This is a genomic window from Planctomyces sp. SH-PL62 (assembly GCF_001610895.1).
Lineage (GTDB): Bacteria > Planctomycetota > Planctomycetia > Isosphaerales > Isosphaeraceae > Paludisphaera.
This window is the reverse complement of sequence record NZ_CP011273.1, coordinates 4321027-4551712: the sequence shown is the minus strand read 5'-3', so window position 1 is coordinate 4551712 and position 230686 is coordinate 4321027. Positions and strand designations below refer to the sequence as shown.

Sequence of the window (230686 nt, the reverse complement as noted above, 5' to 3'; positions counted from 1 at the left end):
CGGTCGGCGAGAAGTCCGGCTGCACGGGCTGGACGCCGTGCCAGAGGATCTCGGGCGGCCGAGCCGAGGCCGCCCCGTCGAAGAATGTCCGTCGTCGGAAGACCGGGTGCGCCTTGCGCAGGGCGATCATCTTGCGCACGAACCGTAGGAAGTCGCTCTGGGTTTCGGCCAGCGTCCAGTCCATCCAGCTTACGGGATTGTCCTGGCACCAGGCGTTGTTGTTCCCCCCCTGAGTCCTGAGGAACTCGTCCCCGCCCAGGATCATGGGGATCCCCTGGGAGATCAGAAGCGTGGCCATGAGGTTGCGGGCCTGCCGCATCCGAAGGGCCAGGATCGCGGGGTCGCTCGTCGGGCCTTCGGCCCCGCAGTTCCAGCTGAAATTGGCGTCGCTCCCGTCCCGATTCCCTTCACCGTTCGCCTCGTTGTGCTTGTGGTCGTACGAGACCAGATCGTGGAGCGTGAAACCGTCGTGGCAGGAGATGAAATTGACCGAGTGCAGTGGGCCCCGGCCCGAGTACAGGTCGTCGCTGCCGCAAAGTCGCGTGGCCAGATCCGAGGTCAGGCCCGGCTCTCCGCGCCAGAAGCGCCGGACGTCGTCCCGATACCGCCCGTTCCAGTCGGACCAGCGTCCTCCGCCTGGGAAGGTCCCCACCTGGTACAGACCCCCCGCGTCCCAGGGTTCGGCGATGAGCTTGGTGCCGTAGAGGAGCGAATCCTCCGAGATCCGGTTGATCGTGGGGGGGTTGACCATGACCTCCCCGCGAGAGTCCCTCCCCAGGACCGAGGCCAGATCGAAGCGGAAACCGTCCACGCCCGCCTCGGCCACCCAGTTCCGCAGGCAAGCGAGCAAGAAGTTCCGGACGACCGGATGGTCGGTGTTGAAGCTGTTCCCGCACCCCGTAAAGTTGAGGTATCGGCCCTGCTCGTCGAGGATGTAGTAGAGGGGGTTGTCGAATCCCCGAAAGCTGTACGTCGGGCCGTCGTCCCCCGACTCGGCGGTGTGGTTGAACACGATATCCAGGTACACCTCGATCCCGCGCTCGTGGAAGGAATCGACCATCGCGCCGAATTCCTCCCAGGGCTCCAGCCGGCCCGACTTCACGGCGTAGGTCGCCTTGGGGGCTGAGAAAGCGATCGTGTTGTAGCCCCAGAAGTTGAGCAGCCTCTCTCCGGACAGCGGATTGACGTAAGCGCAATCCGTCTCGTCGAATTCGTCGACGGGGAGGAGCTCGACGGCGGTGATCCCCAGATCGTGCAGGTACTCGAGCTTCTCGGTCAGTCCGGCGAAGGTGCCGGGGTTGGCGACTCCGGAACTCGGGTCGATCGTGTAGCCTCGGACGTGAAGTTCGTAAATGATCGTGTCTTCAAGCGGCGTGTTGGGTCCGACCAACGGTTCGCGCTCGGTCATCGCCTCGTTCACGAGGCTCCGACGCGGATTCGGCGACCGCTCGCCCCATTGGCCGGAGCAGGACACCGCACGGGCGTAGGGATCCAAGAGGAGGGCCGTCGGGTCGAATCGGAAACCGGCGTGGTCAGGCCCGTCGACCCGATAGCCGTAACAGAACTCGTCGGGCAGCCCGTCGATGCGGACGTGCCAGTGGTCGCCTGTGCGATTCAGCCTCGGATCGAGCTGGATCTCGGTCTCGAAGCCGACCGTCTGAGGATCGCCCAATACAAGCCAGACCGACGTCGCGTGTCGGCAGACGACCGCGAAGTTGACCCCGCTCGGCTGGGTGATCGCTCCCAAAGGGAGGGGACGGCCTCGCATCACGGTCAGCACGCAGTCCCGGAACAGATACTCGGCCTCGACGGACTCGCCCGCGATGATCCCTGAAATGGCTGTGGATCCTGTGAATGGAGTCGGCGAGAGACGGCCAGGCGGCAGGGGCCGTCGCCTCGGACCAAAAAGAAAGCCGAACCATCTCGCCCGGACGTGTGTCGGGGAGAGTGTTCGGCGGGAAAGGATGCAAGCCGTCGTCGCGTCTTAATCGAGGAAGTCCGGCGGAGGCGGAGAGAGGCTCGACGCCGGGCCTTTGGTCCCGATTTCAGCGGCCGTTCGCGATGCGATCCGACGAGGTTCGGCCGCCCCGCGAGGAATTCGCATAGGCCGCGGTCAGGGCTCCCAGCAGGGCGGCCCGACGTCCCGCCCGCACCGACTTCCCACCCCGGCGGACCCGGGCGACGGCTCCGGCCCATTCGAAACCCGTCGGTACGGAACTCGGCTTTTTACAATCGTCGTCGCTCATCGAACCACTCTCCCAAAGTCGACGCGCCGTCCGAAAACCTCGGACCGACGCTCCATCATTCCCTTGAATCGCAAGGGACCCGGATCCCTCGCGGCGTTGCCATGCCTGGCAAGAATGCCGACGCACGCGATCCGCTCGTTTCATCGCCGGATCAAGTCGATCGTCGGACGGGGGCGAGGCCCCGAGGGTCTCACCGATCGCGCACCCTATCACAATCGGACGGACCTGACTATTTCTTAAGCCCGCGCTTTCTCGGCCCATCGCGCGGAGAGACGGCGTCGACTGGTCAGAGCGTGTCGATCCGACCGACGACGTCATCTAACAGAAAATTTAGCAGCCTCCCCCGCGCTCGTCCAGGAAAATAGCCCGTCGCGTTACGCTTTCGCGTGCCTGTGCGTCAAGACCATTCAAAGGGACGTTTTCCGGCCGCTCAACTCAACAATCGCACCAGACTTTCCCAGACCCACGCCACCGCCGGGGCCGGCGCCGGAGCGAGGACGGTCGGATCCGGCAGTTCGAGCGAGCGGCCGAGTTGCTGCACGATCAGGAGGAGCGTGCTGCAGCCGTTGAAGAGGCCGTGTATCACGATCGCGCTCAGGAGGCTGCCCGTCCGTTGGTAGACCGCCCCCATCACCATCGAGAACACGAACAGAGCGATCGGTGCGGGCCACTGGGGGCCATGCACGGCCGCGAACACCGCCGACGTGACGATCACCGCGGGCCAGCAGACGGCGTTCGGAGCTTGCGGGCCCGGGCTTTCGACCGTTGTCTGCAGGATTTCCGGTGCAGTCGGTCCGACGACCGCTCCTTCGGCCATTGGGGTGGCCTGCGCCTGCCGACCGCCTCGCATGAGCCGAGGAATCTGGTCGTTCCACACTCGGGTCAACCAGCCCTGCAGGACGCCTCGGAACATCACCTCCTCGGCGAGGGGGGCGAGCACGATCGTGGACGTCATCGCCAGAATCGCTAGGGCGGGGTCGAAGCTGGCTTGCAGCATCTTCTCGATGGGATGTGCGCGGACCTCGAAGACCTTGACGGCGAGAAACTGGATCGAGTAGACCACCGGCGCGGCGAGCAGGCCGGCGACGATCCCCACCTGCAGCTGTTCGGTCCACCTTCTGGTCGTGAACCCAAGCGCCGCGAATCCCGCACCCGAGACGAGACGAAATAACCAGGGGAAGGCCAGGAGGAAGAGGCCGTTGTAGCTGGCGTTCCAGATCATCAGGCGGCGGGCGATGCTGGCCGAGCGCTGAATGGCGATCTCCTCGGCGTCTTCGTCGTCCGCCATCTCACCATCCGGCGTGGGCGGGGCCGGCTTCGGATTCTCCGTCGTCAGAAGCTCCTCGACCTTGAACCCGAGTAGGGCATGGCATCCCTCCGCCGCCACCCGGCCAGCCCCCAGTTGAAGGATGACGACGAGCAAGATCGTCCCGAGTCCCCAGCGGGCGGGGGGGATCTGTAGGAAGGGCTCGGTCGGGATCAACGGTAATCCACGGGCGAGCCGGATGAGAACCCATCCCCAGGAGACCACCATGCCGACCAGGATCAACTCCAGGAACGTGGAGGTGACCGACAGCAGGAACTCCAGGATCGAGACGGGCGTCATGAAACCTCAAGGGTGGGAGGAAGGGCGTCGTCGGTTCGAGGGCCGCTTCCTGCGATCGTAACAACCCCATCGCGCGCAGGCCACCTTGAGAACTGGGGACCCGAACCCTAGAATCGGCGTTTGGCCATCGTCGCGGCGCGCCGTCGTTCGCCGTCGCCGAGCCATCAGGAGCCGAACCAACCGATGCTGGACGTCGCAAGCCAACTGGATATCCTCCGCCGAGGGGTCGAGCAGATCGTCCCCGAGGCCGACTTCCTCAAGAAACTGGAACGATCGGTCCGCGAGAACCGTCCCTTGCGCGTCAAGTACGGGATCGATCCGACCGGCATCGACGTCCACCTGGGTCACACGGTTCCGCTTCGCAAGCTCCGGCAGTTCCAGGACCTCGGCCACACCGCCGTCGTCATCATCGGCGACTACACGGCGATGGTGGGCGACCCGTCGGGACGCGACAAGACCCGCGACGCCCTCACCAAGGAGCAGGTCGACGCCAACGCCCGCGACTACCTCAAGCAGGTCGGACGGATCATCGACCTCGACCGCGCCGAGGTCCATCACAACGGCGACTGGTTCGGCAAGTGGTCGTTCCTGGACGTCCTCGACCTGATGCGACGGATGACCCTGGGACAGATCTCGGCGCGGGAAGACTTCGCCAAGCGGATCGCCGAGGAGAAGCCGGTCTATCTCCACGAATGTATGTACCCCTTGATGCAAGGCTGGGACTCGGTCGAGATCAACGCCGACGTCGAGCTGGGCGGGACCGAACAGCTTTTCAGCCTGATGGTGGCCCGTCAGCTCCAACCGATCCGGTCGCAAGATCCCCAGGTGGCCATGACCATGCCGATCCTGGTCGGCACGGACGGCGTCCGACGGATGGGCAAGAGCCTGGGCAACTACATCGGCGTGGCCGACTCGGCCGACGAGATGTTCGGCAAGATCATGAGCGTCCCCGACGAACCGATGGCGCAGTACTTCACCCTCCTGACGGACCTCCCGACTGAGCAGGTGAAGGAACTCCTCGCACCCGGAGCCAACCCGAGGGACGCCAAGGAGGTTCTCGCGAAGACGGTCATCGCCCAGTATCACGACGCGGAGGCGGCCGACCAGGCCGCCGCCGCATTCCGCCGACGGGCCTCGGGCGAGGACCCTCTGGAGATCCCTGTCGCCCACCTCTCGGCCGACAAGCTCGACGCCGAGGGCCGGATCGCCGCCCCCACCCTGATCAAGGAGATCGGCTTCGAATCGAGCACCTCGAACGCCCGTCGCGTGATCGAGGGGGGCGGGTTCAACGTCGGCCCGCGTCGCGAGACCATCACCGATCCGAAGGCGATGGTTTATGTGAGCGACGGCCTCGTGGTCCGGGTCGGCAAGCGGAAGATCGCCGAGATCCGCCTCGTCTGAACGGGACGACGACGGCCTCGTCGTTCGTCGTATCGCTTCCCTTCGCTTCGATCGTCTCCAGCCCTGGGTGGATTGAATGGCCGAGCACGGAATCGGGATCATCGGATGCGGCATGATCGCGGAGTTCCACACCCGCGCGATCAACGAGATCGACGGGGCCCGCGTCGTCGCCGCGTACAGCCGGTCGCGGGCGAACGCCGAGAAGATCGCCGGCCTCGCCGGGCACGCCTGCCACCTTTATGACGACCTCGACGCCATGCTCCGCCGGCCGGACCTGGACGTCGTCTGCGTCTGCACGCCCAGCGGGGCCCACATGGAGCCGGCCGTCCAGGCGGCCCGCGCGGGCAAGCACGTCATCGTCGAGAAGCCGCTGGAGGTGGACCTCGCCCGCTGCGACGCCATCATCAAGGCCTGCGACGACGCCGGGGTCCGGCTCTGCGCGATCTTCCCCTCCCGCTTCTCGCCCGCCAACCGTCGCCTCAAGGAGGCGATCGACGGCGGGCGTTTCGGCCGGTTGACCCTGGGCGACACCCACGTCAAATGGTGGCGGACCCAGGAATACTACGACTCCGGCGGCTGGCGGGGGACCTGGCGGCTCGACGGCGGCGGCGCCCTGATGAATCAGGCGATCCACAACGTCGACCTCCTCTACTGGTTGATGGGAGACGTCGAGTCGGTCGTCGCCCAGACCGCGACCCTGGCCCACGTCCGGATCGAGGTCGAGGACACCGCGGTCGCGAGCGTCCGCTTCAAGAACGGGGCTCTGGGGGTGATCCAGGCGGCCACGAGCGCCTACCCCGGTCTGTCGAAGCGGATCGAGATCCACGGCGACCGAGGCTCGGCGCGGATCGAGCAGGACGACGTGACGCTCTGGGATTTCCAGGAGAAGCTCCCCAGCGACAACATCCTCCTCGCCGCCATCGCCGGCCGGTCCTCCGGCAACTCGGGGGCCAGTGACCCGCGAGGGATCGCCCACATCGGCCACCGCGATCAGATCGCCGACTTCCTGGAGGCGATCGACGAGGGGCGAGACGCGTTCGTCGACGGTCGCGAGGGCCGCAAGTCCGTCGAGATCATCCGGGCCGTCTATCACTCGGCCCGCGAAGGCCGGGCCGTCCAGCTCCCTCTCTCGGACGACCCGCCGTCGTTCTGAGCCGACGCGGCGAGCCTTGACGGGGGGCGGGTTCCGCGACATACTCCGCGAAGACGCCCCCCCTCGCGCCGACAGGTCAAGGAGTGACCGCACATGGCCCGCCGCAAGGTCAAACGCCCCTGGCTGGATTACCTCGTCTACCTGGCCGTGCGGACGCTCGTCTTCGCCGTACAGTCCCTCTCCATCTCCCAGTCATATGCGCTGGCGCGGTTCCTGGGGTGGGTGCTGTACAAGGTCGACAGGCGGCATCGTCTCGTCGGGCTGGAAAATCTCCGCACGGCCTACGGCGATCAAATGACGGAGGAGGAGAGGGACGCGGTCGTCCGGGGGGTCTATCGGCACTTCTGCATGATGCTGATGGAGATCTTCCACACCCCCAAGACGATCAACCTGGAGAACTACCGCCGGTACATCTCGCTCGTCGGTCATCCGGCGGTGCTGGACCGGATGATCAGCCGCGAGCCGATGATCCTCCTGACCGGCCATTACGGCAACTGGGAGATCGCCGGCTACCTGTTCGGCCTGTTCGGCTTCCCGACTTGGTCGGTCGCCCGGACGCTCGACAACCCGTACCTCGAACGCTACCTGCGCTCGTTCCGCGAGAGCACCGGCCAGCGGATGATCCCCAAGGCCGGCGGTTACGATCAGATCGTCGAGGTCCTGGAATCGCGCAGGGTCCTCTCGATGCTGGCCGATCAGGACGCGGGCCAGCGCGGCATGTTCGTCGACTTCTTCGGCCGACAGGCCTCGACCCACAAGGCCATCGCGCTGCTGGCGATCGAGCACAACGCCCCCGTCGTCGTCGGCGTGGCCCGCCGGGTCGGCCCCGGGTTCCGTTATGAGATGCGTTGCGCCCAGATCATCGAGCCCGGCGAGTTCACCGGAGGGGCCGACGACGCCCGGCTCCTCACCCAGCGCTACACCAGCGCCCTGGAAGAACTGATCCGCCAGGACCCCAGCCAGTATCTCTGGCTCCATCGTCGCTGGAAGCACCAGCCCATCGCTCGCAAGAAGGCGGCGAGGCCCGAAACGGTCCGCTCCGAGGTCGCCGCCGGCTGATCTCATCTCGAACGACGGCTTCCGTCAGTGGGTTTCAAAGGTCCGTTCGGCGCCGTCCGCACCGAGCCGTACCTTGAAGCTGGAACCGTCGGCGGGAACCGAAACGTGGATGTAGCGGCCTCCGGCCGGATCGGGGTTGGCGATCAACTCGGGCGAGGTGTTCTCGCCCTCGGCCGTTTCCGCGTTGCGATGCAACTGGTAGGCGGCCTGGATCGACGGAACCTCGCGAAGCCTCTGAACGGTGGCGGCCGATCCCCCCTTGCGAGGGCCGTTGTTCATGATCGCGACGGTCGGGGCGATCGTTTGCAAGAGCGTGGGATGATTCGAGATGTCCTGGCCGTGGTGGGTGACCTGATACAGGTCGATCTTGCCCACCAGATCCACGGGGCAGACGAGCTTTCGCTCGAGGTTCCACGTCAGGTCGCCGCAGTCCAGGAAGTCGAACTTCCCGAGTCGGAACCTCAGGACGATGCTGAGTGCGTTGTCCGACCCGTCTCGGGGCATGTCCTCGGGGGCGGAATCGCACGCGGGGTCCGCGGGAGCGCCCGCCGGGGCCTCGACGACGTGGCCCGAGGCTGCCAGGACGACCGCCGAGACGTCGCCGCGAAGGGGCAAGGCGTCGCCCGGCTTCAGGACCCCCCGCTTCCCTCGCGACGCCTCGCGATAGGCGATGCCCAGCGGATCATCCGGCTTGGGTCCGTCCGGGAAAACCTGTCCGGCCACGCCGTCCTCGGGGAGCCCGCGATCCCAGAAACGGCCGATCGGGACCCGCTTCGCCAGGCCGGCGACGCCGCCGTAATGGTCCATGTGCCAGTGCGTGGTGACCAGATGGTCGATCCGATCGCAGCCGGCGTCCTTGAGGGCCTTGACGATCCGTTCAGGGTCGCGATCCCCCTCGCCGGGCCATCCGGTGTCGATCAGGATCGACTCTCGCTCCGGCGTCACGACGAGCGTCGCCGCCCCCCCCTGGACGTCGATGAAATAGATCTGCAGGCCTCCCGCCGCATCGACCTCCGAAGCACGCCCTTGGGGCGAGCCGAGGAGCATGGTGAGGCCCAATAGGGCCGCGCCCATGAAAACACTTCCGGCCCACGCCTTCTTCCGACCTCGTCGCGTCATCATCTCGGCTCACCTCGCATGTGCATCGCCTCACGCCGTGCGCTCCAAGTCGCCCGGCCGTCGGCGGCCAGGATCGATCCTGGTGCGAGGGGTGGGCGAACGCAACACTCCAGGGCCGAAAATCGACGGATCACGAAGCGTGGCGTTGTTTGCAAGTGTGCTTGTGTTCGTGGCCGGATCATTGGCGACGTTGACGCGATTTCGCGTCATCGCGCTGTTCCAGGGCACGCTTGAGCGAAAAAGCATTCAAAACAGCGCGGGAAAGAGCCCCGATCGATCGAAATTTTCAAGCTGGTGTAAACACCTGGAGAGGCATCACTTACATTGTCGCATCGACGAGCGGACGCCGGCCGAGGTCTCCTCAAGGACCTGGTGAATTACGTTAGTTCACGGACGATTCGGCCGCCGCGGAGATTCGAAGAGGTTCGCGTGTCGTTTCGACGCGGGAATTTCGGTTCTTGGGATAAGCGGAACGGCAAGGCGGAGAATCGACGACGGATTCTCGACCGCTTCAATCGTCGAACGACCTCTCGAATTCGGCCGCACTAGTACCGCGGGGGATACCCTGATCATGCAAGGCACAACCATTTTAACGGTCACGAAGGACGCCGAGTGGCTGATGGCCATACGGCCCTTCTTCCAGTCGTCGGGGCGTAGTCGACTCGTCGTGGCGGAGACCATCGAGGAAGCCGATCGGCTTTTGGAGTTCGCCAGCCCTCGGCTCGTCGTCGTCGACTGGAAGCGAGAAGGCCGCGAGTACGACGCGCTCCCGTCGCTGCTCTGGAAGAATTCGATCCAGGCCCGCCCCGCTTCGGTGATGATCGTCGCCGAGAATTATCGCGTGGACGAGGGGACCTTCATGTTCCAACTCGGGGTCGACGAGTACGTCGGCGAGACGGAGCATCGGGAGGCGATGTCGACCGTCGTGGGGGCGCTCAGCCCGGTGCACGGCCGACGCGGGTCGTCGAATCGGAATTTCGCGTCCCTGCCGGAAGCGAGCCTCGCCTCGACGGAGACGGCCGCGGAGTTCGATCCGATCGCGACCGCCTAGTCGTTCCATACGACCCACGATTCGAGGCGCCGGCGCCCTCCCGATCTGGGATGGCGCCGGCGCCTCGGAGTTGCTGAGGGTCAGGGCGCTCCCGCCGCCCGATCCGGGACGACACGGGCGGCCGGCGGCCGTTCGAGCCCCATCGGAGATCGGCCCGATCGGACTTCCTCAAGGTGCCGACTGTATTTCTCATACAGTTCGGTGTGGCGGCTGTCCGGCGTCACCGGGTCGCCGTTGATGAAGAGGAGCCGCACCGACGTCGTCGGTTGGAGCAGATGGCCCGCCGTCACGACCACGTTGGCGCTCTTGCCGGTCTCCAGCGACCCGAGTTGATCGGCGACGCCGAGGATCTGTGCAGGGGCCAGCGTGACCGCCTTGAGGGCCTCATCCTCGGGCAGCCCGAACGCCGCCGCCGTCGCCGCCTCGTAGGGCAGGAGCCGACTGTTTCGCGGTGAGCTCGCCCCTGGCGCCGAACGGATGGCGAACGCGATCCCCGCCGCATGGAGCCTGGCCGGATTGGCGTAGGCCGCGTCATAGGGATCGTAGTCCCGGCTCGGGACGTTCAGCGTTCCGGCCACCAGGACGGGGACGCCGGACTCCTTGATCTCCCTGGTCGCCTTCCAGGCGTCGGCCGCGCCGGAGATCGCCGCTTTCAACTTCAATTCCTTGATGAGAGCCAGGGCGTCGAGGATCTCCACCCGCTCGTCGGCGTGAAAGACGACGAGCTTCTCCCCCTTGGCGTAGGGGGCGAGGGCTTCGAGCCGAGGATCGACCTTGGGAGCGGAAAGCCCCTTCGCCCGCGCCTCGGCGACGACCTCGTCGTACCGCCTGGCCTTGAGGAACTCCTGCTTGAGCGACTCGAGTTGCTCCTTGCGGGCCGCGTTGGGATCGGCGTCGTCGGAGCCCTGCCGAGACTGGGAGCCGACCGGCCGACGATTGAAGCGCGGGATCTTGACCGAGAGCGCGGCCGCCTCGACCATCGCCATCTCGCGGGGGACCCAGCCGTGGAAGTCGGCGAGCGCCGCCTGGCCGGAGATGACGCCGCCCGAAGGTTCGATCAGGCCCGCAAGGACCCCGTTGGCCCGGGTGACCGGGATATGCTCGCTGTCGGCCTTGAGGGCCGTCCCGGCGCGAAGCTCGGGTTGATAGCGGCTGGCGTCGGCGAAGTCGTGGGTCTCGCCGAGGCTCCCGACCTCCGCCAGCCCGACGGTGGTCCCGGCGTCGATCATCCCGGGCCACACGTCCAGCCCCTTGATCTCGATCGTCTGGGCCTCGGGGGGGACGGGCGTCCCCGCCGGTCCGATGGCGGCGATCTTGCCGTCGACGATCGCCAGCACGCCGTTCTCGATCGCGGGGCCGCTCACCGGGTGCAGCGTGGCACCGAGGAGCGCGTAGGACCGCTTGGGCTGCGGGGTGATCGTCAGGTCCGGTTCACGCGGGGGTTCCGGCGCTGCGGGCATCTTCATCGGGTCGCCGGGACGGGTCGCGGCCTCGCCGTTCTTCGCGGGAGAGCGCTGGAAGTAGACCTCGCCGTCGATCAGAGTCATCTCGCATCTTGCGAAAGCGTCGAACGGATGGCCGTTGAAGAGGGCGACGTCTCCGTCCTTGCCGATCTCCAGCGAGCCGATGCGATTCTCGCGCCCCAGCTCGAGCGCGGGGTTGATCGTGACGAACGCGAGCGCCTGCTCCTCGGTCGCGCCGCCGTACTTCACCATCTTGGCGGCCTCGTGGTAGAGGTGGCGGATCAGCTCCTCGCTGTCGCTCTTGATGCTGACGGCGACCCCGGCCCTGGACATCAACATCGCGTTGAACGGGATCGCGTCGAAGGCCTCGATCTTGTAAGCCCACCAATCGGAAAAGGTTGATGCATGGGCGCCGTGGGCGGCGATCTCGGCGGCGACCTTGTACCCTTCCAGGACGTGCTGGAGCGACTGCACGCGGACGCCGTAGCGCTCGGCCGTTTGCAGGAGCATCAGGATCTCGTCGGCGCGGTAGCAGTGGCTGTTGATCTTGATCGTGCCGTCGAGCATCCGTTCCAGGGCTTCGAGCCGGAAGTCTCGACGCGGCGGCGGGCCGACCTTGGGTCCCCCTGCGGCGAGCTTGTCGTTGTAGTCCTTCCACTTCCGCTTGTAGGCGAGGGCCTGCTCGAACGCGCCGCTGATCACCGACTCGACGCCCATTCGCGTGTTTGGGAACCGGCCCGTCGAGCGGGTGACGTTCTCGCCGAGGGCGAACTTCACGCCCTGGGGTCCGTCCCACTGGATCAGCTCGCGACCCGGCAGGCCGTACTTCAATTTGATGACGGCGTCCTGTCCGCCGATCGTGTTCGCCGATCCGTGGAGGACGCGGGCGGTCGTCGTGCCGCCGGCGAGCGCCCGATAGATCGAGACGTCGTCGCCGGTGATCACGTCCTTGATCCGGACGTCGGGGACGACCGAGAGGCTGAATTCATTGACGCTCCCCTGGACCGCGATGTGCGAATGCGTGTCGATCGCGCCGGGGACCGCCACGAGCCCTTCGGCCTCGATGACGGCGATGCCGGGCGCGGCGGTCGCGTCGGGGCCGATCGCCTTGATCTTGCCCTTCTCGATCAGGATCGATCCCTTCGCGATCGTCGCTTTCGTCCCCGTGAGGATCACGGCGTCCTTGATGAGGACGTCGCCCCCCGTCTTGATTTGCGGCCGACGATCCGAGTCCAGCTCGGTCGCGACGTCGACGAAGGGCGGGGCGGGGGGCTCGTCTTTCTTCTCGTCGTTGGGTTTCTCATCCTTGGCTTTCTCGTCCTTGGATGGCTCGTCTTTCTCCTCGTCGGCCTTGGGAGGTTGCGGCTTCGGCTCCTTCGCCTCCTCGTCCTTGTCGGCGTCGGGCGCGGGTCGATCGCCGGAGGGGGCCGGCTGACCGCGACGGCCGCCCGGCTGATCGTCCGCCTTGACCTCGAATTTGCGACCGTCGATGAAGGTGTACCTGACCTTGGCTTTCTCGTCCTGGAAGGGCGCCGAAAAGATGGCGATGTGGGCGAGCTTGCCGGGCTCCAGGGTTCCAAGCCGCTTATCCAGCCCGACCAGCGTCGCCGCACTTCGGGTCAGGGCGTCGAGGGCCTGGTCCGGGGTCAGCCCCTCGGCGATCAGCGCGCGAAGCCTGGCCGGGACGTTGTCCAGCTTGTCGACCCCTTCCGTTCCCAGCGCGAACGGGACGCCCTCCCTGGCCAGCAGCGCGGCCGTACCAACTCGCGACTTCCAGTCCCCCTTGAACTCGGCGACGACGCGGAGCGGCTCGTCGCGTTGGGCGGGGGGACGCTTGCGGAATTCGTCCTCGGTCGGAACCTTGGGTTCCTCGGGGAAGTCCAGGCGGAGCACGACGGGGACCTTCTCGGACTTCAAACGGTCGACGACCTTGTAAGCCTCGCGACCGCCGACGATGACGGCCGAGGTGCCGAACTCCCGGGCCAGGTCGAGGGCCCGGTGGATCTCGTCGCGGGTCTCGGCCTGCCACCAGACCGGGAGAGTCTTCGCGCGGGCTTCGGCGAGGACCTCAAGCGTCGGATCGTCCGGCACGGGCGCTCCTCCGTGATCCTTCTCATACGCCAGCATTTTTTGATGATGCTCGGCGTCGCTCATGGCCTGCCTCAGATGCGCGACCGCCCCCATCAGCACGCGGGGGAAGGGGTTCTCGGCCCCACCATCTCGGGCCCCGCCGCGACTCCGCTGGCCGGGAGAGGGCTGGCCGGCGCCCGACGCCGGATCGGACGGCGGTGCAAGTTGGATGTGCAGGGCGACGGGCGAGCGAAGCAAGGCGTCGCGGCGAGGGAGGCCGGTGAGGCTCACGAACGCGCTTCGGCCGGTCGCGATCGCACCGGCCGGGGCGGTGAGCAGGTCCGTGAAACCGAGGCGGCGGCGGGGGGCGGCGACCCCCTCGCCGAGTTCGAGCCCGTCTGCGACCAGGAACTCCGGCGTGAGCCCCTTTCGGTTGTCGGCCGGCGTCTCGGCGAGCGTCGTCTCGGACAGGTCGACGGGCTTTCCGCGCCCCGTCGTCGAGCGTTCCACGCCCGCTTTCTGCCCGGTCGTCGAGTAGAGGTCGATGAAGCCCGGGTAGACGAACAGATTCTTCCCCTCGATCACCTCGGCGTCGAACGGGATGGGGACTTCCGAACCGGGCCCGGCCGCCTCGATCAGGCCGTCGCGGACCACGAGAACGCCGTCGTCGACGACCTTGCCCGGGGCGATGAAGAGCTTGGCGCCTTTCACGGCGTAGGCGGCGGGGAAGTCGGCGGCTCCGTCGTCCGCCGCCCGGATCGCGTGCGGGCTGAGGACGATCGCGGCGAGCGCGAAAAGGTGGGCGAGCCGGACGGCCCCCCGGGATCGAACGTGCGGGATTGTTGGGGACGGGCGGCTCATCGATGACCTCGTCGAGAGTATGTCTGGGGAGCGGCGGGCCCTGGCACACGGAGCATCTTATTCGATCCGATGCGCCCGAATCCAATGTTTCAGGCCCTCGGCCGAGCGACGGGCGGGGGGCGGAGCGTTGCTCAGGCCCTCGAAGCGCGGGAGACTGGGGCCGAATCGCAGCGTCCCGAGGAGTTGCGTCCGCGGCGTCGCTTCGCTGCGGTCGAGCCTCAACCCAGGAGCCTTCGCGCCATGAGACGTTTGATCGGATTGTTCGCCGTCTGCCTCGTCGCGCTTCCGTCACCGCCGTCGTCCCGGGGGCAGACCCCGGCCGACTTCGCGCAGACGGCCGCTTACGTCGCCTCGCTCCAGAATCCGGACGGGGGGTTCGGTCCGTCGCCCGGCCAGCCTTCCAGCCTCGGCTCGACGAACAGCGCCGCGAGGATCCTCCGTTATGTCGGCGGCTCGATCCCCGACGTCCTAGGCTGCATCCGATACGTGAAGTCCTGCCGAGCGGACGGCGGGTTCGCCCCGACGCCGGGCGGGAAGCCCGACTCGCTCTCGACCTCGCTCGGGCTGCTCGCGGTGGGCGAGTTGAAAATCGCCGATCGGGAGTTGATCGATGGGGCCGTCGCCTACTTCCACGAGCACGCCAAGGAGAGCGAGCAGGTTCGCATGGCCATCGCGGGCCTGGAAGCCGTCGAGGCCAAATCGCCCGACATGGCGGCCTGGGTCGAGCAGATCGAGAAGATCGGCAACCCTGACGGGACAATCGACGGCGGCCCCGAGCAGGCTTTCAAGGCCGGCACCGTGGCCGCAACCGTGCTCCGAACCGGCGGAAGCCTCAAGAACCGCGAGGCCCTCATCGCCGCCATGAAGTCCGGTCAGCGCGACGACGGCGGCTGGTCGAAGGATGCAGGCCCCTCGGATCTGGGGAGCTCCTACCGCATCATGCGAGCCCTCTACATGCTCAAGGAGAAGCCCGACCTGGATCGCCTGCGAGGCTTCATCGCCCATTGCCGCAAGGCGGACGGGACCTACTCGGCCACGCCCGACGGCCAGGGGAGCCTGAGCGCCACGTACATGGCGTCGATTCTGACTTACTGGTCGCGGTTGCTCGACGGCGAGCCGCCGGTCGTCGAGACCGCCGGGTACGTTTCGCTTTTCAATGGTCGCGACCTCGACGGCTGGGAGGGGGACGAGACGGTCTGGTCGGCGCGCGACGGGATGATCGTCGGCAAGTCGGCGGGCCTGGATCATAATGTGTTCCTGGCTTACAAGCAGCCGTTCCGCGACTTCGTCCTCTCCCTGTCGTTTCGCGTGATCGACGGCAAGGGGAACAGCGGCGTGCAGCTTCGGAGCGTCCGCGTGCCGGGGACCGAGATGTCCGGCTACCAGGCCGATATCGGCGACGGTTACTGGGGAAGCCTCTATGATGAGTCCCGCCGCAACAGGACGCTGGTGAAGGGCTCACCGGAGGCGCTGGCGAAGCTGAACAAGGCCGGCTGGAACCACTACGTCGTCCGCGCGTTCGGCGACCGCATCACGATCTACCTCAACGGTGCCGTTGCGGTCGATTACAAGGAGACCGATCCGGCGATCGCCCGTGACGGCCTCCTCGCGCTCCAGGTCCACTCCGGCGACCCGATGGAGGTGCAGTTCAAGGACGTGATGATCCAGCGCGCGCCCTCACCCGATGCGGCCGACCCCAAGACGCCGGGCTTCCACGTGCGGAGCGTCGCGACCGAGCAGGGGGACTACAAGTACACGATCTACGTCCCCGAAGGTTATGACGGCTCCAGGACCTATCCCGCCATCCTCTTCCTTCACGGCGCCGGCGAACGCGGCGACGACGGGACGCTCGTGGCGCAGGTGGGCCTGGGACCGGCCATCGTCCAGCGCGGGGATATTCCGGCGATCGTGGTCTTCCCCCAGGCCCGCAAGACCTGGCAGGCCGGTTCCGACGACGCCAAAGCGGCCCTGAAGGCGCTTGACGAGGTGGTGAAGGAGTATCGCGTGGATCCTGATCGGATCGTCTTGACGGGCCTCTCGATGGGAGGAATGGGGACCTGGAGCCTCGCCGCTCAGGACCCCGAGAAGTTCGCGGCGCTCGTGCCCATCTGCGGCCCCGGCCGGGTCGAGGACGTCGAACGCTACCTCAAGGTCCCGATCCGCGGGTTCGTCGGCGACGCCGATTCGCCGAGGCTCCACCTGGGCATGCGGACGCTCATCGAGGCCCTCCGCGCCGCGGGGGCCCGCCCGGACTACACCGAGTATCGCGGCGTGGGCCATAATAGCTGGGATCGCGCCTACAACGATCCCGCGACCATCGACTGGATGCTCGCCCAGAAGCGGCCTTGATCGAGCTGCGGCGGTCGGTCGGTCGGTCGGGCGGCGGGTCAGGGATTGACCTCGCGGCCCGACCACCGCCCTCGGTCGTCGACCTCGAACTGCCAGCGATGGTGGGGCGTCGGGAGCAACTCCAGGTGGTCGACCTCCGTCGCCGTCAGGATCAAGAGGCCGAACGATTCGACGGGGAGGGCCGGATCCGGCGGGGAGGACGGGAAAGCCCGCCCCCGGTCCCTCGGCTCGCCCGGCGAGGGCCACGTGAAGCTCAGTCGGGTCGCCTCGCTCTGCGCGGCCCACAGGTCGTCGCGAGCCTCACGCAGGTTGGCGTCGGAGGTCGTCGCGTCGACCAGGCTCGCGACGCCCGCGATCCGGAACTGCTCGCGGGTCTCGGGGAAGTACCAGCAGACGGCGGCGTGGGGGTTGCCGGCGATCTCGGCCCGTTTGGCGCTCCGGACGTCGGTGGTGAAGACCAGTCGATGGGCGTCGTCAAGGAAGCCGCGAAAAACGACCGTGCGGATCGCGGGACGCCCATCGGGGCGGACGGTCGCGAGTTGGACCAGCCGAACCTCGGGATGGTTCCGGTTCCGGTGCAGCGAAAGGTCGAGCGAAGGCCGCCACAATTCTTCGGGCATGGCTTCTCCGCTCCACGGTCCAAGTACAGGGGGATCGAACAGGTCCGTCCAGGTCGTTAAATCGGCGACCAACCCTCGGCCAGGTTGGGATTCGGGGCGGAGCCGCTGGAGGCCTTGAGGGCGTCCTGAACGACGGTCTCCAGGACGTTGATGTATTCCAGGAAACGCTGGCGGCCCTCGTCCGTGACCCGGCAGAGGGTCTGGGGACGTTTCTTGTGAAAGCCCTTCCAGATTTCGACGAACCCCGCTTCGTGGAGGATCTGGAGGTGCCGGCTGAGGTTGCCGTCGGTGAGCTGGCAGAGCCCCTTCAGGTCGGCGAACACCAGGCCCTGCGGATGGGTCACCAGCGAGGTCATGATTCCCAGGCGGGCCTTCTCGTGGAAGATCCGCTCCAGCCCCTCATAGGCGAAGCGGCCGGAAGGCTCGTCGGGCTTGGGATCAGGCCCAGTCATGGTCGCGCTCCAGGGTCCTGTAGAGAACCGCGGCGGCCAGGAACTGCCCCAGGCCGAACGGCAGGCCCATCGCCAGCGGGCTCAGCGCCCACTCGCCCTGAGAGGTCGCCAGGGTGGTCAGCCCGCAGGCCGCGTAGAAGACGGCGACGGTGGACATCGGCCGCGGCAGCAGACGCGACGTCGCGAAGATCCCCAGGCTGTAGAACACCTGCCAGAGGCCCGGCAGGATCCAGATCAGGGCCGGCGCCGATCGCACGATCACCAGGGTGACCAGGCCCCCAGCGGCCAGGCAGGGGAAGAATTGCTCCATCGCCAGCGCGGTCTGCTCGCGAGTAAGCGAGGAGCCCGCGTTTCGCGCCCGGATCATCATCTCCATCACGGCCGACGCCCCGCTGACCACCGCCGACCCGATCCAGAGGGCCAGGTAGGCGGGATACTGCTGCATCGGGTCGGGGATCGTCAACGACTGGACCGTGGCGGCGGCCAGCGCCACCGCCCCGGAGAACGCCGCCGGGACCGCCCGGTAGCCCCGGAACACCTCGGTTCGCGCCATCTGCGTGCGGATCTCGGTGATCTGCACCAAGGCTTCCTTCAGTTCCATGCCAACCCTTCCGCGGGCCGTGGCCTTCGAGGATCTCCGCGGGGCGTCGCCCGACGCCTTGCGGCTTTGCAGTGTAAAGCGTGGGCGGTCGCGCGCCAAGCCACTCCCCAACGAAATCAGGGCGCGCCATGCCGATTCAAGGATGGCTCGCCCTGAGTGGTTTTCAAGCAAGACTTACTTCGCGGCTCCGAGGTTCTCGAAGAGATAAAGGCCGCTCTTGCCAGGGCAGACGAGGTCGATGTCGCCGTCGCCGTCGATGTCGATCGCGGTGACCTGGAGACCGGTGCCGGCGGTGCCTGGGGGGAAATCGCGGAGGGCCAGGCGGTCGGCGCCCTTCTCCGGAGCGTTAGCGGCGGGTTCGCCCTGGAAGATCACGTGCTTGTCCCATTTGCCGGCCTTGGGATCGAATTTGTACCAGGCGACGAGGGAGCCGTCGGTCGCCCCCGGCTCGATCTCGTGGGCGTAGACCCGCTTGCCCGAGATCAACTCGTCGGCCTTGCCGTCGCCGTCCAGGTCGGCCCAGAGCTGGGTGTGGACGGAGGCGACGCTCTCGTCGATGGCGGCCTTGGTCCAGGTGATCTTGCCGTCGGCGCTCTTGGATTGCTTCTGCCAGTAGAGGCCGAAGTCGTGTCCCATGCCGTAGACGAGGTCGGCCAGGCCGTCACCGTCGACGTCCTTGGCGAGGATCTGGATTCCGGTTGCGCCCAGATTCCAGTCGGGATGCCACGTCCAGGTGTCGTGCGAGGGGTCGGCGGGGGCCTCGAACCATCCCTTGGGGGTGAGCAGGTCGACGCGGCCGTCGCCGTTGACGTCGCCCGTGCCGACTCCGTGGCCGGCGGCCTCGGTCCCGAAGTCGTGCTTCTTGAACTCGACCCCCTTGCCGTCGGCCTTCTTCGCCACCTCGTACCAGACCACGACGTTGGTCGCGTTGGGGAGGATGTCGGGCACGCCGTCGCCGGAGAGATCGACGGCCACGGCGGCCTCGCTGGTCCCCGGGGTGTCGATCAGGTGGAAGGCCCAGGTCTCGCCGGCCTTGCCCGGGTTCTCGACCCAGGCCACGTCCTTGCCGAAATACGAGGCCGTCACGAAGTCGGTGTCGCCGTCGCCGTCCACGTCGATCGGGACGACGGCGAAGTCGTTGTAGTAGGTCCCCTGGCGCTGGACTTCGCGCACCGGGTGGCGTTTCCAGTCGGGGGCCTGATACCAGGAATCGCCCGAGAGGATGTCGAGCTTGCCGTCGCCGTCGACGTCGAACGCGCCGGCCGCCTCGAACTCGCTCCGGCCGTTGATCGTATGCTGCTTCCAGCGGGGCTCCCCGGCCCAGGACGGTGAGGCCAGCCACGCCCCCGCAAGAACGGCGGCGGCGATTGAGATCCGTTTCATGGCGATAACTCCCTGTCGAGAACGAGTGTCGGGCGGTCGGACGCGAGGCGGGGCGACGCGGTCAGACGGTGGGGAGGACCCAGGGCTTGCGATATTCCTTCGTCAAGAACTGGTTGGCCTCGACGTGGTTGGTGATCCGCTCGGCGTCGCGATCCCAGACGAGCTTCTCGCCGGTCCAGAGCGAGATGTTGCCCAACTCGCCGACCGTGGTCAGGCGATGGCCGTACTCGAAATTGCAGGAGCAGCTCGCGCGGGTCTTGATGGCGTCGAGCCATTCGCGGTGATGGCCGACCGAGCGCGCCAGGGTTTTCGGCGGGTCCGCGATGGTCTTGCCCTTCACCGGGAAGATCTCGTGGTGGTTGTAGTTGGTGACCAGGGTGGCTTCGGTCCCCTGGAACATGACGCCGGCGGGCTTGCCGTCGAAGCCGTGGTCGCTGGCGTCGGTCTGGCTCCAGGCGAGGAGGAACTTGTCGTCCCCCTTCTCGTACTCGTAGGCGACTTCCAACGTGTCCGGGGTCTCGGCGTTGTCGTCGGTCGCGTAGCGTCCGCCGGTCGCGGAGATGGTGCGCGGGGCGTCGACTTCCATCGCCCAGTGGACCAGGTCGATGAGGTGGCAGCAGAAGTCGGTCAAGATGCCGCCGCCGTAGTCCCAGTACCATCGCCAGTTGAACGTGAACCGGTTGATGTTGAACGGCCGCTCGGGCGCGGGGCCGAGCCAGAAATCGTAATCGCAGCCGGCCGGCGGCGAGGTGTCGGCGGGGTGGCCGAAGCTGTCTCGCGAGGCGGCCATCCAGGCGCGGGTCTTGGTGATCTTGCCCAGCACGCCCGACTGCACGATCTCGACCACGCGGTGATAATTCTCGGTCGCGTGGATCAGGTTCCCCATCTGGGTGACCCGCTTATGTTTGGCGGCGGCGTTCGACATCGCCCGGCCCTCGGCCACGCGGTGCGACAGCGGCTTCTCGCAGTAGACGTCCTTCTCGGCCTGGCAGGCCATGATGGTGGGGATGGCATGCCAGTGGTCGGGCGTCGCGATCACGACGGCGTCGATGTCTTTCCGATCGAGGACCTTGCGGAAGTCGCCGTAGACGTCAGGCTTGCCGCCGGCCGCCTCCTGGGCGCGGCGGGCGTGGGGCTCGTACACGTCGCACACCGCGGCGACCCGGACGTCCGGGAACCCCTTGAAGATGTTCAGCAGGCCCGACCCCATCCCCCCGACCCCGATGAAGCCCAGGACGATCGCCTCGTTCGCCGAGCCACTCGGCTTCGGCGCGGCGGGCTCCTCCTGACTCGCGGCGACGCGAGGCCCGAGGCCCGTCGCGGCCGCGCCGAAAGCCGAATAAGCCAGCAACTCCCGCCTGGTCCATCGTTCGGTCATCATGCAATCTCCTGACTCGCCGGACCTCCCGACTTCGCGAGGTCCTGAAAACAGACTTCCAGGTTCGTACCAGACCCCCGCGCGATTCTCAAGAACCAACCGCTCGCCGGGGCGTTCTCGAAACCGCCCGCCGACCGGGGGACGACGTGACGGGGCTCGTTGACCGCCGGCCGCGTCGAGCGTTAGGTTGAAGGCTCCCATGGCCCCACGAACGGACCGTGGACGGCCACCGGTCCGGGGGGGCGGGATGCTCACGCAAGACGGGAGAAGCTCGATCGTGGCTCAATTCCTAAGACTTCTTCTGGCGACGTTCCTCGGCGCCATCCTCGCGACCACGCCCGCCAGGGCCGAGGACCGGCCGGCTGACGCGATCCTGAAAGACCTCGACGCCGTCGAACGGCCCAAACTCGACCGCGAGCGGATGAAAGACCGCGCCGCGGTGGAGGCTTACGGCGAGGCGCTCCGGCAATTCGAAATCGAGCGATCCCGGCTCATCCTCGAGTTCCTGCGCGGGTATCCCGAACATGTTCGGACGCCCGAGTTGCTCCTGGAGCGGTGGGGGAGCCGTCGTCTGTTTCAGGAAAACAAGCCCGAGGATCTCGTCAGGGAGGCCGACGACCTCCTCGCGAGGGGGGGGGGCGCGAAGCTCCAGGCCGCAGCACTTTACGTCAAAGCGACGGCCTCCATGTCGCTGCACCACGATGATCCGGCGGCCGTGCTACCGATCATCGAGGACTTCCTCAGGGCCGCCCCCGGCGACTCCAGGGGCCCGATCCTGCTCTACTCCATCTCCCTGGCCGTGAAGGACCAGACCAAGAAGGGAGAGATCGAGGACCGGATCCTCAAGGAGTTCCCCCATTCCCCGATCGCCGAGACCCTCCGGGACGGACGCAAGCGACGCGAGGCGCTCGGGAAGCCGTTCGACCTGGAGTTCGTCGATGCGATCAACGGATCGGCGGTCTCCATCAAGGGGCTCAAGGGGAAAGTCGTGGTCATTGATTTCTGGGCGACCTGGTGCGGCCCCTGTGTCGCCGAGACGCCCCGGTTGAAAGAGCTTTACGCGAAATACCACGAGCAGGGAGTCGAGTTCCTCGGCGTGAGTCTGGACCAGCCCGAAACTGAGGGAGGGCTCAAGGCGCTCAAGGAGTACGTCGCCAAGAATGAGATCCCCTGGCCCCAGTACTACCAGGGCGACGGCTGGCAGAGTGCGTTCAGCTCGTACTGGGGGGTCCGCGCGATCCCTTCCGTCTTCCTCGTCGACAAGGAAGGGAGGCTGGCCTCCGTGGAAGCGAGGACACGCCTGGAGGAGCGGATCGTCAGCCTGCTCGCCGCCCCGGCTGAGGAGCCTCCGAAGCCCTGATCGCGGGACGACCGGAGCCAGGAGGCGGAAACGAAGAAAGGCCCGGGTCGCGTCCAGAGACGCGACCCGGGCCTTGTCATTCAGAAAATCGACGCGGGGCGATGATCCACGCCGTCGGACCGGATCAACCGAACTCGCGGTCGCGGACGATGCCCGGCTGCGGGATCGGGTACTTGCCGTTGGGCTTGGTCTGGAGCGGCGCGGGGCCGTCCATCGTGAGCTTCTCGAGGTCGGGCGCGAACTCGTGGGTGCAGTTGAGCATGTCGTCGAAGGTGATGACCTCGCCGGTGTGGGCGGCCATGCGTCCCATCGACGTGACCAGGCTGGCCTCGACGCCGCGCTTCACCTCGTTGTACGGGTGGTCGGTGCGGATCGCCTCGATGAGGTGGTCCCATTCGAGCTGGTAGGGGTTGGGCTCGGGCTGGGGGAAGGCCCAGACGAGTTCCTTCTTGGAGCCGAGCTTCTGGCCGTTGTAGATGCGGCACTTGGCCGGCGAGTGCGCGGCGGTGGAGATCACGGCCGAGTTCTTCGAGCCGTGGGCGTAGCTGGCGAACTCGGACTTGCAGCCGTCGATGTTGCGGCCTTCGAGGAAGAACTTGGTGCCGTCGTCGAAGGTGTATTCGACCGAGTAGGTGTCGAAGTTCTGATCGATGTAGTTTTCGCGGTAGGTCCGGGCGCCGGTGGCCTCGGCCTTGACCGGCCAGGCGTTCTTCATCCAGCAGCATTCGTCGATGTTGTGGATGAGGAAGTCGCTGTAGCAGCCGCCGCTGGCCCACAGGAAGCCGTGGAACTTGCGGATCTGGTACATCAGCTCGCTGATGTCGTCGGGCTTGGGCGGGACGTTGGCCGACCCGACGGGGCCGGTCTGGCGATACGCCCGCATGGCGATGATGTCGCCGATCTCGCCGCCCTGGATGCGGTCGAAGAGCTCCTGGCGGGCCTTGCAGTGCCGGCACATGAGCCCGACGCCGACCTTGAGGTTCTTGGCGGCGGCCTTCTCGCCCAGCTCGAGCATCCGCTTGGAGGTGGGACCGTCGACGGTGACGGGCTTCTCCATGAATACGTTGACGCCCTTCTCGATCGCGTAGCCGAAGTGGACCCAGCGGAAGGCCGGGGGCGTGGCGAAGATGGCGACGTCGCCCGGCTTCAGGCAGTCGATGGCCTTGCGGTAGCCGTCGAAGCCGATGAACTTCCGCTCGGCGGGGATGTCCAGCTGCTTGGACTCGGTGAAGGTCTTCTCAAGCTGCGAGTAGCTGTCGTTCAGCTTGTCCTCGAAGACGTCGGCCATCGCGACGAGCTTGATGGGGCCGCTGGTGGTCGAAAGCGCGTTCTCGGCCGCACCGGTGCCACGCCCGCCGCATCCGATCAGGGCGACCTGGATCGTGTTCTCCTCGCCCGCGTGGACGAGGGGGGCGGCCGACTGGGTGAGGGCCGCGACGGTCGCCACGGCGCCGCCGGTCTTCAGGAAATCACGGCGCGACGCACCGGTCTGAGGATCAGTCATAAGCTCGCTCCAGCGAATGCAAGTGGCGGTTGAGGGAACGTCCGAGGTCGACAACCGATGCATCACGCCCAGGCCCGGGCGGGCGGCGGGACCGCCCCCGGGGCATGCGCACGACCCAGGGAGGGATGATCATGAGCTTCGATCGAGGACTCCGATGCAAGGCGAGGCGGGTCGAAGGTGGGGGGCTCGCTCACGCGGCGGCACGAAAGAGAGATCGAGGAATCAGGTGAGTCGCGGCGCCCGAAGCCTTCAACAATTATGTATCTTAACCCCCCGCACTTGCCGTCTCCAAATGAAATCGATGATTTCCAGGCGACGTCCCGGCGGCCTGGAAACTCCCCGGGGCGGGCGCGAGGGGAGGGCCCTTCTGATATCCTGGCGGGACGGGGCCCGAGTCGAGGCCCGCCGGGAGGCGGGCGGCCGGGCCGCAGGGACGCCGGGAAGGACCTCATGCCGCCCGCCCTTGACGACGCGTTGATCACCCGAAACCCCGCCACGGCCGAAGAAGTCGGCCGCGCCGCGGTCACCCCGCCAGAGGCCGTGGCACAGGTTGTCGAGCGGGCGAGAGCCGCCCAGGCGCGATGGGGAGAGACCCCCTGGTCCGAGAGACGCGCCCTCCTCGATCGGTGGCGGCGGATCCTCAGTCGGGACGCCGACGCGTGGGCGGATCAGATCCGGGCCGAGATCGGCAAACCGGCCGGCGAGGCCGCCGCCAGCGACGTGATCCCGACGCTCGACGCCCTTCGCTGGGCCGTCGTCCGCGGCGGCGCGGCACTGGCCGACGAGCGGATCGGGCCGTCCTGGCAGCGCTGGCTGCTGACGCCCACGGGGAGGCTTCGCTGGAAGCCGCTCGGCGTGGTCGGCATGATCGGGACCTGGAACTACCCCTTGTTCCTGAACGCCGTCCCGATCGGCCAGGCGCTCGCGGCGGGCTGCGGAGTCGTCTGGAAACCCTCCGAGCTGGCCGTCGCCACGGCCGATCTGCTCCAGGCGAGCCTCCTCGAAGCGGGCGCGCCGGATGGGCTGGTCGGGCTCGTCCACGGCCGGGGCGACGTCGGCCGGGCGCTGCTCGAATCCCCCATCGACAAGATGGTGTTCACCGGGAGCGTGGAGACCGGTCGCCGGGCGTTGGAGACGGCCGCGGCGCGGGGCGTCCCGGCCGTGGTCGAGCTTTCCGGATTCGACCCGGCGGTAGTGCTGGCGGACGCCCCCTTGGAAAGCACGGTCAGGTCGATCCTCTGGTCCTCGTTCGTCGGTTGCGGCCAGACGTGCGTCTCGGTGAAACGGGCGCTCGTGGTGGGAGACCCGGAGCCCTGGGTGCGGGCCTTCGCCGGGGCGATCCGCGGCCTCCGGGTTGGCGACCCGGCGGGACCGGGCGTCGACGTCGGCCCAATGATCACCGAGCGGGCACGATCGGGGTTCGACCGCACGATCCGGGAGGCGGTGGCCGCCGGGGCGGAACTCGTGGTCGGCGGCCGTTCGATCGAAGGCGAAGGCTGGTTCTACGCTCCGACGTTGCTTCGGTCGAATTCGCCGGAACCAGAGCAGGCCCTGGAAGGGGCGTTCGGCCCGGTTCTGCTGGTCCGAGGGTTCTCCGACGTGGATTCGGCCGTGTCAGCCGCCAACGCCAGCCGCATGGCCCTGGGGGCCAGCGTCTGGGGACGCGACCGCCGGGCCGCACGCGCCGTCGCAAGGCGGATCGTCGCGGGGACCGTCGGCGTCAATGAGGCGGTCGTCCCCACGGCCTCCGCCTCCGCCCCATTCGGGGGATTCAAGGCCAGCGGCTTCGGACGCACCCACGGCGTCCTGGGCCTTCGCGAGTTCGTCGCCCCGCAGGTCCTGTTCGAACGTCGGGCCGGCGGCTTCCGACCCCAACTCTTCCCCTACTCGGACGGCGGGATGGTCGATCGCTTCCTGAGGGTTTATCGTCGCCTGTTCCACCCACGCGCCTAGAATGGATTCCGGGAGGACCTAACCGTCATGAGCAAGCGAATCGGATACGCGGCCGCGATCGTCCTGATGGGAGCCCTGGCGCTCTCGGCGGCCTGCGAGCCCCGCAACGACGTCCCGTCAAGCCAACCTACCACGGGGAGCACCAACCTCATGCCGTCCCAGAACGAGACGACCGCGAGCGACACGCCGGCCCAGGACGCGACGCCTGCGGCCGACTTCCCCCAGACCGAAGCCGAATGGCGAGCCAAGCTGACTCCCGAGCAGTACCACGTCATCCGCGAGAAGGGGACCGAGCGAGCCTTCACCGGCAAGTACTGGGACCATAAGGAGGACGGCGTCTACCGCTGCGCCGGTTGCGGCACCCCGCTATTCGACTCCGAGACCAAGTTCGAGGCCCACTGCGGCTGGCCCAGCTTCTACAAGCCCGTCGGCGACACGGAGATCAAGGAAGAGGTGGACGACAGCCTCTTCATGTCCCGGACGGAAGTCCTTTGCCGCAAGTGCAACGCCCACCTCGGCCACGTCTTCGACGACGGCCCCAACCCCACTGGCCTGCGATACTGCATCAATTCGGCCTCGATCGACTTCGAGAAGCGCGACGCCATACCGGCCCACGCCACCGCCGAAGAGCCGAAAAAACCCTGAAATCCGCAAGTCGGATTCGTTCGATGAAACCCACGGTCGTTTCATCTTGTTCGGAGGTTTCACAGATAGTACATTTTCTGTAGAAACAGTCCAACCCGACAGAGCGATGATACCGTGGAAATGACACCTGCCGCTCAGAAATTCGTGCTCCACTGGGGCGAGATGGGCCAGGCCTGGGGCATCAATCGCACGATGGCCCAGGTCCACGCCCTGCTGTTCATCGCGCCGACGGCGTTGGACGCCGAGGAGATCAGCACGCTCCTCGACGTCAGCCGCTCGAACGTCTCGACCAGTCTGCGCGAGCTGATCACCTGGGGCGTGGTGCGTCGCGTCCACATCATCGGCGACCGCCGAGACCGCTTCGAGGCGCTCAAGGACGTGATGGACACCTTCCGTGTCATCATGGCCGAACGCCGCCGTCGCGAGATGGATCCCACCATCACACTCCTTGAGCACTGCATCGATGAGGCCAAGTCCGGCGGCACCGCCGAGGACTACACGCGAGAGCAGCTCGAGAAGATGCTGGCCTTCACCCGGATGGTGACCGACTGGTACGGCCAGATCGAGAATCTGCCCACGCCGGCCATGCTCCGACTGTTCCGAGGCGGGGCGCTGATCGCCAAGCTCTTCTCGCGAGGCGCGCGGAACGGCCCGGTCGGGTTCGGACCGGAGGATTCGGTCGAGGAGTCGATCGAGGGTGAGTCCGAGGCCGAAGCGGCCGGCAAGTGAATGAAGGCCGCGCCGCCTACGACCCCCCCGCCCCGGACCCCTTCACCGAAGGCGTGGCGGCCGGCGGGGCCGCGGGAGCCTCTTTCCGCTCCTTGGGCGCTTCGGCCTCGTTTTTCTTCTTGTCTCGGAGCGCCTCCGCAAACGACTTGTAAGCGTCGTCCCCGAGATAGCCGTCGATCAGCCCTTCCAACTCGCTGAACTCGGCCTGGAGATTCCGGGTCAAGACGGTTGTTTTGGCGGATTCGTACGACAGCTTCGTCGCCTCGTCCTTGAGCCGCTTGAGCGTCTCGGCGAATGAGGAAGGGGGCGGGAGCAGATCATACTGCTTCAGCAGGGCCTGGAGTCCGGCCCAATCCTCGCCCTCAAGGCGGACCTGCATGAGCCGCTCCAGGCGACCTCGCAGGGCTACCTGATCGACGATGGCATCGCGAAGGGCGTCGAGTTGCACCTGGTAGCGGGCGGCCAGCGGCAATGGGTCGACCGTGATCACCCGCTCCTCGGCGCTTTCGCCGGGCATGATGGGAAATTCGGCGAGCGGCTCCGAATCGCCGGCCAGCAGGCGGAGCTTGACCACGCCTCGCGTCGGGCCGGGCTCGACCGTGATCCGTCCCGAGCGATCCGTCATCCCCACGACGCGAACGGCCCCATCCGGCGCGGGACGCTCGGTGAGGGTGTACCCCGCCGCCGAGTCCTTCGTGGTCTTGTCGACGAACCGGAGCCGCAAGGCGACGTCCCCCGATTTGATCCCGATCGCCGCCAGGGTGTTGGGCCGTGCGAAACGCTGGGAGAGCGGGTCGCGGTACGCGCTCACGATCGCGCAACGGGCGGTCGCGCCCTCGACGGACTCGACCGCCAGATAGGTGAAGGCGATCCGGTTGATCTGGATGGACTGGTCCCGCATCGTGATCAACCGCAGCGGGATGAACGTCGTCCCCTTGACCGCCACCGCGCCGAGGTCGCTGGCGGGGGGGATCGAGGCCCCCTGGACCTTTAGCAGCGCTCGGCCCCCTTCCTGGCCGACGATCAGGGCCGAGGGGCTGAACAGATCGCGAGTGAACTGGAACAGGGCGCGGGGTCCGTCCAGGCTCGACGTCGCCCGACGACGCTGGAGCGGTCCCAACCAGCGAGTCGACGCGTCGTACTCCCGCCCCGAGAAGACCAGGCTCGCGGATTCGGCGTCGACCGAGGCCCAGACGAGCCAGATCTTGTCGAAGGCCGTATCGAACCCGCCTAGATCCTCGGCCTTGAGTCGTTCCAGATCTCGGCCCACGAGCGGGCTCGGACGTTCGGCGAGCTTGATCGACCAGGCCGGCCCCACGAACCTCCGGACCATCTCCAGCCAACGCGCGACCAACTCCTCGCGACGGGCCGAATCCAGGCGGGCGTCGGGGTCGGAGGCCAGGTGGACCTCGATCCGATACGGGCGATTCTCCAGGGGCTCCGCTTCCGGAGTCGGGGCCGGCGCGGGGGGATCTTGAGCCGCGCCGGCGCCGAACACCGTCAGGAGCATCGCCAGGACGGCCGTCGTCACTCGCTCGACCAGGGGTCTTTGGCGATCCAAGGGGCGATCTCCCACGTCTCGATTCCTTGATAGATCCGGTCGGCGGTCGGGCTGGGTCCCTTGAGTCGAGACCGCCATGCGTAATGATCGCTCAATTGCCAGAGCGGGATCACCGGCAGTTCATCGCGCAGCTCGCGATCGATCTGCAGCGCCAGCGCGTTCGCGGTCGGCCATTCGGCGGCCCGTTCGAGCTGGAGCAGGAGCTGGAGGATGCGAGGGCTCGCGGCCGAGCCCAGGGCGTCAACCGACGGGGGAGCGTCATAGCCGGGGCAGATCATCAGCCCGGCGTCGAGCACGGGTTCGTCGCACCGGAGTATGCGGTACGCCATGTCGAATCGCCGACCCGCTCTCAACTCGGACTCCAGCTGCGACTCCGGGAGCGGCACCGCTTCGACCTCGATCCGGGCCAGTTGGAAGGCCTCGACGAGCCGACCGACGACCGCCTCGACCTCGGCCACCGCGGGATACTCGAGTTTGAGCTTGATCGCGTCGGCCTTCATCTCGCCCCGAGCCAGAGAGGCCAGCGCCAGGGCCAGAACGGGATCGAAGCCGAGAGGCTTGACGCCCGCCGCGTCGGCATGACTGCCACGCGGAAAGACGCCGTCGACGGGGGCGTCGGCTTCGCCCGGCGGCCCCTTCAGGATCGTCTCTTCGAGCAGCATCTTCCGGTCGACGGCGTAGGAGATGGCTCTCCGCAGCGTGCGGTTGCGAAGCGCCTCGGAGCGGCCGTCGAGGGCCAGGACGTGGATCACGGGCTGCGCGGATCGACCCACGCGCACGTCCGGCGTCGCGGCCAGCCTGGCCCTCTGGTCGGGCGGCACGTGGGCCAGCATGGCGACGTCGCCGCGAAGGAACGCGGCCAGGGCGGCCGCGGGGCGGGCGTGGCGGATCTCGCGAATCCGGCGGAGCTTGACGGACGGGCTCCCTCCCGAGCCTTCGGGCCGGGCGCGGAGATCGAGGCTTTGGGGCGTCGAATCGAAGCCGACGAACGATCCCGTGCCGACGAGTCGCCGCCCTTCGGGCGAGGCGACGACTCTCCCGTCGACTCCGGCGTGGGCGGCCCCGACCGGAGCGTCGAGCCAGAACGACGGCTTGAGCAACGGGCGATTGAGCCGGATCTCCACCTGCCGTTCGTCGAGCGGCTGGACCTTCTCCAGCAGATCAGACCATCGCGCCTGGTACATCCCGACGTTCCGGGGATCGCAGCGGTCGATCAGGGTCCGCGCGACGTCCGTCGCCGACACGTCGCGCGAGCCGTCGGACCAGGGCACTCCGGGCCGGACGCGCACGATCAGCCGGCGGCCGAGGTCGGTGGACTCCAACTCCGCGGCGAGTTGGCCCCCGACCTGGCCGCGCTTCGCCTCTTCCGAGTCGTTCGCGAGGATCGGCAGGAACAGCAGCGGGGCGACCCGCGCGTCGGCCGGCGAACGCACCCAGGGGCCGACGGGGTGGGGCACGTCGACCACCGCGACGTCGAGCGTCGGCTCGGCCTCGAACGCCTTAATGTACTCGGCCTCCAGATCCTCCATGCTGGGCCAGATTCGCAAGGCCTCGACGAGCGCGTCGAGGCGCTCGGACTCCGAACCGGCGCCGGTCTTCGACGCGCGGGCCCTGGCTTGATCCTGGAACGTCGACCGGAGGGCCTTCGTCTGCGGCAGATCCTTTGCGACCTGCTCCAGCTCATGGAGCAGACGTCGGCCTTCGGGGTACAGGCCCAGCTCGATCGCGCGTTGAATCCGACCGGAGTAGGCCGAAGCGAATTGATCGAGAAGTCCCGGATATTCGGGTTTCCGGGTGTGCAGTTCGCGGAGAAGCCGCAAGCCTCGCGACACGTCGCCGTCGGCGAGCGCCTGCTTCCCTTCGGCGAAAAGCAACGCATCGACCTGATCGGCCAGGCCGGGCCAGTCCGGGTCGCGCTGCTGGACCCTCAGATAGTGCTCGAAGGCCCGCGTATAGTTGCGGGCCCGCAGAAGCCGCTCGCCCTCGGCCAGGAGGATCTCCTCGAAGTATTCGATCTTCTTGATGTGGTTGCGCTTGATCTTGAAGTCGCGCGTATCGCCCCGACCGGTGGCGGCCTCGCGGGTGAGGTGGACGGTGATCTCCGTCTCCGGGCCGGGAGGGGCGTCCTTCCTGGACTCGGCCGGCTGGAACTTGTTCGGCTCTCCCGGCAGGCCGATATTCCCTTCCAGTGGGAGCATCGGCCGGCCGCCCCGGCCTCGGGGCTCGGGCTTCGGCATCTCAACCGGCGGAAGGGGGCGCGGGCTGACCGGCTCGACGAAGATCACCGAACCGTCGAGGAGCGTGATCCGGTCGAACGGTTGAGACTGGAGCAGGTCGGCCGTCGCGGCGGCCGGCGCGGGCGCGGCCTCCTGTCCCGAGGAAATCGGCGGCGAAGCGGCGAGCAGGACCGCGCAGCAAGACGCGACGACGGCCAGGATCCGAGGGAGTCGGTCGGTTCGTTTCATGGCGGCGGCCCCCCGGCGTTTTCCAGTGTGATCGGCTGGAGGACGCCGCGGCCGGTCGGGGCCAGCACGTCCGAACCGACGGCGATCAGGCCCCCGACCGGGAGGGCTTCCAGGTCGATCGACGCGACCTCGCGGCCGTCGGCGACGGCCAGCCCCCGCGCCCGGCCCTCGCGGTCCAGGACCCAGAGGACGTCCTTTCGGATCAGCGGCGTGCCGACCGCCGGGACGCCCAGCGAAGAGGTCCACGCGCGGCGGCCGTCGGGATTGAACAGCGAGACGCCCCCGGACGCATCGAACACCGCGACGCGACCTTCGATCGCGCGAGGCTCGCCGACCAGCGGCGCGTCGAGCTTCCAGGAGCCGACCGGGCTGAGGTCCCGGGCGGCGATCGAGCGGACGGAGCCGTCGGACATCGCCAGCACCACGGCCGCGCGCGTGCAGGCCGGATCGGCGAGGATCGGCTGGTCCAACGTCGCTTCCGCCTCGACGAGAATGCGGCGGTCTGGGGCCGGTTTGACGGTGAGTCGACGCACCCGGCCCGCGTCGTCCGCCAGGATGACCGATTCGCCGTCCAGCGCGGCCGGCGCCAGCCATCGCCCGATCCGGTCGCGCTCGAATTGCGGCACGAGCGGCTCGGCGATCGACCGGCCGGACGTCGGGTCGATGAGATAGGCCCGGCCGTCCTCGCCGGGGATGAGCAACCCTTCGCTCCAGGGCAGGGGAGCCGCCGCCAGGGTGGAAGGGAGTTCCGAACGCGTCCAGCCGCCGGAGGCCTCGGCGTCTTCCGCCCAGACCTCTCGTCCGCCCCGACCGGGGACGATCAGCGAAAGTTCCTTCCCCTCGCGCGAGAGGTTGCGAAGGAAGCCGTCCGGGGCGTGCGGATCGCCGGGTCTGGGAAGCAGCGTCGTGACGAACCCGCCTCGCCCCAGTTCCGAACGCGGGAGGAGAAGTCGACGCCCCGCCTGATCGACGCCGGCGAGGGATTCGCCGTCCGCTCCGGGGACGAGGGGGGTGGGCCAGGGCGCCCCCACGACGGTCTCCCAGTCGATGCGGCCGGTCGACGGGTCGACGCCTCGCAGCCGGACGCCGCCTCCTGGCGACTGGAAGGAGAGGACGCGTCGACGGCCGACGGCCTGGATCGGAGCGACCGCCGCTCCCAGGTCGCCGAGCATGAACCGGCTCGCCAGGCGGCCCCCTTCGACGTCGAGGTCGTAGCGGCCGGGCCGAGCGGACGCGATCCAGATCTCGCGATCGGTGGGGGCCAGGCCGAAGCTCGGTCCGGAGGTCGTGGCGTCGGGAGTCAGTTTGGCGAGCGATCGGAACGGGTTCGCGCTCGCGTAGTCGCCCGCCGCGAACACCTCGATCCCGCCGCGGTCGCTGATCGCCCAGATCGACGAGCCCGAGGTCGGCGGCGCGTCCCAGGTCCACCCCGGCACATCGATCGTCTGCACGGCTCGGGGTTTGGCCCCGTCCTCGTCCAGCACAAGTACCCGCCACCGGCCGTCGCCGATCCGGTCGTTCTCCGCCACGACCAGGAAACGGCCCAGGCGTGCGGGGGGGCAGGGGATCGATCCCTCGGCGTGGCCGAGATACTGCACGTCGACGCAGGCGAGGGGATCGCGAGCGATCACGAACAGGCAATCCTTCCGCCCCATGAGGTAGAGGAACCGACCGGATTCGTCCCCCACGGGAGTCCGAGTGACGGGGAAGCCGAGGTCGACCGCGGCCTGCACCTCCCCCGTCTCCAGGCTGAGCACCAGCAGCCTCCCGGCGGGGAGCGTCTGGTAGACCTGACCGCCGACGACCAGCGGGGTGGCGTCGACCGCCTCCCCGAGTTCCTGGCGCCAGATCAGGCGGCCGGTCCGGACGTCGCGACGGCAGAGGTCGTTGTGGCGAGCGTCGAACGTGAGCACGCTCGGATCGCCCGGTACGGGCGTCGGGACGATGGTGCAGGCGAGGCCGACCGAGGTCCGCCAGAGCGGCGCACCCGACTGGGCGTCGATCGCATAGGCCGCCCCGTCGGCGAGGACGTAGGCCACGCCGTCCGGGGCGGGGGACGTCGGAGCCGCTTCGATTCGCGACCGCGCCACCAGGGACGTGGGGGGGCCGAGGGGGTCGGGACGTTCGGAGGACTCCGCCGGACGACGCGAAGGATCGACCTTCGCCGCCTGCTTCATGAGGTCATTGGCGCGGACCATCCGCTCGACGATCGCCGGGTCTTTCGAAAGGTCGGCGTACGAGAGCAACAACACGTCTCGCGCCTTGTAAACCTGCGACGCCGAATTTCGCTCGATGGCCCGATCCATCGCCGCGAGCGCCGCCGCGCGGGCCTCGACCTTGCGGATGGCGGCCTTCGCCTCGTTGATCAGCCCGGGGAGTCGGGACTTCGTGAGGAAGGCGGGGGCCGACTCGCCGGCGATCCGCGCATGGAGCGAGACGGCAGATTCCGCCTCGGCCAGCGATTTGGGATCGGCCGTCCGCTTCGCCCGGTCGGCCAGGCCCTCGCCGATCCGGATGGCGAGGTCGCCCAGCTCCGACTTCTCGTCGCGGAATTCGGGGAGGTCTCCCGTCGTCTCGACCATCTCCCCCGCCGCCTCGAGCGCCCGCGACCACGTCGCCCCCGAGATCGTGATGTACTGACGCACGTTCGCCAGCGCCCGCAGGGTGCGGGCCTTGCCGGACCTCGCGTCGTCGGGGTTCGCGGCCAGGAAGGCGTCGAATTCGCGGATGGCGGTGGGATTGTCGCCGTCCTCCAGCAGCTCGATCGCATGGTTGTAGGTCCGCGACGCGATCGAACGGGCGATGATCGCGTTCAGCCAGAACCCCATCGCGATCAGGAGGCCGAGCAGGCCGGCCAGCGCCAGGACCGTCGGCGATTTCGCGATCACCTCGCGGCCTGGAGCGTCTTCCGACTCCCTCACCCCGCGCCAGCGCTGGCGGAGCCGGGCGAGAAGTCCCGGTTTTTTCTTGGCAGTGCTACGCGGGGCTCCGTACGAGCCGACGACCGGCGAAGGTTCGTTCGACGGCGCGTTCAGGTCGAGCGCGGCGAGGAGATCGTCCCGCTCGAACGCCGAAACCCGGCGCGAAGGGGCCGCCACTACCGCGGACTCGACCGAGGAGCCGGTCGGAGGTCCCTGGAGCACCTTCGTCGCTTCGTCCGCGACGGGCTTCGCCGGGCGTTTCCGGACGCGGTCGGCGCGGGGCTCGGGGGTGGCGGCGTCGAGCCGAATCACGAAGATCCGGCAGGGGCCTACGGTCAGCTCGTCCCCCTGACGCAGGCTGGAGGAGACGATCTTGCGGCCGTTGACTTCCAGGAATTCGGCGTCGGGAGAAGCGTCGACCTTGAATCGACGGCCACGCCAGCGGATTCGCCCGTGGACGGGGAGGATGCCCTCGCCGTCCAGGACGATGTCGCACGCGGCCCCCGAGCCGAAGAGGACGGGATGGTCCCGATCCAGTTCGACGAAGCGGACCCGGCCCTCGGCGTCGTGGATCTCAAGCGTGGCCATGGGGCGTCGCGAGGCTCCGGTGAGGGACGTGGGGGTTCATCGGAGGGTCTCCTGGGCGACCACCTTGAAATCGTAGCCGTTACCCCTGGGCACGACGGCGAACCGGGTCACCCGGATCTCGGCGGGCGACCTCCCGCGGTAGCGAATCTCCAGGTCGGCGAGCCGATTCTCGACCTCGGGGGGGTAGAACTGGAAGACCGTCCCCTCGCCCACCTCGATCCCCGCCTTGCGGAGCAAGACGATGTCCGAGGCCTTGCGGGCGCGACCCTCCCAGATGAAATACAGCCGACCTTCGCCGCCGCTTCCGCCGTTGCGACGGGTCGGATTCGGGCTGGAGAAGTTGGAGGCGTAGATGAGCTGGTCCTTCCCCCCCACCACGGCGAGTTCCACCCCCAGGGCGTCCAATTCGCGGGCGTACTCCTCGGGCCTCTGGCCATCGGGGTAGAGGATGCTCCAGCGGTTCTCGCGGCTGACGCCGCCGTCGCCGGGGCCGAAGCCCAGTCCCGGCCCTCCGGAGCCCAGCTTGGAGGCCCGGCGCCCGGTCGCCACGGCGCCGCCGTTGGGCATCGCCGGGCCGACGTCCATCTCGGCGATGTCTCGACCGGCCTCCAGCGCCGCGTCGAGCATCGCGCCGGGGGTCGACTGGACGGAAGGCTGTTCGAACTCTCCGGGGACTTCCTCGTTGTTGGACGCCTGGGGCGCGGCGTCGGCGCCCGCCACGTCGATCTTCTCGGTCGAGCCGGGGACGCCGTCGGGCGTACCGCCCCCCCCGCCGAAGACCTCGACGATCTCGAGAGGGGACGTGACCCGCGATGCGAAGTCCTGCGTGCAGACGAAGATCAGCGCCAGCCAGCCGACCACGAGCATCGCCCCCAGGACGACGGCCATGAGGAACGACGTCACCCGGTCATACCGCGACTCGCCCAGGACGCGGGGGTCGCGGTCGGGCGTCTTCGCGATCGGTCTCGCTTCGGCGGGGGGGGCGGAGACGCTCAAGGCTCGGCCCTCCCCGGCCCGGCCGCCGTCGCTGCGTCGCTCGCGGAAGGGTCGAGCGGCCGGACGGCCTCGTACCACGCCTTCCAGGCCGCCGCCGCGACGCGCTTCTGTTCGGCCGTCGCGCCGGGATCGGGGCCGGGGCCGTCGATCCAGCGGCCGATGAGTTGCAGGCTCTGGCGGGCCGTGGCCACGACCCGCTCGTCGGCGTCTTCCAGGGCGGCGATCAGGTCGGGCGCAGCGTCGAGGTCGCCGGCCCGGCCGAGCGCCCAGGCGGCGACCGCGCGGAGCCCGGGGTCGCGGCTGCGGAGCATCCGCCGGAAGCGATCCTTGTGGGGCTTGATCGCCGCCGGGCCTTGTTTCTGGTAGCGGTCGAGGATGCCCGCGACGGCCGTGTCGGCGTTCTCGATCCGGGGGTCTTCCAGCACGTCGAGCATCCCCTCGACGGCCCCGTTCATCGGTCGGCTGATGATCCGGCCGCCGGCGACCGTCATCGTGGTCAGGTCGCTCGGCAGGTAGCGACCGCCGAGCAGCGTGCCCGCCCCGAGCTTCCTCACGTCCGCCCGCTGGATCGACTTCTTGGTCGAGCGCGTCAGGAAGAGGATCGCCCAGACGGAGGTCACGTCGTCGGAGTAGGGGGAGAAGGCCCACGAACCGTCGGGACGCTGGCTCGACCGGATGAACGCGCCCCCCTTCTCGAACCAGTCGACCCGGCCGATCGCCTGACGGTCGGCCAGGGCCCCGATCCGTTCGATGCCGTACAGGCCGTAGAAGATGGATTTGCCGAAGATCCTGACGTCGGCCGTGTTGAAGCGGGGGCCGATCCAGGCCATGCCCCGGGCGACCGCCGCGTCGATCGACGCGGGGGTCGCGGTCGGCCTGTAATCCCCCTTCGGCCCGCTATCCTGCACGGGGGCCAGATAGGGGTTGAGCTCCTTCTGGAAGCTGCGGTACTCCTGGAGCTGCCGACGGCAGATCAGGAGGCTCCCCACGCCCGCGGCGGTCATCGAGATCGTCTCGGGATCTCCCTCGTCGCGGTGGTAGTTCCAGCTCCCGGCCGAGCTTTGCGTCGACATGTACCACTGCGCGGCGCGATCCCAGACCGAGGGGGGGATCTCCACGCCGGTGTTCGCGCATTCCCAGAGGCCGAGGATCGCGTACTGCGAGATCGACGTATCGCCGTGGGGGCGGGGGTCGTAATCCCAGCTCCCGTTGGCCTTCTGCTTCCTCATCAGGTGGGCGGCGACGGCGTCCAACAGGCTGCCCCGGTCGGACGAATCGAGGTTCGCCAGGGCGAGCGCGACGACGGCCGCTTCGTACACGTCGTAACCGGACATGCGCTCGGGATTGTAGCCGCCGCTCACGAACCGGGTGCGGATCTTCGCCAGGCAGGCGACGACGGCCGGATCGCTGGCGGGGACGTCGGCCTTGAGGAGCCCCAGCGCGATCATCGCCGTCTCGCCGACCTGCTTGCCCGCGTAAGCGTTGCGCAGATACTGCGCGCCCGCCAGCACGGCCTGCTCCTGCTGTTGGGCGCGCGCGGTCGCCGTCGCGATCAGGGCCAGAGCCGGGATCGCGGACCACGCAAGAACGACGATAACGAGGCGGAGCTTCGTGAACATAGGCGTCACCGAAGGACCGTTGATCGGGCGCCGAGTCGGCGGGAGAGGTCGTTTCATGATTCTAAACATCCCTCCCACGAAATGAATCGGGGCGATCGCCTTTTTTCCCGGTTTCGCGACGACCGATCCCGCACGAGCGCCTCGGTCCGTACCGCTTCCGGCTGTTCAGAGTCGGCCCTTCCTGCTAAAAGGGTGATGCGTGGGTCGCCGAGGGCGCCCGGTCCGCCGAGGACGCCCCCCACGCACCACCTCTCCCCTCGGCCAAATCCCGTTCCCACGCGCCTTCGGTTCGTGGGGTGGTCGAATCTGCGCACACCCGCTGCACCGATAGCTGCCCATGCAAGCGACCCATTCGGATGAAAGCGCTGCGTTGTTCAGCGGCTACAACGTCGCGGCCTATGACGAGATGTTTGGCCTGGACCGCACACCTCGGCCGCATTACGCACCCCTCCACGATCGACTGATCGACCTGGGCCCCGCCGAGATCGAGCGCCGAAACAAGATGGCCGATCTCACGATGCGGAACCAGGGGATCACGTTCACGGTCTACGGACGAGAACAGGGGGTGGAGCAGATCATTCCGTTCGATCCAATCCCCCGCCTCGTCTCCGCCCCCGAGTGGGACCGAATCGAGCGTGGCCTGAAGCAGCGCGTCCGCGCCCTCAACCTCTTCATACGCGACATCTACCACAATCGTTCGATCCTCAAGGATCGAGTGATCCCCGCCGAACTGATCTTCGGCGCTTCCGGCTACCGCCGAGGCTGCCTGGGACTTCGGGTTCCCAAAGACATCTACATGCACGTCTCCGGGATCGATCTGATCCGAGACGCGACGGGCGAGTATCTCGTCCTTGAAGACAACTGCCGCACCCCCTCGGGCGCCAGCTACGTGCTCAAGAACCGGCAGGTGATGAAGCAGGTCTTCCCCTTTCTGTTCGAGCAGTACAACGTCCGGCCGGTCGACGATTACACGGATAGGCTCCTCTCGGTCCTCCGCTACATCGCCCCCGACGGCTGCGACGATCCCACAGTGGTCGTCCTGACGCCCGGCATGTTCAACTCGGCCTATTACGAGCACAGCTTTCTCGCTCGACATATGGGCGTCGACTTGGTCGAAGGCCGCGACCTCGTCCTCGACCGGGGCCAGATCTTCCGCCGCACGACGAGGGGTCTGGAGCGGGTGGATGTGATCTACCGCCGGATCGACGACGAATTCCTCGATCCACTCTCGTTCCGCCCTGATGGCATCCTCGGTGTCGCCGGCCTCATGGGCGCCTACCGCGCCGGGAACATCGGGCTCGCGAACTCACTGGGGACCGGCGTAGCCGACGACAAGGGGATCTACCCATTCGTCCCCGACATCATCAAGTATTATTTGAACGAGCAGCCGATCCTGAACAACGTCGAGACCTACCGCCCGCTCATCTCCTCGCACCGCCAGCACATCCTGGAGAACCTGGAGTCGCTGGTGGTCAAGGCGGTCGACGGGTCGGGGGGCTACGGCATGCTCATCGGTCCGGCGTCGACGAAGGCCCAGCGTGACGAGTTCCGCCGCAAGATCGAGGACGACCCTCGCGGTTACATCGCGCAGCCCACCATTCAACTCAGCCGACACCCGACTTTCGTCGACGGCCGCCTCGACGGCCGTCACGTCGACCTTCGGCCGTTCGTCCTCTATGGCGAGGACGTGTCCGTGCTGCCCGGCGGTCTGACCCGCGTGGCGCTCCCCGAAGGAAGTCTCGTCGTCAACAGCTCGCAAGGCGGAGGCACGAAGGACACCTGGGTCCTGCAAGGCTCGCCGCCGGTGGACCCCCTCCGCGCGTCGGCGCAGGCGGCCCCCGGAGGGAGGTCCTGAGATGCTCAGTCGTGTCGCCGAAAGCCTCTACTGGATGGGGCGCTACATCGAACGCGCCGAGAACGTCGCCCGCCTCGTCGACATCGGTCTGTTCATCGAGCTGGACGCCGAGATCGGCTCCGGCGAAGGCTTCGCGCCGGTCGAGATCGCCCTCAGGATCCTGTCCTGCCGAGAGGACCTCCCGATGGACGTCGGCGTCTCTTCGCGGGACGCCGCGCTCCGCTTCCTGACCTTCGACCGAGGCAACCACCAGTCGATCCTCAGCATGATCGCCCGCGCTCGCGAGAACGCCCGAGGCACCCAGGAAGTGATCGGCGTGGACGTGTGGAGCGAGGTCAACCGTCTCTACCTGTTCCTCGGCGGCACCAGCGCCCAGCGCATGTTCGTCCGGGGGCCGTCGAGCCTGTTCAACGCCATCAAGAACTCATGCCTTCTCATCGACGGTATGATCCAGAACACTTTGCCGCGCGACGAGGTCTACTACTTCCTCGAGCTGGGGCGCCATCTCGAACGGCTCGACGTCCTCTGCCGGATCCTCCGGGCCAAGTGCCCACTGCTGACCCAGGAGGTCGAAGGCCATGAGGCGCCGATGCCACTCGTGGGATGGACCAGCCTCCTTCGGAGCTGTTCCGCGCACGGACCATTCCTGCGTTCCGAACGTGAGCGCATCGAGCCCGAGGGGGTCATCCGCTTCCTCGTGCTCGAGTCGGACTTTCCCCGATCGATCCGCTACAGCGCCGCGCGTTGCCAGAAGTCGCTCGAGGCCATCTCGGGCGGCGGCCAGGACGCCTACGGCTGTGAGGCCGAGCGCATCCTGGGCCGGCTGGAGAGCGACCTCCGCTACCTCGACGTGGCCGAGATCTTCGATCGTGGACTGCTGAAGTTCCTGGAATCCCTCCAGGTCACCTGCCATCGAGTCAGCGATGAGATCCAGCGTTGCTTCTTTTTGATATGAGAAGGATGGGAGGCGCCGAATCGCCATGCTGCTCCGAGTCCAGCACGAGACCAAACTGACCTACTCGAACGACGTCTCTGAGACGGTCTTCGAGGTTCGCATGGCCCCGCCGTCGGAGGACGACCAGACCTGCCTGGGCTATCGCCTGCGGATCACCCCGTCCGCGCCGGTGACGGTCTATCAGGACGGCTTCGCCAACCGCGTGGACCTGTTCAACCTTTACCGGCCCTATCGTGAGCTGCTGATCCGCGCCACCAGCGTGGTGCGGACCCATCGGGCGGCCGGTGAACCGAAGCTGGCCGAGGTCCCCTTCGATCCCGAATCCGACGAGTTCCAGGCCGTCGACGCGCTCGAATACCGGCTCCCCAGCAAGCTGGTCGAACGCGGCCCGGAGTTGGTTGCGTTCCTTGAGTCGTTCCCCCGCCCCTCGGGCTCGCTCCTGGACGTCGTCAATCAGCTCATGAACGCCACCCGGTCGCGGCTGGTCTATGAGAACAAGGTGACCTCCGCCCGGACTCCCGTCGGCGAGGCCCTGACGCTCGGGCGGGGCGTCTGCCAGGACTTCGCCCACTTGTTCCTCGGCGCCTGCCGGGGCGTGGGGCTGGCCGCCCGCTACGTCAGCGGGTACATCCACGAGCCCGGTGAGATCGCCACCCACGCCTGGTGCCAGGTCTGGGCCGGCCGCAACGGCTGGGTCGACGTCGACCCGACCCGGGGCCACATCGTCGGCGACGACTACGTCCGCATCGCCCTGGGCCGCGACTACCTCGACGTCCCGCCGAATCGCGGGATCTATCGCGGCCTGGCCGAAGAGACCATCAACGTCGCGGTCAAGGTCGAACCGATCTCCCGCGTCCCCAACGACTGGGGCGAGTGGTCGGAAGGCTCGGACGCCCCGTGGTCCGCCGCCTCGTGGATCCAGTCCGGGAGGCAGTCGCCGCGGGGGCGGACGTCTCAGATGCAGTCGCAGTCCAGCTTCCGGCAGCAGCAGGGGCAGCAGCAGTCCTGAGCCTCAGCGTCCCGCGGTCTCGAGCTCGTCGGCCTCGTCCGCCGCGTCGTCTCGGGTGCGAGAGAGGTTTGCGTCGTAGCTGGTCCCCCGCCAGGCCACCTTGCCGGTGAAGCACATCCGGATCGCCCGGATCAAGATGTAATCGGTCAGGAGGTTGCCGAGCGGGAACGTCGCGACGTACCGGGAGCCGGGGACCGAGACGTTGTAGATCAGGTGGAACACGGCGTACATCAGCGCGTGATGGAGGAGCGAGAGCCCCAGCAGCCAGTACGCGAACGGGCCGCCTCGGCCGGTGGCGAGGAGGCCGAGCGCGATCGCCAGCGCCAGATGGCCGCTCTGGGAGAAGATGATCGGATCCAGGAGCTTCAGGACGAGTCGGGTCGGGCTCCGGTCGAGCGCGTCGTAGAGGATCCGGCTCCAACCTCGGACGAGTTGGCCGAGCGAGGCGTACATCCGGCACGAGACGAGTCCCTTGGCGATCGCCAGGCGGATCGGCAGGCCCAGGGCCTTGACCTTGGTCGCCAGGCCGATGTCCTCGACGAACCGATCCCGCACCGCCCGATGCCCCCCGGCCGCCGCGTAAGCCTTGCTCGCGACCAGGATCGACTGGCCGTTGGCGAAGGCGAGCTTCGACGAATCGTCGTTGATCCGGCTGGGCTGGAACGACTGCATCAGGACGATCCCGGCGAGCGGCTGCACGACCTGCTCCCAGAAGGTCTCGCACTTCAGCTCGGGGAGCAGGCTCACCAGCGCCGCGTCGTTGTCGAGCGCGTAACGCAGCATGACCTTCAGGAACAGCGGCTCGTGCTTCGTGTCGGCGTCGAGGAACCAGAGCCACTCGCCGTCGGTCAGGGGGGCGTGCTTGTGGAGCACGTACGTCTTACCGGTCCAGCCGGGGGGGAGCCGATCGTTCTGGACCACGCGGACCCGGTCGTCCAGGGACTCGTGCCGCCGGGCGATCGCCAGCGTGTCGTCGTCGCTCCGGTCGTCGACGACCAGGATCTCCAGGTTGGGATAGTCCTGGGAGCGGACCGCCGTGAGGCATTCGTCGAGCGTCGCCTCCTCGTCCTTCGCCGGGATCACGGCCGAGACCCTGGGGAATTCCGGCCCGTCCAGCTTCGCCGACGCCGTCGTCAGAAACCGCGTCCGGCCGAGGACGAACCTCAGGACGACCCATCGGATCGGCCAGATCAGAATAACGCCGATGTAGAACCGCACGATCCAGGTTTCGAGGACGCTCATTCGGCGGACTCCGGCGCGTGGGACATCGGCTCGTCGAATCCCTCCAACTCGACCGCGCCCGGATAGGCGAGCTTGCCAAGGACCATCGCCGCTAGCCAGAACGGGGCGAGGCCCCCCAGGCTCGGGTCGATGGTGAGGCCGTAAATGAGGCCCGTCGGCAGGGCCGCCCAGCCGATCGCGGCGGCGCCGACGTGCGACCCGAAGAACCGCGAGGCCCGCGTCGTCGGGTCGGCCAGCCGTTCCCGGCCCCCCAGCCGCCTGAGTACGAGCATCGCGACCACGAAGACGGCGAAGAGCGTCCCGAACAGGATCTTGCGGAGGAGGTCGGGCTCGACGTCCACGACGACCGGGCCGACTTGCCGCAGGACGAGTGCGGAAATCAGGATCGTCAGGCCGTCGGCCACCAGGACGTTGAGCACCCAGGAACGGGTCCGCTCCAGGCATCGCGAGGCCCCGAGCTCCAGGGCTTCGGCGGTCGATTCGGGGTCAGCGGGGTCCGTCATGTCGTCCTTGTTTGTGCGAGTCGTGGTGCTGCCAGTAGAGGCCGACGATCAGCTCGACCTGGCCGATCGGCCGACCGGTCTCCTGGGCGATCTCGAGCGGAGTACGTCCGGCGTCGACCAGGGCCCAGATTTCGCCGTGTTTTTTCGCGAGCCCGCCGAAATCCTGGGGACCTCCCTCGAATCCCAGGTCGGGGACCGAGATGAGCGGCGTCGGGGGGGGCGGCTCGGCGTTCTCCAGATCCTCTTCGGCGTCGGAAGACGTCGCGATTCCCCGCCGACGGGCCATGCCGTCCGTCAGCCGCTCCAGTCGCCGCAATTCGTAGGCGAGTTGAATCACGCGCTGTTCGGTGGCGTCGTGCGCCTGCGAGAGGCCGTCGAGTCGCCGGACGAGGAACAGGCTGGTCGCGGTGGAGAGAAGCACCAGCACCAGCAGGCAGGCGAGGCCGAGGGTCAGCCAGAGGTAGGTGTAATTCACGGGACGACCGCTCCTTCCCGGGAGTCTGGTCAACGGGCCGGGGATTGCTCCATGACCGATTCGTTCAGGCGTCGAGCGTAGGCGGCGTGGGCAGCGTCGAAGACCTCGCGCAGGGCCACGCCGCGTTCCGAAGCGATCTTCGCGCAGTCGTCGAACTCGGGGCTGAACGTCGGGGGCCGATCCTCCAGCCAGCCGAGCTTGCCCCGGACGGCGCCGAACTCGGTCTCGACCTCGACGGCCTTGCGGTTCAGCTTGTGGCGACTGACGGGGAACCGTCTCACCCCTAGGGTCGTCGTCTCCCGGAACAGGATCTCCTCCATGACCGGGATCGCCGCCTCGTCGCAAAGGACGCTGACCATCACGCCCGGACGGTTCTTCTTCATCTGGATCGCCGTCGTGAAGACGTCGAGGGCGCCGGCCTCCAGCAGCTTGATCGTCGTGTAGCCCACGACCTCGCCGGGCAGGTCGTCGAGGTTCGTCTCCAGCATGAAGACGCGATCGCCGTGCGGGGAAGGTTCGAGGACTCCCACGAAGAGTCGGAGGATGTTCGCCTGGCCGGGGACCTCTCGGGTCCCGGCACCCAGACCGATCGACTCGACGGTCAGGGAGGGGAGGGGGCCGAACCGCTCGGCGACGGTCGTCATGATCGCCGCGCCGGTGGGGGTCGTCATTTCCATCTCGACGGTCGATTCGGCCAGCGGGACCCCCTTGAGGATCTCGGCCGTGGCGGGGGCGGGGAGGGCCATGCGGCCGTGTTCGGCCTTGATCGAGCCCCGGCCGGGGGGCACCGCGCTGCATTCGAAGCGGTCGACGCCGAGCAGGTCGAGCCCGACGGCCGATCCCACGATGTCGATGATCGAATCGACCGCACCGACCTCGTGGAAGTGGATCTTCGCCAGGTCGACGCCGTGGACGCGGGCCTCGGCCTGGCCCAGCCTCATGAAGATCCGGGTCGCGAGGTCCTTCTGGCGGGGCGTGAGCGCCCCCTTCTCGATGATCGCCTCGATGTGGTGCCAGTGCCGGTGGGCGTGCTCGTGGGGCGTCTCGACGCGGGCGTAGGTGGCCCGGAAGCCCCCGCGCCGCACGGTCTCGAACGAGAGTTCGCCCGGCAGTCCGAGGCTGGCGACGGCCTGCTGGATCGCCCGAGGATCGACCCCCGCGTCGACGAGCGCGCCGAGAGTCATGTCGCCCGAGACGCCGCTGAAGCAATCGAAGTATCCGACGCGCACGACCAGGCTCCTCGTCTCATTTCCGTTCGCTCGAAGGATTTCCATTCTAGCCGGCTCGCTCCCCTCCGCAACCCAGGAACTCCCCGGCCTGTTTTCTGGGACGGGTGGCTCTGACAATCGTCTAAGTGTCGGCGAACCGGACGGCGAGTCGAGGACGCGATGGACCCTGAAGCGATCGGACGACTGCTGGACCGCCACGCCGACGCGCTGACGCTGTTCGCGCGGCAGCTCTGCGACTCGCCCGAGGACGCCGTACAGGAGGCCTTTCTGCGGCTCAGCGTCCTCGACCGCGAGCCCGAGAACCCGGCGGCCTGGCTGTTCCGGGTCGTCCGTAATCTGGCCGTCGACGCGTCGATCGCCGCCGGACGAAGGCGCAGGCATGAGACGCAAGCCGGGTCGAGCACCGTCGCGTGGTTCGCCTCGCCCGTCGGAGACGGCCCCGGCGGGATCGACGCGGACGAGGCCCGGCACGCCCTGGAGTCCTTGCCGATCGAGGAGCGGGAGGTGATCGTCGCCCACCTCTGGGGCGGGCTGACGTTCGCCCAGATCGCCGGGGCGTCCGGCACTTCTTCCAGCGCGGCCCATCGCCTCTACAAACGCGGCCTGGAGTCTCTGAGAGAACGCCTGGGGGTGACATGCAACCGAGCCCGAACCAACCCGAGTTGACGCCTTTCGAACACTCGCTCGCCGCCCTCGCCCCGTCGCGCAACCTGCTCGATCGCGATCGCCTGATGTTCGAGGCGGGCCGTCGCTCCGCCCTGAACGATCGACGACGCGCGTGGGGCTGGCCGGCCGTCGCCGCGGCCCTGGCCGTCCTCGCGGTCGGACAGTTCATCTCCACCGGGAGAAGGCCGGCCGGGCTCGCCGTCGATCGGGTCGTTTCGGTCGCCGCGCCGACCCGGCGGGCGGTCGAGGCCGACGAGCCCGTCGTGATCCTGACGAGGCGGCCTCCCAATCCCCAGGCCGAGGGCGTCGGCCAGCCTCTGAGGCCGCGTCGCCGTATCGATCGGCAGGGCCTCGAGGCCCTTTCCGAGCCGCCGATTCTCGCCGCATCGGCGCGACTCGGCCCGCTGCCCGAAGACCCGATCCGCACGTTGAAGGCGCTTGATGGTCGAGACGAGGAACTGTTCTCCAGCCTGGGAGGTCCGCTATGAATCGAGGGGTCCTGCTCCTCAGCGTCCTGCTGACGCTGACGTCGACCGGAAGGGGCGAGGAAGCTCCACCGGCCGACCAGAAGACGTTCGAGATCCGGCCTGTGAAGCCGCCGGCGCCCGCTCTGCGGCTCAGCCTCCTTCCGAAGCGCGAGGAGCAGATCGCAGGCGACGCCGCGGTTTTTTATCACCGTGCGATCGAGTCGTTGATCGGGGTCCGCTATCGCGAAGAGCTGCTCGCCCTGAAGAAGCCGGACCCCTCCGGAGGCTCGGCCGAACAGTCCGTCTCGGACTGGCTGGCGCTCCCCTCGGACCAGTTCCCTCGCGAAGACGTGAGGACCCTCGTGGAACGGCGGGCGACCGCCCTCGAGGAGGCTCGGCTGGGGACCCTCCGCGAAACCTGCGACTGGGGCTTTCGACGTCGGAGCGAGGGATTCCTGCTCCTGCTGGGCGACCTGCAGGAGGCGCGCGGGCTCGCCCGCTGGATCGCTCTCAAGGCCCGCCTCGACCTGGAGGAAGGGAGGATCGAGGAGTCGCTCCAGGGGGTGAAGACGGGCCTGGCCCTGGCCCGCGACCTGGGGCGTAGCGAGAGTTACATCCAGACGCTCATCGCCGTCGCCGCCGCGAATCAGATGCTCGACGTGATGGACGGGCTGGTGCAGCGGCCGACATGCCCGAGCCTCTACTGGGCGCTGGCCTCGCTCCCCCGGCCGCTCATGGATCTGGCCGCTCCGACGGAGTCCGAGAGCGCCATGCTGGATCGCGAGTTTCCGATGCTCGCTCGGCTCGAATCCGACGTCTGGTCGATCGAGACCGCACGAGCTTTCTCGGACCAGGTCGCGGGCAAGCTCGGCATGCTCATTGATGGTCGGCCCCGCCTGTCCAGTCCGCCGTCGCGGCCTTCGCTTCAGGACCTCCCCGAGCACGCCTCGCAGGTCGTCCGGATCGCTCGGGCGTATCCCGGAGCGAGGCGGCTGTTGAGGGAGACCGGATTCCCGGAGGAACGCCTCGACGCCATGCCCATGATCCAGGTCGTCGGGATCGCATCCTATCGCGACTTCCAGTTCCGCCGGGACGAGGATCTCAAGTGGATGTTCCTGCCCCTCTGGCTCGGAGCGAAGGAGAAGGCCGACGCGAGCGGGCAGAGCCCGCCGAGATCGTCCGGGATCCCGTTCGCGGACCTGATCTCCGCCTCGCGCAGCACCCACGCGGCCGTCGCCAGGCTTGAGCGACGCCTCGCGCTCTTGCAGCTCGTCGAGGCGATTCGCCTCTACGCTTCCTCTCACGACGGGGCCTTGCCGGCGAGCCTCGACGAACTGTCCGAGGCCCCGGCCCTCCCCGACCCGATGAGCGGCCGGCCGTTCGACTACCGAATCGCGGGGGATGAGGCCGTCGTGACCAGCCTTCCCCCCGCCGACCTGGAATACGCGAGCTTCCTGACCTTGCGATACCGGTTCCGCAAGGCTCCTCGTCAGGCCGCCCCCTGACTTCACCCCAAGGAATGGAGCCCGAGATGAGCTATCGAATGGGGGCCGTCCTGGCCCTGACTCTGGCGGCGACGACTGCCTCCGCGTCGGTCTCGGCCGCAACGCCGGACGAAGTGGTCGCAACGTTTCTGGACGACCAGGCGACGGCGGTTTGCCGGATCAAACTGGATCGGGTCAAGGTCGACGAATTCCTCGGGGGCCTCGGCGAGGCCGCCCTCTTGGAGAACCGGCTCGGCCCCTGGGTCGAGGCGCTCCGGAAGGCCGGGGCTCGCGAATTGTACCTTGTCGCGACCCTGGACGACCTTCCGCCCGGCCCGACCCCGCCGCCCACTGCGCTCGTGCCGATCGAGGACGGCGCGGACGCGCAGGCGATCGGGGCCTTGCTCTGCGGCGGGCCGTCGACGGGGGGCCGAGGGCCTGGACGACCTGCGCCTCGATCCGGGGCGCGGTCCTGGCCGGCGACGACGCCCTGCTGGAGCGGGCCCGAAGCCTGAAACCCGTCACTCGGCCCGACCTGATCGCCGGGCTGGGGGCGGCGGGCGACGCCGCCGTCGTCGCCGTGGCCGCCCCGCCTCCCGGGCTGCGACGAGCCGTCGACGAGATGACGCCCAGGCTCCCCGAAGAGTTGGGGGGCGGCTCGACGAGCGTCCTCACCCGGGGCCTCGAATGGGTCGCGGTCTCGGTCGAGCCCACGCCTTCGCCGATGGTCCGAGTCGTCGGCCAGGCGTCCGACGCCGCGTCGGCGGACGCTCTGAAGAGTCTGGGCGAGCGCGCGGTCCGGTTGATCGGCTCGTCGTCGAGGATCGCGGACTTCGTGCCGCGGATCAAGCTCCTCGCGGACGAGCTTCGGCCCCGCGTCGAGGGCCGTCGGATCGTGATCGATCTCTCCGGCCGGGCCGGCGTCCAGTGGGCCCGGGCCGTCATCGAGCCGGTCGCCGAGACGTATCTGCGGGCCCGATGCGTCGACAACCTGATGGTGTTGGGACTGGCCATGCACAATTACGAGGCCACGCATGGGACCTTCCCGCCCGCGTACTCAGTCGATGCGAACGGCAAGCCCCTCCTGAGCTGGCGGGTGGCGATCCTGCCGTTCGTGGATCAAGGCGACCTCTTCAAGGAGTTCCATCAGGACGAGCCCTGGGACTCTCCCCACAACAAGACGCTGATCGAGCGGATGCCCCAGGTTTTCACGTGTCCTTCGCGACGAGGCGGGGCGCCGGCTCCGGGGATGACGGTCTACAAGACGCCGCGAGAGACCTACACCCTCTTCCCCGGCAAGGTCGGCGTGGCCATCAAGGAGATCACCGACGGGACCGCCACCACGATCATGATCCTGGAGACCCCGGCCGATCAGGCCGTCGTCTGGACCAGACCCGACGACTGGGACGTCCCGGCGACGATCGACCCGAAAGCCTTGCTGACCCGCCACATCGGGGGGGCTTCGGCGACGTTGGGCGACGGTTCGGTCGTGTTCTTCCGCCAGAGCATGAACCCGGCCACGCTGCTCAAGCTCCTCACCCGCGCCGGCGGGGAGGTCGTCAATCCGGGCGACGACTGACGCTGGGATCCGCCGTAGGTCAGAGGTCGAGATACTCCTCGGTCTCGAGTTTACGGAGGTAGTCGAGCGCCTCTTCCAGCGATTCCACGGCCGCGCCGGGGACCCGCCCGGCGTCGTCGCACTCGCGGAGGAGTTTCAGGTCGTCGCGATAGTCCGACTCCTCGATCTCCCGGCGCTGCTTGACCCCCAGCGCGCGGTATCGGTCGGGGGCGAGGTCCCTGCTGTGGGCGATGAGCCAGAGCGTGCGGTCGGTGACGGCCCCGCGGAGTCCGTCGACCGCCGCGGCGACGGGCTCGCGCACGTCGATCGCCTTGCCGACGTCGTGGAGCAGGGCGGCCAGGAGGAACTCCTCGTCATAGGGCCGGGCCTCGCGGGCGTGGTGGAACACCTGGAGGCTGTGGTAGAGCGCGTCGCCCTCCGGATGGGTCTCGGGATTCTGCTTCACGGCCTCCAGGGGGAGCAACCGTAGCCGGTAGACGGCGAACCGGTCGATCGATTCCGAGAGCGCGGCGACCGGCTCGTCGTGGTCGGGTTCGGGAGGCTCGGCCTCGAATTCGCCATCTCCCTCCTCCTCGTCCTCGACCCGCTGTTTCTGGAGGATGACCAGTTGCTCGCGGACTTCGTCGTCGGAGGGGAGGTCTCCGGGACGGATGCGATGGCCGAGGACGGCGGCGGCCTTTCGCTTGGCCGCGTAGAAATCGGCCTCGGTCGCGGCCTCAAGCCGGTCGAGCGGGATGGGCTCGGTCCTGGCGACGTCGAACGCGTCCAGCAGGCGTCGGGCGGCTTCCAGGGCGATCTGCCTGCGGAGCCGCACGGTGGCGGCGGCGACCCGGAACGGCTTCTTGAATTTGTCGTGCATGATCGAGGATTCTACCAGATCGCCCCGCGCCGCCCCAGCAAACGAGGCGGACGGGGAGGCGTCGATCCGGGATGGACGGGGATCAAGCGGTGAATTCGCCCATCTTGGCGACCAGGGCGTCGAGCACGGGCTTCAATTTCTCGCCGACTCCGGGGATCTCCATCGCCTTGTCCACGAGGGACTTGAAGGCGGCCGAGGCCGTGGCGGTCGCCTCCACGACGGTCTTTCTGGCCTCCACGGGGAGCTTCTCCCACAGGGACTTCACGCCGTCGAGCTGGGACTGCAGGCCCGAGAGGGCCGGCAGGGCGGTCTCGGCTCCGGCGGCGTCCTTGACGTCGGTCAGGTACCGGGTCGCCTCGCCGTAGACGTCGTTCAGGCGCATCGAGACCTCGTCGGCCGTGGGGGGCGGGAGAGTGACCTCGGGGAGCGCCGGTTTTTCCGCTTCGGCGACGACCGCGGGGGCGGCTTCGGTGGGCTTCGGTAGCGGAACGACATCGGTCTGGGGCGTCTTGAAGGGACCCGACATGAAGTACCACGTCGCGAGTCCGATCAGGCCGAGGGCCAGGGCTGGCAGGATCCAGCCGGGGATGCTCGACCCTTGCGCCTCGCGCCTGTGAACCGACGTCGGCACGCCGGGGATCGAGGGGAAGTCGCCGAGCGAGAGGCCGGCGGGAAGGGCCTTGGTGATGTTCGCCTTCTCCGCCGCGAAAAAGCTGGTGAGGCTCGAAGGATTCAGCCCCCCCCTGGATTTCATCTGGGCGGCGACGGCGCCCAGGATGATCGGCCCGAGGTGGCTCAAAAGCGTCTTCACGGCCGAGAGGCCGACGCCGGAGAACTTGGACAGGATGTTGATCAGCGTGGAGAAATTCGGGCCGAGCAGCGAGCCGAGGACGTCGCTTCCCGCCGAGGGCGTCTCGCCGGGCGCGTGGGCTCCGGGCGACCTCAGGGTCGCGGTCTCGTCGCCCCCCGCGTATTTCTTGAGCGTCTCCAGGACGGCGCCCGCCCCCTTGCCGCTGAGCACCTCGTTGGCGAGCAGGGCCAGCACCGAGGGAACGGCGGCCCCGGCCGCGGATCGCGTCTTGGCCTCGGATTCGCCGATCGCGGAACTCATCTTCCCAAGCATGTCGCCGCTGAGCTGGTCCTTGATCACGTCGATGATGCTCGCCATGATTCGCTCCGGGCTTCGAGGATTGGGCGGTCGTCGTTCGTCTCCGCAAATTTGAACGGATACCAGACGGTTCTTACGCAATCACACCTTGATTTCAAGGGCGCGATTTCGGGAATTCGCCGAGGTTGGGGACGTGCGCGGCTGGATTGGATCACCCACGCGAGCCGGCGGGCTCCCGTGCGGCCAGGCAGTCCTCGGCCAGCTTGTGGACGGCGCGGAGGTCGAGCTTGCCGCTCCCCAGCATGGGGATCGCCGGGACCTTGAAGATGTGGTCGCGACGCGGGATGAACAGGTTGGGGAGGCCCATCTCGGCGAGCCTCCGGAGCGCCTCGTCGACCCGGCCGTCGTCCAGGGTGGTGAGCACGGCGAGCTTCTCCCCCTTCTTCTCGTCGCCAACGGCCGTGACGGCGAACAGCTGCGAATCCGCCTTCGCGGCGTCCTGGAGGGCCTCCTCCACCCGCCCGTGGGGGACCATCTCGCCGCCGATCTTCGAGAACCGCGAGAGCCGGCCCGTGATCTTCAGGAACCCGTCCTCGCTGAGCATCCCGAGGTCGCCGCTGTTGTACCAGCCGTCGACGAAGGCTTGCCGGGTCAGGTCGTCGCGGCCCAGGTACCCCGCCATCACGTTCGGGCCCTTGATGAAGACCAGGCCCTCGGTGTTCGCGCCGAGCGGCTCATAGGTCGTCGGCGAGACGATCCGGATCGTCACGCCGGGGATCGGCTGGCCGACGTATCCTCGTCGCGAACCGGGCTGGAACGAGCCTGGCGCGCGGTAGTCGAAGCAGTTGACCGACACCACCGGGGAGCACTCGGTCACCCCGTACCCTTCCATCGGCCGGATCCCGAAGGCCTCCTCGAACGCCAGGCTGAGCGATTCCGGCAGCCGCTCGGCGCCGGCCAGGACCAGCCGGAGCGAGCCGAACTGCCCCGGGGCGCAGCGCCTGACGTAGAGGTTCAGGAACGTCGGCGTCGCCATCAAAACCGTGACCGAGAACCGCTCGACGAGGGTCCCGACCGCCAGGGCGTCGAGCGGAGTGGGGTGGAATACGGAGCCCATCCCGGTCGAGTTCGCGAACCAGAACATCGTGTACCCGAACGAATGGAAGAACGGCAGGATCGCGGCCAGCCGGTCGTTGGGGAGCACGCGATACATCCGGCGGATCGCCTCGATCTCCGCCACGATGTTGTAGTGCGACAGCACGACTCCCTTGGGCTCGCCGGTGCTCCCACTGCTGAAGATGATCGTCGCCGGGTCATCGAGCGCGACCGGCCGCGAGGCCCCCGCGTATCGCTCCATCGCCCGGATCGGCGCCAGCATCGCCATCGCCATCGCCTTCAGCTTGTCCATCCGGCCGATCGCCGCCATCTCGTCCTCGGCGTAGATCAACTCCAGGCCGCGGGGGGCCTCCAGCTTGGCTTTCTGGAGGAACTGGCGGCTGACGACGAGGGTCTTGAGCCCCGCCTGCCTCGCGGCCGATTCCATCGCCGCGCGGCCGCCCGTGAAGTTCAGGTTGACCACCGCCTTGCCGGCGAGGGCCGCCCCGATGTTGATCACCGCCGCCCCCATGCTCGCCGGCAGCATCACGCCGACGTTCGCCTGGCCTTCCCAGCGCGGCCGCAGGCGATGCGCGATCGCCAGCGACGCGGCCAGCGTCTTTCCGTAGGAGAGCGACGGCTTCTGGAGGTCCGCCAACGCCAGTCGGGCGAAGTTGCGCCGGACCTGACGGATGAACCCGTGATGCAGCGGCCGACAATCGGCCTTGCGGTAGGTCTCGGCCGCGTAATCCAGGTCCCTGATCGCCTGCCGCATCTCGAAGAGCGACGCCGACGGCGGCAGCGGCTCGCCGACCGAGACCGTCGCCGGGAACGGGATCCGCTCCGGCAGCCGACGCCCGCTCACCGGGGCGAAGACGCTGTCGTAGAGCCGATCCAGGTGGACCGGGATGATCGGCGTGGTCCGGTTCTTGACGATCCGCTGGAGACCTCGCTGGAAGGGGCCGATCAGGCCGGTCCGCGAGAGCTGACCTTCCGGAAAGATGCAGACCAACTCCCCCGCGTCGAGCGCCCGGCCGGCCTCGCGGAACGCTTGCAGGATCATCCGCGGGCCGCCGGAAGCCGAGATCGGGATCGCCCGCATGGCCCGCAGAAGCCGCCCCAAAATCGGCTTCTTGAAATACTCCGCGTAGACGACGAACCGCACCGGACGATCGGTCGCCCTCATGATGAACAGCCCGTCCACGAACGAGACGTGGTTCGGCACGAGGAGCGCCTGGCCTTCACGAGGGATGTGCTCGCCCCCGACCACCCGGACGCGGTAGATCGTGTTCGCCAGCCCCAGCATCAGGAAACGGAGGAACGCCTCCGGGACCAACGTCAGCGCCCAGAAGAATCCGACGCCCAGGCCCAGGCCGATGAGCAGGAACATCCCCCTCCCGGAGACCTCCGCCCCTGCCAGCCCCAGGGCCAGCACCGAACCCGCGAGCATTCCGCCGTAGACCAGCACGTTGGTCGCCGCGATCACCGCCCCGCGACGGTCCGCCGGCGCCCGCCACTGGATCACCGCGTTCAGCGGCACCAGCAGGAACCCCGCGAAGAACCCCAGCAGGCCCAGCAGCAGCATCATCCCGTACAGCCCCGGGCCCCAGGTCGCGAACCCCAGGGCGCTCAGCGACATCCCCAGCGCCCCGACCGGCAGCAGCCCGTACTCGACGTTCTTCCCGGAGAGGCTCCCCGCCAGATAGCAGCCGACCCCGATCCCGATCCCGAGCGCCCCCAGCGGCAGATTCGCCAGCCAGGGGTCCAGGTGCAGCACCACGCGGGCGTACGGCAAGACCGGCGCGGGGATCAGGCTGGCGATGCTCCAGACGATGATCTGGCCGATCACGGCCAGTCGCAGCACGCGATCGCCCCGGATCGCGTCGAAGGCCATTCGCAGAGTTTCGGACAACCCGCCTTCGCGACGCGCCGGGGCGACGGTCGGGATCCGCAAGGAGGCCAGCAGGCCGATCCCCGAGAGCAAGACCAGGGGGAGGCCGGCGAGCCAGGGCCGGCCGGCGCTCATCGCGAACAACGGGCCGGCGGCCACCGTCCCGCCGATGATCGCCACGTTCGTGTACATCTCCAGCAGGCCGTTGCCCCGCGACAGCTCGGCATGCGGGAGGATCTCCGGCAAGATCCCGTATTTGGCCGGACTGTAAAGCGCCGCCTGGACGCCGAGCAGGCCGAGGATCGCCAGCACGGGCCATCCCCCCGCCGGCTGCATCACGAGCGCCGCCGTCCCCAGGACCATGAGCCCCAGCTCCGCGACCTTCATCCAGACGATGATCGACCGCTTGCCGACCCGATCCGCCAGGACCCCGGCCGGCAGCGAGATCGCCATCAGCGGGACCATGAGGACGATCTGGGCGAGCGCCGTACGTCCCTGGCCCTGGCTCTCGCTGGCCGCCGCCGCGATCGCCAGCAGGATCACGAACTGCTTCCAGGCGTTGTCGTTGAAGGCGCCCACGAACTGGGTCGTCAGCAGGCCCCCGATCGGGCGCAGGCTCCCGGCCGCGATTTCCGGCCCTGGGGTTCCCTGACTGTTCGCCGCGTCAGCCATCAACCCGACTCCTGGTCGATTGTCCATGATAGTAGGGGGATCAAGCGGCAAGCGCCCGCCCGAGACCGGAGGATGCCTCACGACCGGATTATGATCAAGTCCGGCTCTCAAGCGACAGACGACCCCGGATTTCCGCCGCGCCCGCCGGGCTGGCGTGTTCCTTCGCGGAACTTCGGGCGATACGCTGGTCTCGGGCGTCGCGGGCGGCCGGGAGCATCACCGGCGGGCGGCGCGTCGAGGCGGGGCGAAGGGGGATCGGGTTTCCATGCGCGTGCTCATCACCGGAGGCGCCGGCTTCATCGGCTCGCATCTGGCCGACGCCTATCTGGATCGGGGCGACGAGGTCTTCGTCCTCGACGACCTGTCGACGGGAAGCATCGACAACATCCGCCACCTCCGCGCCCGGCCGAGGTTCCATTACACCATCGAGAGCGTCCACCACGCCGCCACCGTCGCGGAGCTGGTCGACCAATGCGACGTCGTCTTCCACCTGGCCGCGGCGGTCGGCGTCAAGCTCATCGTCGAGAGCCCCGTCCGAACCATCGAGACCAACGTCCACGGCGCGGAGGTCGTCCTGGCCGCCGCCAACAAGAAGAAGAAGAAAGTCCTGCTGGCCTCCACCTCCGAGGTCTACGGCCTGAGCGAGGACGTCCCGTTCCGCGAGGACGGCAACCTCGTCCTGGGCGCGACCAGCAAGGGGAGGTGGAGCTACGCCTGCTCCAAGGCGATCGACGAGTTCCTGGCCCTGGCCTACTGGCGGGAGCGCAAGCTCCCCACGGTCCTGGTGCGCCTGTTCAACACCGTCGGCCCCCGCCAGACCGGCCAGTACGGGATGGTCGTCCCCACGTTCGTCAAGCAGGCGTTGACCGGCCGGCCGATCACCATCCACGGCGACGGCGCGCAGTCGCGCTGCTTCACCGACGTCAGCGACGTCGTCTCGGCCCTCGTCGGCCTGATGGACCACCCCCAGGCCGTCGGCGAGGTCTTCAACGTCGGCTCGACCGAGGAGATCAGCATCCTCGCCCTGGCCGAACGGGTGCGGGCCCTCACCGACTCGGATTCCGAGATCGTCCGCATCCCTTATGAACAGGCCTACGGCGACGGCTTCGAGGACATGCCCCGGCGCGTCCCGGACATCTCGAAGATCCACGCCCTCATCGGCTACCAGCCCCGCAAGTCGCTCGACCAGATCCTCCAGGGGGTCATCGACTACTTCCGCGACGCCCCGACCGCCACGACCCGGCCCGAGCCGATCGCGGAGTAACGACGCGGAGGGTCGAAGCGATCTCGCCGAGGTCGAGGCGACGAATCGCGGGCGGGCGCATCTCGGCGCTTGCGTCGGGAGGCGGCTTGACTTACAACCGACTCGGCCCGCCGTGCGAGAGGCGGGGCGGTTGGAGCAGTCACGGCCCCGGCGGGGTCCGCCCGGGTCCCTTCGATACGAATGAGGGTTGGATGAGCGATCAGAACGTGGCCGCGCGCACGCGCGCGGCCCTCGACGCGGGCGAGGGAATCCTCCGGCTGGCCCCGACCTGGGTGCCCCGTTCCTTCCTGATGCCGGGGGCGCGGCTGAAGCTGTCGCGCGAGGACCTCTACGCGCTGGGCACCCACCGCGGCGGCATCGACGAGCGCTGGTTCGCCTCGACCACGGCCGCCGCCAACGAGGGCGCCCCCCCCGACGAGGGCCTGAGCTACGTAGTCCACGACGGCGGCAAGTTCACCCTCCGCGACGCCGTCGGCGCCCACGGCGACGAGATGATCGGCTCGGCGATCAACGGCAAGTACAAGCGCTGGCCCGTCTACAGCAAGTTCTTCGACAACCTCGGGCCGATCCCCCACCACATGCACCAGAGCCAGGAGCAGGCCGAACTGATCGGCCTGGAAGGGAAGCCCGAGAGCTACTACTTCCCCCCCCAGCTCAACTGGACCGGCAACAACTTCCCGTACACGTTCTTCGGCCTGGAGCCGGGGACCAAGAAGGAAGACGTCCGCCGCTGCCTGGAAAACTGGAACAAGGGCGACAACGGCATCCTGGACCTCTCCAAGGCCTACCGGCTCAAGCCCGGCACCGGCTGGCTCGTCCCCCCCGACGTGCTCCACGCCCCCGGCTCGCTGGTGACCTATGAGCCCCAGTGGGGCTCCGACGTCTTCGGTATGTACCAGTCGCTCGTCGAGGGCCGCCGCGTCCCCTGGGACTTGCTCGTCAAGGACGTCCCCAAGGAGCACCACCAGGACCTCGACTACCTCGTCGAGCAGCTCGACTGGGAGCAGAACGTCGACCCCGAGTTCAAGGCCAACCACTACCTCGAACCGATCGTCCGGTCCGGCTCGGAGCAGGACGGCTACTTCGACAAGTGGATCGTCTACGGCACGGTCGCCGGCAAGCAGGTCTTCAGCGCCTGCGAGCTGACCGTCCTGCCGGGCCGCTCGGCCACCATCAAGGACCCCGGCGCCTACGGCCTGATCGTGGTGCAGGGGAGCGGGACGATCGGCAATCTCGCCGTCGACAGCCCGAACTTCATCCGGTTCGGCGAGATCACCCAGGACGAGGTCTTCGTCACCCACAAGCGGGCCGGCGAGGGCGTGACCTTCAAGAACACCGGCAGCGAGCCGCTCGTCAGCCTCCGGTATTTCGGCCCCGACGCGCATTCCACGCTGCCGAAGGTGGGCGACCACCTCAAGGTCGGCTAAACTCGCGGGCCGGGGATCCCCTCCCGGATCCGACCTCGGGCCGACCGCCATGCTGCGGCGGCGCCGGGGTTCCGGGACGCCCCGGGCCCTTCGCAATGCTCCCGGACCGGACCCCGCTCGCCGTCGTGATCGTCCTCGCGCCCGGGGGCCTCGTCTCGGCCCTCGTGGTCTTCAGCCCCTCGCGGGCGGCCGCCGGCGGCGACGTCGAACGGTCGATCGCGCGGGTCGAAACGCAAGCTCGATCCGACATGACGAGCACGTCCCGGAATCCCAGGTCGAACTCGTCCGGCTCGGCCGGAACCTTGGAGCCGCCAAGGAGTATCGCCGACTCGCCGCGGTCCGTCGGGAGGCCGGCGACCCGGCTTCCCGGTCGACCGAACTGAAGATCCCGTCCGAGGTCTAGCTCTGATCCCACATCCGCCCCGCAACCGTCCCGAGGGCCTCCCCGCGATGGAACACCCAGGTTGGAGCGACCCGGACGACTTCGACGATCCGATCGGCGAAGGCGTCGAGTTCGAGGCCGAGCTGTCGCCCGGGGAGACGCTCCTCTGGACCGAGCGGCCCTCCCTGCCGCCGATGCGTCGGGTCCGGGTCGTCCCCTTGATGTTCGTGACCGTGCTGACCGCCCTTTCGGGGGTCTCGCTGGCCGCGATGCTCGGCGTGTTCCAGGCGAACGTGGTCACGCCCGCGAGCGTCCTCATCGGTTTCGGCCTGGCCCCGGCTCTGATCGGCGGCCTGATCGCGCTGGACGTGCTCCGGCGGGCCGGGGGGTGGCTGGCCCGGCGCTGGACGCTCGCCAGGACGGTCTACGCCCTGACCGACCAGCGCGTCATCATCGGCCGATACGACCGCCGCGACGGCGGGCTCGCCAGCTTCTCGCTGATCCCCGGGATGATCGCCGATACGTCGCGGTTCGAATACGCCGACGGCACCGGCGATCTCTACTTCGAAGGCCTCGAAACTCTCACGACGGGCGCGATCGGATTCTTCGGAATCCGTCGCGTCCGCAAGGTCGACCGGCTCCTCCACGAGACCCTGATCGACCCGTACCTCCGATGGTGACGGTGACGGCGTCGCGCCCCACCGGCTCCTCCCCCGACCGGACCCGAATTTCCCAGACGAATCGACGCGCGAGGTGCTCCCCATGACCGCCAGCCATACGCACGAGTTCCCCAAGCTCCACAACGCCGCCTGGCCCGGCGTGGTCGGCAAGGGGGGCGAAGGGGACGATCCCTGCATCGACCTCGACGTCATGCTCGACCTGACCGCCGCCGCCGAGGTCGACGGGGTCAAGTTCGACGGCTTCGACCTGTTCCTGTTCGCCCCCCACGTCGACATCGACTCGACCGAGGACCAGATCAAGGTCCTGGCCGACAAGGCTTCGAGCCGCGGCCTGGCGATCGGATCCGTGGTCGCCCCGGTCTGGCCCCCCACCGGCGGCGGCTCGGCGATGGACGAGGGCGAAGGGCGGAAGAAGTTCCTGGAACAGGTCCGCAAGGGCTGCCGGATCGCCAGCAAGCTCCGCGAGCTGGGCGTCCGCCCCCACGGCGTCGTCCGGTTCGACTCGGCCTGCAGCCCCGAGGCCTGGTCGGCCGACCCGGAAGGGAGCCAGAAGAAGATCGCCGAGACCTTCAAGCAGGCCGCCGCCATCGCCAAGGACCACGGCGAGAAGCTCGCCGCCGAGGGGGAGATCTGCTGGGGGGGCATGCACTCCTGGCGGAAGATGGTCGACCTGCTCGAACGGGTCGGCGAGCCCGACCTCGTCGGGTTCCAGGCCGACATGGCTCACACCCTCCTCTACACCCTGGGCGAGAACGCCCCCGAGGACCGGATCCTCCCGGCGGGCTATGACTGGAAGGATAAGGCGGTCCTCGACGACGCTCTCCGCACGTTGACCGACGCCCTGCGCCCCTGGACGATCGATTTCCACGTCGCCCAGAACGACGCGACCGTCTTCGGCTCGGGCTCGCACGACCACACCGGCCGCCACTGCCTGGCGACCGACCCGAACGGGAAGCTCGACATCCCCCACCACGCCGGCTTCTGGCTCCGCGACGAGACCGGCCGGCCGACCCGCAAGTTCCGCCACATCTGCTGGGACGGCTGCATGTTCCCCAACGCCGTCATGATGAAGCCCCAGACCTGGAACGACGTCCTCGCCGCGATGATCCAGGTCCGCGACGCCCACGGCTGGAGCGAGTGACGGCCGACTCGCCGCGTCTCGCCGCTCCCGCACACGCCCCCGCACAAGTACACAGGTGGATTCCTCCATGTCCGAGAAGAAGAATCTGAACATCGGCCTCGTCGGCTACGGCTTCATGGGCCGGACCCATTCCAACGCCTACAAGCGGGTCAACGACTTCTTCGACCTCAAGTATCGCCCCGTCCTGAAGGCGGTCTGCGGACGCGACAAGGCCGCGGCCCAGGCCTTCGCCGACAACTGGGGGTACGAATCGGTCGAGACCGACTGGCGGAAGCTCGTCGAGCGCAAGGATATCGACGCGATCGACATCTGCACCCCCAACAACACCCACGCCGAGATCGCCATCGCCGCCGCCGAGGCCGGCAAGATGATCCTCTGCGAGAAGCCGCTGGCGATGGACCTGGTCCAGGGCCAGGCGATGGTCGACGCGGTCGAGAAGGCCGGAGTCGTCAACACCGTCTGGTACAACTACCGTCGCGTCCCGGCCGTCTCCCTGGCCAAGAAGCTGATCGAGGAGGGGCGGCTGGGCCGGATCTTCCACTACCGCGCCCAGTTCCTCCAGGACTGGACCATCTCCACCGATCTCCCCCAGGGGGGGGCGGGGCTCTGGCGGCTCGACGCCGCCGCGGCCGGCTCGGGCGTCACCGGCGACCTCCTCGCCCACTGCATCGACACGGCGCTCTGGCTCAACGGCCACATCGAATCGGTCTCGGCCATGACCGAGACGTTCATCAAGGAGCGCAAGCACAACCTCACGGGCAAGGTCGAGCCCGTCGGCATCGACGACGCTTGCGCCTTCATGTGCCGGTTCGACAACGGCTCGCTCGGCCTCTTCGAGTCCACCCGCTACGCGCGGGGGCACAAGGCCCTCTACACCTTCGAGATCAACGGCGAGAAGGCCTCGATCCGCTGGGACCTCCACGACCTGCACCGGCTCGAGTACTTCGACCACGGCGACGACTCGGTGGTCCGCGGCTGGCGCTCGATCCACGTCACCGACGGCGACCAGCCCTACATGAAGCACTGGTGGGTGCCGGGCCTCCAGATCGGCTATGAGCACACCTTCGTGCACCAGGTCGCCGACTTCCTGGAGAACCTGGCCGCCGGCAAGTCGACCCCGCCGACCTTCCGCGACGCCCTCGCCACCCAGGCCGTCTGCGACGCCGTCCTGGACTCGGCCGAGCACAAGAAGTGGGAGACGGTCGTCCCCGTCTGACGCCCCGACCGGCCCGACCCGCCGCCGGCCTTCGCGCCGGCGGCTCCCCCTTCCCTCGCCTCCAGCCCGAGGACCGTCCCCATGAAGACCGGCATGAACCTCCTGCTCTGGACCGACCACGTCACCGAGGCCCAGGACCGCGTCCTGGAGTCGATCAAGGAGATCGGCTTCGACGCCGTGGAGGTCCCGATCTTCAACACCGAGGACCTGGCCGCCTACGAGCGCCTGGGCGGGCGGCTGAAGTCGCTGGGCCTGTCGGCCACGGCCGTCACGGTGATGGGGTCGACCGACATCAACCCCATCTCCGCCGACGCGAAGTCGCGCGACGCGGCCGTCGCCTACCTCGACCGCGTGCTGGAGTGCGGCCAGCACTTCGGCTGCGAGATCCTCTGCGGCCCGATCCACTCCACGATCGGCCACTTCTCCGGGACCGGCCCCACGGAGGAGGAGTTCAAACGCGGCGTCGACACCATGCAGAAGGTCGCCGAGAAGGCCCAGGCCCGCGGCATCCGGATCGCCGTCGAGTACCTGAACCGCTTCGAGAACTACTTCCTGACCACCGGCAAACAGGCCGAGGCGCTCGTCCGGGCCGTTGACCACCCGTCGTTCCGCATGATGTACGACAGCTTCCACGCCCACATCGAGGAGAAGGACCAGGCCGCCGCGATCCGGTCGGCCGCGGAGGAGACGATCCACGTCCACGTCTCCGAGAACGACCGCGGCACGCCCGGCACCGGCCAGGTCGCCTGGGGCTCGTTCTTCGAGGGGCTGGAGCAGTCGAACTACGACGGCTACCTCACCATCGAGGCCTTCGGCCAGGCGCTGCCGGCCCTCGCCGCCGCGACCCGCGTCTGGCGCCCGCTTTTCTCAGACGCCGAGGGCCTCTGCCGCGAGGGCCTGGCCTTCATCAAGAAGAGCATCGCTTGACGTTCCCCTGACGACCCGGCCGATCGAGTCCGACCCCCATGCCCGCCGTCACACCCTCGGAAACCTACGCCACCCTCTCGGCGATGATCACCCCCGCGCTGTTCATGACGGCGACGGGGTCGTTGATCATCTCGACCTCGAACCGCATGTCGCGGATCGTCGACCGGATCCGTCAGCTCAACCTGGAGGGGGACGAGCTGGGCCGGGGCGCCAGGGCGGTCGATTTCGTGGACGATCGGCTGGAGCACGTCGCGGTCCAGCTCGACCGGATGGTCGTGCGGAGCGACCTGATCCGGAAGACCCTCACGCTGCTCTACCTGGCGATGGCGCTGTACGTCGGCACGAGCCTGTCCCTGGCGGTGAACGCCCTGCTGGGAGGGTGGCTCCTGGTCGTCCCCACGACCCTCGCGATCCTGGGCGTGGGGTTGATGCTGGCGGGCTGCGTCCAGCTCATCCGCGAGGCGAACGTCGCGCTTCGGAACAACCGGCTGGAGATCCTGTTCTACCAGAAGCTCCGATACCAGCGCGCGAGCGGGGCGGCGCCGGCGACCGAAGTCGCCACGCCGCCCCCGTTGCGTCGATGAGGATCGACCGGCTCAGACGCCGACCTTCTTGCCGCTCCGCTCGGAGCGCTTGCGGCCCTCCTCGCTGAGGAACTTCTTCCGGAGCCGGATCTTGGAGGGAGTAACCTCCACCAGCTCGTCGGCCTCGATGTACTCCAGCGCGATCTCCAGGGAGATGTCGCGGGGGGGCTTGAGCAGGATGTTCTTGTCCGAGCCCGAGGCCCGCATGTTGGTCAGCTTCTTCTCCTTGCAGGGGTTGACCACCATGTCGTCGGCGCGGGCGTTCTCGGCGATGATCATGCCTTCATAGGTGTCGTCGCCGGGGGCGACGAACATGATCCCGCGCTGCTGGAGGTTGTCCAGGGCGAAGCCGACGACCTGGCCGCGCACCATGCTGATCATCACGCCGTTCGCCCGCGAGGGGATGTCCCCCTTGAACGGGCGGTAGTCGTGATAATTGTGGTGCATGATCGCCTCGCCCTGGGTCCCCGAGATGAGGCGGTTGCGGAGGCCGATCAGGCCTCGGGCCGGGATGAGGAACTCCAGGTGGGCGTAGGCCCCCTTGACGTCCATCTTGCTCATCTCGCCGCGACGCGAGCCCACCAGTTCCATGACGGGGCCGATGTGGCCGTGGGGCACGTCGACGACCAGGAACTCGTACGGCTCGTGGTCCACGCCGTCGATCTTCTTGATGATGACCTCGGGCTTGCCGACGGACAGCTCGAAGCCCTCCCGGCGCATCGTCTCGATCAGGACCGAGAGGTGCAGCAGCCCGCGGCCGGAGACCTTGAAGGCGTCGAGGTCCTCGGCCTGCTCGACCCGCAACGCCACGTTCGATTCCAGCTCGCGATCGAGGCGGTCCTTGATGTGGCGGCTCGTCAGGAACTTCCCCTCGCCGGCCAGCGGCGAGTCGTTCACCGTGAACAGCATGCTCAGGGTCGGCTCGCCGACCTCGATCCGGGGCAGGGCCTCGGTGACGTCCAGCGAGGCGATCGTGTCGCCGATGTCGACCGAACCCAGGCCGACGATCGCCACGATGTCGCCCGCCGAGGCCTCCTCGACCTCGACCCGCCCCAGCTTGTCGAACAGGAGCACGCCGGTGATCGTCCCGGGCGTGATCACGTCGCCGCGCTTGAACAGGTTGGCCCGCTGGCCCCGCTTGACCGACCCGGTCATGATCCGGCCGATGGCGATCCGGCCGACGTACTCCGAGAAGTCGAGCGTGGTGCAGACCATCGAGAACGGCTTCTCGAGGTCGACCTGGGGGCCGGGCACCTTCTCGAGGATCAGGTCGAACAGCGGCCGCATGTCGCCGACGTGGACCTTCGGGTCGTGCGAGGCGAATCCCGATCGGCCCGAGGCGAAGATGTACGAGAAGTCCGACTGCTCGTCGGTGGCGCCCAGCTCGACGAAGGTGTCGAAGATCTCGTTGAGGACCTCCTCCGGGCGGGCGTCGGGCCGGTCGACCTTGTTGATGACGACGATGGGCCGGATGTTGCACTCGAACGCCTTGCGGAGCACGAACTTCGTCTGGGGCATCGGCCCTTCGAAGGCGTCGACCAGCACGAGGGCGCTGTCGGCCATCTGGAGCGTGCGCTCGACCTCGCCGCCGAAGTCGGCGTGTCCCGGCGTGTCGATCAGGTTGATTTTGACGTCGCCGTAGTTGATGGCGATGTTCTTCGCGAGGATGGTGATCCCGCGTTCCCGTTCAATGTCGTTCGAGTCCAGAATCCGCTCGCCCGACAGCTGCGAGGCGCGATACTGCCCGGACTGCCGGAGCATCGAGTCCACGAGGGTCGTCTTGCCATGGTCGACGTGCGCGATGATCGCGACATTCCGGATGTCTTCCCGTCTCTTCATCGTGTTCCTAGCTCGCGTCCCACGTATCGAGGCGTCAAAGCGGTCGACCCAAATCAGCCGACGGCCGGATGCCGCCCCTGGGCGGTACGGACGACGATCGCCGCCGCTCCACCGACTTGACCAATTCGAACCCATCCCCGCGTCCCGTCCATCGTACGAAATTCACCCCGATTTGATCCAGAAGGAAAATGCAACCGGTTCATACGTTTAGATGTCCGCCGGCCGGGGGCGGGCCGCCGACGGACGTCGCACCGCCGTCCGCTCCCCCGCCGAATCTGTTAAACTCTCCCCCTGCAACCTTTGAAATCAACGCGGCCGGGGCCGAGCCGGAGGGGCCTCTCGCCGGTCGGCGGTCGGAATTTCGGACTCCTGGATGGTGATTGGGAAGGCGGTTTGATGGAAAATCTGGAAGTCGACCAGCTGTTCGCGATGCTGGTGATCATGCTTGCGACGGCGAAGCTTGGCGGGGCGCTGGCCCAGAAAATCGGGCAGCCGGCGGTGCTGGGGGAGTTGATCGGCGGGATCGTGGTGGGCGGCTCGGTCATGGGGATCGTCGATCCTCACATCGAGACGATCCACATGCTCTCCGAGCTGGGGGTGGCGATTTTGCTCCTGGCGATCGGGCTGGAGACGGATTTGGGCTCGATGATGAAGGTCGGCGGCACGGCGGTGGCGGTGGCCGTCGTGGGCGTGGTCGTGCCGTTCGGGCTGGGCTACGTGGGCTGCCGGATGATGGGGCTCGACGACATCGTCGCGATCATGGCCGGTGCGACGCTGACGGCGACCAGCGTCGGCATCACCGCGCGGGTCCTGTCGGACCTGGGGAAGCTCAAGTCGCCTGAAGGCCAGGTGATCCTGGGGGCGGCGGTGATCGACGACATACTCGGCCTGGTGATCCTGACGGTCGTCGGCGGCCTGGTCGACGGCGGCGAGGTGACGGGATGGAACGTGGCGTCGGCCACCTTCAAGGCCTTCGGGTTCCTGGCCGCGACCCTCCTGGTGGGCAAGCTGCTCCTTCCCGGATTGATCCGCCTCGGCGGTCGGCTCAGACTCCCCGGGACGTCGACGATCTATGCCCTGATCCTGGCCCTGGGGCTGGCCTGGCTGGCCGAGCAATCCGGTTCCGCGCTGATCATCGGAGCTTTCGCGGCGGGCGTCCTGCTCGCGGGGACCGCCAAGGCCGAGGAGATCGAGCACGGCGTCACCACGCTCGGGCATTTCTTCGTCCCGCTCTTCTTCGTGACGGTCGGCGCCTCGGTCGATCTCTCGGCCCTCGACCCCCGCACCCCGGAGGCCCGCACGGCGCTGGGGGTGGGGGCGATGCTGATCGTGACGGGGGTCGTCGGCAAGCTGGCTGCGGGGTACGCCCCCTTCTGGTTCCGGGGGGACAAGCGGGTGATCGGCGTGGGGATGGTCCCTCGCGGCGAGGTCGGGCTGATCTTCGCCCGGATGGGCCTGGACAAGGGGGTCTTCACCGGCGGCCTGTTCGGCGGCGTCACGCTGATGGTCATCGTCACGACCTTCCTCGCGCCGCCGCTCTTGAAGATCCTCGTATCGAACAAGGGCGAGAGCCCGCTCAAGGAGGAAGACGACGGGATCAGCGACCTCGTGAGCACGGCCTGAACCCGCCCGAGCGGGAGGATTTCACCCCTCTCGACTCCGAGACCGGCGAGCCTGACGCATTGTCCTCCTGGGGTGCGCGCACCGATCCGAGACCGTCGCGGATCGGCGCGCATCACCCAGGAGGCCGATTGCCGCGGGGCTCGCACGAAAATGACCGAACGAACCCAATCGTCGAACCCGATTCCTTGGCGCAAGACGCGTCTGCAAAACCGTTTGCGGCGAATGGCTTCGCTCCCCGGCCCAGAGGATCGAAGCCAATCCTCGCCGGCGCCGCCGGGAGCGACCGCAGTGCCTCGGCGGGCTTCGAAAACCGCCGAACGAACCCAATTTCAGGCCCACTGTCCCTGGTCGCAATCGTTGGCTCCCATGAGCTTTGCGACCGATGGCTTCGTTTTCGGAACGGGGAGAACGAAGCCGATTCGCGGGTCAGAGGAGGGGGGCGAACAGGCGGAGGACGTTCTCGGCGATCTCGCGGGTCCCTCCCCGCTTCGGCTCGTAGTAGGTGCAGCCGGCGGCGAGCTGTTCGATCCAGCGGGCGACCTCGGCGACGCGGTCGAGGGCGAAGACGTAGAGGGCGACCTCGTAATTGAGGAAGAGGCTCCGGTTGTCCATGTTCGGGGAGCCGATGATCGTGAGGCGGTCGTCGAACAGGACCGCCTTGGCGTGGAGCATGGTCGGGCGGTAGAGGAGGATCTCGGTCCCCGCCTCGTACAACTCGCGAATGTAGCCCTCGCGGGCCAGGTCGGCGATGGGATGGTTGGACTTCCAGGGGACGATCAGGCGGACGTCGACGCCGCGACGGACCGCCAACACGAGCGCCCGGACGAGCATGTCGTCGGGGACGAAGTACGGGGTGACGATCCAAATCCGCTTGCGGGCGAAGAAGATCAGCGACAGGAGCGACTCGAAAAGCGGGTCTCCGTCGACGTCCGGGCCGCTGGCGACCACCTGGACCGTCGTGCCGCCCGAGCTCGGCTGCACCGGGGGGCGCAGGGCCTCAGGGTTCCCCATCGCGGCGCGACGGCGGCCTGCCGGGACGTTCTCCCCGGTGGCGAACTTCCAGTCCGACCGGAAGAGCCACTCCAGGTCCTCGACCGCCGGCCCCTCGACGACGATCGACAGGTCCCGCCAGCGCTGGTGGTCGGGGAGCGGGCCCATGTAGGCGGACGTCAGGTTCATCCCACCCGCCAGGGCCCAGCGGCCGTCGGCCACCGCGAGCTTGCGATGGTTCCGCAGGTTCGCACGCCCTCGGAACGGCAGGTGGAGCATGGGCATGAAATACGCGACGCGGCCTCCCGCCCGGGTCAGCGGGGCCAGGCGCTTGCGACGCAGCCACCACGACCCGACGTCGTCCAGCAGCAGACGCACCAGGACCCCTCGCTCCGCCTTGCGGGCCAGGGCCGAGATTAACGCCCGGCCGACCTCGTCGTCCCCCAGGATGAACGTGGTGATGTAGATCGTCGAGCGGGCCTCGTCGATCAGCTCCATCAACCGGGCGTAGGATTCCTCACCGGTCTCCATGATGGCCACGTGGTTGCCCGCCCTGGCCTCCGGCACCCCATATGATCGCAGGAGTCGCTCGGTGTCGGAGTCGATCGACGGCGAGGAGCGTTGGGCGGTCCCGACGTAGACCGGAGCCTTCCGCGCGGCCATCCGAATCATCTTCCGGCCCCCGAACAGGATGTACAGGGGCACGCCGACGTACGGCGCCAGGACGATCACCAGCAGCCAGGCCAGCGTACTGGCCGGGGAGCGCTTCTGGCGGAGCAGGTAGGCCACGAAGACGATCGCGAGCCCGAAGCCGAGCAGGGTCGTCAGCTCGGCCACGATCCAGTAATACGCCTTGGTCAGGACGTCATGCACCGTCGGGCGGACTCCTCGCGACGCGGCGGGCCCGCAGTCGGCCCGGCTCGACAACCACTCGAACAAGAAGCTAACACATTCCCGGCGGCCGGACACGTGAGCCCTCGACCCGTCGTCGTCGATCCATCCGACGCCTGCCGCTTGCCCCGGCGTCTCGGCTCCGTTATGAACCGAGACCTGACCCCGAATACTCGCGCCCGGAGGAGATTCCCTTGCCCCACCCCCTGTCGATCCGGCTCGTCCCCTGCGCCTGGCTCGCGACCCTGCTGACGGCGACGGCCGTCCTGGCGCAAGAGCCCGCGCCGATGCGCACGACCCCCGAGATGCTCGCCGCCCCCAAATCCAGGCCCGCCGAGGGATTCCAGGCCGACGGCCTCTCCGCCGTCTTCTATGAGGCCATGCCCTGGAAAGGGAAGCGTACCGAGGCCTTCGCCTGGATCGGCCTTCCCTCCCTGAAGCCGGGGGAAAAAGCCCCGGGGATCGTCCTGGTCCACGGCGGCGGCGGGACGGCGTTCGAAGCCTGGGTGCGGCTCTGGACGGGGCGGGGCTATGCGGCCATCGCCATGGACACCTGCGGGACGGTCCCGCGCGGCGCCTACGGCAAATGGGAGCGCCACGAGAACGGCGGCCCTCCGGGCAACGATTTCGCCGACGCCCTCTCGGCTCCCGAGGACCAGTGGCCTTACCACGCCGTCGCCGACGTCGTCCTCGCCCACTCGCTGCTGCGGTCCTTGCCCGAGGTCGACCCCGACCGCATCGGCCTGACCGGGATCTCCTGGGGAGGCTACCTGACCTGCATCACGTCCGGGCTCGATCCCCGCTTCAAGTTCGCCGCGCCGGTCTACGGCTGCGGCTTCCTGGGCGAGAATTCGGTCTGGAAGCCGGAGATCGACAAGCTCGGTCCGACCGGTGAGCGATGGCTGGCCCTCTGGGACCCCTCGCACTACCTCCCCCTGGGACGTTCGCCCAAGCTCTGGGTCACGGGCACCAACGACTTCGCCTATCCGCTGGACTCGGTCCGCAAGTCCTACCTCGCCGCCGGAGGCGATTCGACGCTGAGCATCCGCCTCCGCATGCCGCACGGCCACGGCGGGGCTGGCGAGAACCCGGAGGAGATCCGCGTCTTCGCCGACTCGCTGCTGAAAGGGGAGCCGGGACTTCTCCAACTCAGCCCGATCCGGCGCGACGGCGACTCGGTCAGGGCGACCTATGACGGCGCGTCCCACGCCGTCCGGGCCGAACTGCTGTTCACGAAGGAGGACGGCAAGTGGCACGAACGGCTCTGGGAATCGACCGAGGCCCAGGTCGACCCGGCATCGAAATCGGTGTCGGCCCGAATCCCCGACTCCGCCCGCGTCTTCTTCCTGAACCTCTACGATGACCGAGGCTCCGTCGTCAGCACCCCGCACGTCGACCTTGCGGAGCCTCGCGACCGGGGCGATTGATCCACCGGAAGCTTGGAGACGATGACTGCGCGGCTGGCCGTTCACCGACTCGATCGAAAGGAGAGATCTCGGCGCCTCGTTTGCATTGCCATCCCGGCACGAGACGCGACTCCTCGATACGTCGCCTCCCCCCTCGTCACAGGTGGAGCACGAGAGCGTCGCGATCCATCAACCTGCCAGGAGATTCTCATGGCTGAATCTTATTCGGACAAGGCGAAAGACGCCGCCCAGAACGCCGTCGACAAGGCCAAGGAGGCCGGACAGGCGGCTGCCGACAAGGCGCAGGAACTCGGCCGGGACGCGAAGGATAAGGCCAAGGAGGTCGGCGACGCCGTCAGCGAGAAGGCCGGCGAGGTCAAGGACTGGGCGAAGGACAAGGCCCACCAGGCCGGCGAGAAGATCGAGGAAGCCGGCGAATCCATCCAGCGCAACACGTGACGCCGCCCACGCCGCCTTGCCGATGCTCTGTAAACGAGGGCCGGGACCGCCCGGCCCTCGTTTTTTCTCTAGTCCGTTATTCCTTCGCAGGAGCCCCTAGGTCGCGCAGCTTGCTCCGAGACGGCGGCTGAGCTAGCCTCGATTGGTCCTCTTCGTGGTTCACGATGAGTAGCCGACCGAGGGAGATTTCAGACGATGTCGCAGCGGGTCTTCGCGCTTTTGCTCGTGCTTGCGTGGCTTCCATCGCCGGCCGGCGCGCAGTCGGTGCCGGGCGAAGCAGGCTGGCTCCTTCCCATGCCCGAGGTCGACGCCGATCCCGCGATCCCGACCCTCTCGCAGGTCGTGGGGCATTCCTGGGGCGCGGACGTCTCCAGCGCGTCGGAGATCGAACGCTATCTGTCCGCCCTGGCCGCAGCCGCTCCCGATCGATCCCGCCTGGTCCCTTACGGCCGGACCATCGAGAAGCGGGGGCTCGCCTACCTCGTGATCACGTCGCCGGCGAACCTCGCCCGGCTCGACGAGATCCGCGAGACGAACCTGCGGCTGGCCGACCCCCGGAAGATCTCGCGCGACGAGGCGCGTCCGCTGATCGAGTCGCTGCCGGCCATCCTCTGGATGGCCTACGGCGTCCACGGCGACGAGATCTCCTCGGGAGACGCCGCTATCCTGACGGCGTATCACCTGCTGGCCGATCGCCGCGAGGAGACGCGCCGGCTGCTCGATCGGGTGATCGTGATCATCGACCCCATGCAAAATCCGGACGGCCGCGACCGGTTCGTGAACTTCCATCGCGAGGGGAGGGGGGTGGAGCCCGACGCCGAACCGCTCGCCGCCGAGCGTGTCCAGCGCTGGGCGACCGGCCGCCACAACCATTACCTGTTCGACATGAATCGGGATTGGTTCCTCCAGACGCAGTCGGAGAGCCGCGACAAGGTCGCCGCGTACCTCCGCTGGCAGCCCCACGTCCTCATCGACGCCCATGAGATGGGGTCCGAAAACGAGTATTATTTCGACCCCCCGGCCGATCCGGTCCTCGACCTCATCACGCCCCGCCAGCGCGCGTGGTTCGAGCGGTTCGGCAAACGGCAGGCGGGACGGTTCGACGCGCTCGGATTCCTCTATACGAGCCGCGAGCAATACGACGGCTTCTATCCCGGTTACGGAACCACCTGGCCCACGCTCCACGGAGCGATCGGGATCCTCTGGGAACAGGCCGGGACGCGCGGGCTGGTCGTCGACCGCGAGGATGAGAAGAAGCTCTACTACCACGACGGCGTCCGCCGCCATTACGTCAGCGGGATCGCAACCGTCGAGACGGCCGCCGCCGGAGCCCGTGAGATCGTCGGCGATTTCTACGATTATCGGGCCTCCGCCGTCGCTCTGGGGCGTGAGGGGCCGGTGCGCGATTACCTCCTCCTTCCCGGCTCGACGCCCACCCGCGCCGCCGGGCTCGCCGACCTGCTGCTCAGGAACGGCGTGGAGGTGCGCAAGCTCACCGCCGCGGTGACCGTCCAGGCCCGGAAGAACGCCGAGGGCTCAGTCAAGGAGTGGACGGCGCCGGCGGGTAGCTATCATGTGACGATCGCCCAGCCGGCGGGGCGTCTCGCTCGGTCGCTGCTCGACCCTCGTTTCGACATGGGGGAAGCCTTCCGCAAGCGACAACTCGACCGGAAGCGCCGGCGTCTCGACGACGAGATCTACGACCTGACCGCCTGGTCGCTGCCATTGACCCACGGCGTCGTCTCGCTGGCCGTTGAGGGCCCCTCCGAGCTTTCCAGCGAGCCGATCGAGAAGGCTCAGCCGAACGGCGGCGTCGCCGGACCGGACAAAGCCCGGGTCGGCTATCTGATCCACGCCGAGGACGACGCCGCCATGCTCGCCCTCGCCGAGTTGATCCGCGCCGGGTTTCGGGTTCAGGTCCTCGATGAAGCGATCCGCCTGGGAGGCGTCGGCTTCGCCAAGGGGACGCTCTTGGTCAGGACGACCGAGAACCCCGAGAGCCTCCATGATCGAATCCGCGAGCTGGCCTCGCGACTCGGCCTCTCCGTGGTCGCGACCGACACGGGCCTCGTCGACGGCGGGACCGGACTGGGCGGGTTCCAGATCACATGGGTCAAGCCGCCGAAGGTCGCGATGCTCGTCGACCGCCCGGCCTCACCCTTCGTCGGCCACTCGTGGTACCTGTTCGATCAGGTCTGGCGCTACCCGGCCACCCGTGTTCCGGGGGGGGCGATCGCGGACCTCGACCTCACGAAATACAACGTCCTCGTCCTCCCCGACGGCCGATACCCCGGCCCGCTCCCCGACGTCTTCGCCGAGAGGCTCAAGAACTGGGTGCGATCCGGCGGCACCTTGATTCTGGTGAAGGGCGCGGCCGCCTGGGGGACGGAAAAGTCGGTCGGCCTGCTGGCCTCGAAGGTCGTGAAGAAGCCGATCAAGGCGGCCGCCGAACCCGACTCCAGCGCGAAGCCGGACGGCGACAAGCCGGGAGTCTCAGACGAGCCCCGGACCAATCCCGACGAGGAATCCCCCGATCCCGTTCCGGGCGCCTTCCTGCGAGCCGAGGTCTATGACGACCATTTCGTGACGTTCGGTTCGCCGTCCGAGGTCTTCCCGCTCGTCAACACCGATCTCGTCCTGACCCCCTTGAAACCCGTCGCCGGCCGCAACCTGGTGAACCTCGCCGACCGTGATACGCTGGTCAGCGGCTTCTGCTGGCCTCAGACTCTGGAGCTGATGGCCGGCAAGCCGCTCGTCGCCTATCAGGCCCTGGGGAAAGGCCACGTCGTCGCCTTCGCGGACGATCCCAACTACCGCGCCATGGCCCCGACGACCCAGCGCTTCTTCCTCAACGCCGTCTTCTTCGGCCCCGGACATTGACGAGGCGACCTGAGATCGGGCCGGTCGATCGTGACGGGTCGACCGTTCGCGATCCGCCTCGACCGCCGGATCCGGCCATGATCGGCCGCTCGCCCTCCGACTCATGGACATGGAGCGCACGGTCGCTTACAAGGGAATCAGGCTCGTCCGAGCCGGCTCGAAAATCGGCTCCTTTCGCCGTGGCCCTGCGCCGATTCGGGAGGCAGGCCGGCGGCGCGGACGTCCTTCGGCGTCACGACCCCATCAAGACGTGAGAACATCGCCCCAGCCCGCGCTCCACCTCGACAAGGAGATGATTCATGCGATCACTGACCACCGCCGCGATCCTCTGCGTGATTCTGCTCGGTTATCAGGCGGCCCGATCGCAGCAGGGCGGTGCCCCTGGCCACCATGATTCCGCGGCGCAGGTCGCGGCCTCCACGTACGAGCACCTCGCCACGGCGATCATCGAAGTCAAGGCCGCCGAGGACGATCTGGTCAAGAGCATCCTGATCGGCTACCACAGCGCGGCGCAGGGCCACTTGAAGGCCGCGGCCGGCGACGCCGCGAATCGCGTCCGCCACCTGGAAGCGGCTGCGACCGAAATCACGAACATCGGAAACGAGGGCGACAAGCGGATCCAGGCGGTTCGTCAGCGACTCGCCAAGGCGGGCCATACTCACAACACCGACATGGAAACCAAGGCCGATTACATGTTCGTCACGAACAAGGAGAAGAAAGGCCTTCTGGACCTGGCCTCCAGGATCGGGCGGGCCGGCGCCGATGCGAAGGCCGCCGACGTCGACGCCCTGGGCGTCGAACTCGCCCGCCAGTTCGAGGCCGCGATCGCCCCCGAATGAGCAGGCCTCAAGGCCGCCAGGACGATGACCCGATGATGCTCCCCCTCCGAACGCTCCTGGCGGCCGCACTCCCGATCCTGCTCTCCGCGTGCGGCGAACCGACGGCGAAGGCCCCCGACGACCCGACGCCGCCCGTCAATCGGAACATCCCGGCCCCGCCGCCCGTCGGGCCGGCCGTCCCCCGCTTCGTCGAGGTGGCCGCGAGCGCGGGGCTGACGACGGTCCTCTACGGCGGCGGGCCCGACAAGGACCACATTTTGGAATCCGTGGGCAGCGGCTGCGGGTTCGTCGATTACGACGGCGACGGCCGGCTCGACGTCTATCTGGTCAACGCCTGGGCGCTCGATGAAGAACCCTCGCGGGTCCGCCTCAAGGGCCGCAACGCTCTCTATCGGAATCGGGGCGACGGCAAGTTCGAGGACGTTACCGACAAGGCCCACGTCGCCGACGAGAGCTGGGGTTGCGGCGTCTCCGCGGCCGACTACGACGATGACGGCCACGTCGATCTCTACGTCACCAACTTCGGCCCCAACCGGCTCTATCGGAACCGCGGCGACGGCACGTTCGAGCAGGTCGCCGAACGCGCGGGGGTCGCCGACCCGGGCTGGGGCGCGGGGTCTTCGTTCTTCGACGCAGACGGCGACGGCGACCTTGACCTGTACGTCGCCAACTATATCGACACGACGATGGACGAGGTCCTCGCCGCCCGCCGGACGACCGTCTGGCGGGAGAAGGTCAAGGTGCTCTCCGGCCCGTTCGGCCTTCGCGGCGGGAGGGATCGCTTCTACCGCAACAACGGCGACGGCACGTTCAGCGACGCCACCGACGAGGTTGGGATGACCGATACCGCCGAGGCGTACGGGCTCGGGGTCCTGACCTCCGATCTCGACGATGACGGCGACGTGGACGTCTTCGTGACCAACGACTCCAACCCGAATTTCCTCTATCGCAACAACGGCGACGGCACGTTCACCGAGGTGGGCACCTGGAGCGGCGCGGGGGTGAACGGCCACGGCGCGGCGCAGGCCGACATGGGGGTCGACGCTGCGGATTACGACGGCGACGGCCGACCGGACATCCTCGTCACCACCTTCGCCCAGGATGCCGCCACGATCTATCACAACGACGGCGATCTCGCCTTCCAGGACGTCGCCGCCCTGACAGGACTGAAGGCGATCACCTATCAGGCCCTGAAATGGGGCTGCGCGTACTTCGATTACGACCACGACGCGGACGTGGACGTCGTCATCGTGAACGGTCACATCTACCCGCAGGTCGATCAGGCCCCCGAGTTGAACGAGTCGTATCGCCAACTCCCCTTTCTGATCCGCAACGACCTGGGCAAGCTCACCGACGTCTCGCGCGAAGCCGGTCCCGGCTTCCAGGTCGCCGCTTCGGCGCGGGGGCTCGCGGTGGGCGATTACGACGACGACGGAGATCTGGACCTCCTGATCACGGCCATGGACTCCCCTCCGTTGCTCCTTCGCAACGACACGCCCCGCTCGGGAAACTGGTTGAAGCTCCGCCTCCTGAACGCTCACGGCAGCCCCGCCATTGGCGCCCGCGCGACCATCACGGCCGGGGGGAAGGTCCAGCATCGCGAGCTTCGGAGCGGCTCCTCGCACCAGTCCCAGAACGCCCTGGAGTTGCACCTCGGCGTGGGCGAGGCCGCCACCGTGGATCGCGTCGAGATCGACTGGCCGGGGCGAGGGCGCTCGTCGCTGGAGCAGGTCGAGTCGAACCAGACCGTCACGATCCGACATCCCTGACAGGACGAAGGCGTCGAACAAAAAAAATGCCGGGGTGGAACCAGAGGCCCACCGCCGGCATTACTTGTATAGACGACGCAAAACGGACGTCCCGTCGACGCCCGGCCCCCGCGCGCTTTCGATTCAGGAATCGGGAAGAACCTTGCAGCTCGGCCGTCGACTGATCCTGCTCTACCTCCTGGGCCTGTACACGGCGACCTCGCTGTGCGGGCCCGGACACCACGCGTTCGACGACCTCGTCGAACGGGTCGTGGCGGGCGGCGACGTCGACTCGACGGCCGACGAGTGTGCTGACGAGGCGCTGGGATCCGACCAGGATTGCCCGGCCTGCCACTTCTTCTCGATCGCCGCCGCTCCGGTGGAGCCCGCCCCGGACGCCTTCCACCTCCTCGCCCGGCCCGCTGCCGTTCGCGCCGAGGTGATCCGCCCGTCCGCTTCCCACCTCGTCTCCTCGATCCCTCGCGCCCCGCCTCGCGCATCGGCCTGAAGCCGTCCGAACTTCCTCACGCCCCCGCTCACCGCGGCCGCGCCAGCCGTGCGCGGGCGCAGTTCGGGGAGAGTCGTGGAAGGACCTGGGCGGAATCGTCGAAACCCCGCCGTCAGGCGAGGGAGCGACTGCTCGTGCGCGTCTCGAGATCGAGGGTTCCAGAGGAAGGGGATCGGTTGAATGGCCGCGTCATCGGGCCTGTGCATTGCGTTCGATCGGCGTTACGCCGACGTCTCGCCGTCATCCGTCGAGCGGGGGGGACAGCCGTCGGTCCCTCGCCGTCGCGAGCCGACGCGTCGTACCGGGGGAGTCGCCGCAGTGGCCGCACGAGATCGACGCTCGACGGGGCGACGCCACGGTGAGGACGATTTCGCCATCCTCGTGCGGCCCTACCTCGGGGAACTGGTTCGCGTGGCGCGTCGGCGACTGGGATGCGACCACCTGGCGTGGGAGGCGGTCCAGGAGGCGCTTCTGGGCTTGTGGTCTCGCCCCGAAGCCCCGGCGAATCCCAGGGCCTGGCTGATCCGCGCCGTCCTGTTCCGCAGCCTCCACCTGAGACGAATGATCCGACGCCGCCACAAGCATGAGGACGCGGCCTGCGCGATCCGCCGCGAGTCGATCGACGATGCGGATCCGTCCCAGGCCGTCGTCGTCGCCGAACTGCGCTCCGAGGTCAGGCGGGCGATCGAGAAGCTCAACGCGAATCACCGAGACGTGCTGAGCCTGCATGTGATCGACGGCCTGGATTATGAGTCGATAGGCCTCCGCCTCGGCGTCCCGATCGGCACCGTCCGGTCGCGGCTCTTCCGGGCCCGAGAGGCCTTGAAGTCCCACCTCGGTGCGGAACTCCAGGAACGAATTTGAACGCACCTTCACCCTTTGAAAATGAGGACTCCTCGATGAATCGGCGTCCCATGCCGCGAGCGTTCACGCTGATCGAGTTACTGGTGGTGATCGCGGTGATCGCCGTCCTGATCGCCCTCTTGCTCCCGGCCGTTCAGGCCGCCCGTGAGTTCGCGAGGCGGGCTCAGTGCGCCAACAATCTGAAGCAGATCGGTCTGGCGATCCACAACTATCACGACGTCAACAGTGTGTTCCCGATGAGCACGACCTCGGCCGAGGCGGCCCCGGACGGCCGCTGCCGGAACGGCCTCTTCAGCTGGCACGCGTCAATCCTGCCGCACCTCGGCCAGCAGGCGATCTTCAACGCGACCAACTTCTGGATCGGCAACGCCGACGATTGCGCGAGCCCCGACGTCGTGATGTACGGGGCGACGATCGGCGCGTCCCACCCGAACGGGACGGTCGCCCGAACGTCGCTCGCCGCGTATCTTTGCCCGTCCGAGTCGCATCGAATCGCGGCCACGATGGGGGCCTCTCGCCCGGCGTCCCAGAGCTACTCGGGGAACGCCGGCTGGACTCCCGACACCTCAGGGCCTGCGACCGGCCGGCGGATGGGGCGGCACAACGGCTTCATTGGGCTGGTAGACCCGGTCGGCCTCGCGAGCTGGCACGTCGGCCCGATCGCGGCGGCGTCGGTCTCCGACGGCCTGAGCCACACCGCCGCCGTGGCCGAGCGGCGCCTCCCTCGCGCCACGGATCCAAACGACGTCGAGGCGATGTACGGCGAGCCGGAGTCGACCCGCTCGTACTGCGCAGGGGGCTCCGGCTCGTCTCGGACCCTTCACGCCTGGCGGCGGTACTGCGAGACGGTCAGCTTCCCGGACCCGGCCTGGACGGTCTTCCCCGGACGGGCCTGGATCTCAGGATGGGGCCACGCCGGGGGGACTTACATGCAGGTCATGCCCGTCAATTCCCGGAGCTGCCACATCTACGGCGGCGAGGGGGACGGCAACATCCTGATCACGCCCGGCAGCCTTCATCACGGCGGCCTGAACGTCCTGTTCGGCGACGGCGGAGTGCGATTCCTCAGGAATTCGATCGCCCTACCGGTCTGGTGGGCCCTCGGCAGTCGCGATGGTGGGGAGGTGGTCGGCGGCGATGCCTACTGAACGATGGATGACGGCCGCCGGGATGGGCCTGGTGGCCTTCGCCCTGATGCTCTCCGGCTGCTCCCCACGGACGGCGGCGAGCCTCGAACTCGTGGGGCGAGACGTCCGTTCCCGAGTCCCCGAACAACTTGCGGCGCTCCTCCCCGACGACGTGGTCCTCTGCCTGGACGAGGAACGACAGGATGGGGAGTACCGGCTCTGGATCCTGCGGGGCCCTGGCCGGGAGCGTCTACGGTTTCCGGCCTCGCTTCGAGGCCTGGAGTCTCACCGGAGGCCGACCTCGGCGCTGACGAACCTCCTCGCGGCGCGGCTCCCCTCGCTGACGGCGAGGAGCCCTTCCGAATCCCACTGCCGGTTCACGCACTGGCGCCTGCCCGACGGCGCGGAGATCCAGATCCGCGAAGTGGTCCTGGAGGCAGAATGGTTCGCCAGTGTGGAACGCGTGGCGATGTGAGCTGCGCGTGCACTTGAAGGCTTCCGAGGCCGACGTCCCGACGATCGGCGCTCAGGCCGCTTTAGATTCATCCCCCATTGAAAGAGGAACAGGAAAATGAAACTCGCCTTCTTCAAAACGACCTCCGCGACCGTATTTCTGGTCGCCGTCGCGGCTGCTTCCGCTCAGGCCGCGGACTTCACGAACCTTTACAGAGCGGGCCACGCCGACCTCGCCGTCGGCTATGGGGTGACGGAGGGATTGCACCTTTTCTATGAGCTGTCGAGCACCGCGGTTGTGAATGGCTCGCCGGTCGGCGGCGGCGCTTCGGCATCCCCGTCCGATCTCTCGGTCATCGTCCCCGAGTCCGTTCTGACGATCGGACACACGTCGCTCCCCGCACCCTTCGCGGGGAACGCGCTCTACGTGCTCGCCCAGACCAGCGCCGGGGCCGGAACACGACCGTTCCTCGGCTTCGGGGCCGAGGAGATCGACCCCGGGGTCTTCGTTGGGGACGCCCTGACGTTCACGTTGACGGATTTCTTCAGCAGCACGGGCGGCCAGTTCGTCCTCTTCTCGAACGGCTCGCAGGCGAATCCGTCGATCAATACGGCGGACGGCCTGTCTGCTTCCGACTTCGTCGACCTCTACGCCGGCGGACACGACCACTTCAATCTCGGGTTCACGGCGGCAGGGATCTACGACCTGACGTTCTCGGCCGCGGGCGTTCTCGTCGGCGGCGGATCCGCGACCGCTTCGGGGGTCTTCCGATTCGTGGTGGGCGACGCGCCTGTCACCCCGACCGTCCCTGAGCCCGGCTCGCTGATGATGGCCGGGCTCGCCATGACCGCCGGCGGCCTGGTCGCCGCTCGACGCCGACGCGCTCATCGCCTTTCGTAACGCGTTCGAAACGCTTCTCGGCCCCGATCCGCCTGTGATCGGGGCCGAGAAGAGTCAACCGACAGGGCAACGCGCTTCATCGAGACGTGCGTGAAAAGCGCCTGGCCTCGACGCATCCATCTCCTTCGATCGTTTCACTGGGACGCCCCGCTTGCTGAATCGCGGCGTGGTTCCTTACCGCGTGAGAGAGAACCGCGGCAGATCGTCGGAGTTCGCGACGAGTTGCGATGCCAGGTCGACGCCCCGGATGAACGAGAACTCGGACATCAGCCTGGCGAGTCGCCGCCGCCCTCGGCCGATCCCGTGATACGTGCGAAATCGGCTCGCTCCGCCCAATGGGAGCGAGGGCTGCCCGGGGTCGAATTCCCAGGGGTGGAAGTACATCATGGAGGCCCGGCATCGGTGGTCCCGACGCGAGAGCGAAAGCGCCAGCCTGGTGACGGGGTAGGGGAGGAGTCGGAAATACCCACCGCCGCCGACGGGGATGTTGAGCCGTCCCATCCGCAGCGTCGCGGGTGGGATCTCCAGGATCTCGCGTTCCACTCCCCGGACCACGAACGGGTGCTGGGGGGCGTCCGGCACGCCGTAACGGTCATGACGGATCGGGTAGATCGAGGAATCATAGGACATGCCGGCTTCCGCCAGCACGTCGATCGCCCAGGCCGTCCTCCGCACGATGCTGAACGTCGGCGCGCGGTAACCCACCACCCGTGAACCCGAGGCTTGCTCCAGGGCATCTTTGCTGCGGCGGATATCCTCCCAGAACATCGGCCGATCCATGGTGAGGATCCGCCGGTGGTCCCAGCCATGGCAGGCCACCTCGTGACCGGCGTCGGCGATCGAGCGCACTAATTTCGGGTTGGACTCGGCGATTTGTCCCAACACGAAGAAGGTGGCGAGAATCTCCCGCTCGTGAAGCTGTTCAAGAATCCATTCCGTGACCAGCCTCATTCGCTCCCGATAATCGCCCTGAAGTTTCAGGTCGACATCGATGCCGGAGGCGGCCTCGATGCGGTAATGCTCCTCCACATCGAAGCTTAAAGTCATCAATGGCGCTGAAACGTCGCTATGCGAGTGCATTGGCTTGACCCACCTGAACCATCCATCCAACGACTGATTGGTCGACCTCAATGCTCTCGTGGAGTTCATCGAGCCTGTCTTTCGTGCGTGCAGTTGAAAGCAACTCCACGCCCCCCTGAGCTTCTCGAAGGCTTTGACCCGGGCTAGCCCAACGACGAGGTGAAGGCCACTTTCGTCGAGTCTGAACGCTCCGGCGTGGTCAGATTGATGGAGACGTCGACTGCGAGAGGGCGTGAGTCAACGGTGCGAGCCCCCCAGGAGGACCGGCCTCCTGCATCGACGACCCCCTTCGACCTACGAACTCAGCGGCCCGGGGTTTCCACAACCATACGATGCGGAGCGCCGGATTCGGCTGGAGTAGTTAGGAGGTCGATCAAGATGAGTCGCTGAGTCTGTAGCAGATGGGTTGCGATGGCGATGTGATGCTGCCACCGTCCAGCCGCCGCCGACTGGCGATCGAGGGGGCGTGTGACGGAGCAGAGCAAGCCGCCCAGGCCGATTGACGGAATCCGAGTCGCGATCGAGACGCCTGGGGCTGGCTTCACCTGAGCCTGGACCGCTTCGATCCCGCCCAGACCTGACCGGTGATCCCCGCGTGATCGGCAAGGCCCGGTTCATCCCCGGATCCACGCCACGTCGTTCGAGAAGCAAGACCTCACCGCGGCTTGGATGGCGAAGTCGACGATCCATCGGGCTCTCATCCTCCGCCCGGCCGACTCGGATCGTGTTATGCGGCCTTCGATTTCGCGGATTCGAGGTTCTCGAAATGCTCAATCATCGCCGTCATCGGCCGGTTGATCGCTGAGCCGTGCATGCCTCGCCTCCAACACGGCCCGGCGAATTCCACTGCTTTTAAGCCCTGGTACGCCATCTCGCGGATGATTCGGCTGCTGTTTCGAGCAAGAAATTGCATTGCTTTGTTTGGCTTGTTGGTTGCAAGGAGGCTCGCGGAGGTCGTGAGCAGAGCCCGTCCCGCGCCGTGGGCTCCGATTCGCAACCGTCGTCGTCGAGAGTCGTGTCGCCTACGGGCTGGAAATCCCCCTCCCGAGCCGTAGCGCCGAGGATCGGCTGCGGGGAGAGGCCCCGATCGCGGGAAGCCGCGTGTCATGTAGTACGTCAACATATATGCAAGCGCTGTTGCGCGTTGAAGTCGTTTTCGGCAAGCTTCCGACCGATGGAAGGAGAGCAGGTCCCTGTCCGAGGCCGCCGGACGTCGTTTTTAAGCATATCTGCCATCATACACAGCTGAAGGCATATGGATTCTTTCGGTTTTCTCCGCGGCGAACCTTGTCAGGGCGGTGCGCAGTCGGATATGCTTCGGAGTCGGAAGAGCAACCGAAAGCCGCGATCTACATTTCCTCGCCTGAATCGATCCGTGATGAGTCCCATCGCCATATGTGGCATGGCGCTCAGCACGCACCCAAGAACCCTTGCATAAAACATACGATGAACGTTCGAGTCGCCGCGGCTTTGCGGGGATTCGTGCACGATTCCCCAATTCCGCCGATCTCCAAGATTTCCATGCATGGAATTTCTGAGGGAGTTCGCTTCTGTATGCAAAACTCTCCCAGGCCCTCCAGGAAGCTTGAGCGGATGGAGTACCGACCTTTGATCCCGAGCGCTTTGACACGCACCACCCGTCGTACTACCGTTCCATTCAGACGTCTGAATGTAGCGAGTATATTGGAGATGTGATGGAGGCGTCCCGTCGTCGCGGGCGGTGATCGTTGAAAGACCTGAAACCCGGCCGTTCCAGCCGGAGCCGTCACGCGAGGTGGGGGCGAGTCGGGGACTCGAAGTGGTTTCCGCGCGGAGTCGAGTTGGATCCAGGGTCCGGCCTCGGCGACGCAAGGGAAGGTCATCTTGAAGGGGACGTCGAGATTCTCGACCCGATCAGGAGCGGAGAAGTGGGATAGATCGCCTCGCAGCCTCTCCAACGCGGGAGAGGCGACTTCGGACCGCGCAATCCTCGTTGATGCGCGAGGACGTCGATCGTCCACCAGGAACATCCTCATGCCGGCGGCACGGTTTGGTTAGCGGCCAGCGTCAGCCTCGCCGCCCATCCGGGCCGCCCATCCAGACTGAGTTCAAGGCCTGCTGCGCGACCCCCGCGGAGGGGACGTGCAAGGACGACCATCGGTGGCGTCCGACTTTTGACGTCTCGCAAGGCTCCGTCGAGGGACGACGGCGGTCGGTGAAGAGATCCAGGGCTGGCGTTGGTCTGCCAGCCGAATTTTCAGTGGTGAAATGTGGCCTCGACGCCGAGGGCGGTTGAGGTTGGGGATCGCGGTCGCCGGTCGTGGGCGTCGCGCTAACCGCCATCGATGGGCCGCCGTGATGGAATCAGGAAACGACACGCAACAAGCTCGGGCTCGTCCTGCGCCCGTCTCAAGCCCTTAGCGGTCCTCGCGGTTCTCCGGCGACGGTGCCGGGAGGCGAGTGATGTCACGCCGATGCGCCATTCGGTTCGATTGCCACGATGGATCGAGCTCGGCGTCCAACCCTTTTCGCCTTGCTTCCTCTTTCTCTCCAACGAAGTCCATTTTCGGTCGCTTGCATCGGCTGGGCGACGTCAGCCCGACCTTGGTTCTTCTTCTCCACACGGAGTTCTTCCTCAATGAGTCGTCCTCAGAGTGGGTCTCGCATCCAGACGAATCCGGTCTCGAAGCTCTCTGCAGATCGTAGGTCGCGACGTCAGCGGATGACCAAGATCTCGATCGAAGCTCTTGAAGAGCGAAGCCTTATGGCCGTCGGCCTGGTGGCCGCTTACAGCTTCGACGATCGCAGCAGTTCCTCCGTCCTTGATATCTCCGGGCAGGGGAACGACGGCGAGATCGTCAATGCAAACAGGACCTTCCTGGGCAAGTACGGTTCCTCGATGTTCTTCAACGGTAAGGACGCGCAGATCACCGTCCCGGACTCGGCTTCTTTGAAGCTGAGCTCTGGTATGACGCTGGAGGCCTGGGTCCTGCCGACGACTGTGAACAGCGCCTGGCAGGATGTCATCTACAAGGGATCGAACGGCAACAATAGCTATTATCTTCAGGCCACGACCAGTTCTAACGCGAAACCGATGGGCGGGGCGACTGTAGGTGGCTCGGCGCGTAACGCCTATGGCGCCAAGCCTATATCGCTCTACTCCTGGTCGCACCTGGCGGTGACCTTTGATGGGGCGGCCACGCGGTTCTACGTCAACGGCGCGCAAGTCGCGACGACGGCGGGATCCGGGACCATCAAGGCGACCGACGGCGCGCTGCAGATCGGCGGAGATAGCTACTGGGGTCGATACTTCAACGGCTTGATCGACGAGGTCCGGATTTACGATACGGCCCTGACTCAGTCGCAGATCAAGAAGGACATGGCCACTCCGATCGGCAAAACGCCGCCGATCCTCACCGACCAGACGGCCCCGACGGTGACGTCGAGGACGCCGGGCACGGGTTCCTCGGGGGTGGCGGCCGGCTCGAAGGTGTCCGCCACGTTCAGCGAGGCGGTCCAGGCCGGGACGATCTCGTTCGCGCTGAAGTCGGCCTCGGGGGCCACGGTGGCGGCGACGGTCGCCTACGACGCGGCGAGCCGCACGGCCACGCTGACGCCGAGCTCGGCCCTGTCGGGCTCGACGACCTACACGGCCACGCTCTCCGGGGCGAAGGACGCCGCCGGCAACCTGATGGCCGCGACCTCCTGGTCCTTCACAACCGCGGCCGTCGACAAGACGGCTCCGACGGTGACGTCGAGGACGCCGGGCACGGGTTCCTCGGGGGTGGCGGCCGGCTCGAAGGTGTCCGCCACGTTCAGCGAGGCGGTCCAGGCCGGGACGATCTCGTTCGCGCTGAAGTCGGCCTCGGGGGCCACGGTGGCGGCGACGGTCGCCTACGACGCGGCGAGCCGCACGGCCACGCTGACGCCGAGCTCGGCCCTGTCGGGCTCGACGACCTACACGGCCACGCTCTCCGGGGCGAAGGACGCCGCCGGCAACCTGATGGCCGCGACCTCCTGGTCCTTCACCACCGCGGCCGTCGACAAGACGGCTCCGACGGTGACGTCGAGGACGCCGGGCACGGGTTCCTCGGGGGTGGCGGCCGGCTCGAAGGTGTCCGCCACGTTCAGCGAGGCGGTCCAGGCCGGGACGATCTCGTTCGCGCTGAAGTCGGCCTCGGGGGCCACGGTGGCGGCGACGGTCGCCTACGACGCGGCGAGCCGCACGGCCACGCTGACGCCGAGCTCGGCCCTGTCGGGCTCGACGACCTACACGGCCACGCTCTCCGGGGCGAAGGACGCCGCCGGCAACCTGATGGCCGCGACCTCCTGGTCCTTCACCACCGCGACGATCCTCACCGACCAGACGGCCCCGACGGTGACGTCGAGGACGCCGGGCACGGGTTCCTCGGGGGTGGCGGCCGGCTCGAAGGTGTCCGCCACGTTCAGCGAGGCGGTCCAGGCCGGGACGATCTCGTTCGCGCTGAAGTCGGCCTCGGGGGCCACGGTGGCGGCGACGGTCGCCTACGACGCGGCGAGCCGCACGGCCACGCTGACGCCGAGCTCGGCCCTGTCGGGCTCGACGACCTACACGGCCACGCTCTCCGGGGCGAAGGACGCCGCCGGCAACCTGATGGCCGCGACCTCCTGGTCCTTCACCACCGCGGCCGTCGTCGCGCCGACGCCGTCGACGGGAAAGAGCATCACTTTCCAGGATTACGACGGTCTGACGTCAGCGCCTCTGAACCCGCTCGGCGGGGGCAGGCTGTACCCGGAGCAGGGGGCGCCCAATAGTTCAGGCGAGGGGGGGTACGGTACCCTTAGCATCAACAGCAGCGACTCCGTGAGTGGGTCGAGCCTGCTCAACCACATGACCTCCGGTCGCCTCTACCTGGCCTGGTGGAACAACGACGGCGGGCAGTGGAACTTCGCCCGCGAGACTAAGTCCGACAAGGCGGCCTGGGAATTCAACACCTACAACCGCATGGTCATGTGGGTCAAGATGCCGGAACTGTCCCAGGAGTACCTGACCAACGGCAACATGAACGTCGAGCTTGGCACCTATACCAAGCGGATCACGAATGAAGATCCCTACTCCCAGGAGACGGGCGGGGGGCATTTCTACCACCAGCTCAACATACCTTCGCTGGGCGCGTGGACGCAGGTCGTCATCAACATGTATCCCGACCACTCTCGCGGCGTTTCGGGAGACCCCGGATCCCAGCAGTACCCGACGGTGAAGGGGGGAGATCCGGCGAACACTTATAACTACTTCGACACGCTGACCTCGTTCTACCTCGATATGCCGTACGCGGACCCGAAGCGCCTGCCTGCGGACTATCTGGTGGATAACATCGAGTTCATGACCGTCCCCTACCAGGAGAACGACCAGCAGGTCAAGTCCCTGACCGGCACGTACGTTCCGGGGAGCAACCGCGTCGTGGTGACCTGGAACAACGGATGGGGGGATGCCAGCATCCACGAGGTGCGGTACTCCTTCAGTGATATCCACAAGTCCGGCTGGGACGCTGCGACTCCCGCACCCGGGGGATCGATCCCCAGGAACTACTCGGAGTACGCTGGACGAGTCTTCGATTCCAGCGCCTTGCCGCTCGCCGGGCATTCGATGGTCTACATTGCGATCAAGCCGCAGAATTCCGACCTCTTCACGCAGATCGCGATCCCGATCTCCTCGTTCGGAAAGGCGAGCACGGCATCGATCGCCGGCCTGATGGACGGTACTAGCAATCTCTCGACCCTCAGCGGTTCGACTTCGGCTCAACAGGACGCGACCGTTCAGCAGCCGATCATGGCATTCACCAATGCCGATCTCGCTTCGAACGCCGGCGATTCGGGAGGGACGGCCTTCGCGTCATCCGCCGCAACCATCACCACCAAGACCTCGGCCATCCCTCGAGGCCCGGCCCAGAGTGGTCGATTCGTTCGGCAGGCGGTCAACCAGGAAGTCTCTCAGGAGTCGAGCATCACGCCGCGGCGGCTGATCAACGATCAGACCGGCGCCACGAGCAGTAGCACCATCCGGAGCTGAACCGACGAGGCTCGGATGCTCATCCCGATGCGGTGAACCGGAAGGCGAGCGGACACGAACGACGTGTCCGCTCGCCTCTTTTCATTTTCGAGCCGAATCAGGGGAGGCACGTAGTTGAGCTCGATCGCCGCGCCGGCCGCTCGGAGCCTGTCACCGCCTCGGTCTCGTCGTGCAAGCGCGTGAAAAATGTTCCGGCCGGGCCCGAGATCAGGCGGAGGAAGTCAGGCGTTGAGAAATCGATCGACGAGAGCGCGGAGGTGCTGAACCCCGATTCGGTTCCCCACTTCAAGGGACTCGCCGAGCCGAATCGGCGCTGGAGTTCGCCTCCCTCGCGCGCGGGCGGCCCGAGGATTGTCGCGTCAAGGGAACTTCGATCTGGGCGAAAAGCTTCGAGTTTTCCGGCTTGATGGCAATGTAGACGACCGATTTCTGCTTCAGTGGCAGGGAAGACGTGTTGTAAACCATCCCAAAGCCTTTGTCGGATGGAAAGATGATACCTCGAGGACAGAGCGTTGCAGAATTCCATCCGATCTGATGGATGTTTTGGAACGAGTATCGTAACACGTGCCTCACCGAGTCTTCGGCCTTCGCACGATTCCACGTCACGATGAGGCGGTCGGCCGCGGGGATATAGGTCGCGGTCAAGGCCCGGACCTGATCCTCGTTCTCCTCGTAAGGCTCGTGATAGAACTCGATGTCGTCGATCCTGAAATCGGCCGGATAAGAGGTCGGGGCGATATAGGGCTCGCTGATGTAGAATCGAGTGAGGCAGTCGAAATAGTTGTATTTCCCCTCGCCGGTCGGATGCGCCTGGCTTCCCCGGTCGACATGTCCATCATCGCCTCGACGGTGGTCAGGGTTCATGTTTATGATGACTTGGGTCCAGGATCCCGTCGCCGGCGCGTTCACCTGGTGATAGAAGTGGCCCCCTCCCGTTTCGTCCGAGTACTTGTCGGGGTTCGCAATCGTCTTGACGTAGGTTCCGAATTCGATGTTGTATCCCGCGTCCTTCCTCATGAACGGATGATTCGTCGGCAGCCTGATCCAGAAGCGAAGTCTATTGTACGTGTCGTATCGCCAGGCCGCTGGGTTCGAGGTGTAGTCACGTGCGAATTCACGAGTTACCGATTGATAGGGATTGAACTGCAAATAGAGCTTGCCCTTGGTCAGCCGCAAGAGCAGGCTCTTTCCCGCGATCGAGTTTCTGCCGTCGAGGCTCAGCGTTCCCTCCCCCCCCTCGTCGCGTCCTGGGTTATAGGCTCCCTGATTGGGGTATTGATCCCCCGCTTTGTTCCGTGGCACGTCCTCGCCGTCGTAGGAGGCGAGAATCATCTTCTCCACGGTCTTCGGTTCTTGGGCCGCAACGGCGAGACCGAAGGTGAGGATCAAACCCGCGAGGGCGCCGATCAATCGCGCCGAGTGTGTGACAGGCATGTCGCTGCCTCCAGGACGGCTCAGGAAACAAGGAGGAAGGTCGGCCGCGATGCGTCGATGTCATCGCCTGCTCTCGATCGAAGCTTGCGCATTCTGTATTCTTGGCGTCGTCCCGACCCAGCTCTTCGCCGACGGAGCTCGTGGCGTCCGAGTGGCTGTCGACGCGGGCCGATCGGGCTCCTCCCTGGCCCGCCCTTGCGGAGGAAGGCGTTCTGGATGCGGTCCAGCGTCCCGTTCGACGGCCACTCGTCGAAGTATCTCCTGACCGTGTTCCGCGGAGGGAAGCCTTCGGGCGGAGATCGCCGCTGGCAGCCGGCGGGGCGCATGTAGAGGATCGCGTCGAGGACCTCGCGGACGTCGGTCTTTCGGGGCCGCCCGCCGGGATACACGGGGATGAACGGCCCGAGCAGGTGCTCTTGCCCATCAGTGACGTCGCTCCGGAAGGTGGAATTCGCACCCCCCTACGCTGCTCGGCGCCCCCTCCGGGCTACTTGCGGGACGGTCGCTCGAACCTCGATCGTCGGGTTCCCAGGAGGCTCGAAGCTCTCTCAAGCGTGTTCCAGAATATCAGCGATCCTTCGGGAAGCTCGACCATCCCAAAATTCGGGGATCTTCCGAGGGGATTTAGGGCGTCGAAAAACGTCCATCGCCGTCGCGACGATGTGATCGGGATCGAGGCCGACGAGCTGGTTCGTCCCTTCCGAGATTGTGGCCGGTCGTTCCGTGCTCGTCCTCAACGTGAGGCAGGGGACGCCGAGCACCGTGGTCTCCTCCTGAATCCCGCCCGAATCGGTCATGACGAATCGGGCGTTCGAAAGCAGCTTCAGAAAGTCCAGGTATCCCAGCGGATCGACCAGACGCAGGCCGTCGCCGGATCCCGCTGTCCCGTGGGGACCGCCTCCACGTAGGATCGCCGCCGTTCTTGGGTGGACGGGGAAGACCACCGGCAACTCTTTGGATATCCTGCCGACCGCCGCCATGAGTCCGCTCAGGACCGTCGGATCGTCCACGCTCGCCGGGCGGTGGAGGGTCAGCACGGCGTAATCGGATCCTTGCAATTCAAGACCTTGAAGGATCTTGGAGCGCTCGCTGGTCGCACGATGCTGCTCAAGCGTGTCGATCATGACGTTGCCGACGAAGTGGATCCGTTCTTCAGGAATTCCATCACGTCGCAGATTCTCCAATCCGCTCCGTTCGCTGACGAACAGCCAGGTCGAGATCGCGTCGGTGAGGATCCGGTTGATCTCCTCGGGCATGGTCCGATCGAAACTGCGAAGCCCCGCTTCGACGTGGGCCACCGGGATGTTCATCTTCGCGGCGGTCAAGGTGCAGGCCAGCGTCGAATTCACGTCTCCCACGACGACGACCGCGTCGGGCGTCTCGGACTGCAAGATCGGCTCGAAACGCTTCATGACTTCCGCCGTCTGGACGGCGTGGCTGGCGGATCCTACCCCCAGATCGACGTCGGGCCGGGGGATCTCCAACTCTTCGAAGAAGAGTCGGCTCATCCGTTCGTCGTAGTGCTGTCCGGTGTGCACCAACCGGACGTCGAATGCGTCCCGCCCTCGCAATTCCTTCATCAGAGGGGCGATCTTGATGAAGTTGGGGCGTGCGCCCGCGACCAGCACGATTTTCATGGGACTGTTTCTCAATGACGAAGAGGGACTCAGAGCAGCCGTGAAACGGCTACAGGGCGACCCCGTGCCGAGAGCACCAACTCAGCAGGACGTAGAGCGCGAACGGGTGCTGCATGTTGATCCGACGCGAGCCTTCGAGGAAATCCGACCAGACTCCCCGAACCCGATCCGGACGCAAGCCGAGGCCGCCGGCGACGTCGGAGTCGCGTAAGGTCTGATCCAGTTGAGGCTTGAGCGAACCTCGCATCCAGACTTCATAAGGGATGACGAATCCCTGCTTGCGGCGACGGACGACCTCCGCAGGGAGATCCGACCCCATCGCCTGGACCAGCAATCGCTTGGGCGATCCCGGCGCCATCTTCGATCGGCCCGACAAGGGGGCCGCAAACTCGACCAGGCGATGATCGAGCAGGGGGAGTCGGACCTCCAGGCCGTGGACCATACTGTAGACGTCCGTGTCCCGGAGCAGAGAATTGCGGAGATAGAAGCCGAGTTCGAGTTGAGACACCTGATTCAACGGATCATCAGCGAGCTCTCCGGGTGGAACCGCCGACTCGATATGCCGCGCCGCCGGGATCATCTCTTCCGGTCGGTCGAGCAGACGGCTCCTGACGTCGTCCCAGAACACGCCGCGCGCCAGCGCGTAAGTCTCGTAGACATCCACCGGGCTCAGCAACAGGCTGGCCGCCTTCTGAGTCGAGACCCGCGCCGGGGCCAGGGTCTGGAGCGTGCGTCCCATCAGTCTCCGGAGGGGTCGCGGGACGGCCGCGAACCCAAGAACCCTGGGAATGAGGCGAAAGTTGTCGTAGCCGCCGAACAATTCGTCGCCTCCATGGCCGCAGAGCGCCACGGTCAGGCCCGCCTCCCGCGCCAGCCGACAAACCGTGTACGTGTTGACGCCGTCGATGCTGGGCTGGTCGCAAGCGGCGAGCGCGTCGTCGAATCCCGACAGCAGATCATCCGAGGTGATGGGCTGCGTTTGGTGATCAGTCTTGAATCGGGCGGCGACCTGCTCGGCGAAGGGACCTTCCCCGTAGCCGCGTTCCGTGAAATGTAAGGTAAGCGTTCGAACGGAACGATGATTCGCCTGCGCGAGCGCGGCGACGATCGCGCTGGAATCAATGCCCCCCGACAGGAAGACCGCGAGAGGGACGTCGCTGAGGAGGCGGCATTCGACCGCTTCGTCGAAGATGCTGCGAAATTCGCCCTGGAGGTCTCGAGATCTCGAGTCGGTCCCTGTACTCGACGAGGATGTCGAATAGGGAGGCGACCAGTATCGTCGGATCTCCCGAATGCCATCCACCGGTGAGACGCGCATCCAGCAGCCTGCGGGGAGAAGTCGAATGTCCTTGATGATCGTCAACGGCTCGGGGACGGTGCCGAAGGCCAGGTAGCCGTCCAGTCCGTCTCGATCCAGCTTGCGCGGCACGAGGCCCGACTCGAGAATCGCCCGAAGCTCGCTGGCGAAGAGGAATCGTGACCCGGTCTTCGCATAGTACAGGGGTTTGACTCCGAGCCGGTCGCGGCAGAGGAACAGCTCTTGTTCGATAGGGTCCCAGATCGCGAATGCGAACATACCCCGGAATCGTTCGACGCAATCCCGGCCCCAGCGTCCGTAAGCGGCGAGCAGGGTTTCCGTGTCGCAAGTGGAGCGAAATTCCACGCCGAGTTCTTTGCGGATCGCCAGGTGGTTGTAGATCTCCCCGTTATAGACGACACGGCGATCGGATCCGGGATCCCGCATGGGCTGGTGCCCGGCGGGGCTCAGATCCAGGATCGCGAGCCGCGTGTGGCCGAGCGCGAGCCCCACGCCGGGACTCCCCGTGGGGAGCATTTCCATCCCCATGTCGTCAGGGCCGCGATGCCGCTGGGCGGTCACCATATTCTGGAGCTGGCCCAGGGCGACGTCAGGACCGAGGATTCCCGCGATTCCACACATAATTCTTTGATCACCCGGTTCCTGGTGAGACGTCATCGAGGTTTGGAATGATTCCCTGACGGGATGCGCTCGGAGGCGATCGCGCGATCACGACCACCCGTTCTCTCCTGGAAAAAGTGGAGCGTCCGACGGGCCGCTTCGTCCCACGAGTAACCCGCGCCGAATCCAGCAATCGCTTCACGGTCCCAGGCCGTTTCCACCGCCGCCGCCAGCGCCCGCTCGAGTTCCTCGTGCCGGCCTATCGGCACGATGTACCCCCGATGCGGGGGAGAGACGAGGAACTCGTTGTCGCCCGCCGGCGTGGTGACGACGGGAAGTCCGCAGGCCATCGCCTCGAGGACGGCGTTGCAGCATCCCTCGTCATAGGTGGGGAGTGCGAAGACGTCGGCGGCTCGCAGCCAGGTCGCGATCTTCTCGGGAGGTTGGGATCCCGCGAGCAGGACTGCACCGGCGACCCCGAGTTCGTCGATGCTCGACCGAAGCCTCGCCGGGTACCCCGGTTCATGCGCGCCTCCGCCCAATAGGACCAACTTCCAGCGAGCGTCCTTCGCCCGCAAGCCGGCGAGGGCTTCGACCAGGTGATGCTGGCCTTTGCCGGCGACGAGCATTCCTACGCAGACGATCAGTCGATCCTCCGGTTCGATACCCAATACCCTTCGGGCCTCGTCGCGGTCACCCGGGCGAAACGTCCGTCGGTCGACGGCGTTCGGGATCATTTCAATTCTCTCAGGCGGAACTCCGACATCTACGGCGAGCTTCTTCAAGGATTCGGAGACGCAAATGATGCCGGTGCAATTTCGCAGGGCCCATCGAAGCTGCTCGCCGCGCCATCGCAAGGGAAGAATCTGCCGTTCCAGGCCCCTCATCGTGATAAACACGGGACGGCCCAGCGCGATCGAGGCCCGAACGCACCCGACACCTTCCGGATAGCCGAAGTGGGCGTCGATCGCGTCGATCGGGCCTTCTCGCTCGACCTCACGAATCGCCGTCACCACGGACCTCTTCACCCATCGGCTGTCCAGCCCCTTGAGCACTCCTGGAAGATAGAACATCTTGCGATGCTCCACACAAAGCCCGCCCTGATCTCGCACCAACGGAGATTGCCCCGCCTTCCATGGTCGTAGCGCGGGGAACCACGGGGTTGTGTGAATGACGTTGACGTTGGCGATGCGCGAGAGGGCCGCGAGACGTCGCTGTATGAACAAGCCCCTATGAGGATTCCAGGGAGCTGGATACTCGGTCGTGACGCTGGCGATGCGCATCCTAGGCTAACCTCTCGCAGAATTCCTGCCCCGACTCGCCTCGCCGTTGCCGTGCAAGCGGATAAATTCCATGTTACGCGGCTCCATCTGAGGACGAAGTACGCGTTTTCGCGAAACTTGCCGAAACAGGTCGAGTTTTGCGACAACGCCCGCCGGCCAGCCCGCGGTAGATTTCGAGATATCGCTCGGCTGATCGTGTGAAATCATGATGCTCTTCGACGAACCGCCGCGCCGCATCCCCCATCGTGCAGCGCCTCTCCGGCTCGTTCAGCAGCAAACCCACAACCTCGGCGATTGCGTCAGGATCCTGGGGTGGTACCAAGAACCCCGTACCGCCCTCCTTGACCAGTTCGCTGTTCCCACCAACTCTCGTCGCGACAACGGGCAGGCCGCACGCCATCGCCTCGAGAATAGCGTAGCTCAATCCTTCGGAGAGCGAGGTGAGAATGAAGGTGTCACAGCAAGGCAGAATGGTTTCCACATCCCGGCGCTGACCTAGAAATCGAATCCACGGAAGGATTTGCAGCGACTCGGCCAGACGCTGGAGGTCTTCTCGACAAGACCCTTCACCGATGATCAGGAGGACGGGTTCGGGCCGACGGTCTCGCACGGCCGCGTCGACGACGAGCCGCCACGCCCTCAGCAGGGTCGATTGATCCTTTACAGGACGAAGTCCGGCGACCTGAACGACGAGGTTCACGTCCCTGTCGATTCCTAACTCCTGGCGAAGAGGGGATTCGTGCCCTCGTATCCGTGGCAGCGGTTGGAAACGCTCGAGATCGACCCCGTTGGGGATGACTTGCACGGCGGACTCGGGGATCCCGCTCAGCAAACAAACCATGCGGCGACTTGCCTCGCCCACGGCCGTGACGGCGTTCCCAAGTCGGGCGGCCGTTCGTGATTTCCAGCAACCGGTCGCTGCGAGCTCCTCGAGAGGTCGTTCGACGCCGTGAAACGTCTGCAAGCAGGAAATGCCGACCATTCGCGACGCGAGGCTGGCGTCAAGCCAGGCGAATTGATTGTTACAATGCAAGACGTCGATCCGATGTCGGCGCGCGAGCAGCGCGAGACGGCTAGCGAAGCCGATCAGCTTCGTCGGTCCCGGCTTGAGGACGTGCATCTCCGGGCGCGATTCCAGGGAGTTGATAAGGCGGACGTCGTCGGAAAGGCTTATCACCGAATGGTCGCACACCTTGGATGTCGCCCGAATGAGGGCCCAGACCCCGGCGGCGATGCCTCCCGCGCCGAAACAGTCGACGATGTGAGCGACGCGGAGAATCGCATCGCCTGAGGTGGGAAGAGATTCGCGATCAATATTCAATGTCATGGCGAAGTTTTTCAATCTGAGGCCGGTTGATCTCGTCGGCGCGAACATCTTGGCCGAATCCTCTTCATAGCTGGACGAGACGGAGCTGCAGGTGCGTCGGGGCTTGGAAGCTGGCCCCGCCCCACTCCCGGGGCTCGATCGACTATTCGGATCACGTGGCAAACGAACCCAACGGCCGCCTTCGTCAGCTGGCGACGAAATAATGTCGTGGTGCAGAGCGATTGAAGGATTCGAGCATGTTCGTATTAGGGCCGGGACGCCTGCGCGGATCTAATTGCGTCCTGGTGACGCAACCGAACAAGTACGATTGTAAATGCGATGAACCAATAGGCGGGGTCGACGTCATGATCGGACTGGGTGAGCCCGCCGCAGATCCATCCGTAGAGACCGACTTCGAGACCTGTCGCCAGGAGAGAGATTCGATCCAGGCTTCGTTTGTCTCCGCCCTTCCTGAGCCGCCTCAGATAGTAGAGCGATCCACCGAAAGCATAGGACCAGATCAAAAAGCCCGGAATTCCGGTCTCGCAAGCGATGGTGAAATAGGAGTTATGCGCCGACCTCCGTCCCTGTGTAAGCGCCTCACGCGGGAGATATTTCGGACTGACTGATGGATAGTTGCGATAACCGACACCAAACGGGTAGTCCGCAAGAATTCGCTGGCTTGCTGAACGTAGCAGGATTCGACTATTCGCCGACTCTTCACGGGTGGGATCGGTGATCGTGCTCATCCGCTGCCAGTAGTCTCCGGACGTCAATCGAAATGCAAACAAACCGCCACCGATTGCGAAGACGAGCAATAATCGAATCGCATGTTTTTTCGGCACCGCCAGCAAGATCAGTCCCGACTCGACGAGCATGGCAAGAAAGTAGGTTCGCTGATTCGTCGTGACGATGGAGCTTAGCACGAATGGTAGACTGAGCCAGCAGAGGAGGCGCTCGAATCGAGTCCCCATCATACTTAGGAGGACCAAGCTTGGGAAAAACAGCACCATGACCGAGCCGTGCATGTCCGGAAGCATCCCGGCTTCCGACCTGGCGATGCTCGGTGGAACGTAACCGAGGCGAACTCCGAAGGTATGGAGGAACGCCGCGTGTGCTATGCCGATCAGGCAGGCGGTGATAACATAAGAATAATGCTTCTCATTGCGTATTGATCGGACCAGCAAAGTGACCAGCACGACCGTCTTCGCTAGCTCGGTGATCGCGGTGATCGTATCTTCCGGGCTGACCTGCGCCCAGAGAGCACTGAGCGCACCGAGGGCTACGAAAGCCCAGAGCGCCTTGAGCAACGAGCCCTCATTTCGAGCAGCAGGCAAGGCTCGCGGACTATGGACAAGGTAGCTCGTGATGAGGACCAGGGTCGTGATGAGCTGGAACCGGACATCGAAGTCGATGAACACGACCGGGTTCAACAGATAAGCTTCTAGACACCCGATCACGGCGGCTACGGGATTCCCCAGCCCGGCGACTACTCCAATCGCCAACAGGATCAAGTAGAATCCGATGCGGACCATAAAATACCCTGTTCGAGTGGACCGGAATCCATCGTACGCGGATCACGCGGATCAATCCGGCCGTTTTCCGGGTGCCGCCTCGACGATATCGGACAGGCTCGTCCGGCCGCGCACCAACCGGGATTCGCGTTCCCGGAGGACGTCCTCCAGCACGTCGACCAGAAACCCGACCTGTTCGGATCGGTGGAATCGATTCTTCGCCGGCCGTTCCTCGTCGCGGTTCACGCCGTCTCCAGCTAGTGCTCTAGCGTCGAGGTCGACGATCGCCGCAGCGATCTGTTCGGCGTCTTCGGGGTCGCAAATCGCGCCCAGGATCCCCCCCTCCGACATGACGTCGGCGATCGCGCTATTCTGAGGCGCCAGGGCCAGAATGGGTCGATCGACCCCAAGGTATTCATATAACTTGGCCGGCACCTGGAGGTCCGAGCCCTCGCCCCCGATGCCGACCAGCAACTGGATGTCGGAGCCGCGCAACTCTTCCAGAGCCCGGAGGTGGGGGATCGCCCCTTGAACGACGACTTGGTCCTGGATCCCGAATTCGGCGGCGATCGATCCCAAATCCCGACCTTCGTACGTCGGGGTTCCAAACAGTTGCAGGACCGGCTCCCGAGTCGTCGAGCGTCGATCACGGAGCAACCGGATCGCCTCGAAAATCGGATGAGGACGCCGGGGACCGTAAAATTGGCCTGCATGGGTGATGACGAGATGGTCTGGTCCGACAGGACGCCTCGCGGACAAATTCTCGTAGACCTCGGGGTCGAATCCGTTATAGATCGTCGTGAACCGTCCGGCCGCCTCTGGGTAGCGAGTCTCGAAGTCGGTTTGCATGCGCCGGGTGTTGCAGATGATCCGATCAGCGTTTCTCACCACGCGCGACTCAAGCCAGGCGTCGAAGCGATCAATCGATTGATAGGGCAACCTGCGGAAAGGGTTTGATCGCCACGGATCTCGGAAGTCGGCGATCCAGGGACGCCCCGTCAACTTCTTGGCGGACATCGCGATGAGGTGAGCCGTCCAAAAGGGCGCTGACGAATATATCGCACGTCCTTGATGGCGACGGAGGGCGCGAAGAGCCGCAATTAGGCCGATGGGAAGCCAGCCGATCGCTTTGTCGGGCGTCTGCATCCACCAACTCGCCTGATCGATCCAACGCCGGAAACGAGAGGACTTTCGGACTGGTGGATCCTCCTTTGACGTTTCCTGGCTTTGACCGTCGAGCGGACCGCGGTCGCGCATCCGAAAAAGAGAGTATGCGGCCGACGCCCAACCGAGGAGTTCGGGTGCCGCGGTACGATACACGGAGAGATCGAGCGGAAGACCTTCGAGGAGCGAAGGATCCCGCCCTTCCTCGGGATCAGCCTTGATCGTCACTACGACCGGATTCCACCCGAATCTCCCGAGGTGGCGGACGATCGCCCTTGTCCGATGACCGCCCGTAGCCGATGACGGGGGGAAATGATAGGCAATGCAGATCAGTGAAGGTTTCGTCACCTGCAGCCACCTTGAAGAGGAGCGGTTCTCGATCGCGACCGCCCACGCCACCGGGAAACCGATGAAGGAAGTCGAAACTGTTCGCAGCTCAATACCTGACCTCAAGCCGTCGATCTTCATACCTGCAGGGCGCGAAGCGGACCGCAATCATACCAACAACGACTCGGGATCCGGTCCCGCCTGATGTCCAGGTGATCGTGGCGTCGTGGTCGCTGCACTCGAATCATAGGTCACCGAGTTGGAGCGGAGGGCATTTCCGGCGGTAACCGTTCACGCCCCGGCGGGGATGAGCGAGGGTGGGCCGCTGCCTGAGCGGTGGGCTTCGACCGCTTCAACGAGGAAGTCGAGCAGGTCGCGGGATTGGCGGCGGCAGGATTCGACGGCGGTGAGGATCCGTTCAACGAACCGGCTGCCGCGAACCGGCTGCCGCCCTCCGAGTCGGCGCCGAAGCTCGTCTTGCGCCAGCAGACGGCCTGACGCAGCCCCCGTTCGGCGTCGTTGTTCGTCGGCTCGACGCCCTCGACCGTCGCGAACGTCCAGAGCGACGGCTCGATCTTGAGGGCCTCGCGGCAGCTCGCCGCCGTCTTCTCGGCGTCCCACTTCACGCCGGCTTCCAGCAGGTCCCGAACTTCGCGTCGCAGCCACGGCAGGGTCTCGGCCGCGAACGCGGGCCGCGAGGACTCGCCGACGCGGACCTTCGACCAGGCGTCGAACAGGACGCCGGAATGCATGAGCAACTCCTCGCCGATCGCCGAGCCGGCGTCGTCGTGGTCGACCATCGCCCGGAAATCGCGGATCGGGTGGGCCCGGCAGGCCTGGCGTCGCTCGGCCGCCAGGTGCGCGTAGGCCGAGTACCGGTCCGACGTCACCACCCCCGGCGGCGACCGGCCCATCAGCTCGGCGAAGGCGTCGCAGCTGCGGCTCGCCGCGACCAGGAAGGCGGCCAGCCTCGTGGTCGCGGCGGTCCAGAGCCAGCCTCGCTCGCGGCCTTGCGGCCAGCTCGTCTCGTCGACGTTGGCGTCGAGTCCGCGGATATGCTCGAGGACCTCGGCGTGGATCGGGGCCGGGGCCTCGGCCGTGCGACGCTCCAGTTCGAAGACCGACGTCGGGCCGATCGGCAGGCCGTAGAGCCCCTTCATCGCGCGGGCGACGCGTCGCTTGCTCAGCCGGTTCTCGCCCGCGAGCGCCGCGCAGACGGCCTGCGTCTGTGGCCCGTAGCCGACCCCGGCCCTGTCCGGCGGGGCGCCGCAGGTCGACGCCCCGCATCGCGGGCACGTCAGCCCATGCAGGCGATGCTCGACGACGTGCGGCCGAACGGCGGGGACCTCGCAGACCTGGCGGGCGAGCGGCGCGGGGTCGTCGCCGGCGAGGGCCTCGCCGCAGCGTCGGCAGCGGTCGGGCCTCGCGTCGACGACCTCGTCGGCCTCCAGCCGGATGCGGTCGTTGCGCCGACGCCCCGGCTGTCCGCCGCGCCTGCGTCCCGAAGGCTTCCGCGGCGGCGCCGGCTTCAGGTGCGGCGGGTCGCTCGACGGCGGCCGCGACGAGTCCGACGAGTCCTGCTTCAGGCTCGCCTTCAGATCGGCGATCTGGACCTCGAAGGCCGCGATCGCGACCGCCAAGACGGCCTGCGCCTCCGGTGGGGTCACGTCCCAGGTCGCCTGCGGTATGCACCCCGGTCGATTCATGGTTCGAAGATGCTCAAACCACCGGACGCCAGTCAAGTACCGGCCCGTGAACGGCTACCTTCCGACTCGTACCGGCTGAGCCCGAGCGATCCGCCTGACTCAAAGCCGACTTCGATAGCTGACCTTTCAGATTCAGATCGAGGCGGGCAAGCCGGTGCATCGGACCACGGCTCGCTCCCGCTTGGCGCCCGATGAGGTGGTCGACGCGGAGCCGGAGCCCTGCGGCGGCTGCAACGGGGCACGATCCGCAACCAAGGGTTCGTAAACTCCACGAGATAGAGAACCTGCGCCGCAGCCGGGATCCTGCCGTGGCTGCTTGGCAAGGCGTAGACGTTTGAACGAGGCGTGGAGACCGGCTCGCGGAAAAACGACGGCAGCCAGCCACGAGCCTCCTAATACTACTCCGTTAGCTGTCTTGGAGGTTCCGCCGAACGGCAGAACGGGCAGTCGTGCCGGCAGATCGGCACCAGCAGCCCCTGGAGGCCGCGACGGATCGCCGGCACGGTGATCACCGGCCGCGGCCCCCCTTTTTTACCGGCCTGGCCGGCTTCTCTCTTTTCCCTCAGCCGCTCCAACGCCAGGAAGCCGTAGGCCAGCATCACCAGGCAGGCGTGGTGGTGGAATCCCCGCCACGACCGCCCCTCGAAATGGTCCAGGCCCAGCTCCTCCTTCATCTGCTGATATCCCTGCTCCACCAGCCAGCGGCTCCGCCATAGGCTGACGGCCTCGATCCGGCTGGTGTTCGCCGGCACGTTGCTGAAGGCGTACTTCAGCTGGCCGTCGGCCTGCTCCTCGATCAGCGGCCGGATCGGCCCCCGGCCGGCGCATTCGCCTGTCGCCCAGCCCCCGGGCGGCCAGACCCGCAGCCAGGCGAAGCGGCCCCACATCGGCCCCTTGGTCCCCTCGCGCCAGGTCACCTTCCGCCGTGGCGTCCGTGCCGCCAGCTCCTTCAGGCTCACCGGCCGGGGCGACCCCTCGGCCAGCCGGCGGCGTACCCGCGGCCGGCCGTCCCGACCCTCGGCTCCTCCCACTGCGGCTCCGCGGTGAAGACGACCATCTCGTCGGTCACTCCGACGATGTAGTGCAGCTCGCGCTCGGCCAGGCCGTCGCGGAACGGTCCCGAGACGCCGTAGCCGCCGTCGGCGACCACCAGCCCGCCCGGCAGCCCCTTGGCGCGGACGCGGTCGAGCAGCTCCAACGCGATCTGGCCCTTCGTCAGCGATCGCCGCTCGGCCTCGGGCACCTTGGCCTTGCCCAGCCGCTTCGGGTCGACCAGCCAGCCCTCCGGCAGGTAGAGCCGCATGTCGAGCGGGTAGTGGCCCTTCGCGGCGACGTAGTAGACGCTCACGGCGCTCTGGCAGTTGTCCTTCTTGCCCAGCGCCCCGCAGTACTGCCGCTCCACGCCGACGGAATGGCCGCCCTGCTTGGGGAAGGTCGTGTCGTCGACGACGAAGATCGCGGTCGGGTCGGCGAACTTCGCCGCCATCGCGGCCCGGTAGCGTTTGAGCACCGCCTGTTCGTCCCAGGTGCTCTGGCCGAGGAACTGCTGTAGGGCCTAGGTTCTGTCTGACGGCTCGTAAAGGGTTACGATGGCGGCTTCACCAGGGAGGCCGGGATGTCGCGACGCTACGAGCTGAAGGACGACGAATTCGCCCTGATCGCCGACCTGCTCCCTCCGGCGGGCAGACCGGGCGGTCGGTGGAACGACCACCGCTCCACGCTCGACGGGGTCCTGTGGATCCTGCACACAGGGGCCCAGTGGCGGGAGCTGCCCGAACGTTACGGCAAGTGGAAGAGCGTCTACGACCGCTTCAACCGCTGGGCTCGCGATGGGACGATCGACCGCATCCTGGAGCGGCTCCACCTGCGGCTTGACGCCTCGGGAAGGATCGACTTCGACCTCTGGTGCATCGACGGGACGTCCATCCGGGCCAGCCGCGCGGCCGCCGGGGCCGGGGGGGAAAAGGGGGACGGCCGAGCCCGTCGACCACGCCCTCGGCCGCTCGCGGGGCGGCTTCGGGACGAAGCTGCACCTGGTCGTCGACTCCGGCGGCGTGCCGCTCTCCGCCGTCGTCACGGCGGGCCAGGCCCACGAGTCGAAGTCCCTGGAGCCGGCCCTGGAGGCGGTGCGGATCAAGCGTCCCGGTCGAGGCCGGCCGCGTCGCAGGCCTCGACGCCTGGCCGGCGACAAGGGCTACAGCTAGCGGCGTATCCGCCGCTATCTGCGACGTCGGGGCATCAGGGCCGTGATCCCCACTCGCAAGGATCAGCGGAGAAACCCGAGGTTCGACGCCGAGGCCTACCGCCGCCGCAACATCGTCGAGCGGTGCATCCTCTGGCTGAAGGAGAACCGCCGCCTGGCGACCCGGTTCGAGAAGCTGGCGGTCAATTTCCTGGCGATGGTGAAGCTCGCCATGATCCGCCGTTGCTTCCGACTCCTCGAGCCGTCAGACAGAACTTAGTCGGGGTCGGAGACCTGGCCCTCGGGCAACGGGACGCGGGCGGCCATCGGCTCGACGCTCTTACGGTCGCCGTCCTGGAGCAAGCCGTGGATGTAGACGCCGCACCACTGGGCCTGCCTCGGCCGGTTGAAGTCGTCGCGGAGGTTCGTGGCGTAGGCGGAGAGGCGGTCGAGCACGTCGGGGTCGAGTTCGGGGGTGTAGGTCCGGTTCATACCATCAGTACGAACCGGACCGCTCGGCCGTCCGTATGAGCTAACGGAGTAGCACTAGTGGGTCAAGTGGCATGCCCGTGGCCATAAGGCCTGGGACCGAGTACGATCGGCGCTCTCGCACCAGGGAGGCCGCCATGTCCCGTCTCAAGAAGGACCCGCTCCGCGAGGCGACCGATGCGGAGCGACAGGAGTTGGTCCAACTCAGTCGCTCCCAGGCCGCACCGGCGGCCGAAGTCGCGAGGGCAAAGGCGTTGCTGGCCGTCGCCGCCGGCGACGACTACCAGCAGGCCGCTCGCGCCGCCGGCCGTCGCTCCGGCGACGCCGTCTCGCATCTGGTCGCCCGGTTCAACGCCGAAGGGCTGGCGGCGTTGACGCCTCGCCACGGCGGCGGCCGGCTGCCGACCTACGACGCCGCGGCCCGAAGGCGCACCCTCCGCGAAGCCCGCAGGACGCCGACCCCGGAGGCCGATGGGACGGCGTCCTGGTCCTTGAGCACGCTCCGCGAGGCGTTGCGATCGGCCCCGGACGGGCTCCCCGCCGTCTCGACCTACACCATCCGGAAGGTGCTCCACGAGGCCGGCTACAGCCACCAACGCTCCCGGTCCTGGTGCCCCACCGGTTCGGCCCTGCGGCTCCGCAAGGCGGGGCCCGTCGTGGTCTCCGACCCGGACGCCGAGCCCAAAAAGAGTTGATCGAGGACGCCTACCGCCTGGGCGAGGCGATGGGCCTACCGGTCTGGTGCGCCGACCAGACCGGGCCCTACCAGACGATGCCCCACCCCGGCCGGTCGTGGCGGCCCGAGGGCGATCCGGTGCGGCAGCTGCACGAGTACCTCCGCGGCGGCACGGCCAAGGCCCTGACGCTCTTCCATCCGGCCGACGGCCGGGTCCGCCTGCAAGGGGTGACGTCCTGCCCCAACTCGGTCCTGCACCCCTGGCTCAAGAGGGAGTTGGCCGCAATCCTGGCCGGGTTGCCCGATCCGCCCGGCGAGCCGGTCGCCGGGCGGCGAGCGGCCTGGGATCGCTGGCAGGAGGGGCTCTCGATCAAGCCGACCCTCCTCTCGGAGCTGCCGCCGCTGCGGATACTCCTGGTGCTGGACAACCTCGCCGGGCACAAGACGCCGGAACTGGTGTGCTGGCTGTTCGCCCACGGCGTCATGCCGCTCTACACGCCGGTGGGCGGCTCGTGGTTGGACATGGTCGAGAGCCTGCAGGGCATCCTGAAGAGGCGGGCCCTCGACGGCCGGCATCCCGAGTCGACCGGGCTGATCATCAGCTGGCTTGAGGCGACCGCATCGCACTGGAACTCGTCGCCGACCCCCTTCGTCTGGGGCGGCGAGCGTGCCGCCCGCCGGCGGCGTCAACGAGAACGCCGCCATCGCCTGGGAGGCTCGGGTGCCTGTACACGGCTGCCCCTGCCGAGACGCTGCGGAGCGAGTTATGGACACGCGCAAGCCAAGTGACCCACTAGTGACTGTCCCATAAGTGGTATTACGCCGCCATCGGGCGTGGATAGCGGAACTCGGGATCGACGTTCGAGGGGCGGAGGCGATGGAGCATCAGTTGGACCATCGCCGGCTTTATGAAGCCTTCCGACAACAGGACGGTCTTCTCGCGGTCCTTGCTCAGGCGGCGGCAGCGGCCCAGCCGGGCGAACGTCCGCTCGACCGTCCAGCGGATCGGCAGGAGCACCCGACCGCGGGCTTCGTCGGGGCGGCGGATGATCGCCAACTCCCACCTCGCGTGCTCCTCGACCCATTCGTAGAGCCTGAAGTTGTGATACTTCGAGTCCGCGAACATCTGCGTGACGCGGCCCATCGGCTGGCCGTCCAGCCGGGAGAACAGGGCGGCCGCCGTGACCAGGACAGCCAGCAGCAAACCCATGGAATCCACGACGATGTGGCGTTTCCGGCCGTTCACGTTCTTGGCGTCGTCGCGGCGCCGTTCCTCGCCGCCGGACGTGGTGTCGACCGAATGGCTGTCGACGCTGGCCGTGGTCCGGGGCCGATAGGGCTCCTCCTTCGCCCGCACCTTCCGCCGGAGGGCGTCGTGGATGCGGTCGAGCGTCCCGTTCGACCGCCACTCGTCGAAGTACCGCCAGACGGTGCTCCGGGGCAGGAAGCCTTCCGGCAGGTACCGCCACTGGCAGCCGGTCCGGAGCATGTAGAGGATCGCGTCGAGGACCTCGCGGACGTCCGACTTGCGGGGCTGCCCGCCGGGGCACACGGGGATGAAGTGCTCGATCGAGGCCCACTGTTCGTCGGTGACGTCGCTGGAGTAGCGGTGCGTTCTCATACTCCTCTTACGAGGCTCGGCGGCCGCTCGGTCCACTTATGGGACAGTGAATTACACATCGATTACAAGTTTACGACAGTAGAAGGCCTCTGCAAACATCGTCGGCGAATTCGCTTCCATCCCACGGAGCCTCAGCATCGCGGAGAAAGTTTGCTCGTCAAACCACTGTTTGCCGGATTGAGACGTGAACTTGTCAATTATGCAGCGGATCTTCTTTAAGCAGGTCGCTTCATTAAGTGGCATAAACAGGTTTGGCGAGCCGATGTCGCCGTCGTATTTTGGAATCTCGTATTCAAGAATGAGATGATTGCGAAAAGTATTCCACGTGAGATCGGAGATCAAGCGATGATCCTGATGACGATCATTCCGGTAATGCGTAAAAATAAGATCTGGGTCGCATCGCTGTTTGATTTTCTCGAATTCATCTTTAATCTGGCTTCCCTCAAATGGGAAGTAGCCGTCTCGGAAGTCTCGTATTATGATGTCGCGTTGACAAGCGCCTTCCAAAAGCAGTTCTGCGCTTGACCTGGCCTCACGCTCCCTTAATGTGTTAGAACTGAAGACACACCAGGAAACAGCGACATTTTTGTGTCTTGCGAGCATCTCGAGAATTGTGCCTCCGCATCCAATTTCGATATCGTCGGAGTGGGCCCCCAAGCAGAGGATATTATAGTCGGCATCGCGAGGCTTGTTCATAATCAGATTGATCATTTGGACATCGCTCGAGGTGATAGACAGACTGTCAGGCGACCACTTTCGGCAGAACCAGAACACGCCTAACTTCTTACGGCCAAAGCGTTTTGGTTGTCTGCATTCGATGTCCAGGCGGCCAGGGTCATGGGGCCGCTGGTGATGGGGCTGGCGGACAGGCCAGCTCATCTAGATGTGAGATGATCGTATGGGCTTGTGCGAATTAATCGGTATTGTCGACGCAGGTGATTCTCCTGCAACGGACGCCGTCGTGGACCGATGCCGTTTCGGGGGGCCGCGCCGAAGCGGCGGAGCCAACTAGAGGGTGTTACGAACTCAACGCTGCAAGGATGGGGGCGGCGTTGTGGAGCATCAGGACGCTGAAGGCGACGTGATGCAGGCCCTCCAGGATCGAGGCCAGTCGCTCATCGTCGCGGGCCAGGCGGCGGAACCTCGCCATCCAGCCGAACGAGCGCTCGACGACCCAGTGGCGGGGGGGGGCGAACCCCTACTTCGCCTCGGGGAGCTTGACCACGTGGAGGATGATCCCGCGGCCGGCCGCCTCGTCGAACGCCTCCTCGCCGGTGTATCCCTGGTCGGCGAAGATCAACTCGACCGACTCGCCGGTCGCCTCGTGGATCGCCTCGCAGAGCCTGGCGACCTGGGCGCAGTCCTGCTCGTCGGCCGGGGTGACGTGCAGGGCGAGCAGGCGGCCCATCACATCCACGGCGATGTGCGCCTTCGAGCCGTTGCGTCGCTTGTAGCCGTCGTAGCCGGCGCGGGCCCCGCTCTCGGGCGTGGACTGAATGGTCCGGCTGTCGACGACCGCCGCGGTCGGCCCGCCGTCCCGACCGTCGGCGATGCGCAGCACGGCTCGGAGGTCGTGGACGATCGCCTCGAAGCAGCCGGCGGCCATCCATCGCCGGGCCTGATCGTAGACCACGTGCCAGGGCGGCAGGTCGTGGGGCGTCAGCCGCCAGGGGGAGCCGGTGCACACCAGCCGCCGAAGGGCGTTGAGCACCTCGCGGAGGGCGTGGCGACGCTGGCCGGCGCGCTCGGTCAACAGGGTCAGGCAGGGGGCCGCGAAGTCCCATTCGGCGTCGCTGACGTCGGAGTCGTAAAGTTTGCGATGGGTCGTCATGCCCAAACTACGTGGCCACAGGCCCTAAGTGGTTCATCCGGCAAGTTGTCTGATACCCGGTACGGCTGCGATCCCCGGCCTTCGGCGCGGCCGGTGCCTCCGCCGTCGTCCCCAGACGAACGGGTGGCGATGCTGGTTCCAGTAGGCCGTCGCCTCCTCGACCGCCCGGCACACCTCCTGCCACGTCTCGAACCGCCGCCCCTTCAGCGCCAGCGACTTCAGCACCTTCCACCACGGCTCGATGAGGTTGAGATAGGCGGCGTACTTCGGCTGGAAGACGAACTCCCACCGCGGGTGCGCCAGGCAGAACAGCAGCACGTCGGTCGCCCGGTGGGCGTTCAGGTTGTCGACGACGGCGTAGACCCGGGCGACGTCGGCCGGCACCCACGCCTCGGCCCTCTCCAGGAAGTCGACCCAATCGGCGATGCCGCGACTCGCATAGGGGGCGGTCAGGGCCTCGCCGGTCGCGGGCCGGAACGCCCCGAAGATGTAGCCCTTGCCGCGGCGGCCGTAGTCGATCTCCTGCCTGGCCCGCCCGGCGTGCCGGGGCGTGCCGTCGCCCCCTCGCCCCGGCTCGACGCGGACGACCCGTCGGCCGGGGTAGCTCTTGGCCGCTTGCGGCCCCATCTCGTCGAGGCAGACGACGGCCGATCCCTCGGGCGGGGCGGTGTAGAGCTTCTCGATCGCCCCCTTTTTGCGGCGAACTCGGGGTCGACCCGCTCGCCGAACCAGGTCTCCTGGTGCCGCCACCGCAGGCCCTCGCCGGTCAGCAGCTCGTCGATCCGGCTCCGCCGCATCGCGATGCCCTTCTGCTCGCTGAGGTAGGCCCGGAGCCGGTCGAGCGTCCAGGAGCCGAAGGGGAGGCCCAGCTCCTTCGGGTCGGTCAGGGCCGCGGCGACGACGGCGGCCCGCTGCTCGGCCCCGTAGATGGGCGGGCGGCCCGATCGGGGCCGATCCCCGAGCGCCGCCAGTCCCCCGTCATTGAAGCGGCGGACCCAGGCCGAGACGGTAGGCCTGGAGACGCCCGCCTCGTGGGCGATCCGGCCGACGGTCCGGCCGTCGGCGGACCCGAGGAGGATCGTGGCCCGCTCGACGAGGTGGGCCGGCGCGGTCCTGGCCCGGGCGATCCGCTCCAACTCGGCCCGCTCCTCGGGGGTCAACTCACGGAGGGCGATTCGATCCGGCATGGGGGGCTCCTCCGACAAATCGAGAGCTACCCAACCCTACTCGCAAACGACTTGCCGGATGAACCACTAAGAGGCCCTAACAGAGTTGGTGTGAGTATTGCGGGTGATAGGCCTCGGATCCCCGATCATCCGAGGGCCGACGCCAAGGCCACGGTGCTGATCCCCGGCGCGTCGTGGGACCGCATCCGCCCGCTGTTGCCGCCGCCCCCGAAGCCGAAGCGGCCCGACCGGCCCGGGCGGAGGTGGATCGACGCCCGGCTCTGCCTGACCGGGATCCTCTTCGTGCTGAAGACCGGGATCGGCTGGGAGGACCTGCCGCGGGAGATGGGCTGCGGATCGGGGATGACCTGCCGGTGCCGGCTGGCGTACTTGACGGCCGCCGGCGTCTGGCCGAGGCTCCACGCCCTGCTGCTCTCCGAGCTGGAGTGGTCCGGGGTGGTCGACTGCAGGCGGGCGACGATCGACGGGTCGCACGTGCGGGCCCGGGGCGGCGGCGAGGCGACCGGCCCGAGCCCGGTGGACAGGCGGAAGAAGGGGATCAAGCGCGTCATTGTCACCGACGCCGCCGGCCTGCCGCTGGCGGCCGTGACGGCCCCGGGAAAAAGGCCGGAGTTCACGCAGTTGGAGCGGGCCGTCGACGCCGTGCCGCCGGTCCGCGGGCCGCGAGGCCGGCCGCGGCGGCGGCCCGACGAGATGTACGCCGACCGCGGCTTCGACTCGAAGGCGAACCGCGACGCCCTGCGACGACGCGGCGTCCGCCCGATGATCGCCCGGATCCGGACGCCGCACAGCGGCGGCCCGGGGAGGAGGCGATGGGCCGCCGAGCGGACCATCTCATGGCTCCACGGCCTCGGCCGCCTGCGAGTCCGGAAGGATCGATCAGCGGCCAGGCCTTCCTGTCACTCGGTTGCTCCCGGATATGCTTCGCAAACCTAAGCCGATAGCGGAACTTTGTTAGGGCTTCGAAAGTTCGTAACACCCTTTAAGCTCGACTTGTGCAGTGCTTGAGCTCGTCTCGGTCGGTACGATGAGGGATGGAACGGTTCCTCAAACGCACCGGCCGAGGACGGGCTCATGGCCATCCTACCCGAGACTCCCCGCGGCTTCTGGGACGATTTCGCCCCGGTCTTCACGCGTCCGACCTTCCGCCGATTCCTGACGCTGTCGGGGGCGGCGATCCTCGCGGTCGGGCGACGCACCGTCGCCAACCTGCTGCGGACGGCCGGCCCGCTGGCCGACGGGGCCGCCTCCAGTTATCGGCGCGTCTTTTCCCAGGCGCGCTGGTCGTCGATCCGGCTGGCCGAGGTCCTGGCCCGTCGCGTTGTCGACCTGCTCCCGGCCGACGCCCCGGTCGTCCTGGTGGGCGACGACACGGTCCTCACCCGCCCGGGCCGCCGCGTCTTCGGCAAGGCCCGGCATCGCGACCCGGTCCTCTCGTCGCATTCCTTCACCGCCTGGCGGCACGGACACAAGTGGGTCGTGCTCGCGGTCCTGGTGCGGTTCCCGTTCGCCGCCAGGCCCTGGGCCTTGCCGGTGCTCGCGGCCTTGTATAGGAGCGAGGCCGACAACCGCCGCGAGCGGCGGCGGCATCGCACGGAGGCGCAGTACATGATCCGGCTCCTCCGCATGATGCTCTATCTGGTTCCCCGGCCGCCGGCTCGTGTTCGTGGGCGATTCGGCCTACGGGACGCACGAGCTCGCCCGCTTCGCACATCGGCGTCGCGGGCGGCTGACGCTCGTCATCAAGCTCCATCCGGAGGCGAACCTGTTCGAGCCGCCGCCGGCGTACTGCGGCCTGGGGCGGCCCCGGGTCAAGGGGGCCCGGATCCCGAAGCCCCGCGAGGCGGTCGTCGCGGCGGCCCGGCTCAGGCGGCTGACGGTCGCCTGGTACGGCGGAGGGACGCGGCGGGTCGAGACGGCGTCCGGGGCCGGATGCTGGTACAAGAGGGGCGAGGGGCTGGTCCCGATCCGCTGGGCCTTCGTCCGCGACCGCGACGGTGCCCACCGCGATGAGTATTTCTACGCGACCGACCCGACGCTCGACGTCCGTCGCGTCGTCGAGACCTACACCGGCCGCTGGAGCGTCGAGACCACATTCCAGGAGACGCGGTCCGACCTCCACGTCCAGACGACCCGGGGTTGGAGCCGCGAGACGGTGCTACGAGCCACGCCCTGCCTCTTCGGGCTGTACTCGATCGTGGCTATGCTCTACGCCGCCATGCCGTGCGGGCGTCGCGTCGGCGCGGTCGCCTGGCACGGCAACTCGGTCGTCACGTTCTCTGACGCCCTCGCGTCCGTCCGTCGCTGGATCTGGGCCGAAGGGGTTGTCGCACACCTGCCCGACGGGCCGGCCGTCCAGAAACTCCCGCCCCCGATTCGCGAGGTCCTCTACGCCTCACTCGCCCCGGCGGCGTAGAGGCCGTGAAACTGCACAAGTCGAGCTAAGAGCCTATCTCATTTGGCCTGCGGCGCGGTAGGTGATGTACGCGCAGGCGAAGTGCAGCAACGCCTCGTAGTCCTCCGCCTTCTTCTCCCAACGGATCAGCGGTCGGCGGAAGCGATCCATCCAGCTAGGCGTCCGCTCACGACCCAACGGCGGGCGCGATAGCCGGGGACCGCGGCCTCCTCGCCCCGCGCCTTGACGTGGGCGGTGAGCCCCCACAGCTCGACGACCTCGCGGACGTCGGCGTAGTCGTAGCCCTTGGCGGCGCAGAAGTGCAGCGGCCGCTCGGCCGCGGGCTCCGGCCCCAGGACGGGTTCGCCCAGCCCGCGAGCCACTTGTCAGGCTCGTTCGCCCCGGCCACGACCAAACCGACGGGGGTGCCGCCGCCGTCCGTCAGCAGGGATCGCTTGGTCCCCGACTTGCCCCGGCCGGTCGGATTGGGCCCGGTCTTCCCCCCCGAGCGGGGCCTTGGTCATCGCCCCGTCGATGCACAGCCACTCCCAGTCGATCCCGCCCAGATCGTCGCACACGGGCGGGCCGAGCCGCCAGAGCTCGCGGAAGACGCCCGCCTGCTCCCACTCCTGGAACCGGCGGTGGGCCGAGCTGCTGGCGCAGAGGCCCGTGGCGTCCAGGGCGTCCCACCGGCAGCCCGTGCGGAGGACGAAGAAGATCGCGTCCATCGCCCGGCGGTCGTCGACGCGGGGGTTGCGGCAGCCCGGCGGATGCGCCTTGCACGCCGGCAGCAGGGGCTCGAGGGCTCCAGAGCGTGTCGGGGATGCGCCATCCGTGGTCGACGCGGGCCTTGCGCGGGGCGGCCTGGGCCGTTGCTGCAGCCTCCTGAAGCGGCGTCCTTTCGCTTCGGGAGAGCATGCACGATCACTGCCTACCGAGATAGGCTTCTAGGTTCTGTCTGACGGCTCGAGGAGTCGGAAGCAACGGCGGATCATGGCGAGCTTCACCATCGCCAGGAAATTGACCGCCAGCTTCTCGAACCGGGTCGCCAGGCGGCGGTTCTCCTTCAGCCAGAGGATGCACCGCTCGACGATGTTGCGGCGGCGGTAGGCCTCGGCGTCGAACCTCGGGTTTCTCCGCTGATCCTTGCGAGTGGGGATCACGGCCCTGATGCCCCGACGTCGCAGATAGCGGCGGATACGCCGCTAGCTGTAGCCCTTGTCGCCGGCCAGGCGTCGAGGCCTGCGACGCGGCCGGCCTCGACCGGGACGCTTGATCCGCACCGCCTCCAGGGCCGGCTCCAGGGACTTCGACTCGTGGGCCTGGCCCGCCGTGACGACGGCGGAGAGCGGCACGCCGCCGGAGTCGACGACCAGGTGCAGCTTCGTCCCGAAGCCGCCCCGCGAGCGGCCGAGGGCGTGGTCGACGGGCTCGGCCGTCCCCCTTTTCCCCCCCGGCCCCGGCGGCCGCGCGGCTGGCCCGGATGGACGTCCCGTCGATGCACCAGAGGTCGAAGTCGATCCTTCCCGAGGCGTCAAGCCGCAGGTGGAGCCGCTCCAGGATGCGGTCGATCGTCCCATCGCGAGCCCAGCGGTTGAAGCGGTCGTAGACGCTCTTCCACTTGCCGTAACGTTCGGGCAGCTCCCGCCACTGGGCCCCTGTGTGCAGGATCCACAGGACCCCGTCGAGCGTGGAGCGGTGGTCGTTCCACCGACCGCCCGGTCTGCCCGCCGGAGGGAGCAGGTCGGCGATCAGGGCGAATTCGTCGTCCTTCAGCTCGTAGCGTCGCGACATCCCGGCCTCCCTGGTGAAGCCGCCATCGTAACGCTTTACGAGCCGTCAGACAGAACTTAGTCGGTCTCGCGGTTGATCACGTGCACGAGCGTCGCCGGGCCCAGGCCCACGCCACGTACGTGGTCCATGGCGTCGAGCAGCTGACCGACCTGGTAGGCCGGCGGCGGCGCGGCTGCTTCGCGGGTCGTATGCACGACGTCAGACGGCTGCAGGTCCGCCTCGGCCGGGCCGATCGGCTCGCCGTCGCGGATCCGGACGATCAGCGTCCTATCTGGGTCGTAGCCGACGCCCGAGGCGTGCGTTAGCGTCGCCCGATCGGCCTTCGATTCATGGGCGAAATGGAGCGTCGACCGATCGTGCACGGTCGGCAGAACCGCCGGGCTACGGTCAGGTCGACCGCGAGTGACGACTTCCACAGCCTCCGACTCGACGCGGATCCGGGCCGGCAGGGGATCGATCAATCGACATCTCCAGACCCGACGATGCGAGACGAACCGCCACAGCCCCCGCGCGAACGAGGCCGCCTTGACCCAGCCGGCCGGCCCCGCCCCCGCCACCACGTAACGCCGCTCGACGAGACCGAACCGCTCGACCTGACGGCGAGAAGACTTCCCCAGCGTCCGCCCCAGACTCGTCGATGAAAATCCATGAGTCCCGATTTCCTACCCCAGTCGGAAAACTGTAGAGATCAATGCCTCGGACGGGTACTTCGCCCCGCGCCTGGTCATGAAGTCGATCGCCACCAGGCAGCCGGCGGCTTTCGCATCCTTGTCCGAGCCGCCCGCCTGGAGGCCGGCGAGCCAGTCGCGGAAGCATCGCTCGAAAGCCTTCGGCTTCAAGGCTAGGTTCTGTCTGACGGCTCGTAGAGCGTTACCATGGCGGCTTCCCCAAGGAGGCCGCGATGACGCGTCGCTACGAGTTGAAGGATGAGGAATTCACCCTGATCGCCGACCTTCTGCCGCCGGTCGGGAGGCCGGGGGGTCGCTGGAACGACCACCGGACGACCCTCGACGGCGTCCTCTGGATCCTCCACACGGGGGCCCAGTGGCGGGAGCTCCCGGAGCGTTACGGGAAGTGGAAGAGCGTCTACGACCGCTTCAACCGCTGGGCCCGAGACGGGACCATCGACCGAATCCTGGAGCGGCTCCACCTGGAGCTGGACGCCTCGGGGCGGATCGACTTCGACCTCTGGTGCGTCGACGGGACCTCCATCCGGGCGAGCCGCGCGGCCGCCGGGGCCGGGGGGGAAAAGGGGGACGGCCGAGCCGGCCGACCACGCCCTCGGCCGCTCCCGCGGCGGCTTCGGGACGAAGCTCCACCTGGTCGTCGACTCCGGCGGCGTCCCGCTCTCGGCCGTCGTCACGGCGGGCCGGGCCCACGAATCGAAGTCCCTGGAGCCGGCCCTGGAGGCGGTGCGGATCAAGCGGCCGGGCCGGGGCCGGCCGCGACGGCGGCCCCGCCGCCTGGCCGGCGACAAGGGGTATAGCTATCGGCGCATCCGCCGCTACCTGCGACGGCGGGGGATCAAGGCGGTGATCCCGACCCGCAAGGACCAGCGGAGGAACCCGAAGTTCGACGCCGGGGCCTACCGCCGACGAAACATCGTCGAGCGGTGCATCCTCTGGCTGAAGGAGAACCGCCGCCTGGCGACCCGGTTCGAGAAGCTGGCGGTCAATTTCCTGGCCATGGTCAAGCTCGCCATGATCCGCCGTTGCTTCCGGCTCATCGAGCCGTCAGACAGAACCTAGGATCAGGCGTCGCGCGAGGGGACGCCGTCGGACAGGGCGAGGAGCCGTCCCGGCCACTCGCGGACGAAGCGCGGCTCAACGATGGATTGACGTGGGGCCTCCGCAGGCGCACAGCACGCCGCAGACGGCGACGACCGCGGCGTCGACCAGCCGAGGCTTGCGATTGCCCGCACGCCGAAGATTGCTCGGCGACTCGAAACACGACCGGATCGCGCCGACATCCATCTGCTTGGCCACGACCATCGCCCCGCCGCGAGCCCCGCCGGGTCGGCCCACGACACGCGAGGCCCCGAGTCCGACGGACCCCACGAGCGTAGCCGATCACCCCCCGGCCGCGGTAAACCGACCAGCCAGCATATGTTTGTGTCGACTCTTGCAAAGCGCAATTATTGAGCAGATCATTCGATATATCAATCTCGATGGAGACGCAGGCCGTGCGCCGCCTCATCCCACTTCAGGAGCTTACGGTCGCGTAGACCCATCGGACAGTCACTCTGTCGTCTTCCTCAACGCCGAGGGAACGCTCTCGCCACGATGAACGTCCGATTGGCATCGCTCCAAGAGGTCGAGGATCGATTTGACGCGTACGGACCAGTCCTCGCCAGCGACCAACTCCGACCGCCGACGATCGGATTCTAGACTACGTGCGGAAATCGCGAGCTCCAGCTGTGCAATCCAACCCTCGAGGTCTTCGGCGATCCTGACCTCAGGCTCGTAGGCACGAACCTCGGGAAGTGGGCTTGAGACCACGGGCAGACCGGCCGCCAGGTACTCACGCAACTTGATAGGATTCATACTTAATGTGAGTTCGGTGATTTTATGAGGAATCATGGCGACATCGAACCCACGGCTGTAATGGGGCAAGACCGAATGGTCGCGCTGGCCTAGGAAATGAAGATTCTTGATGGTATGGAATCTCTGGATATCGGTCTGAACCTTCCCCACCAGAACGATCGACCAGTCGGGACGCCGCCGGGCGATCTCTCCCAGTAGATCGAGGTCTTGCCAGTCCTGCACTAACCCGTAATAGCCGATGATCGGTCCTGGAAGTGCTTTTAGGTCCTCGGCGACTGGAAAGCTCGGATCCAGCGCCTGGGCGAAATGTTGGTACAAGACGCCGTGCGGGACGTACACGGTGTCGGGATTGAACAACCGTCGCGACTCAAAAAGATTCTGACTCGTCGTAATAACCAAATCAGCCGCCTGACAGAGCTCCCTATCAAGCCTCTTCGTGGTCTCGACGTCGTACCCAGTAAATGCGGCGAATTCATCGACGCAGTAGTATATGACACGCGATTCGCCGAAGGCTCCTAGCAAGGGACCGACGTCCGCCGTAAAGCTCCAAAGTTGTCGATGCGGGGAAAGCCCGCGAAGAATCCAACGAGTCTGAAGGCCGATGAGCCACCGATTGAACTTTCTAGCTAAGATCGAGCTTGGGAGGGGAACGACCAGAGGGGTCAGCACCCAGAGTCGCTCCTGTACCTTGACCACGCCTCGGCGGAATTGAGACAGTTTTTCCACGATCGAACCGAGATCGCGACGATTCAGCGACGGCCGCCGAGACGCATGCCAGTTGATCCAGAGGACGTGTTGTGATTTGGCCAACTCACGCATGACGTGGTGTTTGCTTGTGGGATCGAAAAAAAAGTTGTTGGCTAGGCAAATGATCGTTGTGCCGTTGTTCATCGCGCCGCCTTCTTCCAGGTGACTTTCTCAACTCCCCAGATCCCTCGCAACGAGCCGAGCCATGCCGCCGCGTTCACCATGCAGAAGTAAAATGGTATCCCGATGATCGCCGGCCAGCGTGCATTGGGACGCGTCGCACCGATAAGGGCACAGGAATAGAACGCGAGCTGAGCTCCAAGGAGAAGGTGAATTAAGAAGGTCGAATCACGCCGCATGAGGATCAAGGAGCAGCAGAAAATCACGAGTAGGAACCAGGGAATCAACCAGCGTAGGAGCTTGTGAGAGATATAGGACCAGAAGAGCTGCCCATGCCTCGGGCTCGGAACGGCATGGCCTCGAATGAGCTCCCGAAACGCTCCTGCGACGATGCGGACTTTCCGCCGGAACTCTTGCCTCACATCCACTGTGGCGTTCTCTGAGGCGAGTATTGTAGGGTCGTAAACGACGCGGTGACCTGACAACGCCACGTTCATCCCAATCACAAAGTCGTCGAGGATCGTATCCGCTGGAAGGGGGTGGTACAGATCCCTGCGTAGTGCGTACATCCCGCCGTCAACGGTGACTGTGGAACCGAGCGCCGACTCTTTCATTTGGATGAAGCGCTCATATCTGTAGTATAGCCCTTCGCTCTCACCAAAAGGGGCGTCCTCGCTCCGAATGCGAACGTCACCAGTGACCGCCCCGACCATCGGATCAGCGAAATGTGACGCCATGCGGCCTAGAGCCGCAGGGTCGAACATTACGTTGGCATCGCAGAGAACGATGATCTCGCCGCGAGCCTTCGCGATCGTGCGGTTCAATACCGAGATCTTGCCTGAACGTGGCGAGTACGCACACAAACCGATGCCTTGCGATTCGAAATGCCTAACAGCATCGTTAGTGCCATCATCACTGCCATCGGACGCAACGATGATTTCTAGACGATCTTTGGGGTAAACGATGGCGATGCTGTTCTCAAGTTTTTGTCGAATGACTTGAAGCTCGTTGTACGCCGGTATGACAAGCGTGACCGTGGGCTGGTAGGGAGCGTCCGCGTCGGCCATTCTCGCTTCCGCATAAATTCTTGGCATAAAACGTAATAGCAAGGGGTAGGCTACGTATACGTAAGTCAGGATGGCTGTGCATACCCATATGGCGATCCACATCGGCGATTGATCCTGAATGATAGCACATGGCGATTACGCCGGGACCGAGTTATCTGAACATTTCTGACCATGGTCTCCCAGCAGCTGGTCTGGTGCATGGCGGGAGGGACCTGCTGGTGAACTGTTCGATCATGGCTCCGCAGCTTGGTCCGGAAGCCGTTGGAGCATCCCAGCCGGGTCAAGTTGCTCGACGGCCGGGCCGAGGCGAAGTTGATCGCCCGGACGTGCGCGCCGGCATCGGGCGGTCGTTGGACCTGGGCAATGCAATGTTTGACCGACCACATCGTCGGATTGTATACTGTTCGGGCGATCTACGACAGGATGGTCCGCCGCTGTTTACAGCGATTTGCCCTCGGTCAGCGTCCGCGAGTGATGGTCATGGAGTCCTGAGCGTGGCGCGTCGGCACGGGCTCGCACCGTGGGGGGCGTCTTCGGGTATCTGCGCGAGCGGGCGATTGGTGGGGCGGGCCGGGGCGAGGCCCCGCGACGCCGACGTGCGGCCGGGCCCCGGGGGCGTCGCGCCGCGGGCCCGGCCCCTGAGCCAAGGGCGAGGACGGCGACGTCGGTCCGGGACGGCCTGAGGGGCCCGCCGGCGTCCCCCGGCGCCATGGACGAGCCGAGGTCCCGAACCTCCGTCGACCACGCCCCGGCCCCCGCTCCCACCTTGGCGTCGCGGCGGCGGACGACTTCCGCGTCCGCCGCTCGGAGGCGGCCGAGGCCGCGATCGAGCGGACCGGGGCGATGAAGGTCCGGCCGCCGCCGTACAGCCCCGACTCCAACCCGCTCGGCGGGACGTGGCCGAGGATCGGGGGGCGTCCGCGCCGCGGGGACGACCCCGGCGTTGCACCAGGCGCCGGCCGACCAGGGCGATTGCCTAGCAACCTATACGCCGAATAACACTTTACAGCGGTTTACCCCGGGATGGCATACAGCCCTGAATGCCTGAACCAGCCGGCGATATCCTTGGCCGTGGTCTGGTAGAGGGCGTCGGCCGGCGCCTGATGCAACGCCGGGGTCGTCCCCGCGGCGATCCGACGCAGGCGGGCCTTGAGCTTCGACCACATCTCCTCGATGGGGTCGTGGTCGGGGCTGTACGGCGGCGGCCGGACCCCTCTCGCCCCCGCCCGCTCGATCGCGGCCTCGGCCGCCTCCGAGTCGTGGACGCGAAGGTCGTCCATCACCACGACGTCGCCGGGGCGCAGGTTCGGCGCGAGCACGCCTTCGGCGTAGGTCCGGAACGCCGGCTCGTCCATGGCGCCGGCGAACGCCGACTCGCCGCGGAGGCCGTCGAGGCCCACCGCCGCGACCACGGTCGTCGTCCGCCACGCCTTCGGGGCCGAGCCCTCGGCCCGACGCCCCCCCGGGGCCCAGGCTTGCGTCGGGGTCATCGACGCGTCGACACCGGCCTCGTCCAGGACGATCCGCCGTCTCGGATCGAGCCGCTTCGCCTTGCGGCGGGACCTCCGGCGGGCCTCCTTGACGTCGGGGCGGTCGCGTTCGGCGGCGTGCGGCGACTTCTTCTTCCGCGTCCAGCCGGACCGCCGCAACGGCCGCCAGATCGTCACGAGCGTGCAGTCGAAGCCGCCCCGCTCCTTGATCTGCTTCGGCGTGGCGTCGGGGTGCCGGCGAACCAACTCGAACAGGCGAATCCGCTCGTCGAGCCCGAGCTTGAACCCGGCCCCGCCGCCGTGGGGCCCCGGCTCCAGGCCGCCGCTCGCACGCCGACGCTGCAGCATCCGCACCACGAACGACGGGCTCACCTCGAACCGCCGGGCGATCGCGCGTTGCGACTCCTCGCCCCTGTCCACCGCCGCGACCACGCGCTCCCGAAGATCCGCCGAACGAGGTCTTCCCACGGCACGCCTCCCGAGCCGACGCGTCACTCGCTCATGGCTCTGTAGCCATCCTTCGCGTCTGCCAAGGGGAAGGTGACGCGGATGTACGCCGACTCGAAGCATCACGACTTCAGGCTCTACGGGTGGGTCGAGGCGAACGCGAGGTGGGAGACGGCGATCATCCGACGTCCCGACGGCTCGAAGGGCTGGGTGAGGCTGCCGATCCGCTGGACGGTCGAGCGGACGTTCGCCCGGCTGGGCCGCTGCCGGCGGCTGACCAAGGACCGCGAGAAGACGGTCCGGTCGTCGGGGTCGTTCATCAAGCCGGCGATGATCCGGCCGATGCTCCATCGCCTCCGGCCCTCGGACGTCGACCCGGAGTTTCGGTATCGACGGCCCGCAACGGCAGCGTAATGCCACTTATGGGTCGTCTCTGAGATGTCAAAACAACACCTGAACCGGTCTCCGTGATGCCGAGCCTCGACCTCCAGGGTCACGAAATCGTAGGCCCCCTTGATCGTGACAAAGAGCGCCGCAGCGATCAACTTGATGAGCGGATGCAACTTTCGCTCGGCGAGGTTCGGTCAAACCTGCGAAGTGATGCTTGATGTGAGTCGAGGATCGGGACTGATTATTAATTCGCCGTCGGCTCGACTCGCTCGCCCGATAACGGCCCGTCGACCGTTCGACCACAGGTCGGCATGCCGTTGTCTTCCCAAACTACCCCACCGTGGCGGAATCGCCCTCGAGGCTCGAGCGGGATCACGGTCCAACGTCGACTTCGATATCGACTCGGGTGCGTCGTGGCTCAAAGATGATCAGACCGTCGGCCCCAGGTCAACTACCGACCCGTCAACCGTCATCGATCGACAACGGAGCGACTAGGTTCTGTCTGACGGCTCGATGAGCCGAAAGCAACGGCGGATCATGGCCAGCTTGACCATGGCCAGGAAGTTGACCGCCAGCTTCTCGAACCGCGTCGCCAGCCGCCGGTTCTCCTTCATCCAGAGGATGCACCTCTCGACGATGTTGCGGCGGCGGTAGGCCTCGGCGTCGAACGTCGGGCTTCGCCGCTGGTCCTTGCGGGTCGGGATCACCGCCTTGATCCCTCGCCGTCGCAGGTAGCGGCGGATGCGTCTGTAGCTATACCCCTTGTCGCCGGCCAGGCGGCGGGGCCGGCGTCGCGGCCGGCCCCGGCCGGGCCGCTTGATCCGCACCGCCTCGAGCGCCGGCTCCAGGGACCTCGACTCGTGGGCCTGGCCCGCGGTGACGACGGCCGACAGCGGGACGCCGCCGGAGTCGACGACCAGGTGCAGCTTCGTCCCGAAGCCGCCGCGCGAGCGGCCGAGGGCGTGGTCGGCCGGCTCGGCCGTCCCCCTTTTCCCCCCCGGCCCCGGCGGCCGCGCGGCCGGCCCGGATGGACGTCCCGTCGATGCACCAGAGGTCGAAGTCGATCCGCCCCGAGGCGTCCAGCTCGAGATGCAGCCGCTCCAGGATGCGGTCGATCGTGCCGTCGCGGGCCCAGCGGTTGAATCGGTCGTAGACGCTCTTCCACTTTCCGTATCGCTCCGGCAGCTCCCGCCACTGGGCGCCCGTATGGAGGATCCAGAGGACGCCGTCGAGCGTCGTGCGGTGGTCGTTCCACCGCCCGCCCGGCCTCCCGACCGGAGGGAGCAGGTCGGCGATCAGGGCGAACTCCTCGTCCTTCAGCTCGTAGCGTCGCGTCATCGCGGCCTCCTCGGGGAAGCCGCTATCGTAACGCCTTGCGAGCCGTCAGACAGAACCTAGGCGTTGCATGAGTGAGCTACATGTGTTGATCGCGCTGGATTCCAAAGTTCCCAGGGTGCTTGCCCTCGAGTCCATAAATCCTCGAGTTGTTGTTGATCCTTGAAGGTGTCCATGCATGCCCAGTAGCCTTCATGTCGGCATGCGATCAACTGTTCATCGTGGATTAGCCTCTGGAAGGGCTCTTCAACCAATTCCTCGCCGGTTCTCAAATAGTCGAACAATTCGGTTCGGAATACAAAGAATCCTCCATTGATCCAAACCTTAGATCGATTCACCGGCTCGATGCCTGTGACAACGTCGCCCTCGACAGAAACGATGTGGTAACTCTGCGGTGGACGGACCGCCAAAAAACAACCCAACTTGCCTCGCTGGCGGAAATGATCGATGTAGTGCGGGAGGTGAAGATCGGTAACTCCGTCGCTGTAGTTGGCCAAAAACTCTGACTCCCCATCCAGATAGGGTTTTACAATCTTCAATCTCTCGCCGACGCTTGCGTTGACTCCAGTATCGACGAAGGTGATTCGCCAGTCCTGGATATCGCTGCTTAGCAGCCGAAGATCGCGTCCGCCTTCTGAGAGGATGAAGTTGTTGGAGACACACTCATCGTAACCTAGGAAATACTTCTTGACGGCGTCGGCTCGGTAGCCGAGGCATAGAATGAAATCCTTGTGTCCGAAATGGGCGTAGTACTTCATGACATGCCATATTAGTGGACGATAGCCAATAGGGATCATTGGCTTGGGTACTGGCTCAGGATACTCTCGGATCCGCATGCCAAGGCCGCCGCAGAAGAGAACGACTTTCATATCCGGCCTCCCATTCTCGTAACTTTGACGAAGTTAAGCGTTCACGAGCCAATTGATGGGGGAGCTTCGGCGTGTCGACGGATTGAGCCGGCTGCCGAACTTGGGTGATGCCGAAAATGAGACGGGTAACGCCGCGGTAGACGTCCTTCGAGTTCTCGTATCTGTCGGCGAACGCCCTCTCGACACGATTCCCTTGCTTGTAGATCTCGCGCATGTTGTCGTCCCAAATCCAGAGCTCTTTGCAGTTGCTCCGGTTCGGGATCACCGGCATGGCGTCGAAGGCGTTTCAGACCACGTCGCGGACGGCGTCGGAGTCCAAGCCCTCGTCGCCGAGAACCTCGCGAGCCATGCCGACCGCATCACGGGACCTGACCAAGACGGCCGTCGTCGGCGGGGCATCGTTCCATCGGCCCTAGACGACGTCGAACGCCACGACGCCGTCCTCGTCGCAGGCGACGGCGATCACCTTCCCGCCGCGCGACCGACCGAGAGCCTGTGCCTCGCCGCCCCCTTTTCGCAACGCGCCCGGACGACCGTCGAGTCGATCATCAGCCGCTGGGCGTCCTCGCACTCGGCCCGTTCGGCCGTCATGTCGAAAAGCCGCTTGAGACGCCCGGAGTGGATCCAGCGGCAGAGCCGGTTGTTAGACGGCGTCCCAGGCCCCGAACTCCGCCGGCAGGCCGCACCAGGGGACGCCGGTGCGGGCCCGGTAGGGGACCGCCTCGAAGAACCTTCGGTCGGGCGGCTCCGGCTCGGGGCCCAGCTTCGAGCAGCATCTCTCGACCATCGGGCCGAGGACGGACCAGATCTCGTCGGTGATCAAGTATTGGATGCTGGCGGCTCCGTCCTGGTCGTCGATCCGCCTTAAATCGTTACCGGATCGGCCTCCGGACAGTCACCCGGCCCTAGCCGCCAGGTGATCGTCAACTTGATTGCCGGCTCGGGGTAAATCACGGCCCTGATCGTGAAGACCGCGATGGGTACCAACCATTTCGATACCGAGATCGATCTCAGCGACCTATGCGAGGCGGCGTTGCATATCTAACGGCATGAGTTTTATAGCTACAGAAACTAAATCGTCACGCCGGGACGCAAGGCAGAAATCGAAACTAAAGGCTGCGTGAAATTATATTCACGCCCGGTCCTGGTACTTCGGGCGAGGACCAAACAGACGATCGTATTGGTCGTCCAGAGAGACTTTATACTCACCCAGCCTCGACGCAACGCGGCTCAGCGCTGCTTCAGACTCGTCCAGAAGCCGCTCGAATCGGGACGCCATCCATTCAGTATCGAATTGATCGATGTCAGAAACGTAATCCCCCATTCCTACATCTGTCATCAGTTCGCTGGTTTTCTTATTGTATGCAAGCGCAATCACCGGCTTGCTGGACACGAGCGAAAGAACGACGCCATGGAATCGGCTGGCAAACACCAAATCCGTCCTCGATATGACATCAAGTAGATCCTCGAGAGATTGGACCGGCGGACAGATCAAGGAAGAAACGGGTGTCAATGGGTGTTCGTTGCGAATAAGAAGCTCGATGTCATGCACGACCTGGCTATCTGCGATCACCTGGGTTGGAATCAGATAAACAATGTATCCGTCTCGAATCAGGCTTTGCGCAAACAGGGCAAGCTTCTTGATGTATCTTTGATATACGAATGGATTGTCCTCGGCCCAGTATCGCGCGTCGTGAAAGGGCAATGGATTAATACCTATCACGCTCGCATCGCCGGTTTTGCGTGTGTTCGAGATGCTGACCGATAGGCCATGGACCAGGTCAGGGAAGACATGATTTTTCTTCGTGCCCCCCAAGCTCTCGATTAGTCGAAGCGACCCTTCGTCTCGGAATGAACGATAATTCGCCAGCGACAATGCCGAGCGCAGGAAAAAGCGGCTGAGAGGCGAATTGATGGGCCCAGCTCCGATGCTCAAATAAACGACATCAGCCCGTCGAATGCGGGCTAGCAATGACCATCCAAGAAGGTTGTAGGGGAATCCCCAAGGCCCACCGAAATAATCGCCCAACTGACCTCCGCCAACAATTACGACAACATCCGTGTCTTTCAATCGCCGACTCGACTGAACAAAGAATACGAAGTCTAGAACCGATGACCCAGCGACATTCATTCCGTTGCTGAGACCTCGCAAGGCCGTTGAGATCAGAGGAATCTGCTTGACAATATCCTTGATACGTTCGAATAGACTCCATATGCTGAATCCATAATGGGCCGCCGATTGAGTCGTTGCAGCCGGATTCGTCGAAATACGTAGACGCCTGAGCGGGTGGGACGGGACGTTGTGTCTTGCTTCGGTATCAATAGGATTCAGGGTGAACGCATGAATTTCGGTATCTGGTCGGCGGATTCGGATGTTTTCAATTGCGGTGGCCATCGTAGCCTCATCCCCCAGATTCCCCTTGCCAATATGGGCTAAGAGAGCGACTTTTGTTATCGATTGGCTGGCGTCGCTCAAAACTCTGCTCATCTTATCCTCCAACTTACACTTTCCGGGTGACTGATCAGCGTTATCGAACGGCAACCATTCACGTGTTTAACAAGTGTTCACGCCACGGCGGGGATAGGTGACGGCGGATCGCCGCCTGAGCGGTAGGCCTCGACGCCTTCGCCGAATCAAGCCAACCAAATACTAATGTGTTGATGTGCCCAAGGCATGTATGAGGTGGTCGTCGCTCCAGGCGCGGCGGCGTCGCCTGATAGCGCGCTCTTTCGGTCAGGGACTTGGTTCAGCAGCCCGAGGCCGAAGCGGTTCAGTCTGGCCATTTTCTCGCGCGAGCGGTTCTCGCGGATAATTAGCTCGATAGTCCAGCGGCAGCCATTCTGCACCCCGAGCACGGCCTGATAGCGTGGGCGAACGCCTTCACGTCCGGCATCACCTTAAGATCCCCTAACAAAGCTCCGCTATAGGCTTAGGTTCGCGAAGCATATTAGGGAGCAACCGAGTGACAGGAAGGCCTGATGGATGGCCGCGGAGCGATCCTTCCGGACTCGCAGGCGGCCGAGGCCGTGGAGCCAGGATATGGTCCGCTCGGCGACCCATCGCCTCTTCCCCGGGCCGCTGCCGTGCGGCGTCCGGATCCGGGCGATCATCGGGCGGACGCCGCGTCGTCGCAGGGCGTCGCGGTTCGCCTTCGAGTCGAAGCCGCGGTCGGCGTACATCTCATCGGGGCGGCGTCGCGGCCGGCCTCGCGGGCCGCGGACCGGCGGCACGGCGTCGACGGCCCGCTCCAGCTGCGTGACGTCCGGCCTGTTCCCCGAGGCCGTCACGGCCGCCAAGAGAAGTCCGGCGGCGTCGGTGACGACGACGTGCTTGCTCCCCTTCTTCCGCCTGTCCACCGGGCTCGGGCCGGTCGCCTCGCCGCCGCCCCGAGCCCGGACGTGCGACCCGTCGATCGTCGCCCGGCTCCAGTCGATCGCCCCGGCCCACTCCAGCTCCGACAGCAGCAGGGCGTGGAGCCTCGGCCAGACGCCGGCGGCCGTCCAATACGCCAGCCGTCGCCAGCAGGTCATCCCCGAGCCGCAGCCCATCTCCCGAGGCAGGGTTAGGGCCTCTTATCCCTGACGGCGCCGACGCCCGCCCCAGAGGACGTCGTCTCGTCCCCGGCTACACTCCGCGCCGAGATCCGCGGGCCGAGGATCATCTTCTGGCATCGAAGCCGGAACCACGGCCGCTCGCGTCTCGTGAGGGTCTACCAGCCGACGAGGCATCCGGGTATCATAGCCGAGGACTTGCCCGGCAATACCCGCCGAAGCCAACCCCGACGAGGGTGCCTGGGGCTGGATCAAATACCACAGTTTCCCGAATTATACCGCGACGTGACGAGGGAACTACGATGCCGTCTGGCGGAGGAATTCGCAGCCCTGCGTCGCCGGCCTAATCTCCTGGCCAGGTTCCTCCGCTCACGCCGAGATCCCGCTACAAATGTAAGCATCAGCACTTTGGTTATAGTGGAGTCGGTACTTCGATATTGAATTGTCATTCGGTTAGAAGGCCATACTTGCGGAGCATTCGCGCAGCCTGACAAAGACTATCGAAATCAAGCCCTGAACGCACAGCAATGTCGAGTAATGAGTGTGATCCATCGGCCATATTGAGCAGCCAGAGTACCGGTTGCTCCTTCGAGGGGCCGAAGGGCCAGTCTCCACTCAGGCTGATACCTCGTTTGGCAAGGTAAGGCTCGCATCGTGGGCACGTGTTCCGGTAGTTTCGGTTGTTCTCGAGGATCGCTATAATATCAATCAGGACATTGAAGGACTCCGAGAGCGCTTTCGGTTGAACGAAATTGAGATCGTCAGCCGACGTGTGATATTGAGGGAAATTTCCATAACTCGAACGCATCAAAACGCCGATCGGGAGATCGAATCCGGGCGAGCAAAACTGCCGCTCGTCGCCACCGTGGGGAGAGAATTTGAGAACGCGCGCCGGCTTCGCCGACTCATGCAATACGTGGGAGCAAGCTCGGTCGATATCCGCATCGCCGCGTCGCGAAGTCTTATACGTGAAGTCACCATCGTCGCCGAGGCAGCTTAGGACTAAACCGTGGCGAATTCGTGAGGCAACTTCTTCATTGCTGGCAAGCCATGATATTGAGCCGATCCCTTGGGGGATGAACAGGAATCTGTAGGAGAAGTGCAGAGGGATGGCCGCAAGCAGCTGAGCCAGAAACGCCGATACTACGATCCCGGACAGGTTATCGTTGCACAGGGATGGGTGGCAGACATGTGTCGAGATAAGGACTTCATCAGTGACATCCCCCGGCAGAAAACACTCTCCATAAGTAAGAGAGCCGTCCTCGAGCGATGAATCGATGCAAACCTCGTAGTCGCCCGGAATTAACTTTTGCATATCAGCATAACTCAGGCAGAATCCCCAGTCCTTCTTGTAATAGCTTCTCCGGTTAGGTACCCAGTTCGGATGATCTGGGTCGGAATAGAGATGCGGCCTCAATGCCTCAAGTGGCATGCGTGCCCGAACTGGAACGCTATAGCTCATGACGTGGAGATTAGACCGTTGGAAATCGATCACCTTGATCCCGCTTGGATCCCTGACGAAAGCGTCGCGGATATTCCATTCCTGCGGAACTGACCAGTCGTAGATACGCGTTCCCGACGGAATTTCATGTAGTTCGAGGGGGACATGCTCGCGGACTATGGCGAGTGACTCACGCACTCCATTGCCAGTGATGCTTCGGCATATGGGGAAAAGCCGAGCAATCATTTCGTACATCGCCTGTCCCATGTCTTCCATGTGGAGCGTGCTTTTGACTTTGGCAATGTCCATAAAATCTTAAATCTCCATTGAAGCTCCCAGTGAATCACCGCGAACAAACATCATGCGACAAGGACAACTTCTCGAGTTGACGACCCTTTGAAGCGTTTTGCCCCTGCATGGCATATTACCTTACATATCGAGACCAGCCGGCGAAGCCTTTGGACGTGACATGATCGAGGGCATCGGCCGGCCAGGGCTATTGCGCCCGATGGGTGATCTGGGATAATTTTGAGCCTGACATCTCAGAGACGACCCATAAGTGGCATTACGCTGCCGTTGCGGGCCGTCGATACCGAAACCCCGGGTCGACGTCCGAGGGCCGGAGGCGATGGAGCATCGGCCGGATCATCGCCGGCTTGATGAACGACCCCGACGACCGGACCGTCTTCTCGCGGTCCTTGGTCAGCCGCCGGCAGCGGCCCAGCCGGGCGAACGTCCGCTCGACCGTCCAGCGGATCGGCAGCCTCACCCAGCCCTTCGAGCCGTCGGGACGTCGGATGATCGCCGTCTCCCACCTCGCGTTCGCCTCGACCCACCCGTAGAGCCTGAAGTCGTGATGCTTCGAGTCGGCGTACATCCGCGTCACCTTCCCCTTGGCAGACGCGAAGGATGGCTACAGAGCCATGAGCGAGTGACGCGTCGGCTCGGGAGGCGTGCCGTGGGAAGACCTTGTTCGGCGGATCTGCGGGAGCGCGTGGTCGCGGCGGTGGACAGGGGCGAGGAGTCGCAACGCGCGATCGCCCGGCGGTTCGAGGTGAGCCCGTCGTTCGTGGTGCGGATGCTGCAGCGTCGGCGTGCGAGCGGCGGCCTGGAGCCGGGGCCCCACGGCGGCGGGGCCGGGTTCAAGCTCGGGCTCGACGAGCGGATTCGCCTGTTCGAGTTGGTTCGCCGGCACGCCGACGCCACGCCGAAGCAGATCAAGGAGCGGGGCGGCTTCGACTGCACGCTCGTGACGATCTGGCGGCCGTTGCGGCGGTCCGGCTGGACGCGGAAGAAGAAGTCGCCGCACGCCGCCGAACGCGACCGCCCCGACGTCAAGGAGGCCCGCCGGAGGTCCCGCCGCAAGGCGAAGCGGCTCGATCCGAGACGGCGGATCGTCCTGGACGAGGCCGGTGTCGACGCGTCGATGACCCCGACGCAAGCCCGGGCCCCGGGGGGGCGTCGGGCCGAGGGCTCGGCCCCGAAGGCGTGGCGGACGACGACCGTGGTCGCGGCGGCGGGCCTCGACGGCCTCCGCGGCGAGTCGGCGTTCGCCGGCGCCATGGACGAGCCGGCGTTCCGGACCTACGCCGAAGGCGTGCTCGCGCCGAACCTGCGCCCCGGCGACGTCGTGGTGATGGACGACCTTCGCGTCCACGACTCGGAGGCGGCCGAGGCCGCGATCGAGCGGGCGGGGGCGAGAGGGATCCGGCCGCCGCCGTACAGCCCCGACCACGACCCCATCGAGGAGATGTGGTCGAAGCTCAAGGCCCGCCTGCGTCGGATCGCCGCGGGGACGACCCCGGCGTTGCATCAGGCGCCGGCCGACGCCCTCTACCAGACCACGGCCAAGGATATCGCCGGCTGGTTCAGGCATTCAGGGCTGTATGCCATCCCGGGGTAAACCGCTGTAAAGTGTTATTCGGCGTATAGGTTGCTAGGCAATCGCCCTGGTCGGCCGGCGCCTGGTGCAACGCCGGGGTCGTCCCCGCGGCGCGGACGCCCCCCGATCCTCGGCCACGTCCCGCCGAGCGGGTTGGAGTCGGGGCTGTACGGCGGCGGCCGGACCTTCATCGCCCCGGTCCGCTCGATCGCGGCCTCGGCCGCCTCCGAGCGGCGGACGCGGAAGTCGTCCGCCGCCGCGACGCCAAGGTGGGAGCGGGGGCCGGGGCGTGGTCGACGGAGGTTCGGGACCTCGGCTCGTCCATGGCGCCGGGGGACGCCGGCGGGCCCCTCAGGCCGTCCCGGACCGACGTCGCCGTCCTCGCCCTTGGCTCAGGGGCCGGGCCCGCGGCGCGACGCCCCCCGGGGCCCGGCCGCACGTCGGCGTCGCGGGGCCTCGCCCCGGCCCGCCCCACCAATCGCCCGCTCGCGCAGATACCCGAAGACGCCCCCCCACGGTGCGAGCCCGTGCCGACGCGCCACGCTCAGGACTCCATGACCATCACTCGCGGACGCTGAGCGAGGGCAAACAACTGTAGTTCTTGGGAATCGCGAGTCGCCGTTCAAATCGTGGATCGATGGCGCGTTTTCCGTCCGACAGTCAATCATAGGCATGCGTGCATTCAGAAACAATATCTCATCGCGAGGAGCCATCCCAGCCACTCCGGACGAATCGCGGTCCAACGAGGAGGGCCGTGGAGTCGCTACAGCCGCGCAAGACGCCGCAGACGGCGGCGTCGACCAGCCGAGGCTTGCGATTCCCCGCACGCCGAGGATTGCTGGGCGACTCGAAACACGACCGGATCGCGCCGACGTTCACCTGCTTGGCCATGACCGCCGCCCCGCCATGCAGGCCCTGGATCCGCCGATCCCCGAGTCCGACGGACCTCACGAGCGTAGCAGATCCCCCCCGCCGCCCCAGGCCGACTAGTGGGTCATTGCAGCTGATCTGACGGCTTGTCACGATATCCCTCCGAACCACCAAGAGGGAGGTCATGGCTCTGAAGGACGAGTTCGTCGTACGCCTCACCGCCGAACAGCGACGGGAGCTGGAGAGGCTCGCGGCCACGGGCCGGCATGCGGCCGCGACCATCACCCGGGCCCGCGTCATGCTCAAGGCCGACGCCGAAGGCGACGGCTGGCCCGACGGCCGGATCGCCGAGGCGTTCGACGTCCGCGTCGCGACCGTGGCCCGTGTGCGCAAGAAGTTCACCCGCGGCGGGCTCGCGACCGCCGTCGAGCGTCGGCCGCCCACCGGCCGCCAGTACCGCAAGCTCGACGGGGCCCAGGAGGCGCACCTGTCCGCCCTGGCGTGCGGACCGCCGCCGGACGGCTTGGCCCGCTGGACGATGAAGTTGCTGGCGGACAAGCTCGTCGAGCTGGAGGTCGTCGATTCGATCGACCCGGCCACGGTCTGCCGGGCCCTAAAAAAACGAGATCAAGCCGTGGCTGAAGCAGCGGTGGGTCCTGCCGCCGCAGTCCAACGCCGAGTTCGCGGCGGCGATGGAGGACGTGCTGGAGGTCTACGCCCGGCCCGACGACCCGAGGCGGCCGCAGGTCTGCCTCGACGAGGCGAGCCGGCAGTTGATCGGCGAGAGGATCACGCCGATCCCGGCGGCCCCCGGCCGACCCCGGCGGGAGGACTACGAGTACGTCCGCAACGGCACGGCCAACCTCTTCATGGCCTTCGAGCCGCCGGCGGGTAAGCGGCGGGTCGAGGTGACCGAGAGGAGGACGAGCCGGGACTTCGCCCGGATCATCCGACGCATGGTCGACGAGTGGTATCCGGATGCGGAGAAGGTCGTCCTGGTGCTGGACTACCTGTCGACGCACTCCCCGACGGCCCTGTACAAGGCGTTCGATCCGGCCGGGGCGCGGCGGCCGGTCGAGAGGCTGGAGTGGCGAAACATGGGAGTTGGTTGAACGTGGCGGAGATGGAGCTGAGCGTCCTGGCGAGGCAGTGCCTCGATCGATGCGTCCCGGAGCACGGGGCCCTGAGAACCGAGGTGGCGGCGTGGCAGGCGAGGCGTAACGCGTCGGTGGCCAGGGTCGACTGGTGGCTCAAGGCCGCCGACGCGTGGATCAAGTTGAAACGCCTTTACCCGACAACCGAGATGCAATGAAACACCAGCGCTCTACCACTACGGCGGTGATGGGTAGAGTCGGTGGAGTTTGATGCGGGCGTCGACGGTGGTGAATCGCCAGCGCGTCTCGACCCGGCGTTCGTTCCGCCCCTCCTCCCAGGCGGCGACCTCCCGCTTCAGCTCGTCCATCGACCCGATGCGGCGGTCGAGGCGCTGGCGGGAGAGGACCGCGAGTTCGATCTCGGCGACGTTCTGCCACGAGCCGTGCTTCGGGGTGTGATGGATCTCCAGCCGCTCGGCGATCCGCCGGGCTTGCTCGGGCTGGAACGCCTCGTACAGGCTGGCGACCTTGTGGGTGTTCAGGTTGTCCATCACGAGTACGACCTTGTCGACCTCCTCGTGCACCTCCTCCACCAGCCAGCGAACCACCTAGGCGAAATCCCTCGCCGTCTGCTTCTCGGTCACCTTCACGGCCCGCCATCCCAGCAAGGGCTCCATGACCATGAACAGGTTGGCCGTGCCGTTGCGGACGTACTCGTAGTCGACCCGCTCGGGTCGGCCGGGGGCCGCCGGGATCGGCGTGATCCTCTCGCCGATCAACTGCCGGCTCGCCTCGTCGAGGCAGACCTGCGGCCGCCTCGGGTCGTCGGGCCGGGCGTAGACCTCCAGCACGTCCTCCATCGCCGCCGCGAACTCGGCGTTCTTCGCCGGCGGGATGCACCACTCCTCCTTGCGATGCGGCTTCAGGTCGCTATTCTCAAGCGACGGCGAACCGTCTCGTCGCAGATCGCAGGGAGGACGTCCAGATCGACCAGCTGGTCGGCCAATAGCTGCATCGTCCAAACCTTGCGGCCGTCCAGCGGCGACGAACAGGCCAGGGCGATCAACCGGGTCTCAACCCGGCCGCCGAGCGTCTTCGGACGGCTGGGCCGCACCTGGGCTTTCGGACCAGGGCCGACTCGAACCCCTGATCGTCAAACCGCTTGCGGACCCGCTCGACGGTCGCCGTCCCGACATCCACGGACTCGGCGAGTCTGGAGTCCCTCCGCCCCGGCCCGCGGGGGAGGTGTCGGACTTACGCAGGATGCGGGCGTGGGCCTGCTTCAACGCCGACGACTTCCCGCCGGCCAGCAGGCCCTCGAGATCCGCCCGCTCCTCGCCCGCAAGCGTCACGATGTATCTCTTCACTGCTGTCCTCCTTGCGGCGTAAGTCCGCATCCAGGAGAACCAATCCGAGGATCGCCATCAAGTCGTCAGTGAGAGAGTACTAGGCCGTTTACCTCTTCGCTACGGCTCTAGATATTCATTCAGAGTTCGATCAGTCGAAGACATGCACTTCGGGAATCGGCACGACGAAGCGGCCGCCCCATTGGCGTATGTACGAGTGCTGGCTCATGATCTCATCCTTGATGTTCCAGGGTAGGATCAGCACATAGTCCGGTCTCGTTTCCATGAGCTTCTCGGGTGCGAAAATCGGAATATGCGTGCCCGGCAGGAATTTGCCCTGCTTGTAAATGTTCCGATCTACAGTGTAATCCAGAAAATCCGTCCGGATCCCACAGTAGTTCAACAGCGTATTACCTTTGCCCGGAGCGCCGTAGCCGGCTACGGTTCTACCTTCACCCTTCGCTTTGATCAGAAAGCTCAGAAGCTTCCGTTTGGTTTCCTTGACCTTTTCACTGAACGTGCCGTAGGCGCCTAGGTTATCCCAGCCTCGTGCAGTCTCCCTTTTAAGCAACTCCCCCACACGCGGTTCGACGGGCTTGGAAAGATCCCCGGCGTGGCAAGCGTATATCCGCAGCGAACCGCCGTGGGTGGGCAATTCCTCGACGTCAAACACGAGGAGGCCATGTGCGGCGAAGATGTTGACGAACGTTGTGAAGGAGAAGTAGCAGAAGTGCTCATGATAGATCGTGTCGAATTGGTTCTCGGCCATCAGATTCAATAGATGGGGGAACTCTAGGGTGATCACGCCTCTAGCATTTAGAAGAAACTTCATTCCTCCAACGAAATCATTGAGGTCGGGGACTTGGGCGAGCACATTGTTTCCAATGAGCAGGTCGGCCTTCATTCCCTCTGCGACTAGGGCTTGAGCAGTCGCCAGACCGAAGAATTCGACAAGCGTCGGTACGCCTTTGGAAACGGCGACTTCGGCTACATTCGCTGCCGGTTCCACACCAAGAGATGGGATGCCGCGGGCGACGAAATGCTGAAGCAGATAACCGTCGTTGCTAGCCAACTCGACGACACGGCTGTGCACATCTAAAGCAAATCGATCGAGCATTTGATCAACATACCTGCGAGCGTGCTCTACCCAACTGTCCGAGTAAGAGGAGAAATATGCATATTCGCTGAATATCTGGTCTGCGCTAACGTAAGCTTCAAGCTGAACCAGGTAGCATTCCGAGCAAGTGTACGCGACGAGTGGATAAAACCTCTCCATTCGATTGATTTGATCGAGGCTCACGTAACTCTCGCAGAGCGGCGACATACCCAAGTCGACGAACTTGTGGCGAAGGCTCGCTCCGCAGAATCTGCAGCGACAGGCCATTGTTCGATTCCTTTACTTTGTATCGGCTATGAGCGCCGACGTGCCCGCAAACCCCGCCGGATCGGCCCTCGACGCGCGAGGCCCCAGGTTCGACGGCCCTCACGAGCGTAGCCGATTACTCCCGCTGTGCCAGACTGTCCAGGCTGTTCACCTCTGCGCGACGGCCCTGCTTATCATCGTCGTTCAAGACGCCTAAAATACGCTGGGATCGCCTCCGTTAATTCCAGTACCAGGCGGTCGCGGTCCCACCGAGTGCGGCGAAGAAGAGTACCTATCAGAGATGCTTTCTGTCGGAGAGTAAGGCGAGAGCATGTAATGGTGCGAAAATGGTCGATATTGATACGCCATTGAGGGGAAGACCTGGAAGTTTCGGTCCCAGTCATGTATCGATTGAACCATAGGCGGTCGGGGTTCGTACCACTCGTACCATGCTGGCTTGAGGCGTCCGCATGGAGTCTTCGCAAGAACAAAGTCTCGGGAATTTCGTGGATCTTGCCAAACAGGCTTAACTCTGCCAGGACCCGATAGTCACCGCCGCTGTAGGCCGGCATCAGGCGGGTCTTTCGTAGCGCGTTTATCCTCACTAATCCGGCGATCGCGTTCATCCAGAGTCTTGAGGCGAGAATGCGACGAAGCCGCTCGGCGGGTGAATCCGAGACCAAATGCCAGCCGGGATCCTCGATGTCGAGGTGTAATCCATCGGCGTCGATGAATTGGGTTCGCGGATAAGTGAGGACCACGCTGGGATCCTCGTCGAGTACCTGAACACAACGAGCCAGGTAGTTCGGCAAGCACACGTCATCGGCGGCCGCCCACTTGAAGTACGCCCCTCGCGCCATGTGAACGACGATGTTGTGATTGCCGGCCAGTCCTAGGTTCCTGACATTGACGTGATAGCGAATCCGTGAGTCCCTGGCTGCGAACGCCTTCGCGATTGTTGGCGTGCCATCCGTCGACGCGTTGTCGGAAATGATCAATTCAAAATCCGAGAAGGTTTGGGCGATGAAGGCCTCCACCGTCTCCGTGAGAAATGATTCGCCGTTGAAAACGGCGAGTCCGATACTCACGCGGGGACTCTTTTCGTTCGTTGAAGGAGCTACTCGCTGCTCGGTTGACTCCGCGATCATTTCGGGAAGGTCGATCGGGGTAACCAATCTCGAGTTAATCGGCGACAACTCACCGGCCGCAATCGTCCCAGTCTGTGAACTTGCGGAATAACTCATGGGATCCCCCGAACGATGGCCGGGCCGAGGGCGTTGGTGACGCGGACGGGCAGCCGTCGCCAGATACTGACCAACGCCCGAAACCCCTCGTTTTCAGGACGCATGGGCTGACTCGACTGATCCCGCAGGTAGTATTGCCACACTGCGGGAGCCGCGACGGCCCCCCACTGTGTTTTGAAACGGTAAGTGTTGCTATCTACGCTCGATCTCCCGAAGTCGAACCTGGTCTGCCCTCGTTCCACTGCCCGGGCGAGCAAATGCCAGTACATCAGCATGTTGGCGTTCGTCGAATTGTAACGCCTAAGGGAGCTGGCGCTTGGGACTTCGGTGATTCCGTCGCCGTGGAGCAGGAGGGCGGCCGCCAGAACGCGTACTCCGTCACGAACGATGCAGATCTCGGCCCCATCCTCGAAGTGGCGAAGTAGCGAGCTGAAAAGTCGAGGGCTGTAAACGGGAGTTCCCAAATCGCGCATGTTCGCGCTGAAGACGCGGTAGAAATCGAGAAGAGACTCTTCCCGTCCCCAGGAAACTGAGAATCCGTGACTTCTTCCTTTCCTTACCAGGTTGCGGACCTTGGATTTGAGCTGATTCCACAGACGATCGACATCATCGGGGAGTTCCAGTCGCATATGAACCTTGCTCGTCAATGCAGTGGCGAGCGCGGGGTGGACTATCGGCCTTTCGTGCCTCAGCTCTAGATACCGAACCGCCAATCGATCGGCCAGCTTGACCGCGCGGTCGACCAACTGATAGGCGACATCGGAATCTTCGGCGATCACTCCCGCCGTATTGACGTAAGGGAGACTCACGAGAAATCCGCCGAAGATTAGACTCTTCACATGGGCGACGCCTAGGTAGCCGACAATACGTCCTTGACGACGCGCGACTAGAATATAAGGAATGTGGCGGAGGCCTTGTTCCAGGACGCCAAGCATCTTCAACCGCTGACTAAGATGGGCCGGTCCGAGCAAGCGATCGAACGAATTGAAATCAGGATCGATTCCAGCGGTCCCAGAAACCTGAGAAACGGAAACTTCGACGACATCAGGACTGGGGGACGGATCTGTCATCACACCCTCATGGAGGCGGGCGGGTCGATTTTGCATTCGGACGGGTTTCGGGCGATTGCGACGGTTTCAATATAGCCACGATAACCTGCTCAGTTGATTCGTGACTTGAGAGCGAACCCCGGACCCGCTCGTCCAATCATTTTGAACTTGGTGCTCGAGGGGCTAAGCTCGTGGGCGATCCGGAAAGATATCCTGTCTGCGGACCCTCGTCGCTCATTTGGGCCCGGGGTAGGATCCGTAGTTGTGCTTTGATCCGGCGGGAACGCCCGAGACGACCGCACCCAGAATTCTCACTCCCATCGAGGTCAGCCAGTCAAAGGCGGCGCGAATCTGGGGGAGTTGGCTCACATCGCGGAGGACGCTGAAAAGCACGGCGTCTATGTGTTGACTGATGATCAGAGTATCGGTCACCAGAAGGACAGGGGAGGAATCGACGATGATGAATTCATATTGCTCACGAAGCGCGATGATGAGATCGGGCAATGGTTGGCGCGGTAGCAATTCGATCGCTTCGGGATTACACCGTCCGGCCAGGATCAGGGAAAGATCGCGGACCTCGGTTTCCCGCACGACGCCCTCCCATCCGATCTCGCCGCTCAGCACCTCGCACAATCCGGGCTCCGAGGGGACCTCGAAGATCTCGTGGAGTGAAGGCTTTCGTAGGTCGCAATCGATGAGAAGCGTTCTTCGACCCGCTCGTGCCAGACTGGTTGCCAAGTGGCACGAGAGCGAAGTTTTGCCTTCACCTTTCGTAGCACTGGTAACCATGACGACCTGGAATGAATGTTGCCTCTCCACGCTCAGGAGCATCGTCCGCACCGCATCGATCGATTGAACGAGTCGGTCTCGGTCACGGCCGCTCGGATCATCCAGGCGGGCGTGATCCAACCTCGGGAGGTCCCCGATAATACGCAAGCCGAGACGATCCGAGACCTCATCCGGCATGTCGACTTTCCGGCTCCGGAACTCTAAGAGTGAGAGGCATCCGAGGAAGGCGACGAGGGCTCCAGCTCCAGCCGCCCCGCTGAGCTTATAACGCTTCATCGGATCGCTGAGGGTCGGGATCGAAGCCTTCTCGATGAGCCGAATCCGGGGAGGGGCCTGCATTTCCACGGTCATCGACTGCACCTCGGCCCCGACCGTCTTCGCTGTCGAGGACGCGACCTCAATCTCCTCATCCAGCCAATGGACGTCCATCGTCTTGACGTTCAATGACGACATCTGGGATTCCAGACCGGCGATCTCCTGGACCAGGCTTTTCTCTTGTTCACGCAAGATGTCGAGATACTCCTCGACTTCTCGCGAACGCGTATCCTGAACCGGAGAGGACTCGAATCGTTCAGGTTCCGCCGAGAGGGCCCTTTGAGCAGTATTGCGATGTGACTCGAGCGTCCTGGCCAGTTGCTTGATCTCGCGTTCCAGCGCCTGGGCGGCCGGGTCGGCGTTTCCCTTCCGGGCGTTTCGGCTGAGTCTCGCCTGCCGGCCTCGAAGCTCAGAGATTCGATCCTGAATCAACATCATCTTGGGGTCCGGCGACGTCGCTTCCCTGACCTCTACCGAGGCGAAATCCTGGTTCGAAGTCGTCGCGACCGTCGGCTGAGACTTCAGTACGTTCAACCTCGCCTGCGACCTGCGTACGTCTGATTGGAGCCGCATCAACTCCTGACGGGCGAGACCGAGGTGCTCGACCATCATCTGCTGCCTGACGGCCGATGCCGTCTTATCGCTGGTCCCGACCGAGCCGGCCAACTCCTTGAACTTCGCCCGCTTGCCGCTGAGATCTTTTTGATAATCGCTGAACAGGCCCTTCAACCGCTCGAACCTCGCGACCCGTTCGAGACGGTCTTGCTCCACGATTTGGGAGAGATAGGCCTCGGTGACCGAATTGACCAGCATCGAGAGGTCGCTGGGGGGACCGTTTGCGGTGATCGATATGGAGAGGATCTCCGAACCGCGCGGGAACTCGACCTGAACCTGCTGGGAGAGCCACTCGATCGGGTCGACCGAGTTCCTCACGATCGGGAGGGCGGCGATCGCAGGAGGGGCGATGGCGGCTTCCAGGACCTTACGGCTCTTAACCAGGATGAGCTGTGTCTCCTGGTAGGTCCGGTACCCGACGTCGCTTTCACGAGTTTCGAAGATCTCGCGGGGACGCTTCTCGGCCACATGGACGAGTGAACTGGTCGTATACTTCGGCGAGGGTAGGTAATAGAAGGCGGCAGCCGCGGCGAGTGAAGCGCAGCTCAGTCCGCCGAGGAAGGCGAGCCGCCAACGTCGGCGTAAGGCTCGCAGCAGCCCGATCAGGTCCGGCGCGTCCGTCGTCCCCGGAGCAGGCTCCAGGTTCGAGGGGACGGCGACGGATCTCTGAGCGATCCGATCGACGGGGATCATCATCTCGCCGTGAGCGACCGCTTCTTCCCGTCTGGGAAGCACCGTCGGCAGCTCCTCGGCATGCAAGGCGTTTGGTCCCGGCGTTCCCATCTCGCATCGCTCCGATGATCCATCTGCAAGGCGACGCAGGCATCGCCACCTGATCAGGCTGAGTCACGTCGATCCCGGCGCCTCGAGCGTTGCGGCCTTAGGCCGACGGGGTTGGGGCGCCGAGGCGTCGCCCCATCAACTCGCGTAGGTCGCCTGCACATGAACGCCGTCGGATGCCGAATCGCTCACCGCCAAGCTTGCCGGAGCGTCCAGGTCGTCGAGCGAGACCTGCAAGAACCGTGCGATGCTCCGGCTGGGATAGTTGATCATATGCAGGGGGGTGGCCAGGAGAATCTTGACGTCCATGATCCAGCTCTCCTGCTCCATGTACTGCAGATCGAGCTCGAGCTTCCGTTGCACGCTCCCAAGATCTGTGTCTGGAGGTTGGAGCACCTGAGCCAGCCCGGTCAGACCAGGCCTGACCTCGAGCCTGCGGCGATAGTGGGGCAGAGCTCGTTCGATCTGGGCCACGATCTCGGGACGCTCGGGGCGCGGGCCGACGAGGCTCATGTCGCCTCGAAGGACGTTGACCAGCTGGGGCAGCTCGTCGAGGTGAACGCGTCTCAGAAACCGCCCGATCGGAGTGACTCTGGGATCACCGGGCGTCGACCAGACCGCTCCGGACTCGCGCTCGCAGTTCAAGGTCATGGTCCGGATCTTACAGATCATAATACGACGGCCACGAAGCCCCAACCTCTCCTGGAAGTACAGGGCGGGGCCGGGCGACGTGATGCGAACGGCGAGCATCGCGAGAAGCATAGCCGGGCATGAGAGGCAAAGCAGGGCCGCCGACAGAAGCATCTCCGCAAATCTTTTCACGGAACGGTGGCCGAGCCGTGTGATCGCTCGGTGTGCTTGAATTTTCATGGAAATCCTCAAAATCGTTGGGACTCCCCCACTCCGCCGCGCCGGCCGACGAGCCGCGCCGAACTTATGACATCCCATCAAGAGTCGGACTTCGTCGGATCGACCCCGGCGCTCCGGCCGATTTCGACGCCAGGTCGGCAATCGAGGGGGTACAACCCACCTGCGAACCCCGCAACCGGCGTCGAATTAATCTGGTCGAACTTGTTACTCGGGCTGATCCGGGTGAAACCGATCACCGGATCGTGGGAGACGGGTCAGGGCTCAGGGCTGCGTTTGCTGAGTCAACCCTGGGTGAATTCCTCACTCACGAGAGGAGTGGTTTGAACAAGTCCAGACTCCGTCCCCATGGGTTGCATCTAGCGACCCTTCAGTCAAATTCAACGGCCTCGAAGGGGATGCCCTGGATGCATGCTTAGCTACGTGAATCCTTCGCCCCTTGCTTGAGGATCCTACCGCGGCCGCAGCGGATATGTCAAGTTTCTACACGGTAAGTACCGAAATTTTCCGCACCGCCCCGCGCAACCCAGTCAAAATCGGTCTAAAAGTGTTTAGCCTCAGAGTGCACGCAAGTCCTTGAAACCAAGGAACTTTTTTGATTCACCAGCATAAACAGACCGATTCGGGATCGGCGGATGGTACGTATGGTCGCGGTGGAGATGCTGATACAAATGTCGCCGTGTCCACGCAGGCCGGTCCGGATTCGTTCGGGAAGGCCTTCTCTATCCCGTGGGCAGGCGGCCATTTGGTTTGCCTTCAAGATCAGAGGTGCTTATTGCTGAGTTCGCTACTGAGCCGGACGGTGTTCGATCCCTGGAGCTTCTCGCCTCTGGCCTTGAGGGCTTGCAAGCGGATTGTACAGGAATTTAGCCCCTTCTCGGCCACGTACGTGCAGGCATGTTGCCAATTTGGATGCTTCGGGCGGCCTAAGAGGCAGTTATGCAACATCCTGGAGCCCCAAGGAACCGACCAGGCCGGGGGCGAGAGGGTGGATCGAAGCGATTCTTGACACCGCGTCCCCGGCATGAATCGGATTGCGGCTCGGTCGACGCCCGGCCTCCACCGGGCAGGGCGAGGCTTCGCCGATGAGTAACGCGGGGGAGTCGCATTCGATGCGGTCGACCGACCTCATCGCCTACATTTCCTGCACGCCCAGCAACCCCCTTGCCGACGAACCTTGTTCGTCGACGGCGGCCTTCGGCTCCTTCATGGAGGCGCAAGGCGGCGGGCGGGGCCGTCGGAGGTGGTCGTCACGGACGTCGCCGTGCGTTCCATCACCGACTCCCCGCGGGAGTTACGCTCTGTAATTAGTAGCGGCCGTCCCCCGATTCGAGTTCAGGTCGAATCATCGCGGATCCGGCTGGGCGAGGTCGCGACCGACGCCCTCGAGGATCTTCAGGGCGTCGCGACCGAAGGAGCCACCGGAAGGATTCGCTCGACGACCTTCGGCGGCGGAGGGGAGGGCCCGCTCGATCAGGCGACCAGCTTCGGCCTGGACGCCTCGCCTGACCATTGATCGGGCGGCGTCCTTCAATGCGAGTCGGAGCCCGTTGCGATCGATGGTCGGGTGGGAAATCGTGCCTCCGATGGGGATGGCGATCTCAGTGCCGCCGACGAACTGCTGGACGGCGGCGTTGCCGCCGAGCATCCGGGGCGTGATCGGGACCGAAGCACGCATCGCCAGGGTCTTATCAAAGCCCACGGATCCGCCAAGTTTGACCTGGACGTCGGCCACCGGGATCGACAGTCCGCTTTGCCGGACTCGACCATCGGCGATCTGGAGTTGCAGCGGCTGGCGTAGGGTCAATTTGGTCGGCGATTCGCCGGTCAGCGAGACGAGCTCACTCGCGAGTGGTCCGGGCTGGAAGGCGACGTCGTCGAAGACGAGTTGCCCGTCGACGCGGAGGGCGCCTGCGCCGGTCAGCGGGATCGAAGCCCCGACGACCGTCAGTGAGACCTTGCCGGAGATATCGCCGGCCTTGTCGAGCACCGGGGCGATGTAGGAGAGGACGTCGTCCGAGACCGCCTTGTTGATCGACGCACCGTCGATCTTGCTCCCCTCGGCAACCAGGAGCCAAATCGAGGCCGGGTCGTCGAGGCCCAGTTGGGCGGACATCTCCATCTCTCCGTTGTTGATCGTGGTCGAAACGGGGTCGAAGACCGCTCGACCGCCGCCCATTCTCAAGACGACCGGAGTGGGTCCGACCTGCATCCCGAAAGTCTGGGCCGATGCGAGGTCGACCGCCAGTGCGCCTTCCATCCCCTTCAGGATCTGGGAGGTCGAGCCGGCGGCGAGCGATCCCTTGAGGTGAAATGGTTTCACGGTCGCACGAATTCGAGCGCCAGGCTCGACGGCCGCGGCCACCAGGGGATCAAGCGTCTCCCAATGCGGCTCCACGAGGGCCGTCACGTCAGCCAACCGCCTGGCACCGATCTCGGCGACGGTCCCTCGTCCGGCCAGTCGGGCGTAAGCCGTCGCCAGCTCGAAATTCGAGAGATCAAGGATGTCCTCGGCCGGGGAGTACGTCCCGGCCAGCGTCACCCCGACAGGGCCGTGCTGGGTGGTCATCGTGAAATTGGGCGAGTTCGTCCGACTCTGGAACTGGAACCGTCCATCGGCCTGTCTGGTTCCGGTCAGCCGTCCCGACCACGTCCCGCCCAGGCCCCACAAGGACGACTGCGTCCAGTAGGCCAACGTCCGATCGAGGGCCGAGAGCTCGCCGACGAGGACCGCGTCCAGATTCATGGGCCTTTCGGGCTTGCCGACACCGGTCAGCATGAAGCCCTGCGGGCCCACCGCGATCCCAGCTGAAGGCTGCGGCCCGACGGGGATGAGGACGAGACGACCGGCGTCAAGATCGAGACTTCCCTTCGCCGTCAGGGCGATTGCGGCGGAAGCGGCCTGCGGATCGGTGGGCGTCGCGACAAGGTGGACGGCATCGAGATCGAGTACACGCCCCGACCGACGCAATGTGACCTTCCCCGATGCGATCGCCGAGGCAGGAGTTGTAATTGGGGTCGACCCGTCGAGATCGAAGGTGGCGACGCCTCCAGTCGTCCTGGCGAGCAAGTTCGCCCTTGTCGCCCCTGCGGTCACGCCCAGGCGAATGGCCCGCCAGTTCGTCGGGACGCCGCTTTCTCCGCGAGGCCCGTCGGCGGCCCCTTCAATGCGGACGTGATCGCGATCGATCGGCTCGTCAGTGAGACCCGCGATCCTCAAGCCGTCGAGCTCTGCCGCGAGCCGCGCCTTGAAAAGGCCCCCCTCCGGACGATAATCTGCGGCCATCCTCCCTTTGCCGGCCAGCGACAGGGCGCCGACCTCGATCCATTCGCGGGCCTGCTTCTCAACGACGGCGAGGTCGATAGTTCCCGAGACCTTCAGCCCATGCTCCAGATCGCCCGTCGCCACGGCCTGGACGCCCGCCGCCTTCAAACCAAAGGATTCGACGGCGATATCTCCGCCGACGCGCGTCAGGGCACCTGAGAGCGAAACAGGCTTGCGAAGGGTCAGCGGACGCCCATCCCGGGTCGCCGCCAGATCAGTCAGGTCGGCCGATACGGTGAATCGCTCGGTGCCTTCGGTCAAGTTCAAAGCGACGTCCAGCCGGGCCTGTCCCTGATCGATCACGAGGCCCGGCCGCAAGGGGATCCGATGCGGCAGCAGCCTGGCAGCTTCGGCCAGGTCGATGTGCCCCTTCAAGCGAGAAACAGTGCCAGCGGCCGCCGGGATCTCACCGACGGCCGTCATCTGGCCGATCGAGGACTTCAAATCGAGTTTCCGAATCGACCAACCAGAAGTCGTCTGCTCGACGTCGCAGGCGGTCGTCACGGCATCAAGCGCCAGTCGGTCCCCCGCCAGGACGGGGCCGTCGGCGACGAATCCTCGCAGCACCGCATCGCCCCGAGCGGACCAGAGTCCTCGGGTCCGATCGGCCTTGAGACCCCCCACGAGGCGACCCTGCGCCCTCACGCCCGCTTCATGGACGGTCAAGGGCCAGTCCGCGCCTTGAAGGTTCAAGCTCAGGTCGGCGGAGTTCCCCGACGCCGTGCCCATGGCGTAGTCGGCGTGGAGTTCCAGAGCGCAGTTTTCTCCGATGAGCTTCGCTTCCGCCGCCAGCGGCTTGCCGGGGACGATCGAAATGTGGCCATCGAAAGCGCTTGCTGTGATGGGTTCGGCGAGTTCGGGGCTCGCGATCCGTATACGCCCTCCGTCCACCATGACGGTCACGGCGAGCCCTGGAGACGCTCCCGCAGCTACTCCCTCGCGCTGGAACCCACCGTTGCCCGCATGGGATTCGGCCTCGTCCGCGCCCGTCAAGCCGCCGAGAGCATCGAGGACGTCGACGGAGCCATCCGCTCGACGCTCGATGTCGGCGGTGGCGCCAGCCATCCAAATCGTCCCGTAGTCCGACCGAGAGGTAAGCAAGGCGAGAAGACCTCGCTCGGTGCGAACCGACTCGGCGGTGGCGACGATCTTACCGCTCGGGTCGAGCAACGCCACATCGTTGAAAAGGAGCCCGCGAGTCCACGACAACGACGCCCCGCCCAGGGTGATTCTCCCAGGCTGCAACTTCTTGTTGATTTGCCGTGTCAAGATCCCGCGAGCCGGAGACGTGCTGAGCAAGGTCGGCGTCGACGCGAGCACGATGAAAAACGAAATCGACAGGAGGGCGACCCCTATCAAAAGACGTCGCAGACGTCTCGGCGGCTTCGCGGCGACGGTTTGATCTTGCATGACCTCGCGCATTCCTTCCTGGAAGACCTTCGAGAGTTAGTCGGACCGAGATCAATCCGACCATCGAGCCCTGTCAAACTCGACTCGCTGGGATCGTTCGCTCCAGATCCGGTGAGTCCGTACGCCAGGACGGTGCGGGTCGTTCGGGACACGGCGAATCTCGGGATTCTGGTGGGCCAACGGATCGCGTGAAGTTGATCGACGCGAGGGCGGATCTGTTCGTAACAGGCCTCGGCAAGTCACTATCACATCCCGTGCCGAGTCAGGCGATGCGATTCACGATCCCGATCCATCGGTCGCAGCGAGGTGGAGGAGAGAAGGGATGCCTCGCACCCTGCCGAGCGGATCTGGGAAAAAGGCGTCGTCGAGTCGCGGAATCCTCAAGTCCAGGTGGAGTGGCCGCGGTACGATTTCCAGATTGGATCGGCCCGATGCCGGCCGACGCCGTGTCCTTCACGCAACGATCAATCGGAAATCCTCCGGCGAAAGTCTTATGGACCTGAAATTGGGCGGGCGAGTCGTCGTCGTGACTGGTGGAGCGAGTGGGATCGGACTGGCTGCCGCCAGGGCGTTCGCTCACGAGGGATCACGCGTGGCCATCTGGGACCTTTACGACTCGACGGCCGCCGCACGCGACATCGAGTCTGAGTCTCACGTCCGTGTGATCGACGTTCTGGCGGACCTGACAGACGAATCGGCGGTCGCGGCAGCCCTGGAACGGACGATCGGGGAACTGGGCCCGATCGACCACCTCGTTCATGCCGCCGCCGTCGGCTCAGGGAAGTTCGGCTTCCCCTTCACCAACCTCCGACCCGCGGACTGGGCAGGGGTTATTCGGGTGAACGTGATGGGGATGGTTCATGTCGCGCACGCCGTCGCACCGCTGATGGTCGCCCGAAGGTCGGGCACCATGACCTTCGTCGCGTCGGTCGCCGGGCAGATGGGGTCACAGACCGACCCGCCGTATAGCGCGTCGAAGGCGGCCAATATCAACTTCGCCCAGTGCCTGGCGAAAGACCTCGCTCCGCACGGGGTCCGCGTGAATACCGTCTGTCCGGGCATGGTCCGGACGCCGTTGAACCGCTCGGTCTGGCAAGCCTGGCACGACCAGACACCGGCTCACGATCGCCTGAGCTACGAGGAGTGGTCGGATCGGAAGATCCGCTCAGTGGTGCCGCTTGGCCGTTGGCAGTCACCCGATTCCATCGCCGACATGATCGTCTTCCTGTCCTCCGACCGGGCGTCCGAGGTGACGGGGCAGACGGTGAACGTGGACGGGGGCTGCGTGATGCATTGGTGACCCAGGCTAGTCGCCTCGGAAGAGAGCCTGCCATTCCAGAACGTCGTTGACTCGGACTGGAAGGCACCACTAGGTTGGAGACTTGTGAAACTTCTCATGCCGTCTCCGCCTCTCCCCCAGGAGTCCTCGCGATGGCGAACGACACTCCCCCGACGGATCATGCCGGTTGCTGTGAAGCCTGGACGCGTCGCGACTTCGTCCGGACTCTAGGGGCGGGGGTCCTTGGGGCCTCGGTTCCGAACCTCGCCGCGGTGACCTCGGCGGCGGACGCCAACCCGGTGAAGGACCGTCCCAGCCCTTCCGACCTCGCCGAGACCGCCGTCGCACGGTTCTACAAGTCGCTCACCAAGTCGCAGCGCGAGACGATCTGCTTTCCCTTCGACCACTCGCTTCGCACGGTGGTGAAGAACAACTGGAGTATCGTCAAGCCGACGATCCGCGATCTCGACAAGGAGCAACAGGCCCTCTGCCGGGAGATCATGAAGAACCTGACGAGCGAGGAGGGCTACGAGCGCTTCATGAGGCAGATGAAGGACGACGCGGGAGGCTTCGACGCCTACCACGTCGCGGTCTTCGGCCAACCGGAGGACGCGAGGCCCTTCGAATGGGTGCTGACCGGTCGCCACGACACCCTGCGCGTCGACGGCGACAGCGTCATCGGCTCGGCCTTCGGCGGTCCGATCTTCTACGGACATGCCGCCGGCACCGACTTCGAAGACGCGAAGCACACGGGGAACGTCTGGTGGCCCCAGGCTGAGCAGGCCAACAAGGTCTTCTCCACCCTCGACGACAAGCAGCGCAAGCAGGCGCTTCAGGAAGTCGCTGAGGACGACGACTACGAGACGGTCCGACTCAAGGGCGAAGGCCTCGACCAGTCCGGCCTCCTGATCGGCACGCTCGACGGGCAGCAGAAGGACATGACTCGTAAGCTCATCGAGACGATGCTCGTGAATTTCCGCGAGTGCGACGCCGCCGAAGTTCGTCGCTGCCTCGAAGCAAGCGGAGGCGTCGACAAGCTCCGCCTCACCTTCTTCCAGGAAGACGACATCGGCGCCGACGGCGTCTGGGACATCTGGAAGCTGGAGGGGCCCGCCTTCTCCTGGTACTTCCGCGGTGCTCCCCACGTCCACACCTGGCTCAACGTGGCCCACACGGCGTAACGCACCCGGCGAGCCGCCGGACCGGCCCGAGCGTCCTGCGGCTCGCTCGCTTTTGCTTCTCCCACGACTCGACGCCGCGAAGCGGTCATTGATTCAATCGGCGGAGAGGGTCGCCAACCGAAACTCGGTAGGTCACCCCCGTCGGGACGGTGTCGATCGCGGACTCATAACGGCCGCCGATCCGACCCGATTTCGCACGTCGAAAGACGAACCTTGAATGCCCCGTCGAGCGGAGAGGGGAAGTGGAGACGAAGGGGATCGAACCCTCAACCTCCTGGTTGCAAACCAGGCGCTCTCCCAATTGAGCTACGTCCCCGAAGGATCGCTCGACGTTGGGTTTACGGCCGTGACGAGATCCGGTCGTTCCGACCCGGCATGCCACGGTGCGCTCACCACGTCTGAAGTATAACTCCCACCGCCCGAACTGGCGAGGCCTTCGCTCCGATTACCCGGGTCGCTCAGTCGATGATCCCTCCCGTCGCGGTCAGGCCTTCGGCGGGAGGGCCGGACGAGGGTCAGACCGGAATTCAGCCTCGGCTGGATGGCTTTTTGCTGCGCCGTTGATTCCGGTAGGGACCGAGTGGACGCAGCACATCGCTTATTCTGAGCGGATCCAATCCTGGATGGCGAGAGTCGCTCGGCCACGGCTCGGGAAAGGCGTGGCCTGCCAGGATGCGAGACCGGCGATGGGATTCGACATCTCGTCGACCCATTGTTTGATCAGTTGGGGAGACTGGCTGACCATCGCCGCGCGTCGAAGCCGCCCATTGGCCAGCGGCTGTTCGAAGAGGACCGCGTAGTAGGGCATCGGGTCGTAGCCCTTCTGCTTGGTCAGTCGGCTCAGGTAGGCGTGGATCGTCTTGTCCAGCTTCCCAAGGTCGTCGCCGAACGCCTGGCGGAAGTCGCGAACGTGATCGTCGGCCGATCGGGGTTCGAGAGGAGGGACGGCGGCCATGACTCGCAGGAATCGCGTGAAGTCGTCGCTGCGCTTCATCGCCAGGTAATGGGTGATCGCCCAGGCCAGCGCATATTCGGTGGGGGTCAGCTCGTGGCGACGGATCATCGCCTCGACCAGCGGTTGGCCGGGCTTGCGGAACAGCGACTTGGTATGCACGTCCTGACCACGCATCGATAGCGAAACCGGATCCTCCACCTCGCGGAGGGTCGCCATATGGAGATTGTTGATACGGCCCAGGCCGTCCCAGGCGGGCGCTCCTTTGCGCGAGGAGGCGGGGGTGGCGCAATATTCGGCCAGTCCCTCCACCAGCCAGAGGGGCCAGTTGCTCAGCCGAGGGTGGACGCCGATATTCTGGAGGATCTGATGGGTCCCCTCGTGGGCCACCATCTGGGGCTTGAGCAGGGCGTTGACCTCCGGCTCGATCCGCTCGCGAGAAGGCTGATCGTAGAGAAGGATCCGGTTCGTCGAGACTTCGTAGTAAGCCTGGACGTCGGGGGCCACGGGCCGATAGGCGCGAAACTCATCCTCGGTGCGGAAAATCACCGCGACCATCGGGAACTCGGCCTCGTGCACGGTCACTTCGTGCTTGCGGAAGGCCTCGAGCAGCCGCCTGTACAGGTCTTCCAGGAGGACTCCGTTGGCCTTCGCGAATCCGTCGTCGGCCGACTGGTAAAGGATCAGGTAGTGCTCGGTTCGATGCAGCCCGAAGTCGGCGAATGCTCCGGCCTGGAGACCTGTGACCATCTCGTCGGCCGTCATCGGCCGGAAGGGTTCTTCCGTCGGGACGAGCATCGACGGGATTCCGAGCCAGCCGTCGGGGAGCATGAGGACCGACTTGCCATCATGATGCCCGTGGAGTCGTGCCACGACCTGCCGGCCGTCCTCGGTCCGGATCAGGAACCTGCGCTCATCATGGGCCGGACAAGACGCGACGAGGTCTTCCGTCGGCGGCGCACCGAAGTCGGGCGGCGTCAACAGCGGCGTCGATCCGGCGGCCGGTCGCGCCGGGGGGTCGCCTTCAGGTCCCGCCGCCCCATCGACACCGGCGAGCGCAGCGAGCCGTTTCAGACCGTGCGCCTGTCGGGCCGGGATCGTGGTCAGACGCTCGGCCAGACCGCACAGGACGGCCGGCCAGGAAGCCGTCGCGATTCCGGCCGCCCGTCGGATGGCTGGAACCACGGGGAATCCGTCGTGGGCTCCGACGACGCTCCTCAGCATATTGCGGACGTGGTCCGTACGCGTCGAGGCGGATCGAGGCTCGGAGCGGCCCGAACGACCCTCGCCGACGATGACGGACTCCGCGGCCGAAGGGGCCCATCCCGAAGCGCCCGACGCGGCCGTGGTCCACGCCGCGATCGTCCAAACGGCGACCGGGGCGGCGAATATGAGGACGGCCGTCAGCTCCAACAGGCCTCGTTCGCCGACCAAGGGCCGGCGGCGAGGCGCCGAGGTGTCCGGCGATGTCGGCGTCGGACCTGGTTCGGCTGCGGGGGACGTCGACGTAACGGCCTCATCCAGCTTCGCAAGAACGAAGAGAGGAGTGGCGCAGAACGGGCAGACGCGCCGGCGTTCGAGATCGGGACGTCGGATGCGGAGGGCCTTACCGCAACCGTCGCAGGTCGTCACAACGGGTTCCATGGCCGTCGTCTCGCGGATCAGCGGACTGAACGAATTCGGCGAAGTGAGAAAGACCGAGTCTAGCACTCGCGGCGAGCCGCGAGAAGCACTTGACTCGGCATTTCCCGTACTTTCTTGATCGAGCCTGATCTGGCTGAATGGAGCCGGATCGAGGGTGCCGCGCGACATCATGCGAGGAGCGACTTCAACACCTTGCCGTGAACGTCGGTCAGGCGGAAGTCGCGGCCCTGGAACTTGTAGGTCAGCCGGGTGTGATCGATGCCGAGCTGGTGGAGGATCGTGGCGTTGAGGTCGTAGACGTCGACCGGGTCCTTGACGATGTTATAGGAGAAGTCGTCGGTCTCGCCGTGGACGAGACCCGGCTTGACGCCGCCGCCGGCCATCCAGATCGTGAAGCAACGGGGATGGTGATCGCGGCCGTAATCGGTGGCCGTAAGCGTCCCCTGCGAGTAGACGGTTCGGCCGAATTCGCCTCCCCAGACGACCAGGGTGTCTTCGAGCAGGCCGCGCTGCTTGAGGTCGGAGATCAGTGCGGCCGAGGCCTGATCGGTGTCGCGGCACTGCGAGCGGATCTGGTTGGGTAGGTCGCCGTGCTGGTCCCAGCCCATGTGGTAGAGCTGGATGAACCGGACCCCGCGCTCGGCGAGTCGACGGGCCAGGAGGCAGTTGGCGGCGTAGCTGCCCGGGCGCTGGACGTCCGGGCCATAGAGATCGATCACCGATTGCGGCTCGGCGCCGAGGTCGGTCAGTTCGGGAACCGAGGACTGCATGCGGTAGGCCAGCTCATATTGGGCGATCCGGGTGAGGATTTCGGGGTCGCCGGTCTCCTGATGCCGCAGGCCGTTCAACTCTCCGAGGTCGTCGAGCTGGCGGCGGCGAAGCTCGGGCGAGCAGCCCGACGGGTTCGCCAGGAACAGAACGGGGTCCTTCCCCCCGCGCAGCTTCACACCCTGATAGCGCGAGGGGAGGAAGCCGCTTCCCCAGAGGCGGTCGTAGAGCGGCTGATCGGTGCGGCCTCGGGAGAGGAGGACGACGAACGACGGCAGGTCCTGGTTCATGCTCCCCAGGCCGTAGGCGACCCAGGATCCCATGCTCGGCCGTCCGGCGAGCTGCGAGCCGGTCTGGACGAAGGTCACGGCCGGGTCGTGGTTGATCGCCTCGGTCTGAACCGACCGGATGATGCAAAGATCGTCCACCACCTTGGCGGTGTGGGGGAGCAGCTCGCTGATCCAGGCCCCGCTCTCGCCGTGCTGGGCGAACGAGAAGATGGAAGGGGCCACCGGGAAGTTCTTCTGGCCCGAGGTCATGGTCGTGATGCGCTGGCCGTTGCGGATCGAGTCGGGGAGTTCGAGCCCCCGATGTTCGCGGATGGCCGGCTTGTAGTCGAACAGGTCCAGCTGCGAGGGCGCGCCGGACTGGAACAGGTAGATGACTCGCTTGGCCTTCGCAGGGAAGTGGGGAAGGCCGGGCAGGGCGCCGGATTCGCCCGCCGGGCTCGCTGCGTCGCCGGCCGACGCGTCGCGGCCGAGCAGCGAGCCCAGGGCGACGGAGCCGAGGCCCAGGCCGGAGCGGGCCAGGAAGAGTCGGCGGTTCATCTCTTGTGCGATCTGAAGCTCGTCCACGAGGCGTTCTCCCTTGCGGCTCGCGCCGGTCATTCGAGCGTGATCGTCTCGTCCAGGTTCAGGATGACGCCGGCGGTCGCGGAGTAGGCCGCCAGCTCGACCGGCTCCAGGTTCGCGGGGATGGGGCGCTCACCCTGACCGATCAGGGCTTTCGCCGCTTCGGGCTCGGCGCGGAACGCTTCCAGATAATGCTCCAGACCGGCCAGCAGAACGCGGCGTTCGTTCTGGTTCGGTTCCCTCGCGGTCGCGCGTCGGAAGGCGTAGGCGATGCGGTCCTCCGGCGTCGATCCCCCCTTCTCGAGCATCAGGGTGGCCAGGCTCCGCGCGGCCTCGACGTAGACCACGTCGTTGAGCAGCTCCAGCGCCTGCAGGGGCGTATTGGTCCGATCCCGCTTGACCTGGCAGATCTCACGGCTGGGAGCGTCGAAGGTGGCCATGACGGGGTGGGGGACCGTCCGCTTCCGGTAGATGTAGAGGCTGCGACGGTAGAGTCCCTCCCCCTTGTCCTGGATGTAGGGGCCTTCTCCCGCGCCTCCGGCCAGTTCCTCCCACAGCCCGGCGGGCTGGTACGGCTTGTCGGATGGGCCGCCGAATCGCGAGGCGAGCAAGCCCGAGATCGCCAGCACGTTATCGCGGACCGCTTCCGCGCCCAGTCGGAATCGCGGGCCGCGGGCGAGGAGTCGATTCTCCGGGTCGCGCTGAACCAGCTCGGCCGGCACCCGGGACGACTGCCGGTAAGCGGCGCTCGTGACGATCAGCCGGTGCAGGTGTTTGAGATCCCAGCCCCCGCGGACCAGTTCCGTCGCCAGCCAATCCAGGAGCATGGGGTGCGTCGGAGGCTCACTTTGGAGTCCGAAGTTTTCCGACGACTTGACCAGGCCCTCGCCGAAGTGACGCTGCCAGATCCGGTTGACGGTCACGCGGGCCGTGAGCGGATTCTCCGGGGCGACCAGCCATCGGGCCAGCGCCAGGCGATCGGGGGCGACGCCCGAGGGGAGGGGGGGGAGGCATGCGGGGACGCCGGCCGTCAGCGACTCCGACGTCTCGGGCTGGTCGTACTGGCCGCGCTTGAGCAGGTGGAGCGGTCGAGGCTCGGCCGCGTCCTCCATGATCATCACCGTCGGAATCGCCTTCTCGGCCTCCGCCTTCTCGCCCTGGAGCCGTGCCAGCCGCGCGGCGAGCGGCGGAAGTTCGCGGTCCACGCTTTCGCGGAAGTATCGGGCCAGGACCTCCCTGCGGATCGGGGTCCTGTCGGCGTCGGAGAGTCGTGCGATCTCGACGATCGGCCGCTCGAACAGGCGACGGACCTCGTCGGCCGAGAGGTCCCGGTTATAGAAGCGGACGTCGGCCAACTCGCCCCGGAACGGCAGGCCCGTCGTCCGTCGGCCGATTCGCAGGGGCTGATCGGTGGCGAGGGTGTTCTTGAGGGCGTCGGCCTCGACCTCGATTGCGGCGGCCTTGCCGTCGACGAGGATCTTCACTCCCTGCGCCTTGCCCGAGCCATCGTAGCCGACGACCACGTGCGACCAGGGGGCGCGAGGGAGCGGCTCCTTCGTCTTGACCTTGATTGCGTCGCCGGGCCAGGAGTGGATCAAATGGACCGTGATCTTGCCTTCCAGGACGCAGACGTCGTAACCCCGATGGGCGGCCTGCTCGTCCATCTTGCTCAGGCAGGCTCCGTCGCCCAGCGGACGCACCCACATGGCGAAGGTGAAAGGCGAGGTCGGTTCGAGGGGGAGGCCGGGCCCGGCCTCGACATACGATTCAGGACGCCCGTCGAGCGTCAGGCCGCGCGATATGGGGCCGTCGACCCAGATCGGCTCTCCTTCTCCTTGAAAGGAGCCCGAGGCCGTCGCGCCGGCCGGGGCGTCCCCCGCCAGGTCGCCAGAGAGCGGGAAACGGAGCGACCAGTCGATCGGCTCGCTCGGGACGGCTTCGCCGCGCGCGGTCTCCTCCCAGGCGGCCTGCTTGGCGTCGAGGCCCGCTTCCGCCTTCCGGGCCACCTCCGCAGCCTCGGCGATCGCCGCTTCGAGCCCCTTCATCTGCGCCTGCTGCTCGGGCGAGGGAGCCGCGATCAGGGGCGGGACGTTGCCCCGAGTCTCGGTGTAGACGCCCTTCTCGTTCAAGTTGTTGAAGAAGCCGAGGAACTCGTAGAACTCCTTCTGCGTCACCGGGTCGTACTTGTGGTCGTGGCAGCGGGCGCAACCCATCGTCAGCCCGAGGAACACGGTGGACGTGGTCTCCACGCGGTCGACGGCGTTCTCGATTCGATACTCCTCGTCGATCGAGCCGGCCTCGGTGACGGTGCGGTTGTTGCGGTTGAAGCCGGTGGCGATCTTCTGGGCGAGGCTGGGATTCGGGAGTCGGTCGCCGGCGATCTGCTCAATCGCGAACTGGTCGAAAGGCTGATTTCGGTTGAAGGCGGCGACCACCCAGTCGCGCCATGGCCACATCGTCCGGGCGAAGTCGTTCTGATAGCCGTTCGTGTCGGCGTAGCGGGCGGCGTCGAGCCAGTCGCTCGCCATCGCCTCGCCGTATCGCGGCGACGCGAGCAGCCGGTCGACGAGCTTCTCGTAGGCGTCGGCCGCAGGATCGGACGCGAAAGCCTCGATCTCGGCCAGGGTCGGCGGCAGCCCCGTGAGGTCGAGCGAAAGCCGACGGATCAGGGTCGCGGGATCGGCCTCGGGGGCGGGCGCGATCCCTTCCCGTTCCAGCCGGGCCAGCACGAAGCGGTCGATCGGGTTGCGGACCCATTCGGGACGATGCACGACCGGCGGTTCGGGCCGGCGGGGGGCGTCGAAGGCCCAGTGCTTGCCCCATCGCGCGCCTTCCTCGACCCACTTCGTGAGGGTCGCGACCTGCTCGGGAGTGAGCGTCTTGCCCGATTTCGCCGGCGGCATCTTCTCGTCGGCGTCGTCGGTCGTGAGCCGTCGGAGGAACTCGCTCTCCTCGGGATCGCCGGGCACGATGATCGGCTCCTCCTTGCGGAGGGCGCTCTCCGACACGTCGAGGCGGAGGTCGGCCTTGCGGGCGGCGGCGTCAGGACCGTGGCAGAGGAGGCAATTTTCGGAGAGGATGGGGAGGACGTCGCGGCTGAAGTCGACCGAGGGGGGCTCGGCCTTCCCGGCCGGGGCCGCGAGGACGACGACCAGACAGAACGCGGCGACGAAGGATCGATACGGAGGCATGCGGGGAGGCGCTCCTCGGGTCGGTCTCGCGGATCGAGACGGGTCGCATCGTTCGGCTCACGACTCAACTCATCATTATGGCCGACTCATCAAGTCCCGGGCAACCAAAGATCGACCCCGCCTCCTTCGTCGCCCCCGGCGCGTTCGTGATGGGCGACGTCCACATCGGTCCCGATTCCAGCGTCTGGTATCACGCCGTCATCCGGGGCGATACGGAGCAGATCCGCATCGGCGCGTCGACCAACATCCAGGACCTGACGATGATCCACGCCGACCCCGGGGCGCCGTGCGTCGTCGGCAACCGCGTGACCGTCGGCCACCGGGCGATCCTTCACGGCTGCCGCGTCGAGGACGACTGCCTCATCGGCATGGGGGCCGTCCTGCTCAACGGTTCAAAGGTCGGGGCGGGGTCGGTGGTCGGGGCCGGCGCGCTCCTACTGGAGAACATGGAAATCCCCCCCGGCTCGCTCGTCGTCGGCTCGCCGGCGCGCGTCCTTCGGCTCCTCGGCGAGTCGACGCAGTGGAAGCTCGAGCAGTCCTGGAGGCACTACCGCGACCTCGCCCGACGGCATCGCGCGGGCGAATTCCCGCCGTTCGTCGCGGCCGACCACGCGGAGCCCGAGCCCTCATGAGCCGGCGGGCCTGCGCTTTTTCTCGACCCGACGGGCGAATCGGTCGGCGTCGATGACCCGGCGCTTGTGGAGGCCCCGGGCGACCGCCTCGGTCTCGTCGAACGCCTCGATGTGGAACGTCACGATCGGGCCGTCGACGTGGATCACGCGAGCCCGGCACGTCACCCTTGCGCCGATCGGGCTCGGGGCCAGGTGCTCGATCTCGACCAGCGCGCCGACGCTCCGCTCGTGGTCCTCCAGGCAGACCGCCAGCGCGTCTCGGGCGACGAATTCGAGGTACGCCACGAGCCAGGGCGTCGACAGGACCGCCGGCATTCGGCCGTCGGCGAAGTTGATGCAGTTCTCCTCCACGACCTCGACGATCATCTCGCCCGTCAGGCCCGTCCTCGGCGTCTGTTTCAAGGTCGCGCTCCGGTTCGCCCCGGTCCGATGCCGGCCGGGGATCGAGAATGATTCTTGATAAGGGCCTCTCCGGTACGATATAAGAGATTCGGCCGCCTGGCGAGTCCGGGCTCGCGGCGAATGTCGACGCGAGGTTCGGCGGGCCGCCCCGCCTCCCTCGGGAGGGGGGATCGGCTGCGGCGTCCGTGTTTTCGGGAAGGACGGCGATGTCGGCGTCGCTCGCTCAAAAACCTCGGAAAGTCATCCCCAAAATCCTCGCGGTGATCAACGCCGACGGCTGCACAGGCTGCGACGCCTGCCTGGAAATCTGCCCCGTCGAGTGCATCTACAAGGTCGCCGGCGAGGACCATCCGGGCCTGATGGGCTTCTGCGACATCGATCTGGATCGCTGCATCGGTTGCAAGCACTGCCAGCAAATCTGCCCCTGGGACGCGATCGAGATGGTCGACACTGCGGACGTGGCGTCCCACGTCGCGGCCAAGGGGGGCCCGCCCCGATACATCGACGAGGCGTGGGACGACCTGGTGGACCAGGCCCTTCGCAACGCCGAGGAGTTCCTCGCGAAGAAACGGAAATGACGTGGCGGCCACGAGCCGGCCGCCCGGGGTTCGCCGTCGCGACGGCTGGCGAGAAGTCGCGAGCCGCGACGACGCGGACCTGCTCGGCACCCCTTCCATCCGGAGCCCCTTGATGACGATGTCGAGATTGCGTCCGCTGCTGGTCCCCGGCGTGCTGCTGCTCGCGGGATCGGCCCTCCTCCAGCAGTCCATGCAGGCCGCCGCCAAGGGGGGCCCGCGCATCCTCGCGATGCTCCAGGACGAGCCGAACAAGCCCCCCGATGAAGATCCGGCCAACCCCGCCGAGTTCCTCTATCAGCGTTCGGATCCGAGCCTGATCGACGACGAGCCGCTCGAGGTCGTCGTCCCCAAGGGCCTTCCGCCGCTGACCCCCAAGAGCGTCGTCCCGCTCTCCAACCCGATCACCAAGGGCAAGTACGAACTGGGCCGCCTCCTCTACTTCGACCCTCGCGTCTCGCTCGACGGGAGCGTGAGTTGCGCGACCTGCCACAACCCGGACAAGGGCTGGAGCGACGGCGGCCGGGTCTCGGCCGGCATCGACGGCCAGCGCGGAAATCGCAACTCCCCCACGGTCTTCAACACGGCCTACGGCAAGCACATGTTCTGGGACGGTCGCTCCCCGAGCCTGGAGGGCCAGGCGCAAGGCCCGATGGTCAACCCGATCGAGATGGGCGAGCAGAAGCACGAGCAGATCGTCAAGCGGCTTCGCGAGGTCCCCGAGTACCGGCAGTGGTTCCGCAAGGTGTTCGGCACCGACGTCACCCTCGACGGCATGGCCAAGGCCATCGCCACCTTCGAGCGGGTCGCGGCCCTCTCCGGCAACTCGAAATACGACCGCTACATCCACGGCGAGTACGACGTCCTGAATGAGAGCGAGAAGCGCGGGATGGTGCTCTTCGGCCTCCGGCTCGACCCCGAAGACGAGTACGAGCCGACGGTCGAACTCCAGAAAGCCAAGTGCACCCTCTGCCACGTCGGCGCCAATTTCACGGACGAGGAATTCCATAACCTGGGCATCGGCTGGAACGAGGCCAAGAAACAGCACGACGATCCCGGTCGCTGGGCCCCCGAGCCGATCGGTCAGAAGGGGGACCACAGCCTGGGCGCCTTCAAGACCCCGACCGTCCGCAACGTGGAACTCACCGCCCCGTACATGCACGACGGAAGCATGAAGACGCTCGAAGAGGTCATGGACCACTACAACAAGGGCGGCACCCCGAACCCGTCGCTCGACAAGGACATGGTCCCCCTGAAGCTGACCCCCCAGGAGATCGCCGACGTCATCGCCTTCATGAGGGCCCTCACCGGCGAGGTGAAGTCGACAGCCGAGCTGCTCCCGGCCAAGCTGCCAGACAACCCCGACGGCACCTGCCCCGACCCGGTCGCCGCGTTGACGCCTCCCGGCGGCTGATCGCGGGATCGTGAATCCTCGGACGCCCCACGACGCCCGCCGCGCCCGAGTGAAACCGGGCCCGGCGGGCGTCCCCGCGCGCGGAGCGTTGCAACGACGGTCGCCGGATGCGACTCCGGGTTGGTGACGTGGTAGGATAGGCTCGAATCGCCCGCGACAACGCCTCAGCCTTCCCCTCGGGCCTCGAGACGCCTTCATGACTCGCGACTCCCTGATCGCCAAGCTCCTCGTGTTCGGTTGCCTGGCGGCGCTGCTGCTCGCCTGCTTCCATCGAGTCCTCCTCGACGGCCACCAGTTCGCCTACCGCGACGCGGCCCATTTCTATTACCCCCTCTACGAGCGCGTGCAGCGCGAGTGGGACGCGGGTCGCTGGCCGCTCTGGGAGCCCGAAGAAAACTCCGGGATGCCTCTCATGGGCAATCCCACGGCCGCCGTCCTCTATCCCGGCAAGGTCGTGTACGCCGTCCTCCCCTACGCCTGGGCCGCTCGCCTCTACATCGTCGGCCATGTGGCGCTGGCCTTCGCGGCGATGCTCGCCCTGATGCGTTCCTGGAAGGTGAGCTGGACCGGCGCGGGGCTGAGCGCGCTGTCGTACTCGTTCTGCGGGCCGATCCTGTTCCAGTACTGCAACATCATCTATCTGGTGGGCGCGGCGTGGCTGCCTTTGGGCTTCCTCGCGGTGGACCGATGGATCCGCGACGGGTCGCGGTGGGCCGTCCTCGGCCTGGCGGTCGTGCTGGCGATGCAGACGCTCGGCGGCGATCCCCAGTCCGCCTACTTGATGGGGCTTTGCGCGCTAGCCTACGCGGCGGGCGCGGCCTGGACCTCGGGTCGCGGCTTCCGCGAAGCCCAGCCGCCCGAGCCTTCGACGACGCGCACGGCGCTTCCCTGGCGAGCGATCCTGCTCGGGTTGCTCGTCGCCGGGATCTGGACGATGGCGACCCTGGAGCTGGCGCGAGTCTTGCCGAGCCTCCGCCCCGCCAAGCTTCCCGACAAGCCCACGCCCCCGCTCCCCTGGATGCTCTGGGCGCCGGCCGTGGTGCCGGTCGTCTGGGCGATCGTCCTGGCGATCTACTTCGTCCGGAAGAAGCCGACGCGGGAGCGACGGACCGTGTGGCGGCTGGCGATGGGCCTGGGGGTCGCCGGGGCGCTGGCGGGGGCGCTGACCGCCGCGCAGCTCCTCCCCGTGGTCGAGTTCACGCAACAGACGACTCGTGCGGCGGCGGGCGGGCCCCACGAGATCTACCCGTTCAGCGTCGAGCCGTTTCGTCTGGTCGAGATGCTCTGGCCCAACGTCTTCGGGTCCTACTTCGACGGCAACGCCAGCTGGGTCGACCTCGTCAAGATCTCGGCGGACCGCAGCAAGGTTTGGGTCCCTTCGCTTTACATGGGCGGGGCGGTGATCCTGCTGGCTTTGGCCGCGGTCGCGTTCCGTCGGGGCGATGCGGCGCGGGTCTGGCTCTCCTGGATCGTGGTGGTCACGCTGCTCGGCAGCTTCGGCGAGTTCAGCAGCCCGATCTGGGCCTCGCGATTCGCGAATTCGACCCTCGGCGTCGGCTACCCGGGCATCGGGCCGTTCGACCCACCCAACGATCCGCCGCTGAGGAAAGACGGACACCTCCGCGACGGCGACGGCGGCGTCTACTGGGCGATGACCACGTTCCTGCCCGGGTTCCGCCAGTTCCGCTTCCCGAGCAAGCTGATGACCTTCTCGATCCTGGGGATCGCCGCGCTGGCCGGGTTCGGCTGGGACGACCTGGGGCGAGGCCGGGAACGGAGGCTCCGTAGGTCGACCGTCGTGCTCCTCAGCCTCTCTTCGGCCTGCCTTCTGGGATGGCTGTCCGCGCGCGGCCCGATCCTGAAGGTCTTCGAGGGGGCGCAGCTCTCCAGCTCGTTCGGCCCGTTCGACCCGGTCGCGGCCTATGGCGAGACCCGACGTGCGCTCGGCCAGGGGGTTCTCGTCTTCGCCGCGACCCTGGGTCTCGTCGCGCTGCGCCCTCGTCGTCCCGGCCTGGCGTGTGCGGCGGTGCTCTTGCTGGTCACGCTCGACCTCGGATTGGCCAACCGGCGTATGATCGCCACCGCGCCCCAGGAGCTGTTCGAGGTGGAGCCCGAGGTCCTCGGCGTCATCAAGGCCGCCGAGGCGGCCAGGCCGTCGGATGGACCTTATCGCATCCATCGCTCGCCGATCTGGAATCCCGCTGGGTGGATCGAGTCCGCTTCCGACGACCGCGTCCGCGACTTCATGGAATGGGAACGAGCGACGATCCAGCCCAAGTACGGGATCACGCTGGGGGTCGAGTACACGCACACGATCGGCGTCGCCGAGTTGTACGACTACGAGTGGTATTTCGGGGGTTGGCTCTTCTCCACCTCGCCCGAGTTCGCCCGCAGCATCGGGATCACGCCCGGCCAGAAGGTGGTCTATTTCCCCCGCCGCTCGTTCGATATGTGGAACACGCGGTACTTCATCCTCCCCTCCTACACGAACGACTGGCTCGACGAAAATCGGGGCTTCGCCGCGTTCCTCGCCGACACCGAGATCATCCACCCCAGGCCCGGCAAAACCGACTCGCCCGAATCGCGCAAGCAGGCCGAGGACTGGGTGAAAACCAAGGATTACCAGATCCGTCGCAACCTCAACCAGTTTCCGAGGGCCTGGGTCGTCCATCGGGCCAAGGGGCTGACGACGCTGAGAGGTATGTCGCCCGAGGCCCGCAGCGGCCCCATGATGGAGATCATGTACGACGACAACGACCCGATCTGGCGCGACCCGACGATGATCTCCTACGACCCGAGGCAGATCGCCTGGGTCGAGAACGACGACGCGGCGGCCCTCGCCCCGTTCACGCGCGGGGGGGTCTCCCGACCGTCGGAAGTGGTGAAGGTCGGCTATCCACGCTCGGACCGAGTGGAGTTGGACGTCACCCTGGATGCGCCGGGGATCGTCGTCCTGGCCGACGTTTATTATCCGGGCTGGAAGCTGACCATCGACGGCCAGCCCTCGCCGGTGTACCGCGTGAACCGCATGATGCGCGGGGCCGCCGTCGAGTCGGGGACGCATCACCTCGTCTACAGTTACGAGCCGCGATCGTTCCGGCTCGGCCTGCTCGTCTCAATGGCGGGGCTGGGCGTGGCGCTCGGCCTCGCGGCGTTCGCCTCGCGGCGGCCCCGGACGCCCCTGCCTTGGACGGCCGCCGTCGCGAAGCCGGGAGCCTGAAAACATGTCGATGAAACGATCGTTGCGATCGGCCGCCTGCGGGATGGTCGCCGCGACCTGCCTCGGGGCCGCGTCGGCCCAAACGCCGGCCCAGCCGAAGATCGCGCCGGGGCCGAACGAACCCGACTGGATCGTCGTCCTGAAGGACCGTTACGGCCTGTCGATGTACGACGACCTGCTCAACCCGGTCGTCACGACGGCCGCAGAGACCTCGGGCCTGTTCCGCAAGGCCGGCGACGGCCCGGTGATCTATCGGCCGGTCATCGCGTTGGGGCTGGAGACCCGGAACCGAGGCGGCTGGTATCGGCCGCAAGCCGTCGGCGCGCCGTCGAAAAGCGAGACTTGGACCTATACCTTCAAGAACACGACCAGGGACCTGGAGACCGACGCCAACCTCCCGCCCCCTCTCGAAGCGGGAGCGAAGGTCGAGTTCGACCCGGGCGACGAACCGTTCGGCCTCTGGGCGTCGAACGACGGCCTGGACGACGGCGGCGTCTTCTCGGAACCGGCCGTCGTCGCCCGCGTCAACAAGCGGCTCGCCCCCCAGCCGTACAAGGCAATGATCTATCCCAACCGCGACAAGGCCACCGGGAAGCCGATCCCGAACAGCTACCTGATCGGCTGGGAATACTCGACGAACGACGATTTCCAGGACGTGGTCTGCCAGGTCGACAACGTCGTCCTCCTCGGGCCGGCCAGGGCCGCCGAACCCGTCCGCTGACAGGTCGACGGCCCGCCGTCGGCAAGTCCCGTCAGGGCTTCCCGGCCCCCTCCGGCCCGGGAGCCTCGGCTTTCGGCTCCTCGGCCTTGGGAGCCTCGGCTTTCGGCTCCTCGGCCTTGGGAGCCTCGGCCTTGGGCTCCTCAGATGGAGTCGCTGCCGGCTTGGCGGCCTCGGCGGCGGGGGCCTGGGCCGGCTCCGGCTTCGGCGGGACGGGCTTGCCGATCTTCTCCAGGTAGTAGGCGATGAGCGGACGGACGGCGCTTTCCGGGGTCAGTTCCAGGGCTTTCGTGTAGTGCTCGGCGGCCCGCTCGGGCTCACCGGACTCCAGCAGGCACTGGGCCAGGTCGAATTCCCAGTCGGCCTCGCGGCCGAGCAGGCTGGGGGCCGACATGCCGTCATTGGCCGCACCGACGAGGTCGCCGTGGAGCATCCGGGTGGCGATGCCGATCGCCTTCGTGCTCCGGTCGTAAGCCAGTCTCGGGATCGAGCGGCCTTGCCAGAGCGACGCAGCCGATGCGTAGTTCCCCAGGAGCTTGTAAACCAGCCCCTGACGGAACGTCGCCAGCCCGGGATCGCCGAGGCTGGCGTCGTCGACGCCGGCCGCGGAGAGCAACTCCAGCGCGCGATCCGGCTGGCCCGTGCCGCAATACAGGTCGAGGAGCTGCGGCTTGACGATCATCGGGCTCATATTGCCCCGCTCGGCGTCCTCGAACTGGATGATGGCCAGACCGGCCGCCCCCTGGCTCATGGCGAACTGTCCGAGCTCGATCGGCCCCGCCTGGCGCTCGATCTGGAGGGTGCCGAGCGTCTGGCTGATCTGCTCCATCTGGCGGTTCAGCGTGTCGAGCTGGTTCGCGTAGACGCTGCGGACCTGGGGCTCGAGTTCGCCCGGCTTGGCGGCGTCGAGGAAAGCCCGGAGCTGGTCGCGGGCCAGGTCGATGAATCCGAGTTGCAGGTAGGTCTCGAACAACTCGAACTGGAGCGACATCAACTCGCGGCGCTCGTCGGGCGTCGCGGGCGGGGGGGTCGTCTGGATCGCGTAGTTCAGCGAGGTGACGATCTGACGGAGCCGATCGCTCATGAGCGCGCCGCCGGGCTTGATCGCGGCGATCCGCTCGCGGTTCTCGGGGGTCAGCTCAACGCCCCCGATCAGGGCGGCCTCCTGCTGGGCCAGTCCACGATAGGCGAGGACGAGCAGGCGATACGCCGTGGTGTCGTCCGGGTTCAGCGACAGGGCGGTCCGGGCCTCGCGGATCGCCAGCAGGCAGCGGGCCGGGTCGGGCGGGACGGGGGCGCCGTCGGAGTCGACTCCGGTGGTGAGCCACCGGCGGGCGGCGTTGTTGCGCGTGCGCGGGGGGGTCAGGGCGCGGCTCTGGAAGACGTCGTCGATCCAGTTCACGGGCGTGGGCGGCCGGTCGGCGGCCGGCGTCGGCGAGGTGACCTTATACGCCCTCAGATCGGGGTCGAGACGGTTCGCCCGGAACGTCGCGAGGTCGGGCTCGGCCGCATCCGCACGGCCGAACATCACGACCCGGCCGTCGTCGTAGAACGGGATCCAGTTGGGGCTCTGGGTGAGCCGTCGATAGGTGTTGGTCGCGGTCGCCGAATCCAGCATGACCGTCGACACGCCGTACTTGTCGAAGATCGGCTTCCAGATCTCCGGGTCGTCGTCGCGCAGGGCGTTGAGGAGCGTCCGATGCTCTTCCAGAATCGAATCGGGGAAGAGCCGGGAGCGATTGTCGACGAACGTCTTGCGGGTCGCTCCGGCCTTCCAAAGCAGCGCGTCCCCCTGGCTGGGGGTCCAGTTGAAGACGTTCCCCTTGATGTCGTCGTGCGCCGCGAGATACTCGGCCGCCTCGAACGCGAAGTCGTTCGGATCGAAGCCGAAGCCGAAGCGGGGGTCGCCCGGAGACTTGCCGTAGCCGGTGATCGAGATGCTGACGCAGAGGAACAGGGACGCCAGCGTGACCAGTCGGCCCCCGGTCGACCAGACCGCCCAGCCCGTGCCGAGCTTCCCCTCGACGCCGAATCGCCGCTGATACCACTCCTGCCCGTTGAGCGCCGCGACCGCCGCCGCCACGACGGCGAACTCGGCGCTGTACCGCATGTAGACGGCCCAGGCGAACGCCGCGAAGGCGAACGGCAGGAATCGGGCCCACGAAAATCTCGCCGCGTTCAGCACGAACGTCGCTGCCGCCAGGGAGACGACGACCAGGTAATACAGGGTCAGCCAGTGCCACCCCGCGGGGTACTGGGTGCGGATCGTCTTGCCGAAATACGAGAGCTGGTCGAAGGTCGTCGGCGGCTCGCCTCCCGAGAAGAAGCTCGTCACCGGCTCCAGCGCGGCCGGATAGATCTTCACGTGCGACGGGTTGGCCAGCACGACCACGGCGCAGGCCAGGAGGATCGAGGCCGCCAGGCCGGTCGAGACCGGGGCCCGCTCCTCCTCGTCGTCGACCGGCCGACGTCCGACCGGGGCGTTCTCAACCGAACGGCGGCCGTCCAGGAATTTGCCCAGGACGGCGGCGCCCAGGATCAGCAGGCCGAACAGGAACGAGTCGTCGACGTTCGCCCAGACCAGGAAGAGCGGCACGAGCGCGTAAAGCGCGCCGGCCTTCTTCTGGACGAAGGCCCGGAACAACCAGAGCGTCTCGAAGGCGAGGAAAAGGACGCCCCAGGTCGAAGGGCCGACGACGGCCGGCTGTGCGACTCCCCCGAGCATCAGGCCGGCGGGGCCGATGATCGCGCCCAACGCCAGGGCCGTGCAGACCGCCGTCCACCAGAGGCCGGGCCCTCGATGCCTCACGCGCAGCAACAAATAGGCCGTCAGCAGCCTCGCGAGCGCCGTGAGGGCCACCAGGGCACCGGTCGCGATCTGCTCGGCCGAGGCGCGGTTGGCGGTGGGATCGTCCGGGGCCTCGGGCACCAGGCCGTACGCGACGTTGTAGAGCCCGGCGCCGGCCGCCTGGAAGAGCCAGGGGATGTTGACCCAGCTGCGGCCCTGTTCGGTGTAGGAAAAGGCGTCGGCCATCACCGGCGTCCCCCTGGCGAGGATCTCCCGGCCCATCTTGAGATTAGCCCAGAGCGGCGAGTGATTGGTCCGGATGCAGGACGCCGCGAACGCCAGCAGGAGCACGGCCCCCAGGACGTACAGGTCGTAATACGCGTTCCACTCCGAGACGCGCTCGGGCGTCCACGGCTCCGGCTCCGGCTCCGCGTCGGGCGGCTCGGCCGCATCCACAGCCTCGGGGCGGGGATCGGCGTCGTCGTGGTGGCGTTTCTTGTCGGGGACGGGCGAGGAGGCGTCGGGTCGTGTCATGAGATTCAGCCGGCAAGAGAATCCGAATGATCGCGAAATCGGGCCAGGGTCGACGGACGGCGTCGCGCACCTCGATCGACGGAAGGAGGATTCATGCTAGGAGCCGTTGCGGAGGGCGGTCAAGGGGGGTGGCCGCCGGGGTCGTTGACTTCGACCGACCCTAACCTAGAATGCGTAGGTTCCGAGAACGGCGGCCGGACCGAAATCGCTCGCTCTCGCTCTCTCCCGGCCCCCCGAACCCCTTGCGAAACTTCGCCGATGAAACTCCTCACCGCGATCCCCGTCCACAACGAGGAGAAGTACCTGGAAGAGGTGCTTCGCCAGGTCCTTCAATACGCCGGCGACGTGCTGGTGGTGGACGACGGCTCGACCGACCGGACCCCGGAGTTGCTCGGCCGCTTCCCGTCCGTCCAGGTCGTCCGCCATCCGACCAACCTCGGCTACGGCGCGGGGCTCAAGACGGCCTTCGCCCGGGCGCTTGAAGGGGACTACGACGGCCTTGTGACGCTCGACTGCGACGGCCAGCACGAGCCCGCGATGATCCCCGCGATCGGCGCCCGGCTGGCCGAGGCCGACATGGTCTCCGGCAGCCGCTATCTCCAGGTTTTCGATCCCGACCAGCGCCCCCCGGAGGAGCGGCGGCGGATCAACGTCGAGGTCACCCGCTGGCTCAACGAGTGCCTGGGCCTCCACCTGACCGACGCCTTCTGCGGCTTCAAGGCCTACAACCGCCGCGCCCTGGAGAGCTTCGAGGTCACCGACCTGGGCTACGCCATGCCGCTCCAGATCTGGGTCCAGGCGGTCCAGCACGGGCTGAAGATCGTCGAGGCCGCGGTCCCCCTGATCTACCTCGACGAATCGCGGGCGTTCGGCGGCTCGCTCGACGACTCGACCTATCGGCTGAACCACTATCGCCAGGTCTTCGCCGACGCCCTGAAGCGCGCGGGCCTGGAAGTGGGCGGAGGCTGTGGAGGATGAAAGGCACGCGCCTGCGGGCTCCCTCGAATGACGGCGGCCTGCTGGCGACGCCTCCCCTCGACCAGGCCCCTTCACTCGTCGACGCCAACATCCAACGGGCCTCCACCTGGGAGTACGATTTCCAGGGCCGACCCGCCGGGCCGCTGCGCGACCTGGTGCGCCGACAGGCCGCGGACGAGGCCCGCTCGTATCTGGCCGAGATCGGCGTCGAGCCCCCCCCGGCCATCGAGGGCCGGAGCGGCCTGATCGTGACCGGCCATCAGCCCGAGCTGTTCCATCCGGGCGTCTGGGTGAAGAATTTCGCCGCCGCCGGGATCGCCGCCCGCCGTGACGCCTCGGCGCTCAACCTCATCATCGACGACGACATCCCCAAGTCGGCCTCCATCCGGGTCCCCCACGTCAAGGACGGCCGGCTCGCGGTGCGCCGCGTCGACTTCGACCGCTGGGAAGGGGAGGCCCCTTATGAGGATCTCCCCGTCCACGACGAAGCGTTCTTCGCCTCGTTCGGCGGCCGCGTCCTGGATGAGCTTGATGGGCTGACCGTCGATCCGCTCATCGAACGATTCTGGCCCGAGGTCGCTCGCTATCGCGACGGCGGCCTCCCCCTGGGCCTTCGCCTGGCCGCGGCCCGGAGGCGGATCGAGGAGTCGTGGGGCGTCCGCAATCTGGAAGTGCCGTTCAGCCGCATCTGCCAGACCGAAGGCTTCTTGTGGTTCGCCTGCCACCTGCTCGCGCAACTGCCCAGGTTCCAGGCGATCCACAACCAGTCGCTCCAGGAGTACCGCGAGTTCTACAAGATCCGGAGCAAGAACCATCCGGTGTCGGCCCTCAAGCGCGAGGGCGACTGGCTCGAAGCCCCATTCTGGACCTGGCGTGCCGGGCGCCCGCGGCGACGCCCCCTGATGGTGCGTCAGGACGCCCGCACGATGTCATTACGGATCTCCGACGAGGCCGAGCCGTTCCTGGAACTTCCCCTGGCGCCGGATCGTGAAGCCTGTTGCGCGGTCGAGCGGCTCCAGGACCTGCCGAGCACCGGCGTGAGGCTCCGCACTCGTGCCCTGACGACGACGATGTTCAGTCGCTTTCTCCTGAGCGATCTGTTCATTCACGGCATCGGCGGCGCGAAGTACGATGAGTTGGGAGACGTGGTGGCCCGTAAATTCTTCGCCGACGCCGCTCCTCCGGGATTTCTCACTCTCTCGATGACCGTCCAGCTCGGTTTGCCACAGTCCGCCGCATCGTCGCAGTCTCTGGCCGAACTGGATCGCGACCTTCGAAGCCTGGAGTACAATCCCGACCGCCACCTGGCCAAGCCCCTGACGCCGGAGCAGCAGGCGGTCGTCGAGGAGAAGCGCACGCTCCAGGTCGCCGATCCGACGCGGCCCGAGGAACGCCGGGCGCGATTCCGAAGAATTCGCAGTTTGAACGAAGCCCTGCACCCCCTGGTCGCCGATCGCATTGAGGCCCAGAAAAGACGGCGCGTCGAAACCGTCGCCGATCTCGATCAGAACCGGCTGGCGCGGAGTCGTGAGTACGCAATCATCCTGTATCCTCACGATCGCCTGCGCGGCCTGATGACGAACCTCGCAAAACCGTCCGCAGACCCCATTCCAGGGGTCGCCGAGTCGTAACAACCGTTGAGTTCGTTACGGCTTGCGGAAAAAGCAGGGTAAGGCCCCACTTTTTCGGGCGAGCCCCTTTACCAGGCCGTAGAATGGATGAAGCCCGGTGCCGCGTCGTGAATAGCGACGCAAGCGCCGATTCCACGGTTGACAGCCCTCGCCCTGGCGGCGCGTCCGAAAGATGGTCGACCCGATGAAAGCCTCCACACCGGAGACTCGGCTCCCGTTTCGTCGAGGATCGGTGGAGTATTGCCTGGGGACCGAAGCCGATCATGAGGCGGTCTACCAGACTCTGCTCCACGTCTTCCACGGACCGGATCGCGAGGCCTTCCTCGGGGCCTTGAGCGACCCCGCGTACCGGCCCGAGCAGCGCCTGCTCGTCAAGGTCGACGGCCGGATCGCCTGCCACGCCCACCTCACCGAACGCCAGATCCGCTATGGCGAGGTGACGCTGCCGATGAACGGCGTCGTCTGGGTCGGCACCCTGCCCGAATACCGGGGCCTCGGATTCGCCCAGAATCTGATGCGCCTCGCCGACGAACGGACCCGGGCGACCGGGGCGGTGGTCCAGGCCCTGACGACCCGGATGCCTCGGTTCTACAAGCCGCTGGGTTGGGGGGTCTGCGGCCGAAGCACCTTCGGCCAGACGCTGAGTCGAAATCTCCCCCAGGCGACCGACGGCGTCGTCGAGGCGAAGGGGGGAGGCTGGCACGTCCGTCCCTGGCGGCAAGTCGAACTGGGCGACCTCATGGTCCTCTACGACATGCAATACCGGACGGCCACCGGGACGACGATCCGCTCCGAGGAATACTGGCGATGGCTCATCGGCCGTCGCTACGCCCACGTCATCTGGGTGGCGTGCCAGGGCGATGCCGTGCGCGGCTACGCGTTCGTGAAGGACCATCGCATCCTCGAGATCGCGTCCGACCCGGCGTATCCCCAGGCCCTCCGCGCGCTCCTCGGACGGGTCCGGGCCGAGGCCCTCGAACGGGCCTATCCCGAAGTCATGATCAATGCGCCCGTCGATCACCCCGCGCTCGACGCCTGTCGAGCGGCCTCGGGGAAGGTCTTCGATCAGGACGCGATTGACGGCTCCGTCTCCATGTACCACGTCCCGGACGTCGGACGGTTCCTACGCGCCATCCTGCCTGAATTGAGCCGTCGCGCCCACGACGCCGGTGTCGCCTCGCCGGTCGAGCTCGGCCTGACGGTCGACGACCATCGCTGGCTGATCCACGCCAACGGCAAGGACTCGCGGGTCGAGCCCGACAAACTCAGCCGCCGCCATCTCTCGCTCACCTCGGCGACGTTCACGCGGCTCGCCATGGGCCACGTCGGAGTCGACGAGGCGGCCGAGGAAGACGGCTTCATCGCCTCCACGGCGACCGCCCTGGACGCCGCCCGGATCCTTTTCCCGGTCCAGCCGATCTGGCGCAGCCCGCTCGACTCGGCCACCGCCTGACGGCCCCGACGGCCCGGCTCGCCGGTCGCTTTGAATCGGGGCGGCGAGACTCGGCCCCAGGAGAGAAGGATGAGCGACGCCCCAGCCTTCTTGCGTCACGGCCGCAAGCGTCGGACTCGCGCTACGGGAAGAATTGCCTGCGAGTGAAGTAGCGACGCACCGGCGGCGAGTTCAAGTAGACCGCGAACAGGGCGTAGATGATGATGAAGGTCACCCCGAGGGTGATCCGGTCCTGATCCAGCCGATCGACGAGGGGCTTGTACTCGGAGTCCGCCAACTCCCGCGCGGACACGTCCTCGACGGGCGTCGTCGATCGCGTCACCAGATCGCTCTGCTCCGCAAAGTTGGCCTCGAAGATGGGCAGTCCGATCATCGCGATGACGTCGACGATGGCGCCCAGCGTCAGCGCGAGCAGGAGCACCTTCAGGGATTTCCCCCGAAGGAACTGGGCCGCGCCGTAGACCCCGTAACCCGCCACGACCGCCAACATCAGCCAGCCGTACTGGTAGACCCCGGCCTCGACGCGCACCGATTGGACCAGCGAGAGGATCGTCAGGAGGACCCCCGCGAGTCCGCAAAACATCCCCGGAATCGCGATGAGCAGCGGGATGCCCGAGGGGGGCGGGGGGGGCGGCGGGAAGAGGTCGTCGTCGAGTCCGACGTGCATCCCGGAATCCTGGTCGGTCCCGCACGTCGGGCAGATCGACATGCCCTGGGGCACCGAGCCGTGGCATCGGATGCAACGCCGGGCCTGCGACCGGGCCTCGGCCCCGACCGGCTTCTTTTTCCGCCGAGGCTCCTCCTTGAACAGGGCGGCGGCGTCGCCGATCGCCGCCGAGCCCCCGCCGATGCTCTTCTCGGCCTCGCCGGCCAGGAGCGGCAGGTCGAAGGTCTCACGAAGGTCCCCCTCCGCCCGAGGCGAGGGGAGGTCGTCGAGCGAGGGGAGGCCGTTGGGCATCTCGTAAGTGGAGGTGTTCGCCGCGTCGGCCTCGCCGGGACGGGTCGAGGCCGAATTGGCGTCCTTCTGGGTCACCGTGAATCGGTGCTGGCACTTGGGGCATTTGAGGCGCTTGCCCGTCGGCACCTGCTCAGGCAGGTTGAGAACGGCTTTGCATTGCTCGCATGTGATGGTGCGCGGCATGATCCCGTCGCCTATCATATCGATTGGCCTGCCCCGTGGGTCTCCGACGCCGCACCGTGGCGCGATGGACGGCAAACTGTCCCGATGCTGCGATCGAGCCGTCCCCCCGAATTCTACCCTATCTACGTTCGAGGCAAGTAAAACATTAGCGAAGCGGCCGGGAAAGTCCGAGATCACAGCCTTTCGGCCTCGATCCACCCCGAGGAGATTCGAGATTCAGGCCGGTTCGGCGGCGTCCCCCTCGGTCTGCTCGAAGGCCTTTTTCACCACCTCGTGGCGATACTCGAAAAGGCGTCGGAGCTTGGATTCGATGATCGGCCCTGCCACGAGCCCGCCCAGCAATCCGAGAGGGGGCTGATACGCCACCACGTCCCGGAGCAGAGTCCCTCCCTCGCCGTCGTCGAGGAACTCATGGCGATGAACCCAGGCCGCGAACGGGCCCTTCACCTGGCGGTCGACGAAGAGTCGGCCGGGAATGTATTCGATGTGCTCGGCCACCCATTCGACCGGAAACGGCCCGACCCGCATCCGGATCACGGCGCGGGCGCCGACTTCCAGCGAGCGCGGGGCCTCGACGACCTCGACAGGCTCGTCGGGAGGGACCAGCAGTTGGAAGGCGTCGGGCCGCTCGAAGAACGCGAAGACGGCGTCCGGAGGAGCCGCGATCCGGGATTCCATGATGAAACGCTGCATGGACCTCGACTCTCCCTTCCCTACGATTCACCGCCGCTCATAACAAGCTAGGGAAACCTCGACGTTCTGTAAATCTCCAAGGATTCCCCCCGATCTCCAGGCCGGCCCGACGCTTCGACCTCTCGGGCCGCCCCATCGCCGGGTCGCGGGATGATCTTTCCGGCGCGGCCGACCCAGGCCGTCCGGCGTCTTCCGGCGGAAGCCGGCGAGTCCTTGACTGACCGGCCGGGTCAGGGTTAGCCTTGAGATCGAACCGTCGGTCGAGAACCCGCGGTCCACCGATCAAGCGCGAGTCCTCGCCACGCGTCGCCTCGCCCAGCCGGGTCGACCGCTCGCGGCCGTCCCCTCCGATCTTTTTCCCATGGTCCGGAGACCTTCAGAATGCAGAACAAACCGCTGGTGAACCGTCGGACCTTCCTGGAGACGGCCGGCGCGGCGACCGGTGCGGCGGTGGCCGCCGGGACCTTCGCCCACCCCGCCATCGGTGCCGTCAAGGGCGCCAACGAGCGGATCAACGTCGCGATCCTCGGCCCCGGCGGCCGCGCCCAGGAGCACATCCGCATCCTGGGGAATCTGAAGGAAGAGACCAAGCTGGTCGACATCATCGGCCTCTGCGACGTCTGGGACGGCAACGACGACGCCAAGCGCGGCCTCTACTACTCGGCCAAGCGGTGCGGGCTCGACGCCGAGGGCAAGGACAAGGACCGGATCACCAAGGATTACCGGAAGCTCCTTGAAAACAAGGACATCGACGTCGTCCTCATCGCCACGCCGGACCACTGGCACGCGAAGATGAGCCAGGACGCGATGGAGGCGGGCAAGGACGTCTTCTGCGAAAAGCCGATGACCCACACCATCGAGGAGGCCCGCAAGCTCGTCGAGACGGTCAATCGGACGAAGCAGGTCTTCACCGTCGGCGTCCAGTCGACCGCCGACCCCCGCTGGCGCGAGGCCAACAAGCTCATCACCGAGGGCAAGATCGGCCACGTGATGCAGGGCCAGACCTCGTACTACCGCAACAGCAACGTCGGCCAGTGGCGGTACTACAAGCTCACCAAGGACATGACCCCCAAGACGGTCGACTGGAAGATGTTCCTGGGGACCGACTTCGGTCTCGCCCCGGACCAGCCCTTCGATCGCGCCCGGTACGCCCAGTGGCGTTGCTACTGGGACTTCGGCGGCGGCATGTACACCGACCTGTTCGTCCACCAGCTCACCCACCTGATCCTGGCGATGGGCGTCCGCCTGCCGCGTCGGGTCGTCGGCGCCGGCGGCCTCTACCTCGAGTACGACGGCCGCGACGTGCCGGACGTCGCCACTGTGGTCGCCGACTATGACGAGGGCTGCCAGGTCCTCATCTCGGCCACCATGTGCAACGACGTGCAGCTCCCCGAGCTGATCCGCGGCCACACCGCGACCGTCCGGTTCGACCCCTCGCCGAAGGGCGGCTACTCGGTCGTCCAGCAGAAGCTGGAAGGCCGCCCGGCCCCTCCGGGCACCAACCAGGGCGAGGGCGGCGACAAGTTCACCCCCGAGCAGCCCCGCGAAGACACCCGCGCCCTTTGGGAGCACTTCCTCGAGTGCACCCGGTCGCGCAACCCCGAGACCCTCTGCCCGGTCGAACTCGGCTACGCCGCGATCGCCACGGTCAACCTCGGCGTCCGCTCGCACCGCGAGGGCAAGGCCTACTACATCGACAAGGAGACCGGCAACGTCGTCGACGCCGACTCCGCCTGGGCCGTCCGCTGGGAAGAGCGCAGCAAGCTCCGCGGCAAGCCCAACCAGATCCAGGGCTGGAAGGCCGGCGACACCGGCTCGCTCCTCGAATCCCCCGAGTACCAGAAGCTCGGCGGCGCGTGGATCGACGGGCAGGACCCGGCCGAGAACGCCTGATCCGAGATTCGCGAACGGCCGCGCCGGGGACTCCGGCGCGGCCGTCAACTTCACCCACGCCCCGCGATCACGGCCGTCGAGCCGGGATCGCGGGGTGTGGGTTTTTCGAAGTCGATCAGCGGGCGGATTTCAGACCGACCGCTCGAACCACTCGCCGCCGACGCACGTCTTTTCCAGCATCAGTCGGCCCGGAGCCGGTCTTCGAAGCAGCGTCAGGTCGGCCGGCTCGCCGACGGCGAGACGCGGCGCGGGCTGATTCAACAAACGTGCGGGATTGACGGTGACGGTGTCGAGCAGCGGCCGGGGGAAGCTCGGCTCGACCTCGTCGAGGATGCGAAGGCCGGTCTCCAGGCCCTGGGTCGAGCCGGCGAGGTAGGGGGTCCCGGCGAGCACGATCTTGCCCGAGGGATCGACGTCCCAGGCCCCGTAATTCCCGGCGGGGAGCCCGGCGAGCCAGCCGGCGTCGCTGACGAGGATCAGCCGATGCCAACCCTTCGCCCGCGCCAGCACCCGGAGGACTTCCCGATCCAGATGATGGCCGTCGGCGATCAATGACGCGTAGAGCCGATCCTCGGCCGCCTGCAACCAGATCGGGTTGGGATGGCGGGGAAGCTCGGCGGCGATGCCGTTCCCCAGGTGAGTGCTCAGCGTGGCCCCCGCCTCGACCGCCTCGCTGAGCGAATCGCGGTCGACGGCCGTGTGGCCCACCGAAACGGTCACACCGGAGGCGACCGCCTTGCGGATGAACTCGGCCGACCCCGGACGCTCGGGAGCGAGCGTCATCAGGATGACGCGCCCGCCGGAAGCCTCCTGGAACCTCTCGAAGAGGCTCCAGTCCGGGTCGCGCATGGCGTCGGCCGGATGCGTCCCCTTGTATCCGTTCTGGTCGGAGAGGAACGGCCCCTCCAGGTGGACGCCGACGACCATGCGGTCCACGTCGGGATGGGAGTCGCAGGCCTCGGCCACCGTGCGCAGGCCGTGCAGCGTGTCGTCGACGGGAGCCGTGATGAGCGTCGGGCAGATCCGGGCCGCCCCCAGGCCGCGCTGGGCGCGGATGATGGAGACGACCTGATCGACTGTGACGTCTGGGCTGGAGAACGAATGTCCCCAGCGCCCGTTGGTCTGGATGTCCCAGAACGCCGGGGCGACGAAAACCTCGTCCTCCCCGCCGTCCCGAGGTCGGTCGCATTCGTCGATCCGTTCGAGCATGCCGTCGCGGATCTCGATCTCGATCCAGCGCGACGCGTCCCAGTCTCGGGCCCTGACGATCATGACGTCGCCGGCCTGGCCGACGCCCCGTCGACCCCCGCGCCTCGCCCCGCTTCGCGTCGCTGGAGCGCGGCGCCGATGAAGTCGCGGAACAACGGATGGGGATGCGTCGGCTTCGACTTGAACTCGGGATGGAACTGCACGGCGACGAACCAGGGATGATCGGCCAGCTCGACGATCTCGACGAGTTGACCGTCGGGGCTCGTGCCCGAGGCGACCAGCCCGGCCTTCTCCATCGCTTCGCGATACGTGTTGTTGAACTCGTAGCGGTGGCGATGGCGCTCCGAGATCTGATCCACGCCGTAGGCCGACCTCGCCAGCTTTCCGGGCTGGAGCGTGCAGGGCCAGGCGCCCAGTCGCATCGTCCCGCCGCGCTTCGTGACCCCGAGCTGATCTTCCATCAGGGCGATGACCGGGTGCTCGCAGTCCTTCTCGAACTCGGTGCTGTTGGCGTCTTCGAGCCCCAGGACGCTGCGGGCGAACTCGATCACCGCGCACTGCATCCCCAGGCAGATGCCGAAGAACGGGATGCCGCGGGTGCGAGCGTAGCGGATGGCCTCGATCTTGCCCTCGATGCCCCGCATGCCGAACCCGCCGGGGACGAGGATCCCGTCGACCCCGCCCAGCAGGGCGTCGGCGCCACGCGTCCCGACCTCCTCGGCCTCGATCCGCACGACCGAGACGCGGGAGCGGTGGGCGATGCCCGCGTGGTCGAGCGACTCGTACACCGACTTGTAGGCGTCGCGGTGCTTCATGTACTTGCCGACGACCGCGATCCGGACCTCATGCTTCGGGTGCACGATCCGGTCGACCATCTCGGTCCATTCGGTCAGGTCGAGCGGGCTGGCCTTCAGCCCGAGCCGCTTGACCAGCAGGTTGTCGAGCCCGTTCTGGACGAGGCTGAGCGGCACCTCGTAGATGCTGTACTGCCGGTCGCGCTCCTCGATGACGGCCTTCTTCTCGACGTTGCAGAAGAGCGCGATCTTGTCCTTGTCGTCGGTCGGGATCGGCTGCTCGGTGCGGCAGATGAGAATGTCGGGCTGGATGCCGATCTGCCGGAGCGCGCCGACGGAGTGCTGCGTCGGCTTGGTCTTCAGCTCGGCCGCCGCCTTCAGGTAGGGGACGAGCGTCAGGTGGATGTACGCGCAGTTCTCGCGGCCCACGTCGAGCGCGAACTGGCGGATCGCCTCCAGGAACGGCAGGCTCTCGATGTCGCCGACGGTGCCGCCGATCTCGGTGATGACCACGTCCACGTCGTCGGTCGCAAGCTGGTGGACCGCCGCCTTGATCTCGTCGGTGACGTGGGGGATGACCTGGACCGTCTTCCCTTCATAGTACCGCCCCTCGCGCTCCTTCTGGATCACGGAGAGGTAGATCTTGCCGGTCGTGTAGTTGCAGTCTTTCGTGAGCGTCGCGTGGGTGAACCGCTCGTAGTGCCCCAGGTCGAGGTCCGTCTCCGAACCGTCGTCCAGGACGTAGACCTCGCCGTGCTGGTACGGGCTCATCGTGCCCGGGTCGACGTTGATGTAGGGATCGAACTTCTGGAGCCGCACCCGAAGCCCGCGCTGTTCCAGGATCATGCCGATCGACGCGCAGGTGAGCCCCTTGCCGAGCGAGCTGACCACGCCGCCCGTCACGAAGATGTGCTTGGCCATCGCCTAACCTTGTGGTTGTTCTCGCAGCCGGTGGTAAAAGCCCAGTATACCGGAGGCGCCCCGACGATGCGACGGCCGCCGCGCGGGATTCCCCGTCGCGGCGGGACGATCCGAGGAATCATCCAAGTCGCTTCGAGCCGCGATTTCGTCACTTCGCGGGTGACGCCGGGGGCTTCACGCAGCGGAATCCCAGGTGAGACATCCCCGAGTCGGTCGCGGTGCCGCGACGGGCGCTGGGCCGGTAGTTCGAGCAGTAATTGGAGCTGCACAGGAACGACCCGCCGCGCGTGACGCGTTTGGGCTGGAACGGCTCGTCGGGATCGTAGCTTTCGTCGGGTCCCCTGGGGTCGACCGTCACGTCGACCTCGCCGTGGAGCCGGTAGGTGTCGGGGCGATACCAGTCGGAGCACCATTCCCAGACGTTGCCGATGGTGTCGTACAGGCCGTAGGGGTTGGGAGGGAACGACTTCACGGGGGCGATCCGGGGGTGGCCGTCCTGGTCCTCGACCACCTCTGGGAAGCGGCCCTGCCAGGTGTTGGCCATCCGCTTGCCGCCGGGGGTGAAGACGTCTCCCCAGCCGTACTTCGCGCCGTCGAGACCGCCGCGCGAGGCGCGTTCCCACTCGGCCTCGGTCGGGAGCCGCTTCCCGGCCCATTCCGCGTAGGCGACCGCGTCGTCATATGACACGTGGACGACGGGGAAGTCGTCCTGGCCCTCGATCGAGTCGTCTGGGCCGTCGGGATGCTTCCAGTCGGCGCCGAGCACCCACCGCCACCAGTTGGTCAGGTCGTCGAGCCCGCCGGGGGGGAGGGCCCCGGCGGGAGGCGTGAAGACCAGGGACCCCGCGCCGAGCTGCTCGTCGGGAGGCTTGGGCGTCCCCGGCGGGAGCTGGGCCTTGATGACCTCCCAGTCGACGGGGCGTTCGGCCGTCGTCTTGTATCCGGTCGCATCCACGAACTTGCGAAACTCGGCGTTGGTGACCTCGGTCGCGTCGACCCAGAAGCCGTCGACCTTCACGCGATGCGCAGGACGCTCGGAGACGTGGGCCTCGGGATCGTTCGTCCCCATCGTGAAGACGCCCCCCGGAATCCAGACCATGCCTTCGGGCGCGGGCTCGGCGGGGGGAGCGTCGGGATCGACGGGGACCGCCGGGGCCGCGACGGCGGTCTGTTCCGGCGCTGTCGCGGCCGTCGTCTCGGGGGACGGCGCCGGCGACTCCCCGCAGCCGAGGACCGCCGAGGACAGGATCAGGGCGAGCAATCGGAGCCCGGCGGGGCGCGGAATCCAGACGAGTCGGTTCATGGTTTTCCGGGGTCCTGGGGCCAGCCGGACGCCCGGCCCTTGTTCTCGACTTCCAGCCATTCCCTCAGCGGTTCAAAGTACGCGACGAGGGGCCGGGCGGTCAAACCTTCCCCCGTCGCCTCGCGGAGCACGGCGTTCCAGTCGCGGGTGGCGCCAAGCCGGAGGATCGACCGGAGGAAGTCGCCGACCTTGGCGTTGCCGAAGTAGTTGCACTCGCGGGGGTCCTGCTTGAGGATCTCCCGCGCGATGTGGTCGTGAAGCTGGAATTTCAGCACGGTGCCGATCGCGTAGTCATAGTACTGCGCGGGGTCGTCGTTGATGTGGGTCTTGGTCGCGGCGTCGCAGAGGGTTTCCGGACGCTCGCCCGGCGGGGCGATCCCCTGGTACTTGCCGACCCGCTCCCACCAGCCGGCGTTGAGGGAGTCGTCGGCGATCGTCCCGGCGTAGAAGTCGCGTTCGAAGCGGGTCATGACGCCGGCCGACCAGGGGAGGAAGACGATCGACGAGCCTTCGAGGGCGGAGCTGAGCAGGAAGGTGGTCGCCGGCGCGGCCTCGGCCTCGGGGGTCAGCAGGCCGACCTGCTTGAGATACGGGCGCTGCCCCGCCGCCAGGCCGATGAGGTCGCCGACCCCTTCGTGGAACGCCCGGTTCGCGCCCTGACGGAGCAGGGGGGGGACCTCGGGCCTCGCGTAGCTCAGGAAGTAGTAGATGTGCCCGAGCTCATGGTGGGCGGTGTCGAACCACTGGTTGTCGGGCTCGATCGACATCAGGCTGCGGACGTCCTGGTCCAGGTCGATGTGCCAGGCGCTGGCGTGGCTGTTCTTCTTGCGGCCGGAGGCGGGATCGGCCGGGTAGAGGTCGGACCGGCTCCAGAAGCTCGGCGGGAGCTTGGGGAAGCCCATCGAGGTGTAGAACCGCTCGGCCTGCTCGGTGATGAATTCGCGCGGCTTGCCCCGGAACGGGGCGTCCATGTCGACCCCCTCGACGAACCCCGGCCAGTTCTGCCCCCAACGATTTGAGAGCCAGTGCGCGGGGATCGCTCCGTCCGGGGCCTCGACGCCGTAACGACGGGCGAGCTGATGCTTGGCCCAGGTGTGGAGCTGGGCGTAGAGCGGGCGGACGTCGGCGACGATCCGGTCGCAGAGGGCGAGCATCTCGTCGACGCTCATCCCGTAATCGGCCACCTGGAGCGCGAAGAAGTCCGCGAACCCGAGTTCCCGGGCGACCTTGTTGCGGAGGTCGCGAAGCTTCAAGATCCCCTCGCGAAGCGGGGCGCCGATTTCCTTGGACGCCTCCCAGTAGGCCTTCCGCTCGTCGAGGTCCTTCGACGTGAGGAGCACCTGGTCGATCCGGTTGGCCGAGGGATTCTCCACCGAGCCGTCGGCCTTCTTGACGGTGTAGGCGAAGGCGTCCTGGGTCGCCGACTGCTTGGCCTCGGCCTCCACCCTCGCCTTGACCACTTCGGGGAGCGTCCCGGGGGCCTCGGCGGATCGGAGGCGGACCTTTTCCAACTGGCGGACCTGCAACTCGGTGAGTCGATCCTTCTCTCGCAGGAACCGGGCCGTCTTGTCGATGACCTCGGGCGAGCCGACGACCTGATTCACCGCCTGATTCGCCGCGACCTGCGCCGCGGTGTGGGCCTCGGAGACGTCCGTCGAGGCTGCCCAGGCGGCCTCTCCGGCCTTCGTCTCCAGGGGGAGCCAGCGCGTCGTGTAATCCTTCAGGAACGCGTCGACCTCATCGCGGATCTCCGCGGCCCCGGCCCGGCCCGGCATCGCCCCGGCCGCCGCGAGCGCCGCGGCGGCCTTCAGGAAGTCACGACGATCCCCGCGAACCACGTCCCCATCTCGCCCCGCCGCTCGCGCTTCGTGTCGATCCACGGTCGCCGCTCCTTTCCGGTCCAGCCCCGATCGTCCCCCCGGAACTCCAGAGCCGAGGATACCGCATCCCCGGGCCCGCACCTACCCCCCGGCCGAACGGCGACGACGGCGAAACCTCGGACAGCCCCTTGCTTCGCTCGCCGTCGACGACCATCTTTGTAGGGACGAATCCCGGCAGGGCGAGATGTCGCGGAATCGGGTCGATTCGCGCCCCCAGGAAGTTCCCACCACGAGGCGAGGCCGTCCATGTCCGCTCCCAGTCACCCGTCCGTTCGCCTGGCCCTCGTGCTCGGCGTGCTCGCGATCGCACCCGCCCGGGGCGTGGCCGAGGAGGGCCACCGCCCGACCGACGCCGCCGGGCGCGTCCTCAACCTGGACTTCGAGACGGGCGACCTGCGCGACTGGACCGCCCAGGGCGAGGCCTTCCAGGGCCAGCCGATCGAAGGCGACGCGGTGGCGGCCCGCCGTACCGACATGAAGAGCGGACACGCCGGCCGATTCTGGGTCGGCAGCTTCGAGCGCGGCGGCGATCGCCCCCGCGGCACGCTCACCTCGGCGACGTTCAAGCTCGACAAACCTTTCGCCCGATTCCTCATCGGCGCGGGGCCTCGCGAGACGACCCGGCTGGAGATCGTCAAGGCCGACGACCAGGCCGTGATCCACCGTGCGGCGGGCGACGGCGTGGAGGACCTGAAGCCGGTGGTCGTCGACCTCTCGGCGCACGTCGGCGAGGACGTCTTCCTTCGGCTCGTCGACGACGATTCCGAGGGCTGGGGCCACATCAACTTCGACGACTTCACGCTCTGGGAGTCGAAGCCGCAGGGCGAAACCCGGCAGACCTTGCCCTCGGCCGACGCCTTCCTGCACGCAGGGCTCTCGCCCGAGGACGCCGCCAGGGCCATGACCGGCCCGCCGGGCTTCAAGGTCGACCTGCTCGCCGGCGAGCCCGACGTCGTCCAGCCCATCGCCTTCACGCTCGACCATCGCGGGCGGCTCTGGGTCGTCGAGTCCTACACCTACCCGATCCGGCTCCCCGAAGGGCAGGGGAAGGACCGCATCCTCATCTTCGAGGACGTCGACGGCGACGGCCGATTCGAATCTCGCAAGGTCTTCTACGACAAGCTCAACCTCGCCAGCGGCATCGAGGTCGGCTTCGGCGGCGTCTGGGTCGGAGCGGCGCCCCAGTTCCTGTTCATCCCCGACAAGGACGGCGACGACGCGCCCGACTCCGAGCCGGTCGTCCTGCTCGACGGCTGGGGTTACCAGGACACCCACGAGACCCTGAACTCCTTCAACTGGGGCCCCGACGGCTGGCTCTACGGCTGCCACGGCGTCTTCACCCACTCGCGGGTCGGCAAGCCCGGGACCGCCGACGCCGACCGCGTCCCGATCAACGCGGGCATCTGGCGCTACCACCCCACGAAGCACGCCTTCGAGGTCTTCGCCAACGGCACCAGCAACCCCTGGGGCGTCGATTTCGACGCCGAAGGCCGGGCGTTCCTCACCTCGTGCGTCATCCCCCACCTCTACCAGGTGATCCAGGGCGGGCGCTACGAACGTCAGGCCGGGGCGGACTTCAACCCGTACTCCTACGACCTCATCACGACCATCGCCGACCATCGCCACTACCTCGGCAACAACCCCCACGGCGCCAACGGCCGGTCGGACCTCGCCGGCGGCGGCCACGCCCACGCCGGGGCGCTCATCTATCAGGGAGACGCCTGGCCTCGCGAATACGTCGGCTCGATCCTGATGAACAACATCCACGGCGCGAGGCTGAACCGCGACCTCCTCCTCCCCGCCGGTTCGGCCTTCGTCGGCCGACACGCCCCCGACTTCCTCATGGCCAACGACCGCTGGTCGCAGATCGTCAGCCTGAAGACCGGGCCGGACGGCCAGATGTACATGATCGACTGGTATGACGAGAACCAGTGCCACCTGACCGACCCGGTCGCCCACGACCGCACCAACGGCCGGATCTTCCGCGTGCGATACGGCGACCAACCGGCCTCCTCCCGCGCGATCGACCCGCGGACGGTCTCGAACGACGACCTCCTGAATCTGCTCGGCCACCCCAACGACTGGCAGGTCCGGCACGCCCGGCGGCTGCTCCAGGAGCGGGCCGTCGCGATGGACGAGGCGGCTCGCCGGGAACTCGCCGCCGCCCTCGCGGCGAAGGCGTTCGACGGCCCCGACGCCAAGCTCCGACTTAACGCCTTCTGGGCGCTCCACACCGTCGCCGGCCCCGACGAGGCGACCACGCTCAAGGCGCTGGCCGCCCCCGACGCGGCCTTCCGGGCCTGGGCCGTCCAGCTCGCGACCGAGGCCGGCGCTCCGTCGGGCAAGGTGCTCGACGACTTCGCCAGGATGGCCCGCAAGGACGGCTCGCCCGTCGTTCGCCTGTATCTGGCGTCCGCGCTCCAGCGTCTGCCGATCGCGGCGCGTCGCCCGATCCTGGAAGGGCTGGTCTCGCACGCCGAGGACGCCGAGGACCACAACCTGCCGCTCATGACCTGGTACGCCATGGAGCCCACGGCCGGAGAAGGCCCGGAGTGGGCCCTCAAGCTCGGGTTGGAGTCGAAGCTGCCCGGCATCCTGTCGAAGTCCGTCCGTCGCGTCGCGGCGATCGGCACGCCCCAGGCCTTCGACCTGATCGTCGCGACGCTCGACCAGGCCGATTCCGACCCCACGCGCCTCACCATCCTCCAGGCCGTGAACCAGTCCCTCCAGGGACGCCGCACGGTGGACATGCCGGCCGCCTGGCCCGCGACCTTCAAGAAGTTGGGCGCGAGCGGCGACCCGGACATCCGATCCCAGGCCACGGCGCTGGCCGTCACGTTCGGCGACCCGGCCGCGCTGGCCTCCTTCCGAGCGATCCTGGCCGACCCCGTCAAGCCGCTCCCCGCCCGTCGAGACGCCCTCACCGCGCTGCTGAAGGCCCGCGACCCCGGCCTCGCGCCGGTGCTCCAGGGCCTGCTTCCCGAGGCGAGCCTCCGAGCCGAGGCGCTCCGGGGCCTGGCCGCGTACGACGATCCCGGGACCGCGACGGTCATCCTGGCCCTCTATCCGTCCTTCACCCCCGAGGAGCGCCGGGACGCGCTCAACACGCTGGCGGCGCGGGTGACATCGGCGAAGGCCCTGCTGGCGGCCGTCGGCGACGGATTGGTCGCTTCGAAGGAACTCTCGGCCGACCTCGTCCGGCAGATGCGGAACCACAAGGACGCCGAGGTCGACGCCCTGATCGCCAAGTCGTGGGGAACAGCGCGAGAGACCACGGCCGACAAGAGCAGGCTGATCGAGAAGTACCGCAAGATCCTGACCGCCGGCTACGCGCGGAAGCCCGACCTAGAGCTGGGACGCGCCGTGTTCGCCCGGACCTGCCAGCAGTGCCACACCCTCTTCGGCGTCGGCGCGGCCATCGGCCCGGACCTGAGCGGCTCCAACCGCGCGGATCGCGAATACCTGCTCTCGAACGTGCTCGACCCCTCGTCCCTGATCGGCAACGACTACCTCGCGCACGTCGTGGCGACCACGGACGGCCGGGTCCTGACCGGCCTGATCAAGTCGGAGGATCAGGATGCGTTGACCTTGCAGACGGCCAATGAGCTGCTCGTCATCCCGATCGGGGACGTCGAGGAGCGACGCCCGAGCGATCTGTCGATGATGCCGGGCGACCTCTGGACGCCCCTTTCCGACTTCGAGGTCCGCTCGCTGGCCGCCTACCTCGCCAGCCCGACCCAGACGCCAATGCTGGCGACCCCCGAGAACCTCTCGGGTTTCTTCAACGGCAAGGACCTGACCGGCTGGGTCGGCGACCCCGCCCTCTGGTCGGTAGAGGATGGGCAGATCGTCGGCAAGACCCCCGGATTGGATCACAATGAGTTCCTCAGGAGCGAGATGAGCGCCCGCGACTTCCGCCTGACCTTCCAGGTCAAGCTCGTCCGCAACGAGGGGAACAGCGGCGTCCAGTTCCGCAGTGAGGCGCTCCCGGACGGCGAGATGAAGGGCCCCCAGGCCGACGTCGGCGCCGACTGGTGGGGCAAGCTCTACGAGGAGAACGGCCGGGGCCTGCTCTGGCCGAAGTCGGCCGAGGCCGTCGTCAAGCCCGGCGAGTGGAACAACTACGAGATCGTCGCGCGAGAAGGCTCGATCCGAACCTGGATCAACGGCGAGCCGGCCGTCGTGCTCGACGACCCCGAGATCTCCCGGCGCGGGATCTTCGGCCTCCAGCTCCACTCCGGCGGGGCGACCGAGGTCCGCTTCAAGCACCTGAAGCTTGAGCTCGACCCTACCCTCGAACCCGCGACGAAGGCCGAATGAGCCACACCGAATACACCCCCGGCGTCTGCAACATCGGCGGGGCCGAGGTCCGCTTGCGGAAGCTCCTAGGCTGGGCCGGGCTGGTCGGGGCCGTCGCGCTCTGGGGGTGCTTCCTCTGGGCCGGGGTCTCGCCGGCCACCCGGCTCTGGGTCGGCGGGCCGGCTTTGATGTCGGCCCTCGGCTTCCTCCAGGCGCGTCGGCGATTCTGCGTAAACTACGGGTTCGGCGGCGTCTCCAGCTTCGGCCCGCAAGCCGGAGCGACCGAGACCGTGGAGGACGCGGAATCCCGCGCCGTGGACCGTCGGACTTCGTGGCGGATCGTCGGAACCTCGGTCGCGATCGCCCTCATCGTCGCGGTCGCGGCCTATCTGACCCCGACCTGATTGATGAGCCGATTCAGGGATCTGTTCGACCCGGCCTCCCCCGTGATCCTCGACGCCGGCTGGGCCACCGAGCTGCAAAAGCGGGGCCTCGCGCCGGGCGAGTCTCCCGACGCCTGGAACCTCGCGCGACCGGACGACGTCGAGGCCGTCGCCCGTTCGTTCGTCGAGGCCGGGGCCCAGGCGATCCTGACCAACACCTTCCAGGGAAGCCCCCTCGCGCTCGCCCGCGTCGGGCTCGACGGCGAGGCCCGCCGGATCAACGAGGAGGGGGCGAGGCTCTCCCGGCGGGCGACCGGCGGCGCGAACGTGCGCGTCCTGGGCTCGATCGGGCCGACGGGCCGCCGGCGCGATCTCGCGGCCGAGGCCTTCACCCTCCAGGCCGAGGCGCTGGCCGCCGGCGGCGTCGACGCCCTCGTCCTGGAGACGTTCGGCGATCTGGCCGAGGCCGGGACGGCCCTGGTCGCCGCCAGGGCGACCGGCCTCCCGGTCGTCGCAGCGTTCTATTTTGATGAAGCGTCCGGCGAGCCGAGGACGGCGGACGGTTCGAGCCCCGAAGCGATCGCGCAAGCCATGGCCCAGGCCGGAGCCGACGCCGTGGGTGCCAACTGCGGCGCGGGCATCGCCGGGTTCGCCGAAGTCTGTCGGCGACTCGCCTCGGCCTGCGACCTACCAATCTGGATCAAGCCGAACGCGGGCCTGCCGACGATCGTGGACGGCAAGGCGGTCTACGAGACGACCGCCGACGCGTTCGCCGCGGCGTTGCCCGAACTCGTCGCGGCCGGTGCGGCCTTCGTCGGGGGCTGCTGCGGGACGTCGCCCGAATTCATCAGGGCGCTTCGCATCGCCGCAAGAGGGCGGGGTCCCGCCAGATAGGCGACGCCCGGCCCTGATCCGCGCCCGCCTTCGTCAAGGTTGCGACCTGGCCTCGCCGAGGGAATCGGCCCGGCTCCAGGGGCGGGCGTCCCAGATCCTCACCGCGCCGTCCCGGCCGGCCGACGCCAGGATCAGGCCGTCGTCCCGGAACGCCAGCACGTCGACCGCGTCGTCGTGCCCGTGGCGGGAGAAGACCTTCTCGCACGAGGCGACGTCCCAGAACGTGACCGTCCCCTCCGAGTCCGCGGAGAGGAGTCGCTTCTCATCCGGGCTGAACACCACGGAAGAAATCGGGTCGAACCCCCCTTTCAGGCGGCGGGGGGCGTCCGGCGCTCGGACGTCCCACAAGGTCAGGACCCCGTCGTCGCCGCCGACCGCCGTATAGCGTCCGCTGCGCGAGACCGCGACCGCGAGCGAGATTTGCTCCAATCGGTCCGATTTGGGGAGGGGGACGGCCCGTCCCGAACTCAGCGACCAGGAACGCGGCGGCTGTTCCTCGCCGACGCTGACCAGTCGGTCGGCCACGGGACCGAACGCCAGCGCCAGGATCGCCGGGCCCGCCTCCACGAGCGTGAGAAGGGGCCGGTCCGACCCGCCGGTCGCGTCCCAGACCAGCAGGCGACCGTCGTCGCCCCCGGTCGCCACGCGAAGTCCGTCGCGAGAGACGGCCAGGGCGTCGACGCCTCCCCGGTGCCCGCGCAACTCGCGGGGCGTCCCCCAGGCGTCCCCCTTGCGGGTCCAGATCCTCAGGCACCCGTCGTTGCAACTGGCCGCGATCCGCTCGACGCCGTCGGCCGACCGGGACCAGGCGAGATCGTACACGGTCGCCCCGGCCGGGAGGCCCGCCAGAACACCGACCTTTCGCCCCTTCGACGCGTCCCAGATCCAGGGCGCGCCGTGACGACCGCCGGCGACGAGCCTCACGCCCCCGGGGCGGAACGCCAGGCCGTAGATCGTCCCCGGGTAGCCGCCCAGGAGGGGGGTCCGATAATGTCGCAGTCGGTCGAGGAACTGCCATTCCCAGTCGCGATAGATCGGCGGACATTCCAGAAGCTGATCCCGGGCGTCGAGGGCCCGCCCGGCGTCGAGCGCCGCCGAGGCGAGGGCGAGATGGTTCAGATAGGCCTGATATTCGAGCTTCCCCAGGGCGTCTCGCGCTCTCCGAAGCTGGACCGTCGTCGAGACCAGGCCGATCAACACCGAGGCGACGATCGCGAGCATCAGGGCCGAGATCAAGGGCCGCGCGCGCACCCACTGGACGGCCGTCTCCAGGAACGTCGGCGGCTGGGTCTCGATGGGGACGCCCTGGAGGAAGCGGGCCAACTCCGCGGCCAGCTCGCCCGCCGTCCTGAAGCGTCGCGACGGATCTTTCTCCAGACATCGGACGCAGATCCGATCCAGTTCGTCGGGGACGAACGGATTCAGCCGCTGGGGGGGCGTCGCGGGCTCGTTCAGGACCCGAATGACCACGCCCATCGGGTCGGCCCCCTGGAACGGGGGGATTCCGGTGAGCATCTCGTAGAGGGTCGCGCCCAGGCTGTAGACATCGCTCCGCGCGTCGGCCCGCGAGGCGTCCCGCACCTGTTCCGGGGGGATGTACTGGGGCGTCCCCATCAAGACGTCCTTGGACGTCAGCGCCATCGACTGTTTGTGCTCGAACAGCTTCGCCAGCCCGAAGTCGGTCAGATACGGCTTCCCAGCCTCGTCGATGAGGATGTTGCTCGGCTTGATGTCGCGATGGATCACGCCTTTCGAGTGTGCATGCTCCACGGCGCGAACGATCGGCCCGATCAGTCCGACCGCCTGGACCGGGGGCATCGGCCCCGATTGCAGCTGTTGCGCCAGGCTGTCGCCGTCGACGAACATCATCACGTAATAAGGGAATCCTTCGTGCAGGCCCGCGTTCAGGACCGGGACGACGTGCTCGTCGTGGATCATGGACGCGGCCCTTAGCTCGACGTAGAACCGCGCGACCTGGCGCATCGCATCGCAAGTCCGGGCTTCCGCGTCCCAGATCGAGCGGCGGAGGAGCTTGAGGGCGACGACCTGGCCCATGGCCGTCATGCGATGTCGAGCCCGATAAACCTCGCCCATGCCGCCGCGGCCCACCATCGCGAGAACTTCGTAGCCGTCAATGACCGTCCCGGGGGCGACGCACCCCCGGTACTGGAACGTGGGCCCCCCGTCCTCGCCCAATCCCAGCCCCGGCCGGGGCTCCTGGAGGAAGGTGGCGAACCCGAGCGATTCCGCGCCGGAGAGGGAGAACCCCCCGGGCTCGAGGAGGATCGTCGGTGGGAGTTCGACGGCCGGCCTCGGATCGGGGGAGGCCACGTCACCGTCCCGGTCGACTCCGGGCTCGGGTGGGGCGAGCGACGGCGTCGCCTCGGTCGAAATCCCGTCCCCGGACGGTTCGCACGATGCTCCCTGCGCCGCCCCGCCCGGCGGTTCCAGGTTTGGCGCAGGCTCCTCCCCCCGGGCGGCGATTCCTTCGATCCCCGTCGTGCATGGCCTGTCGGGGTCGTCCGGATCGGGGAGCGAGGCTGCCATGGAACTCCTCCTGACGGCGTCCCTTCACGGCCGGCGGTGTCAAGCGCGACGAGGCCGGCCCGTTCCTGGACACATTTTTCCGACCCTCGGTGGAGACGATCCGAGGGCTCCCCGTCGTCCCGCCTCCCGCCCTCAGCCGGGCCGGAGACGACTAGAAGTGCGACTACACGAATAATACGAAACGAAACATCTTGGAATATAAAAAATCTCTCGCTTGTGAGAAGTTCTCACGTATATCAACTTAATTAAAGACCATTAAGCCTGGGTGTCGCCTACGCCCGACGACTTCACGGAGAATCCGCGGCGTCCGAAAGATCCACGGCTCTCGGTCGTCGTGGAGACTCAGGGGCCGGGATCCCGCACCCAGTGGATGAAATCGGTCTCGGCGGGAGTCCCGCCAGCGGCTCGGACGAGTTGCGCGATCTGGCCGCGATGGTAGGACGAATGCCCGAACAGCTGGACGAGGAGGTCTTCCACCTGGTTGCTGGAGGTGGTCCCGTCGACCATCTGGTAGGTGACGACGCGAGCCAGGGCCTCGTCGTCGAGTTTCTCCAGGGTCTCAGTCCAGCGTCGCTCGATCTGGCTACAATCCCGCCTCACGTCGTCGAGTCGGACGTCGCGGGGGAAGAGCGGACGATTGGAGGGCGGTGCGGCCTCGATCCGGTCCAGCCACCGTTCGCGGGCGCCGACGAGGTGGCTCATCAGGTCCACGGCCTTGCGAAATTCGGCGGACTCTCGACGTTCCGTCGGGACGCTCTCGAACGACGCGAGGACCCGGGCGTGGACGTTGCATTCATACTGGAACCATCGTCGGAAGCGGTCGGCGAGCGGGTTCGACATGGCTCGGCTCCTGGATTTCAGCGAAGGTTTCGTGACGGGGTGTTCGCCCTGCCTGGACACGATTTCGGGGAAAGGAGTTCGGGACCGGCGGCGCGGGGGAAAACCGGACGCTCGGCTGGTATCATGGGCCCTCACCGTATTCGGGCGATCGAGGAAGGAACATGCAGGACCGCCGTCTCGACATCAATCATCCGGACGAATCCCAGGGGGCGGGGGACGACCTCGAAGCCTTGCGGCGTCGGCGAGACCGTCTCTGGATCGCCGCGCTCGCAGTGTTCCTCGGGGCGATCGCGGCGCTCGTGCCCACGGCGGGGGACTTCGGGGTGACCTGGGACGAGCCGGCGTACCGCTACAGCCAGGTGATCTCGGCCCAGTGGTGGGAGCAATGGGCCGAGATCCGGTCGTGGGACGACGTCCAGGCCCAGCTCGATCCCGACGCCCTCCTCTATTACTGGCCTTACGCTCGATTCGGGATCAACTTTCATCCCCCGTACGCGGGGCAGGTGAGCCTCGCCGCGCGGGCGGCTTTCGGGGGCGGGATGAAGGATATCCCATCCCGACGGCTGGGGTCGATCCTCCAGTTCGCCCTGACGATCACGCTGGGGTTTCACTTTCTGAGCCGTCGCTATGGAGCGGCCGTGGGCCTGGTGATGGCGGGCTGTCTGCTGCTCATGCCCCGGCTCTACGGCCAGGCCCACCTGCTCGACACCGACATCCCTGGCCTCTTCCTCTGGGTCGCAACGGCCTTCGCGTTCTGGAAGGGGCTGAACGAGCCTGGGGCGCGGCGCTGGCGGGTCCTCGTGGGGGTGCTGCTCGGTCTGGCCTTTTTGGAGAAGATGGCGGCGGTGGGTGTGCTGCTCCCGCTCCTGATCTGGCTGACGATCGCCCGACTCCCCTCCGCGTTCACCCGCAAGGTCGGCCGAGGCGGCTGGATCGACTCCGTGGTCACGCTGGGCCTGATGCTGCTGCCGCTCGGGATCGCGTTCGTCGAGATCCAGATGCTCCAGCGCCGGCTGCCGCCCCCCGCGCAGGCGGATTTGTTCTTCCAGACGAGTCCCCGCCCCCAGACCGCCTTGCCGGGCGCGATCCTGGCCTTGCCTTTGATCATCTGGGTGCTCCGACGCCTCCTCGGCCGGCTCCGTCCCAAAAGCCCGATCTGGGGCGTCGAACGGCCCGGGCTGGAGACGCTGACCGCGATTTTGGCGTTCGCTCCGGTCGTGGGGTGGCTCGGCAACCCCGCGTGGTGGCGCGAGACCATCGTGCGCATGACGCATTATTATACGCTGAGCAATGACCGCCAGGGGGCCTTGCCGGACATCCTGATCCTCTATTTCGGGCAGACCTACAAGTACAGCCTCCCCTGGCACAACGCCTGGGTCCTGACGGCGATCACCGTCCCGCCGACGATACTGGCCGTGGCTTTGGTCGGCGTCGTCTGGGGGCTTCGTCGGATCCGAGCGGACCGCGTGCCGCTCTATTTCCTGCTCCACATGACGACGCTTCCGGTCCTTCGGATGCTCCCCACCCCGGCCCACGACGGCGTCCGGCTGTTCCTGCCCACCTTCTTCTTCCTGGCGGCCTTCGCGGGATGGGGGACGGCCTGGATCGGCTCGGCCGTCTCGCGTCGCGTCCGATGGGGGACGATCGCGACGGCGACGCTCGTCCTGGCACCCGCGCTGCTCGCCCTGGTACGCATCCATCCTTATGAGCTTTCGTATTACAACATCCTGGTCGGCGGCCCCTCGGGGGCCTGGCGTCGCGGCTTCGAGCTGACATACTGGTACGACGCCTTCACCCCTCGCGTGATGGAAGACCTGAATCGGAAACTGCCGCCCGACGCCGAGGTCGACCATCTCAACGACAAGACGAACACGGCGATGCAGGTCTTCAACGATCAGCAGGCGCTCGGCCACATCAGGCACGATATCAAGCTGGTCCGCCGCAGCGGCGATCGCTTCCCCTACGTCTTCCTGCTCACGCAGGATTCCAAGGCGTCGGCCTTCACGCGGCTCCTGTTCGCGATGCAGCCCTGGTACGCTTCCACGCCGTCGCAGCTCGACGGCCTTCGGGCCGTGACCGTGGCCGACCCGACGGCCGTCTCGCGGGCCTGGGGCCTCAGCCTCCTGGTCGACGCGCCCGACCGCAGCCCGCCCGACCCGCCGGCCGCCCCCGCCTGGATTCGCTCGTCCTTCCCCGTCCTCCAGCGGTTCTGGGGCGACGGACTCCAGAAGGACAACCGGCTGGGCGTGAACGAGGCGATGGTCGAATGGGCCCGTACCTCGCCCGACCGCCTCAAGGCCGCCGCCCGCCTGATCGCCGACCGTCGTCCGCTCCAGGAAGACGCCGACGCAAGCCGCCTGCATGCGCTCCTCGTCCCCGAAGTCGACGGCCGCCCCAATCCGACCCGCAAAAACCTTCTGGACCAGCTCCTGCGCGCCCGCCCCGAGGGGCTGGTGGAGGCCGTCGCGATCCTGACCGACCATCCCGACGCGGTCGTCCGGATCCTCACGCGATACGGCTACACCGATCCCCAGTCGGTCGGCGGTTTCCTCGATCGGGATCTCGCCGGCCCTCCGCCCTCCCAGCCCTGACTACGACTTCCACCTCGGACCGATTTCTCGCAGACCGAACGATCGGTGGTATTGTCCAGTCGGCGGCGCTGCGCGCCGAACCGGATCTGACGAGGCGGTGCGTCGTCCGACCGGATTGGCCTCGATCAACCCCGCCCCAGCGACCGAATCTCCCGCGCGACCAACGAAAACCGCCGAACGAAGCCAATCAAGGAACCCGAATTTTCCGCAATAAAACCAACAGTGAAATGGATTTGCGTCCGATGGCTTCGTTCGTCGCGCCCCGCGAGCGAAGCCAATTTCGAGGATAGAGCCCGTTGACGCGGATCCTCAGGGGACCAGGAGGCTCCGTGAAGTCGTTTTCGGCCGATCGAAGCCAATCGCCAATCCATGCCAAATGTTAATGGCAAAGGGTTTACACCGATTTCGGCCTTCACGGCCACGACGAACGAACCCAATTTTCCGGGAATCCCTTGGGTTCGATCGCTCGACTCCGGCGGGGCGTGGGGAAGAATTGGGAGTTCTCGTCGCGTCCGGCACTTTCTGTACGTCAGTCCAGTAGATAGAATGAAGTGAGCGGGCGGAGCCAAGCGTCCGGGGAGGGTCGGAATGGGCGTCATCCAGATTCTGCCGCCGTCGGTGGTGAACCAGATCGCCGCGGGCGAGGTCGTGGAGCGGCCCTCGTCGGTGGTGAAGGAGATGATGGAGAACGCGATCGACGCCGGGGCCAAGCGGCTCGAGGTCAGCGTCGAGCGCGGGGGGAAGGACCTGATCCGGATCGCCGACGACGGCCAGGGGATCGCCGCCGAGGATTTGCTGCTGGCCTTCCAGCCCCACGCCACGAGCAAGCTCCAGACCGCCGACGACCTGCACCGGGTCCGCACGCTGGGCTTCCGGGGCGAGGCGCTGGCGGCCATCGCCGAGATTTCCAAGGTCCGCTGCCAGACCCGTCGAGCCGACGCCGACGAAGGGTCCGAGCTTCAGATCGAAGGTGGGATCGCCGCGCCGATCAAGGGATGCGGCGGCCCGGTCGGGACCGTCATGGAGGTCCGCAACCTCTTCTTCAACACCCCCGTCCGGCGCACCTTCCTGAAGTCGGACTCGACCGAGGCGGGCCACGTCGCCGAGACCTTCGCGCGGATCGCCCTGGCGCATCCCCAGGTCCAGATGACGTTCCGATCAGGAGGGAAGGTCGTCCACGACCTCCCCGCCGTCGCCGGGATACGCGAGCGCGTCGCCACCTTCTTCGGCCGCGAGCTGGCCGAGTCGCTGCTCTGGGTCGAGGGCAAGCTGGATCAGATCAGCCTCTGGGGCTACGTCGGCCATCCCTCGCAAAGCCGGTCGAGCACCAAGAGCCAGTACCTGTTCCTCGGCGGTCGCTACGTCCGCGACCGCAGCCTCAGCCACGCGCTCAACGAGGCGTATCGCGGCCTGCTCATGGTCGGACGCAACCCGGTGGCCTTCCTCAACCTGGAGATCCCGGCCGAAGAGGTCGACGTCAACGTCCACCCGACCAAGATCGAGGTCCGGTTCCGCGACCCCCAGCGCATCTACAGCCACCTCCTCTCCACGCTGCGCCAGACCTTCCTGTCCAGCGACCTCCACAGCCGTCTCCAGGCGGTCCCCGCCGCGAGGCCGTCGTCGGAAGCTCCGCATGCGGCCTCGCCTTCCGTCGCCCCTTCGTCGGGATGGTCGACCGCAGCGCCGTCGGCCCAACCGGCCCCATCGATCCGCCCCGAGTCGCCGTACGGCCTGGAATCCGAGTTCGCCGACCGTCAGGCCGTGGCGTCCTGGTTCCAGCCGTCCCATCCCCCGGACGAACGACCGCAGATCCCGGACTCGGTCGGCCAGGTGCAGCCTCCAGAATGGTCCCGGACGCTCCCCGGTCGCTTCGACTTCGCGGACGCGGGCTCGTTCGACGAGTTCTCAAGGCCGCCCGTCGAGGCCGGGTCGGGGCTGTCATCTCCTTCGGAACCATCGCCGATCCCCGATCCGCCCCGGGCTGAACGCCGCGTCGAGCCCCAGGCCATGTCGACCGGTCATGCCAAGGCGATCCAGGTCCATGACAGCTACCTGATCGCCGAGACGAACGAAGGCATGATGGTCATCGACCAGCACGCGCTCCACGAGCGGATCCTGTACGAGGAGCTTCGCAAGCGGGTGGCCGAGGGGAGGGTGGAGTCGCAGGGCTTGCTGGTCCCCGAGCCCGTCCACATGGCGGCCGACGAGGCCGCGATCCTGCTGGAACACGCCGGGCTGCTCGCCGAGCTGGGCCTTGAAGTCGAGGGTTTCGGGGGCGACACGGTGCTGGTCCGGAGCACCCCCGTGATGCTGTCGCAGATCCAGCCCGACCAGCTGGTCCGCGACCTGGCCGAGCACCTCTCGACCCAGCCCCTGCCGCCGACCCGCGACGGACTGGTCGCTGAGCTGCTCCACATGGTCTCGTGCAAGGCGGCCGTCAAGGCGGGCCAGAAGCTGAACGCGGACGAGATCGAGGCGCTCCTCGCGCGACGGGAGCTGGCCGCCGACGCGCACCACTGCCCCCACGGCCGCCCCACGGCCCTGATCTTCACCAAGAGCGAGCTGGAGAAGCAGTTCGGACGAATCTGACGGCCGGTCCGATTCGACTCGCGGACGGGCGGCGGCTTCCTCTATCCTCGCCCCGCCCGGCTCGCGTAGAATCGAGCCGCGGGGCGAGCCGTAAGGGTCGAATAGGTAACGGAAACGGTCCTCCCGAAGCGGGGAGTCATCCGAAGATGGCGATGATCTGTGCGACGATCGGACGAGGCCGCCATTCCTCGGTGATCGAGGAGTGGCAGGCGGCGGCGAAGGCGGGCGCCGGGCTGGTGGAGCTGCGCGTCGACTGCCTTCGGCGCGAGCCCGACCTCAAGCGGCTGCTCAAGGATCGCTTCACGCCCCTGGTCTTCACCGTCCGCCGCGGCGTCGACGGCGGCATGTGGCGCGGCGACGAGGAGAAGCGGCTCCAGATCCTCCGCGAAGCCATCGCGCTGGGCGTCGATTACGTCGACCTGGAAAACGACGTCGCCGCCAAGATCCGCCGCTTCGGACCGACGAAGCGGATCGTCAGCTATCACAACCTCAAGAAGACCCCCGAAGACCTGGGCGAGATCGTCGCCGCTTGCAACGAATGCGACCCGGACGTCGTCAAGGTCGCGGCGACGGCCACCAACCTGGCCGACGTCTCCCGCATCCTCCAACTGGGAGTGGACGCCCAGCGGCCGACGATCACGATCGCGATGGGGGAGATGGGCCGGTTCACGAGGGTCCTGAACGCCAAGTTCGGGGCCCCGTTCACCTACGCCGGCTTCAACCGCGAGCGCGTCTTCGCGCCGGGCATGCCTTATGTGTCGGAGTTGAAGAAGGACTATTTCTACGACCAGATCGACGCCGACACCGAGGTCTACGGCGTGATCGGCGACCCGATCGGCCACAGCCTGAGCCCGGCCGTCCACAACGCCGCGTTCCGCCAACTCGGGCTGAACAAGGTCCTGGTGCCGTTCCAGGTCCCCAAGGGGCAGCTCGAAACCTTCTTTCGCGAGCTGGAGTGGCTGGGGATCAAGGGGTGCAGCGTCACCATCCCCCACAAGGAGGACGTCATCCCCTTGCTCAAGGTCAAGGAGGGGTCGGTCGAGCGGACGGGCTCGTGCAACACGGTCTCGATCGACGCCGACGGCGTGAAGACCGGCTTCAACACCGACTACCGCGCCGCGATGGACTCGCTGGAAGACGCCATGGGGAAGACCGACGCCCCGGACGCTCCCAGCCCCCTCCTGGACAAGCAGGTGCTCCTGCTGGGCGCCGGCGGCGTGGCGCGGTCGATCGCGTTCGGCCTGACGCGTCGGGGGGCGAGCGTCACCATCACCAACCGCCACGACGAGCGCGCGGCGAAGCTGGCGGAGGAGGTCGGCTGCCGATCCGCCAACTGGGGGCTGCGCGCGACGCTCCTGGCGGACGTGATCGTGAACTGCACCCCCGTCGGGATGCACCCGGACGTCGACGACACGCCGCTGCCGCCGTCGGCCTTCCAGCGGTCCGGCACGGTCGTCTTCGACACGATCTACCACCCCGAAAACACGATGATGCTGAAGCTGGCCCGCGAGCGCAGGTGCACGACCCTGACGGGCGTGGACATGTTCGTGCGCCAGGCCGCCCTCCAGTTCAAGGTCTACACCGACCGGGACGCGCCGCTCGACGTGATGCGGGCCGCCCTGAAACGCAAGCTGGGGCCCCTGAAAGACGAATGAGCCGCCAACCGATGAGCGAGACGAACGGACGAGGTCTGGTCCTGGTGGGCTATCGAGGCACGGGGAAGTCGACGGTCGGCCGGCTGCTGGCCGAGCGGACCGGGCGTCCCTTCGTGGACGTCGACGACGAGATCGTCGCCCGAGCGGGCCGGACGATCCGGGCCATCTTCGAGGAATCGGGCGAGCCCGCCTTCCGCGTGATCGAGGAAGCGGTCGTGCGCGACCTGATCGCCGCCTATCCCGGCGGCATCCTCGGGACGGGGGGAGGGACGATCGTCCGCGAGGCCAACCGCCGGGCGATCCGCGGCCACGGCTTCGTCGCCTGGCTCCGGGCCGACGTCGACGAACTGGCCCGACGCCTGGAAGCGGACACCGCCACCCGCGAGACCCGCCCCTCGCTGACCTCCAAGGGGGCTGTGGCCGAGATCGCCGAGGTGCTGGATTTTCGGACCCCGTTCTACGAGGAAGTCGCCCATCTCGTGGTCGACACCGTGAGCCGGGGACCGAAGGAGGTTGCGGACCTCATCCTGGAGCACTGGTCCCGCGCCGAGGGGTCGCAGGACTCGGGGGAGCCGCGCTCGTGTTCGTGAGCTGGCCGCTCCTGGCGTTTTTGGGGTTCGGCGTCTTCTGCGTGGGCACGGTCGTCGGCAGCTTCCTGAACGTCTGCATCTACCGCATCCCCTGGCAGAAGAGCGTGATCTGGCCGGCCTCGCACTGCCCCCGCTGCTTCGGCGCGATCTCGGCCTCCGACAACATTCCGATCATCGGCTGGCTGGCCCTCCGGGGCGAGTGCCGGATGTGCGGCCTGCCGATCTCGGCGCGCTACCCGCTGATCGAGGCCCTGGTCGGCTTGCTGTTTCTGGGCCTCTTCGGCGTGGACGTCCTCCTCGCCCCCCGCGACGCCTTCGGCCAGATCCCCGTCTCCTCGCTGGCGACGCTCGGCTATCACGCGCTCCTCGTCGCCCTGCTGGTCGCGGCGACCTTCATCGATTACGACCTGCTCATCATCCCGGACGAGGTAACGGTCACCGGGATGGTGCTCGGCCTGGGCCTGGGGGCGGCCATGCCCTGGGTCCGACCCGACCCCTCGACCGCCTCGACCTTCCTGGGAGGGCTGGGAGTGGGGGTGGTCGGCCTGCTCGTCGGCTCGGGCCTGACCGCCGGGGTCCGGTCGAGCTTCTCCTTCTTGCTGCGCCGGGAGGCGATGGGGTTCGGCGACGTCACGCTGATGGCGATGATCGGCGCGTTCCTGGGCTGGCAGGCGGCCGTGCTGACCTTCTTCCTCTTCCCGTTCTTCGGCCTGGCCCACGCCCTCTGGAAGTTGACGAAATATCTCGGGAAACGGCTGGCCGGCCTCGAATCCTCGAGCGCGGATCGCGAAATACCGGCGGGGCCCTACCTGAGCATGGCCGCCGTCTTCCTCCTGTTCTCCTGGCCCTGGCTCTGGCCGAACTGGGCGGAGGGGCTGTTCGACATGCTCCACGCGATCTTCTGGTGGATGCTCGGCGTCAACGTCGGCCCGCTTCGGTAGGAGGCGAAGATCCCGGGACGTCCCGCCTCGGGAATTCCGGGGGGACGGGGAAAGCGATTCCAGCTAGAATCCGGCACGGCGGGTGCGAGGCTGTGAATCGGGAGGCTTTGATGATGGCATACCAGTACAAGCGGCGGCGGCCGTCGATCATCCGCAATTTCTGGGTCTATCGTTGGCTGATCGGGACGGCCGTCCTGCTAGGCCTGATGCTCTGGTTCATCTGGGTCAACCACGCGGAGGTGACCGTCTCCTTCCCGTTCGGCCTTGGCGCCTACGAGAGCAGCCTGGGGGTGGTCATCCTCCTGAGTGCACTCTGCGGGTCACTCCTGACCTTCCTGGGCATGACCGTTTTCTTCGCCTTGCGGAAGATGCGCGGCCATCACGGCCCTGCGGATCCCGCCGAGAGGCGCGAAATTGACGACGATCGGCCCCCGCCGGACTACGCCTCGAAAACCGACGACGGGTTTCCCAATTCCGGATGGTGAAATGGCCGAAGATTAGACTATCTCCAATCTCGTCCCCCATTCGGAAGGCCGTCGTGGCTCGCGGAAACCTTGCGATTCACCCCTGGTTCGAGACGACGGGCGATCCCGCCCGGCGCAACCGCCGCGCGCCGGGGTCGGCTCGCGTCCTGGTCCTCCTCGCGGCCGTCCTTTTGACCGGCTGCTCAGGGCGGGGCACCTACATCACCGGCGGCCCTTCCACCGGCCAGCTCAAATCGAGCCTCAGCCATCTTGAGTTCGAGAACGACCAGCTCAAGACGCAGGTCGCCAGGCTCAAGGAGGAGAGCCGGGCGTTCGAGGACCGCCTGGTCCAGGAGCGGCTGCACAGCGACACCCTGGTCACCAAGCTCGACAACGCGCGGAACCTCCTGCGGGATCGCGGGTACGACGCCGGGGCCGACTCGGACCTCGACGCGCCGCTCTCGCGCCCCCGCACGCTTCCGGCGGGCCGCACCACGCCCCCCCGTCGCAAGTCGCCCGCAGCGCAGATCTCCAAGGCCAGCGAGCTGGACGAGATCCCCCCCATCCGCATCGACGACGGCTCGCGAGGACGCCCCGCCGCCGGTTCCGGCCGCTCCCGACCGGCCTCGACCCGCAACGCCGATCCCGACTCCCTCGGCATGAATGCGGAGGACCTGCGCTGGGTCCCGATCGCCCGCGGCGACGACCAGCCCGAAACCCCGAAGCGCTGACCCGGAATCGACCCGCCCCGCACCGAACCAGCCGAGCTCCGCTGTCGTCCATCACGGCGGGCTGGTACGATCGTTGTCCAGCAAGGACCGATCCGTAAACCGAGGCGCGGCATGATCGTCATCATCGACTATGGGATGGGCAATCTGAGGAGCGTGCAGAAGGCGTTCGAAGCGGTCGGCAGCGCCGCCGAGATCGCGACCGACCCGGAGCGGATCCGCCAGGCGTCGCACGTCGTCCTGCCCGGCGTCGGGGCCTTCGCCGACGCGATGAGCGAACTGCGCCGGACGGGCATGGACCAGGCGTTCACCGAGGCCGTCCGCGCCGGAAAGCCCTGCCTGGGCGTCTGCCTGGGCCTCCAGCTCCTGTTCACCACGAGTGAGGAAGACGGCGAATACGCCGGGCTGGACCTGATCCCCGGGCGCGTCGTCCGGTTCGCCCCGCGTCCGGGCCTCAAGATCCCCCACATGGGCTGGAACACCCTCGAAATCCGCAGGCCGATCCCGCTCCTGGAAGGGGTCGGTCCCGAGCCTTCGGTCTACTTCGTCCACTCCTACCACGCCGTCGCCGAGGACCCGCGCGACGTTGCCGCGGTCTCCGACTACCCGGACCCGTTCCCGGCCGTCGTCAACCGCGACAACCTCACCGCCTGCCAGTTCCACCCCGAAAAGAGCCAGCACGTCGGCCTGGCGATGTACGCCAACTTCGCAGAAGCCTGAGCGTGCAAGACCCCGCCGACCGAGCGATCGGGCGGAGAACCCGACCGATCCCCACGTTCGTCAAGTCCGTCCCGCGACGGTCTTCGGATTCCCCCGCGTCCGCGATTCCGCCGGATAAGCTCTCCTTGATGGACCGCGCCACGCGCGGACGAGGTCGATGGAACGACCCGGCAAGGACTGCGAATTCGTCGGAGGGACGGACTCATGGGGAACCACGTGCGTCGGCGGCGGCTGCGCCCGGCGATCGAGAGCCTCGATCCCCGCAGCCTGCCGTCGGGCTTCACCCCGGCGGAGATCGGGGCCGTCTATGGGCTGTCGTCCATCACCCTGACCTCGCCGACGGGTGAGACGGTTCGGGGGGACGGGACCGGGCAGACGATCGCCATCGTCGGGGCCTATCACAATCCCAACCTGCTCTCCGACTTGAAGGTCTTCAACGAAGCGTTCGGCCTGCCCGACGCCCAGGTGACGGTCGTGAATCTCGGCGGCGACGCCACCAACGCGACCTGGGCGTCGGAGTCGGCGATGGACGTCCAGTGGGCGCACGCCCTCGCCCCCGGGGCGTCGATCCTCATGGTCGAGGCCGCGTCCGATTCGGCCGACGACGTCCTGGCTGCGGTCGACGTTGCGCGGACGGCGCCCGGCGTCGTCGCCGTCTCGATGAGCTTCGGCTTCACCGAGACGGCCGGCCAGCACGCCTACGACGACCAGTTCACGACCCCCCCGGGCCATGCCGGGATCACCTTCATCTCGGCCAGCGGCGACCACGGGGCCGAGGGGGGGGCGATGTACCCCGCCAGTTCGCCCAACGTGCTGGGCGTCGGCGGGACGTCCCTGATCCTCGACGCGACGGGAACGGTGCAGTCGGAGACGGTCTGGGCCCGGAGCGGCTCCGGTCCTGGCCGGTTCTCCTCTCAGCCGGGCTATCAGCGGTCGTTCACGCCTTCACCTCGACGGAGCACTCCCGACGTCGCCTTCCTGGGCGACCCCTCGACGGGCGTGCGCGTCTTCCACACGCCTCCTGGTGAATCCCAGGGCTCCTGGCGGGTCCTCGCCGGGACGAGCCTGGGGGCTCCGGCCTGGGGGGCGATCCTGGCGATCGTCGCGCAGGGGAGGGCCCTGAACGGCCAGGGGAGCCTCGACGGGCCGTCCCAGACGCTGCCGATGCTCTACGCACTCGCCGACACGGGCTTCCGCCACGTGACGACTCCGGGGGCCTCCGGGGCCGCCGCCGGGCTCGGCGTCCCCGACGCGCGGGCCCTCATCCCGGCGATGATCGGCAAGAGGACGACTGGCGACGCGCCCCAGGAAGCGGAAGCGCCGCGGACGCCCGTCGAGACGATGCCGGCGACCGTGGCGGATCGGCCGGCTATCCGCCGGACTCCCCCGTTCCGACGCCGACCGGCCGTCGCGCCAAGGCCGGTTCGCACGCCGATTCGCCATCCCCGGATCATCCGCCAGTCCCTCCCGGCGCGTCGAGTCGGGATCGGCTCCTGACCCGTCGCGGCGGGCGACCTCACCGCCGCGCGGCATGACCGATTTTCCCGTCTCGGGAGGGATCGCTCGGTCCTTGCGACGCCACCGGGAGACGGCTAGAGTTGAGGTTGTAGATTCAGACGGTTTTTTGATTTGGTGAAGATCCATGCAAGTGATTCCGGCCATCGACCTGCGGGGCGGCCTTTGCGTCCGCCTCCAGCAGGGGGATTACGACCGCGAAACCGTTTTCGGGGACGATCCCGCGGCGATGGCCGGTCGATGGGTTGCGGAGGGTGCGACGCGGATCCACCTCGTCGACCTCGACGGCGCGAAGTCCGGCAAGCCGGTCAACGTGGAAGCCGTCAAGGCGGTGCTGGGTTCCGTGAAGGTCCCCTGTCAACTGGGGGGAGGCGTGCGGGATGAGCACACCATCGCGACCTGGCTCGACGCCGGTCTCGAACGGGTGATCGTCGGCACGCAGGCGCTCCGCGACCCGTCCTGGTTCCGGTCGATGGCCGAGAAGTATCCGGGCCGGCTGGTCCTGGGTCTCGACGCGCGTGACGGGATGGTCGCGACGGACGGCTGGCTGGAGACGTCGAACATCGCCGCGGCCGTGATGGCCGAGCAGTTCGACGACCTGCCGCTGGCGGCGATCGTCTACACCGACATCGCGCGGGACGGCACCCTGGAAGGCCCCAATCTCGACGCGACGGCGGCGATCTGCCGCCACGTCAAGACCCCGGTGATCGCTTCCGGTGGTGTCGGAGCACTGGCCGACGTCGAGCGTCTGGCGACCCTCCCGGTCGTCGGCTGCATCGTCGGGCGGGCTCTGTACGAGGGCAAGTTCTCCCTGGCTGACGCCGTGGAACGCGCGGAGCGGGCTTCGTCCCGCTCCTGAGCGAAGGCTCCCTGTTCGCGCCTCGATCCAAGGCGTCGCATAGAAGACCGATCGGTCCCGTCGATTCCCGTCGCCCCGGCGGCGGTCGGATCGTTCCACGCCCGTTGCTTGCGCGGACCTTCGTGCGTTCCCACGAACCCTCACTCCAGGACTCCCGCCATGACCACGGCCTATCACGTCGCCGACATCCGCAACATCGCCCTGGCTGGACATGGGGCGTCCGGCAAGACGAGTCTCGCCGACGCCCTTCTCTTCACCGCGGGCGCCATCACGCGCAAGGGATCGGTCGACGAGGGGACCAGCACGCTGGACTACGACGAGGAGGAGAAGCGTCGGCATTTCACGATCGACTGCAACCTCGGCCACCTGGTCTGGAACGACAAGCAGGTCCACCTGCTGGACTCTCCCGGCTATCCCGACTTCATCGGCAACGCCCTGAGCGCCCTGGCCGCCGCCGAGAACGTGGTCCTGGCCGTCTCGGGCCCGGCCGGGATCGAGGTCAACACCCGTCGGTTGTTCCATGAGGCCCGGAAGATGGGGCTCGGCCGGTTCATCGCCGTCACCAAGATGGACGCCGACAACGTCGACTACCGCTCCGACCTGGAGGCGATCCGCGAGACGTTCGGCCCCGCCTGCGTCCCGTTCAACGTGCCGATCGGCCAGGGGCCGTCGTTCGCCGGCCTCGTCGACGTCCTCCAGTCGCACGACGAGGACCCGGCCGAGTGCCCGGTCCCCCCCACGGAAGCCTACCAGATGGTGGTGGAGCAGATCGTCGAGAGCGACGAGGCTCTCATGAACCGCTACCTGGAAGGGGAGGAGATCGGCGTCGAGGAGCTGCGCAAGGCGGCGCACGACGCGATCGCGGCGGGCAAGCTCGTCCCGGTCCTCTGCGTCTGCACCAAGAAGGATCTCGGCCTCAAGGAGCTGCTCGACCTGCTGACGACCTGCGGCCTGAGCCCCGAGGACGTCCACCGCTTCGGGACCCGGGGCGACGAGGCCGACGCGACCGAGGAGGAGATCCTCCCCGTCGAGGACGGGACGCTCGTGGCCCAGGTCTTCAAGACGTCCAACGACCAGTTCATGGGCAAGCTCAGCTTCCTCCGCATCCTCGCGGGGAAGATCACGCCCGACACGACGCTGGTGAACCTGCGGAGCGGCAAGACCGCCAAGGCCGGGCACGTCTACGTCGTCCAGGGCAAGGCGCAGGAAGAGGTCCCCGAGGCCATCGCCGGCGATCTCGTGGCGATCGCCAAGTTCGAGGACCTTCACGTGTCGGACACCGTGAGCAACATCGGCGGCAACACCTCCGTCGCCAGGCTCCAGGCGTCCCCGATCCACTTCCCCGCCCCCATGGTCCCTCGCGCGGTGGTGCCCAAGGCCCGCGAGGACGAGGCCAAGATTTCGGCCGGCCTGACCAAGATCGCCGACGAGGACCCGACTTTCACGGTCCGTCGCGACGCCCAGACCCACGAACTGGTCATCTCGGGGATGAGCGACCTGCACCTCGACGTCATCCAGCAGCGGCTCAAGAATCGCTACAAGCTGGAGATGTCGACGCACATTCCGCACGTCCCCTACCTGGAGACCATCTCCGCCCCGGCCGAGGCCGACCATCGCCACAAGAAGCAGACCGGCGGGCGAGGCCAGTTCGCCGAGGTCCACCTGCGGGTGCGCCCCGTCGAACGCGGCCAGGGCTTCGTCTTCACCGACGCGGTCAAGGGGGGCGTGATCCCCAACCAGTACATCCCGGCCGTCGAGAAGGGCGTCCGGGAGCGGCTCGACAAGGGCGTGATCTCGGGCAATCAGGTCGTCGACGTGGAGGTGGAGGTCTACTTCGGCAAGGACCACCCGGTCGACAGCTCGGAGCAGGCGTTCAAGACGGCCGCCGCCTATGCTTTCCGCAAGGCGTTCGAGAAGGCCTACCCCGTACTCCTGGAGCCCATCGTCGCGGTCGAGGTCACCTCGCCCTCGACCTTCTTCGGCGACCTCTCCGCGGACATGTCGACCCGTCGCGGGCACATCCTCGGGATGGAGGCCCAGGCGGGCGGCCTGCAATCGATCCAGGCCGTGGTGCCGCTGGCGGAGATGCTCTCCTATGCTTCCACGCTCAAGAGCATGACGTCGGGCCAGGGCTCGTTCACGATGGAGATGCGCGGCTACGAGCCGGTCCCGCCCAACGTCCAGCAACAGATCGTTGATCGCTATCAGAAGTCCCGGACGGGCGTCGAGGAGGAGTGAGCCCGAGCCCCGAGCGATCCAGGGGCGGCGCCGTCGGATGGCGCCGCCCCTCCACCGGCTCTCACCAGAAGCCGCCGAAGCCGCCGACGCCGAAACCGCCGCCCCAGTAGGGCCGGGCGTAGCTGTCGATGCTGCGCTGGATCGCGTTGTACCGCTGGGTCCCCGCGTTATAGGCGGCGATCTGCTCGGCGCGATCCGGGGCCCCACCCCCCTGGTCGAACTTCGCCCGGCGGACGGGGTCCTGCGCGGTCTGGTCGTGGAAGTCGTCGCCCGCGGGGAAGTACTCGGCGTAGCGTCCGCGACCGCCGGGGTTTCGAAAGCCTCCAGAGGCGTCCCCGTGGTAGTAGGACGGATACGGGTACGAATAATGCTGGACCACGCTCCGGCGCTGCTGGGGATAGTGCGCCTGCGGCCGAATGTGGGACGGATAGGGCGCCTGCGGCCCCGGCGACGCGGCGGCGGGCGGGGCGTCGGGGACGGCGTCCTGAGAAACGGCGAGGCTGGAGAACGCCGCGCACACCGTGAAAGATGCGGCCGATAGCCCGGCGAGCCGAAGACGAGTGAGCGACATCGGTGGCAGATCCCTGGAGAATACGAGTTCGGGAGGATCCCTCGGACCCGCGAGTCCCCTGAATTCTAGGAGACGGATGCGGAATTGCACCCAGAATTCCGACGAATCGGGGCGAGGTGACGAGGGGGGACGGCCGCCCGCCCCCCCTCGCTGCGTCAGCTGGGGTCGTAGGAGAGATTCGGCGCCAGCCAGCGCTCGATGACCGAAAGGGGCTCTCCCTTGCGCTGGGCGTACTCCTCGACCTGGTCGCGCTGGAGGAAGTCGACGGCGAAGTAGCGAGCCTGGGGGTGGGCGAAGTAGAGGCCGCTGACGGACGCGCCGGGGTGCATCGCGTAGGACTCGGTGAGGCGGATCCCCGTGGCCTGCTCCGCGTCCAGCAGCTTCCAGAGCGTGGCCTTCTCGGTGTGGTCCGGGCAGGCGGGGTAGCCGGCGGCGGGCCGGATGCCCCGGTACTTCTCCGCGATCAGGTCTTCGTGGGAGAGCTGCTCATCCCCGCCGTATCCCCAATCGCGACGCGCCTGCTGGTGCAGGGCCTCGGCGAACGCCTCGGCGAGACGGTCGGCCATGGCCTCGGCCATGATCGCGTTGTAGTCGTCCAGGTCGTTCTTGAACTTCATCACCAGGGCTTCCGAGCCGATCCCCGCCGTGACCGCGAAGGCCCCGAGGTAGTCGGCCTTGCCCGATTCCAGGGGGGCGACGAAGTCGGCGAGGCAGCGGAATTCGGCCTGCCCCTGACGCTCCCATTGCTGGCGCAGGAAGTGGAACCGGGTCAGCTCCCTGGTCCGCGACTCGTCGGCGAAGACCACCACGTCGTCGCCCACCGAGTTCGCCGGGAAGAAGCCGTAAACCCCGCTCGCCTTCAGCGAACCGTCGGTGACGATCTGGTCGAGCAGGGCGAGGGCCTTCACATGCAACTCGCGGGCGACCTCGCCCACGGTCGGGTCGTCGAGGATCGCCGGGTACTTCCCCTTCAGCTCCCAGGTCGAGAAGAACGGCGACCAGTCGATGAACGGGATGATCTTCTCCAACGGGTAGTCGACCAGCCGGCGGGCTCCGGTGAAAGACGGGGTGGCGACCGGCGAGGCGTCCCAGTCGATCCGGGATCGACGGGCGCGGGCGTCGGCCAGGGGGATGAGGTTGCGCTCGCGACGGCCCGCGAAGGCCTTCCGTTCGCGCTCCTGCATCGCGCGGTTCTGCTGGTCCATCTCCGCGCGGGAGTCGTCCCGGTTGAGGCGGTCGACCACGCCGACGCTTCGAGAAGCGTCCTTGACGTGCATGACCATGCCGCTGTACTGGGGGGCGATCTTGACGGCCGTGTGCTTGACGCTGGTGGTGGCGCCGCCGATCAGCAACGGCTTCACAAACCCCTCGCGCTCCATCTCCCGCGCGACATGGACCATCTCGTCCAGCGACGGGGTGATGAGGCCGGAAAGGCCGATGACGTCGACCTCGTGCTCTCGCGCCTTCTTGAGGATGTCCTCGCAGGGGATCATGACGCCGAGGTCGATGACCTCGTAGTCGTTGCAGGCCAGGACGACGCCGACGATGTTCTTGCCGATGTCGTGGACGTCCCCCTTGACCGTCGCCATCAGGATCTTGCCCCGCGACTTGTGGGAGGCGGCGACCTCGCCCGCTGCCAGGGCGCGGGCCTTCTCCGCCTCCATCAGCGGCGTCAGGCGCGCGACCGCCTTCTTCATCACCCGGGCGCTCTTCACGACCTGCGGCAGGAACATCTTGCCGGCCCCGAAGAGATCGCCGACGACGTTCATGCCGTCCATCAGCGGCCCTTCGATGATCGAGAGCGGCCTGGGATACACCTTCAGCGCGTCGTCCACGTCCTCGTCGACGAAGTCGACCGTGCCGGTGATCAGCGCGTGCTGGAGACGCTCGGCGACCGGCTGTTCGCGCCAGGCGAGGTCCTTCCCCTTGTCTTTCTTGCCGCCGGCCTTGACGGTCTCGGCGAACTCCGTGAGCCGGTCGGCCGCGTCGGGGCGGCGATTCAGGAGGACGTCCTCGACCCGCTCCAGCAGATCCTTGGGGATCTCCTCATAGACCTCGAGCTGGCCGGCGTTGACGATGCCCATGTCGAGCCCGGCCTTGATGGCGTGGTACAGGAACGCGGCGTTCATCGCCTCGCGGACGAAGTCGTTGCCCCGGTACGAGAACGAGACGTTGCTCACCCCGCCGGAGGTCTTCGACTTCGGGAACAGCCGCTTCAGCTCGCGGACGGCCTCGATGAACTCGACGGCGTAGTTGTTGTGCTCCTCGATGCCGGTGCCGACCGTCAGGATGTTGACGTCGAAGATGATGTCCTCGGGGGCGAACCCGGCCTGCTCGGTCAGGAGCTTGTAGGCTCGCCGGCAGATCGCGACCTTGGCGTCTCGCTCCACCGCCTGTCCGGTCTCGTCGAAGGCCATGACCACCACGGCGGCACCGTAGCGGTGGACGAGCTTCGCCTGTTCGAGGAACTTCTCCTCCCCCTCCTTCAGGCTGATCGAGTTGACGATCGACTTACCCTGGACGCACTTGAGCCCCGCCTCGATGACGCTCCACTTGGAGCTGTCGATCATGATCGGGACCTTGGCGATGGCAGGGTCGGCCGAGATCAGGTTGAGGAAGCGGGTCATCGCCTTCTCGCCGTCGATCAGGCCCTCGTCCATGTTGACGTCGACGATGTTCGCGCCGGCCTCGACCTGATCGCGGGCGACGACCAGGGCCGCCTCGTAGTCGTTGCTCCGGATCAGTCGGGCGAACTTCTTGGAGCCGGTGATGTTGGTCCGCTCGCCGACCATGATGAAGTTGGTCTCGGGGCGGACGACCAGCGGCTCCATGCCGCTGTAGGTCGAATAGCCCGGAACGTCCGGCGTCCGGCGCGGGGCGACCCCCTCGACCTGGCTCGCGATCGCCGCGATCCACTCCGGGGTCGTCCCGCAGCAGCCGCCGACGAGGTTCAGCCAGCCGTTGCGGGCGAACTCGCCCAGAACCTTCGCCGTGCGATCCTTGTCCCCGTTGAAACCGCCGAAGCCGTCGGGCATCCCGGCGTTGGGGTAGCAGCTCACGCGCGTCTTGCAGATCGCCGAGAGGGCCTCGATCGACGCCCTCATCTGGTCGACGCCCACCGCGCAATTCAGCCCCACGCTAAGCGCGGGGTAGTGCGAGACCGAATAGTAGAAGGCGTCGACCGGCTGGGCCGAGAGGGTCCGATGATTGTCGAAGATCGTCCCCGAGATCATCACCGGCAGGCGTCGGCCGATCTCCTCGAAGTAGGAGTCGATGGCGAACAGGCAGGACTTCATGACGAGCGTGTCGAACGAGGTCTCGGGGAGCAAGAGGTCGACGCCGGCCTCGACCAGCGCGGCGATCTGGACCTTGTAGTTCGCGACCATCTCGTCGAACGTCACGTCGCGACGGCCCGGGTCCTCGACGTGGATGCCCATCGAGAGCTGCTTCTTGGTGGGCCCGATGCTGCCGGCGACGAACCGGGGCTTGCCCGGATTCCGCCTGGTGTAATCGTCGGCCGCCTTCCGGGCGATCTCCACCGCGCGGACGTTCAACTCCCGGACGTGCTCCTCGAGGCCGAATTCCTCGAGGGAGAGGGGGTTGTTGTTAAAGGTGTCGGTCTCAATAATATCAGCACCGGCCTCCAGATACGCCCGATGGATGTCCTCAATCATCTTGGGTTGCGACAGAACCAGGATCTCGGTGCAATTCTTCAGCGGGATGGGATGCTTGGCGAACCGGCTTCCGCGGTAGTCTTCCTCGGTCGGTTGGTAGGAGTAGATCACCGAGCCCATGGCGCCGTCGAGGACGAGGATGCGTTCCGCGAGGAGTTCCTCAAGACGTGACGGCGCGACGGGAATGTCTTTGTTCACGATGATGTTTCCAGTCGAAGAGGGGCGGCCGGGCCGCGTGGGTTCGGACGGGCGAGCCCGAGGGCGGGTACGAACGACGAGCCTTGGGAATCGGGAACGAATTATCCGGCCGATTTCAGGCGAGTGTCAAGCGGTTTTGGGCGGGCCGGGCGTCGGCTGACGGCCCGACCGGGAACCAGAAACGGCCGTGGCCCGCACGCCCGCGCCGGCGGAATGACGCCGAAGGTGCAACATGACCGCGTTTGATCCCGACATGGACACGGCGACCTATCCGACCTCGGCCCGGCCCGAGGACGCGGCGGATTATCAACGGCTCGTCGCCAATCCGCTTCTCGCCGCGGTGGCGCTGCTGGGGGTCTGGGTCCTGTTCCGCTACTCGCTCGAGGTGAGGAACCTCGGCCTGTTCCTGGCGACTCTCTTCGCGGCGAGCGTCTGCCCGTTCCTGATCCAGTATCACTGCCTGGACTGCGGCCGGACCGATCTCGCGGTGAGGTCGCGGGTGCACGTCTGCCCCGCGGTCATTCATCGACGACGCAACGGGGAAGAGCCCCCCGTGCTGCCCCCGACCGTGCGGGCGCAGGTCAAGACCTGGGCGATCGTCCTGATCATGACGGGGCTGCTCTACGCCATCTTCCACCACCATAGCTAGAGTCTCCCTGTTACACGAGTTTCAACGAGGCTCGGCCAGAGAGCCTGACTGCGACGCCGCGTAGCACCGCCCCTTCCACCGATTCGGCTGGCCCAACGCCTTGCGGACGAGGGCGTACCACTGGATCGCGACCAGCAGCGAGACCCCGACGGGGTGGAGCAGGGCACCGACCAACGACTGCCGGAATCGGCCGACGGAGACGAGCCGAGGGGCCCACGCGACGCCGACCGCAGCGACGACCATCACCTTTTCGAAGGCTGTCCAGGGTCGCGGCCAGCCTCCGGCCGCCGCCGCCGCCAGCGCGAACGGCGCGACCTGCCCGCCCAGGAGGATGATCGACATCGGGACGATCAGCCCCGGCGACGCCAACGCCTCCCCCGCGTTCTTCGAGAGGCCCATCCAGACCTCGCCGGCCGTCCGGTACATCCGACATTCGGCGGCGTCGGTCGCGTCGAACAGGTCGTTCCGAAGCCCCGCTGCGCGAAACAGGCGAGGGAGCTTGATCCCGTCGTGCAGCGACTCGCGGATCGCCGCATGCCCGCCGGCCTGGAAATAGCCTTCGCGGCGGGCGATGAAGAGCTGGCCGCAACCGGCTGAGAGGGACGGCAGTCGGGTCCTCCTCATGCTCGCGATCGGCATGAACCCGAGCATGACGAAATGGATCAGCGGGATCAGCAGTCGTTCCATCAATCCCACCGTCTCCTGGCGAGGGATGCCGCTCGCCAGATCGACGCCCGACTCCGTCATGAAGCGGACCATCCGCGCGAGGGCGTCGGGCGCGAGACGGACGTCGGCGTCGAGGAACAAGAACAGATCGTTCCGCGCCTCGTTGGCCAGTTGCCAGCACGCGCGCTGCTTGCCGCACCAGCCGGGCGGCGGCCCTTCGCCCTCGATCAGCCGCACGCGGTCGTCCCTTCGCTCCAGGGCCCTCACCACGTCCGCCGTCGCATCCTCCGATCGATCGTCCAGGACGAGCACCTCGAACGAGCAGCCGACGTTCGCCAGGACGGACTCGACCGCCCGACCGATCGACGACTCCTCGTTCCGGGCGGGGATCAGGACGGAGACGGCCTGCGCCGCGGGCTGGGGTTGGGGTAGGAGTCGATACGCCTTGAGGTTGGTCGCGAACAGGATCGTCGGAGGGATTGCGAGGGCCAGGCAGGCTAGTAGCAGCGGGGTCATGGGAGCGGCCCCTCGGTAGGCTTGTGGATCTGATGTTCGCTGGTGAATCGGTCGCCCTGGAAGGCGGAACGGAGCCGTCGCCCGAGATCGTAAACCCCTCCGACGCCCGACGAGCCCTGGATCAGGGTCTCGAACCGAAGGGGGTCGCGCAGGCGGGAGGCCTCGGCCAGTCCATCCTGCACCTCCCCGAGCGCAGCTTCCAGACTTCGGGTCCAGGAAGCCGCCGATTCCGGGCCTCGTTCCTCGATCGACGTCCAGGGACCGAACCGCGCCAGGATCTCGGGCCTGCGGTCGTTCCAGAAGGTATACTCGATCGCCAGCGGGACGACCGTCGCGCGAGAGGTTCGGTGCAACAGCCTGCCGAGACCTTCCTTGAACCGGACGGGGCGATCACGGACGTCGACGAAGCGGCCCTGCGGCGTGATCCACAGGACCGACTCCGGTCGGGACAGGATCGCCGAACAGCGGCGCAGGAATGCGATCCCGCCCCGAGCGGACTCCAGTTCGATCCCGAAGAGGCCGATCCGCTCCAGGATGGGGTACTGCCTCACGCCCCCTTCGTCCATCGGGGCGTAATGGGCTCGCGAGGCCCCGAACGACTCGCTCAGGACGAGGGCGGTCATCGGGTCCCACCAGGAGGAGTGATTCATCACCACGACCACCGGCCCGGGCGGCGGTTCGGAGAACGGACCTTCGCGATCGACGCGGAGCGCATGGAAATTCCGGGCGATGAAGCGTCGGGCGTACTTGCGGAAGCCGCGGAAGAACCAGGGCGAGCGCCGGGGAAGGGCGTCCGGCGCCCCACCCCTCGCGTTCGCGGCGCGAGCGGGCCGCGTCATCTGGTCACGCCCACCGGCGATTCCGGGGCCCGCTTCGCGATCGGCTCGCGACGAGGTGCGACCAGGCCGTCAGCGTCGAGCGCGTCGGCCGCGATCCAGCCGGACATGAGGACCATCGGCATCCCCGGGCCCGGGTGCGCCGCGCCCCCCGCAAGGTAGAGGCCGGGGACGTCCGGGCTGCGGTTGGAAGGCTTGAATCCGCCGCTCAGCCGACCGTGGCTCGCCAGGCCGTAGATCGCACCGTTCAGCACGCGGTAACGATCGTGGATGTCCTGGGGGGTCAGCCAGCGTTCCAGCTTGATGTGCTTCTCCAGGTCGGTCAGCCCGGCCGTCCGTTCGAGCTTGTCGAGGATCGTGCGACGGTAGGTCGGATAGAGGCTCGCCCAGTCGTGATGGGGACGGAGGTAGGGCGTATGGACCAGGACGTAGAGCGCCTCGCCCCCCGGCGGGGCCGTCTCGGGCTCGGTGCAGGCCGTCGCGCAGACGTAGCAGGTGGGGTCGGGCGCGGGCTCGCCCTTGTTATAGATGTAGTCGAACTCCTCGTGCGGATCGCGGGAGAAGACGAAGTCGTGGTGCCGAAGCTGGTCGTAGCGGCGATCCAGGCCCAGGTACATGACCACGCCCGAACAGGCCGGCTCGTACTTCCGACGGCCCTCGAACTTCTTCGCGGCGGGACGACCTTCGAGCAGTTCGCGATGGGTGCGGACGGCGTCGGAATTCGAGACCACAGCCGCCAGCGGAACGCGCGTGCCGTCCTCCAGCAAGACGCCCTCGACCCGGCCTTTCGCGTCGGTCAGGATCGATCGGACGGCGGCGCCGGGGACGAGTTGGACGCCCAGTTCGCCGGCCAGCTTGATCAGGGCCTGCGCGACCGCCCGCGTGCCGCCGCGCGGATACCAGACTCCTTCGCCGGTCTGCATCTGGGCGATGCCGCAGAGGATCGCCGGCGAGAGGTCGGGCGACGACCCGACGTACTGCGTGAAGTGGTCGAGCATCTGCGCGACCCGACGGTCCTTGACGAAGCTTCGGACCGTCTTGCCCACCGTGCTCCAGGGCCGCATCCGCATCACGTCGGCGAGCATCGAGACGCTGAACGCGGCGGACGGGTCGAACATGTCCCGGACGGAACCGATCGACTTCCAGAAGTAGAACCGCTGCGATATCTCTTCGAGCCGCTTCGAAAAGTCGAGGAAGCGGCCGTAGTCTCCGGACGCGTCGCCGCCGGGGGCGAAGGCGTCGAGGGCCTCCCCCATCCTCGCGCGGTCGGCGTGCAGGTCCAGAACCGTTCCGTCCTCGAAGAACGAGCGCCACTGGGGGTCCAGATTGATGAGGTCGAGTTCGTCCTTCACGTCGCGTCCGGCCTCGGCGAAAATCTTCGCGAGGACCGAAGGCATCAGGAGGATCGTCGGGCCCATGTCGAACCGGAATCCGGACTCGGCCAGGACCGCGGCCTTGCCGCCGAGCCAGGGATTCTTGTCGAAGAGGGTGACGTCGTAGCCGCGCGCGGCCAGCACGCAGGCCGAGGCCAGGCCGGCCAGCCCGCCGCCGACGACGCCGATGCGTTCCGTGTTGCTCATAGAATCGAGATTCCTTGATGATTCAGGCGACGCCGGCGAGGGGAGGGCGGAACGCGTCGTCGGGGGGAGTGAAGGGCCGGTCGTCGGAATCGACGGGGACCGGAACTCCCAAATCCTGCCCCACCAGCCGCGACGTGATCCGAGCGGATTCGAAGATCACCGGCAGCCCACTCCCCGGGTGCGTCCCGCCGCCGACCAGATAAACCGATTCGAGACCCTCGAAGCGGTTCCGGGGTCGGAAATAGAGCATCTGCTTGAGGTTGTGCGCCAGGTTGAACGTAGCCCCAAGATGAATCTCGTACTCCTGATCCCAGTCGGCGGGAGTGATCTGGCGTTCGTACACGATGCGCGAGGCCACGTCCTTGAGCCCGAGCCGCTCCAGCTGACGGAGAGCCAGCTCCCGGAAAGCTGGAGCCTCGCGAGACCAGTCCACGTTCGCGTGCTGATGCGTGACCGGCACCAACACATAGAGGGTGCTCTTGCCGTCGGGCGCCAGCGAGGGGTCGGTGACGCAGGCGTTCTGGACGTAGAACGAAGGGTCGCGGGAAAGGACGTGCCGGGACTCGATGTCGTCCAGGTTCGAGAGGTAGTCTTCGGCCAGATAGATCGTGTGATGGGCCAGGTCGTCGCAGCGCCCTTCCAGTCCCAGATAGAGCATGTAAGTCGAGCACGAGAATCGTTTGCGGGCGATCTTCCGATCGGTCCATCGGGGACGGAGCCTGTCGGGCACGAGCCTCGTCATGGCCCGCGCGAAGTCAGCGTTGATGACGAGGGCGTCGCACTCGTGGACGCCGGACCGAGACCGCACGCCGACGGCCTTTCGGCCCTCGAAAAAGATCTCCTCGACCTCGTCGTCGAGCGAGATGGTCGCCCCCAGGTCCTGGGCGACCTTCGCCATGGAATCGGACACTGCGCCGCAGCCGCCGATGGGATGGAAGACGCCGTACTCGTACTCGAGGAACGAGAGGATCGAGAACAGGCTCGGGCAATTGAATGGGGACATTCCCAGGTATTTCGACTGGAATGTCATCGCCAGCCGAACGCGGGGGTCGCGGAAGTACCGCTTCATCTCGCCGTCGAGCGAGAGCCAGGGGCGGAGCAGGGGGAGCATCCTCGCGAGCTTGGGCGAAAGAAGGTCGCGGAATCGCAAGAACGGCGACTCCAATACGGCCCGGAACTGGTCCATCTTGACGCGGTTGTCGTCGAGGAACCGGCGGAGCCGCCCGGCGTCGTCCGGCGAGAAGCGGGCGATCTCCCGCTCCATCCGCTCCACGTCGGGCGTCGCCTTCATCTCCCCGCCTGCGCCGAAAACGAGGTGGTACTGAGGATCGAGCCGCTCCATCCGAACCTCCGCGTGGAGGTCGCGACCGACCGCCGCGAAGATCGATTCCAGGACCCTCGGATACAGAAAGAACGTCGGTCCCAGGTCGAACCGGAAGCCGTCGGCCTCAAAGGTCGAGGTCCGCCCTCCGACCTGCCCACGCCGTTCCAGGACCGTCACCGAGCAGCCGGCCGAAGAGAGCAGCATCGAGGCCGCCAACCCTCCAGGCCCAGCCCCAATGACCACGACTCGCTTCTTTCGACTCATAGGCCGTCCGTCGCTCCATCATTCGGCGCATCGGCGCCGCTCGTCGTCCCACCCCACCTTCCTCCAGGAGAGGCGACATTCCATCGGCGATGATCTTGGCGAAACCTCCGACTTCGGCGGGACTATCTGAATTTACGACAAATTCTGTTCAGAGATCAAGCGGGCGATCGGACGAGTCGCGGGAGTATGCTCCAGGATGATCTTGAAGATGACGGTCAGCGGCACCGCCAGGACGAGGCCGACGAAGCCCCAGAGAAGGCTCCAGAAGGCCAGGCCGACGAGGACCACGAGCGGATTGAGCCCTAGCGCCTTGCCCGTCATCGCCGGTTCGATGAGGTTCGCGGTGACGCCGTGTATGGTCAGCAGGATCACGGCGAAGGCCAGGGGGGCCCAGATCGTCGGAAACTCCAGGAGGGCGATCGCCAGCGGGGGGATGACCGACGCCAGGGGGCCGATGTACGGGAGGAAGTTGCCGAAGAAGGTTAACACGGCCCAGGTCGCAGCCCCGGTCACGCCGAACCCCAAGCAGAGCGCCCCCACCGGAAGCGCCACGAGCAGGCTCGCCTTGACCTTCACCAGCAGGTATTCCGAGATCGCACGATTGATCGACTCGACGATCGAGAGAATCCTCTCGGCGCGATCCGAGGAGAAGCTGGAGCTGATCCGGCTGGGGAGCGTCGATGCCGACTGGAGCAGGAAAATCATGTAGAAGGCGATCACGAGCGATTCCAGCCCGATCGAGAGGAACGCCGAGGCCGCCCCTCGGACGATCCGCTCCGCCATCTCGTTGGTCAGCGAGTCGGTCGCCGCGACGTCCTCCGGTCCCGCCGGCCTGATCGCGAAAGCCGGGGTGAACGCCGCCATGGCCTTTCGGGCGGCCTTCTCCAGTTCCGCCTCGCGCTCCTGGTAACGCAGCCGGCCCTGGTCGATGCTCACGATATCGTGATAGATCATCCGGCCCAGGCCCAGGGTCCCGATCGTGAATCCGATCGTGATGATCAGGAACGCGACCACCGGCCGAACCCGCCGCCGCAGGCGGTTGTAGAAAGGCAGAAACAGATAGCAGAGGAGGATCGCGATGAGCAGCGGCCGGAGGACGGGTTCCAGTCGCTCAAGCAGATAAAGGCTCGTCGCCACGATGATCAGGACGAAGGCGAGGGTGCGAGAGCCGCCAAGTTCCGAGGCCCGCCCCAGAATGCTCCCCGCGGCTTCCAGGTCGGGGGGCAGGCCCTCGTCAACGGGGGGTGGCGTTCCGGGAGGCTCGATCGTCGGAGGCGTGGATTCCCGAAATTCCCCGGGGCGTACGTCCATCGGAAACTCGCTCCTCAGCGACGAAAGGCGAGACGCCCATGCGGCGTCATGAAGGGGGAATCGCCGGTTCCACCCAGGAATTCAACTCGGGCGCGACGAGCTTCACCCGGAAATCGGCCAGGGCCGCGATCAGGGGGCGCATCAGGCCTGGCAGGCAGGACTCCAGCCGGTCGATCTTGAGCCCGGAATTCAAGGGCCGAGGCGCCCCCTGGCCCAGCTCGGCGGTCGGCCTGGCGACGATCAGGCTTTCGTCCAGACCGAAAGCCCTGGCGATCGCGCGAGCGAAGGCCGGACGGTCGAGAACCTCGGGTCCGACGACGTTGATGAGGCCGGACGCCCCGGCCTCCACGAGCCGAAGCACGGCGTCAGCGACGTCCGGCCCGTAGCTCGGGCTGGAGACCTGATCGCTCGGGCAGGTCACGGCCTTGCCCTGGCTCAGCGTCCGGATGAGCTGGTACGCGAAGTTCTTGCCCTGGCGCTCCGGCCCGAAGACCCAGCAGGTGCGGACGGTCAGGAGCCGGTCGCCCAGCGAGCGCTCCAGCGCGGCTTCGGCGTCGTACTTGGCCCGACCGTAGACCGAGAGGGGATTGGTCGGGACATCTTCCGCGTAGGGTCCGTGGAGCCCGTCGAAGACATAGTCCGTCGAGAAGTAGACGAACCGCGCGCCGGCCTGCGCGGCCGCCTCGGCGACGCGAAGCGGCTGTTCGAGATTCGCCCCATAGGCCTTGTCGCGGTCGCGCTCGCAGCCGTCGACCCAGGTGAACCCGGCGGGGTAGAAGACCACGTCGGGCTTCTGCTCCCGAATCAACGCCGTCGCGGCCTCGCCGTCGGCGGCGTCGAGGGGCAGCAGGCCGGGGAAGGGCCTGGTCGAGAAGGTCCCCACGGCGTGATGGCCGCGTTCGCCGAGGTATCGCAGCAGCCATCCGCCGATCTGTCCCGAGCCACCGACGACGATCGCCCTCAGGGGATCCGCCGCGACGGCGTCTCGAGTTGCCAGAACGTCGGGCCTCGCGACGGAAAACCGTGATGACATCCGAACCCTCTCCTCGCCTGATGCTCCCAGGGCACGGACGCGACGTGGGCCGAGCCGGCTGGAGCGACATCATAGCACGGCGAGGGCGGGAGGGAAGCGTCGGCAGGGCCCTTCAAGTCGGGCCGTCACGTCGTCGACGAGGCCCCGGCTCGCAGCGGGGCCTCGATCGACCGCGCGTGGATCAGGTTTTGCGGGTGCCGAAGTCGCGTTCGCCCGAAGGTCCGAACGCGGCGACGTAAGAGGGCAGGATGCCGATCGATCCATTCGCCCCGTGGGCCAGGACCTGCGCTCGAACGGCGTGGAGGTTGCTCACCAGCTCGTCTTTCGTCGTCGCGGAAAGGATGGCCTCTTCCATCAGTCCGGCGACCGAGAGCCCGTTGAGGGCGGGATTCTCGCTCGTGAGGGCCGTGCGGTTCGAGAGTCCGACTCCGCCCGTCGGGTTTCCGGCCCCCATCCCGCGGCCGAACGGGAGCTTGACTTCCAGCGCGGCCATGCGGGAGTCGAGGGTCGCAAGTCCAGTCCCACGCTGGTACAGGTAGGACTGCGCCCCCTGCCCGTAGGTCCCCACGCCGATCTTCGCGTCGAAACGCTCGGAGAATCCGCCCTCGCGGTCGTAGAGCGTCAAAACATTGCGAGTGAAACTGTTGATCGCCGAGTCCACGGAACGCTGCACGTTCTCGTAGGTCCGACTCGTGAGCACGAACGCTCCCTTGAACCCGAGCGTGTTGGCTCCGCCCATGAAAGCGCCGAATCGAAAGCCGCTCAGCAGCGCGCGCTCTTCCATGGGAGCCAGGTGGTCGGGAACGAACTGATGCTTCTTCATCGGAGGACCTCCATTCGTCGGATGCGGATTGTGGCGAACAACATCGATGATGTTCTTTCGAAGCCGAGCCTCGTCGCATTCTCCGGAGGGAGGGGCGAGCCTCTCACACCCGACGGACGGCTAGATCCTTCTGAAATCGCCCGTATCGCGGGCGGATCGTTTCGCGACTCTCCCTGTCGCCTCGTCGATGTGCATCGAATCTTTCACGAAGGCCGCCGGATGCAGGCGAGGTTCGACTTCCATCATTACGCCCGAACGGCTCGATTCTTACTCGCTCATTTCAAAACGAAAGATATTAATTCGTTCGTGATCCCGACCTGGGGGTCGACTCGGGGATCACGGCCGCTCCGGGGCGTCCGCCGCCTGGGCTTTTTCGAGGAGTTCGGCCTCGGCCTTCCGCATGTTGAGCTCGCGGACCGCCACACCGGCTGCGCCGGTCGGGCTCCCCTGGGCTTTCCAGAACTGGTAGGCCCTCTGTTCGACCTCTTCGCGCACTTGCCGCTCGGCCTCCAGCCAGTTCGTCATGCTGAGGGCCTCGCCTTCCGAGCCGGTGGGCGACCCCTGCGACACCCAGATCTCGTGCGCGCGAATCTCGGTCAGGCGACGGAATTCAGGGCTCGGCTCCGGCGACCTGGTCGAAGGGCCCGGTGTATCGACGCCCGGTTGCGCAGGGACGCGTGCGGGGGGCTCGGGCGTGGGGGCCTGGCCGCTCCCTGCTCCTCCAAACTGCCACATCATCGCGAGGACGACGAGGGCGCCCAGGACGACGAGGCCGGCCGCCAGGCGCGGCCTTGCGAGGAGCGACGATTCGGCGGCCAGGCTTTCGTCCAGATCCTTGAGGAAGTCGTCGAGGACGTTGTAGCGTCCTTCGGGCTCGCGCGAGAGGGCCTTCATGAGAACGCCGTCCAGCCGCTTGTCGAGCGTCGGGTCGACCGCCGAAGGGGGCTTGAAGTTCCCCACCGGTCGCTTGCCGGTCAGCATCTCGTACGCCATCGCGGCGAACGAGTACTGGTCGGATCGCGCGTCGATCAGGCCGCCGTTCTGCTGCTCCGGCGATGCGTAGATCAACGAGCCGATTCCGCGATTGGTCTGGGTGAGTTGCCCGCGCTCGGACTGCAACACCGCCAGCCCGAAGTCGGCGACCTTCACGAGCGAATCCGTCGGCGCCAGGATGTTCTCCGGCTTGAGATCGCGATGTAGGATCCCTTTGGAATGAAGATGGAGCAGGGCCTGGCCGATCTGCGACAGGATCGCCCTCTGTTTCGAGATGGAGAGGGGCTTGCCGCCGCGAAGCATCCTGCGGAGGTCGCCGTTTTCGATGTACTCGGTCACGAGGTACGGGGTGTCGGAATTGGGGAGCGTGCCGAAATCGAGGATCGTCAAGACGTGAGGGTGCGCCACCATCGCCAGGAGCTTGGCCTCGCGACGAAACCGCTCGATTCCCTCCGCCGCGTCCGCCCCGGTGGGACCTGCCAGCAGCTTCACGCAGACGTCGCGACCGAGTGCCGTCTGGCGGGCGAGATACACACGCCCCATCCCCCCCTGTCCGATCTGCCGGAGGACTTCGTAGCCGGGGACTTCGGGAAGCGGCTCGGCGTTCGCGTCGCTCCGAGGCATGGGCGTTCCTCCCGAGACCTGCAACTGGAGGGGAAGCGCCTGGCCTGAGCCGGTAGGCGCGGGGACTTCGGATTGATCGGGATCGTCGCCCGCTCTCGCGACCGGGCAGTGGACTCGATCTGTTTGAACAGATGTTCTCTCACCTTTCAAGACCAGGGTCTGTCGGCGGAAGGCCCTTGACGAAGCGGCGCAGCGACCCTTACGTGAACCTTCGATGGCATCTGGCATGCTCCTCCGCGGCCGATTACACTCGTCAAAGGTTTTTGCGGAGCGGTCGAGGGAGGGGCGTCGCACGCCCCGCTTCCGGCTCCGTGGCGGCGGCGAGGCGGAAGTTCGATGGACTCACTCGGCCTCCCTTGGCTCTGGGCGCAGGCGACGGGGATCGGGGCGGCCGCGAGCCCCGGCGCGACGGCCTTCCTGGCGCTTCGCCGCTGGTGCGGGAGTCTCACTCTGACGCCCTCGCGTCCCGTTCCCGAGTGGGACGTCGTGTGGATCCTGGCTGCGGCCCCGGCTCTGCTGGTCCTGCTTGCCGCCGTTTTTCAGGGGCCTGGGGCGACCTTGAGGCAACTCCTCGATGTCCCGGGCCATGCGCGACTCATTCGCGAAGGTGTGACGCGAGTCTGGCGGGCCGGCAGGATGGTGACGATCCTCCTGGCCTTCACCGTCCTGTCGTGGACGGGTGGTCTGAGCCTGGAGTTCGTCACCGGCGACGCCGAGCGGAACCGCTCGGATCTCCTCCTCCTGACACGGAGCCGGGGTCCGGTCGAGCTTGTTCTGGAACACGGCGCGCTCGCGGCGACCTCTCCGCTCCGCGACGTGGCGGGCATGGCCGACAATCTTCCGCTTCTCGCGGCGGCCGTCGCGATCGCCTTCTCAGCCTCGGCCGTACGTCCGTCCTCCTGGAAGTCCTCCCGTCGACCTGGTCTGAGACTCGACCACGACGTCCCCTTTGAAGAGGCTTCGATCTGGCGAAGCGCCGTGGCGACCTGCGGGATCCTTTACATCCTCTATCGGCTGTTCGCGAAGGTCGCCGGCACCGGCGAACTTCCGGTCGGGAATTGCTTGATCCTGGAAGTGTGGATCATTCCCTCGCTGATGCTCGTCTGCGACGGTTTCATCCTCGGCTGGGTCCTGACCGAACTCCGCGACGGCGGCCCGGCGGATGATCAGGCTGGTCGGATCGACGTCTGGCCGGTTCTCCAACTGATGCCGGCGACCTGTCTCGGATGTCTCGCCGCTCTCCCCGCACGCTACGCCGCAACCACGCTTCTCCTGGCGACCCAACACCTGCCCACCTCCTGGATGGCGTCGGATCTCGGACGTTTCGTCCGATGGGCACTGGGCCCCGGACTGGTCCTCCTCCAGGGTCTCTCCCTGACGATGATGGCTGTCGCGGGCATCGCGGCGTGGGGGCGCGGTTCGATCCGCGAGGTGTTCCATGGCTTCGGGAGGCTTCTCGCACGCGAAGGCGGCCGGCTAGCGGCCGTGGCGATCCTGTCCGGGCTCGGCTGCGGCGCACTTTCGGCCCTGGCCTACGGCGTGTTGTTCCTGCTCCCCCCCGCCGGTTGGGTCCTGTCGGCGGCCGACTCCTACGCTCATTACGCGAGCCTGCCGATCGGGCTGTGGACGCTGGCGGCCCTCATGCTGCTCGCGGAACGGAGCCTCCCGACGGCCCACCTGGCGGACTCGCCCGCTCCTCTCGAAGCCGAGGCCGCACCGATCGGCGACGCTGATGTCGACCCTCTTTAGGCCCCCTCGAGTTCGTAACGCTCGACACCGGCGAACTTCCGACAGCCTGTCCGACTCTACATATCAGACGGCGCGCCGATAGGGGAGTGGTGACATGGTCATCCATCCGGCGCGGGGTTTGCACTGCTGGTCCGTCGCCGCCGTGGGAGCGTCCCCGCGACTTCGGGAAAATCACCGAAATCCTTCCCCCGACGCGCGGCTGCGCTCGTACCTGACTGTGGGGGGAGCGGGTCGGATCCAGGGCGTCCGGCCGAACGACGATGACGCCGCTTCGCTTGACAGAGTCGCAGAAGGGGGGTTGTAATGACGTTCGACGATCCCGCGCCGCTGATCGTCGCGTCGGTCGGCCCGATCGGCTTCGCATTGGCGGGCCTTCCTCCGCATCCCAAACTCCCCCTCGCTCGGCGACCTTCGCGGGGGACTTCGGCCGGCCAAGTCCTCCCCCATCGCCTCGCAGCTGTTGGCAATATGGTCTCGTCTTGATTCGGAGCGGGGCGATGCGCGCCTTCAGGGCTCCGTGACGTTTGAGCAGGCCCCGCTCGCGAGCGACGGCCCGTATCGACTTCCTCTCGGTAGGAACAGAGCCTGAAACATCGACCTTCAGGAGGATCCTCGTCATGTCCGCAGGATCGGATCTCATCTCACTGGTCGCACGGCGTCAGAACCCCGAGGAATACAAGCAACAGCACTGGAGCGGCTCCTTCGCGGAGTACCTCGACCTCGTCCGCCAGGACCCCGCCGTCACGCGAACGGCGTACCAACGGCTCTATGACATGATCATGAGCAAGGGGACCTCGGAGATCGTCGTCAATAAAGAGACGCTCACCCGCTATAAGTTCTTCGACGATCCCGACGAAGGGGGCCAGGATGCGATCTTCGGCCTTGAACGGACGATGATCAGCCTGGTCAACGTCCTCAAGAGCGCCGCGCACGGCTACGGCACGGAGCGTCGCGTACTGCTGCTGCACGGCCCCGTGGGCAGCTCCAAGAGCACGCTGGCGCGACTCCTCAAGAAGGGCATCGAACGCTACTCGCACACCGAGGAGGGCCGCCTCTTCAGCTTCGGGTGGAAGGACGTCGGCCCGGAAGGGGAGCCGACGGTCCAGGATTGCCCGATGCACGAGGAGCCGCTTCACCTCGTCCCGCGCGACGTCCGGGTCGAAGTCCTGGCCCGTCTCCTGGAAGGGAAGACCCACGCCTACGACCTCAATATCGTCGGCGACCTCTGCCCGTTCTGCCGCCAGATGTTCAACGACCGGATGGAACGCTATTCCGGGGACTGGGCCCGCGTCGTCGAAGACGTTCAGGTCCGCCGCCTGATCCTCTCCGAGCAGGACCGCATCGGCATCGGCACGTTCCAGCCGAAAGACGAGAAGAACCAGGACGCTACCGAACTGACCGGCGACATCAACTACCGGAAGATCGCCGAGTACGGCACCGAGAGCGACCCCCGCGCGTTCAATTTCGACGGCGAGTTCAACATCTCCAATCGCGGCATCATCGAGTTCATCGAGGTCCTGAAGCTCGACGTCGCTTTCCTCTACGACCTCCTGGGGGCCAGCCAGGAGCACAAGATCAAGCCCAAGAAGTTCGCGCAGACCGACATCGACGAGGTCATCATCGGGCATACCAACGAGCCCGAGTACAAGAAGCTCCAGTCGAACGAGTTCATGGAAGCCCTTCGCGACCGGACGGTCAAGATCGACGTCCCCTACGTCACCCGGCTCAGCGACGAGATCCAGATCTACGAGAAGGACTACAACGAGCGGAAAGTCCGAGGCAAGCGGTTGGCGCCCCACACCCTCGAGGTCGCCGCCATGTGGGCCGTCCTGACTCGTCTCGAAGAGCCCAAGAACGCCGGCTTGACGCTGATGCAGAAGCTCAAGCTTTACAACGGAAAGACCCTCCCCGGCTTCACCGAGGACAACATCAAGGAACTTCGCGAGGAGTCCGAACGCGAAGGGATGCAGGGGATCAGCCCGCGATACGTGCAGGACAAGATCTCCAACGCGCTCGTCGCCCATCCCACGGAACGGTCGATCAACCCGTTCATGGTCCTCAACGAGCTGGAATCCGGCCTCAAACACCACTCCCTGATCAACAGCGAGGAGACCCGGAAGCATTACCGGCACCTCCTCTCCCTGGTCAAGGAGGAGTACGAGGACATGGTCAAGAACGAGGTCCAGCGCGCCATCGCCGCCGACGAGGACGCCCTGACCCGCCTCTGCGGCAATTACATCGACAACGTGAAGGCGTACACCCAGCGCGAGAAGGTCCGGAACAAGTATACGGGTCAATCCGAGGAGCCCGACGAGCGGCTGATGCGGTCGATCGAGGAGAAGATCGACATCCCGGAGAGCCGCAAGGACGACTTCCGGCGCGAGATCATGAACTACATCGGGGCCCTGTCCCTCGACGGCCGGAAGTTTGACTACCGGACCAACGAGCGGCTTCAGAAGGCCCTGGAACTGAAGCTGTTCCAGGACCAGAAGGACACGATCAAGCTCACGAGCCTGGTCTCCAGCGTGGTCGACAAGGACACTCAGGAAAAGATCGACATCGTGAAGGCCCGCCTGATCCGGAACTACGGATACGACGAGGATTCGGCGACCGACGTGTTGAATTACGTCGCCAGCATCTTCGCCCGCGGCGACGTCAAACGCGGCAGCCATTGATCGAGGCCCCCGACGTCCCAGCCGAGCCGCACCGCCCCACTGGGGCGGTCGGATCGGCGGCCGTCGTGGCCGTCGCTCCTCAGGTCGCGGTTGCCTCGAATCCGCGCGAGGAGCGAGCAGGAAGAGCTTGAAATCCGGGCATGAGGATGTCCTGGGGCCACGCTTGCGGCCTCGGAACTCGGCGAACCGACGGAGCGGCTTGATGATCCAGGTCCCACCGGCCTACAATTTGCCGTCGAGATGCGAGCCTTCCTGATTCGGGAGCCGGATTCGCCGATCGTCGCGATCACAATCCCATCCCGCCTTCGTCGATCTCCGGCCGCGGCATCCCGTCCTCCCCATCCCAGCTTCTCCCGCGAACGTCTAACCTGCTCTTTGCCAAGTGGATTCCGGCGGGCGTTCGACCCCTCCGGAATGTTCGTCGTTTCGCCCGCGCGGGACCGTCGCGGCGGGACGATCGCGTCGCCGAGCGCGGCTCGGGATGCGAATCTACCAACCAGCGAGCGGCGGGGGGACTTTCAGCCGTGGTGCGAAAAATCGATCGCGACGCCAGTCGTTTCAAGCAGATCGTCCGGGGCAAGATCAAGTCCGACCTGCGGAAGTACATCACGCACGGCGAATTGATCGGCAAATCCGGCGGCGAGTTCGTGTCGATCCCGCTCCCCCAGATCGAGATCCCCGAGTTCCGCTACGGCGACAAGAATCGTGGGGGCGTGGGGCAGGGGCCCGGCGACGTCGGCACGCCGATCGGCCGCTCCGACGACGGCGAGTCCGGCCAGGGAGCCGGCGAGGCCCCCGGCCGCCACATTCTGGAAGTCGAGCTGACCCTGGACGACCTGGCGGCGATCCTGGGTGAGGAACTCGCCCTGCCGCGCATCGAGCCCAAGGGGCGTGCGAACATCATCGAGGAGAAGGACAAGTACACCGGAATCCGCCAGGCGGGCCCGGAGAGCCTCCGGCACTTCAAGCGGACGTACAAGAAGGCGTTGAAGCGTCAGATCGCGTCCCGCCAGTACGACCCTCGCGATCCCCTGGTCATCCCGATCCGCGAGGACAAGCTCTACCGCTCGTGGAATCCGATCACCTCTCCCCAGTTCAACGCCGTGGTGCTCTATCTGATGGACGTCTCGGGGTCGATGACCGACGATCAGAAGGAGATCGTGAGGACCGAGGCCTTCTGGATCGACACCTGGCTCAAGAGCCAGTACGACGGCGTGACGACGCGGTACATCATCCACGACGCGGTCGCCCGCGAGGTCGACGAGCACACCTTCTACCACACCCGCGAGAGCGGCGGGACGCGGATCAGCTCGGCCTACAGCCTCGCGAACAAGATCATCGACGAATTCCATTCGCCGATGGACTGGAACATCTACGTGCTGCACTTCTCCGACGGCGACAACTGGGGCGAGGACAACCGCCAGTGCATCGGGCTGCTGCGCGACCAGCTCCTCCCCAAGTGCAACCTGTTCGGCTACGGCCAGGTCGAGAGCCCATACGGCTCCGGCGAGTTCTTTCGCGAGCTGGAGGAGGCCTTCGAGGAGGTCCCGAATCTGGCCCTGTCGGAGATCCGCAACAAGGAAGGCATCTACGACTCGATCAAGGAATTCCTGGGACGCGGACGCTGACCGAAGCCGAATCGCCGCGGCGTGAGGCGGCCGGAATTTTCACCGGCCGGACGAATCGAGGGGGGAACGGAACCATGTCGATCGCCAGCAGCCACGACCTGCCCGCCGACCTGCGGGCCATCCAGCTCGAGACCGAGGGGCACGCCCGCGACTACGGCCTCGACTTTTACGAGACCATTTTCGAAGTCCTCGACTACGACGAGATCTCGGAGATCGCCGCGTTCGGCGGCTTCCCGACCCGCTACCCCCACTGGCGGTTCGGGATGGAGTACCAGCAGCTCTCCAAGGGCTACCGCTACGGGCTCCAGAAGATCTACGAGATGGTCATCAACAACGACCCCTGCTACGCCTACCTCCTGCGATGCAACCAGCTCGTCGATCAGAAGCTCGTCATGGCCCACGTCTACGGCCACAACGACTTCTTCAAGAACAACATCTGGTTCGGCCAAACGAACCGGAAAATGATGGACGAGACGGCGAACCACGGGACGCGCATCCGGTCCTACATGGAACGTTTCGGCGAGGACGAGGTCGAGAGCTTCATCGATTCCTGCCTCTCGCTGGAGAACCTGATCGACGTCTATTCGCCCCACATCAAGCGCCGGGACGCCGTCGATCGGTATGATTTCCAGGGGGCGGGGGACGGCCCCGGAGAGGCGCCGTCGAAATTCCAGAGCAAGTCGTACATGGACGGGTTCATCAACCCCCCTGAAGTCCTGAAGGAGGCCCAGCGCCAGCAAGATGCGGAGCGGCGGAACGCCAAGCCGCTCTCGTTCCCGGAGCAGCCCGAGCGCGACGTTCTGCTGTTCCTGCTGGAACACGCTCCCCTCCAGACGTGGCAGCGCGACGTCCTAGCCATTATCCGGGAGGAGGCGTACTACTTCGCCCCGCAGGGACAGACCAAGATCATGAACGAAGGATGGGCCTCGTTCTGGCACTCCACGATCATGACCCAGAAGATCCTCCACCCTTCCGAACTGCTCGACTACGCCGACCATCACTCGGGGACGATGGCGACCCAACCCGGCCGCCTCAATCCCTACAAGCTGGGGATCGAGCTGCTCAGGGACATCGAGGATCGCTGGAACAAGGGTCAGTTCGGCCCCGAATGGGAGGAGTGCGACGACTACGAGGCCAAACGCCGATGGAACAAGGAGGTGGGACTGGGGCGTGAAAAGATCTTCGAGGTCCGTCGGGTCCACAACGACGTGACGTTCATCGACACCTTCCTGACGCATGACTTCTGCAAGCGCTACCAGCTCTTCAGTTTCAAGCACAACGATCAGAACGATCTCTACGAGATCGAGAGCCGCGAGTTCAAGAAGATCAAGGAGCGGCTCCTCTTCAATCTCACCAACTTCGGCCAGCCGATCATCCGCGTCAGAGACGGCAACTTCCGCAACCGGGGCGAGCTTTACCTCGGCCAGGAGCACTTCGGCGTCGACCTTCGGCTGGACTACGCCCAGGACACCATCCGCCATCTCCACCGCCTCTGGACGCGTCCGGTCCATCTGGAGACGACCGTCGACGGGCGGCCGACCCTTTTGTCGTTCGACGGAACCGATCACTCGATCCGCCCTTTGGGAGGTGTTCCCTATGACGCTGAGCCGAAAGATCGCCGCCGCGCTTGACGAGAACACGAGGGCCTACACCCCGCCGTGCGTCGTTTCAATCCATGACGGGCCGGACCGCATCAATCTTGAGATCACGTCGCTGGACTCGGTGGGAGTCGCCTTCGACGTCCTGGAGTTCGTGGCGTCGGATCGCAAGGAGTGGACTCCCCAGGCCCTCAGCGACTGGGGTGAGACCCTCTCGAAGCGACTCACCTATCTCATGGAGCCGCTGAAAGTGCTCGAAATCGACGGCGGCGGCGGCATCGTGCAGCTCCGCAGTGAGACGCCGACCGCTCGCGGCGATGTCCGCAGCTACTACGAAATCCGTCTCGACCGTGGCGGAACTTGCCGCGTCGAGCGTTACACCATCGATCCCTCCCAGGGCCGTCGGCGGCGAACTCCGTGCCACCTCACCCGCGAGGTCGTCGAACGCCTCGCCGACGACCTCGCCGTGGGCTCGCGTTGACCCAGGGCGTCTCCCGCTCCTCCCTACCATCCCCGTGCGGCCGGCGGCCCCTTAGCGGGCCGGCGGGCCGCCAGAATGAGCGGCGAGATAATCCTCGGGGCGGTCCACGACCGGGCCCTGTTTGAACCCGAGAGCCGGCTGGACGACCTTCGCCGCCACGTGGTAGCCCCCGCAGCGGGTGCAACGATAGACGGTCAAACGACGCGCGCCGAGATCGCGTCCCGTGGCGCGGTTCCAGATTTCCAAGGCCACGAGCTGCCCCTGCGCGCCTAGCTTGTCGAGATGAAAGACGCGGCGACAGGCCGGATCGAAGACGGGGAGGATCATCTGAGGAGACATGACCGCGAAGCTCCTGTGTCGAAGGGTTCCTTCAGCCTCCCTGCGCCAGCGAGCCGAACGAGTGTTCTCGCCATGAAGGGCGAACACGCACCGAAGGCCGCACCCATCAATGCCTCATCGCTTGCGTCAAAGTAACGCTCCGTGGGACAAATGGTGACACGCGACCGGATCGTTGTTCCGGGCGGATCGAGGCGAGGCTTCGTGAGTTGATCTGAGGAGACGGTCGATTCGGAAATGACCGGGCCGAGAGGCTTTCTTGAGGGGGGAGCGACGACGGGTTACATTAGGAGTTGGGCTGAAGGAACGTGCGTCGATTTTTTGCAAACCGTCCCAGCGGCGGTTCAGGATCAGGCATGCTCGATCCGAAGACATCGCAATTCTGGAAGGCGGCGCTCCAGAGCGGCCTCCTCGACGAAGAGGCTCTCGAAAAATGCGGGGAGGCGATTCCCGTCGAGAAACGTGATGCGGTCGAACACCTCGATCGCCGTCTCGGTCGACAGGCCGTCCAGCTGGGATATCTGACGCTGTGGCAGGCCCAGCAGCTTCTGGCCGGTCGGGTCACGGGCTTTCGGGTCGATCGCTACATCCTTCAAAATTTGATCGGCCAGGGGGGGATGGGGCGGGTCTATCTCGCGAAGGATACGCGATTGGCCCGCCAGGTGGCGCTGAAGATCCTCTCACCAGAGCGGATGAACAATCCTCGGGCCATCGCCCGTTTCCAGCGTGAAGCCAAGGTCGGCGCCCAACTCCAGCACGAGAACCTCGTCCGGCTTTATGACTTCGGGGAATCGCAGGGCCGCCATTTCCTCGTGATGGAATATATCGAGGGCCGAAGCCTCGGTTTCTTCATCGCCACAGAGGGCAGGATACCCCCCGCACTCGCCGCCAGGTTCGGTCGACAGGTGGCGCTCGGATTGGATCACGCGCACCGGAAAGGGCTGATCCATCGCGACGTGAACCCCTACAACATCATCGTGACGCAGGAAGGCGTCGCGAAGCTCGCCGACATGGGCCTCGCCATCGACCTGGCCGACGAAGGGCAGGTGACTCGCGACGGCGCCACGGTCGGCACGTTCGATTACGTCGCCCCGGAACAAGCGCGCCACTCACACGCCGCCGGCATCCGGAGCGACATCTACTCGCTGGGTTGCAGCCTCTACCATATGATCTCTGGCCAGGTGCCATTCCCGTATCCGAGCCTCACCGAGAAACTCTTCGCCCACCAGTCCCAGGAAGCCGAGTCCCTGGCCTCCATCGCCCCGGACACCCCTCCCGGTCTTGTCGAGATCGTCCGCAAGATGATGCGGAAACTCCCCGATGAGCGATTCCAGGAGCCTCTCGAAGTGGCCATGGCGCTCCGTCAGTTCGCCGAGAAGACCTCGGGAGAGCGGGAGCCGGTCCTGGCCGGGGGGCTGATGACGGAGGCCGAGACTGCGGAGCGACCGGACGCCGCGCAGCCCGACATGGCGATGAGCTCGACTAGCGGCGGGGAACGGGGCCTGGAGCCGTCCGGGGAGTTCTCTCTGCGAGTCGACATCGGCCCGGAACCGTCCCTCACCGAGTCGACTCGCAGTCCGAGGGCGTGGTTCGGAGGATCTGGGACGCCACCGGCCTCCTCGGGTGGTAGTTCCACCAAGGTCCAGTCGGATTCGGCTTCGAATTCCTCGGGCTGGAGCTTCGCGGAGGCCGCCAGCAGCAATCGCCGTCGATGGCTCAAGGCGGGGGGGCTTCTGATTGCGATCGGCCTGATCGTTGGGGGCGTGGAGTATCTAAGGCGACGCCCCGTGTCTCAGATCGACGCCGATTCGGCGCGGGAGGGCTCAGCATCGACCGGCGGTAAAGCCTCGCCGACTGGACGGGGACGGACCGGGATCGAGTGGGGGAAGTCGTCGATCGCCGTGCTAGGGATTGATGGTAAGGCTCAGACTGCACCGGAGCTCCTGCGCGCGATGGAATCGGCGCTCGGAGGGAAAGGGATCGTGGTCTTCAAGGGCGGAGAGCCGATCGAGTTCAAGGTGGACGGCGGCTTTTCGCTCACGGGTCGAGGCACCTTGCAACTCCAGGGAGAGGAGGGAGCGCAGACCGTTTTGAAGATCGATCTGAACGGGAAGAAGCCTTTCCTCTCACTCGGCTCCAGCGTGAACCTGGTGCTGAAGGATCTGACTATTGAAGTCCGCAGAACCTCAGAGGCGGGCAAGCAAGACGCTCCTCCCCCCTTGATTCTGGCCGCTGGAAAGGCCGAGATCGAGCGTTGTTCGTTCCGGACCGCTCCCGCGGTCGGATACTCAGGCTCGTGCGCCGTCCAGGCCGTGGGAGGCGCGTTGACGATCAGCCATTGTTGGTTCGAAGGTTTCCAGACCGGCGTCGAGGTTCGAGCGCTGGCCGGGGCCTCGCACGTCATCCGGCAATCGATGTTCGTCCCAGGCGGTACGCCTACCGAGGCCATCAAGGCGGGAAGACCCGTCCGGACGGGCTGGGCCGGAAAGGTTCAATTCGAGGGGGGCGGGGCCCGAGGGGGAGCGAGGTCGATCCGCCTCGAACATTGCACGGTCGTCGGCGAAGGATTTCTGAGGCTGGTCGGCTTTTCGGATCTATCGAAGCTCGTCACGGAGGTCGTCTCGTGCGCCTTCAAGGGGGACCGCCTCCTCGACTGGCAGCCCACTCCCGCCGAGGCCCCCCCCTCGCGAGACGCCCTGATCTGGAAGGGGATCGAGAATCAGTACGACGTGGCCGGCGACTCCTGGATCTCGGGGCCGGAGAGCGCACCGTCCGTGACCGGTCTCGACGACTGGTCCGCTCGTTTCGCGGAGACGCAACCGATCCGCTCCGCGGTCCAATTCACGATGGAATCCGTGACGCCCGATGGGCGACTCACGCCGCGCGCCTACTCGCTTGTACGTCCGGCGTCGACCGCTCCCGGGGCGAATCCCGCCGAGGTGGGACCTCGCCTCAGAAATTGAAGCGGACCCTCAGGCTTCGTCTCCGAGCAGGTGTTCGCTCGACTTCAGGATTCGCTGATGGCGCGTCCTCGACCCATCGGAGCCGGAGTTCGAGCGGCTCTGGGCCTCCAGGTCGGAGAGGTTGGCCTGGCAGATTGGACACTCGACGACTTCGAGATGGAACTGGAAATACGCCCCAAGCTCGGGATCCAGTGCGTCGAGAACATAACTGCCAAGTTGCTGGCGGGTCGGGCAGGTCAGCCGGGATCGCCTCCAGATCGCTCCCAGGGAGTGGAGCTGGAAATCCTCGCGGTCGGCGCGCACGTCCTCCAGCCGGGCCCGGAGCGTGGCTGATTCGCGGAGAGCCTTCTCAACGCGCGCCATCTGATCGGGGGGGAGTTCATCTGACAGATAGGCCCGCAGGGCCGACTCGTCGATGGGCGCGGGGCCTGGAATTGAAGCTTCGGGGGTCATCACGCCGTCACCCTTCATTCAGGTCGTCGAGGCTCATCCCCGCGCGACGGGCCATATCCTTGAGCCGGGCGATCGTCTGGAATTTGTAGCTGGCCACGGCCTGTTCGGTCAGACCGAGCTTGCGGGCGACGTCCTTGTTCGGCCAACCCTTCACGATCAGCAATTCCATGCAGCGGATCCGGTCGAAGTCGCCGCGCCCGAGCCATTCGCGGACGAGCCTCCCCATCGATTCGCTGAGGAGGAGTTCCTCCTCACGACGGCGCTCGCCGCTGCGGGCGATGCTTGACGCGGCGCGGCCTCCCCCGGGGACTTCATCGAGAGGCCGACCGTGGTCGTCGGAGCCGAACTGGTCGATCGGTCGTCGTCCCTGCTTCCGCAGATGGTCGGTCAGCTTGTGGGCGGCGATCGAGAAGAGGTAGGCCTCGATGTCGCGCTTCTCGTCGTAGTGGGGAAGGCTGGTGAGGAAACCGATGAAGGTCTCCTGAACCACGTCCTCGCTCGCGGCGCGATCGCGGAGCCGACTGTCCACGAAGGCCAGCAGCCGGCCTTCGAACCGCTCGATGAGTTGCCGCCAGGCCAAGGAGTTGCCCGATCGGACCTGTCGAACCAGCAAAGCGTCGGAATCGGACGTCGCCATCGGTGGAGGTGTCTCGCCTGGAGGTCGCTCGGTTGCCGCCGATCCGCGCAGGGCCTCTGCGGATTTTAACTCCGCCGACTGGGCCTTGGCTATCGAAACCCATCCGGATGAACGGGGAAGCTCGCCACCCGCAGGAATTCCGGTCAGGTCAGCATCTGATAGATCAGGACGCCGGACGCCCCCACGGCGGCGGCGGCGGCCAGGCGGAGCCGATTCGTGTAGTAGCCCTTCGTCGCTTCGTCTGCCCGGATATACCCGGACGTGGCGGCGAGGCAGACCAGCAGGAATCCGAAGACCCCTCCTAGCTTCACGATCCGCTGCTGGACGACGTGGCTTCGATAAGCCTCGACGAGGCGCTCACGACGGGGAGCCGAGAAGTCCGTCTCCAGGTTCGCGGTATAGACCGTCCCGTACGGCTTCTCCTCGGGCGTCACGCGCGTCTCGACGACCAGCTCGTTGAGCAGGTGCCCCGGGGGCCGCCACGACATCGGGACCTGCGGATCGAGCCAGGACCGCACCTCGTCCTCAAGCTGGCGGTGGGCGTCGGCCTTAGCCCGTTCCTCGGTCGCCGACACCTGGCCGACGACCTGGCGCACGGTCTCGCCGACGTTCGAGCCGGCCGGGGCGATAGTCCTCGTTTCGGCCGTCCGGTTCCCGATCCAGGCGTTCACCTCGCGCCGAGCCCGATCGACGGAGCGGCCGTCGTGCAGCCGCTCCACGCGGACAGTGAAGACGAACGTCGCCAGCAACATGGCGGCCAGACCGAGGAGGAACAAGAGCTTCATTAGACGTATCATGGCGATGCATCCCTATCCGACTTCGGGGCTGGACGATGGACCGATGCGGCCGGGACTCACGCCGCCCGGGTCCGGTCCCCGGATTTCTCGAGGGCTCGTACGTACTCGGCGTAACGCGCGGCCCGTTCGCTCCACGGGCTGACGAGTTGCACGGCGGCGACGACGATCGCCGCAATCGCGGGGCCTTCCGCGGGGTGATGATCCCAGAGCGGGACGAGGGCGGCGGCGAGCACGAGAGTCCAGGCGAACGGGGTGAGGCGGAAACGCTTCTTGCGATCGCGGGCGGACGGTCCAGGCCATCCCGAGGTCCCGGCGTAGAGAGCCCCGAAATAAACCGGCGCGAGCGCCGCCATCCGGGGTTCCAGCATGAGGCCTCGTGCCAGCAGGTACGCGGCGCCGCCCACTCCCACGCCGACGAACGCCGCCGTCATGCGGCGGCTGACGGCGTCGACCTTGCGGGCCTCCAGAACCTTGTTCAGGAGCAGGGCCGCCCACGTCGCCAGCAGCGCCGTGCCGTAGAGGAAAACGATCCGCGTGGTCTCTCGAGCGGGGTCGACGCCGAGGGCGGCGGCCGCGGGCAGGACCAACATGGCGACCAGGAGAGCGGCCCAGATCATCGAGGCGGTCACCTCGGCGATGCACGCTCGGCCGGTCGGAGTTTGTGGAGGCTCGGGAGGCTGGTGGGCCGGTCGGGCTCCGCGAGCCGCTCCCAGGCCCGGATCGTCGACGGCCCGCCTGACGAAGCCGGCGGCTCGGGAGGGAGCGCGGGGCGCCCGTCGGGCTTTCGCGTCCCGCATCCGTCGCCAATCGGCTGCGATCCGGCTCGGGATCGAGGCCGTCCGCCCCGGCGGGACGGTGTCCGGACCGATGTAGAAGACAGGCTCCTCGTCCTCGATACGATGGATCTCCTCGGCCGACGGTGCGGAGGGACGAACCGTCGCCCCGGCTCCCCTGGTCCCGATGATGCGGATCTCGGGAGTCTTTGGGGCGTCGGCGGGGAGCAGCAGGTCATAGATCCGCGAGGGTCGCTGGTTCGGATCCTTGGCCAGCGCCCGCGAGACGATCTTGCGATACTCCTCGGGAAGCACGGAAACGTCGGGGCGGGCGGTGAGATGCTTCATGAGGATCTCGTTGACGGTCTCGCCGTCGAACGGTACGCGGCCCACCAGCATCTCGTAGAGGATGACGCCGACGGCATAGACGTCGATCGGTTTGTTGTACTTGCCGGAGCCGATCTCCGGGGCCATGTAGTGACAGGTGCCGATGCTCTCGGAGTGTTCGCTGCCGTGGCTGGCGGTGATCAGCTTGGCCAGGCCGTAATCGCCGATCTTGACCACGCCCTCTTCCATGAAGAGGTTCGCCGGCTTGAGGTCGCGGTGGACGACGCCGTGGTCGTGGAGGTAGGCGACGCCTTCGACCAGCCCTCTGAGCCAGTGACGCACCTCGTCGGCGGGGAGGCCATCCGGATTTTCGCGAAGCACCTGAGCCAGGCTCGGTCCCGCGACGTATTCCATGACGACGAACGCGTCGCCCGCCTCGTTGGACTTCAGGTCGAAGATCGTCAGGAGGTTCGGATGCTTGAGGTTCATGCACTGCACGACGCCCCGACGCTCCACGTCGAGATTGCGCAGGATGAGCTTCAAGGCGACTTCTCGACCCGAGTCCGAGGTCGCGTAATAGACCTCGCCGAATCCTCCCCGGCCGACGGCTCGCTTGATGGTGTAGCCTTCGAGCGGGCGGTCGCCGGAGCCGAAGGCGTAACGGCCTCCAGGCTGTCGCATGGTCGTGGATTCAGACATGAGGACGTTTCCCGTCGGCTTTCCGGAGAAGAAGCCCGACGCCTCTTCTTCGTGATAAATGACCGTCTCGTCGAGCTGTTCGTCGACCCGGTTTGCGGCCGTCACGCCCATCGGTTGCTCCGCTCCAGGTTCCGGTAGCTGTTCGCGTCGAGCCACGGGGAATTCCTTCCGGCCCATCGTCAGTTCGCCGGGGGTGAGGGAATGTTGGGCCGCGGCCTGGGATTTCCCCGCCTTCTCGGGGTCCACCCGGGTCGTTGCGGCGCGGACCGATCGGGACACGCTCTTGGATCAGACCGAACTCGGACTCAAGGGCTCGAGGCTGAACGAGAAGCCCTCGCCCAGCACGCTGGACGTCATCGCGAGCTGAGCCCGCGACATGCAGGGGCGGCCGTCGACCTCGAAGCCTCCCTTGGCCCGGCACCAGAGCGAGTCCCCCTGGCGATAGAGGACCACGGGGTCCCGGAGCGTCGATGCTGAGATGTGCGCCTGGCTTTCGGGGCCGACGATGCAGGTCTCGGCCATGAGCAGTACGCCGTCGACCGCGATCGGGAGGCGATGCCGGCTGACGATCGCGAGCCGGGCCGTGGCGCTGAACGGACTTGGTTGGCGGAACTCCAGCTCGACCGTCGAGCCCAGGCGGATCACGTCGCCGCTCCGGAGGACGGTCGGCTCGATCACGCGTCGGCCGTTGACGTACGACTCCTGATGTGGTTCCAGCAGGTAGCTCTCGCTCCCCCGGACGAGCGTGGCGTGGTTTCGCGACACGTCTCCCATCAAGGGGACGTCCGCTGGGCTGTCCGCGCCGGCACGGCCCAGAACGACGCGGTCATCCAGGCAGACGAGGAAGCCGCCGACGGCGTCCGCCCAGAGCAGAAAACGGCCCTTCGGCCCCACCGCCGAGGCGCGGGCCAGCGGGCGATCGGGTTCGGCGTCGTGGCGGCGGCCGGGAGCCGCGGGCTTCAGCATCGGGAAGACGCGGCCCTCGCCGTGTCTTCGCGTCGGCGGCTCCTCGGCAGAACGACCCTGGCCCTCCGACGCCGAGGCGTCGCGGACGATCCGCGCGGGCTCGGCGGTGCGGCGCGCCCATTGCGAGCCGCTTGAGGGGCCGATGGCGGCGATCCGCTGCCAGGCGTTCGCACGCGCCTGGCGGGCCGCTGGGTGATCGGGAATGGTGACCACCACGGCCTCGGCGGCGGCCAGGATCCTGGGCCAGTCGCCCCCGGACAGGGCAGTGTAAAGTTCCTCGACCAAAGGCGACGCCGATTTCTGGCGGACCTCGAGGTCGCGTCGAGCCGTGGCGACCGCATTCTGGACGGCGATCGCTCCCGCCCCCGCCGCGAGTCGCTCGGCGCGGTCGAAGTGTTCGTGGGCGTGGCCGAATTCGCCGCGGCGGGCTTCGGTCGTCGCCTGTCGCCAGGCGTCGGCGATCTCCCGAAAGCGTCGCAAGGAAGGCCCGCCGATTTTGTCTCGGGCCAGGGTCTCGATACGGTCGAGCGCCCGTATCGGCTCGCCCACTTCCAGGTCGCCGCGGATCTCGTCGGCGACGAGGTCGGCCAGGCCGAGCCGGGCGGCGGCCAGTGAGTCGGGGGGCTCCGAGTCGTTCGGCCAGACGAAGGTCGTCGACCGCGCCGGAGAGGTCGTCGGACGAGGCTCGGCGGGTCGCCCGGGCGATCAGCTCCAGGCCTAACCGACCTCGA

At 66.7% G+C, this 230686-nt stretch carries 159 protein-coding genes, 1 tRNA gene and 12 pseudogenes (1 of these 172 cut by a window edge); 79 read left to right on the top strand and 93 right to left on the bottom strand.

Annotation, left to right across the window (positions count from 1 at the left end):
• Together glgX and VT85_RS17610 are read right to left on the bottom strand one after the other, a co-directional pair.
• A protein-coding gene (gene glgX / locus VT85_RS17615; RefSeq protein WP_197490838.1) for a glycogen debranching protein GlgX crosses the window boundary here: on the bottom strand, positions 1-1780 show its 5' portion. 272 nt of this gene lie to the left of the window's left edge; the window shows 1780 of its 2052 coding nt (coding positions 1-1780); the start codon lies at positions 1778-1780; its stop codon lies off the left edge, out of view.
• Between the two features lie 896 nt (positions 1781-2676).
• Complete coding sequence (locus VT85_RS17610; RefSeq protein WP_068418188.1) at positions 2677-3852, bottom strand: CPBP family intramembrane glutamic endopeptidase; 1176 nt, start codon at positions 3850-3852, stop codon at positions 2677-2679.
• A 183-nt stretch (positions 3853-4035) separates the two neighbouring features.
• Here VT85_RS17610 and tyrS point away from each other — a divergent pair, with 183 nt between their 5' ends.
• The 3 genes from tyrS (at position 4036) to VT85_RS17595 (ending at position 7465) form a co-directional block, all read left to right on the top strand.
• A complete protein-coding gene (tyrS, locus tag VT85_RS17605) occupies positions 4036-5253 on the top strand; it encodes a tyrosine--tRNA ligase (RefSeq protein WP_068422232.1) in 1218 nt (405 codons plus the stop codon).
• 76 nt (positions 5254-5329) lie between these two features.
• Positions 5330-6406: a Gfo/Idh/MocA family protein gene (locus VT85_RS17600; protein WP_068418185.1), complete on the top strand. Its 1077-nt coding sequence runs from the start codon at positions 5330-5332 to the stop codon at positions 6404-6406.
• Between the two features lie 93 nt (positions 6407-6499).
• Positions 6500-7465 (top strand): lysophospholipid acyltransferase family protein, encoded by a 966-nt coding sequence (locus VT85_RS17595; RefSeq protein WP_068418182.1) that lies wholly within the window; start codon positions 6500-6502, stop codon positions 7463-7465.
• 24 nt (positions 7466-7489) lie between these two features.
• Here the strand turns inward: VT85_RS17595 and VT85_RS17590 are convergent, their stop codons facing one another.
• Entirely contained in the window at positions 7490-8539 is a 1050-nt protein-coding gene (locus VT85_RS17590; protein ID WP_156512929.1) for a ComEC/Rec2 family competence protein, read from the bottom strand.
• Positions 8540-9155: 616 nt separating this feature from the next.
• Here VT85_RS17590 and VT85_RS17585 point away from each other — a divergent pair.
• Positions 9156-9635, top strand: a complete 480-nt coding sequence (locus VT85_RS17585; RefSeq protein ID WP_156512928.1) for a hypothetical protein — start codon at positions 9156-9158, stop codon at positions 9633-9635.
• 80 nt (positions 9636-9715) lie between these two features.
• On the opposite strand, the gene VT85_RS17580 is transcribed toward VT85_RS17585, so the two are convergent.
• The gene (locus VT85_RS17580) at positions 9716-14029 is read right to left on the bottom strand and encodes an amidohydrolase family protein (RefSeq protein WP_082858691.1); all 4314 of its coding nucleotides are present in this window, start codon (positions 14027-14029) and stop codon (positions 9716-9718) included.
• Positions 14030-14269: 240 nt separating this feature from the next.
• On the opposite strand from VT85_RS17580, the gene VT85_RS17575 reads away from it, so the two are divergent.
• Positions 14270-16378: a family 16 glycoside hydrolase gene (locus VT85_RS17575; RefSeq protein WP_068418178.1), complete on the top strand. Its 2109-nt coding sequence runs from the start codon at positions 14270-14272 to the stop codon at positions 16376-16378.
• 38 nt (positions 16379-16416) lie between these two features.
• On the opposite strand, the gene VT85_RS17570 is transcribed toward VT85_RS17575, so the two are convergent.
• From VT85_RS17570 to VT85_RS17550, 5 genes are all read right to left on the bottom strand, one after another.
• Positions 16417-16998, bottom strand: coding sequence for an Npun_F5749 family FMN-dependent PPOX-type flavoprotein (locus VT85_RS17570; protein WP_068418176.1), 582 nt, complete (start codon positions 16996-16998; stop codon positions 16417-16419).
• Positions 16999-17054: 56 nt separating this feature from the next.
• Positions 17055-17450 (bottom strand): winged helix-turn-helix domain-containing protein, encoded by a 396-nt coding sequence (locus VT85_RS17565; RefSeq protein ID WP_068418172.1) that lies wholly within the window; start codon positions 17448-17450, stop codon positions 17055-17057.
• Positions 17437-18051, bottom strand: coding sequence for a hypothetical protein (locus VT85_RS17560; RefSeq protein WP_068418166.1), 615 nt, complete (start codon positions 18049-18051; stop codon positions 17437-17439). Before VT85_RS17560 ends, VT85_RS17565 begins: the two co-directional genes overlap by 14 nt.
• Before the next feature lie 174 nt (positions 18052-18225).
• On the bottom strand, positions 18226-19434 hold the full coding sequence (locus tag VT85_RS17555) for an FG-GAP repeat domain-containing protein (RefSeq protein WP_156512927.1): 1209 nt from the start codon (positions 19432-19434) through the stop codon (positions 18226-18228).
• 61 nt (positions 19435-19495) lie between these two features.
• The gene (locus VT85_RS17550; protein ID WP_197490837.1) at positions 19496-20815 is read right to left on the bottom strand and encodes a Gfo/Idh/MocA family protein; all 1320 of its coding nucleotides are present in this window, start codon (positions 20813-20815) and stop codon (positions 19496-19498) included.
• A 274-nt stretch (positions 20816-21089) separates the two neighbouring features.
• On the opposite strand from VT85_RS17550, the gene VT85_RS17545 reads away from it, so the two are divergent.
• Positions 21090-22172, top strand: coding sequence for a TlpA family protein disulfide reductase (locus VT85_RS17545; RefSeq protein ID WP_197490836.1), 1083 nt, complete (start codon positions 21090-21092; stop codon positions 22170-22172).
• A gap of 124 nt (positions 22173-22296) precedes the next feature.
• Here VT85_RS17545 and VT85_RS17540 read toward each other — a convergent pair whose 3' ends face one another.
• On the bottom strand, positions 22297-23676 hold the full coding sequence (locus VT85_RS17540) for a Gfo/Idh/MocA family oxidoreductase (RefSeq protein WP_068418153.1): 1380 nt from the start codon (positions 23674-23676) through the stop codon (positions 22297-22299).
• A 450-nt stretch (positions 23677-24126) separates the two neighbouring features.
• Between VT85_RS17540 and VT85_RS17535 the strand changes: the two genes are divergently transcribed.
• From VT85_RS17535 to VT85_RS17525, 3 genes are all read left to right on the top strand, one after another.
• Entirely contained in the window at positions 24127-25629 is a 1503-nt protein-coding gene (locus VT85_RS17535) for an aldehyde dehydrogenase family protein (RefSeq protein WP_068418150.1), read from the top strand.
• A 27-nt stretch (positions 25630-25656) separates the two neighbouring features.
• Complete coding sequence (gene msrB / locus VT85_RS17530; RefSeq protein WP_231871405.1) at positions 25657-26274, top strand: peptide-methionine (R)-S-oxide reductase MsrB; 618 nt, start codon at positions 25657-25659, stop codon at positions 26272-26274.
• 120 nt (positions 26275-26394) lie between these two features.
• On the top strand, positions 26395-27003 hold the full coding sequence (locus VT85_RS17525) for a GbsR/MarR family transcriptional regulator (RefSeq protein WP_197490835.1): 609 nt from the start codon (positions 26395-26397) through the stop codon (positions 27001-27003).
• Between the two features lie 16 nt (positions 27004-27019).
• Here the strand turns inward: VT85_RS17525 and VT85_RS17520 are convergent, their stop codons facing one another.
• The 5 genes from VT85_RS17520 to VT85_RS17500 are packed head-to-tail and all read right to left on the bottom strand — an operon-like array spanning position 27020 to position 37210.
• Complete coding sequence (locus VT85_RS17520) at positions 27020-28564, bottom strand: hypothetical protein (RefSeq protein WP_156512925.1); 1545 nt, start codon at positions 28562-28564, stop codon at positions 27020-27022.
• Positions 28531-31029, bottom strand: a complete 2499-nt coding sequence (locus VT85_RS17515) for an ABC transporter substrate-binding protein (RefSeq protein WP_068418142.1) — start codon at positions 31027-31029, stop codon at positions 28531-28533. The genes VT85_RS17520 and VT85_RS17515 overlap by 34 nt, the downstream gene beginning before the upstream one ends.
• Positions 31026-34538: a PQQ-binding-like beta-propeller repeat protein gene (locus VT85_RS17510; protein WP_068418140.1), complete on the bottom strand. Its 3513-nt coding sequence runs from the start codon at positions 34536-34538 to the stop codon at positions 31026-31028. Before VT85_RS17510 ends, VT85_RS17515 begins: the two co-directional genes overlap by 4 nt.
• A gap of 36 nt (positions 34539-34574) precedes the next feature.
• Positions 34575-35534, bottom strand: a complete 960-nt coding sequence (locus tag VT85_RS17505) for a hypothetical protein (protein WP_197490834.1) — start codon at positions 35532-35534, stop codon at positions 34575-34577.
• Entirely contained in the window at positions 35531-37210 is a 1680-nt protein-coding gene (locus VT85_RS17500; protein WP_197490833.1) for a HEAT repeat domain-containing protein, read from the bottom strand. The genes VT85_RS17505 and VT85_RS17500 overlap by 4 nt, the downstream gene beginning before the upstream one ends.
• A gap of 280 nt (positions 37211-37490) precedes the next feature.
• Here VT85_RS17500 and VT85_RS17495 point away from each other — a divergent pair, with 280 nt between their 5' ends.
• The 3 genes from VT85_RS17495 to VT85_RS17485 are packed head-to-tail and all read left to right on the top strand — an operon-like array spanning position 37491 to position 40972.
• Positions 37491-39008, top strand: a complete 1518-nt coding sequence (locus VT85_RS17495) for a circularly permuted type 2 ATP-grasp protein (protein ID WP_068418133.1) — start codon at positions 37491-37493, stop codon at positions 39006-39008.
• A gap of 1 nt (position 39009) precedes the next feature.
• Positions 39010-39963, top strand: coding sequence for an alpha-E domain-containing protein (locus VT85_RS17490; protein ID WP_068418130.1), 954 nt, complete (start codon positions 39010-39012; stop codon positions 39961-39963).
• Between the two features lie 25 nt (positions 39964-39988).
• Entirely contained in the window at positions 39989-40972 is a 984-nt protein-coding gene (locus tag VT85_RS17485) for a transglutaminase domain-containing protein (protein WP_068418126.1), read from the top strand.
• A gap of 3 nt (positions 40973-40975) precedes the next feature.
• On the opposite strand, the gene VT85_RS17480 is transcribed toward VT85_RS17485, so the two are convergent.
• Genes VT85_RS17480 through larC form a run of 4 tightly spaced genes read right to left on the bottom strand, consistent with a single transcriptional unit; the run spans position 40976 to position 44421 of the window.
• Positions 40976-42214 (bottom strand): glycosyltransferase, encoded by a 1239-nt coding sequence (locus VT85_RS17480; RefSeq protein WP_068418124.1) that lies wholly within the window; start codon positions 42212-42214, stop codon positions 40976-40978.
• Positions 42211-42717: a hypothetical protein gene (locus VT85_RS17475; RefSeq protein WP_068418121.1), complete on the bottom strand. Its 507-nt coding sequence runs from the start codon at positions 42715-42717 to the stop codon at positions 42211-42213. Before VT85_RS17475 ends, VT85_RS17480 begins: the two co-directional genes overlap by 4 nt.
• Entirely contained in the window at positions 42701-43192 is a 492-nt protein-coding gene (locus tag VT85_RS17470; protein WP_068418118.1) for a hypothetical protein, read from the bottom strand. The genes VT85_RS17475 and VT85_RS17470 overlap by 17 nt, the downstream gene beginning before the upstream one ends.
• Positions 43193-43221: 29 nt before the next feature.
• Entirely contained in the window at positions 43222-44421 is a 1200-nt protein-coding gene (larC, locus tag VT85_RS17465; protein ID WP_068422217.1) for a nickel pincer cofactor biosynthesis protein LarC, read from the bottom strand.
• Positions 44422-44580: 159 nt separating this feature from the next.
• On the opposite strand from larC, the gene VT85_RS17460 reads away from it, so the two are divergent.
• From VT85_RS17460 to VT85_RS17440, 5 genes are all read left to right on the top strand, one after another.
• The gene (locus VT85_RS17460) at positions 44581-45087 is read left to right on the top strand and encodes an RNA polymerase sigma factor (RefSeq protein ID WP_068418115.1); all 507 of its coding nucleotides are present in this window, start codon (positions 44581-44583) and stop codon (positions 45085-45087) included.
• Complete coding sequence (locus VT85_RS17455; protein ID WP_156512923.1) at positions 45057-45575, top strand: hypothetical protein; 519 nt, start codon at positions 45057-45059, stop codon at positions 45573-45575. Before VT85_RS17460 ends, VT85_RS17455 begins: the two co-directional genes overlap by 31 nt.
• Positions 45572-47059, top strand: coding sequence for a hypothetical protein (locus tag VT85_RS17450; protein WP_068418109.1), 1488 nt, complete (start codon positions 45572-45574; stop codon positions 47057-47059). The genes VT85_RS17455 and VT85_RS17450 overlap by 4 nt, the downstream gene beginning before the upstream one ends.
• Before the next feature lie 26 nt (positions 47060-47085).
• Entirely contained in the window at positions 47086-47553 is a 468-nt protein-coding gene (locus VT85_RS17445) for a hypothetical protein (protein ID WP_068418106.1), read from the top strand.
• A gap of 107 nt (positions 47554-47660) precedes the next feature.
• Positions 47661-48617 carry a DUF1559 domain-containing protein gene (locus tag VT85_RS17440; RefSeq protein ID WP_068418104.1) on the top strand — a complete coding sequence of 319 codons (957 nt, stop codon included), beginning with the start codon at positions 47661-47663 and terminating at the stop codon, positions 48615-48617.
• Positions 48618-48636: 19 nt separating this feature from the next.
• Here the strand turns inward: VT85_RS17440 and VT85_RS17435 are convergent, their stop codons facing one another.
• From VT85_RS17435 to VT85_RS17425, 3 genes are all read right to left on the bottom strand, one after another.
• A complete protein-coding gene (locus VT85_RS17435) occupies positions 48637-49476 on the bottom strand; it encodes a phosphohydrolase (protein WP_068418102.1) in 840 nt (279 codons plus the stop codon).
• Between the two features lie 82 nt (positions 49477-49558).
• Entirely contained in the window at positions 49559-50644 is a 1086-nt protein-coding gene (locus VT85_RS17430) for a DUF937 domain-containing protein (RefSeq protein ID WP_068418099.1), read from the bottom strand.
• Positions 50645-50795: 151 nt separating this feature from the next.
• A complete protein-coding gene (locus tag VT85_RS17425; protein ID WP_082858689.1) occupies positions 50796-54242 on the bottom strand; it encodes an MFS transporter in 3447 nt (1148 codons plus the stop codon).
• Positions 54243-54507: 265 nt separating this feature from the next.
• Here VT85_RS17425 and VT85_RS17420 point away from each other — a divergent pair, with 265 nt between their 5' ends.
• The 7 genes from VT85_RS17420 to VT85_RS17385 all read left to right on the top strand — a co-directional run bounded on the left by VT85_RS17420 (position 54508) and on the right by VT85_RS17385 (position 61863).
• The gene (locus tag VT85_RS17420) at positions 54508-55506 is read left to right on the top strand and encodes a GDP-mannose 4,6-dehydratase (protein ID WP_068418096.1); all 999 of its coding nucleotides are present in this window, start codon (positions 54508-54510) and stop codon (positions 55504-55506) included.
• A gap of 191 nt (positions 55507-55697) precedes the next feature.
• A complete protein-coding gene (locus VT85_RS17415; protein ID WP_068418092.1) occupies positions 55698-56933 on the top strand; it encodes a hypothetical protein in 1236 nt (411 codons plus the stop codon).
• A gap of 450 nt (positions 56934-57383) precedes the next feature.
• Positions 57384-57995, top strand: coding sequence for a hypothetical protein (locus tag VT85_RS17405; RefSeq protein ID WP_068418086.1), 612 nt, complete (start codon positions 57384-57386; stop codon positions 57993-57995).
• An 82-nt stretch (positions 57996-58077) separates the two neighbouring features.
• Entirely contained in the window at positions 58078-59136 is a 1059-nt protein-coding gene (locus tag VT85_RS17400) for a sugar phosphate isomerase/epimerase family protein (protein ID WP_068418083.1), read from the top strand.
• A gap of 67 nt (positions 59137-59203) precedes the next feature.
• Positions 59204-60352, top strand: a complete 1149-nt coding sequence (locus tag VT85_RS17395) for a Gfo/Idh/MocA family protein (protein ID WP_068418081.1) — start codon at positions 59204-59206, stop codon at positions 60350-60352.
• Between the two features lie 81 nt (positions 60353-60433).
• Positions 60434-61279: a sugar phosphate isomerase/epimerase family protein gene (locus tag VT85_RS17390; protein WP_068418078.1), complete on the top strand. Its 846-nt coding sequence runs from the start codon at positions 60434-60436 to the stop codon at positions 61277-61279.
• Positions 61280-61317: 38 nt separating this feature from the next.
• Positions 61318-61863: a DUF2721 domain-containing protein gene (locus VT85_RS17385; protein WP_068418075.1), complete on the top strand. Its 546-nt coding sequence runs from the start codon at positions 61318-61320 to the stop codon at positions 61861-61863.
• 12 nt (positions 61864-61875) lie between these two features.
• Here the strand turns inward: VT85_RS17385 and typA are convergent, their stop codons facing one another.
• Entirely contained in the window at positions 61876-63702 is a 1827-nt protein-coding gene (gene typA / locus VT85_RS17380) for a translational GTPase TypA (protein ID WP_068418073.1), read from the bottom strand.
• A gap of 396 nt (positions 63703-64098) precedes the next feature.
• On the opposite strand from typA, the gene VT85_RS17375 reads away from it, so the two are divergent.
• Positions 64099-65325: a cation:proton antiporter gene (locus tag VT85_RS17375; RefSeq protein ID WP_068418070.1), complete on the top strand. Its 1227-nt coding sequence runs from the start codon at positions 64099-64101 to the stop codon at positions 65323-65325.
• 426 nt (positions 65326-65751) lie between these two features.
• Here VT85_RS17375 and cls read toward each other — a convergent pair whose 3' ends face one another.
• A complete protein-coding gene (gene cls / locus VT85_RS17370) occupies positions 65752-67188 on the bottom strand; it encodes a cardiolipin synthase (RefSeq protein WP_068418067.1) in 1437 nt (478 codons plus the stop codon).
• 212 nt (positions 67189-67400) lie between these two features.
• On the opposite strand from cls, the gene VT85_RS17365 reads away from it, so the two are divergent.
• The 10 genes from VT85_RS17365 (at position 67401) to VT85_RS17320 (ending at position 78391) form a co-directional block, all read left to right on the top strand.
• Positions 67401-68633, top strand: a complete 1233-nt coding sequence (locus tag VT85_RS17365; protein ID WP_068418064.1) for an alpha/beta hydrolase family protein — start codon at positions 67401-67403, stop codon at positions 68631-68633.
• Positions 68634-68822: 189 nt separating this feature from the next.
• Positions 68823-69071 carry a hypothetical protein gene (locus VT85_RS17360; RefSeq protein WP_068418061.1) on the top strand — a complete coding sequence of 83 codons (249 nt, stop codon included), beginning with the start codon at positions 68823-68825 and terminating at the stop codon, positions 69069-69071.
• Positions 69072-69266: 195 nt separating this feature from the next.
• A complete protein-coding gene (locus VT85_RS17355) occupies positions 69267-71951 on the top strand; it encodes a M14 family metallopeptidase (protein ID WP_068418055.1) in 2685 nt (894 codons plus the stop codon).
• A gap of 299 nt (positions 71952-72250) precedes the next feature.
• Positions 72251-72790, top strand: coding sequence for a hypothetical protein (locus tag VT85_RS17350; RefSeq protein WP_068418052.1), 540 nt, complete (start codon positions 72251-72253; stop codon positions 72788-72790).
• Between the two features lie 32 nt (positions 72791-72822).
• The gene (locus tag VT85_RS17345) at positions 72823-74559 is read left to right on the top strand and encodes a CRTAC1 family protein (RefSeq protein ID WP_068418049.1); all 1737 of its coding nucleotides are present in this window, start codon (positions 72823-72825) and stop codon (positions 74557-74559) included.
• A 142-nt stretch (positions 74560-74701) separates the two neighbouring features.
• Entirely contained in the window at positions 74702-75046 is a 345-nt protein-coding gene (locus VT85_RS17340; RefSeq protein ID WP_068418046.1) for a hypothetical protein, read from the top strand.
• 180 nt (positions 75047-75226) lie between these two features.
• Complete coding sequence (locus tag VT85_RS17335; protein ID WP_082858687.1) at positions 75227-75910, top strand: RNA polymerase sigma factor; 684 nt, start codon at positions 75227-75229, stop codon at positions 75908-75910.
• A gap of 35 nt (positions 75911-75945) precedes the next feature.
• The gene (locus tag VT85_RS17330) at positions 75946-77058 is read left to right on the top strand and encodes a DUF1559 domain-containing protein (RefSeq protein WP_082858686.1); all 1113 of its coding nucleotides are present in this window, start codon (positions 75946-75948) and stop codon (positions 77056-77058) included.
• Positions 77048-77512, top strand: a complete 465-nt coding sequence (locus VT85_RS17325) for a hypothetical protein (RefSeq protein ID WP_156512922.1) — start codon at positions 77048-77050, stop codon at positions 77510-77512. The genes VT85_RS17330 and VT85_RS17325 overlap by 11 nt, the downstream gene beginning before the upstream one ends.
• A gap of 96 nt (positions 77513-77608) precedes the next feature.
• Positions 77609-78391: a choice-of-anchor M domain-containing protein gene (locus VT85_RS17320; RefSeq protein ID WP_068418035.1), complete on the top strand. Its 783-nt coding sequence runs from the start codon at positions 77609-77611 to the stop codon at positions 78389-78391.
• A 174-nt stretch (positions 78392-78565) separates the two neighbouring features.
• Here VT85_RS17320 and VT85_RS17315 read toward each other — a convergent pair whose 3' ends face one another.
• Complete coding sequence (locus tag VT85_RS17315) at positions 78566-79540, bottom strand: XrtA system polysaccharide deacetylase (RefSeq protein ID WP_197490831.1); 975 nt, start codon at positions 79538-79540, stop codon at positions 78566-78568.
• A 2632-nt stretch (positions 79541-82172) separates the two neighbouring features.
• On the opposite strand from VT85_RS17315, the gene VT85_RS17310 reads away from it, so the two are divergent.
• Positions 82173-85499, top strand: a complete 3327-nt coding sequence (locus tag VT85_RS17310) for an Ig-like domain-containing protein (protein ID WP_068418032.1) — start codon at positions 82173-82175, stop codon at positions 85497-85499.
• 285 nt (positions 85500-85784) lie between these two features.
• Here the strand turns inward: VT85_RS17310 and VT85_RS17305 are convergent, their stop codons facing one another.
• The 8 genes and pseudogenes from VT85_RS17305 to VT85_RS26880 form a co-directional block, all read right to left on the bottom strand.
• Positions 85785-86933: a hypothetical protein gene (locus VT85_RS17305; RefSeq protein ID WP_156512921.1), complete on the bottom strand. Its 1149-nt coding sequence runs from the start codon at positions 86931-86933 to the stop codon at positions 85785-85787.
• 20 nt (positions 86934-86953) lie between these two features.
• Positions 86954-87349: pseudogene (locus VT85_RS30065) on the bottom strand (transposase); the annotation flags it as partial.
• Between the two features lie 132 nt (positions 87350-87481).
• Positions 87482-88570, bottom strand: a complete 1089-nt coding sequence (wecB, locus tag VT85_RS17300) for a non-hydrolyzing UDP-N-acetylglucosamine 2-epimerase (RefSeq protein ID WP_068418023.1) — start codon at positions 88568-88570, stop codon at positions 87482-87484.
• A 49-nt stretch (positions 88571-88619) separates the two neighbouring features.
• Positions 88620-90509 (bottom strand): asparagine synthase (glutamine-hydrolyzing), encoded by a 1890-nt coding sequence (gene asnB / locus VT85_RS17295; protein ID WP_068418020.1) that lies wholly within the window; start codon positions 90507-90509, stop codon positions 88620-88622.
• 32 nt (positions 90510-90541) lie between these two features.
• Positions 90542-91771 (bottom strand): glycosyltransferase, encoded by a 1230-nt coding sequence (locus VT85_RS17290; RefSeq protein WP_082858682.1) that lies wholly within the window; start codon positions 91769-91771, stop codon positions 90542-90544.
• A 73-nt stretch (positions 91772-91844) separates the two neighbouring features.
• On the bottom strand, positions 91845-93146 hold the full coding sequence (locus VT85_RS26885) for a glycosyltransferase family 4 protein (protein ID WP_082858681.1): 1302 nt from the start codon (positions 93144-93146) through the stop codon (positions 91845-91847).
• A gap of 197 nt (positions 93147-93343) precedes the next feature.
• On the bottom strand, positions 93344-94591 hold the full coding sequence (locus tag VT85_RS17280) for an O-antigen ligase family protein (protein WP_197490829.1): 1248 nt from the start codon (positions 94589-94591) through the stop codon (positions 93344-93346).
• 72 nt (positions 94592-94663) lie between these two features.
• The gene (locus VT85_RS26880) at positions 94664-96103 is read right to left on the bottom strand and encodes a glycosyltransferase (RefSeq protein ID WP_255377015.1); all 1440 of its coding nucleotides are present in this window, start codon (positions 96101-96103) and stop codon (positions 94664-94666) included.
• Between VT85_RS26880 and VT85_RS29305 the strand changes: the two genes are divergently transcribed.
• Positions 96078-96287 carry a hypothetical protein gene (locus VT85_RS29305; RefSeq protein ID WP_231871402.1) on the top strand — a complete coding sequence of 70 codons (210 nt, stop codon included), beginning with the start codon at positions 96078-96080 and terminating at the stop codon, positions 96285-96287. The genes VT85_RS26880 and VT85_RS29305 overlap by 26 nt on opposite strands.
• An 86-nt stretch (positions 96288-96373) precedes the next feature.
• On the opposite strand, the pseudogene tnpC reads toward VT85_RS29305, so the two are convergent.
• The 3 genes and pseudogenes from tnpC to VT85_RS17260 all read right to left on the bottom strand — a co-directional run bounded on the left by tnpC (position 96374) and on the right by VT85_RS17260 (position 99298).
• A pseudogene (gene tnpC / locus VT85_RS17270) lies at positions 96374-97788 on the bottom strand (IS66 family transposase).
• Between the two features lie 398 nt (positions 97789-98186).
• On the bottom strand, positions 98187-98747 hold the full coding sequence (locus tag VT85_RS17265; RefSeq protein WP_156512920.1) for a transposase: 561 nt from the start codon (positions 98745-98747) through the stop codon (positions 98187-98189).
• On the bottom strand, positions 98744-99298 hold the full coding sequence (locus VT85_RS17260; protein ID WP_068418000.1) for a transposase: 555 nt from the start codon (positions 99296-99298) through the stop codon (positions 98744-98746). The genes VT85_RS17265 and VT85_RS17260 overlap by 4 nt, the downstream gene beginning before the upstream one ends.
• Positions 99299-99403: 105 nt before the next feature.
• Here VT85_RS17260 and VT85_RS26875 point away from each other — a divergent pair.
• Positions 99404-100250 (top strand): annotated as a pseudogene (locus VT85_RS26875) (IS5 family transposase).
• Here the strand turns inward: VT85_RS26875 and VT85_RS17250 are convergent.
• The gene (locus VT85_RS17250; RefSeq protein ID WP_068417994.1) at positions 100247-100462 is read right to left on the bottom strand and encodes a transposase; all 216 of its coding nucleotides are present in this window, start codon (positions 100460-100462) and stop codon (positions 100247-100249) included. The pseudogene VT85_RS26875 and the gene VT85_RS17250 sit on opposite strands and share 4 nt — an antisense overlap.
• A gap of 134 nt (positions 100463-100596) precedes the next feature.
• Here VT85_RS17250 and VT85_RS17245 point away from each other — a divergent pair, with 134 nt between their 5' ends.
• Positions 100597-101154: a helix-turn-helix domain-containing protein gene (locus tag VT85_RS17245; protein ID WP_068417986.1), complete on the top strand. Its 558-nt coding sequence runs from the start codon at positions 100597-100599 to the stop codon at positions 101152-101154.
• The gene (locus VT85_RS17240) at positions 101151-101924 is read left to right on the top strand and encodes a transposase (protein WP_068417982.1); all 774 of its coding nucleotides are present in this window, start codon (positions 101151-101153) and stop codon (positions 101922-101924) included. Before VT85_RS17245 ends, VT85_RS17240 begins: the two co-directional genes overlap by 4 nt.
• Before the next feature lie 28 nt (positions 101925-101952).
• On the opposite strand, the gene VT85_RS17235 is transcribed toward VT85_RS17240, so the two are convergent.
• The 5 genes and pseudogenes from VT85_RS17235 to VT85_RS30060 all read right to left on the bottom strand — a co-directional run.
• On the bottom strand, positions 101953-102756 hold the full coding sequence (locus VT85_RS17235; RefSeq protein ID WP_068417979.1) for an IS5 family transposase: 804 nt from the start codon (positions 102754-102756) through the stop codon (positions 101953-101955).
• Positions 102757-102807: 51 nt separating this feature from the next.
• Positions 102808-103635, bottom strand: coding sequence for a PIG-L deacetylase family protein (locus tag VT85_RS17230; RefSeq protein ID WP_197490828.1), 828 nt, complete (start codon positions 103633-103635; stop codon positions 102808-102810).
• A 139-nt stretch (positions 103636-103774) separates the two neighbouring features.
• A pseudogene (locus VT85_RS17225) lies at positions 103775-104587 on the bottom strand (IS5 family transposase).
• 33 nt (positions 104588-104620) lie between these two features.
• Entirely contained in the window at positions 104621-105337 is a 717-nt protein-coding gene (locus VT85_RS29300) for a transposase (RefSeq protein WP_231871401.1), read from the bottom strand.
• Positions 105338-105366: 29 nt separating this feature from the next.
• Positions 105367-105774 (bottom strand): annotated as a pseudogene (locus VT85_RS30060) (helix-turn-helix domain-containing protein); the annotation flags it as partial.
• A gap of 153 nt (positions 105775-105927) precedes the next feature.
• Between VT85_RS30060 and VT85_RS17210 the strand changes: the two are divergent.
• From VT85_RS17210 to VT85_RS29295, 3 genes and pseudogenes are all read left to right on the top strand, one after another.
• A pseudogene (locus VT85_RS17210) lies at positions 105928-106718 on the top strand (IS5 family transposase).
• A 130-nt stretch (positions 106719-106848) separates the two neighbouring features.
• Positions 106849-107343, top strand: a pseudogene (locus VT85_RS30055) (transposase); the annotation flags it as partial.
• A 97-nt stretch (positions 107344-107440) separates the two neighbouring features.
• A complete protein-coding gene (locus VT85_RS29295; RefSeq protein WP_231871400.1) occupies positions 107441-108190 on the top strand; it encodes a hypothetical protein in 750 nt (249 codons plus the stop codon).
• 33 nt (positions 108191-108223) lie between these two features.
• Here VT85_RS29295 and VT85_RS17200 read toward each other — a convergent pair.
• The 4 genes and pseudogenes from VT85_RS17200 to VT85_RS27740 form a co-directional block, all read right to left on the bottom strand.
• A pseudogene (locus VT85_RS17200) lies at positions 108224-108994 on the bottom strand (IS5 family transposase).
• Positions 108995-109116: 122 nt separating this feature from the next.
• Positions 109117-109963: pseudogene (locus tag VT85_RS26865) on the bottom strand (IS5 family transposase).
• Positions 109964-110019: 56 nt separating this feature from the next.
• Positions 110020-110424: a hypothetical protein gene (locus tag VT85_RS17190; protein ID WP_156512919.1), complete on the bottom strand. Its 405-nt coding sequence runs from the start codon at positions 110422-110424 to the stop codon at positions 110020-110022.
• A gap of 201 nt (positions 110425-110625) precedes the next feature.
• Positions 110626-110802, bottom strand: coding sequence for a hypothetical protein (locus tag VT85_RS27740; RefSeq protein ID WP_156512918.1), 177 nt, complete (start codon positions 110800-110802; stop codon positions 110626-110628).
• 62 nt (positions 110803-110864) lie between these two features.
• Between VT85_RS27740 and VT85_RS26860 the strand changes: the two genes are divergently transcribed.
• A protein-coding gene (locus VT85_RS26860; protein ID WP_068415722.1) for an IS5 family transposase occupies positions 110865-111711 on the top strand; the annotation gives its coding sequence in 2 pieces (ribosomal slippage) (positions 110865-111203 and positions 111205-111711; 846 coding nt in all).
• Positions 111712-112200: 489 nt separating this feature from the next.
• Here VT85_RS26860 and VT85_RS17170 read toward each other — a convergent pair.
• The 3 genes from VT85_RS17170 to VT85_RS17155 form a co-directional block, all read right to left on the bottom strand.
• Complete coding sequence (locus VT85_RS17170) at positions 112201-113397, bottom strand: glycosyltransferase (protein ID WP_082858679.1); 1197 nt, start codon at positions 113395-113397, stop codon at positions 112201-112203.
• A complete protein-coding gene (locus tag VT85_RS17165) occupies positions 113394-114542 on the bottom strand; it encodes a glycosyltransferase family 2 protein (protein WP_082858678.1) in 1149 nt (382 codons plus the stop codon). The genes VT85_RS17170 and VT85_RS17165 overlap by 4 nt, the downstream gene beginning before the upstream one ends.
• Positions 114543-115453: 911 nt before the next feature.
• Complete coding sequence (locus tag VT85_RS17155) at positions 115454-116398, bottom strand: IS630 family transposase (RefSeq protein WP_197490824.1); 945 nt, start codon at positions 116396-116398, stop codon at positions 115454-115456.
• Between the two features lie 81 nt (positions 116399-116479).
• Here VT85_RS17155 and VT85_RS17150 point away from each other — a divergent pair, with 81 nt between their 5' ends.
• The gene (locus VT85_RS17150) at positions 116480-116791 is read left to right on the top strand and encodes a transposase (RefSeq protein ID WP_156512916.1); all 312 of its coding nucleotides are present in this window, start codon (positions 116480-116482) and stop codon (positions 116789-116791) included.
• Positions 116792-117258: 467 nt separating this feature from the next.
• Here VT85_RS17150 and VT85_RS26855 read toward each other — a convergent pair.
• The 7 genes and pseudogenes from VT85_RS26855 to VT85_RS17115 form a co-directional block, all read right to left on the bottom strand.
• Positions 117259-118105 (bottom strand): IS5 family transposase gene (locus VT85_RS26855; RefSeq protein ID WP_068419915.1). Its coding sequence is split into 2 segments (ribosomal slippage): positions 117259-117765 and positions 117767-118105, totalling 846 coding nucleotides; the frame shifts between segments, so codons are not numbered across the junction.
• Between the two features lie 56 nt (positions 118106-118161).
• Positions 118162-118971 carry a sugar phosphate nucleotidyltransferase gene (locus VT85_RS26850; RefSeq protein WP_082858676.1) on the bottom strand — a complete coding sequence of 270 codons (810 nt, stop codon included), beginning with the start codon at positions 118969-118971 and terminating at the stop codon, positions 118162-118164.
• Positions 118972-119614: 643 nt separating this feature from the next.
• Entirely contained in the window at positions 119615-119794 is a 180-nt protein-coding gene (locus VT85_RS17130) for a transposase (protein ID WP_068417940.1), read from the bottom strand.
• A 309-nt stretch (positions 119795-120103) separates the two neighbouring features.
• Positions 120104-121459 carry a polysaccharide pyruvyl transferase family protein gene (locus VT85_RS26845; RefSeq protein WP_082858675.1) on the bottom strand — a complete coding sequence of 452 codons (1356 nt, stop codon included), beginning with the start codon at positions 121457-121459 and terminating at the stop codon, positions 120104-120106.
• 434 nt (positions 121460-121893) lie between these two features.
• A pseudogene (locus tag VT85_RS17120) lies at positions 121894-122532 on the bottom strand (IS5 family transposase); the annotation flags it as partial.
• Positions 122533-122968: 436 nt separating this feature from the next.
• Positions 122969-124273, bottom strand: a complete 1305-nt coding sequence (locus VT85_RS26840; RefSeq protein ID WP_082858674.1) for a DUF4910 domain-containing protein — start codon at positions 124271-124273, stop codon at positions 122969-122971.
• Positions 124274-124529: 256 nt separating this feature from the next.
• Positions 124530-124841, bottom strand: coding sequence for a transposase (locus VT85_RS17115; protein WP_082858673.1), 312 nt, complete (start codon positions 124839-124841; stop codon positions 124530-124532).
• An 81-nt stretch (positions 124842-124922) separates the two neighbouring features.
• On the opposite strand from VT85_RS17115, the gene VT85_RS17110 reads away from it, so the two are divergent.
• Entirely contained in the window at positions 124923-125867 is a 945-nt protein-coding gene (locus VT85_RS17110; protein ID WP_197490822.1) for an IS630 family transposase, read from the top strand.
• 1033 nt (positions 125868-126900) lie between these two features.
• Positions 126901-128028, top strand: a pseudogene (locus VT85_RS30050) (IS630 family transposase).
• Between the two features lie 18 nt (positions 128029-128046).
• On the opposite strand, the pseudogene VT85_RS27730 reads toward VT85_RS30050, so the two are convergent.
• The 7 genes and pseudogenes from VT85_RS27730 to VT85_RS17060 form a co-directional block, all read right to left on the bottom strand.
• Positions 128047-129207, bottom strand: a pseudogene (locus VT85_RS27730) (IS630 family transposase).
• A gap of 100 nt (positions 129208-129307) precedes the next feature.
• The gene (locus tag VT85_RS17085) at positions 129308-130540 is read right to left on the bottom strand and encodes a class I SAM-dependent methyltransferase (protein ID WP_068417911.1); all 1233 of its coding nucleotides are present in this window, start codon (positions 130538-130540) and stop codon (positions 129308-129310) included.
• A 173-nt stretch (positions 130541-130713) separates the two neighbouring features.
• Entirely contained in the window at positions 130714-131607 is an 894-nt protein-coding gene (locus VT85_RS26830; protein ID WP_197490820.1) for a glycosyltransferase family 2 protein, read from the bottom strand.
• A 152-nt stretch (positions 131608-131759) separates the two neighbouring features.
• Positions 131760-132833 (bottom strand): FemAB family XrtA/PEP-CTERM system-associated protein, encoded by a 1074-nt coding sequence (locus tag VT85_RS17080; protein ID WP_082858669.1) that lies wholly within the window; start codon positions 132831-132833, stop codon positions 131760-131762.
• A 213-nt stretch (positions 132834-133046) separates the two neighbouring features.
• Entirely contained in the window at positions 133047-135290 is a 2244-nt protein-coding gene (locus VT85_RS17070; RefSeq protein WP_068417904.1) for an exopolysaccharide transport family protein, read from the bottom strand.
• Between the two features lie 159 nt (positions 135291-135449).
• Positions 135450-136115: a sugar transferase gene (locus VT85_RS17065; RefSeq protein ID WP_068417900.1), complete on the bottom strand. Its 666-nt coding sequence runs from the start codon at positions 136113-136115 to the stop codon at positions 135450-135452.
• Positions 136116-137523: 1408 nt separating this feature from the next.
• Entirely contained in the window at positions 137524-140913 is a 3390-nt protein-coding gene (locus tag VT85_RS17060) for a hypothetical protein (protein ID WP_156512911.1), read from the bottom strand.
• Between the two features lie 493 nt (positions 140914-141406).
• Here VT85_RS17060 and VT85_RS17055 point away from each other — a divergent pair, with 493 nt between their 5' ends.
• Together VT85_RS17055 and VT85_RS17050 are read left to right on the top strand one after the other, a co-directional pair.
• Entirely contained in the window at positions 141407-142213 is an 807-nt protein-coding gene (locus VT85_RS17055) for an SDR family NAD(P)-dependent oxidoreductase (protein ID WP_068417893.1), read from the top strand.
• Positions 142214-142344: 131 nt separating this feature from the next.
• Positions 142345-143373, top strand: a complete 1029-nt coding sequence (locus VT85_RS17050; RefSeq protein ID WP_068417890.1) for a DUF3500 domain-containing protein — start codon at positions 142345-142347, stop codon at positions 143371-143373.
• A gap of 243 nt (positions 143374-143616) precedes the next feature.
• Here VT85_RS17050 and VT85_RS17045 read toward each other — a convergent pair.
• From VT85_RS17045 to VT85_RS17030, 4 genes are all read right to left on the bottom strand, one after another.
• Positions 143617-143689: transfer RNA gene (locus VT85_RS17045), tRNA-Ala, on the bottom strand.
• A 282-nt stretch (positions 143690-143971) separates the two neighbouring features.
• Positions 143972-146140, bottom strand: a complete 2169-nt coding sequence (locus tag VT85_RS17040; protein ID WP_082858666.1) for a DUF1570 domain-containing protein — start codon at positions 146138-146140, stop codon at positions 143972-143974.
• Entirely contained in the window at positions 146137-147624 is a 1488-nt protein-coding gene (locus VT85_RS17035) for a DUF1501 domain-containing protein (RefSeq protein WP_082858665.1), read from the bottom strand. The genes VT85_RS17040 and VT85_RS17035 overlap by 4 nt, the downstream gene beginning before the upstream one ends.
• The gene (locus VT85_RS17030; RefSeq protein ID WP_068417883.1) at positions 147621-150779 is read right to left on the bottom strand and encodes a DUF1553 domain-containing protein; all 3159 of its coding nucleotides are present in this window, start codon (positions 150777-150779) and stop codon (positions 147621-147623) included. Before VT85_RS17030 ends, VT85_RS17035 begins: the two co-directional genes overlap by 4 nt.
• A gap of 149 nt (positions 150780-150928) precedes the next feature.
• Between VT85_RS17030 and VT85_RS17025 the strand changes: the two genes are divergently transcribed.
• On the top strand, positions 150929-151411 hold the full coding sequence (locus VT85_RS17025) for a gamma carbonic anhydrase family protein (protein WP_197491295.1): 483 nt from the start codon (positions 150929-150931) through the stop codon (positions 151409-151411).
• Here VT85_RS17025 and VT85_RS17020 read toward each other — a convergent pair.
• A complete protein-coding gene (locus tag VT85_RS17020; protein WP_068417877.1) occupies positions 151406-151813 on the bottom strand; it encodes a thioesterase family protein in 408 nt (135 codons plus the stop codon). The two genes, VT85_RS17025 and VT85_RS17020, sit on opposite strands and share 6 nt — an antisense overlap.
• A 206-nt stretch (positions 151814-152019) precedes the next feature.
• Between VT85_RS17020 and VT85_RS17015 the strand changes: the two genes are divergently transcribed.
• From VT85_RS17015 to VT85_RS17000, 4 genes are all read left to right on the top strand, one after another.
• Positions 152020-152391, top strand: coding sequence for an indolepyruvate ferredoxin oxidoreductase subunit alpha (locus tag VT85_RS17015; protein ID WP_068417874.1), 372 nt, complete (start codon positions 152020-152022; stop codon positions 152389-152391).
• 112 nt (positions 152392-152503) lie between these two features.
• Positions 152504-153802, top strand: a complete 1299-nt coding sequence (locus tag VT85_RS17010) for a cytochrome-c peroxidase (RefSeq protein ID WP_082859000.1) — start codon at positions 152504-152506, stop codon at positions 153800-153802.
• A 196-nt stretch (positions 153803-153998) separates the two neighbouring features.
• Positions 153999-157022, top strand: a complete 3024-nt coding sequence (locus tag VT85_RS17005; RefSeq protein ID WP_068417863.1) for a YfhO family protein — start codon at positions 153999-154001, stop codon at positions 157020-157022.
• 4 nt (positions 157023-157026) lie between these two features.
• On the top strand, positions 157027-157743 hold the full coding sequence (locus VT85_RS17000) for a hypothetical protein (RefSeq protein ID WP_197490819.1): 717 nt from the start codon (positions 157027-157029) through the stop codon (positions 157741-157743).
• 31 nt (positions 157744-157774) lie between these two features.
• On the opposite strand, the gene VT85_RS16995 is transcribed toward VT85_RS17000, so the two are convergent.
• Complete coding sequence (locus VT85_RS16995) at positions 157775-161062, bottom strand: tetratricopeptide repeat protein (protein ID WP_068417860.1); 3288 nt, start codon at positions 161060-161062, stop codon at positions 157775-157777.
• A gap of 258 nt (positions 161063-161320) precedes the next feature.
• On the opposite strand from VT85_RS16995, the gene VT85_RS16990 reads away from it, so the two are divergent.
• From VT85_RS16990 to eis, 3 genes are all read left to right on the top strand, one after another.
• Positions 161321-162040, top strand: coding sequence for a glycosyltransferase family 2 protein (locus VT85_RS16990; protein ID WP_068417857.1), 720 nt, complete (start codon positions 161321-161323; stop codon positions 162038-162040).
• Positions 162037-163671 carry a hypothetical protein gene (locus VT85_RS16985; protein ID WP_068417854.1) on the top strand — a complete coding sequence of 545 codons (1635 nt, stop codon included), beginning with the start codon at positions 162037-162039 and terminating at the stop codon, positions 163669-163671. Before VT85_RS16990 ends, VT85_RS16985 begins: the two co-directional genes overlap by 4 nt.
• A gap of 184 nt (positions 163672-163855) precedes the next feature.
• Positions 163856-165124: an enhanced intracellular survival protein Eis gene (eis, locus tag VT85_RS16980; RefSeq protein WP_197490818.1), complete on the top strand. Its 1269-nt coding sequence runs from the start codon at positions 163856-163858 to the stop codon at positions 165122-165124.
• 121 nt (positions 165125-165245) lie between these two features.
• On the opposite strand, the gene VT85_RS16975 is transcribed toward eis, so the two are convergent.
• The gene (locus VT85_RS16975; protein ID WP_156512910.1) at positions 165246-166265 is read right to left on the bottom strand and encodes a zinc-ribbon domain-containing protein; all 1020 of its coding nucleotides are present in this window, start codon (positions 166263-166265) and stop codon (positions 165246-165248) included.
• Positions 166266-166481: 216 nt separating this feature from the next.
• Positions 166482-166958 (bottom strand): SRPBCC family protein, encoded by a 477-nt coding sequence (locus VT85_RS16970; RefSeq protein ID WP_068417848.1) that lies wholly within the window; start codon positions 166956-166958, stop codon positions 166482-166484.
• Positions 166959-167339: 381 nt separating this feature from the next.
• Here VT85_RS16970 and VT85_RS16965 point away from each other — a divergent pair, with 381 nt between their 5' ends.
• Positions 167340-168851 carry a Gfo/Idh/MocA family protein gene (locus VT85_RS16965; RefSeq protein ID WP_068417845.1) on the top strand — a complete coding sequence of 504 codons (1512 nt, stop codon included), beginning with the start codon at positions 167340-167342 and terminating at the stop codon, positions 168849-168851.
• A gap of 129 nt (positions 168852-168980) precedes the next feature.
• Here VT85_RS16965 and VT85_RS16960 read toward each other — a convergent pair whose 3' ends face one another.
• The 4 genes from VT85_RS16960 to VT85_RS16945 all read right to left on the bottom strand — a co-directional run bounded on the left by VT85_RS16960 (position 168981) and on the right by VT85_RS16945 (position 174958).
• Complete coding sequence (locus VT85_RS16960; protein ID WP_068417841.1) at positions 168981-170123, bottom strand: N-acetylglucosamine-6-phosphate deacetylase; 1143 nt, start codon at positions 170121-170123, stop codon at positions 168981-168983.
• Positions 170120-171775, bottom strand: coding sequence for a CTP synthase (locus VT85_RS16955; protein ID WP_068417838.1), 1656 nt, complete (start codon positions 171773-171775; stop codon positions 170120-170122). Before VT85_RS16955 ends, VT85_RS16960 begins: the two co-directional genes overlap by 4 nt.
• 148 nt (positions 171776-171923) lie before the next feature.
• Positions 171924-173078, bottom strand: a complete 1155-nt coding sequence (locus tag VT85_RS16950) for a formylglycine-generating enzyme family protein (protein WP_068417835.1) — start codon at positions 173076-173078, stop codon at positions 171924-171926.
• Positions 173075-174958, bottom strand: coding sequence for a M2 family metallopeptidase (locus VT85_RS16945; RefSeq protein WP_197490816.1), 1884 nt, complete (start codon positions 174956-174958; stop codon positions 173075-173077). Before VT85_RS16945 ends, VT85_RS16950 begins: the two co-directional genes overlap by 4 nt.
• 246 nt (positions 174959-175204) lie before the next feature.
• Here VT85_RS16945 and VT85_RS16940 point away from each other — a divergent pair, with 246 nt between their 5' ends.
• Genes VT85_RS16940 through VT85_RS16930 form a run of 3 tightly spaced genes read left to right on the top strand, consistent with a single transcriptional unit; the run spans position 175205 to position 180534 of the window.
• Positions 175205-179278, top strand: coding sequence for a PVC-type heme-binding CxxCH protein (locus VT85_RS16940; protein ID WP_068417830.1), 4074 nt, complete (start codon positions 175205-175207; stop codon positions 179276-179278).
• Positions 179275-179661 (top strand): hypothetical protein, encoded by a 387-nt coding sequence (locus VT85_RS16935; protein WP_068417827.1) that lies wholly within the window; start codon positions 179275-179277, stop codon positions 179659-179661. The genes VT85_RS16940 and VT85_RS16935 overlap by 4 nt, the downstream gene beginning before the upstream one ends.
• Before the next feature lie 3 nt (positions 179662-179664).
• Entirely contained in the window at positions 179665-180534 is an 870-nt protein-coding gene (locus tag VT85_RS16930; protein ID WP_068417824.1) for a homocysteine S-methyltransferase family protein, read from the top strand.
• A gap of 33 nt (positions 180535-180567) precedes the next feature.
• Here VT85_RS16930 and VT85_RS16925 read toward each other — a convergent pair whose 3' ends face one another.
• On the bottom strand, positions 180568-182865 hold the full coding sequence (locus VT85_RS16925; RefSeq protein ID WP_068417820.1) for a WD40 repeat domain-containing serine/threonine protein kinase: 2298 nt from the start codon (positions 182863-182865) through the stop codon (positions 180568-180570).
• Positions 182866-183423: 558 nt separating this feature from the next.
• Positions 183424-183921 carry a DinB family protein gene (locus VT85_RS16920; protein ID WP_068417815.1) on the bottom strand — a complete coding sequence of 166 codons (498 nt, stop codon included), beginning with the start codon at positions 183919-183921 and terminating at the stop codon, positions 183424-183426.
• 161 nt (positions 183922-184082) lie between these two features.
• On the opposite strand from VT85_RS16920, the gene VT85_RS16915 reads away from it, so the two are divergent.
• The 11 genes from VT85_RS16915 (at position 184083) to fusA (ending at position 198811) form a co-directional block, all read left to right on the top strand.
• Entirely contained in the window at positions 184083-186512 is a 2430-nt protein-coding gene (locus VT85_RS16915; RefSeq protein ID WP_068417812.1) for an ArnT family glycosyltransferase, read from the top strand.
• A 588-nt stretch (positions 186513-187100) separates the two neighbouring features.
• On the top strand, positions 187101-189101 hold the full coding sequence (mutL, locus tag VT85_RS16910; RefSeq protein WP_068417809.1) for a DNA mismatch repair endonuclease MutL: 2001 nt from the start codon (positions 187101-187103) through the stop codon (positions 189099-189101).
• A gap of 146 nt (positions 189102-189247) precedes the next feature.
• Entirely contained in the window at positions 189248-190756 is a 1509-nt protein-coding gene (gene aroE / locus VT85_RS16905) for a shikimate dehydrogenase (RefSeq protein WP_197490815.1), read from the top strand.
• An 11-nt stretch (positions 190757-190767) separates the two neighbouring features.
• Positions 190768-191346: a shikimate kinase gene (locus VT85_RS16900; protein ID WP_197490814.1), complete on the top strand. Its 579-nt coding sequence runs from the start codon at positions 190768-190770 to the stop codon at positions 191344-191346.
• Positions 191337-192287, top strand: coding sequence for a prepilin peptidase (locus VT85_RS16895; protein WP_068417807.1), 951 nt, complete (start codon positions 191337-191339; stop codon positions 192285-192287). Before VT85_RS16900 ends, VT85_RS16895 begins: the two co-directional genes overlap by 10 nt.
• A gap of 110 nt (positions 192288-192397) precedes the next feature.
• Positions 192398-192772, top strand: coding sequence for a lipopolysaccharide assembly protein LapA domain-containing protein (locus tag VT85_RS16890; protein ID WP_197490813.1), 375 nt, complete (start codon positions 192398-192400; stop codon positions 192770-192772).
• Positions 192773-192825: 53 nt separating this feature from the next.
• Positions 192826-193482 (top strand): hypothetical protein, encoded by a 657-nt coding sequence (locus tag VT85_RS16885; RefSeq protein ID WP_068417803.1) that lies wholly within the window; start codon positions 192826-192828, stop codon positions 193480-193482.
• A gap of 111 nt (positions 193483-193593) precedes the next feature.
• The gene (gene hisH / locus VT85_RS16880; RefSeq protein WP_068417800.1) at positions 193594-194199 is read left to right on the top strand and encodes an imidazole glycerol phosphate synthase subunit HisH; all 606 of its coding nucleotides are present in this window, start codon (positions 193594-193596) and stop codon (positions 194197-194199) included.
• Between the two features lie 204 nt (positions 194200-194403).
• Positions 194404-195696: a S53 family peptidase gene (locus VT85_RS16875; protein WP_068417796.1), complete on the top strand. Its 1293-nt coding sequence runs from the start codon at positions 194404-194406 to the stop codon at positions 195694-195696.
• A gap of 145 nt (positions 195697-195841) precedes the next feature.
• Positions 195842-196573, top strand: coding sequence for a 1-(5-phosphoribosyl)-5-[(5-phosphoribosylamino)methylideneamino]imidazole-4-carboxamide isomerase (gene hisA, locus VT85_RS16870; protein ID WP_068417793.1), 732 nt, complete (start codon positions 195842-195844; stop codon positions 196571-196573).
• 159 nt (positions 196574-196732) lie between these two features.
• Positions 196733-198811: an elongation factor G gene (fusA, locus tag VT85_RS16865; RefSeq protein ID WP_068417790.1), complete on the top strand. Its 2079-nt coding sequence runs from the start codon at positions 196733-196735 to the stop codon at positions 198809-198811.
• Positions 198812-198872: 61 nt separating this feature from the next.
• Here fusA and VT85_RS16860 read toward each other — a convergent pair whose 3' ends face one another.
• Positions 198873-199382, bottom strand: coding sequence for a hypothetical protein (locus VT85_RS16860; protein WP_068417789.1), 510 nt, complete (start codon positions 199380-199382; stop codon positions 198873-198875).
• 155 nt (positions 199383-199537) lie between these two features.
• Positions 199538-203254 carry a methionine synthase gene (metH, locus tag VT85_RS16855; RefSeq protein ID WP_231871399.1) on the bottom strand — a complete coding sequence of 1239 codons (3717 nt, stop codon included), beginning with the start codon at positions 203252-203254 and terminating at the stop codon, positions 199538-199540.
• Between the two features lie 232 nt (positions 203255-203486).
• Between metH and VT85_RS16850 the strand changes: the two genes are divergently transcribed.
• Positions 203487-203903, top strand: coding sequence for a hypothetical protein (locus VT85_RS16850; RefSeq protein WP_068417786.1), 417 nt, complete (start codon positions 203487-203489; stop codon positions 203901-203903).
• 21 nt (positions 203904-203924) lie between these two features.
• Here the strand turns inward: VT85_RS16850 and VT85_RS16845 are convergent, their stop codons facing one another.
• The 8 genes from VT85_RS16845 to VT85_RS16810 all read right to left on the bottom strand — a co-directional run bounded on the left by VT85_RS16845 (position 203925) and on the right by VT85_RS16810 (position 213873).
• Positions 203925-205085, bottom strand: coding sequence for a glycosyltransferase family 2 protein (locus VT85_RS16845; RefSeq protein WP_068417784.1), 1161 nt, complete (start codon positions 205083-205085; stop codon positions 203925-203927).
• Positions 205082-205924: a lysophospholipid acyltransferase family protein gene (locus VT85_RS16840; protein ID WP_068417782.1), complete on the bottom strand. Its 843-nt coding sequence runs from the start codon at positions 205922-205924 to the stop codon at positions 205082-205084. Before VT85_RS16840 ends, VT85_RS16845 begins: the two co-directional genes overlap by 4 nt.
• On the bottom strand, positions 205921-207501 hold the full coding sequence (locus VT85_RS16835; protein WP_068417778.1) for a phytoene desaturase family protein: 1581 nt from the start codon (positions 207499-207501) through the stop codon (positions 205921-205923). Before VT85_RS16835 ends, VT85_RS16840 begins: the two co-directional genes overlap by 4 nt.
• A 22-nt stretch (positions 207502-207523) precedes the next feature.
• A complete protein-coding gene (crtI, locus tag VT85_RS16830) occupies positions 207524-209089 on the bottom strand; it encodes a phytoene desaturase family protein (protein WP_082858663.1) in 1566 nt (521 codons plus the stop codon).
• A 132-nt stretch (positions 209090-209221) separates the two neighbouring features.
• The gene (locus tag VT85_RS16825) at positions 209222-210400 is read right to left on the bottom strand and encodes an AI-2E family transporter (protein ID WP_068417774.1); all 1179 of its coding nucleotides are present in this window, start codon (positions 210398-210400) and stop codon (positions 209222-209224) included.
• Between the two features lie 46 nt (positions 210401-210446).
• On the bottom strand, positions 210447-211433 hold the full coding sequence (locus VT85_RS16820; protein WP_156512908.1) for an SDR family oxidoreductase: 987 nt from the start codon (positions 211431-211433) through the stop codon (positions 210447-210449).
• 181 nt (positions 211434-211614) lie between these two features.
• Positions 211615-212256, bottom strand: a complete 642-nt coding sequence (locus tag VT85_RS16815; RefSeq protein WP_068417771.1) for a hypothetical protein — start codon at positions 212254-212256, stop codon at positions 211615-211617.
• A gap of 336 nt (positions 212257-212592) precedes the next feature.
• A complete protein-coding gene (locus VT85_RS16810) occupies positions 212593-213873 on the bottom strand; it encodes a serine/threonine-protein kinase (protein WP_068417768.1) in 1281 nt (426 codons plus the stop codon).
• Positions 213874-214509: 636 nt separating this feature from the next.
• Here VT85_RS16810 and VT85_RS16805 point away from each other — a divergent pair.
• From VT85_RS16805 to VT85_RS16785, 5 genes are all read left to right on the top strand, one after another.
• A complete protein-coding gene (locus tag VT85_RS16805) occupies positions 214510-215622 on the top strand; it encodes a hypothetical protein (protein WP_156512907.1) in 1113 nt (370 codons plus the stop codon).
• A 617-nt stretch (positions 215623-216239) separates the two neighbouring features.
• A complete protein-coding gene (locus tag VT85_RS16800; protein WP_068417762.1) occupies positions 216240-218297 on the top strand; it encodes a PrkA family serine protein kinase in 2058 nt (685 codons plus the stop codon).
• 524 nt (positions 218298-218821) lie between these two features.
• The gene (locus VT85_RS16795) at positions 218822-219925 is read left to right on the top strand and encodes a DUF444 family protein (protein WP_068417759.1); all 1104 of its coding nucleotides are present in this window, start codon (positions 218822-218824) and stop codon (positions 219923-219925) included.
• A gap of 74 nt (positions 219926-219999) precedes the next feature.
• Positions 220000-221556, top strand: coding sequence for a SpoVR family protein (locus VT85_RS16790; protein ID WP_068417756.1), 1557 nt, complete (start codon positions 220000-220002; stop codon positions 221554-221556).
• The gene (locus tag VT85_RS16785) at positions 221522-222004 is read left to right on the top strand and encodes a hypothetical protein (protein WP_068417753.1); all 483 of its coding nucleotides are present in this window, start codon (positions 221522-221524) and stop codon (positions 222002-222004) included. The genes VT85_RS16790 and VT85_RS16785 overlap by 35 nt, the downstream gene beginning before the upstream one ends.
• A gap of 51 nt (positions 222005-222055) precedes the next feature.
• Here VT85_RS16785 and VT85_RS16780 read toward each other — a convergent pair whose 3' ends face one another.
• Entirely contained in the window at positions 222056-222343 is a 288-nt protein-coding gene (locus VT85_RS16780) for a hypothetical protein (protein ID WP_068417750.1), read from the bottom strand.
• A gap of 353 nt (positions 222344-222696) precedes the next feature.
• On the opposite strand from VT85_RS16780, the gene VT85_RS16775 reads away from it, so the two are divergent.
• Entirely contained in the window at positions 222697-225303 is a 2607-nt protein-coding gene (locus VT85_RS16775; protein WP_068417747.1) for a serine/threonine protein kinase, read from the top strand.
• A gap of 9 nt (positions 225304-225312) precedes the next feature.
• Here the strand turns inward: VT85_RS16775 and VT85_RS16770 are convergent, their stop codons facing one another.
• From VT85_RS16770 to VT85_RS16750, 5 genes are all read right to left on the bottom strand, one after another.
• Positions 225313-225756, bottom strand: coding sequence for a hypothetical protein (locus tag VT85_RS16770; RefSeq protein WP_068422178.1), 444 nt, complete (start codon positions 225754-225756; stop codon positions 225313-225315).
• Between the two features lie 7 nt (positions 225757-225763).
• On the bottom strand, positions 225764-226393 hold the full coding sequence (locus VT85_RS16765) for an RNA polymerase sigma factor (RefSeq protein ID WP_068417742.1): 630 nt from the start codon (positions 226391-226393) through the stop codon (positions 225764-225766).
• 143 nt (positions 226394-226536) lie between these two features.
• The gene (locus tag VT85_RS16760; RefSeq protein WP_156512906.1) at positions 226537-227190 is read right to left on the bottom strand and encodes a hypothetical protein; all 654 of its coding nucleotides are present in this window, start codon (positions 227188-227190) and stop codon (positions 226537-226539) included.
• Between the two features lie 56 nt (positions 227191-227246).
• Positions 227247-229145, bottom strand: coding sequence for a serine/threonine-protein kinase (locus VT85_RS16755; protein ID WP_197490811.1), 1899 nt, complete (start codon positions 229143-229145; stop codon positions 227247-227249).
• Positions 229146-229277: 132 nt separating this feature from the next.
• On the bottom strand, positions 229278-230435 hold the full coding sequence (locus VT85_RS16750; RefSeq protein ID WP_068417733.1) for an FHA domain-containing protein: 1158 nt from the start codon (positions 230433-230435) through the stop codon (positions 229278-229280).
• Positions 230436-230686: the final 251 nt, after the last annotated feature.

Bases quoted from the DNA above. Each gene is read 5' to 3' on its own strand.
- VT85_RS17610 (WP_068418188.1), bottom strand. From the start codon at position 3,852: ATGACGCCCGTCTCGATCCTGGAGTTCCTGCTGTCGGTCACCTCCACG.
- tyrS (WP_068422232.1), top strand. From the start codon at position 4,036: ATGCTGGACGTCGCAAGCCAACTGGATATCCTCCGCCGAGGGGTCGAG.
- VT85_RS17600 (WP_068418185.1), top strand. From the start codon at position 5,330: ATGGCCGAGCACGGAATCGGGATCATCGGATGCGGCATGATCGCGGAG.
- VT85_RS17595 (WP_068418182.1), top strand. From the start codon at position 6,500: ATGGCCCGCCGCAAGGTCAAACGCCCCTGGCTGGATTACCTCGTCTAC.
- VT85_RS17590 (WP_156512929.1), bottom strand. From the start codon at position 8,539: ATGGGCGCGGCCCTATTGGGCCTCACCATGCTCCTCGGCTCGCCCCAA.
- VT85_RS17585 (WP_156512928.1), top strand. From the start codon at position 9,156: ATGCAAGGCACAACCATTTTAACGGTCACGAAGGACGCCGAGTGGCTG.
- VT85_RS17580 (WP_082858691.1), bottom strand. From the start codon at position 14,029: ATGAGCCGCCCGTCCCCAACAATCCCGCACGTTCGATCCCGGGGGGCC.
- VT85_RS17575 (WP_068418178.1), top strand. From the start codon at position 14,270: ATGAGACGTTTGATCGGATTGTTCGCCGTCTGCCTCGTCGCGCTTCCG.
- VT85_RS17570 (WP_068418176.1), bottom strand. From the start codon at position 16,998: ATGCCCGAAGAATTGTGGCGGCCTTCGCTCGACCTTTCGCTGCACCGG.
- VT85_RS17565 (WP_068418172.1), bottom strand. From the start codon at position 17,450: ATGACTGGGCCTGATCCCAAGCCCGACGAGCCTTCCGGCCGCTTCGCC.
- VT85_RS17560 (WP_068418166.1), bottom strand. From the start codon at position 18,051: ATGGAACTGAAGGAAGCCTTGGTGCAGATCACCGAGATCCGCACGCAG.
- VT85_RS17555 (WP_156512927.1), bottom strand. From the start codon at position 19,434: ATGAAACGGATCTCAATCGCCGCCGCCGTTCTTGCGGGGGCGTGGCTG.
- VT85_RS17550 (WP_197490837.1), bottom strand. From the start codon at position 20,815: ATGATGACCGAACGATGGACCAGGCGGGAGTTGCTGGCTTATTCGGCT.
- VT85_RS17540 (WP_068418153.1), bottom strand. From the start codon at position 23,676: ATGACTGATCCTCAGACCGGTGCGTCGCGCCGTGATTTCCTGAAGACC.
- VT85_RS17535 (WP_068418150.1), top strand. From the start codon at position 24,127: ATGCCGCCCGCCCTTGACGACGCGTTGATCACCCGAAACCCCGCCACG.
- msrB (WP_231871405.1), top strand. From the start codon at position 25,657: ATGAGCAAGCGAATCGGATACGCGGCCGCGATCGTCCTGATGGGAGCC.
- VT85_RS17525 (WP_197490835.1), top strand. From the start codon at position 26,395: ATGACACCTGCCGCTCAGAAATTCGTGCTCCACTGGGGCGAGATGGGC.
- VT85_RS17515 (WP_068418142.1), bottom strand. From the start codon at position 31,029: ATGAAACGAACCGACCGACTCCCTCGGATCCTGGCCGTCGTCGCGTCT.
- VT85_RS17510 (WP_068418140.1), bottom strand. From the start codon at position 34,538: ATGGCCACGCTTGAGATCCACGACGCCGAGGGCCGGGTCCGCTTCGTC.
- VT85_RS17500 (WP_197490833.1), bottom strand. From the start codon at position 37,210: ATGAAACGACCTCTCCCGCCGACTCGGCGCCCGATCAACGGTCCTTCG.
- VT85_RS17495 (WP_068418133.1), top strand. From the start codon at position 37,491: ATGCAAGCGACCCATTCGGATGAAAGCGCTGCGTTGTTCAGCGGCTAC.
- VT85_RS17490 (WP_068418130.1), top strand. From the start codon at position 39,010: ATGCTCAGTCGTGTCGCCGAAAGCCTCTACTGGATGGGGCGCTACATC.
- VT85_RS17485 (WP_068418126.1), top strand. From the start codon at position 39,989: ATGCTGCTCCGAGTCCAGCACGAGACCAAACTGACCTACTCGAACGAC.
- VT85_RS17480 (WP_068418124.1), bottom strand. From the start codon at position 42,214: ATGAGCGTCCTCGAAACCTGGATCGTGCGGTTCTACATCGGCGTTATT.
- VT85_RS17475 (WP_068418121.1), bottom strand. From the start codon at position 42,717: ATGACGGACCCCGCTGACCCCGAATCGACCGCCGAAGCCCTGGAGCTC.
- VT85_RS17460 (WP_068418115.1), top strand. From the start codon at position 44,581: ATGGACCCTGAAGCGATCGGACGACTGCTGGACCGCCACGCCGACGCG.
- VT85_RS17455 (WP_156512923.1), top strand. From the start codon at position 45,057: ATGCAACCGAGCCCGAACCAACCCGAGTTGACGCCTTTCGAACACTCG.
- VT85_RS17450 (WP_068418109.1), top strand. From the start codon at position 45,572: ATGAATCGAGGGGTCCTGCTCCTCAGCGTCCTGCTGACGCTGACGTCG.
- VT85_RS17445 (WP_068418106.1), top strand. From the start codon at position 47,086: ATGAGCTATCGAATGGGGGCCGTCCTGGCCCTGACTCTGGCGGCGACG.
- VT85_RS17440 (WP_068418104.1), top strand. From the start codon at position 47,661: ATGACGCCCAGGCTCCCCGAAGAGTTGGGGGGCGGCTCGACGAGCGTC.
- VT85_RS17435 (WP_068418102.1), bottom strand. From the start codon at position 49,476: ATGCACGACAAATTCAAGAAGCCGTTCCGGGTCGCCGCCGCCACCGTG.
- VT85_RS17430 (WP_068418099.1), bottom strand. From the start codon at position 50,644: ATGGCGAGCATCATCGACGTGATCAAGGACCAGCTCAGCGGCGACATG.
- VT85_RS17425 (WP_082858689.1), bottom strand. From the start codon at position 54,242: ATGGCTGACGCGGCGAACAGTCAGGGAACCCCAGGGCCGGAAATCGCG.
- VT85_RS17420 (WP_068418096.1), top strand. From the start codon at position 54,508: ATGCGCGTGCTCATCACCGGAGGCGCCGGCTTCATCGGCTCGCATCTG.
- VT85_RS17415 (WP_068418092.1), top strand. From the start codon at position 55,698: ATGAGCGATCAGAACGTGGCCGCGCGCACGCGCGCGGCCCTCGACGCG.
- VT85_RS17405 (WP_068418086.1), top strand. From the start codon at position 57,384: ATGGAACACCCAGGTTGGAGCGACCCGGACGACTTCGACGATCCGATC.
- VT85_RS17400 (WP_068418083.1), top strand. From the start codon at position 58,078: ATGACCGCCAGCCATACGCACGAGTTCCCCAAGCTCCACAACGCCGCC.
- VT85_RS17395 (WP_068418081.1), top strand. From the start codon at position 59,204: ATGTCCGAGAAGAAGAATCTGAACATCGGCCTCGTCGGCTACGGCTTC.
- VT85_RS17390 (WP_068418078.1), top strand. From the start codon at position 60,434: ATGAAGACCGGCATGAACCTCCTGCTCTGGACCGACCACGTCACCGAG.
- VT85_RS17385 (WP_068418075.1), top strand. From the start codon at position 61,318: ATGCCCGCCGTCACACCCTCGGAAACCTACGCCACCCTCTCGGCGATG.
- typA (WP_068418073.1), bottom strand. From the start codon at position 63,702: ATGAAGAGACGGGAAGACATCCGGAATGTCGCGATCATCGCGCACGTC.
- VT85_RS17375 (WP_068418070.1), top strand. From the start codon at position 64,099: ATGGAAAATCTGGAAGTCGACCAGCTGTTCGCGATGCTGGTGATCATG.
- VT85_RS17360 (WP_068418061.1), top strand. From the start codon at position 68,823: ATGGCTGAATCTTATTCGGACAAGGCGAAAGACGCCGCCCAGAACGCC.
- VT85_RS17355 (WP_068418055.1), top strand. From the start codon at position 69,267: ATGTCGCAGCGGGTCTTCGCGCTTTTGCTCGTGCTTGCGTGGCTTCCA.
- VT85_RS17350 (WP_068418052.1), top strand. From the start codon at position 72,251: ATGCGATCACTGACCACCGCCGCGATCCTCTGCGTGATTCTGCTCGGT.
- VT85_RS17345 (WP_068418049.1), top strand. From the start codon at position 72,823: ATGATGCTCCCCCTCCGAACGCTCCTGGCGGCCGCACTCCCGATCCTG.
- VT85_RS17335 (WP_082858687.1), top strand. From the start codon at position 75,227: ATGGCCGCGTCATCGGGCCTGTGCATTGCGTTCGATCGGCGTTACGCC.
- VT85_RS17330 (WP_082858686.1), top strand. From the start codon at position 75,946: ATGAATCGGCGTCCCATGCCGCGAGCGTTCACGCTGATCGAGTTACTG.
- VT85_RS17325 (WP_156512922.1), top strand. From the start codon at position 77,048: ATGCCTACTGAACGATGGATGACGGCCGCCGGGATGGGCCTGGTGGCC.
- VT85_RS17320 (WP_068418035.1), top strand. From the start codon at position 77,609: ATGAAACTCGCCTTCTTCAAAACGACCTCCGCGACCGTATTTCTGGTC.
- VT85_RS17315 (WP_197490831.1), bottom strand. From the start codon at position 79,540: ATGAACTCCACGAGAGCATTGAGGTCGACCAATCAGTCGTTGGATGGA.
- VT85_RS17310 (WP_068418032.1), top strand. From the start codon at position 82,173: ATGACCAAGATCTCGATCGAAGCTCTTGAAGAGCGAAGCCTTATGGCC.
- VT85_RS17305 (WP_156512921.1), bottom strand. From the start codon at position 86,933: ATGCCTGTCACACACTCGGCGCGATTGATCGGCGCCCTCGCGGGTTTG.
- wecB (WP_068418023.1), bottom strand. From the start codon at position 88,570: ATGAAAATCGTGCTGGTCGCGGGCGCACGCCCCAACTTCATCAAGATC.
- asnB (WP_068418020.1), bottom strand. From the start codon at position 90,509: ATGTGTGGAATCGCGGGAATCCTCGGTCCTGACGTCGCCCTGGGCCAG.
- VT85_RS17290 (WP_082858682.1), bottom strand. From the start codon at position 91,771: ATGCGCATCGCCAGCGTCACGACCGAGTATCCAGCTCCCTGGAATCCT.
- VT85_RS26885 (WP_082858681.1), bottom strand. From the start codon at position 93,146: ATGTTCGCGCCGACGAGATCAACCGGCCTCAGATTGAAAAACTTCGCC.
- VT85_RS29305 (WP_231871402.1), top strand. From the start codon at position 96,078: ATGCAGATCAGTGAAGGTTTCGTCACCTGCAGCCACCTTGAAGAGGAG.
- VT85_RS17250 (WP_068417994.1), bottom strand. From the start codon at position 100,462: ATGAACCGGACCTACACCCCCGAACTCGACCCCGACGTGCTCGACCGC.
- VT85_RS17245 (WP_068417986.1), top strand. From the start codon at position 100,597: ATGTCCCGTCTCAAGAAGGACCCGCTCCGCGAGGCGACCGATGCGGAG.
- VT85_RS17235 (WP_068417979.1), bottom strand. From the start codon at position 102,756: ATGAGAACGCACCGCTACTCCAGCGACGTCACCGACGAACAGTGGGCC.
- VT85_RS17230 (WP_197490828.1), bottom strand. From the start codon at position 103,635: ATGAGCTGGCCTGTCCGCCAGCCCCATCACCAGCGGCCCCATGACCCT.
- VT85_RS17170 (WP_082858679.1), bottom strand. From the start codon at position 113,397: ATGAACAACGGCACAACGATCATTTGCCTAGCCAACAACTTTTTTTTC.
- VT85_RS17165 (WP_082858678.1), bottom strand. From the start codon at position 114,542: ATGTGGATCGCCATATGGGTATGCACAGCCATCCTGACTTACGTATAC.
- VT85_RS17150 (WP_156512916.1), top strand. From the start codon at position 116,480: ATGTACGCCGACTCGAAGCATCACGACTTCAGGCTCTACGGGTGGGTC.
- VT85_RS26850 (WP_082858676.1), bottom strand. From the start codon at position 118,971: ATGAAAGTCGTTCTCTTCTGCGGCGGCCTTGGCATGCGGATCCGAGAG.
- VT85_RS26845 (WP_082858675.1), bottom strand. From the start codon at position 121,459: ATGAGCAGAGTTTTGAGCGACGCCAGCCAATCGATAACAAAAGTCGCT.
- VT85_RS26840 (WP_082858674.1), bottom strand. From the start codon at position 124,273: ATGGACATTGCCAAAGTCAAAAGCACGCTCCACATGGAAGACATGGGA.
- VT85_RS17115 (WP_082858673.1), bottom strand. From the start codon at position 124,841: ATGTACGCCGACTCGAAGCATCACGACTTCAGGCTCTACGGGTGGGTC.
- VT85_RS17085 (WP_068417911.1), bottom strand. From the start codon at position 130,540: ATGGCCTGTCGCTGCAGATTCTGCGGAGCGAGCCTTCGCCACAAGTTC.
- VT85_RS17080 (WP_082858669.1), bottom strand. From the start codon at position 132,833: ATGACAGATCCGTCCCCCAGTCCTGATGTCGTCGAAGTTTCCGTTTCT.
- VT85_RS17065 (WP_068417900.1), bottom strand. From the start codon at position 136,115: ATGCTTCTGTCGGCGGCCCTGCTTTGCCTCTCATGCCCGGCTATGCTT.
- VT85_RS17060 (WP_156512911.1), bottom strand. From the start codon at position 140,913: ATGCAAGATCAAACCGTCGCCGCGAAGCCGCCGAGACGTCTGCGACGT.
- VT85_RS17055 (WP_068417893.1), top strand. From the start codon at position 141,407: ATGGACCTGAAATTGGGCGGGCGAGTCGTCGTCGTGACTGGTGGAGCG.
- VT85_RS17050 (WP_068417890.1), top strand. From the start codon at position 142,345: ATGGCGAACGACACTCCCCCGACGGATCATGCCGGTTGCTGTGAAGCC.
- VT85_RS17040 (WP_082858666.1), bottom strand. From the start codon at position 146,140: ATGATGTCGCGCGGCACCCTCGATCCGGCTCCATTCAGCCAGATCAGG.
- VT85_RS17035 (WP_082858665.1), bottom strand. From the start codon at position 147,624: ATGACCGGCGCGAGCCGCAAGGGAGAACGCCTCGTGGACGAGCTTCAG.
- VT85_RS17030 (WP_068417883.1), bottom strand. From the start codon at position 150,779: ATGCCTCCGTATCGATCCTTCGTCGCCGCGTTCTGTCTGGTCGTCGTC.
- VT85_RS17025 (WP_197491295.1), top strand. From the start codon at position 150,929: ATGGGCGACGTCCACATCGGTCCCGATTCCAGCGTCTGGTATCACGCC.
- VT85_RS17015 (WP_068417874.1), top strand. From the start codon at position 152,020: ATGTCGGCGTCGCTCGCTCAAAAACCTCGGAAAGTCATCCCCAAAATC.
- VT85_RS17010 (WP_082859000.1), top strand. From the start codon at position 152,504: ATGACGATGTCGAGATTGCGTCCGCTGCTGGTCCCCGGCGTGCTGCTG.
- VT85_RS17005 (WP_068417863.1), top strand. From the start codon at position 153,999: ATGACTCGCGACTCCCTGATCGCCAAGCTCCTCGTGTTCGGTTGCCTG.
- VT85_RS17000 (WP_197490819.1), top strand. From the start codon at position 157,027: ATGTCGATGAAACGATCGTTGCGATCGGCCGCCTGCGGGATGGTCGCC.
- VT85_RS16995 (WP_068417860.1), bottom strand. From the start codon at position 161,062: ATGACACGACCCGACGCCTCCTCGCCCGTCCCCGACAAGAAACGCCAC.
- VT85_RS16990 (WP_068417857.1), top strand. From the start codon at position 161,321: ATGAAACTCCTCACCGCGATCCCCGTCCACAACGAGGAGAAGTACCTG.
- VT85_RS16985 (WP_068417854.1), top strand. From the start codon at position 162,037: ATGAAAGGCACGCGCCTGCGGGCTCCCTCGAATGACGGCGGCCTGCTG.
- eis (WP_197490818.1), top strand. From the start codon at position 163,856: ATGAAAGCCTCCACACCGGAGACTCGGCTCCCGTTTCGTCGAGGATCG.
- VT85_RS16975 (WP_156512910.1), bottom strand. From the start codon at position 166,265: ATGCCGCGCACCATCACATGCGAGCAATGCAAAGCCGTTCTCAACCTG.
- VT85_RS16970 (WP_068417848.1), bottom strand. From the start codon at position 166,958: ATGCAGCGTTTCATCATGGAATCCCGGATCGCGGCTCCTCCGGACGCC.
- VT85_RS16965 (WP_068417845.1), top strand. From the start codon at position 167,340: ATGCAGAACAAACCGCTGGTGAACCGTCGGACCTTCCTGGAGACGGCC.
- VT85_RS16960 (WP_068417841.1), bottom strand. From the start codon at position 170,123: ATGATCGTCAGGGCCCGAGACTGGGACGCGTCGCGCTGGATCGAGATC.
- VT85_RS16955 (WP_068417838.1), bottom strand. From the start codon at position 171,775: ATGGCCAAGCACATCTTCGTGACGGGCGGCGTGGTCAGCTCGCTCGGC.
- VT85_RS16950 (WP_068417835.1), bottom strand. From the start codon at position 173,078: ATGAACCGACTCGTCTGGATTCCGCGCCCCGCCGGGCTCCGATTGCTC.
- VT85_RS16940 (WP_068417830.1), top strand. From the start codon at position 175,205: ATGTCCGCTCCCAGTCACCCGTCCGTTCGCCTGGCCCTCGTGCTCGGC.
- VT85_RS16935 (WP_068417827.1), top strand. From the start codon at position 179,275: ATGAGCCACACCGAATACACCCCCGGCGTCTGCAACATCGGCGGGGCC.
- VT85_RS16930 (WP_068417824.1), top strand. From the start codon at position 179,665: ATGAGCCGATTCAGGGATCTGTTCGACCCGGCCTCCCCCGTGATCCTC.
- VT85_RS16920 (WP_068417815.1), bottom strand. From the start codon at position 183,921: ATGTCGAACCCGCTCGCCGACCGCTTCCGACGATGGTTCCAGTATGAA.
- VT85_RS16915 (WP_068417812.1), top strand. From the start codon at position 184,083: ATGCAGGACCGCCGTCTCGACATCAATCATCCGGACGAATCCCAGGGG.
- mutL (WP_068417809.1), top strand. From the start codon at position 187,101: ATGGGCGTCATCCAGATTCTGCCGCCGTCGGTGGTGAACCAGATCGCC.
- aroE (WP_197490815.1), top strand. From the start codon at position 189,248: ATGGCGATGATCTGTGCGACGATCGGACGAGGCCGCCATTCCTCGGTG.
- VT85_RS16900 (WP_197490814.1), top strand. From the start codon at position 190,768: ATGAGCGAGACGAACGGACGAGGTCTGGTCCTGGTGGGCTATCGAGGC.
- VT85_RS16890 (WP_197490813.1), top strand. From the start codon at position 192,398: ATGATGGCATACCAGTACAAGCGGCGGCGGCCGTCGATCATCCGCAAT.
- hisH (WP_068417800.1), top strand. From the start codon at position 193,594: ATGATCGTCATCATCGACTATGGGATGGGCAATCTGAGGAGCGTGCAG.
- VT85_RS16875 (WP_068417796.1), top strand. From the start codon at position 194,404: ATGGGGAACCACGTGCGTCGGCGGCGGCTGCGCCCGGCGATCGAGAGC.
- hisA (WP_068417793.1), top strand. From the start codon at position 195,842: ATGCAAGTGATTCCGGCCATCGACCTGCGGGGCGGCCTTTGCGTCCGC.
- fusA (WP_068417790.1), top strand. From the start codon at position 196,733: ATGACCACGGCCTATCACGTCGCCGACATCCGCAACATCGCCCTGGCT.
- VT85_RS16860 (WP_068417789.1), bottom strand. From the start codon at position 199,382: ATGTCGCTCACTCGTCTTCGGCTCGCCGGGCTATCGGCCGCATCTTTC.
- VT85_RS16850 (WP_068417786.1), top strand. From the start codon at position 203,487: ATGACCGCGTTTGATCCCGACATGGACACGGCGACCTATCCGACCTCG.
- VT85_RS16845 (WP_068417784.1), bottom strand. From the start codon at position 205,085: ATGACCCCGCTGCTACTAGCCTGCCTGGCCCTCGCAATCCCTCCGACG.
- VT85_RS16840 (WP_068417782.1), bottom strand. From the start codon at position 205,924: ATGACGCGGCCCGCTCGCGCCGCGAACGCGAGGGGTGGGGCGCCGGAC.
- VT85_RS16835 (WP_068417778.1), bottom strand. From the start codon at position 207,501: ATGAGCAACACGGAACGCATCGGCGTCGTCGGCGGCGGGCTGGCCGGC.
- crtI (WP_082858663.1), bottom strand. From the start codon at position 209,089: ATGAGTCGAAAGAAGCGAGTCGTGGTCATTGGGGCTGGGCCTGGAGGG.
- VT85_RS16825 (WP_068417774.1), bottom strand. From the start codon at position 210,400: ATGGACGTACGCCCCGGGGAATTTCGGGAATCCACGCCTCCGACGATC.
- VT85_RS16820 (WP_156512908.1), bottom strand. From the start codon at position 211,433: ATGTCATCACGGTTTTCCGTCGCGAGGCCCGACGTTCTGGCAACTCGA.
- VT85_RS16815 (WP_068417771.1), bottom strand. From the start codon at position 212,256: ATGAAGAAGCATCAGTTCGTTCCCGACCACCTGGCTCCCATGGAAGAG.
- VT85_RS16810 (WP_068417768.1), bottom strand. From the start codon at position 213,873: ATGCCTCGGAGCGACGCGAACGCCGAGCCGCTTCCCGAAGTCCCCGGC.
- VT85_RS16805 (WP_156512907.1), top strand. From the start codon at position 214,510: ATGGTGACGATCCTCCTGGCCTTCACCGTCCTGTCGTGGACGGGTGGT.
- VT85_RS16800 (WP_068417762.1), top strand. From the start codon at position 216,240: ATGTCCGCAGGATCGGATCTCATCTCACTGGTCGCACGGCGTCAGAAC.
- VT85_RS16790 (WP_068417756.1), top strand. From the start codon at position 220,000: ATGTCGATCGCCAGCAGCCACGACCTGCCCGCCGACCTGCGGGCCATC.
- VT85_RS16785 (WP_068417753.1), top strand. From the start codon at position 221,522: ATGACGCTGAGCCGAAAGATCGCCGCCGCGCTTGACGAGAACACGAGG.
- VT85_RS16780 (WP_068417750.1), bottom strand. From the start codon at position 222,343: ATGTCTCCTCAGATGATCCTCCCCGTCTTCGATCCGGCCTGTCGCCGC.
- VT85_RS16775 (WP_068417747.1), top strand. From the start codon at position 222,697: ATGCTCGATCCGAAGACATCGCAATTCTGGAAGGCGGCGCTCCAGAGC.
- VT85_RS16770 (WP_068422178.1), bottom strand. From the start codon at position 225,756: ATGACCCCCGAAGCTTCAATTCCAGGCCCCGCGCCCATCGACGAGTCG.
- VT85_RS16765 (WP_068417742.1), bottom strand. From the start codon at position 226,393: ATGGCGACGTCCGATTCCGACGCTTTGCTGGTTCGACAGGTCCGATCG.
- VT85_RS16760 (WP_156512906.1), bottom strand. From the start codon at position 227,190: ATGATACGTCTAATGAAGCTCTTGTTCCTCCTCGGTCTGGCCGCCATG.